Origin of the sequence: Aminobacter anthyllidis (assembly GCF_018555685.1) — a bacterium.
Lineage (GTDB): Bacteria > Pseudomonadota > Alphaproteobacteria > Rhizobiales > Rhizobiaceae > Aminobacter > Aminobacter anthyllidis.
This window is the reverse complement of sequence record NZ_JAFLWW010000001.1, coordinates 780,198-999,464: the sequence shown is the minus strand read 5'-3', so window position 1 is coordinate 999,464 and position 219,267 is coordinate 780,198. Positions and strand designations below refer to the sequence as shown.

Below are 219,267 nucleotides of genomic sequence, written 5' to 3'. Positions count from 1 at the left end.
CGCCACCGCCGCCGCCGCCGCCGCCGCCGTTGTCGTCGTCATCATCGTCATCGTCATCGTCATCGTCGTCATCATCATCGTCGCCGTCGTCGCCGTCATCACCGTCGTCACCGTCGTCACCGTCGTCGCCACTATCGCCGTCGCTTCCGGTGCCTTCGTCGTCGCCGTCATTGTCACTGCCGGCCAGCACAGCCGCGATAAGCGACGTCGTCAGCGGTGGGCATTGTGCCAACTCGTCAGCCGACATGATGCTGCTGCGATTGAGCGCGATGCAGCACATTTCATAGTTGCTCTGGGAGAGTGGCTGGCATTGCGCGGCCGCCATACGCGGCCGAACATTGCTCTGGGCTGATGCGGGGAAAACAAAGCTGACTGCCGCAAGGGCCGAGGAAACCAGCAGAATCGTCTTGATCCTGCGTACGCAGGTTGGGTACGTCGTCATTTCTTCCTCCTAAGGGAAAAAATGCGCCCGTCCCCAAACTGGCGCTATGATCACGCGTTCCGATCTTCGGAAACACTTTGTTAATCATACAACCTTTTGAAATCGGTGCAAAGCCCGCCCGCATGGGTTGATTCATCTAGCTCTAATATGCTGTCTGCTAGTACCCATTGAGAGGGGGACAGCAGGTGAAAAAATTCGCGGCGATCTTTGCGATCGCCTTGATTTCCGCTGGCTGCAGCCAGTCAACCACTCCCGGTTCAAGCATGAGCACTGCCGGCTACGCCTTTGCGCCGCCGGCGGCAAACACCTTTTGCGCTAGACAACCCGGACTATGCAGCTCCGCCGGCAAGACCAAGACCATGTCTCTCACGGAGGCACGAATGAACGACCTCAAGAAGGTCAACGCCGCGGTCAACCAGCGCATCAAGCAGCGCGAGGACATCGCCACCACGGGACGCAACGACGACTGGCGACTGCCGACATCGGTAGGGGATTGCGAAGACATCGCCATCCTCAAGAAGAACGAGTTGCGCAAGCTCGGCTGGCCGGCCTCGACCCTGCTGCTGACAGTCGCCACCTATGGCGGCACCGGACACACGGTGTTGACGGTACGCACCGACAGCGGCGATCTCATTCTGGATAATCGCACCGGCGCCATCAGGAACTGGAAGAGCACGCCCTATCGCTATTTTGCGCGGCAGTCTCAGTCCGAAAGCGGCAGGTGGACGCGCATCGGCGCCTGAGCATTTCGACGAATACGACCACGACGTTCAATGCGGAAACGCGTTGTCCTCGACGATCTTCCAGATCTGCCGGTTGATATCCCTGATCGCCTCGATCGAGGCCGAGATGCGGTGCATCTCGTTGTCGTCGAGTTCTTCGTTCTTGCCGTAGCGGACGGTATCCTTGCTGTCGAAGATGCGCATCAGCTGGGTGCTGGCGCGCGTACCTGTCTCGTCGAACGAATAGATGCAATGGCTGTATTTGTTGCGCAGATTGCCCTGGTGGGTCAACTGATCGGCGACCGAAAGCACAGCATCGCGGCAGGCCTGTGGGGTCTTCGCCATCTTGGCGAGCCGCTCGACGAGATCGAGCCGCGCACGCGTCGTGTTCAACGTCAGGAAGATGATGATCGCCGTTTCCTTGTCGACCTTGGCAAGACCGGCGATCAGTGGAGCGCACCCCGTTTTGACCGGACATTCGGCATAGCCGATAAGGCATAGGCAAGCGCGGCGTTAGTCCTAGCCATGCGGCGAACTCCCGTCCCGAGGCCAACATTGAGGATCGGCAATGCTCGCCGACATGGCCGATGCGGTCATGACGCCGAAGCCGGGGATGGTCTCTAGCCGACGGCTCGTCTCGTCGGCTAGATGCCAGCGGGCGATCTCCACCTCGAGCCGTTTGATCCGCCCGGCCAGATCTTCCAGCGCTGTCACCAGCGGGGCGAGCGCGATCAGCATGAGGTCGGGAATGGAGTGGCTCTCCATCGCGCCATTGGCCGGGTTCAGCCTCATGACAACGTTTGCTGCACGCGAGACGCTACCACGTCACTCGTGCGTCGTTCTCCCTCACTCTCCCGCCGTTTGAGAAAGACTGCTACTGCTTCGGTGCGGTTGTGTACGCTGAGCTTGGTAATGATGTTGTGCAGGTGGCTATTGACCCTGCGCTCGGAAAGCCCGCGCGCCGCTGCAATGAGCTTGTTCTGCAGGCCACGGGCAACCATGGCCAGAGTCAGCAATTCGTCTTTCGTCAACTCGCTGAAATAGGCGGTGGCCTCGTCCTGAGCGACCTGCTGCTTTGGTGCAGGAGCTTCGAGTTTGACGATAGGCTCGGCATTCCCAGCGCGCCGCCGCTCGACGATCGGCTCGAATAGGGACCGTGGAAAATACTCGCCGCCCTGCAAAACCAGGAGCAACGCTGCCAACCAAACGTCGAGCTTGAGGTTCATCGGCAGGACGCCACGCACATTGCGTGCTATGAGCACTTCGCGGATCGATACTTCCTGCCTGCGGTCTTCCTGGATCAGCACTATCTGCGCTAACGGATGCAGGAGAGAGAGCAGCTCGGACTGGAATGCGATCTCCGCCAGTTGGTTGGCCTCGACCAGGATCAGCGACACAGGGGCATCAAAGCCCACGCAGGCGTCCGCCAGCGTCGGCACCTGATCGACGGTGATCCAGTGAAACTCGCGTTCGATCGCAAAGATCAGGCTCTCCGAGATGAAATCCGCCGTAGCAACGATCAGTAACGTCCTGCAGGTTCTTTGCGCGGAGCCGTCCGATCCGTTGGCGCGGCCTGCGCTGGGACTAGCCACTCGGTACATGAGGTCTCCCACCGAATACAGGTGCTGCTTGTTAAAGAACATTATTTGGTGATCGTACACTGCCTGTTTACGGCACGGTATAAGCAAAATTAGCTATCGGATGCTGTGATCTAGTCCCTCCGGTAGTATGCGAAGTCTAGGAGTGAACCCCGTTTCGCCGAGCAACCGGCGGCTGGAATGATGCGCTAAGACGATGAATTCTCGGGGCGTTTGAACTTCAGCGCTTAGTGTGGAGCGCGCAGCACCTTCGAACCCGGCCGACAGAATGGCCTGGACGGTTTCTGACAGGTTGTGGGTCTAGGCTTGGTCGCGTTTGAGGACTGACGCCGGGCCTAAAGGAAACGAACGCTGTGGTGATCAGGCGACATAGCTCGCTCTATCGAGCGTTTGGGGACATTTTTGCCCACACGGTGCGCTGCTTGAGACAGAAATGTCGATTCATTTGACGGCATTAGCTAGATCATCTCGCGAGCTCTAGCTCGCTAAATTGCTCAAACAGCCTAGCGCTAACTGTTGGCTTACAATTTCACGGCCACGGCCACAGACTTTGTTGGTTCCGCCACCATGGGCATGGCGTATCCGGGGCTTCAAAATTGAACATCCAATGCCGTTTAGAAACGGCATGACGTTCACGTCATTGTGAAGACTCCGAACCCCGCCCGCACAACAAGGGAGGTATCGGCCAGTCAATAACGATGCGGGATCAATGGCCACCAGTCCCCTCGGCCTGACGATCCAGCCAATTCCATCTTCAGTAGTGGAAAATAGACACAGCCCGCGTGACCCCAAGACCGTGTGAAAGATGAGAACGGTCCAGCGATCGCGGTCCTAACCAAGGACAAGACGATGTCTGATCGTAACAGCAACAATCTCAACGCGTTTGGCCTGCAGTTCATCGGCAACGAAATTGAACTGGGCGGCGACAGCGAGAACGAAAACAAGAACGAAAACGAGAACAAGAACGAATCCGAAAACGAGAATAAGAACGAAAACGAGAACAAGTCCGAGAACGAGAACGAAAATAAGAACGAGTCGGAAAACAAGAACGAGAACGAATCCAAGAACGAGAACGAGAACAAGTCCGAGAACGAAAACGAGAACAAGAACGAGTCCAAGAACGAGAACACCAACGAAAACAAGAACGAGACCAAGGTTGAAGTCGACGTCGACGTCGATGTCGAGCTCGACGGCCGTCTCGGCGACTACAAGGAAGACAACGATTTCGCCGACATCGACGGCAACATCAAGGGTGACGTCCTCTTCAGCAAGGACGGCGACGTCAATTACGATCCAGGCGACGACATCAACTTCAAGGACATCCTGAACGGCTCGCTGACCGGCGCCAACAGCAACGGCTTCGTCATCAACCAGACCGCCGACATGGTCGATAACGACAAGCTCGAAGAAGCCACCGTCAAGAACGACGGCGACTTCAAGCAAGAGTTCGACGCCAAGGGCGGCAGCGCCTCTGCTGAAGAAGGCATCAATGCCGACGGCGGCGGTGGCGGCGGCGGCGACGCCAAGGCCGGCGAAGCCGATGGCGGCGACGGCGGCGACGCCAAGGGCGGCGAAGCTGACGGCGGCAAGGGCGAAGGCGGCGACGCCGATAGCGACGCCGACGGCGGCGACGCCAAGGGCGACACCAAGGCCGATGGCGGCGACAGCAAGGGCGGCAGCGCCGACACCGACGCTGACGGCGGCAAGGGCGACGGCGGCAGGGGTGGCGACGGCGGCACCGGCCTCGGGCTCGGTCTCGGTCTCGGCCTCGGAGCTGGACTTGGCCTCGGCGCGGGCGACGGTGACTCGGGCGATGCCAAGGGCGATGGCGGCAATGCCAAGGCCGACAGCGGCGACGCCGATGCCGACTCCGGCAAGGCTGATGCTGGCAACGGTGGCGACATCGACGACACCGAAGGCGGCGACGCCAAGGGCGACGGCGGCGACGGCATCGACGCATTCGTGCCAATCCTTCCGATCCTGAACTTCGGTGAAGGTGGCGATGCCAAGGGCGACGGCGGCAATGCCGATGCCGACAGCGGACGCGGCGGCGACGCCGACTCCGGCAACGCTGACGCTGACAGCGGCGACGCCAAGGCTAATGCTGGCGATGCCAATGGCGATACCGGCGATGCTCTCGGCTTCGGCCTCGGCGCCGGCGTCGGTTACGGCGAAGGTGAAGGCGAAGGCGAAGGCAATGGCGGCGGCGGCGGCGGCGGCGGCGCAGGCACCGGTGGATCCGCAACGGCCGGCGCAGCAACTGGCGGCGCAAGCACCAGCGGTGGCGCATGGGCCTACGGCGACGGCGACGGCGGCAGCGCGCTGAGCGGTGCCTGGGCCGACGGCACCGGCGGAAACGCAACTGGCGGCGCAGCCTGGGCTGGCGGCGGCGGCGGCGGCGGCACGGTCGGCGCAGCGACTGGCGGAGCCGGTGGCGCGGGTGGCGCAGGCGGCAGCTGGGGATCGAGCAACGGCGACGACGGCTACGTCACTGGCGAAAGCAACGCCAGCGCCGACGCCATCATCGACACCAGTGCCTTCAACCAGCAGATCGTGATGGGTGCCAACCTGCAAGGCAATACGGTCGACATGACCGTCGTGGGTGGCAACTTCACCGAGACGCTGACAGGCGAAGACGACAACGCCTGATCGTCTGAAGCTGGTCGAATGATTTGCGACCAACAGCCAAACGAAACGGACTGCGCGGAGTTCTCCGCGCAGTCCTCAAATGCGACCGGCGGGAGCGCCTAGGCGCTGCCGTTCCGTTCGCAAAGGGCGGAGGCTAGGCAGATGAATTCCGTTTATTTGGACAAGGTCTCTGAAGCGATAGCCCATTTCGTCGGGCTGTTTGAGACGAACGTCGAGGAAGCGCGACAGAAGCAGGCCTACGATGGGTTCAGAGCGACCCAAAAGGCCGAAGAGCAGCTTCCGGATCCGCAAACCGTCGCCATCAAGGTCGACGCGTCCCACACCCTCAAGGATTTCGATCCGAATGTGCCGTATCTGGGGCTGAGGCCCGAGATCGAGCAGATCACGGTCTGGTCGAAGGTTGCTTTCGCCGCTCCTGACATACCGGTCCCCGACGGACCATTCCTCCACAATTTCACCCGCCTTCCCGACGGCACGACGGTCGGGTCGGGCGGCGTCGTCCTGCCTCAGATCGAGCCGCCAGGCGATTTGGCCGCCATCATCAATCAGGAAATCCGACTGTCCGACGACGACTATGTCGGTTTCGGCGGCAGCGGACTGAAGTTTACGCCGGCAGCGCTGGACAATAGCTCGCTGGACGAGTTGCAACAGGCCGCAGCCGACCTGTCGCCGATCGACGACCTGACACTACCAGGCACGACCGAAGACATGGCCACCTTCGTGACGACTGCCTCAGTGCGGCTCAACGCCTTCAGTGCCGACGGTCATGGCAATGCCGACGTTTTCACCACAAAGGGCGAAACCCTGGAAGGCACCTATCTCAACGGCCAGTTGGTCGACGAGGCCGACGTCCCCAAGATGGAGGACTACGTCAATTTCCTGAAGGATCAGGACGACGATGAGGAAGAAGCAGGGCCGGATGGCCCGCTCGACATCGACACTCCTCCTGATTCCAGCGATTTCATGGACGGATGGGGCGACGGCACGGTGAACCCGAGCGTCGAGATCACCACGGGCGGCAACACCGTCATCAACAACGCCGTGGTGGTCAACGAGTGGGTCACGGCAGAGGTCATGGCCGTCATGGGCGACCATATCTCGCTCAACGCGATCGTCCAGATCAACGGCACGTGCGATGTCGACAGCGTCGGCTCGGCGGTCGGCGGCTGGCCGTTCGATCCTGGTGGCGAAAACCAGAGCTTCAACATCGCGATGTTCAAGCACATCGACCCCTCCGCCGACAGCGGCGGCGAGGCCGCGCCTCCCCCTGCCGGTTTTCCGGCCTACTACGTGGTCACCGAAATTTCGGGCGACCTCATCATGATGAATTGGATCGAGCAGTATGCATTTGTCATGGACAATGACATTGTCATCGCCTCGTCATCCGGCGTGCAGTCGGTCGTTTCGACCGGCGACAACACCGCGTTCAACGGCCTTAGCCTGTACGAGTTGGGCAACTACTACGACCTCATCATTGTCGGCGGCAACGTCTACGATGCCAGCATCATCAGCCAGCTCAACCTGTTGATTGACAACGACATGATCGGTGCCGTCGACGGCTTCGAAACGACTGGTCAAGGCTCCGCCTCGACGGGCGGCAACCTGCTGTGGAACCAGGCGAGCATCATCAATGTCGGTGCTGGCACCACCGAGCCGTTGCCCGATGGCTACGACACGGCGGCAGGCGATCTCGCGGCGGGCAACAAGGAATTGCCGACTTCAATTCTTCAGGACGCCGCATTCGCCGGCATCGGCATACTGCGCGTGCTCTACATCTCCGGCGATATCTACAATCTGCAGTACATCAAGCAGACAACCGTGATGGGCGACAGCGACCAGGTTGCGCTTGCCATGAACCAGATGGTCGCCAACCCCGACGCGGAATGGACGATCACGACCGGCGGCAACCAGCTGGTCAACGACGCGACGATCGTCGACGTCGACGGCGCTTCCAAGATTTACGTCGGCGGCGACGCCTATTCCGACGAGATCCTGATCCAGGCCAACCTCGTCTCGAGCGAACCGGACCTGGGTGGGCAGGACCCCGACATACTCGTCAACGAAGCCGTCGCTTTCCTCGATGACGGCAGTGGCGACGACACCGGCGACGCTGCCCAAGGCAACAACATCACACCGCAAGCCGCAGATTCCGGATCGTCCGACGTCATGCAGCATATGCTGGGGTAAGCAGTTTTAGAGGGGCTCAGGATGAACGACGACCGCGATCAAGGCTGGAGTGCCTTTCAGAACGTACCGGACGACGGCGACAGCCAGGACAGTTCGCCGGCGCGTCCGCGTTCGCCCGAAATCAAGCCCGTCCCGCAAGCGAGATTGTCGCATGCCGTAGCTCCCCAGGAGCAGGCACTCGACCGGCTTGAGCGATACATCGATAACGTCGTCGGTGAACTGCACGACGCTGCCAGTGACACGCCTGCTGCATCGGTAGAGCGCGTATCGACCAGCGCTCCGGCTCCAAATCCTGCATCTCCCGCGGCCGCCTCAACGGCGCATGCGCAACAACCATCCGGAAGGCCGACTGAGCCTTCGATCATACCTCCGGAGCGGAACGCTACGGCTCAACGCCCCCCAGCGTCTGCCCCCGCCGAAGCACCGGGCACGCGGCCTCAACAGACCGCGCGTGCAACTCCGGAGGCACCCATTGCCGCGCCCCAACCTGAGGCCGCGGCTCCTCAGGCTGCGGCTCCTCAGGCTGCGGCTCCTCAGGCCAGATCAGCATCGAATGAGCCGCCACGCCCGACAGCCGCCACGGCTTCGGCGCCCGTGTCTCCCGACATGCGGGTAAGCGAGCCGCAAGGGCCGGCCAAGCCTGAAATGAAGGATACGTCGATGCCGGTCGGCAAGGTGATCGACGCCGACAATGGTCCGATCAGGGCAAGGGAAAAACTGCCCGAGGCCAAGGGCCCGAACGGCGGCGATATCGACAGTGGCGGCGTCTTCCACAAGCGCCTCGGACCGGTGGATTTCTCCGCCTCGCTCAAGACCGGTCTCAGTGTCGTCAAGCGCAACCTGTTGATCGTCATGCTGTTCACGCTGGCCAGCAACGTGCTGGTGCTCGCGATACCGCTCTATCTCTTCCAGATCTCCGATCGAGTACTGACCAGCCGCTCGGTCGACACGCTGGTCATGCTGACGATCGTGATTGTCGGCGCGGTGATCCTCCAGGCGATGTTCGACGCAATCCGTCGCTTCATCCTGATGCGGACCGCCGTCGAGGTTGCCGCCCAGCTTGGTGCGCCGATCCTGAGTGCTGCGGCGCGTGCCGCGCTCCACAGCAACGGCCGCGAATACCAGACGCTCGGCGACCTGGGGCAACTGCGCTCATTCCTTGTCTCGGGCACCTTGCTGTCGCTGCTGGATGCGCCGCTTGCTCCATTGTTCGTGCTTGCCGTGTTTCTTGTGCATCCGCATCTCGGCTTCATCGTCGTCACATCGGCGTTGCTGTTGCTCGTGATCACCATCATCAACCAGCGCTCGACGGCTGCCTCGTTCAGCGAAGCCAATTCGTTCCAGAGCAAGGCCAACCTGCATCTCGACTCGATGTCGCGGAATTCGCAGATCATCAACGCACTCGCCATGATCCCGGAGGCTGTCCGCATCTGGGGCAAGGACACAGCCGGCTCGCTCAGGGCGCAGGTCCTCGCACAGGACCGCAACATCGCTTTCGCCGCGATGTCCAAGGCAGTCCGGCTGCTGACCCAGGTCACCATGCTCGGCTGGGGTGCGTATCTCGCGCTCGATGGCCATCTGAGTGGCGGCATGGTGATCGCCGCCTCGATCATCGCCGGCCGTGCGCTAGGCCCGATCGAAGGCGCCATCGAGGGCTGGAACCAGGTTGTGCAGTCACGCTCCGCCTATGGCCGCATCGCCAGCCTGCTGCAGACGTCGCCGCTCAATTTCGAGCGGCTCAACCTTCCCCGCCCGGAAGGCCGGCTCGATGTCGAGCGGCTGCTGTTTGTGCCGCAAGGCACCAAGCGTGTCGTGCTCAACGGCATCACCTTCGCACTCGCTCCGGGCGACTCTCTTGCCATCATCGGCAATTCAGGCGCCGGCAAGACCACGCTCGGCAAGATGCTGGTTGGTTCGATCCTGCCGACTTCAGGCAATGTGCGCCTCGACCTGATGGACCTGCGCAACTGGGACCAGCGCCAGTTCGGCGAAAACATCGGCTACCTGCCCCAGGACGTCCAGCTGTTCCCGGCCTCGATCAAGGCAAATATCGGCCGCATGCGCGAGGATGCGACCGACGCCCAGATCTACGAGGCGGCCCAATTGGCGGACGTACACGAGATGATCGCCACCTTGCCGCATGGCTACGAAACCTTCGTCGCCGCCGATGGCGCACCACTATCGGGCGGCCAGAAGCAGCGCATCGCGCTCGCCCGCGCCTTCTTCGGCAATCCGCGCATGGTGGTACTGGACGAGCCGAATTCAAATCTCGACGCTGCCGGCGACGCAGCGCTTGCCCGTGCGCTTCAGCACGCGAAGGAAAACAAGATCACCGTCATCACCATCACGCAGCGGCCGGCACTGCTGCACAGCGTCGACAAGATCCTGCTGCTGGTCAACGGAACGGTGGCCTTGTTCGGTCAGCGACAGGACGTACTCCAGGCGCTTGCCCAACGCGGGTTGAGCATCGAGGGCGGCTCGTTCGGCCATCAGATTCCTTGAGGGGACAATGTCATGAGCGACACGGCAATCGTAAAGGTCCACGATCTCGAATGGTACGCCGATGTGCCGCGCTCGATCGGTAAGCAGACTAAGATCGGCCTGTTGCTCATCGTGCTCACCTTCGGCGGTTTCGGCACCTGGGCTCTCACCGCTCCGCTCGCCGCAGCCATCATCGCACAGGGTTCGTTCGCCGCCGCTGGCCAGAACAAGATCGTCCAGCATCTGGAAGGCGGCATCATCAAGGAACTGCTGGTCAGCGAAGGTGATCGCGTACGCTACGACCAGCCGCTGGTCCGCCTTGACGAAACGGCGGCGCAAGCCAGCGAGCGCCAGCTCTTCCTGCGCCAGGTACGCCTCGACGCCATCGCCGCACGGTTGAATGCCGAGATCAGCGGCGCGCCTGAAATCTCCTTCCCCAGCAACGTCAGCGACAACATCCAGGATCCGGAGATCAAGCCGATCGTCGACGGTCAGCAGCTGAATTTCACCGCCGCACGCGGCAAGCTTCAGAGCGAGATCGGGCTGTTGAAACAAAACATCGCCGCCTATCGCTACCGTGCCGAAGGCTATCAGCAACAGCACGATGCGGTGCAACGGCAGCTGGCTTTGATGAAGGAAGAATATACCGGCAAGAAGTCCCTGCTCGACAAGGGCCTGCTCAGGGCCACCGAAATAAAGGCGATCCAGCGCGCCATGGCCGATGCCGAGGGACAGATCGGTCGCCTCGCCGCCCAGGGTTCCGAGATCGGCGCCGAGATCATCAAGCTCGACCAGCAGATCAAGCAGACAGAGGAAGCCTACAAGCAGGTCGCGCTCGAGCAGTTGCAGAACCTTGAAGGCGACCTCGATACGATCCGCGAGCAGCTTCGCCAGGCCAAGAGCATCCTCAGCCGTGTGACCATCAACGCGCCTGTCGCTGGCACCATCGTGCGCATGTATTACCACACCGCCGGCGGCGTCATCGAAAGCGGTAAGCCCATCGTCGAGATCCTGCCGTCAGACGTGCCGTTGGTAATCGAGGCACTGATCTCTCGCACCGACATCGACAGTGTCCGTGTCGGCCAGAACGCGACGGTGCAACTCACCGCTCTCAATCGCCGCACCACGCCGGTGCTCGAGGGCCAGGTGATCTATGTGTCCGCCGACGCCCTGCCCGACACATCAGGTCCAGTGGCGCGCGAAGTCTATGTCGCTCGCGTTAGCCTGGCGCCGGACCAGATCGCGCGGGTTCATGGCTTCACGCCGACGCCCGGGATGCCGGCGGAGGTGCTGGTCCAGACCGAGGAGCGGACTTTCTTCAGGTATCTGACCAAGCCGATCGCCGACAGCATGTCGCGCGCATTCATGGAGCGCTGAACGAGGGGGAAGCCATGACGATGAGGGGGACACAAATGCAGGTCGACGTCATTACCGATCTCGATACGCTGGCGAAGCTGCAGCAGGACTGGGAACGCCTTTACAAGGCTGACCCGGAGGCGCAGTTCTTCACCTCGTGGAACTGGCTGGTGCCTTACATGCGCTTTTACAAGGGCGCCTGGTTCGTGCTCGCCGCGCGCCTCGGCAGCCCCGGATCACCCTATGTGGCGCTGATGCCGATGCGCATGCGCACCCGCATGAGCGGCAAGACCGGCCTGTTTTTCAACGAGATCAACATGGCCGGCAACAATGCCGCCGACTACACCGGCGCCATTTGCGATCCTGTCCATGCCGAAAAGGCGCTGCAGGCCTTCGGCCGCCATGTCGCCCAGATGGGTTGGGCGCGGCTCAACCTCGAAAACCTGCGCATGTCGCGCGAGCGCATATTCGCCTTCATCGGTCAGTTCTCCCGCGACATCTTTGCGATGCGCGAGTTCAGCCGCGTCAACGCGGCGGACAATGTCGACAACTGCCGCTGCTTTGCTGCCGCCCTGCCGGATACCTTCGACGGCTATCTCGACAATGTGCTCAGCACCAACACCAGGCAGAAGCTTCGACGCTTCCTGCGCAAGGTCGATGCGGGCGAGTTGCGCATCACCCGCGCCGACGCCGACACCTACGAGCGCGACATCGACACGCTGCTTGAGCTCTGGCGGGTGAAATGGGGCGCCCGCAAGGGCGATCGGCTGGCGGCCATCCTGCACAACAATCGCCGCGTGCTGCGAGACAGTTTCCGGGCTGGCACGCTGTTCCTGCCGGTCCTGTGGCAAGGCGACCGGCCGCTGGGCGCGCTTGCCATCTTCGTCGACCCGGTCAAGAAGGCCTTGCTGTTCTTCATGGCCGGCCGTGACGAGGCGGTGACCTCCATCCCCGCCGGCCTGATCTTGCATGGCCACTGCATCAAGCTGGCCATCGAAAACGGCTTCACGACCTATGATTTCCTGCGCGGCGACGAGCCCTACAAGTTCGCCTTCGGCGTAACCGAGAGCAAGATCAACTGCGCGATGATCCATACCAAGAGCGGCCGCAATAACGGTGACCGTCTCGATCCCCGCTCGCTCCACGGCATCTTCTCCGAGGTCACGCGCTTCCACCAGCAGGGCCAACTGGCGCGAGCGGAGAACGGTTACCGCCAGATCCTTGCCACCGACTCCAACCATTCCCGCGCGCTCTATGGCATCGGCCAGTTGCTGGCGGCCAAGGGCGACCACCGCGAAGCGTTGGCACACTTCCAAACGCTTGCAACCTCGGTACCGACGTCATCCAAGGCGTGGCTCAGAATGGGAATGGAACTGCAGGCATTGTCTCGGCACATCGAGGCAGCGGATGCGTTCCGCAAAGTGCTGTCGCTTGCGCCAGACTTCGCGGCCGCCGAGTTCTCGCTGGCCAAGAGCCTCGCCGCGCTTGACCGCAGCGAAGAAGCCATCGACACGCTGGAAGCGCTTCAACACAAACTCGAAGCGGCGTCGCGCGACGACACACTGCTGGTCAAGGCCAGGGCGATGCTGGCGCGCGTCAAGCGGGAAACCCGGCCAAGTTACATCATGCTCAACCCGCAGCCGAAGGTGGCACAACAGCTTGTCAGCGCGCTGTAAGCGGTTGATCAAAAGGTCGAGGGCAAATGCGGCCGGCGGCTACGCCTGCCGCCGCAGGAAACGCATCTCGTCAGCGTCGATGCCGACCATGTGGCTGGCCGCCGGATAGGCGCCGTTGGCGATGTCGGCGGCATATCCCTTGAACGCGGCAATCCGCTCCTGCTGGATACGATCATACTCGGCGGCAAGGTTGCGATAGACCTTGGCATGGGGTAGGTAGGCCACGATTGAGCCCGAGCACATCCTCGGCAAACAGATATTGCGCGTCGCAGCCGGCGCGCCCATCGAGACCAACACCAGCGAGGTTCGCTCCGCGGGACCTGTATCCATGATGCAAGACCGAAGTGGCCTCATGGCTTAAATTATTCGCAACGTAGGACAGCATGCTCTGGCTTAATCCTTCTACTCGCCTCAAATGAATAGTAATAACTGCCTTCGCGCTGCGCAAATAAAACGGCTTGGTCCTCAAAAGCTATGGCGTCACTGGCTCGCTCGGCAGCGACCGCAAGGCGGCAGACGACCGAGGGCCGAAGCTGCATCTCGAAGGCATCAGCGACAGCGCGTAACGAGGCAACAACATCGGCAGTCGAGGATCCGTACCCATGCCCACTGGAATGGCGCTTTCGACGGTAAGAAGGCCGCCCAAATGGTGACGGTCGAGGTGTTGTAACGTGAGGCGCGCTGCTTTGGCCGCTTTCATCTTTTCCGGCGGAAACACGCTGAGCTCTCGTCTATCGGCCGTCTGAAAATTTGCGCAAGAACACATGTCGCTTGGCATCTAATTGTAAGAATGTGTTAGTTTGGTTCGAGCGTCGCATTGATTGTGAGAATCGTGGGCGTCAGATTCTAAAATTAACTGCATCTGGGAGAACGTTCGGTTCCGGTTTGCTTGTGCAGAGATTTTCTCGGCAAGGCTACTGAAGCGCTCTCTGTTGCCGCACATCATGTGACCGCGCAACATTCGGAAAATCTCCGGACCTTCATGCTCGACCCCGGCCAGCAGGGCTGGGCGCAGGTGGAGTGATACGATCGGACGTGCCGGCGTAGGCAGGCTCTCCTGCTCTGCAGCAAGGATATCATCGAGATCCCTAATGATCACACAAGCACCCTAAAGCGCCAAAGTTCGAGATCGCGAGAGGGGTATCTCGGAACGCGTCGCATTAGCAGAAGCCGGGCAATATCGGATGGCGATGCCCAGGTTCTGATGCCGCGTTCGGCTTCGTCGTCGAGCAATCTTTCGGAGCTGCCCTGTGATATTGACGGAAAGGGGAGGGGAATTCGCTTCCGCCAGCATCTCGGAGTTGATCCCCGCAGAGAGGGGCATGTGATGCGCTGGAGCCTGGCGCCGAGGAACTGGACTATCCCTCCATGTTGGACTTTCCCAGGCCCCGGCTGCGGGGCTATGCGCGAGAGACCGTTTTTATGGTGATTTTCTATTTAAAATCAATAGCGTAACTTTTTGACGGCTCGATCGTCGGAGTTTGAGCGTCGTCAGAAAGTATTTGCTAGCGATTTCAGTGAGTTATATGCTGCTTAAACAATAGAGTGGGTTTTGTCACGCGCGACGGCGGTGATGCCCTGCACGAAATCGAAGACGCTTTCGGGTGGACGGCCTAGGGGAATACCAGCGACGCCCTAAGATCGTAAGGCTTCGGAGCGTGCTACAAGCTACGGGCCGAGCGCAGCGACTGCCTCGGCTACGATCGCTGCTGGTTCCTTGGCAGTATCCAGCCGGATCGATTGCCCATCGGCGGCAAGAGGTTCCAAGACTTGGAATTGGCTTTCAAGAAGGGAGGCCGGCGCAACGTGATCTCTGCGGGCAAGCAGCCTTGAATTGATCAGGTCTTTTGCCCCGTGCAGGAACAAAAACTGGACGTTCCCAGTAGCTGCATCAGGAAATCCCTGTAACTCCGCTTCAGGACCGAGCAGGCGATCACGGCCGGCTGCCCCGTTTCTGCGGTTGCCAGCACGACGCCGTCATGTGCCGGGTGCAGGAACTTGTTCGAATGCCAGGAGGCAGCGAGCTTGCCGGCTTCTGCCTCGCCGTCGCCGATGACGCAGGCGACGACGAGATCGGGATTGTCGAAAGCAGCATCGTACTGATGGCCTCTCGCACGTTCGCCGGTTGCGGGGCGACATCGAAGCCGTCGATACTGGCCGCGCCATCGTCCGCCCTGAGCCGAGTGGACAGGATTTTCGCCGCCGTTGTCTTGCCCGCCCCGTTCGAACCGAGCAGTGCAAAGATACTGCCGCGTGCCACGTCGAAGTCCACGCCGCGCAACACATGCAGTTCGTACGACTTCTCCAAGCCCCGCACGCGAATTGCCTGGACTTGCTGCTGTGTCATCGACCGCGAAACTACCGCACTCCCACGCCTGAACGGATCCCAAACTCATGCGGCGCGGGCTGCAAGTAGAGCGTGGAGGGCTTCTGGCTTTAGGTGCGTATACCGCTTCAGCATCTTCCAGTCCTTGTGCCCGGTAACGAGTGCAACTTGCTCGATTGTGAATCCGGCCTCGAAAAGTCGGCTTGTGCCTTCGTGTCGCAAGTCGTGGAAGTGAAGGTCGTGGATACTCAGGTCGGCGCATCCGCGACGAAAAGCTGTGCCGACTGATCTGCCATTGAATGGGAAAATCCGATCATCGTTGTTACTTCGGCAGGCGCGCTGCTCCTCCACGATGGCCCATGCGTCGTATCCGCATGCAGCGAAAAGCGGAATGCGCTGGTTGTTTCCCTGCTTGTTTCGGGGATCCTTCCGGTCACGGATGAGAAGCATCCGGGTGCGACATTCCAGATCCGACCAACGCACCGTGCAGATTTCCTCTTGGCGCATTGCGGTAGCAACAGCGAAGCGGATGATTCGGCCAATTGGCGCGATCTGACGCGGGTTTGCGTCGAAATGCGAGATCAACCGGTCAAGTTCATCCTGGGTCGGACGACGGTCGCGCTCCTGCCCTTTGCCAACCAGACCTAGCTGTTTCAAAGCAATGCGGGCGAGGTCTACGGCCTCGATTGTAACGGGTAGGCCGTGAACTGCGGCCGCGTGAGACAGAATGAGCTTGATAGTGCCAATGTCGATGCCGAGGGTAGCAGGGCCTGCACCTTTTGCCGCTCGATCGCGGCCGAACCGAATGAGCCGCTCGCGATCGAGCGCCGCCATGTTGCACTTTCCAAGCTGACGCTTCAGCATATCCAGAGTCGCAGCTTTCGAGCGTCGAGGGGGCTTGCCGACGTCACACATGTCGTCGATATGAAGGTCGATGAGATCGCCGAAGGTTTTGAGGCGCGCGATGCGCGACTGATTTGGCGTTTCGCCACGATCAATCTGGCGCTCCGCCTCAAGGGCCCAGCGTCGGGCATCGTCTCGCCGCAAGAAGGTCTCGCTGACGTAACGGCCCTTGCGACGAACTTGAACGCGCCAGGAGCCGGAATGGAGTTTTGTGAAACTGGCCATTTTTCGTGTGCGCTCCGTGTGCACTCAGCCGTCGAACGGTGGCGAAAAGCGTCGCAATGTGGCGTAAATTCGTGTGCACTCGGTGCGACCTAACTAACTGAGACTACTAAGAAAATGATGGAATATCAAGAACATAGACTGGCCATTGCGCCCATGATGGACTGGACTGACCGGCATTGCCGTTTCTTCCATCGCCAGCTGACGCGCAAGGCGCTGCTCTACACCGAAATGGTCGTAGCCGACGCGGTCATCCATGGCGCGCGTGAGCGGCTGCTCGGTTTCGACGCCTGCGAGCATCCCGTTGCCCTGCAACTGGGCGGCTCCGATCCCGCCAAGCTGGCAGAGGCCGCGCGCATCGGCGAGGCGTTTGGCTATGACGAGATCAACCTCAATGTCGGCTGCCCTTCGGACCGCGTGCAGTCGGGTACGTTCGGTGCCTGCCTGATGAAAACGCCCGGTCTCGTCGCCGAAGGCGTCGCGGCGATGAAGGATGCGGTGAAAATCCCGGTCACGGTCAAGTGCCGCATCGGCGTCGATGATCAGGATCCCGAGCCGGCGCTCGATGTGCTTGCCGATGGCGTCTTTGCAGCCGGTGCCGATGCGTTGTGGGTGCATGCCCGCAAGGCCTGGCTCGAGGGGCTGAGCCCCAAGGAAAACCGTGATATCCCGCCGCTCGACTACGCGCGCGTCTATCGCTTGAAGGCGAGGATTCCCGACCAGTTCATCGGCATCAATGGCGGCATCCTGACGCTCGAGGAAACGCGCGCGCATCTCCGGCATGTCGATGGTGTGATGCTTGGCCGCGCGGCCTACCACACACCTGGCGTTCTGACCGGTGTCGACGCGACGCTGCAAGAGGCAACGCCTCCAGATTTCGATTTCGCCGCGCTGATAGAGATCATGGCCGATTATGCCGGCAGGCATATCGCCGCCGGCGGACGTCTTGGCCATGTCAGCCGCCACATGGTCGGATTGTTCCATGGCCTCGCCGGCGCGCGGCGCTACCGCCAGATACTGTCGACCGACGCCAACAAGCCGGGTGCCGGGCCGCAGGTGCTGCGCGATGCCTTCGCCGCCGTCGACCTCACGAGCCGCAGCGAAGCAGCGTAGGCTCGACCAGCAATGTTGTGATCGCGGCCACTGGGCGCGTCCAACATTCAACACCAGCGGTCAGCCGCCCTCGCAGACGGGTGAATTCGAATCCGGGCGCGGGCGCCCGGGACGCCGAACGACCACGCGTCGTTGCGCCGAAGGGCACGTCCTCGCGTTCCAACCGGGCATTGCGGGCTGGCCTCGCCATTTGGTTTGTGTGATCATTTGGCCGGGAGCATTTTCGAGGAGGGGCGGTTTCATGTGCCGATTGCTTGGTCGGGCCATCGCGCATGGGAGCAGCGCTTGATGGAAACGCCGCAATTGCCGGCTTTGCGATCCTATCACTCCTGGATCGCCAACGAGACGCTGGAAGATTATTCGCTGCGCTATGCGGCGCGGTCGTTTCGCCGCTGGTCTCCCTTCGTCATTGCCAACACGGCGCTTGGCGGAATCTCGTTTCTGGCCCTGGAAGCAATCGGCGGCGCGATCACGCTCAGCTATGGCTTCGCCAATGCCTTTCCCGCCATCCTTGTGACCTGCCTGTTTATTTTCCTGACAAGCCTGCCGATTGCCTATTATTCCAGCCGCTACAACATCGACATGGACCTGCTTACCCGAGGTGCGGGTTTTGGTTATGTCGGCTCGACCATCACCTCGCTGATCTACGCTACATTCACCTTCATATTCTTCGCCCTCGAAGGGGTGATCATGGCGCAGGCGCTCAACCTGTTTGCCGATGTGCCGCTGGTGTTGGGCTATGTCATCTCCTCGGTGGTCATCATCCCGATCACGTTCATGGGCGTGACACTGATCAGCAAGCTCCAGCTCCTGTCGCAGCCGATCTGGATCGCCATGCATCTGGCGCCGTTCGCCTACATCCTGTTTGCTCATCCCGACACGCTCGACGAATGGGCGGCTTTCGTTGGCAGCGATATCGTGGGTGAGGGGTTCAACTTCCTCGCATTCGGCTCGGCCATTGGCGTTTTGTGCGCGCTGTCGATCCAGATCGGTGAGCAGGTCGACTATCTGCGCTTCCTGCCCGACAAGACCCGCGAGAACCGTTTCCGCTGGTGGGCGGCGGTGATTGCCGCAGGCCCGGGCTGGATCATCGTCGGCGGCTTCAAGATTTTGTGCGGCAGCCTGCTGGCGGTGCTCGCTATCCAGGCAGGCCTGTCGCGCTCGACTGCGCTCGAACCCATCCACATGTACATCATCGCCTACGAGTATGTGAGCGCCGATCCGCGCGTCGTGCTCGCCCTGGCCGCGATCTTCGTGCTGATCTCGCAGGTCAAGATCAACGTCACCAATGCCTATGCCGGCTCGCTGGCATGGTCCAATTTCTTCTCGCGCGTCACCCACTACCATCCCGGGCGGGTCGTCTGGCTGGTGTTCAACATCCTGATCTCGCTGCTCTTGATGCTGCTCGGCATCTTCCAGACGCTGGAGCTGGTGCTGGCGGTCTATTCGATCATCGCAGCCGCCTGGATCGGCTCGATCTTCGCAGACCTCGCCATCCTGAAGCCGCTTCGGGTCAGTCCGGCGTTTCCCGAGTTCAAGCGCGCCTATCTCTACAATTTCAATCCCGTCGGCTGCGGTTCAATGGCGTTGGCGTCGTTCGTCGCCTTGTTGTGCTTCTCCGGTACCTCAGGCGTCATGGCGCAGGCCTATGCCGCGCCGATCGCCTTTGTCACGGCACTCACAAGTGCGGTGGCAATCGGTGTTGCGACCAAGGGGCGATACTATCTGGCGCGCCAACCAGTCCAGTTGCCGGCAACCATACCGGACGCCAATTTGTGCGCTATCTGCGGCGTCACCTACGAACGTTCCGACATGGTGCATTGCACCTTCTACGAGCAGCCGATCTGCTCGTTGTGCTGCAGCCTCGATTCCCATTGTCACGACGTGTGCAAGGCACCGGTCGGTGTTCTGGAAACATCGCGGTCGCGGTATTTCGGGCGGGCGCTGCCTCACATACGCGACAAGATCGCCCCTCATATGGGACAGCGTCTGCTCAAGGTGGTAGGTGTCTTGTTTACCTTGGCGGTGATTACGGGCGGCGTGTTCCTGCTTACCTTTCGGCTCATCGAGCCGGGGTCGGAACAGCCACATCTGGCCAGCGGCCCGCTGCTCCTGCGGGTCTTCCTCGCGCTGCTGCCGCTGCTGGGTATCGGCGCATGGTGGATCGTGCTGTCGCAGGAGAGCCGCGAACTTGCCGAGCGCGATCTTGTCGCCTCGCTGGAAAAGTTGCGGCAGACCCAAAGGGACCTGGCGAGCAACGAGCGCCTTGCCGCCATCGGCCAGATCACGGCAACCGTCAGCCACGAGCTGCGCAACCCGCTGGGCACGTTGGTAACGTCAGCCGACGTGTTGCGCCGCTCGCTGAAGAACGCCGACGAACCAGTGCTCAACGAGTTGCAACGGCTGCAGCGCAACGCCTGGCGCTGCGTGCGGATCATCGAGGACCTGCTGGATTTCTCGCGCAAGCACGCTTTGGTCGTCACGCCGATCCTGATCGACCGATGGGTGGCCCAGCATGTCGCCGAGCAGGACGCCACGCGGCCGATACAGCTGGATCTCGCCGCCGGATGCAGAGTATCGGCCGACGGCGAGCGGTTGCGGCAGGCGTTCTCCAACGTCCTGGCCAATGCGCTGCAGGCTTGCGAGACGGCGGATGACGCGGCGATTGTTGTCTCCACGCGTTGCGAAGGCGATAACGCCATCATCTGCGTTGCCGACAATGGCGCCGGCATGTCGCGCGAGACGGCGGCACGGGTGTTCGAGCCGCTGTTCAGCACCAAGGCGTTCGGCGTCGGATTGGGCATGCCGCTGGTCAAGCGCATCGTCGAGCAACATGGCGGCTCGGTGCTGATCGACAGCGAGCAAGGCGCTGGCACGCGCGTATCTATCGTGCTGCCGCGGGCAGGCGCTGGTTCGTCATGACCGACCAGACAGACCTGCAGACTGATTTCATCGGCGACGATGTCGTCCCGCACGGAGCGGACCCGGTCGAGAAGAAGAGGGTCCTCATCGTCGACGATGACGAGGACTTTGCCGCGAGCCTCGCCGGATTGCTTGAACTTGAAGGCTACCAGGCGATCATCGCGCATGATCCGTTGTCGGCGCAGCGCGCGCTGGCCTTGCACCAGCCGGCGGTTGCCCTTGTCGACGTGCGGTTGGGTGTCGGCAATGGCGTCGAACTGGTCCGGGCTTTTCGTCAGCAAAGCCCCGATCTCGTTTGTCTCATGGTCACGGCCTATGCCTCGGTCGAGACGGCGGTGGAGGCGTTGCAGGCCGGCGCCTATGACTATTTGTGCAAGCCTTTCTACAGCGCCGACCTGTTGGCGACCCTGGAGCGCTGCTTCGAGCGCACCCGCCTGATGGAAGAAAAGCGCCTGGTCGCCGAGCGACTTGGCCAGATGCAGCGCATCGAGGCGATGGGGCAGCTGACCGGTGGCATCGCACACGATTTCAACAACATCCTGGCTGTCCTGCTGGGCAATCTGCGCTGGCTGCAGGAGCATGTGCGGACCGAGCCCCAGCTGGCGCAGATGGTCGACGATGCGCTGGATGCGGTGAAGGCGGGTACGGATCTGACGACGCGCCTGCTCAATTTCGGCCGGCAGGAGGGAGGCGATACGGTCCGCGTCGACCTGGGCAAAGCGCTGCCGGACCTGATGCGCGTATTGGGCCGGACGCTGGACGACAAGGTCAGCCTCTCGCTGGAATTGGCGGACGACCTGCATGAGGTGGAGGTTCATCCGACCCAGTTGGAAACCAGCCTGCTCAATCTTGCGCTCAACGCACGCGATGCGATGCCCGACGGCGGCAAGCTTCGGTTCGAGGCCTGCAACTTTGTCGTCCGGCCCGACGACGCCCGCGTCGCCTCGGGCCTGTTGCCCGGTCAGTATGTCGTCATTTCGGTCATCGACACCGGACACGGCATGCCGGTTGCGGTGCGCCGCCGGGCGCTCGAACCGCTGTTCAGCACCAAGCCTGCGGGGAAAGGCAGTGGTCTCGGCCTGCCGATGGTCGATGGGTTCGTGCGCCAGTCAGGCGGCCGCCTCGGCATTTCCAGCAAGCCGGACGAGGGCACCCGGATCAACCTCTATCTGCCGCGCGCGCCTTAGTCCCGGCCCTGAGGGGCGAACATGTAGCCGACGCCGCGAATGGTCTTGATGAGCTGCGTGTCGCGCGCATTGTCGTGCAACTTGCGGCGTATCTTGCCGATCAGCACGTCGATGCTGCGGTCATAGGGCGTCCAGTTGCGGTTGGCGACGATGTCGAGGATCTGCTCGCGCGACAGTATGCGGCCGCGCCGTTCGACCAGCGCAGACAGGATCTGGAATTCCTGGCTGGTAAGCCGCACGTTTTCGCCGTTCGGCGACGACAGCTTGTAACGCGCTGGATCGAGCCGCCAACCATCGAAACAGACGGCAGCCGAGCGATCGGCCTCAGCCGGTTCGGGCAGGTTGATGCGCTTGGCAAAGCGTCGCATCACCGTCCGCACGCGCGCCAGAAGCTCGCGCGGCTCGAAAGGCTTGGTGATGTAGTCGTCGGCTCCCAATTCGAGGCAGACGACCTTGTCGATTGTAGTGTTCTTGCCCGAAAGCATGATCAGCGGCAGGTCGTATTGCGAGCGCATACTGCGTGCCAGGGTTACGCCGTCCTCACCGACAGGAAAACCGAGATCGAGGATGACGAGATCGAACGCCTCATCGGCCAGCGCGCGCCGCATCGAACGCCCGTCATGGGCACTGACGATGGCGTAACTTTCGCTCGTCAGGAATTTTTCCAGAAAGCTGCACAGCCGACGATCGTCATCGACAATGAGAATGCGTGATTTGGGGTCGGCAACTGTCATGGCCGCTACGATAATCGCAATTCGTGGGCCCGGTCGAGACGGGAAGGTGGCCATTGGTCGCGGTCAGCGTCGCTTGTCCGCGCGCGGACGGCGGCTGGCATCAGCCGCCTGTCGGTGGGTCTCTCTAACAATCTGAAAGTTATATCTAAAATTTCGGGGTTGTTGCGTTTGGCGGGCACTGACACAAGCCGTTTGGTTACAAAAAATTACATGGCAGGCAGGTTTCCGATGCATGGCGATTACAAGCCGCACCTAGCTTGGCCTCGCACGGCTGTGTCGGGTTGCATCGCGTTACTCGGCGCAAGGACGAGGAAGGCGCGCAAGCCAACCCTCCTACAAAGCCGGCAATTGAGGAGGAACAGCCCAATGCCACAGACAGTATTTTCAGTCGATTTGAACAAAGCGCCGGAAGATCATGCCATCAAGACGCACAACCGGTGGCACCCGGACATTCCGATGGTGGACCACCTCAAGCCGGGACACACTTACCGGGTGGAATGCCACGACTGGACGGGAGGCCAGATCGGCAACAACAACAGCGCCAACGACGTCCGCGACGTCGACCTGACGCGTGTCCACTATCTCAGCGGCCCGTTCGGCGTCGATGGAGCGGAGCCAGGCGACCTGCTGGTTGTCGATATCCTCGATCTCGGCGCCAAGCCCGACTCGGAATGGGGCTTCAACGGCCTGTTCGCCAAGGAAAACGGCGGCGGCTTCCTGACCGAGCATTACCCCGAGGCCAGCAAATCCTGCTGGGATTTCCATGGCATCTACACGACGTCGCGTCACATCCCTGGCGTGCGTTACCCCGGCATCATCCATCCCGGCCTGATCGGCTGCCTGCCGGACCACAAGCTGCTTGCCGAAGCCAACCGTCGTGAAGCCGAGCTGGTGGCGACCGATCCCGGCCGCGTGCCGCCGCTGGCAGCCTTGCCCTATTCCGATACGGCGCTGATGGGCCAGATGAAGGGTGATGCGGCGAGGAAAGCCGCAGCGGAGGCCTGGCGCACGGTTCCGCCGCGCGAACATGGCGGCAACTGCGACATCAAGAACCTGTCGCGTGGTTCGAAGGTCTACTTCCCGGTCTATGTGAAGGGTGGCGGTCTCTCGATGGGCGACATCCACTTCTCGCAGGGCGATGGCGAAATCACCTTCTGCGGCGCCATCGAGATGGCCGGTTGGGTCGACATCAGCGTCGACGTCATCAAGGGCGGCATGGCGAAATACGGTGTCATCAACCCGATCTTCAAGCCAAGCCCGATCGACCCGCATTTTGACGACTACCTCATCTTCGAGGGCATCTCGGTCGATGAGCACACGGGCGAGCAGTATTACCTCGACGCCCATGTCGCTTATCGCCGGGCCTGTCTCAACGCCATCGAGTACCTCAAGAAGTTCGGCTACTCCGGCGAGCAGGCCTACATGATCCTGGGCACCGCTCCTGTCGAAGGACGGATTGCCGGCATCGTCGACATACCCAATGTCTGCGCCACCTTGGCCATTCCGACGGCGATCTTCGACTTCGACATCAATCCCAACGCCCATGGACCCAAGAAGCAGGACTTCAAGGCCGACGTCGCCAAGACGACCTGATCAGGCTGCAACAGAACAACCAAGGCGACGGTCAGGAGCATTCCTGGCCGGCGCTTTCCTGGGAGGGGATTTCATGCTGCTCGGATTTGCATTGCTTTATGTCGGCGCCGTCCTGTTCCTGAACGGGCTTTGGCTGCTCGGGAAAATCGAGGACCGGGAAATCGTCGTCATCAACGTCGTCTCCGGCGTCGTGACGCTGTGCGCGTCACTCGCCTGGGCGTTCGGACCCAATGCCGACGCTGCGTCCATCAAGGGTGCGGCGCTGACGATCCTGTTTTCGACGACCTATTTTTGGGTGGCCTATAATAGGGTGGTGAAGGTGGACGGACGCGGTCTCGGCTGGTTCAGCCTGTTCGTCGCCATCACCACGGTTCCTGTCGCGGTACAGGGGCTTTCCACCGCCCAGACGTCGACCGATTTCTGGCTGGCGTCCAACTGGGTGATCTGGGGCGTGCTGTGGTTCCTGTATTTTCTGCTTCTGGCGCTGCAGCGGCCGATCCTGCGGCTGACGGCGATCGTGACACTGCTTGCAGGTATCGTCACCGGCTGGCTGCCCGGATTTCTTCTGCTGGACGGCAAGCTGTGATGCCGGCGCGCCTGGTCGGGCTGTAGCCCGGCGTGGCCGCTTGCGGGCGGGCGAGGGTTGTTTTGCCCGCCAGATTATTTCTCCTGATGCTTTTTGGAGGCTGTTTATGCCGCTCTACAACTATGTTTGCGACGATTGCGGACCGTTTGAAGAATGGGTGTCGATGCAGGACGCACTCAGCGCGTGCGCATGTCCGCAATGCGAGGAACAGAGCAACCGGGACGTTGCAGCTCCGCGCCTCAGCCTGATGAACGGCAAATTGCGCCGTGCACTGGCGCGTTCAGAGGCCAGCGGCACCGAACCGAAAGTGGTGAAGAAGGCGCACCTCAATGGTTGCGGTTGCGCCCTGTGCAAGATCGGCAACAAGCCGACGCCGACCCGCAAGAAATGGTCGATCGGCCACTAGGGGAGAACCTAGTCGCGCAGGATCATCCTGTCGCCGCGCACGTCGAAGCCCGACAGCGAGCCGATGAAATTCATGCCGAGCAGGCTTTGCTCGAGCCCCTGGTCGGCGACGAGCATCGGCAGGTTCTTGCGTTCGATGGCGCCGAGCTGAACGGTGGCAGCCGTGACCCGCGCCGCATGCGCAATGCCATTGGCGGTCGAGACAGGCATTGTGAAGCTCAGGCTTTCAAGATCGAAACCGGCGCGGCGGGCATCGGCCACCGTCAGCACGGTGGTGGTGGCGCCCGTGTCGACCATGACATCGATGGTCTGGCCGTTGACCTGCATGCGCGCGCCAAAATGTCCGTTGGTCAGTTTGTCCAAGGTGACTGTCGCGCGGCCGTCGCCATCCAGTGCCGACATCGGGCTTCCGGGCACGAGGCCGGCGGAGATGCGGCTGGCGACATCCTGCAGTTCGTAGCGATACTGATAGCCCGCGACAAACACCAGCACGATCACCACCCAAAGGGCGAGGCTGCGCACCGTGTCGCCGAGGCGCGTGCCGCGCCGCAGGATGCCGGCACCGATGACCAGCAAGAGCGCGCCGATGTAGATCAGCTGGCCAAAGCTGTCATTGTTGAGACCAAGCGTTTCGCCGGACGAATGGTTGAACAGCAAAAGAAGCAGTCCGCCGCCGAGCACGGCAATGGCGACCCAATAAAGCCGGCTCATGTCTGTCTGGTATCCTCAGTTGGATGCGTTTTCGCGGGACATGCGCGAACGGCGGGTCTCGCGGCGGGGCTTGCGCTCGATGGTTGCGAGGCGGGCGGGCAAGGTTGCCATGACGGCGCGGCGCGTCTCGGGTGTCATGCTAAGCCAGGCGCCGACCTCGTCACGGGTGCGGCCGCAGCCGAAGCAATAGCCGGTCGTATCGTCGATCGAGCACAGCATGATGCAAGGGGATTCAATAGCGGTCATCGCGTCGTCCATGGCGGATAAGCTTTTGCGCTGATGTATACACTGCGCCAGCCACAGATGATGTAGCCTGCGCGTCATTGCAAGCGCTATCCCGCGACGTCACGTCTCGCCGCCTCATCGCCATCTCACGATTGTTTTCGCTCGTTGAGGCGGCTATGCCGCGCATGACGATGATGAACGGCAGGCCTCCCCGATGACCAGCGCTTCCCCCTTTGACGATTTCCGCAACCTGTTTGCGCATCTGCCCGAGGGCGATGTCGCCCAGGCAGGCAAGGTTTGGGCGCTGTTTGCCAAGGCCGACAAGCCGAAAGGCTCGCTCGGTCGCATCGAGGATATCGCAGCCTGGCTTGCCCGCTGGACGGGCCGCGCGCCGCCCTCCGTGCTCAAGCCGATGGTCGCCATCTTCGCCGGGAATCACGGTGTCGCGGCACAGGGTGTGTCGCCACGGGCAATGGAGGCCACGGCCCAGCGGGTCGAGCTGTGCGCCGCAGGCGGCGCTGCGATCAACCAGATCTGCCTTGCCAACGACCTTGGCCTGAAAGTGCTCGATCTGGCGCTGCACCTGCCGACATCAGACATTACCATCGAGCCGGCGCTCGACGAGCGCGGCTGCGCTGCCACCATGGCCTTCGGCATGGAAGCGATCGCCGGCGGCAGCGATTTGTTCTGCATCGGCGACCTCGGCGTCGCCAACACCACCATTGCCGCCGCTCTTTGCGCGGCACTGTTCGGCGGCAAGGGCGCCGACTGGGTGGGGCCGGGTTCCGGCGCTGACGCTGCCATGCAGGCCCGCAAGGCTGCAGTGGTCGACCGGGCGCTGGCGCTGCATGGCCCTCATATCAAGGACCCGTTCGAAGCCTTGCGCCGGGTCGGCGGGCGCGAATTCGCCGCCATCGCGGGTGCCATCCTTGCGGCGCGCATGGAAAAAATCCCGGTGCTGCTCGACGGCTTCGCAACGACCGCAGCCGCTGCCGTGCTTTACGCCGTCGACCGGACCGCACTCGACCATTGCATGTTCTCGCACGTCTCGACCGAGCCGGGCCATGCCCGCTTGCTGGCCAAGCTCGGCGCGCGGCCCTTGCTCGGGCTTGGAATCGATCACGGCGAGGCGGTTGGCGCCGGGCTTGCCGCTGGATTGGTCAAGACCGCAGCGCAGATCAGTTCGGGAATGGCGGCGGCGATCCGCTGATCTAGCGACGGCCGGCGGCACTGCGCGGCGTCGCCGAAGGCAGGTCGTCGAGCACGCGGGCAGCGGGGAAGATCGCAATTGCCTCGGTGCCCTCGCGCAACTTCGAGCGCAGTTCGAACTCGCCGCCATGAAGGGCAAGAAGGCCCTGGACGATAGGCAGGCCAAGGCCGGTTCCCTGTTCGGCGCTCTTGATGGCAATCGAGCCCTGGCCAAAAGCCGACAGCACGACGGGTATTTCGTCGGCGGGAATGCCCGGACCCTTGTCCTTGACCGAGATGTACTGACCGCCGCCGGCGGTCCAGCCGACGCGGACGCGGATTTCGCTGCCCGTCGGCGAAAACTTGATGGCGTTGGACAAAAGGTTGAGCGTTACCTGGCGGATGGCGCGCTCGTCGCCGAGAAGGCGTGGCAGCGACGGCTCGAACTGCTCGACGATCTTGAGATCCTTGTTGCGCGCCTTGAGCTCCATCATGTGGCAACAATCCTCGACCACCGAGAGTAGCATCAACGGCTCCTCGTTGAGCTGGTAGCGGCCGGCCTCGATGCGCGACAGGTCGAGGATCTCGTTGATGAGGTCGAGCAAATGTTGACCGGACTGGTGGATGTCGCGGGAGTATTCCCGATAGGTCGGGCTGTTGATCGGGCCAAGCACCTCGCTGGCCATGACTTCCGAAAAGCCCAGGATGGCGTTGAGCGGGGTGCGCAGTTCATGGCTCATCGTGGCCAGGAAGCGCGACTTGGCGAGATTGGCGTCTTCGGCGCGGCGGCGGGCCTCGTCCGACATTGACTTTGCCGTTTCCAGTTCGGCAATCAGCGCGTCCATTTCTGACCGGGCGGCCATCAGCAGCAGCGCCGACCGCTTCTTGATCCCGGCGACGAGCGAAAAGAACGGCAAGGCGGCGACCAACAGCGCGACCATGACCATGCCAAGCGGCTCGGACAGCTTGACGCCGAAGGCGGCATAGGCGGCGACGGGAACGACGAAGGTCGCGGCCAGTGCACCGCGCAGCGACGATGCCACGATCGCGGTCGCGGCCATGGCAACGAGCAGGAAGGCGCCTTTGACGATGGACAGCAGGCCGGGTTCGCAGGCGGCACAGGTCATGGCGGCCAGATAGGCCCAGGCGAGGCCGGTGACGAAATGGCCAATGAGGAAATTGCGCCGGATGGCCGATGGCGTCATCGCCGCAGGCGCTGCCTCGTCGGCGCGACGGGCAAGCAGCGCCAGCCCGACATAACCCATCATGGCGACAAGCGACCATTTGAGGATGGCATCGTCTGCGCCGAGCAAAAGGCCGATGCCGGCGAAGATGACGACCAGAAGCGGCAGGGTAACAGAATTGGCCCTGATCGAGCGGGCGTGCAGCTTCAGCAACTCGCGGTCGAACGCCAACCCGCCCGGCTGCTGGGCCAATTGATCGCGTGTCTTGCGCACAGCACGAGCGACATCGCTGTTGCGATGGCGTTTCCTGCGGTCCACAATGATCTTGTCCGCCGTGTTAGAGCGTTGCAACGGCATGTGATAATTCAGTTTTCGCGCGCGCTTAATCTCAAGTCTGCACGCTACGTCCGAATGATTAAGGGATTGTTTGCCATATGAGCCGTTCGTGGTCGGGCAGGCCGCGACAGCGGTATTTCAGGCGCCCGCGCAGCCGTTGGCGCAAGTTTCTCGACTATGCGTTGGCAGCTGCCGTGCTCGGACTGCTGATCCTCGTTTCGGCGCGTCTCGACAGGGTGGAAACGCGCAAGACTGAGGGCGTGGCCGTCGTCAACGACGGTGATTCGATCACGCTGGGCACCGAGCGCATCCGCCTGCGCGGCATTGACGCGCCGGAATATTCCCAGATTTGCAGGAAAGACGGCGTTGAGTACCCCTGCGGCCGCCGCTCGCGTGAGGCGCTGTCGAAACTTGTCGCCGGGCGCCAGGTGACCTGCGCTGGCTGGGAGCGGGACAAGTACGGCCGGTTTCTTGGCGAATGCACGGCTGCCGGAACCGATCTCAACCGTTCGCAGGTGGAGGCCGGCTGGGCGGTTGCCTATGGCGGCTACGAAGCCGAGGAAGCTGCCGCGCGCCTCGGCCGAAAAGGTCTTTGGGCCGGCGATTTCGACCGTCCCCGCGACTGGCGCAACATGCATGGCGACATGGCTGAAATCGAACACGGCGGCTATGGGCGCATACTCAACTGGTTGCGGGAAATCTTTCGATTCTCGTAGCTTGCGGCTTATGCTTGCAAAGTCGGGACAAGTCTGAGGAGGCAGAAATGAAGCTGTTTGACGGGGGGCGGGCGCCGAACCCGAGGCGCGTGCGCGTATTCCTGGCCGAAAAAGGCATCGATGTTCCCAAGGTTTCCGTCGACATGGGCGCGATGGAGCACAAGAAGGCGGACGTTTCCTCGCGTAATCCGCTGCAGCGGCTGCCGGTGCTGGAGCTCGACGACGGCACCATCCTCACCGAAACCGTCGCAATCTGCCGGTATTTCGAAGAGCTTCAGCCCGAGCCGGCTTTGTTCGGACGCGGCGCGCTCGGCAAGGCCAAGGTCGAGATGTGGCAGCGGCGGATCGAGCAAAACCTGTTCCAGCCGGTATCCTTCGCCTTCCGTCATATCCACCCGGCGATGAGGGAATGGGAAATTCCGCAGGTGCCCGAATGGGGCGAGGCAAACAAACCAAAGGCCATCGAGTTCCTGGCTCTGCTCGACACGGAACTTGCCTTGCGTGAATTCGCCGCCGGAGACGAGTATTCCATCGCTGACATCACCGGGCTTTGCGCTCTCGACTTCATGAAACCGGCGAAGATCGTGATGCCGGATGAGTTCTCCAACGTCCGACGCTGGCATCAGGCACTGGCAACCCGCCCGAGTGCCTCGGCCTGACAATGTCCGTTGAACTCGACAGCCTTGTTGCCGAGATCAAGGCGTGCCGCATCTGCGTCGAGCGGCCATCGGGCAAACCTTTGCCACACGAGCCGCGGCCGGTGTTTGTGCCGTCGTCGAGCGCGCGTATCCTCATCGCCGGGCAGGCGCCTGGCACCAAGGTGCATCTGAGCGGTGCGCCTTTCACAGATGCCTCCGGCGATCGCCTGCGCGATTGGCTGGGCGTGCCGTCGGAAACTTTCTACGATCCTGACGCCTTTGCCATCGTGCCGATGGGCTTTTGCTTCCCGGGGCAGGATGCCAAGGGCGGCGACCTGCCGCCACGGAGGGAATGCGCGCTGGCCTGGCGGGCCCGGCTGATGCAGCTGATGCCGCAGATCGACCTCGTGCTGGCGATCGGCCAGTACGCGCAGCGCTGGCACATGGGCGCGGAGCGATCAGCATCTCTCACCGACACCGTTGCCGACTGGCGGTCGGTCTGGGCGCGTTCGTCCTTGCCGCATGTGCTGCCTTTGCCGCATCCGTCCTGGCGCAATACCGGCTGGATCAAACGCAATCCGTGGTTCGAAATGGAATTGCTGCCTTTTCTCCAGGCGGAAATCCAGCGTCGCCTTTCCTAGGCGATGTGGAAATCGATACCGAAGATACAGGGTGTGCGGAGAATTCCTTTCTTGTATGATGGGCTAAATCACAGGATTATGGCGAACCTTTTCTAACGGAGCCCGCATATGGACCGCCTCGACCGGAAAATCCTTCGCCTCCTCCAGGAGGACGCGACCTTGGCCGTGGCCGACGTTGCCAAGAAAGTCGGCCTGTCCACCACCCCGTGCTGGCGCCGCATCCAGAAGCTCGAGGAAGAGGGCGTCATCAAGCGCCGCGTGGCGCTGCTTGACCCGGAGAAGATCAATGCGCGCGTCACGGTGTTCGTCGCGATCCGCACCAATTCGCACAGCCATGAATGGCTGCGTCGTTTCTCAGAGGTGATCCAGGAGTTCCAGGAGGTCATCGAGTTCTACCGCATGAGCGGCGACGTCGATTACCTCCTGCGCGTCGTCGTGCCCGACATCGCGGCCTATGACGCCTTCTACAAGCGCCTCATCGCCAAGATCGAGATCCGCGACGTGTCGTCGTCCTTCGCCATGGAGCAGATCAAGTACACGACCGAAATGCCGCTCGACTACATGAGCCTCGACAAGGAAAGCGGCGCGTCGGCGGCCTGATCAGCGCTTCGCGTTCAATCGTTCGACTATCTTGGGATCGGTGAGTTCGCGTACGGCGTCCTTGCCGATCCATCTAGCAGTCTTGTCCGATGACGCCGCCAGTTTTTCTGCGAGCTCCAAGGCGGGTAGGTGGAGGGCAGGCGAGCGCTTGCCGACCTGCCTGAGTGCCCAGTTGACCGCTTTCCTGACGAAGTTCCTGTCGTCTGAGGCGTGCGTATCGACAAGCCTGAGCCAGGCGATGAAGGTTTCGTCCGGCTCCTTCTTCAGATGCACCGCGGCCGTGGCGATCGTCGAAAAGGCGGTGCGGCGGACGAATTCGCGCTCATCGGCGGCATAGGCCGGAATGGTCTCCTGGGCGAGCTTCGCAGCGCAGATGAGATGGGCCGCGTGATCGACGATCTCCCAGCTATCGAACTCGGCGGCCATGGCGTCGATCTGCGAGCGCGTCACTTTTGCCGGCTCGTCAGTCGCGGTTGCCAGGATGCGGGCTTCACGAATGCCTGTGGCCCATAGGGCCAGAGCGCGGTCGTGGTCGCGCTTGATCAGCCGCGCGATGGGATTGATCACGGCATTCGGGATACCGAGGGCGCGGTCAGTGGCGATGCCGAAGCGGGCCATGCCGGCCCGGTTCTCGTCCGAGGCCAGCGTGCGCAGATGCGCGATGATCTCATCGACCGTGGATGCCGACGACAGCGCCATGTTGCCGCTCTATTTCTCGAGGCGGGCGAGCAGGGACGAAGTGTCCCAGCGCTTGCCGCCCATGCCCTGCACATCCTTGTAGAACTGGTCGACAAGGGCGGTCACCGGCAGCTTGGCGCCGTTGCGGTCGGCTTCTTCCAGGCAGATGCCGAGATCCTTGCGCATCCAGTCGACGGCAAAGCCGAAATCATACTTGCCGGCATTCATTGTCTTGTGGCGGTTTTCCATCTGCCAGGAGCCGGCGGCACCTTTGGAAATGACATCGACGACCTTTTCGATGTCGAGGCCTGCCTGCTTGCCGAAGTGGATGCCTTCGGCGAGCCCCTGAACGAGGCCGGCTATGCAGATCTGGTTGATCATCTTGGTCAGCTGGCCAGCACCTGCCGGACCCATCAGGCCGACCATGCGGGCAAAGGAATCAATCACCGGCCGGGCGCGCTCGAAGGCATCTTGTTCACCGCCGACCATGACAGTGAGGATGCCGTTTTCGGCGCCTGCCTGGCCGCCCGAGACCGGGGCGTCGAGGAAATGGAAACCGCCTGCCTTTGCGGCGGCATCGAGCTCGCGCGCCACTTCGGCCGAGGCAGTGGTGTTGTCGATGAAGATGGCGCCCTTCTTCATCGAGCTGAATGCGCCCTTGGCGCCTGTCGTGACTTCACGCAGGTCGTCGTCATTGCCGACGCATGCGAATACGAAATCCTTGCCCTCGGCGGCCTCAGCCGGCGTCGGAGCGAAAGCGCCACCATGCTGGGCCGCCCACTTTTGGGCTTTCTCGGTGGTGCGGTTGTAGACGGTGACGTCGTGCCCGCCCTTGTTCTTGAGATGCCCGGCCATGGGATAGCCCATGACGCCAAGACCAAGGAACGCGACCGATGCCATGGCTCACCCTTTCGAAGTGCAAAATGCTCTGGTGTCCGTGGTCTATGCGATCGGACGAATTCGTCAAGACGATGATGGTTGGACCAGCGCCGAGGGCAGCGCTCAGCGATGCAAATGGCGGGTGATGCGCCTTTCGATCCAGTCCACCAGATGGCGCAAGGTTTCGACCAGTGACAGATAGAGCAGGGCAGCCCAAAGGTAGGTCTGGAAGTCGAAGGTGCGCGAGAAGGCGCGACGCGTCTCGCCCATCAGGTCGTAGACGGTGATGATGGCGACGATGGCCGAGCCCTTGATCATCAGGATGATTTCGTTGCCGTAAGGCCTGAGCGCTACGATCAATGCCTGCGGCAGGATGACCTTGTAGAGCGTCTGCAGTTTCGACAGGCCAAGCGCGGACGCAGCTTCCCACTGGCCCTTGCCGACGCTCTCGATCGCCCCGCGCAGGATTTCGGCCTGATAGGCGGCTGTATTGAGGGCGAAGGCAAAGACGGCACAATACCAGGCCTCGCGGAAGAAGCCCCATAGGCCGACGGCCTCGAGTTGGGGCCGGAACGAGCCAAAGCCGTAGTAGATCAGGAAGGTCTGGGCGAGCAGCGGCGTGCCGCGGAAGAAATAGACATAGCCGTAGGAAATCGCGTTCAGCACGCGGTTCTTCGACATGCGTGCGTAGCAGATAGGAACCGACAGGATTGCGCCGAGCACGATGGAAATCGCTACCAGGACAAGCGTCACACGCAGGCCCGAGAGATAGGACGGCGCATATTTGGCGAAAAGTTCGGGATTCCATACGCTGAACAGATAGGTGACCAGGCCGGCGCCGAGCGCTATCCAGCCGATGACAAAGACCCAGCCCAAGACGCGTTCGCGCGACCATCCGCGTGGCGGTGCTGCCGGTCGCAGTACCTTTGCCGTTGGCTCACTGGTAGCACTCATCGCTGTGCCTCCCGCTTGCCGACCCAGCGCTCGATGGCGTGGATGCCGAAGGACGAGATGATGGCGAGCGCGAGATAGATCAGGCAGGCGACGCCGAAGAACAGGAATGCGTGCTTGGTAACGCGCGCGGCGATGCTGCTCTGGCGGACGATGTCGGTCAGCCCGACGGCCGAGACCAGGGCAGTGTCCTTGAGCAGAATGAGCCAGAGGTTGGACAGGCCGGGCAGGGCGATGCGCACAAGCTGCGGCAGGATCACCAGCCGCATCGTCTGGCGCGGCGACAGGCCGATCGAAAAGCCGCCCTCATACTGGCCGCGCGGGATGGCGCGGAAGGCCGAGAGGAAAACCTCGCTGGCGTAGGACGAAAAGACGACGCCAAGAGCAACCATGCCGGCGACGAAGCTGTTGATCTCGACAACGGCCTCCGGGCGCACCAGCCGCACCGCCTGCTGGATGCCGATCTGTGCGCCGTAGAACACCAGGAACAGCGTCAGCAGTTCCGGCAGGCCGCGGAAAATGGTGGTGTAGATGTTGCCGGCCAGCCGCATGGCCGGTTCGCTCGACTGCTTGGCGAGCGCGACCAGAAAGCCGATCAGCAGGCCGAGCGGCAATGTCACCAGGGCAAGCGAAACTGTGACGAGCACGCCATAGGCGATATCGTCACCCCATCCGTCAGGCCCGAAACTCAGAAGCGCCCACACGCTTTGCATCGGTATGCTGTCCCCGTTGGCCTCCCCTTGCAGGAGTGCCGCCGCCTTTGATGACGGCTTGTCGTTGTGCTTATGATAGCCAAACGGCGGGAACTTGTCCCGCCGCTTGTTCAGTTTTCACAGCATTGACGTCTTAGCTGCCGTATGCGTCGAACTTGAAGTACTTGTCGTTGATTTCCTTGTACTTTCCGTTGGCGCGGATGGCCTCGATGGCTGCGGAGAACTGATCCGCGAGCGCATCTCCCTTGCGCACGCCGACACCGGCGCCGTCGCCGTGGATCTCAGGCATGTTCGGGATCGTGCCGACGATCTTGCAGCATGCGCCGTCCGGCGTCTCCAGCCAGGCACCCATGGTCACGGCGTCGTCGCCGACCGCATCGAGACGGCCGTTCGCCATATCGAGCTTGTACTCCTCAGCGGTCGGGTACGACTTGATCTCGCTGTCGGTGAAGACCTTCTCGGCATAGTTGTAATGAATGGTCGAGCCTTGGACGCCGATCTTCTTGCCGGCGAGGTCTTCCTTGGTTACGCCCTTGATGTCGCTGTCCTTGGCGACGGCGATGACGGCTGGGGTGTTGATGTACTTCTTGGAGAAGTCGATCTTCTCCTTGCGCTCGGGCGTGATCGACATCTGGGCGATGATGGCGTCGAACTTGCCGGCCTGGAGCGCGGGGATCATGCCGTCCCATTCCTGGGCGACGATTTCGCACTTGGCCTTCATCTCTTCGCAAAGCGCGTTGGCGATGTCGACGTCGAAGCCGACGAGCTTACCGTCGGAGGTCAAGCTGTTGTAGGGAGGGTATGCGCCTTCTGTGGCGATCTTGATTGTCTTTTCCTGCGCCTGCGCCATACCGATGGTGAGCGCCAGGGCCGCAGTCGCAGCCAGGGCAATACGCTTGGAAATACCCATGATGTTCCTCTCTCTTCGCTTCGGCCGGTTCCCGTCCATGGCGGCCGTTGAGCGGATGAACTCCGCCGCTGGCGGCGATACTCCCACTGTTTTCAGTTAAAAATCAATCATGAAAAGGGGTTTTGCGCCGCCGGCATCGGGCAAGCGTGGTGACGTTGCGTCAGTGCGCGGCAAGTCCGGTCCGCGCTTCGACAAAGTCGGCGATCGCCTTGATGTCGTCGATGCCGAACACCGGAACCTGCTCGCCCTCGACCGCATGGTCGGAGGCAATGGCGACGATCGAGGGGTCGTTCGATGTCAGCGGCGAGCGGTCCTTGGCCTCGAGCCGGCGTGCCTCGATCTTGAGATGGTGCTCGCGCTTGTAGCCTTCGACAAGAACGAGATCGCAAGGCGCGATCCTTGCCAGGACCTCGTCGAGTGTGGGCTCGTTTTCGTTTCGCAGCTCATGCATCAACGCCCAGCGGCGCCCCGACACGATGGCAACTTCGGTGGCACCGGCCTGGCGATGGCGAAAGCTGTCGGCACCCGGCTTGTCGATGTCGAAGTCGTGGTGGGCATGCTTGATGGTCGACACCCTCCAGCCGCGTCCGACCAGTTCCGTCACCAGGCGTTCGGTCAATGTCGTCTTGCCGGAGTTCTTCCAGCCGGTGATGCCGAAAACCCGATGCGCCATCAATACGCTCCACCGAAAAGGCGCTTGGCGTCGGCGAGGTCTTCGGGCGTATTGATGTTGAAGAATGGGTCGACTGTCGTTGCGCCACGCTGTTCGACCGGGAAATCCACCACGTTTAAGCCTGCCTGCTCGATGAACGTCATTACCCTTCGGGTATCGCCGCTTTCCAGAAAGGTCGCAAGCGCGTCGCGAAGCGAAACCGGCCATAGCGCGAAAGTGGGATGCACGCGTCCGCGCGAGGTGGCTACGGCGCCACGACTAGCGCCAGAATGCGCGGCCAGTCGCCGGGCAAGATCGTCCGGGAAGAAAGGCGTGTCGCCGGCAACACTAAGGAGATGGGTGACGTCAGGCTTGTCGGCTGCCCACTCCAGCCCAGCCAGGATTCCGGCCAGCGGTCCCTGATAACCCGATATCGTGTCGCTGATGACGTCGACGCCGAAGTCGGCGAAAAGCGCGTGGTCGGCATTGGTGTTAATGACGATCTGACCGACCTGCGGCTGAAGGCGATCCAGCACCAGACCAGTCAGGGGACGACCGCCAAGTTCCAGAAGCGTCTTGTCGGTGCCGCCCATCCGGCTCGATCGGCCGCCGGCGAGGATGAGCCCTGCGATGTGCCCTGCCATGCCTAGATCCCGTCGGGCGCCATAGAGGCGCTGGTGCTTTCGGCTGCCGGCCGGCCTTTGCCGACGACGCGTTCGCGATAGAGCGAATAGAGGCCGGAGGCAACGATCACGGCAGCACCGGATATCATCGCGAAGTCGGGGATGTCGCCGAACACGAAGACGCTGAGCGAGAGCGCCCAGATCAGGGCGGTGTAGCGGAACGGCGCGATGAAGGAGATTTCGCCTTCACGCATTGCCATGATGACGAACTGGTAGCCGAACAGCACCAGCACCGCTGCACCCGCCAGAAACCCGACGAGGTTGAGCGTCATCGGAACCCAGCCGCCGAAAGGCACGATCGTCAGGGCCCCGGTGATGGTGATGATGATGGTGGTGGTGGTCGAGACGAACAAGGAGGGGATGTGCCCGGGGATCTTTCGTGTTGCCAGGTCCCGCACGGCGCAGAAGGCGACCGAAAGCAGGGCCAGCAACGAAAACGCGTTGAAGCCTTCGAAGCCTGGCCGGACGATGATCAGCACGCCGCCAAAGCCGGCGGCGATGGCCAGCCAGCGGCGCCAGCCGACGCTCTCGCCCAGAAACAGTGCCGCGCCCATCGTCACGGCCAATGGCAGCGCCTGGAGCACTGCGGAAATGTTGGCGAGCGGCAGATGGGGCAGGGCGGCGAGAAAACACACGGTGCCGCCAACCTCGCTGACAAGGCGCAGGAATACCATCGGATGCCAGTAGTCGCGGTAGCCCTTCAAGGCTCCCTGCTGCCAGGCGAGAAGGCTGATCAGCGTTGTGGCGAACAGCCCACGCACCAGCATCAGCTGGCCCGGATTGATCGTCTGGGCGGCGAGCTTGCTCAGCGTGTCGTTGAAGGTGAAGGCTGCCATCGCGACAACCATGAACGTGGCGCCGCGAACATTAGAGGAAAGTGGCACTTCGGCTTTCCGGTTGCTGCTGTTGCCTACGGCTTTAGCACCGGTGCGCGAAACAGCAATGCCAATCAGATGGACCAGGGTTCATTCGGCCTCACGGGCCGTTGAGGCTTTCGGCGATGGCGCTGACCAGCGGGTCGTATCTGGCCTTGGCCGACGCGGGGTATTTGAGCAGGAAGGCATGGATGACGCCGGCGCGGCCGAATTCGAGGCGGTGGTAGAAAATGTCGGTGCCGTCATTGCCCGAAAGCACCACCCAATCCTTGCCCAGCTTTCGGTAAGTGACCTCGAGACCCTCGGAGCTCATGTCGGCGAGCTGCTTTGGTGTCTGCTCGAGCGCATTGTTGGAGCCGTAGATGGCGAGGCTCGCCCCATCCGCCGCCAGGAAAGTTATGCCGTCGCCGTTCTCCGGCGGCTCGGCCCGCTCGGGGAAGACTTCGAGCGGAAACGTCACCGAGGTTCCGAAGCGCGCATTGGTGTAGATGAACGGCTTGGCCAGAGCAGGTAGTGCGATCACCATCGCCAGCGTCATTGCGGACAGCGTCTTTGCGAGCCGGTAAGCCATGCCACCAGTACCCCTTCGACAAAAGCAGTCACGCGTGGCGAGTGGATGCCGCGCCGCTCAGCCGCCGGTCACGCTCATGTGGCGCGAGACGGATGGGCGATTGGTGCGGCGGTCGATGACGAAATCGTGGCCCTTCGGCTTGCGTCCGATCGCCTCGTCGATGGCGTTCGCCAAGAGTTCGTTGCCTTCGGACGCGCGCAGTGGCGCCCTGAGGTCGGCTGCGTCCTCCTGGCCGAGGCACATGTAGAGCGTGCCGGTGCAGGTCAGGCGTACGCGATTGCAGCTCTCGCAGAAATTATGCGTCATCGGCGTGATGAAGCCGAGCTTGCCGCCGGTTTCGGCGACATTGACGTAACGTGCCGGCCCGCCTGTCTTGAACGGGATGTCGGTCAGCGTGAACTGGCGCTCGAGATTGGCCCTCAGTAGCGACAGTGGCAGGTACTGGTCGGTGCGGTCGGCATCGATCTCGCCCATCGGCATCGTCTCGATGACCGTCAGGTCCATGCCGCGGCCATTGGCCCAGCGCAGAATCTCGGGGATCTCGGCATCGTTGAAGCCCTTGAGCGCAACCGCATTGATCTTGATGTGCAGGCCGGCCGCCTGGGCGGCGTCGATGCCTTCCATCACCTTGGCGAGATGGCCCCAGCGGGTGATGGCGTGGAACTTGTCGGGGTCGAGCGTGTCGAGCGAAACATTGATGCGCTTGACGCCACAATCGGCCAGTTCAGCTGCGAAGCGCGACAGCTGCGAGCCGTTGGTCGTAAGCGTCAGTTCTTCCAGCGCGCCGCTGTCGAGATGGCGCGACAGCTGGCGGATGAGATGCATGACATTCTTGCGCACCAGCGGTTCGCCGCCGGTCAGACGCAGCTTCTTGACACCCTTCTCGATGAAAACCGTGCAAAGCCTGTCGAGCTCCTCGAGCGACAGCAGGTCCTTCTTGGGCAGGAAGGCCATGTCTTCGGCCATGCAATAGGTGCAACGGAAGTCGCAGCGGTCGGTAACCGACACGCGCAGATAACTGATCGAGCGACCGAAAGGATCGATCATATCCATGGTCTGCGCTTCCGTTTCCCGTTGCGTGGCGCCTTGGCCAGCGCCTGTCATATTATGGCTATGTTGTACGCTTGTGCATGTCAATCAAGATGAAAGTTTGTTGCCTTGGAGTGACTCTGCCAGCTTTGCCGTCTTGGCGCTGTCTTAGCACTTTCCGCAACGTTCGAAGCGCAGTAGTGAAAGGCGGTTCACAACTGCAGGACGGATCATGACGGCACCGAAGGAATTGAGGGTCTCCAAGGACCGCAAGCTGTTGACGGTGACGTTTCCGGACCACCGCCCGTTCGAGCTTTCGGCGGAACTGCTGCGTGTGCTTTCTCCATCTGCCGAAGTGCAGGGCCATTCGCCGGAGCAGCGCGTGACCGTGCCGGGAAAGAAGGAAGTTGCCATCCTCAAGATCGAGCCGGTCGGCAATTATGCCGTGCGCATCACCTTCGACGATTTCCACGACACCGGCATCTTCACCTGGAACTACCTGCACACGCTTGGCCACGACAAGGACAAGCGCTGGCAGGAATATATTGACGAGCTGGCGCAAAAGGGGATGAGCCGCGAACGCTGATTGTCGTTGGCCGTTCACATTGGCCGGCTAAGCGCATCGCATCGAAGCACGAAGAGGGGACGGACATGTCGGTCATTTCCACGGTGGAACAGCTTGAGGCGCTCTATGGCGTTGCCGGCGAAACCTCGCTGGTGAAGGAGCTCGATCACGTCATTCCCGAATATGCCGCCTTTATCGAAGCTTCGCCCTTCGTCTCGCTGGCGACCTGCGGTCCCGAGGGGCTCGATTGCTCGCCGCGCGGCGACCTTGCGGGCTTCGTCCGCATCCACGATCCGCGCACGCTGATGATGCCGGACCGCCGCGGCAACAACCGTGCGGATTCGCTGAGGAACATCATCCGCGATCCGCGCGTCGCGCTGCTGTTCCTGGTGCCGGGCTCGGGGACGACACTACGCGTCAATGGCCGTGCCCATATCAGCGTCGATGCCGAACTGTGTGCTTCCTTCACCGTCGAAGGCAAGCCAGCGCGTTCGGTGACCGTCATCGATGTCGATGCCGTCTACTTCCAGTGCGCGCGAGCGATCGTCCGCTCGGAACTGTGGAATCCCGAGCGCCATGTCGATCCCAAGTCGCTGCCGACGCCGGGACAGATCCTTGCCGTCACCAGCCGCGCCAGCATCGACGGCGAAACCTATGACCGCGAATGGCCGGAGCGCGCCAGGAAGTCGATGTGGTAGGCGACCTGCGGTAGGAAAATCCTGCGAAGTCAGGAAGAATGAGGAAAAGCAGGCTTCCAGGCCTCAAAACAAAGTGATCGCAGTCAGCGTAACTCCGACGGCTTTCGCGACGTATACCGGCAAAATTGCTGGAGTTATCCTGAATGACGCCTTGGACAGACCGCGCCGGAAATCTATCGCCGCTGAAGGCTGTGGCATTTGCCGGAACGCTGGTGCCGGCACTGCTGCTTGGCTACTACGCGATGAAGGGCTTTCCGCAAGGCGCCGGCGCCAGCATGCTGCTCGGTCCGCGGCCATTCACCGCCGCCATCCATGAAACCGGCGATTGGGCGATCCGCTTTCTGCTGATGTCATTGGCCGTGACTCCGCTGCGCCGCATCGGGCAGTGGCCGAAGCTGATTCTCATCCGGCGCATGCTCGGCATCGCCGCGCTCGCCTACGCGCTCGGCCATCTCGTGCTCTACTTCTTCGACCAGAACTGGGATGTGGTCCGCGTCGTCAGCGAGATCGCGCTGCGCATCTATCTGACCATCGGCTTCGTCGCGCTGCTCGGGCTTGTCGCCCTTGGCGCGACGTCGACCGACGCGGCGATCAAGAAGTTGGGTCGCAACTGGAACCGGCTTCACAAGATCGTCTATGGCATCGCCATCCTGGCTGCGCTGCACTTCTTCATACAGTCCAAGGCCGATGTCTATGAGCCGACGCTGATGGCGGGCTTCTTCATGCTCCTGATGTTTTACCGGGTGGCACACTGGCGTGGCTTCGGCCTGACATCGCCGCTGGTGCTCATCGCGATCGCAGTTTTGGCGGCGCTGTCGACGGTGATTGTCGAGGCGGCCTGGTACGGTCTGGCGACCGGCGTGCCGCCGAGCCGCGTGCTGTGGGCCAATTTGCAGTTTTCCTACACGATCCGGCCGGGCTGGTGGATACTGGCGACAGGCCTTGCGGTCGCGGCAGTCGGCTTCGTCAGGTCGATGGGAAAGGTGGAAGCGCCGCGGGGCAGGCGGGCCGCCAGGGCAGCCGCCTGAGCGACTATTCCTTCAAGGCGTCGGCGACGCGCAGCATGTGCGCGCCGATGAGGTCGCATTGTTCGGGCGTTGACGAGCTCATCGCCTTTTCGATCAACGCGCCATAGGTCTTCAGCGCCCGCATCAGCAGCATCCCGCCCTCTTCCGTCAGCGTCAGCCGCATGACCCGGCGGTCCTTGGCGTCGGCTTCCCGCCGCACCAGCGCGCGCTTTTCCAGCTGCGGCAGCAGCATGGTGATGTTCGAGCGCCCGACCAGCAGCTTGCGTGCCAGGTCGTGCTGCGAAATGCCGGGGTGGCGATAGAGATTCATCAGGACATCGAGCTGCGCCGGCTTGAGGTCGTGCGGCTGCAACGCGCTCGCCAGGGCACGCTCCATGGAGTGGCACGCCTTGGCCACGGCAACCCAGTTTCTGAACCGCGGGTTATCCCACGGCAAATCTTGTTTATTGTTCATTGTTGAACTATTATTGTTCATGATTGAACTTATGGATGGACGACCACTATGGCATCAATCGGACTGAAGGTCATCCGGCGGCTGTTCGGTGCGGCCGAACTGGTTTCGCCACGTCTCGCCGGCCGCGCGGCATTCGAGCTATTCCGCCGAACGCCAAGCCAGCGCTCCCTGAGTGCAGGTGAAAGGCGTGCCATCGGCAACGCGTCTGGCTTCATGGCCGAGGCTCGCCACCACCGAATCAAGACGCAACGCGGCTGCGTGGCAATGCATGAGTTTCGCCCCGAAGGGCCAGGCAATGGCACCGTGCTTGTCATCCATGGCTGGCGTTCGCGGACCGAGTACATGCAAGCGCTGATCGAAGGCTACAGGGATGCCGGCCTGAGGGTGATCTCGCTCGACCTGCCGGGCCATGGTGGCTCGCTCGGCCGCGCGCTCGACATGGCCAAGGCCGTCGAGGCGGCCACGCTTGCCGGTCAGTGGTTCGGACCGTTCGAGGCGATCGTCGGCCATTCCTTTGGCGGTGCGGTTGCCGTCAACGCTGCCGCCGGAACGGTCAAGGGGTTTGAACCGCTTCCAGCCAAGCGGCTGGTGCTGGTGGCCGCGCCTGATTCGATGCCCAAGCTGTTCGACGATTTCGGCCGTTATCTGAACCTTGGCCCCAAGACGCAGCGCGCGATCTCGGGGCAGGTGCAGCGCGTGACCGGCACCCCGATCGGCCAGTTCGTCGGTTCCAGGCTGCTGATGCGCCTGGCTACCCCGACGCTTGTGATCCACGCCCCCGACGACAGGGAAGTGTCGGCCAACGAAGCGCGCGCCATGGCCGGAGCCGGTGGTCATGTCAGGCTGTTCTGGGCCGACGGCCTCGGCCATCGGCGCATCCTTTCGAGCGCCAAGGTGGTGGCTGAGGCAGTCGGATTTCTCACGACTGCGCGGGAACTCGACACGGTTCACTAGCCGGCCCTTGGCTCCGCGGGCACCGTGCAAGGCTCAGCCTCGGCTCTCCAGCGCCGCCCTCAGCATGTCGTAGGTCGGCGCCAGTTCGCGAAGCGATGCCGCCGCCTCGACGTCTTTTCCGACGATGAGCGGGTATTGCAGCGAGCCTATGAGCCGGGCCTGCTTGCCAGCAATCCTCGCCGCTTCGGTGTATCCGGCACGTTCCAGGCAGGTTGCGGCGTCCGCCGCGCGGCGGGCTCCTGTGCGGACGGCGAAGTGGATCATGTGGCCACGCAGGTCGTCCTCGCAGCCGCGCTCGATCAGGCGCGCCAGCGCTTCGGCGGCCGCGGCGTTGCCCGAGCTTCCCGCCGGCATGTCGTGCTCACCCGTCATCGCCAGCCAGCGGATCGCGCTGGGGATCGACGCCTTGATCATGTCCACATCGGCAATGTCAGCGATCCGCCTGAAGGCGGTGCGCATCGTGTAGGGCGTGCCATAGATCAGCGTCCTGGCGCTCCATGCGGCCATGAAGTCGGCGAGCGGCAGGCGGGCGTAGGGATAGCCCTGCGGATCGTGCATCAAGATGCTCTCGTCGTCGACTTCGAGCGCCACGACATAATGATCGGCCTTTATCGGGCCGCGCATGCGGGGCTGGTGCCGGAGATGCCCCATTTCGACCGGACCGATCCAGACCGGGCCAGCGGCCAATGCCTCCTTGAGGCGCGCCAGGGCCTCTTCGGCTTCGCCCCCTTGCGTGACATCAGATGTCCAGCCAAGCGCTGCAAGCGCGTCTTCAAACCCTTTTTCCGGGTCCCAGCCATAGGGGTCGAAGAAGGGCAGGGAGCCGCCGATCAGCTGCATGCCGAACGGGCCGCCAATGGCCACCTCGATGACGGCGGTCGACGGCGCATCGGCTCCGAACATCATGGCGAAGGAATTAGCATAGCAATACGGGCCCGAGCCCGTGTAGGCAAAGTGCGTCATGTCTTAACCTCTTGTCAGGTGATCGGGTAGGCGACGTCGAAACGTGCGCCTTGGGTTCCGGGATAAGTTTCGCAGGGGCTGCCGGTGCAGCTCAGGTCGCGCCGCGCGTCGAGCCACGCTTCAAGGGCGTCGTAGACGTGCATGACGCGGGGAAAATCCTCATCGGTCCTGGGCACCGGCAGATAGACCTCGCGCCGCGCCGGCTGGAGCCTGATGAGCAGGTCACCTGCAGGCTCGAGGCTTCCCTCACAGGCGACGGCGATCTCGATGAGGCCTTCGCTGTCGCGGCTGATGAAGTCGTGAAAATGCACGCTCATCAAGCCGCCGTCAGGCAATCCCGAGGCGCGCAGGTGCGTACGGATGTCGGTTTCGGCTTCGGTGATGAAATCGTCCAGCCCTTCGACGCCGATCTGGCGCTGTCGTGAGACGACTTTTGTGGCCGATACCTCGCGCAGGCCGATCGTCGCCGTCAATGCCGGTTCGCCGCCTTCGGCTTGCCGGGAGAGGGCGCGCACGAGTTCGGCCTGATCGGCAAGCCTGTCGTTCTGCGCGCTCAGCCAGCTTTGCAGTTCGACGACGCGTGCTTCCGGCGTGAGTTCCAGCAACTGCGTGACACGGGCGATCGGCAGCCCCAGCCGGCGCAGCCGCGAGATCAGACGCGCCCGTGGTGCCTGCGAGGAGGCATAGTAGCGATAACCGGTCTGCGGATCGATGTGGACCGGCACAAGCAGGCCTTGCTCGGCATAGAGCCGCAGTGCCTTTGGCGACAGTCGCGTGGCGGCCCCGAAACGGCCGGCGAGGAGATAGGAATCGGTCATGACGTCGTGTCTAGGGCTGGCCCCAGGGGCGAGGTCAAGCGCGCGATTTGCTGTCGTCGCTGCCCCGCCGATCAGCCTTTCTTGTTGCCTGGCTCTACAGGCAGGCCCGCCGCGCGCCACGCAGTGAACCCACCAAGAATGTGCCGGACCGGCTCCAGCCCCATCTCCTGCGCCGTCTTGGCGGCGAGCGCCGAGCGCCACCCGCCGGCGCAAAAGAAGACGAAGTTCTTGCCGCTGGCAAAGAACGGCTTGTGATAGGGGCTGTCCGGGTCGATCCAGAATTCGAGCATGCCACGCGGGCAATGCTGGGCACCTGAAATCCTGCCTTCGCGCTCGACCTCGCGCGGATCACGCAGGTCGACGAAGATGGTTTCGGTGTCGTCGAGCAGGGTTGCCGCTTCCTCGGGCGACACCACCTCGACCACCGCATTGGCCTCGTCGAGCAGTTCCCTGTGGCCCTTCTTCACCTTGCCCTCGCGTCAATTCGGCCCAAGTTCAGCTTGCAAGGCCAAGTGATCGCATGAAGCGGCGAGGCTGTCATCGCCGATGAATTGTGCCACCTGCCGGCTTGTCTCACGATGATGTGAAACTGTTCGGCAACAGCTGTCGGGAAATTTATGAAAGCTTAACGTTATCGGTATGAATCGAGAGAGCAGCGCCTTACATCAGCCATTTGTGGACAGGAATTCTTCCACCGGCGCATGGCGATTCCAGAGCAGTTTCCGGGCAGGGATGGTGTCTTTATGAAATTTTCTCTCCTGAGCAGGCCGATCTCGCTTCCGCTGGCTGCACTTGCTGCGACAGTGGCGCTTGGCGCGCCGCAGGCCGGTGCGCAGAACTTCTTCGATATCCTCTTCGGTGGCGGCAACCGCGCCCCGCGCCAGCAGCAGGGCGAGTTTCCGCCTGCGCCGGTCCAGAAGAAGCGGGCGCCGGTGGCAGCGGCCAAGATCAGCGCGCCGTCCTATTACACCTACAAGACCGACGCGATGGTGACGGTCGACTTCGCCAAGCTGATCGCCGGCACGCAGTCGGTGTCGCTGGAGCCGTCGCTCGCCGGTACGGCGTTCCGTGAAGCGCTGGCCGGGCTCGATGCGTTCGACCTCGTTGCCGAAAAGGACATCGCCAAGGGGCTGCTCGACTACTATACGGCCAATCCCGATTTCATCTGGGTCACCGGCCAGACTGCCAACAGCCGTGCCGAAGATGCGATCAGGACGTTGAGCGACGCCGCCAGCCACGGGCTGATGCCGGCCGACTATGCGGTCTCCGTGCCGCCGGCAGCCTATGCGCTTGACGACACCGTCGGCCGGATGAAGACGCTCATCCGTTTCGAGATGGCAATGTCGGCGCGCGTGTTGCGCTACGTGCATGATGCGCAAGGCGGCCGGATCGATCCGAACCGCATCTCCGGCTATTACGATTTCGCGGCCAAGCCGCTCGACATGGCTGGCGTGCTGAAGAGCCTCAGCCAGTCGAATGACGCGCGGTCCTTGCTTGAGGCATTCCATCCGCAGAACCCTGAGTACAAGGCGCTGCGCGTCGAACTCGAGGCGCTCAAGGCGAGCGAGGAAAACGACATCGTCGTTGACGCCAAGCTTTTGCTGAAGCCCGGCGAGACCAGCCCGGAGCTGCCCAAGCTTTTGCATCTCATCGCCCGCGACCTCGACGACGAGATGGGCGGCGAATTCGGCGAAACGCTGGCCAGGCTCGGCAATAGCGAAACCTACTCGCCCGAACTGGTGCCGGTCATCCAGGCGGTGCAGAAGCGTGCCGGGCTCAAGGCTGACGGCGTCGTCGGCCCGCGCACGGTGGCAACGCTTGCCGGTACGTCGAAGGCCGACCGCCTGGACAAGGTCGTTGTCGCGCTCGAACAGCTGCGCTGGCTGCCATCCGACCTCGGCAGTCCGCGCGTCTTCATCAACCAGCCGGCTTACACCGCGAGCTACATCGACGGCGGCACAGAGAAGCTCAAGATGCGCACGGTGATCGGCAAGACCACCAACCAGACCAGCTTCTTCCAAGACGAGATCGAGCAGGTCGACTACAATCCCTACTGGGGCGTGCCGCAGTCGATCATCGTCAACGAGATGCTGCCGCGCCTGCGCAACGACCCCAGCTATCTCGACCGCGCCGGCTACGAAGTCACCGATTCGCGCGGCCAGCGCATTCCGTCGTCGGCGATCAATTGGGGCCAGTATGGCTCGAAGGTGCCCTACAGCGTGCGCCAGGCGCCGAGCGAGGCCAATGCGCTGGGCGAACTCAAGATTCTGTTCCCCAACAAGCACGCCATCTACATGCACGACACGCCGCAAAAGGCGCTGTTCGACCGTGACAGCCGCGCCTTCAGCCACGGCTGCATCCGCCTGGCCGATCCGCGCGGCATGGCGGCCGCGGTGCTTGGCACCGACGTCGATCACATCGCAGCCAAGCTGAAGCAGGGCCATTCCTTCGAGAAGGTAACGCGCAAGATCCCTGTCTACGTCGCCTATTTCACCGCCTGGCCCGACCTTGATGGCAAGGTCGAGTATTTCGGCGATGTTTATGATCGCGATGCGAAAATGAAGGACGCGATGATCCGCACCGACGCTGCGAGGGCACCCAGCATCTGATAGGCAGGCGCTGTTTCGACGATAAGACGGCCATAGTAAACTGCGCTCCGGTCAATTCGATATGGTTTCCCTGGCCGGAAACACCCGGTTCTGGCTTTCGAGCCAGTAGTACATCCTTACGTAGTTTTGATAGGCCACGTGCTTCGCATCCTCGTCCCTCGCCCCTGCCGCCTTCGAAATCCCATGCGGGCCGATGTAGTAAAACTCCTCTCCCATCGCGGCCAACGGCACATGGTGCGCGGGTGCCTGCTCAAAAATCGAAAATCCCATGAAGGCGTTTTTGACTTTCTGAAATGACAGCAGATGCAGCAGCGTCGGGGCGAAATCGACTGATGTGCGATAGTTGGCGTCGAAGGCCGCCGGTAGCGCCAATCCCTGATGATGAACGATCAAAGGGATACGGTCGACGAAGTAGGCTTTGTAGTCCTCACCCCGCAAGGCCTTGACCACGGCGGGCTCAGGATAGGTCGCATGGTCGGCCGTGATGATCAGGATCGTGTTGTCGGAAAAACTCGAGTTCTGAAAGTAGTCCAGGAATTTTCCGAGCTGCGCATCGAAATTGTGCATCCGGTTCAGAGCAGGGTTATCCCCCGTGCCATAGGTTATGCCGGCGCTGTCGGAATCCAGGAAGGCATGGGTGCCGACATTGTAGGTTGCGACGAAGAACGGCCGCTTGTCGCCGCTTGAGGTTTGTTTCTCGAGGAAACCCTTCAGGCCGGAAAATATCTCCGCGTCGGCTGCGTCAAACGTGCCGGAACTGAGCGCTGCGGGTCTGCCACCCAACAGTTCAGGGAGCGTCTCCACGGCGTAGACGGTGTCAAAGCCGAGCGATCGCAGCATGGCGTTGAAACTGGCGCCCTGAGAACTGGAGGACAGAAATGCTGTCTTGTAGCCCCGATCGAGCAGGATATCTGGTATCGTCCGGTAGTTGATGCTGGTGAGCAGCGCGGTGTTGTTTTCACCTTCGGCTTCCCAGCCGCCGCTTTCGGCGCCGCCGTTCCTCGGATATCCGGAGACCAACTGTCCTTGGATTCCTCGATAGGTTGCGGCGGTGTGGCTGAAGTAGTTGTAGACAGTCATTGAACGCGCGGCAAAGCGGTCGATGTTGGGCATCAATCCCTGATGCTTGCCGCCATAGGTCTCCAGGAAGCGAGCAGACAACCCTTCGGCGAAGATCACGATGACATTTGGTTTGTCTGAGGCGGATTGTATCAGGCCAAATGGCGGCGGGCTGGAATAGGCCTGGTCCCGCAACAAAGGGTAGCGCTCATTGATCGGCAGGCTAATGCCTTGCCGATCCAGTGTTTCGGCCATGTCGACGGTGCTGTTTCGGGCCTTGCGCAGGTCGCGAAACGCGCGGGCGAGCGATGTGATCGGAGCCATATCTGGACGAAGCTGCAGGGTTCTTTCCGTCAGGGAAGAACTGCCGATCATGCCGACGAAAAGCAGACAGACAATTGTGGCGGCGAAAACGGAGCTCTTCCCGGGCCAGCGGAATGCCGCCTGCTCGCGTGCCTGGAGCGTGGCCAGAGCAAGGCCGATCCAGCTTCCGAAGCCAAGGGCTGCGATGACGAAGAACAGCGGCTTTGCCGCATACTGGCTGCCGTCAGTGTAGTTCTCCAATGCGAGAACGGAGATGTAATGCCCTGACAGATAAGCCGAGAAACCCTGCACCATGTAGACCAGCATCACCAGCAGGGGCAGGGCGAGAAATGCGAGCAATGACGGGAAGGCCAGCCAACTGCTGCGCTGGATATGCCAGGCAATAAGCCCGAGCACGCAAAAGAACGCGATCTCGATCGCCGGCAGCACGATTGTGGTGATGTCGAGCGTAAACGCCGGATTCCGCTCGCGCAGGGCAAGCAGCAGGAGGGCGAGATAGAAGGCATAAATGGCCACGAAATACAGCGCGTAGCTTCGCTTCAAAAGGCTCTCTGTCAGTTTCATACTTCTAAGCAAAATCACATCAAACAAAGGAGGCGCGTTAAGGTAATCGAATCGCGACCTGGCAACGTATTGGCGGTTGGCGATATTTAGTCCACACATTCCTGCATTTGTTGTCGTCACGTGAGAGTACAGCGAACTTCGATGCAGTCTTTCAGGCCGTTTCACGGGCGGGGCGGTGGTGAAGGCAATCTGGCGGCGTAGCCAGTCATGATGGCTGCGACGGCGACGTGATGGCGTCGATCGACCTCGCTATCCGTATTGACCAGGGCTGCTGTTGCACGTTTTCGCTGCCTTCAGTGATCCGTAACTACAGGTGCGTTGCGTCTGTTCGATAGATCAAGTTTGCCTTCTCGTCTTCGAGATGGATCGAAGCAGGTTGGCAAGCGTTGTTATATCTATTATCTAAAGTTGTTTGAATATTATTTGAAAGTGTAACCTTGATATAATTTTGTTGTGCCTAGTTTGCCAGGCGGGGTTCGCGGTAAATCCGGAGGAATTCATGCCTGCAGTGCGGAACATTACTCTCGTTCTTGCGTCGCTTGCGCTGTTGACGGCCTGCCAGACCGAAACGCAGCGATGCGAAACCGAAACGGGCGCCCCTGCCTATCGAAAGAGCGATCGCTGCGGGCTTTCGGCTAAGCCGACAGAAGGCAGCGATCGTCCGGAGAGGCAGGTCAGGCAAAAGCCTGTTACGCCGACTGAGCCCGAACCAGAGGGGCCGGTTTTTCCGTAGCGCCAGTTAAGTTCAGCCCCCAATCCGCCTTGCGAGGCGGTAGGTGCGGACAACAGCTGTACCAGATTGATCACGGGCTTGGGCGAACTGGATGCTTGCGACAAAACCTGAGATTTGCGGCGAGGAGAATGGTGGGCGATATAGGGATTGAACCTATGACCCCACCCGTGTGAAGGGTGTGCTCTCCCGCTGAGCTAATCGCCCGTCCGAGGCCCGAGGGCCGAACGTGACGGCGATATAGGGGAGGGGCGGGAGTGGTGTCAAGGCGGCTTTAGCGACTTGCCGCGTCAATCAGCTTCTGGGCCATGCCAAGCGTCAGTTCGTCATAGTGCGAGATGACCACGGAGGGCTCGTATTCGCTGACATGGCGGTCGGTGTAGCCGAAATCGACGGCAACCACCGGAATGCCGGCGGCCTTGGCCGTGTCGATGTCGGTGACCGAATCGCCGACCATGACGGCGCGGGACACGTCGCCGCCGGCCTTGGCGATGGTTTCGGTGAGGTGTCGCGGGTCGGGTTTGCGGATGCCGAAGGTTTCCGGGCCGGTGATGGCCGCGAAGCGGTTGGAAAGACCGAGCGCCTGGATGAGACCCTGGGCAAGGGTTTCGTACTTGTTGGTGCAGACGGCGAGCAGGTAGCCGGCTTCAGTGAAGCGGTCCATCGCGGCGACCACGCCGGGATAGGGCAGCGAGCGGCCCGGAATGTTGACCGTGTAGTGATCGAGGAAAATGTCGTGCAGGCGGTCGTGCTCGACGGCGGCCAGCTGCTTTTGCTGGGCGGTGTAGGCACGCTCGATCATGATGCGCCCACCCTGGCCGACGAAGCGGCGGAATGCCCTGTCGTCGACTTGTGCAAGGCCGCCGGCGACGAGCGTGTGATTGAGGCTGTCCAGCAGGTCAGGAGCGGTGTCGACGAGCGTCCCGTCGAGGTCGAAAACGATGATCGGCTTGGACATGGCTCCGCCTTTGTGGAGTTTTGCGTTGCAAGAGCCGATAGCCCCGGACCCGGCACGACGCAAGCCCGGGCCATAAAGCCTTTGACCCAACGGGCAAAAATGCTAGGAGCCAAGCCTGATATTCGAGGATTTTGCGAACAAGTCATGGATGCCAAGGCTTTGAAGATCGAGGCGGCGCGCGCTGCCTTGGGGTATGTCGAGAGCGGAATGCGCCTTGGCATCGGTACCGGTTCGACGGCCGAGGAATTCGTCAGGCTGCTGGCCGAGAAGGTCGCGGCCGGCATGCAGATCATCGGCGTGCCGACCTCGGAACGCACAGCGGCCCTTTGCCGCGAGCTGTCGGTTCCGCTGTCGACGCTCGACGAGACACCCGAGCTCGATCTCACCATCGACGGCGCCGACGAGATCGACCCTGACCTGACCCTGGTCAAGGGCGGCGGCGGTGCGCTGCTGCGCGAAAAGATCGTCGCCGTGGCCTCGACGCGCATGGTCGTCATCGCCGACCAGACCAAGCTTGTCGACACGCTCGGGCGCTTCCCGCTGCCGATCGAGGTCAATCCGTTCGGTCTCAAGGCCACCGAAATCGCCATAGCAAAAGCTGCCGACAAGCTCGGGCTTTCCGGGCCTCTGGTGCTGCGCAAAGCAGCCGGCGAGACCTTCGTAACCGACGGTGGACATTTCATTATCGATGCATCTTTTGGCCGCATTCCAGATACAAGAGCGCTTTCAGATGCCCTGCACGCCATTCCCGGCGTCGTGGAGCACGGTCTCTTCTTGGGTTTGGCCACCGTTGCCGTCATCGCCGGCTCGGACGGGGTCAGAACCGTTCATCCGGCACGCTAAACAGGAGTTCTATTCATCATGATTTTGACAAACCGGCTTCGCCGCTTCTCCGTCATGGTGGCGGCTTCGGCATTCGCGGCCGTCGCATTCTCGGCCCAGGCGCAGGAAATCGCGGAATCCCACCTGAAGGCAGCGCACGCCGCCATCTCCGCGATCCACGCGACCGATTCCTTCGATTCGATCCTGCCGCAGGCAGCTGCCGCCCTGAAGCAGCAGCTGATCCAGCAGAACCCCGACATGCAGGAAGTAATCACCCAGACGGTGGACGAAAAGACGCTGGCGCTCGCCGCACGTCGTGCCGACCTCGAAAAGGAATCGGCGATCGCCTACGCTAAGTCCTTCTCGGAGCAGAACCTCAACGAGATTGCCGCCTTCTACAATTCGGAAGCCGGCAAGAAGCTGATCGAGAATGGCCCGATCGCTTCGCGTGAATTGGTCAAGGCCGCCGAGATCTGGCAGAACGGCGTCGCCCGCGATCTTGCCGAGCAGGTCGGCGAAAAGCTCAAGGCGGTCATTGGCACCAAGGCTCCTGCCGAAGGGGCTGCCCCTGCCGAAGGCGCCGCACCGGTCGCGCCTGCTAATTGATCCGCCGCGACCAACGGTCACGATGCAAAAGCCCGGCATTTGCCGGGCTTTTCTTTTGGGCCCGCTGCCACTACCTGTGACCGCATCACAGGCGCATCGGATGCGGTGCGCAGTTTCAAGGACTTAGAGCGACCGTTGCGCGCCGCGCGCACGCTGCTCTCCGCAGGAAGGACACCCATGACCCAGTATGACTACGATCTCTTCGTCATCGGTGGCGGCTCGGGCGGTGTGCGCGCAGCACGGGTCGCGGCGGCACTCGGCAAGCGCGTCGCATTGGCGGAAGAATTCCGCTTCGGCGGCACCTGCGTCATCCGCGGCTGCGTGCCCAAGAAGCTCTACGTCTATGCCTCGCAGTTTCCGGAGCATTTCGAGGATGCCGCCGGCTATGGCTGGACCGTCGGCGAGGCGAAGTTCGACTGGAAGACGCTGGTGGCCAACAAGGAGCGCGAGATTTCGCGGCTCGAGGCGATCTACAAGCGCAATGTCGAAGGTTCCGGCGGCGAGACGATCCATTCGCGTGCCGTGCTCGTCGACAACCATACCATCCGGATCGTCGATGAAAACCGCACTGTCACCGCGGATCAAATCCTGATTGCAACAGGTGGACGGGCCGCGGTGCATCCCGCACTGCCGGGCCATGAGCACTGCATCTATTCGAACGAGGTGTTTGACCTTCCCGAACTGCCCAAGGCGATCATGATCGAGGGTGGCGGCTATATCGCCGTCGAGTTCGCCAACATCTTCCATGGTCTTGGCGTCGAGACCACACTCGTCTATCGCGGCAAGGAAATCCTCAGCCGCTTCGACATGGACCTGCGGCGCACCCTGCATGAGACGATGGAGCAGAAGGGCATCAAGATCCTGCTGCATTCGGTTTCACAGGACGTCAGCAAGCGCGCTGATGGTCGCCTCGACGTTACGCTGAACACTGGCCAGATGCTGACCGTCGACCAGGTGCTGCTCGCCATTGGCCGCACGCCCAACACTGAGAATCTTGGCCTTGAGGCCGCGGGCGTCGAGATGGACAAGCAGGGCGCGATTGTCGTCGACAGCTACTCGCGCACCAGCGCCGGCAATATCTGGGCTGTCGGCGACGTCACCAACCGCGTTCAGCTGACCCCCGTCGCCATCCACGAGGCAATGTGCTTCGTCGAGACCGCGTTCAAGGACAACCCGACCGAGCCTGACCACGACTGCATCCCGACGGCCGTGTTCTCGCAGCCGGAGATCGGCACGGTTGGTCTGTCCGAGGACGACGCGGCCAAGCGTTTCAAGCATCTCGAGATCTACCGCACCAGCTTCCGGCCGATGCGCCATACGCTGTCGGGCAGGCAGGAAAAGATGCTGATGAAGCTCGTCGTCGATGGGGATACGCGGCTGGTGCTGGGCGCCCACGTGTTGGGTCCCGACGCCGGCGAAATGGCGCAACTGCTGGGCATCACGCTCAAGGCCGGGCTGACCAAGGACGACTTCGATCGTACCATGGCGGTTCATCCTACTGCGGCCGAGGAACTGGTAACGATGTACAAGCCAACCTATTTGGTGAAGGACGGCGCGCAAGTCGAAAACTGACGTTACGGCGACCCCGGAAGCTTCCGCAGGGAAACGTTCGATCCCGGGCGCGTTCCGGGGTAGATTAGGGGCTCCTCATCGTGTAAAGAGCCGCGTTCCCGCATTGGCGGGCTATGGCGCGGGTGAGGTGCCCGTTAGCGAACTTTTTAGGTGCGAACATGACGAAATGGTCCCCGAATTCCTGGAGAAGCATGCCGATCCAGCAAGTCCCGGCTTATCCGGACTTTGCGGCGCTCGCGGAAACGGAAGCCCGTCTCGCAACCTTTCCCCCCTTGGTTTTTGCAGGTGAGGCGCGCAAGCTGAAGAAGCAGCTTGCTGCCGTTGCCAATGGCGAAGCCTTCCTGCTGCAGGGCGGCGACTGCGCCGAAAGCTTCCTGGAACATGGTGCGGACAACATCCGCGACTTCTTCCGCGTGTTCCTGCAGATGTCGGTCGTGCTGACCTTCGCCGGCGCGCAGCCGGTGGTGAAGGTCGGCCGTATCGCCGGTCAGTTCGCCAAGCCGCGCTCGGCCGACAACGAGACCAAGGGCGACGTGACGCTGCCGAGCTATCGCGGCGACATCATCAATGGCCCGGCCTTCGACGAGAAGTCGCGTATTCCCGATCCGGCACGCCAGGAAATGGCCTACCGTCAGTCGGCGGCGACGCTGAACCTTCTGCGCGCATTCGCCCAAGGCGGCTATGCCAGTCTCGAGAACGTGCAGCGCTGGATGCTCGGCTTCGTGTCGAACAGCCCGCAGGGCGAGCGTTACGAGGCCCTGGCCAACCGCATCACCGAGACGATGGATTTCATGCGTGCGGTGGGCATCACGTCGGAGACCAACTACGCGCTGCGCGAGACCGACTTCTACACCAGCCATGAGGCGCTGCTGCTCGGCTACGAGCAGGCGCTGACTCGCATCGACTCGACGTCGGGCGACTGGTACGCGACCTCGGGCCACATGATTTGGATCGGCGACCGCACGCGTCAGCTCGACCACGCCCATGTCGAGTACTGCCGTGGCGTGAAGAACCCGCTCGGCCTCAAGTGCGGTCCGTCGATCACGCCTGACAACCTGCTCAAGCTGATCGACGCGCTCAATCCGGAGAACGAGGCTGGCCGCCTAACCCTGATCGCGCGCTTTGGCCACGACAAGGTCGGTGACCACCTGCCGAAGCTGATCCGCGCAGTCGAGAAGGAAGGCCGCAAGGTCGTCTGGTCGTGCGACCCGATGCATGGCAACACGATCACCGCTGCCGGCTACAAGACGCGTCCGTTCGACCGCATCCTGAGCGAAGTGCAGAGCTTCTTCGACATCCATCGCTCCGAGGGCACGCACCCGGGCGGCATCCATGTCGAGATGACCGGCAACAACGTGACCGAATGCACCGGTGGCGCCCGCGCCATCACCGCCGAGGAACTGCAGGATCGCTACCACACCCATTGCGACCCGCGTCTCAACGCCGACCAGGCGATCGAGCTCGCTTTCCTGGTTTCGGAACTGCTCCGCAAGAGCGCGCCGACACCGGCGAAGAAGGCCGTCAACGCCTGATCCTGTCGCTGTTTGCAAAAATCAAAAGGGCGCCGGTTTGACCGGCGCCTTTTTCATTTGCGGTTCCAGCGTATCTCGCGAAGGCGTGGATCGCTCGCGAAGGATGTTCGGTCGAAGCCGATGCGGATTTCGGGAAACTCGCAGATAGCCTGGACCCCCGAAGGGCCGAGACGAATGCGCCAGGTCTGGCGCTCCGCTGGTGCCGGCTTTGCAAAAACCCGGCAGGTGAGCAAGGCAAGATTGGTACCGCCGGCAGGGTCGCGCACCGAGCGATAGCGGATTGCCTCGGTGCCGGCATCCCGGGCCGTATCGGCCAGTTGCTGGCAGGCGGCATAGTCGGTCGGATCTGTCCAGGCTTCCGCGTCCCGCGCCAGTGGCGGCACGGTCAGGTCGGTGCCGCGTGCCGTCTTGATGGCTGCCGAAAACGCGGTGTATTCGGCGGCATCACTCGGCCAGGGCGTATCCGGCGACTCCGAGAAGAACAGCAGCCGGTAAAAAGCCATCTCCGCGACGGCCGTTTCCACCTTTTCCGCCGCGTAATAGACGCCGAGCGTCTTGCCTGAGCGGCGGAACCGCGAACCGGTCGGATAGTTCGAGCCATAGCGGAACGGCGTCGCCAGGAGATAGTGCAGATGCCGGCATTCGAGCGGAATGACCGGCTTGGTCGTTTCTATCAATTGTTCCAGAACTGCCTGCTCATCGAGATCGTCGACGAGCTTCAAGCTCGAGACGCGGTGTTGTGCCTCAACCAGCCGCCAGCAGTGGCCGGAAAGGGTGCGCGCCTCAGACGAGAGCGCGGCGGGCGTCCAGATAGGCAATGACATCGACAAGCCCGGCTATGGTCACGATCTTTTCGAGCGGCACAGCACCGATTGCCGTGTTTTCGTTGCGCAGCCATGCTTGGGCGATCGGTGCATCGCCGCCGACTATGGCGTCGAGCGACCGGAACATACGCACGAACAGAACGGCGAGTTCAAACGGCTTGCTGCCGGTTTCGAGTGCGAACTCCTGCTTGCGCATGCGCGATACAGTGGCTTCGGATACGCCGATGATGGCCGACAGCACCTTGGCGGTGACGCCAAGCAGGTCCGCTGCGCGCAGCGTCGCCTTGGTGATGACAGGGCCTGGTGCGGCTGCCGACTCCGAATCTGGATGACTTCGCATCGAACTCTCCATTTCTCTAGAAAATATAGCCCAGAAATATTTCCATGGAAAGGGAGGTGTTTCGATGAGTCAGGCTTGGCCTCAATCCTTCTTGTACAGCATCCAGTTCTTGCCCTGGCGTTCGGCTATGGTCGAGTAGCGCGTGACGCGGTTGCGGCCGATCAGCTTGGAGCGATAGAGAGCGCGGTCTGCCTTGGCGTAGAGGTCTTCAGCGCCATCGGCGTCCGATGCCATGCACACGCCCATGGAGACGGTGACCTGGCCGCAGTTCACGCCCGGCTGGATTTCCTTGAATTGCGTCTGCGCAACCAAAAGGCGAACGCGGTCTGCGATCTCGAACGTCGCTTCCTCTGTCGTACCCTCGACGATCAGCGCAAACTCTTCGCCACCGGTGCGTGCCACGAACATGTCGCGGTGGACGCTGGACTGGAAGATACTGGCGATGATCCGCAGGATCTTGTCGCCCACGGGATGGCCGTGGCGGTCGTTGATGTCCTTGAAGCGGTCGATGTCGGCCAGGATCAGTGCACTGAACAGCACGCCCCTGTTGTCGTTGTAGATCTTGGCGATCCGCCGGTCGAAGGCCCTCCGGTTCCAGATGTGGGTGAGCGGGTCGGTATCGGCGAGCTTCTTGTACTCTTCAAGCTTCGACTTGACGCTTTCGAGTTCGCTCGACTTGTCGCTCAGCGTCGTTGCCACGTGCTTGCCGTGATCGATGGTTGAGGCTGTGGCCACGGCCATCACACTGGCGATCTTCTGCAGCAGTTCCTGCGACATGGCGGTGCGGCTGTTGAGCCCGCTCGAGGTCTCGTCAAGCACCTTGCCGTAGCGTTCCAGATAGGTCTGCTCGTTGCGCAGCAGGCTGGCGACACCTTCCAACTCGCGGGCGAGAACCTCGCGCGCATGCTCGACGATGCCCTGGCCATGGTTGTGGGCAAAGAACTTCTGACCAACCAGATCCAGCTGCTCCTGCGTCGGACGATTGCCGAGCGCAATGACCTCCAGGCTGAGTGCCGCGTTGGCGCCGGTCAGCGCCTCATAGAATATCTCGTAATTGCGCGGCAGGCCGATGACGCCCATCTGGCTCATCGTCGCCACGACAGTACTCGCAATATCGTTGCCTCGTTCTGTCGGGGCGGCTGCAGATTGCATGTATGTCCCGTTTCAGTTGGCCAGATGGCCGGCTGTACTGCCAGCAGGAAGGCTGGCGTGCAAACCGGTCGGGGGCGCGAGCGGCGTGAGATAGAATGCTTGCGGCGGCGCAGGTCCCCTCTGCGCCCATCACTTGTATTCAGCTCTAATTTAGGCTGGCTAAGGTTTCCTTAATTTGCGGCCTTGTCGCGGTAATTTTTCTACCACAGGGTGTAATTTCCGCTGTGCCAGATGATGCTTCAACACTGGCCAGCATAGGCAATGTCGCAATCCCTCATGTCCTGTGCACCGATCAAGATCAATATGGCCCCGGGTCAATAGAGGAGAATGCAATGGATAATTTGCACAAGGGGTCATGTTTGTGTGGGGCGGTGCGCTTTGTGGCACGAGGCGCGCTGCGCGAAGTCATCTATTGCCATTGCAACATGTGCCGGAAACAGAGCGGCCACTACTATGCCGCGACCAATGTCGGCGACGACATGGTGGACATCGAGGGCGGCGCCAATGTCACGTGGTTTGCTGCGTCGGACTTCGCCCGCCGGGGGTTCTGCAGCCGTTGCGGGTCGGTGATGTTCTGGAAGCCGAACGACGATGACTACATCTCGATCATGGCCGGATCGTTCGAGGAGCCGTCGTCGCTGGCCGGCGGCTATCACATATTCGTCGCCGACAAGGGGTCGTATTATGAGATCGATGACAACCTGCCGCGATACGAACGGTCCTCACCATCGCTTAAGGTGCTAGAGGATTGATGGGGATGCCGACGATCGTTCTCATTTGTTGAACGCTTCGTCGTGTTTGGGCGCTCTGCTCGAAACAGTGGCGAGGGCGTATATTCCAGGCAAGGAGAAATGACATGACCTCGTTGCCTACAGTTTTCATTTCGCATGGCGGCCCCGACATCGTTTTGGCCGATACGCCGGCGCGCCACTATCTCGAAGCTCTTTCCGACCTGGTTGAGAAGCCCAAGGCCATCGTCATCGTGTCGGCGCATTTCGAGACCGACGGCGTGGCTGTCGTGACCGATCCGAAGCCGGGCATGATCTATGACTTCGGCGGTTTTGCGCCGGAGCTCTACAAGATGGTCTATCCCGCGTTGGGCGAGCCGGCGCTCGCGGCCAAGGTTTTTGCGATGCTTGACCAGGCCGGGCTCAAGCCGCACACCTATGAGAAGCGTGGCTATGACCATGGCACCTGGACGCCGCTCAAGCTCGCATTCCCCGACGCCGACATTCCCGTGGTTCAGGTGTCGATCGACCCAAGCCGCGATGCCGCCTGGCACCATGCCATCGGCAAGGCGCTGGCGCCGTTGCGCGGCGAAGGCGTGCTGCTGATCGGCTCAGGCCATATCACCCACAATCTGCGCGCCTATTTCAGCAGATTGCGCAAGGGGGCCGAACCGGATCCTGCGCTGGCCGGCAAGGTGCACGAGTTCACGGAATGGTTCGCCGACAGGATGGCAAGCGGCGATACCGATGCGCTGCTGCACTGGAAGGACAAGGCGCCTCACGCGAGGGAAAACCATCCAACCGATGAGCACCTGATGCCGATCTTCTTTGCTCTTGGAGCGGCGGGCGAGGGTGCAAAGGGCCGCCGCGTGCACGATTCGGTCGATCACGGCTTCTTTGCCAACGATTCATATCTGTTCGACTGAGCGTCGAGCCGCTAAATGATGCCGCTTCGATTGAATTGAAAGGGCATTTTATGGAGCGGCTGGTCAAGGCTTTCCAGAACTCGGTGCGGGCATTCTCGCGGCTGATCCGCACCGAAGCGGCATTCCAGCAGGAGGTCATGCTGCTTGTCGTGGCGTTGCCGCTCGGCTGGTTCGTGGCTGGTACCTGGGGCGGTTACGCGCTGCTGATCGGCTCGATCCTGTTCCTGATTACTGTCGAGGTGCTGAACACTGGCATCGAGGCGGCCTGCGATGCCGTCAGCCGCGAGTTCAATATCGACATCCAGCTTGCCAAGGACTGCGGCTCGCTTGCAGTGCTGATTTCGATTGTCATCGTGCTGGGCATCTGGGGCTTTGCGATCGTCGAGCGAATGCTCGGGTTTCCGATCTAAGGGGGCATACCCATATGTCGGTTACCAAAGGAGACCGACATGACTGACAAGGCCGATACCCATCACCTCGAGACGCGCGCGGGCTTGCCGGAGGACCTGCGCTGGCTGGTCGACAAATATCCACGCGAAGACTGGCGCGCCCATGACAACGTCCATGGCATGGCGTCGATGTGGCTGCAGCGCCACGACATGTTCCGCGAACTGGGCGGCATGCTGACCACCGGTATCGGCGATTATCGCGAGGGCCGCATGGACGCCCAGCAGTTCGCCCGCTGGTTTGCGCCAAGGCTGAACCATTTCCTCGGCAATCTCGACGGTCACCACAATGTCGAGGACCAGCATTACTTCCCCGCGTTCGCCAAGGCGGAAAGCAGGCTGAAGCGGGGCTTCGACATCCTCGACGCCGACCATCACCTCATCCACGAGGCGCTCGAGCGCAACGCCGAGACGGCCAATGCCTTTCTGCGCACGCTTTCGGAAAGCATGGACAAGCAGCGCTTTGCCGCCGACGCCTATGCCGACGAGAATGCGCGGCTGGTCGCCATGCTGACACGGCATCTCGACGACGAGGAAGACCTGATCATCCCGCTCATTCTCGATCGCGGCGACCGGGCGCTGGAGATCGGCTGACGACTATTCCAGCGGCTCTTTCCTGGCGACGTGGCGGGCAAGCAGCCATGCTGCGATCGCAACTACCAGCCCAATGGCCAAGCCGATCAGCAAGCGCTGATGGCCTTTCAGCGTGTCACCGATAATATGTTCGGCGCCGAGGCCGAACACATAGCCCAGGCTGACGAAGAGTGCAGCCCAAACGAGTGCTGACAGCGCGTTCAGCGCTACGAACACCGGGATCGGAATGTTCGACAGACCTGCGGCGATGCCACCGGCCAGGCGCATGCCGTAGATGTAGCGGTTGGCAAGCACGAACAGATTGGGGTGTGCCTGCACCATCCTGTAGGCATGGCTGAATCCCGGCCTTCGCCGGAGCAGGCGTACCCATTTGTGACCAGAGAAGCGGCGGCCAAGGACAAAAAACAGCGTGTCGCCCAAAAAGGCACCGGTAGCAGCGACGGCAAATGCCTGCCACGGCGCGAATACTTGCTGATGAGCAAAGAAGCCGCCAAGGATCGCCACGCTTTCGCCTTCGGCCAAGCAGCCGATGAACACGGCCAGCAGCCCGAAGCGTTCGACGAGGTGATGGACCGTTTCGATCATCGGGCCGGCGCAGAGCCTGAGGCGGGGGCGGCGAGGCGGCCAACCTGCTCGGTGAGCTCGCGGAGCTGATCGCGCAGCAGGATGATTTCCTGGAAGCGGATCTCGTCGAGCTTTTCGTGCAGCGCCATGATCTCGATCTCAGCCTTTAGGTTCACCGCATAGTCGTGCGCGGCGTCGATGCGGTCGCGCTCGGCCTGGCGGTTCTGCGACATCATGATGATTGGTGCCTGGATGGCCGCGAGCATCGACAAGATAAGGTTGAGGAAGATGAATGGGTAGGGATCGAAGGAATCGCGCCCGAGCAACCAGGCATTCAGGCCGGTCCAAACAACAAGAAAGGCCAGAAAGGCCAGGATGAACCTCCAGGAACCACCGACACGCGCAATGCCGTCGGCGAGGCGGTCGCCCGTGCTCTCGTGCAGTTCCACGCTTTCGTTCACGTTGCGAGAAACGGCCTTCCTGTCGATGGCGCTTTGCAGCACCTTGTGCTCGACTTCGCTCAGGGTTTCGGGTTTCCGGGTCAGCCAGCGGCTCGCCAGATCAGCTACGGTCTTGTTCATTGTCCACTCCGCAGTGACAGCGCCTGCTTGGCAGCCGCATATCCATATACGAAGATAATGGCACACCGCGAAATGATGCGGCGATAAGGAAACTTCCATGGCTGACTTCGCAAGGATCAAGGCGCGCGCGGCCGAGCGCAAGGGCGGCGAGGCGGTGCTGAAGTCGCTGCTGGGTCCCGCGTCCGACAATGCGACGCTGGCCAAGGTCAGCGATGACCGCGTGCTGTCGACCATGGCCGAACGGGTGTTTGCCGCCGGCTTCGTCTGGCGGGTCATCGAGCAGAAATGGCCAGGATTCGAAGAGGCTTTCCTTGGCTTCGAACCGAAGCGTCTGTTGTTTCAACCCGACGACTTCTGGCACGATCTCGCCTCCGACAAGCGCATCGTGCGCAATCCGCAAAAGATCAGGTCGGTGCGCGACAACGCCGCTTTTGTCGAGCTCGTCTCGAAAGAGCATGGCAGCTTCGGCAAATTCCTGGCGGCCTGGCCGGCCGACGACCAGGTCGGGCTAACAGCCTATCTCGGCAAGCATGGCAGCCGGCTGGGCGGCAACACAGGCCAGTATCTGCTGCGCTGGCTCGGTTGGGATACCTTCATCATGTCGCAGGACATGATCCTGGCGCTGCGCGACGCCGGTCTCGACATTGGCGAGGCGGCGACGGCCAAGAAGGATCAGGCCAAGGTGCAGGCTCAGATCAACGAATGGGCAAAGGCGACAAAGCTGCCGAGGGCGCATATCTCTCGCATCCTGTCGATGTCGATCGGCGTCAACCGCCCGGCCGACGAACTGCGCTCCTACATGGACGAATGATGGTCCAATCGAACGGCATTGCCCGACACGAATACGCAGGCTAAATCGCTGACATGACGAAAAAATCAATCCCCGACGTCCTCCGCATCGCCGTCGCCCAGCTCAATCCGACTGTTGGCGACATCGCTGGCAATCTCGCCAAGGCGCGCGAGGCGCGCGCGGATGCGGCGCGCCAGGGTGCCGATCTGGTGTTGTTCACCGAACTGTTTCTTGCCGGCTATCCGCCGGAGGATCTGGTGCTCAAGCCGGCTTTCCTGGCTGCCTGCGAGCGCGCGGCGGAAGACTTCGCCAAGGATACATCAGACAATGGTCCCGGGGTCATCATTGGCGTGCCGCTCAAGCGCAAGAGCGGTGTGCACAATGCGATCATCATCGCGGACGGCGGCAAGATCATTGGCGAACGTTTCAAGGTCGATTTGCCCAACTATGGCGAGTTTGACGAAAAGCGCGTGTTCCAGCCTGGTCCCGACATGCCTGGGCCGGTCAATTTCCGTGGCGTGCGTATTGGCATCCCGATCTGCGAGGACATCTGGGGCGAGCTTGGTGTCTGCGAGACGCTCGCCGAGAGCGGCGCTGAAATCCTGCTCGTGCCGAACGGTTCGCCCTATTACCGCGCCAAGATGGACGTCCGTCACCAGGTGGCGATCAAGCAGGTGATCGAGAGCGGCCTGCCGCTGCTTTACGCCAACCAGCTTGGCGGACAGGACGAACTGGTCTTCGACGGCGCCTCCTTCGCGATCAATGCCGACCATTCGCTGGCCTTCCAGATGAGCCAGTTCGAAGAAACTGTGGCGATGACCATGTGGCGGCGCGGCGAGGAGGGCTGGGCCTGCGTCGAAGGGCCGATGTCGAAGATCCCCGAGCGCGAGGAGGCGGACTATCGCGCCTGCCTGCTGGGCCTGCGCGACTACGTCAACAAGAACGGCTTCAAGAACGTCGTGCTCGGCCTGTCCGGCGGCATCGATTCGGCGATCTGCGCGGCACTCGCCGTCGATGCGCTCGGCGAGGAGCGGCTCCGCGCGATTATGATGCCCTATCGCTATACCTCGAGCGACTCGCTCAAGGACGCCGAGGATTGCGCCCGCGCGCTCGGCTGCCGCTATGACATCGTGCCGATCCACGAGCCCGTTGACGGCTTCTCGCATGCGCTGACACAGCTGTTCGAGGGCACCAAGGAAGGCATTACCGAGGAAAACCTGCAGAGCCGCGCCCGCGGCACGATCCTGATGGCTGTGTCGAACAAATTCGGCTCGATGGTGGTGACGACGGGCAACAAGAGCGAGATGTCGGTCGGTTACGCCACGCTTTATGGCGACATGAATGGCGGCTTCAATCCGATCAAGGACCTCTACAAGATGCAGGTCTATGCGCTGTCGCGCTGGCGCAACACGCATGTGCCGCCAGGTGCGCTCGGCCCATCGGGCGAGGTCATTCCGAAGAACATCATCGACAAGGCGCCGTCGGCCGAGCTCCGGCCCAACCAGACCGACCAGGATTCGCTGCCGCCCTATCCGGTGCTCGACGACATCCTGGAATGCCTGGTCGAGAACGAGATGGGCGTCGACGACATCGTCGCGCGTGGCCACGACCGCGATACGGTGCACCGGATCGAACACCTGCTCTACATTGCCGAATACAAGCGGCGGCAGGCAGCACCAGGCGTGAAGATCACCAAGAAGAACTTTGGCCGCGACCGCCGCTATCCGATCACCAACAGATTCAGGGATCGCGGCTAAGCCACTGCAATTGAATTGAAAACCGACAGCAGACCGGAGGGGTTCATGGCCGAGGTCGAAATCAGCTTCGACGTCTCGCGGATCGACTTCGACAAGACGTCGGATGTCATCAAGGCGAGCTACTGGGGTGAAGGCCGGACCGACGACATCCATCGCCGGGCCTTCGCCAACTCGCTTTGCGTTGGTGCCTTTGTCGACGACGAGCAGGTAGGGTTCGCCCGCGTTGTCAGCGATTTTGCCTGCTTCGCCTACGTTGCCGACGTCATCGTCTGGCCCGAGCGGCGCGGCCTCGGTATCGGCAAGAAACTGATCCGGGCATTGCTCGACCATCCGGAGCTTGCGACCGTGACCGGCTTCTCGCTGCGGACCTCTGACGCGCATAGCCTCTACGAACAATTCGGCTTTGTGACTTCGACTGATGGCATGTACATGCGGCTGGCGCGGCAGCCGGCCGCTCGCGAACAGACCTAGGCGTGTCTTACATAGCCTTCGTTCGCGACAATCCGCGCTGGCTGGCCGGCGGGTTCTTGCTCACCTTCTTTTCGACCTTCGGCATGACATCGTTCATCGCCCTGTCGGCTGGCGACATCCGCCGCGACTATGGGCTGTCGCATGGCGAGTTCGGCACGCTGTACATGTTCGCAACGCTCGCCAGCGCATTGAGCCTGCCGCGGCTCGGTCAGATCGTCGACCGCTACAGCGTGCAGAAAGTGGCGCTGTTCGTCGTGCCGATGCTGGCCATGGCAAGCGCAGCGATGGCGCTGTCGCAGCATCTCGTCGTCTTGTTCGTGACCATCTACGTCCTGCGCCTGTTTGGCCAGGGCATGATGGTGCACACGGCCTACACCGCGACCGCGCGCTGGTTTTCGGCGCAAAGGGGGCGGGCGCTTTCGACAGTCATTCTTGGCCACAACGCCGGCGACGCCATCATCCCGATGGGTTTTGTGCTGCTCGCCACTTCGGTTGGCTGGCGCAATGGCTGGCTGCTTGCGGCGGCGGCACTAGCGTTCATCGCCGTGCCGGCAATCGCGCTTCTGGTTGCCGCGGACCGAAAGCCGCGCTCGTCGGATCCCGTGGCACGCCAGATCGACGCGCGCGACTGGACACGGGCCGAGGTTGTCCGCGATCCGATCTTCTACGTGTTGCTGCTTGGCGTCATGGCACCAGGCCTGATCGTGACGACCCTGTTTTTCCATCAGGTCTATCTGGTGGAACTGCGCGGCTGGTCGCTTGAGGTCTTTGCGTCGTCGTTTCTGGTGACGGCCGTGGTCAATGCCGCCTTCACGCTGGTCGTCGGCCAACTCATCGACCGCTTTTCCGGCGTGTCGCTGCTGCCTTTCGTGTTGTTGCCGCTGGGGCTCGCCTGCCTGTTGCTGGGCCTCGTCGACGCGCAGTGGAGCGCTTTCGGCTTCATGGCGCTGCTCGGCATTTCGAACGGTCTGTCGACGACGCTGTTCGGCGCCGTCTGGCCCGAGGTCTATGGCCTGAAGCACCTTGGTTCGATCAGGGCATTGATCGTTTCCGCCGGGGTACTCGCTTCCGCCATCGGGCCGGGCCTGACCGGATATCTGATCGATGCAGGCGTCAGCTACCCCGGCCAGATCGTGGCAATGGGGGTCTACTGCTTCGCCATTTCATTCGTGCTGCTGCTGGCTTCGCGCCGACTGCGCGCGCGAAGCCATGTCCAGGCCGTGCCTGCTGTTGCTCGAGTGTAGCGAGTTATTTGCCCGAAATGCCTTCGACGGTTTCGCGGCGATCATAGACGTGGTCGACGATGCCCCAATCCTTGGCTTCTTCCGCCGTAAAGAAGAAATCGCGGTCGAGCACGCGCGCCACTTCCTCCTCGGTACGCCCGCAATGTTCGGCGTAAAGCCTGGTCATGCGCCGCTTGAGCTTGATGATGTCTTCGGCATGGCGCTCGATGTCGGAGGCCTGGCCACGGAAACCGCCGGAGGGCTGGTGCAGGATCACGCTTGCATTGGGCAGGGCGATGCGCCGGCCAGGCGCGCCGGCCATCAGCAGGAACGAGCCCATCGAGCCCGCCGTGCCCATGCACAGCGTCGACACGGGGCAGCGGATGAACTGCATCGTGTCGTAGATCGCAAAGCCGCTGGTGACCACGCCGCCGGGCGAGTTGATGTAGAACGAGATTTCGCGGGTCGGGTTTTCGGATTCGAGAAACAGCAACTGCGCGCAGATGAGCGACGCCGAATTGTCGTCGACCTCGCCGTTCAGGAAGACGATCCGCTCGCGCAGCAGGCGGGAAAAGATGTCGAAGGAGCGTTCGCCGCGCGGCGATTGTTCGACGACCATAGGGACGAGCTGCATCGTGTCGCGCATGCGCGAAAATCCTTTCATCGATGGAGTGTTTGAGCTTAGGCCGCGGCGCGCATCAGCGGCGGACTGTTCGAATTCGCCGGCGCGGCGATGGTTCTCACTGGCTCGACGCTATGGGTCAGGCGGAACCAGGTGCCGCCGTCCGGCTGTGCTTCGAGATCGAAGGTCACGAAGGTTTCGGGCTCGTTCACCGTGGCGTCGTTCCAGGCGTAGCGAACGCGCGAGAAGGGCAGGGCCTCGATGATGCGATAGGCAGGGCCGGTCGTATCCGCCGCCACCTTGTCCGCCGCCGGTATATCGAGCCAGGTTGCGACAAATTCCGGCACCGTCAGCGCGCGCCAGACCTTTTCCGGCGCGGCTTCCAGTTCGCATTCGACGACGATGGTGTCCTCGTTCGTTTCCTGCCGTTGGGCGTCCGTCATTGGTCCATCTCCTTGAGCAGCACCTTCAGCCTCTCGACACGATCCGGCCAGAAGCTGCGATAACGGGTGAGCCAGTCGAACAGCGGACGCAGCCCGTCGGGGTTCACGCTGTAGTTCACATGCCTGCCGGCACGCGCTTCGTTGATCAGTCCGGCGCCGCGCAGCACAGCGATGTGCTGCGAAATCGCTGGTTGCGAAATCTCCAGCCCTTGGCGCAGCTCCGTCGCGTTTTTCTCTCCCGCGGTCAGGCGATCGAGAACGGCACGACGGGTGGGATCGGAGAGGGCGCGGAATATGTCGGATTCGTTCATGGGTTTGAGATAAGCATGGACTTATCTATCGTGCAAGTGGCTCTCCGATTTAGAGCTTGTTCTGGCACAACAGGCTTCGGTCCAGAGCGGGGGTTGGCTAAGCAAAAATGCTCGGTTATAAGCAAATTCTTCGCGGCCACTAACAGGGAGGTCTGAATGCCAGAATATGACATGTCCTCCCGAGGTTCGAACCGGGGTCATTGACCCGGCGATCCGCCTTCGGCGTCCCGTATTTCTGACGCTGCCGTTCCGCGACTTCCTGATTCAGCAAGAATTATTCGTCGCGCCTTTGAACATCTTTCTTTGAGGATGGCGTCGATTCCGGCGCCTCATGGCATCATGGCTCGTTTTCGTATCGATCTGCGCGGCGGTGCTTTCCGCAGCGTTCTGGGTTTCACTTTCAGACACTGGCAGCGGCAGCCAGTTAGGCTCGTCATCATCTCGGCGGCCGTGCTCGTCTCAACGATGGCTGACGTCTTGACACCGCTCTATTCGGGTCGGCTGATCGACGCCGTGGCCAGTGGCGCCGCGACAAACGAAGTGGCCTGGAACGCCGCACTTGCCGCGTTCTTCACCTTGCTCGCGCTGGCCACGGGCTCGCTGGTGTTCCGCCACATCGCTTTTGTCGGCATCATCGAGCTGACGCTCAAGATGATGTCCGATATCGCCCAGGATGCGTTCCATCGCGTCCAGCGCTTCTCCACCGACTGGCACGCCAACAGCTTCGCCGGCTCGACGGTGCGCAAGGTGACGCGTGGCATGTGGGCGCTCGACCTGCTCAACGACACGCTGCTCGTGGCGCTGCTGCCTTCCTTCGTGATGCTGCTCGGCTCGACGATCCTGCTCGGCTGGCACTGGCCGATGATGGGGCTGATCATTGCCGCAGGCTCCATCATCTTCATCGGCCAGACGGTGCTGATGTCGCTCGGCTTCGTTGCGCCGGCGGCAAGTCTCGCCAATAGCTGGGACACGCGGCTCGGCGGTTCTTTGGCCGACGCCGTCAGCTGCAACTCGGTGGTCAAGGCCTTTGGCGCCGAGGAGCGCGAGGAGGGCCGGCTAGCCAAGGTGATCGCCAAGTGGCGTCACCGCACGGGGCGCACCTGGATGCGCGGCACGATCAATGGCACGTCGCAGAACATCACGCTGGTGCTGCTGCGTGCCGCGATCATCGGTTTCGCCCTGTTTCTGTGGTCGAGCGGGCAGGCAAGTGCTGGCGACATCGCCTTCGTGCTGACCTCGTTCTTCCTGCTGCAGGGCTATCTGCGCGATGTCGGCATGCACATCCGCAACCTGCAGCGCTCGGTCAACGACATGGAGGAGCTTGTCGACATCCAGGGCCAGCCGCTCGGCGTCGCTGATCGTGCCGGCTCCAAGGCGATCCAGATCCGCGATGGCGGCATCGAGTTCGATCACGTGACGTTCCACTACGGCACGCATGCACTGCCGCTCTACCGGGACTTCTCGGTGTCGATCAAGCCGGGCGAGCGGGTCGGTCTTGTCGGCCACTCCGGCTCGGGCAAGACGACTTTCGTCAAGCTGATCCAGCGGCTCTACGATGTCGGTGACGGCCGGATCACGATCGACGGGCAGGACATTGCCAAGGCGACGCAGTCGTCGCTGCGTCAGCAAATCGCGATCGTCCAGCAGGAGCCGATCCTGTTCCACCGTTCGCTGGCCGAGAACATCGCCTATGCCCGGCCAGGTGCGACTCAGGCCGAGATCGAGCACGCGGCAAAGCTCGCCAGCGCGCACGACTTCATCCAGCGCCTGCCTAAGGGCTATGGCACACTGGTGGGCGAACGCGGTGTCAAGCTGTCGGGCGGCGAGCGCCAGCGCGTGGCCATCGCCCGTGCGTTCCTGGCCGACGCGCCGATCCTGATTCTCGACGAGGCGACGTCCAGCCTCGATTCGGAATCGGAGGTGCTGATCCAGCAAGCGATGGAACGGCTGATGGTCGGGCGCACGACGCTGATCATCGCGCACCGTCTGTCCACTGTGCGTTCGCTCGACCGGCTGCTCGTTTTCGATCGCGGCGAGATAGTTGAGGAAGGCCGGCACGAAGCGCTGGTTCGCAGAGATGGCGGCATCTACCGCCGCCTGTTCGAACGCCAGGCACTGGAGCTCACCAAAGGGCTCGTCTAAATCAGGAGCGGGCCGCGAGAGATCGCGGCCCGCTCGTCATTTGCAAATAGGCCGCAAGCAGATGTAGCCCCTTTGGCCGGCTTCCATTCGCGCCGTGGTTGCTTTATTTCTGGTGCAGAGGTGCGGGGGCGCCGCCTTGTCAACGCAAAAGCCTTCCGCTACGCCCCGATCATGACAGTAACAGTTCGCTTCGCCCCTTCGCCCACCGGCCGCATCCACATCGGCAATGCGCGCACGGCCCTGTTCAATTGGCTGTTCGCCCTCAAGCACAAGGGGCGGTTCGTCCAGCGCTTCGACGACACCGACGTCGAGCGCTCGCGCCAGGAATTCGCAGACTCGATTCTCTACGATCTGCATTGGCTCGGCATCTTCCCCGACCAGACCGAGTATCAGTCGCGCCGCTTTGCCAGCTACGATGCAGCCGTCGACAAGCTCAAGGCATCAGGCGTGCTCTATCCGTGCTACGAAACGCCGGAAGAGCTCGACCTGCGCCGCAAGGTGCGCCGCACGCGTGGGCTTCCGCCGGTCTATGGCCGCGAGGCGCTAAAGCTCACCGCCGACGAGCGCGCGTCCTACGAGCATGACGGGCGCAAGCCGCATTGGCGCTTCCTGCTGCCCAACTTCAAGTCCAATCCGTTCGAGACCGAACGCACCGAAATCCACTGGAACGATGTGGTGCGTGGCGAAGAGACCGTCGACCTGGCGTCGCTGTCCGACCCGGTGCTGGTGCGCGAGGACGGAACCTATCTCTACACGCTGCCGTCCGTGGTCGACGACATCGAGATGGAGATCAGCCACGTCATCCGCGGCGACGACCACGTCACCAACACCGGCGTTCAGATCGCCCTGTTTCGCGCGATCGGCGCCGATCCTCCTGAATTCGGCCATCACAACCTGCTGACGACCGCGTCGGGCGAAGGGCTGTCCAAGCGCACTGGAGCACTTTCGATCGAGAGCCTGCGCGACGGCGGCATCGAACCGATGTCGGTTGCCTCGCTCGCCGTGCTTGTCGGTACATCGGAGAACGTCACGGCAGTGCCGAGTCTGCTCGACCTCGCCGAAAAGTTCGATCCGGCCGCGACCTCCAGGTCGGCCTCGAAATTCGATCCCGACGAGCTCGTGGTGCTCAATCGCGCGCTGCTGCACCACATGTCGTTCGATGAAGTGCGTGACCGCCTGATGGTGCTCGGCGTCAGCGGCGATCATGCCGAGGCGTTCTGGATGGCGGTGCGCGGCAATCTCGACAGGCTGTCGGATGCCGTGTCGTGGTGGCGTATCCTGCGCGAAGGGCCACAGCCGGCTGCCGAAATCGCCGAAGAGGATCGCGAATTCGTCGGCCAGGCGCTCGACCTGCTGCCCGAAGAGCCGTGGGACGGCAATGTCTGGAAGGACTGGACGGCCAAGGTGAAAAAGGCGACCGGCCGCAAGGGCAAGGCGCTGTTCATGCCGCTGAGGCTCGCGCTCACGGGGTTGGAGTCGGGCCCGGAGCTCGCAGATCTATTGCCGCTTGTGGGTCGGGAAGGAACGCTGGCCCGACGGCCCTGACCTTGCGGTTGGGGTCAGGTGCCGGACGCGGCGTCACCGGCGTTTGCGGCTCTTCCGCTGGCTTGGCCTGCGGGGCGCTCGGCACCGGGCGCCCTTCGCCGGCGATGACGGAAAAGTTCCTGTTCAGGCTGACATTGCAGCCGCAGGCGGGCACGCGCGGCAGGTCGACACGCTTGTAGCGATAGGCGGTCGCAAGATTGCGGTAGGGCTGGCCCGAGCGGGCGGAGACCATGCTCTCCTGCGGCTGGCCGGCATTCATGTGATAGAACAGCTCGATCTCGGTTCCCGGACAACTCGCTTCGCAGTTCTTTTCGTCACGCTGGAAATCCGACAGGTCGGCGGCATTGGACATCGGAAAGAAGTAGCCGTCGCAGGTGCGCACACACAAGGTGCGGTACTCGCCGACGCCTTGTTGCTGGCTTCTTCTAACGACGATGTGTTGCGGGTAGCTCTCATTGAAGCTCAGGGTCGTCGTATTCCCGCCACGGATGATGGTCGCGCCGACCCGGTCCTCCGACGGATCGTTGTCCGTGGCTTCTTCCGGTTCATCCGCTTGATCGTTGCAGCCAGCAATCTGCATGGCATCAAGGATGCGGATGCGCTCGCGCCTGACGTTCCTGTTCGGATGCGCGGACTGGCCGTTTAGCTTGCCGAGATTGTCCTCCATCGCGGCGATCTTGGCGTTCAAGGTGGCACATTGGGCGATGATATCGCCCGAGATCGCCCTGCCGCAGCCGAGGTCCGAAGCCCTGATACGGGCAAGATCAATCTGGTCTTGCTGGGTGTTGGCGGCAGCGGAAAACTCGTCCGGCTGGGCGAAGCTGCCGGTTGCCTGCTTGGGCAAGCTCGCCAGTTCGGCCTCGAGCTCAAGGCACTGGGCCGAGGCGGCTAATGACGATCCGGTCGCCAGCATCGACAAGGCAGCGGCAAGCAGCCAGGTAACGCCTGGCTGGCTTCTCAAGATTATGCGTCTGCCGCGCCCGAACATGCCGATCCCATAAGGATAGACTCAACCCTAGCGCCAGCAAGGTTAACCGTTTGTTGGGAAACGGCTAAACCCTACGCTGATCCTCAGGCCGCCGCGTGTGCGCGCTGGGATGCCTCGACGACTGCGAGTGCCGTCATGTTGACGATGCCGCGCGAGGTCACAGACGGCGTCAGGATATGGGCCGGCTGGGCGGTGCCAAGCAGAATCGGGCCGACATGCAGCGCGTCCATCATCGTCTTGACCGTCGTCAGCGCAATGTTTGCCGCGTCGAGATTGGGGAAGACCAGCAGATTGGCTTCACCCTTCAGCGTCGAATGCGGATAGACGCGCTGGCGCAGAACTTCCGACAGCGCCGAATCGCCGTGCATTTCGCCATCGCTGGCGAGTTCCGGGGCGATGCGCTTCAGGATTGCGGCTGCCTCACGCATTTTCTGCGCGCTTTGCGAGTCGCGGGAGCCGAAATTGGAATGCGAAAGCAGCGCCGCCTTGGGCTCGATGCCAAAGCGGCGGATCTCGTCGGCCGCCAGCATCGTCATCTCGGCGATCTCATCGGCGGTCGGGTCGACGGTCACGTAGGTGTCGGTGAAGAACAGCACGCCGCGCTGCGAGATCAGCATCGACAGGGCGGACAAATCGCGATCCTTGACCCCGTCGCGCGCGCCGACGATCAGCGTGACGTTGCGCAGATGCCGTTCGAAACGTCCTTCCAGCCCGCAGATCATGGCGTCCGCATCACCGCGCTTGAGTGCAATTGCCGCGATCACCGTGTTGTTGGTGCGCACCATGGTGCGTGCAGCCTCGGGTGTGATGCCCTGGCGGCCGCCGAGGTCGATCAGGTGGTCGACATAGTGGCGGTAGCGCGGATCGTCCTCGGGATTGATGATGTCGAAATCGACGCCGGGACGGATGCGCAGGCCATAACGCTTGAGCCGGACTTCGATGACATGCGGACGGCCGATCAGGATCGGCTTGGCCAGTCCTTCCTCGAGCACCACCTGGGCGGCGCGCAGTACGCGCTCGTCTTCGCCGTCGGCGTAGATGACGCGCTTGGACGTCGCCTGCTTGGCGTTGGAGAAGATCGGCTTCATCACCAGGCCGGAACGGAAGACGAAGCGGCTGAGCTTTTCGATATAGGCGTTGAAGTCGGCGATCGGGCGAGTCGCAACCCCGGTCTCGCAGGCTGCCTTGGCGACCGCAGGTGCGATCCTGAGGATCAGCCTGGGGTCGAAGGGCGAGGGGATCAGGAAGTCGGGGCCGAATGTCGGCGTCTCGCCGGAATAGGCACGCGCGGCGACATCGGACGGCTCCTCCCGGGCGAGTGCCGCGATGGCGCGCACGGCGGCCATCTTCATTTCTTCGTTGATGGCACGCGCGCCGCAGTCGAGGGCACCGCGGAAGATGTAGGGGAAGCACAGGACGTTGTTGACCTGGTTCGGGAAGTCCGAGCGTCCGGTGCAGATCATCGCATCGGGACGGGCAGCGCGCGCCGCTTCGGGCATGATCTCGGGATTTGGGTTGGCCAGCGCCAGGATCAGTGGCTTATCCGCCATCTCCGACAGCAGCTCCGGCTTCAGAACGCCAGCTGCCGACAGACCGAGGAAGACGTCGGCGCCGCCGATGACATCGGCAAGCACGCGCGCGTTGGTGTCCTTGACGTAAGGGTCCTTCCAGCGGTCCATCTCCTCGACGCGGCCCTTATGGGCGACGCCGAAGCGGTCGGTGACCCAGATGTTTTCGACCTTGGCACCGAGCGACACCAGCAAGTTGAGGCAGGCAAGCGCTGCGGCACCTGCGCCCGATGTGACGATCTTGACGTCCTCGATCTTCTTGCCGGCGAGTTCCAGGCCGTTGAGAACCGCTGCCGCAACGATGATCGCCGTGCCATGCTGGTCGTCATGGAAGACCGGGATGCGCATCTTCGCCTTGAGCTGTTCTTCGACTTCGAAGCACTCGGGCGCCTTGATGTCCTCGAGGTTGATGCCGCCGAAAGTCGGCTCCAGCGCCGAGATCGTGCTGACCATCTGCTCGATCTCGGGCGCGTCGATCTCGATGTCGAAGACGTCGATGCCGGCGAACTTCTTGAACAGGACGGCCTTGCCTTCCATCACCGGCTTGGAGGCCAGCGGGCCGATATTGCCCAGGCCGAGCACGGCGGTGCCGTTGGAGATCACGGCGACCAGATTGGCGCGGCCGGTGTAATCGGCGGCGGTTTCCGGGTCGTCCTTGATGGCGAGGCAGGGTGCTGCGACGCCAGGCGAATAGGCCAAAGCCAGGTCGCGCTGGTTGCCGAGCGGCTTGGTCGCCTGGATTTCGAGCTTGCCGGGAACCGGGTGCTTGTGGAAAAAGAGCGCGGCCTGATCGAGGTCGGAGAGCGCTTCCTTCTTCTTATCGTCCCCGGCCATATCTTGCTCCTTACAGAATCCGCTTCAAAGGCAGTTATTAGCACGACCACGGCATTTTTCGAGGTGTCAACGGCCAGACAGCCGTTGAATCACTTTCAAGTGCCGGAATGGCAATCATTCCAGCTGCTTGACGTAAATTGCTGAGATGCCGATTCAGCCTGTCTGACGCTCAGAACGAGCTGACATAGAGCCCGCCGTCGACCGGAATGTTCTGGCCGGTCATGTATCCGGCATGTACCGAACACAGGAAGGCGCAGATCTGGCCAAATTCCTCCGGTGTGCCAAGCCGCCCTGCGGGAACCTCTGCACTCAACCGGGCACGCCGCGCGGCACCCTGCTCAGGGTCTTCGACGCTGCCAGGCTCATGCGGGCCACGCAGGCGATCGGTGTCGAGCTTGCCCGGCAGCATGTTGTTGATGGTGACGTTGCGGTCGGCAACCGTGCGCGCCACACCCGCCAGGAAGGCGGTAAGGCCGGCGCGGGCGCCGGACGACAGGTCGAGACCGGGAATAGGCGTGTAGACCGACAAGGAGGTGATGTTGACGATGCGGCCGAAGCCACGTTCGGCCATGCCGTCGATCACTGCTTTGATCAGCTCTATCGGCGTGACCATGTTGTTGGTGACGCCTTCGAGGATTTTTGCGCGGTCGAGTTCGCGGAAATCGCGGTATGGCGGACCGCCATTGTTATTGACGAGGATATCGGGCGACGGACAGGCTGCGAGCAGCGCCTTCTGGACTTCGGGATCGGAGACGTCGCCGGCGATCTCCGTGACCTCCACGCCGAATCGCTTGCGGATTTCGCCCGCCGTGCGGCTGAGCGCTGCGGCGTCGCGGCCATTGAGGAAAAGCTCGCACCCAGCCTCGGCCAACGCGATGGCGCAGCCCTTGCCGAGACCGCGGCTCGACGCACAAACGATTGCCTTCTTCCCGCTGATGCCGAGATCCATGATGTGCGTCTCCTGTAGGTGATGCTCCACCCTAGGACCGTCGGCAGATGACTGCAACCGTCATACGGCTGTTGCATGAATCTGGGCATAGCGACCGCGACAGCAACGGGTGAAATGCCATGTCCGGCACCAGCACACGCAGTTTCCGAACGCTTTTCATCTCCGATGTCCATCTGGGCTCGAAGGGTGCGAAGGCCGACTATCTGATCGACTTCCTGCGCCACCACGAGGCCGAGACGATCTACCTCGTCGGGGACATCGTCGACGGCTGGCGCCTGCGCCGGTCCTGGCATTGGCCGCAGACGCACAATGACGTCGTCCAGAAACTGCTGCGCCAGGCACGCAAGGGCACGGCGATCACCTACATCGCCGGCAACCACGACGAATTCGCCCGGATGTTCCAGGGCGTGCACTTCGGCGGCATCGTCGTTGCCGACCGTGCCATCCACGAAGCGGCCGATGGCAAGCGCTTCCTGGTTATTCATGGCGACCAGTTCGACGCGGTGGTGCAGAACGCGCGCTGGCTCGCCTATCTCGGCGACTTTGCCTATGACGCGGCCATGGCGACGAACCGGCTTGTGGCGCGGTTCCGTCGCACCTTCGGCTTGCCCTACTGGTCGTTTTCGTCCTGGGCCAAGGTCAAGGTCAAGAAGGCTGTCAACTTCATCGGCGCTTTCCAGGACGTGCTGACCGAGGAAGCGCGGCGCTCGGAAGTGGACGGCGTCATTTGCGGCCATATCCACCATCCGGCGATCGAAAACTTCGACGGCATCCAGTACATCAACACCGGCGACTGGGTCGAAAACTGCACGGCCGTGGCCGAGGATTTCGACGGCAGCTTCGTCATCCTGCGTTGGCCGCATGTGCTGGCCGGCAAGCTGGTCAACGAACCCTTCGTGCCAATGGTTGTCGACCAGCGTGTCGACAAGGCCGCCGCCTGAACGGAACAGCATCGATGTGCAACTCGAAACATGTCTCGCGCCACAGGGGCGAAGGGCCGGGTCATGCGTCAATCGATGCGTCGCATGCGGCGGAGCCCGTTCTGCGCCGTGCGCAACGTCTCGGTGCTCACGAACGTCCTGCCGAAGCTCTGACACGCGTTGGCCGACAAGGCGTCAGGCGCGTCGCCCAACCTTTGCTCCCTTCGACAGGCGTGGCGGCTTTCGTGCGGCTGACACCCATGATAATGCATCAAGCAAATCGGTGAGGCTTGTTTGGTTCGGGTCACACCCGGACCCGCATACCTGCCATGACACTTCCGCCACTCACGCCAGAACAGCAGGTCAAGCCGCGACGCTTTGAACTGCGTATCTCCCTGCTTTTTGCGGCGCTCTTTGTGCCGATGGGCGTGCATCTGCCTTATTTTCCACTGTGGCTCGAAGCCAAGGGGTTCGACCCCGAGCAGATCGCCATCGTCTTGTCGGCGCCGATGTTCCTGCGCGTCATCACAACGCCGCTGATCGCCGCCATGGCCGATCGCGCCAGGGACCGCGCCAACGTCTTCATCTTCCTGGCTGCATCGTCCTTGCTTCTGTCGCTCGGCTATTTCCTCGAGCCGACCTACCTCATCGTCTTGGCCGTCTCGCTGGCATTGGCGGTGGTGTGGACGCCACATTCGCCGATAGCCGACTCACTGGCATTGTCAGGTGTCCGCCGCTTCGGGTCGGACTATGCGGCGATGCGGATCTGGGGTTCGATCGCGTTCCTGGCCGGTAGCCTTGGGGCAGGGTTCATCCTGTCGCTGACGGGGGCCGACGCGGTGCCGGCGATCATCTCGATCGGCCTGCTCGGCTGCTTCCTGATGTCGTTCATCACGCCGCGCCTCGGTCGACCGCGCATGGCCTCGCCGCTCTCGGCGACGGACATGCAGGCGGCCCCAAAGTTGTTCAACCGCTACTTCCTGCTCATGGCCGGTGGCACCGGCGTCATCATCGGCAGCCATGGTTTTCTCTACGGCTTCGTCTCGATTTACTGGAAATCGCTTGGCATCAACGAGACGATTGTAGGGCTTTTGTGGAGCTGGGGCGTGGCGGCCGAGATCGTCATGTTCATGTTCTTCACACGGCTGTTCGGCTCTAAGTCGACGGCCCTGGTGCTTGTGCTGGCCGGTGCCGGCGCCATTGTCCGCTGGATTGCATACCCGTTGATCTGGCCGCTCGGCCTGGGGGTTCCCGGCTTCTTCGCGGTGCAAAGCCTTCACGCGGTGTCGACCGCACTGGTGCTGATCGGCGTACAGAAGCTGATCGCCGAGTCGGTGCCCGAAGAACGCACGGGTGCTGCCCAAGGCGTTGCCTACTTCGCCAATGGCATGTCGATGGCAATCGTGACGCTGCTTTCGGGGCCGCTCTACCAACGGTTTGGCGTCAACGGCTTTTATTTCATGGCCGTCGTTGCTGCCTGCGCCATCGTGCTTGTGGTGCTGGCGTCCCGCTCAGCCCCAAAGCTCGGGCAGGGGCGGCGACACCATTGAACCGTCGTAGACAAGCCCCTGCGAACGGTCGCGCGCCAGAAGCAGCGGGCCGTCGAGGTCGACGAACTCTGCTCCCTGGGCAAGCAGCACCGCAGGCGCCATGGCGAGTGACGTGCCGACCATGCAGCCGACCATGATCTGGAATCCAAGGACGCGGGCCTGATCGCGCAGTTCGAGTGCTGCTGTCAGCCCGCCAGACTTGTCGAGCTTGATGTTGACCGCATCGTAGAGGCCCTTGAGCTCTGCGAGATCGGCGGCGGTATGGACGCTTTCGTCGGCGCAGATGGGTACCGGATGCGGGATACGGCCAAGGACCTGGTCGGCGCCGGCCGGCAGTGGCTGTTCGATCAGCGCGATGCCAAGCTCGGCGGCAGCCGCGAGATTTTCCACGATATTGTCATCGGTCCAGCCTTCGTTGGCATCGAGGATGAGGCGGCTGTTGGGCGCGGCTTCAGTCACGGCGCGGATGCGGGCGATGTCGTTGTCACTACCGATCTTGACCTTGAGCAGCGGACGCGAGGCGTTGGCACGTGCCTGGGCCGCCATCGCCTCCGGTTCGCCAAGCGACAGTGTATAGGCGGTCTCGAGCGCCAGCGGTGCAACAATGCCGAGCCTGTCCTTGACCCGTACGCCGCTGATCTTCGCTTCGAGGTCCCAAAGCGCGCAGTCGACGGCGTTGCGCGCGGCCCCCGCCGACATCCGCGTCAGCAGGTCGGCGCGCGAAGCACCATCCTCGATTGTGCGGCGCACCTGTTCGATCGCCTCGGCCACGCTCGCCATGGTCTCGCCGTAGCGCTTGTAGGGCACGCACTCGCCGCGTCCGACGAAGCCTGATTCGGCGATTTCACAGGTGATGACTTCGGCTTCGGTCTTGGAACCACGCGAGATGGTGAACGTTCCGGCGATGGGAAAGCGCTCTTCAACAACCGAAAGGACACGCGACATGAAAATCTGCTCCGTTCAACTGCTTGGCGTGGTTACGAAAATCGACATGCTGCAGCCGACGCGTTAAGTAGTGTGCCATGTTGACCATCGGCAAACGGGAAGCAAGCGGCGGGGCAGCCGACGGCCGAGACCACCGACCGCAGGTTGCGGTGGCGGAGCGCGGAGGCGTGCTTGCCTGCGTGTTCACCGGTATATGGACCACCCGTACTGTTGCCTTCATCGATGCCGAAATGCGCAAGATCGAAGCGCGCAAAGATTTCACGAAATTGTCGCTCGATCTTTCCGGCATCGAGAAGATGGACACCGCCGGCGCCTGGGTCATCGACCGGCTTGTCAGTGCCAATGAAAAGAAGGGCGTCGAGATCAGGATGGAAGGCCATAGCGAGGTGGCCAAGATCCTGCTCGGCGCTGTCGGCGAGGCGGTGAGGCGCGAGGGCCAGGCGGCCGGACCCGCGCTTCCGAACATGTTCATGCGTATGTTGGAGGCGATCGGCCGGCGCGTCTACGAAATGCGCGACGACTTCGTGGCCTCGATGAACATCCTTGGCGCCACCATACGCGGCGCCCAGATGAAGCTCGGGCGCGGCCATGCGGTCAATCCCGCCGCCATCTTCAACCAGATCGACCGCATGGGCGTCGGCGCCATCCCGGTCGTCGTGCTGATGTCGGCGATCGTCGGTGCCATCGTCGCACAGCAAGGTGCCTATCAGCTCAGCTATTTCGGTGCTGATATCTTCGTTGTCGACCTCGTCGGCGTGCTGGTGCTGCGCGAACTTGGCGTGCTGATGACGGCGATCATGATCGCCGGCCGTTCCGGCAGCGCGATCACCGCCGAGATCGGCTCGATGAAGATGCGCGAAGAGGTCGACGCGCTGACCGTTATCGGCCTCAACCCCATTGGCGTGCTTGTCTTTCCAAGGCTGGTGGCACTGGTCATCGCGTTGCCGTGCCTCACTATCATCGCCAACTTCGCCGCCCTTGGCGGTGGAATTCTTGCGGCATGGCTTTATTCCGACATCCCGCCGGCTGCCTTCATCGACCGCCTGCGTCTGGCGATCGACCTCAGCACCATCTCCGCGGGTCTGATCAAGGCGCCGTTCATGGCATTGATCATCGGCACCATCGCTTCAGTCGAGGGCATGAAGGTTGGCGGCAGCGCTGAATCGCTTGGTCTCCATGTCACCGCGTCGGTGGTCAAGGCCATCTTTGTCGTCATCATTCTCGATGGCCTGTTTGCCATGTTCTATGCAGCGATCAACTTCTGACATGGCAAGCCGCACAAAGACCATCCAAGTGGAAAGCCACGGCCCGGAAGCCCGAGGCGAGATTGTGCTTTCAGTGCGCGACCTGACTGTGGCCTTTGGCGAGAAGGTCATCCTGGAAAAACTCGACCTGGATATCCGGCGCGGCGAGATCCTCGGTTTTGTTGGTGCCTCGGGCGCCGGCAAGTCGGTGCTGTTGCGCACCATCCTCGGCCTGATCCACAAGCGCTCGGGCAAGATCAAGCTGTTCGACGTCGACCTTGAAGCGGCGAGCGAGGAGGAACGGCTCAGGATCGACATGCGGCTCGGCATGCTGTTCCAGCACGGCGCGCTGTTTTCGGCGCTCACGGTGCTGGAAAACGTCCAGGTGCCGATGCGCGAATATCTCGACCTGCCGAAAAGGCTGATGGACGAACTCGCCATGCTCAAGATCGAGCTTGTCGGGTTGCCACCAGATGCCGCAGGCAAATTCCCATCCGAACTTTCCGGCGGCATGATCAAGCGCGCGGCGTTGGCCCGTGCCCTGGCATTGGACCCCGACATCGTCTTCCTCGACGAGCCGACATCTGGCCTCGATCCGATCGGTGCGGCGGAGTTCGACGAACTGGTCGGCAAGATGCGCGATACGATGGGATTGACCGTCTACATGGTCACCCACGACCTCGACAGCCTGTTTTCGGTCTGCGACCGGGTCGCCGTTCTGGGCGACAAGAAGGTTCTGGTCGAAGGCACGATCGAAGACATGCTCAAGAGCGAAGAACCGTGGGTAAAATCCTATTTTCGAGGAAAACGTGCACGGCAGCTTGATCTTGCCGCAAGGGCATAGAATGGAATGATGTGATGGAGACTAGGGCCAACTACGTCATTGTCGGCATCTTCACGCTGTTTGCGGTCCTGGCCGCCTTTGCTTTCGTCTATTGGACGGCGGCAATCGGCGAGCGCGGCGAGACGGCGACGTTGCGCGTGCGCATTCCGGGCTCCGCATCGGGGCTGGCCAGGGGCAGTTTCGTGCTGTTCAACGGCGTCAAGGTTGGCGACGTCAAGCGCGTCTACCTCGACATATCCAATCCTGAGGTGGCGATCGCCGACACCGAGATCGACAAGCTGACGCCGATCACGCAGTCGACCCAGGCGGACATTGGCCTTGCCGGCCTGACCGGACAGGCCAATATCGAGCTCAAGGGCGCCAACATCAAGGAACCCAACCTGCTCGATCAGGCCGAGGCTGAGGGCAAGATCGCCGAGATCGTCGCAAATCCATCGGCTGTGACCAATCTGCTGCAGACCGCGCAGGACATCTTCAAGCGCGCCGACGCCGTGCTGAACAATCTTGAAGGCTTCACCAACGACGTCCGCGGGCCGCTGACCGAGACCGTCAGCAATGCCCAGAAATTCTCCGAGTCGCTGGCGCGCAATGCCGACGGCGTCGACAAGTTCCTGGCGAGCGTCAGCGCGCTTTCGGAGCAATTGTCGGCGGTTTCGGGCAAGCTCGACGGTACGATCGAGGCCGCGGAAGGGCTGCTCAAGTCGGTCGACCGCGACAAGGTCAAGAACATCGTTGCCAGCGTCGACACCTTCACCAAGAACCTCAGCGCCCAGAGCGATCAGCTCGACGGGATCGTCAAGGGCGTAAACACCGCGGTCGCCTCGATAAACGACTTTGCCCAGAAGACCCAGCAGACGCTGAGCAAGGTGGATGGGGTGCTCGACGGTGTCGATGCGGCGAGCGTACGCGAATCGCTCGACAACATCCGCAAGGCCAGCGAAAGCGCCAACAAGGCAGCCGCCGACGTCGCCAAGGTCACCGACAAGTTCGGCAACCGCGCCGACGACATCGACCAGATGATTTCGGACGCCAAGCAACTGGCGTCGCGTCTCAACCAGGCGTCGGTTCGTGTCGACGGCATCATGGCCAAGGTCGACAAGCTGCTCGGCTCGGGTGAAGCCGAGGGCGTCATGTCGGATGCCAGCGCGACGCTGAAATCGTTCAAGCAGGTTGCCGATACCCTGAACTCGCGGCTGGCGACGATCATGGACGGGCTGTCGCGCTTTTCGGGACAGGGGCTGCGCGACGTCGACGCGCTGGTGCAGGACTCCAGGCGCTCGATCGGCCGTATCGAACAGGCGATTTCCGACCTGGAGCGCAATCCGCAACGCATCATTACCGGCGGCGAGGGCAGCGTGCGCGAGTTCGATGGACGGGTGCGTCGTTGACATCGCCGGCATGCCACACCATGAAAGTAGATGAGGGTGGTTCCCGCACGGCGCGGGTGAGTCTTGTTCGGGGACAGCACGTGAAAGCTGCTAGATCTACTTTGCTGCTTGCCGCAGCGGCGCTTGCGCTGTCCGGCTGCACCTCGCTGTTCGTCAGCACGCCGCCGCCGCTCGACACCTACGAACTGACCGCGCCTGCGGTTGACGGCCGCAATGGCCCGAGCCGCCGCCAGATCCTCATTGCTGAACCTTCGGCGCTCAAGTCGCTCGACGGCCAGAGCATCGTCATCAAGCCGTCACCCGGTTCGATCCAGTTCCTCAAGGGCGCGCAGTGGTCGGACAGGCTGCCGCGCATCGTCCAGGCACGGCTCGCCGAGACCTTCCAGCGCGCTGGGGGCTATATCGGCGTAGGCAAGCCGGGCGAGGGCCTCGCCATCGACTATCAGGTGATCGTTGAGCTGCGCAGCTTCGAGATCAAGGTCGGCGGCAGCGAGCGCGCCGAGGTCGAGCTGTTCGTCCGGATCCTCAACGACCGCAATGGCCAGGTACGCGCCTCGCGCGTCTTCACTGCCAGCGCGCCGGTTTCCGGCACTGGCAACGATGCCTATGCCGCAGCCCTCGACGGGGCGTTCGGCCAGGCTGCGACTGAAATCGTCAAATGGACTGAGACGCTGATCTAGTAGGGTATTGGGGGAATAAGGCAGTAGGGCAGTAGGCCCTGAAATCCTGTTTCTGCTCGCCTTCGTCTTTCTCGCCGCGACAGCGGTGCCAGCGCGCGACCAGCACGCTCTCCAGCAAACCTGGACGCCTTCCAAATTCGGCCAGTAATGGCTTGGACAGCAAAAAGGGCAGTAGGTACCAACCTACTGCCCTATTTCCTTATTGCCATACTGCCCTGGCTTTGCGGCCTGCCTTACTTCAGGCGGCCGGCCGCATGCGCCAGCATGGTGTAGACCTTGCCGGTATCCGAGGTCAGGTAGGTCTTGGTCATGATGCTGTCGCGGTCGTTGCGCGAGACGTCCTTCAACAGCTTCTCGAAGTCGTCGCAATAGCGGTCGACGGCCGAGCGGAACTCGCCATCCGACTGATACTTGCGGCGGATCTCGTCGAAGGTCTGCTGACCCTTCAGCGTATAGAGCCGGCGGGTGAAGACATCGCGCTCGCCGCGGCGATAACGATCCCAGAGCTCGACCGAGGCGTCATGATCGATTGCGCGCGCGATGTCGACCGACAGCGAGTTGAGCGACTCGACGACGTGCAGAGGCGAACGCTGGGACGGTACGGCGCGCGGTTCGGCCTGACCCGAACGAGCCGGCTGCTCTTCACGTGATGCGCCGGTCAGCAGGTCGCGGACCCATCCGCCTTGCTGCTGGCCGCCGCGGCTGGCCTGTTCGCGGGCCGGCTGCTGCGCCGGCGCTGCCGGAGCAGGGCGCTCGATGTCGAGCGTACCACGCAGGGAGGTGCCGGCGAGCGGTGCCGGAGCGGGGCGCTCGGGCTGCGGCTGTGGTGCGGCAGGACGGCGAGCCGGCTGTGCCTGCGGGTTACGCAGCGAGGCGTCGGACACGTCGACGCCGCGGCCGGACTTGGCGACGATCGCCGACAGCTCCTTGAGCGCATTGATCTGCTCGGACACGGCGCGGCGGATGGCCGTTGTCGATTCCTTGGCCTCCTCCGGCATGTCGAGCACGCCCTTCTTGAGTTCGGCGCGGGTGCTTTCAAGCTCGCTCTTGATGGAGCCTGCGGTGCGGCGCATGTCCTCGGTGGCGTCGGCGAAGCGCTTGGTCGCGGTCTCGACGACGTCGGAGATCGCAGCGCGGATCTTATCAGCCGATTCCATGGTCTTGCCTTCGGCGTTCTCCAGCGTCTGGCCGACGAGGCGCTCGAATGACTGCATGACGCGCTCCAGGTCTTCCGACTTCTTGACCAGGCCGACGGCGAGGTCTTCCAGCGACGACTGGCGCTCGAGCGTGTGCTCGAGGTTGCTCTGCGCCGACGAAAGCAGGTTGGACGCGCTCGACAGCAGGCGGCTGTGCTCGTCGAATTTGGTGGCGATGGAGGCCACTTCGCGCAGCGTTGTCGACGACAGGTCGGTCAGGCGGTTGGTGTTCGAGTCGACGAGGCGGGCGGCACTCGAGAAGGTCTGTGCTGCCTTTTCGGTCGTCGTTGCGAAGTTGGAGGTGCTGCTGGTCAGGCGCTCGTCGACATTGGCGAGGTTTGCGGTGGCCTGATCGATGAGGTTGCCGAGCTGTGCGCTTGACGTCGTCATGCGACCGATGAGGTCGGCGACGCTTTCGGCGAGCGTTGAGCGTGCGCCCTCGACGGCAGACAGGGTCTCGGCGGTGCGGCTGGCGAGCGCATCAACCAGAGCGGCGTTCTCCGAGCGCAGCTTTTCGGTGGCACGTGCGGTTGCTTCTTCCATCGAGCGGTGCAGCTCGGTGCCGCTTTCGGCGAAACGGTCAACCAGCGGACGCGCCGTCTCGTCGAGGATCTTGGCGATCTCGTTCGAGCGCTCGCTCAGCATCGCGTTGAGTTCACGCGTGTTGGTGCCGATGGTGCGGGCGGCTTCGTTGGTGCTCTGGCCGATATGCTGGCCAACTGCGGTGAAGGTTTCGGCGATCACATTGGCGCGGGCGACGAGCTGTGCCTCGGCCTGCGAGACCTGCTCATTGAGCTTCTGGCCCATCGCTTCCGCACCATAGGCGAGGCGGTTTTCAGCGCTCGAAAGATGCTCGCCGATGCGGGTGGCAACGCCTTCGGCGCCGGCAGCCAGGCGCTCATCGACGTTGGCCAGCGTCTCTTCGATGGCGCGGGCGCGGGCATCGAGATCAGCAGAGGTGCGATGGGCGCGCGCAACGACGCGCTGTTCGGTTTCGTTGAAAGCGCTGGCAATCAGTGCCGCGTGCTCGCCGATGCCGGAAGTGCTCTCGGTGACGCGGGCGGCAAGCTGCCTGCCTGCCTCGTCGAAGGCCTGGCCGATTTCCGAAGCACGGCCGAGCAATGCCTCTGACGTCTGGTCGACGCGCGCGGCGATGCGGCCATCGGCTTCGTCGAAGGCACGGCTGATTTCGGCGGCGCGGCCAAGAAGCGTTTCCGCCGTCTGGTCGACGCGGGCAGCGATTCGGCCGTCGGCCTCCTCGAAGGTCCGGCCGATTTCGGCGGCACGGCCGGCGAGCGTGTCGGCGGTCTGGGCGGCACGTGCGGCAAGCCTTTCGTCAGCTTCCTCGAAGTTGCGGACGATCTCACCGGCACGGCTGCCGAGCGTTGCCGAACTGTCGGCGACGCGGGCGGCGATGCGTTCGTCGGCTGCGTCGAAGATGCGGCTGAGTTCACCGGCACGGCTGCCGAGCGAATCGGCGCCTTCGGCGATGCGGGCGGCGAGCTTCTCGTCGGCGGTATCGAAGATGCGGCCGAGTTCGGAGGCGCGGGCGGCAAGCGCGTCGGCGGATTCGCCGATGCGCATGCCGAGGCGTTCGTCCGCCGTGTCGAAGTTGCGCAGGATGTCGCCGGCGCGGGCCGACAATGCATCCGCGGTTTCGATGGCGCGGGCGATGAGCGAGCGGTCCGCCGCGTCGAAGGTGCTGGCGATCTCGCCTGCCTTGGCCGACAGCGTGTCGGCGGTCTCTTCGGCACGCGCCAGCAGCGCGTTCGACGTCTCGTCGGCACGTGCGGCAAGGCGACGGTCGGCTTCTTCGAAGGCGCGAGAGATGTCTTCAGCACGGGCGAGCAGGGCGCTCGACGTCTGTTCGGCACGCTCTGCAATGACGCGGTCGGCGTCGCTGAAGGCCTTGCCTGCCTCTTCATTGAGGGCGGCGGTCACTTCCATGACCTTTTCGCGCAGGGCGCCGGCAACGAAGACGGCGCTCTTCTCGAGCACGCCGCGGACATTGTCGACACCCAGCGACAGCGCGCGTTCCATGGTGCCGGTGCGCTCTTCGATGACGCCGGTCTGGCGGCGGAAGGTTTCCTCGATCTTCTCGATGTCACCGGCAATCGCGTCGGAAATGTCGACACGGCGGGCAGCGATCTGGTCGATGTGACCTGCAATTGCGAGGTCGATGTCGCGGCGGGCTTCGCCGAGCTTGCCGAGATCCTCATCGAGCGCACGGGCCATCATGTCACGGCCTTCGGCGAGCTTGCCGACGTGGCCTGCGACGATGTTGTCGATGCTGGCGCGGCTGTCGTTCAGCATGGCGAGGTCGGCTTCAAGCGCCTTGGTCAGCGTGTCGCGGCCGGCGGCCAGCTTGTCGACCTGACCGAGCATCATGCCGTCGATCTTGGCAAGGTCGGCTTCGAGCGCACGGCGCAGGATGTCGCGGCCTTCGGCCAGCTTCTCGACCTGACCGGCAACGAGGCCATCGATGCCCGAGCGGCTTTCGGCCAGCTTGGCGAGGTCGTCTTCGAGTGCCATCGACAAGGTGCTGCGTTCGGCGACCAGGCGCTCGGCGTGGCTCGAAACGAGACCCTTGACGCTGTCGAGGTCGGCTTCGAGCGCACGGGCAAGCATCGCACGGTCTTCGGCAAGCTTTTCCGACTGCGAAGCGACGGTGCCGCGGATGGCATTGAGATCGGCTTCGAGGGCACGCTTGAGGATGTCGCGACCTTCGGCGAGTTTCTCGACCTGGCCGGCAACTAGACCGTCGATGCCCGAGCGGCTTTCCGCCAGCTTGGCGAGATCGTCTTCCAGCGCCTTGGACAGCGTGCCGCGCTCGGCGACCAGACGTTCGGCATGGCTCGACACGAGGCCCCTGACGCTGTCGAGGTCGGCTTCGAGCGAACGAGCCAGCATGGCGCGGTCTTCGGCGAGCTTCTCCGACTGCGAGCTGATTGTGTTTTGGATCGCATTGAGGTCGGTTTCGAGGGCACGCTTGAGGATGTCGCGGCCTTCAGCCAGCTTCTCGACTTGGCCGGCAACCAGGCCGTCGATGCTTGAGCGGCTGTCGGCCAGCTTGGCGAGGTCGGCCTCCAGAGTCTTGGAGAGCATGGCACGGTCTTCGGCGAGCTTTTCCGACTGCGAGGTGATCGTGCTGTGGATCGCGTTGAGGTCGGTTTCCAGCGCACGCTTGAGGATGTCGCGGCCTTCGGCCAGCTTCTCGACCTGGCCGGCGACGAGACCGTCGATGCCCGAGCGGCTTTCGGCCAGCTTGGCGAGGTCGGTCTCCAGAGTCTTCGAAAGCAGGGTGCGCTCACCGGCGAGCTTCTCGGCGTGGCCTTCGATCAGGCCGTGGACGTTTGCGATATCGGCTTCCAGGCTGCGCGACAGCTCGGCGCGGTCGGAGGCGATCTTGGACGAATGGCCGTCGACAAGTGCCTTGATGCCGGCAAGGTCGGTTTCGAGCGCGTTGGCAAGGATGGCACGGCCTTCGGCGATCTTCTCGACCTGACCCGCGACGAGGCCATCGATGCTGGTGCGGCTGTCGGCGAGCTTGTTGAGATCGGCTTCGAGCGCACGCGAAAGAATGTTGCGGCCTTCGGCAAGCTTGCCGACGTGGCCGGCGACCATTTCGTCAATGTTCGTACGAGCTTGAACGAGTTTCTCGGAGTCTTCGACGAGCGCCTGGGCAAGCTGTTCACGGCCCTGGGCGAGCTGCCTGAACTGGCCGCTGAGCGTATCGTCGATGGCCTGGCGCGATTGGTCCAGCTTGCGCATGTCATCGTCGAGCGCGCGGGTGATCAGGCTGCGGCCTTCCGCGAGCTTCTGCACCTGGAAGCCGACGGCGGCCTCGATGCTGGCGCGACCCTCGGCAAACTTGCTGAGGTCGTCGCGAAGGGCTGCGGCCATGCGGTCGCGTGCTTCGGAGAGCTTGGTGGTGTGGTCTTCCACGGCCTGCTCGATGCCGACGCGGGCCTCGGAGAGGCGCTGGATGTCGCCGTCGAAGGCGCGCGATACCTGGTGGCGGGCGGCTTCCATGCGGCCGGCGAAATCGCTGGCGCGGGATTCGAGCATCGTCGAGGTTGAGGTGATGATGTCGGCGAGATCGGTGCCGATCTGGGTCTTGCCCTGGTCGATCATCGCAGACAGCGAGTCGCGGCCCTGGACGAAGGTGGTGGCGATTTCGCGTGCGCGTTCGACCAGCGTCTCGTTGATCTGGCGGGCGCGGGCTTCGAGCGCGGCATTGAGCTTGGCAGTGCCGGTGTCGAGCGCTTCGGCGCGGGTCTGGAATTCCCCGATCAGCGCCTGGCCGCGTTCGGCCAGCGTGCGCTCGATGCCGTGCAGGCTTGCCTCGAACTCGGAATTGATCGTCTTGGCAGCGCCGCCGAGAAGGGAAACCATGCCCGAGGTGCGGTTGTCGAGCAGGTCGGTCAGCGAGCGGGTCACCTCGTCGGTGCTCTGCGTCAGCTTGGCGATACGCGTGTCAAGCAGGCTGGCGAAGGCCTCGCCCGACGTCGACAGGCGGTCGCTGAGCGAATCCATGCGGTTGTCGATCGCCTCGAACAGGCCCATGCCGCCTTCGTTGATGCGGTCGATGAGCGTGTCGCCGGAATTGGTGATCGTCATCGACAGCTTGGTCGAGGCATTCAGGATGCTGTCGCGGATGATATCGCTGGCCGAGCCGAGCTCGTCGCGCAGCGTCTCATGGGCGCCGGAGATCGAGGCGCGGACGCGCTCGGCGTGGGAGACAACGGCCTCGCGCTCGCTGCCGAGGCCATCGACGAGCGAACGGATGCGGGCGGCGTTTTCGGAATAGGAGCGCTCGATCTGGTTGACTTCGGTGTGGACGAGCGTCTCGAGCTCGACGGCACGCGCCAGCGTGCGCTCGATGCCTTCGCCCATGGCGGCCACTTCGCGGCGCACGGCCTGGCCGACCATCATGACGCGGTCCTGCGCCATGTTTTCGGGCTCGGCGAGGCGGAAGGCGACTTCCGTCATCGACTGCGCGGCAATGCGCATTTCCTGGGCGCGGCGGATCATCGCGGCAAAGGCCCAGAACAGCGCGATCGGCACGATGGTGGCGACGAGCAGCATCAGCAGGCCAGGGCGCGCCAGGGCGTCGTCGAAGGAGCGGATGGTCCAGATGCTTGGGGCGACAATGCGGTCGGCAAGAGCGACGGCGCCGGCAACCCAGGCAACGGAAACCAGCCCGACCATCCAGTAGATGGTGCTGGAGGCGCGGCGGTTGAGGCTGTGCAGCAGCGACTTGTAATCCTTGGCGCGGTCGTCGTTCGCCGGCTTGAAGCCTTCAGGCTGCAGCGGGCGGGTCTCGACGGGGCGCAATTGGGTCGGCGGCTCGGCCGCACGTGCGACCGGAGCGGGCTCGGCTTTCGGCGCCGCAGCCTTCTGCTTGCGGCCTTCGCGCGCCAATTCTTCGGCTGCCTGCGAAATCTGCGCTTCGAGATCGTCCATCGATGCGGCCATGTCGAGGCCGCCGTCATCGGCGCCGCTCAAGTCGAGGTCGAGCGCCTGCTCGAGCTCCTTGGCTACGTCGAGATCGAGGTTCTTGGTCGGAGTGGATTTCTTCGCCATGCCTTCGCTACCCTGTACTAAAGACGCGGAATCTCTGGACTTTTTGTCCTATTTTTGACCGCGTTCGAGGCTCAATATGGACCGCCCGTATCGTAGTGACACAATCGGGTAAAGAAAACATGCATTCGCCCCGATACGTAAAAGTTTAAATATAAGGTTAACACTGCGGTGATTATTGGCCCCGATCCCGCAGGGTTCCGGGCTTTGGCAGGTTAACGGGTTATCCACATGGACGCCCTAGCTTACCAACCCAAGGGCGAGTGGCGGGGCATGGGTTGAATGGTAACGCGCGAGATCGGATCGATGGCTTTCGGCATGCCGGGAGGCGAATCTTCGGGATCGGTTCGTGGCCGTCCCATCGATCTTGAACACCTTGCCCGGCAAACCATCGGCGACCGCGATGTCGAGCGCGAGGTGCTCGATATGTTTGTCCATCAGGCGCTTTCGGTTCGCGACGCGATCGCTTCGGCTGATCTCCCCGAACGGCTCATGCTGTGTCACGCCTTGAAGGGTTCGGCGCGCGGTGTCGGCGCATTTCCCATCGCCGATTGCGTCGCCGCGATCGAAACCGATCCGGATAATGCCCGGCTGATCACGCGGCTTGCCCGCCTGATCGATGAGGCGCGCGACTTCATCGCTTCGATCAGCCGCTGACGCGTTCTGCGCTTTTTAGGGGGCGTGCAATGGCCGCAGTAACATTTATGAGCTGCGCATTGTAAATCCGACAGTCGGCGGCGCTATCGCACGACAGTTGACTCGCACGGTGGAGTGATTATCTGCCGGGAGACCTATTTCGGGAACGAGCATGACCAAGCTGACCTACATCGCCCATGATGGCACGCGTTTCGAAGTCGAGGCCGAAAACGGCTCGACCGTGATGGAAAATGCGATCCGCAACGCCGTGCCGGGCATCGAGGCGGAATGTGGCGGCGCCTGCGCCTGCGCGACCTGCCATGTCTATGTCGACGAGGCATGGACGGCAGTCGTCGGCGAGCCCGAGGCAATGGAAGAAGACATGCTCGATTTTGCCTACGAGGTCAGGCCGACATCGCGCCTGTCCTGCCAGATCAAGGTTCGCGACGAACTCGACGGTTTGGTCGTCTCCATTCCAGAACGCCAGGGCTAAGACGCCGCGACCTGTGCCTTGCTTGGCATGACGCCTGTTGTCATGCACATTCCTTACATGCGTGCGTCAGCGGCGAGGTGGCCTTGAGCGACATCACCACAACCGACGTCCTGATCATCGGAGCCGGGCCGATCGGCCTGTTTGCGGTCTTCGAGCTCGGCCTGTTCGACATGCGCTGCCACCTGATCGACATTCTCGACAGGCCGGGCGGGCAATGCGCCGAGCTTTATCCGGAAAAGCCGATCTACGACATTCCGGGCTACCCGGTCATCGGTGCCCAGGAACTGGTCGACAAGCTGCTGGAGCAGATCGCGCCGTTCAAGCCCGGCTTCACCTTCAACCGGATGGTGACAGGGCTGGAGCGGCTCGAAAATGGCAGCTTCCGCGTCACGACCGACGAGAACGAGGTCTTCGAGGCCAAGGTCGTGGTGATTGCCGCCGGCGGCGGCTCGTTTCAGCCGAAGCGCCCACCAATCCCTGGCATCGAGGCTTACGAGCAGGCCAGCGTCCGCTATGCCGTTCGGCGCATCGAGGATTTTCGCGGGCATGACGTGGTGGTTGTCGGCGGCGGGGATTCCGCGCTCGACTGGACGCTCAATCTGCAGCCGGTCGCAAGGCGCGTCACGCTGGTCCATCGCCGGCCGGAATTCCGCGCCGCGCCAGACAATGTCAACAAAATGCACGCGCTGCGCGATGCGAGCGCCATCGATCTTGTGATTGGCCAGGTTTCAGGCCTGGCAGGCGAGGGTGGCGCGTTGCACTCCCTCACGGTCAAGGGACCGGATGGCGATACCGAAGTTGCCTGCACGCGGCTGTTGCCGTTCTTCGGCCTGACCATGAAGCTCGGGCCGGTGGCAGAATGGGGTCTCAATCTTCACGAGAACCAGATCCCGGTCGACACCGAAAAATTCGAAACGTCGGAGCCGGGAATCTTCGCCATCGGCGACATCAACTGGTACCCGGGCAAGCTCAAGCTGATCCTGTCGGGCTTTCATGAAGCCGCGCTGATGACGCAGGCCGCCAAGCACATTATCAGCCCCACCGAACGCGTCGTGTTTCAATACACGACGTCGTCGACGAGCCTGCACAAGAAACTCGGCGTTCCGGACTGATTTTCCAGAGGTCCGGCGCTCAGTTCTTGAGCTTGCCGGCGTCGATGCGCTCCAGCCGGTAGCGCAACAGCCTGACGATCCGGCTTTCGAAGTTGATGCCTTCGATGCGGTCGAACTCTTCCTGTGCCCGGTCATGGGCATTGAGAATGCGGTTGCTCGTGGCCTTCGCCTTGGACGCCGCGATGTCGCAGCTCTTCTGCTTGCCGATCGCCTTCAGCGCCTGTTCGAGTTCGCGGGCGTGGTTCTTGGCAATGACGACATGGCTTTCCTCGTGGCGCTTGATGTCGGAGGAGAGCGTGTTCCAGATCAGCTTGACGTCCTGCGCCGCCTTGCCGTTCTGGCGCCAGCGCGGCAGGATCACCTTGGCCTTGACGGTGACCTGGGCCGAGACGATGGCGCAGCCGCCCTTGACCTCGGCGTAGCCGATGCGGCTGGTGAACTCCATCTGCGTGGCGCCCGGGTGCCTGCCGCCGGTGCTCTTGACCTCGGGGCCGCGCGTCATCAGCTGCTGCTCGATTTCGTCGAGCGTTTTGCCGGTGATGGTGAAATAGCTGTAGGATTTGGACACGGTTGCCGCCTGAACGGGTAGGCAAATGCCTCCAGCGAGTAGGGCGGCCAGGAAGAGTTGCTTCATTAGTTGCCTCTTGGCCTACCTTGCGTTAGGGGCGTTGGCGGCGCAACGGAAATCGGATCGTGCCGCATCAGTGACCGTGCAGCAAGTTGAAGCTGCAAGCGTTGATATTTCGTGACGTGGTCTGTGCTCTGGAGTTCTTTTGTGGCGACGGCATGACCGGCAAACGATGGCAACTGGCGCATGGGCGCCATCTCGACCTCGGCGACAGGGCCCTTGTGATGGGTATCCTCAACGTCACGCCCGACAGTTTTTCCGACGGCGGAGCGTTCGATGCGCCTGAGCGCGCGCTCGAACAAGCGCGCCGCATGATCGCCGAAGGCGCCGCGATCGTCGACGTTGGCGGTGAATCCACCCGCCCGGGCGCAGCACCTGTTTCTTCAACCGAAGAGCAGGATCGCGTGCTTCCGATCATCGACGCACTCGCCCGATCCGGCGACGCGTTGATATCCGTCGACACCTATCGCGAAGAGACCGCGCGCCTTGCCGTTGCCGCCGGCGCGCACATCGTCAACGATGTCTGGGGCGCCCAGCGTGAATCAGGTATCGCCAAGGTCGCCGCCGAGACCGGGGCAGGGCTGGTGCTCATGCATACCGGCCGTGAGCGCGAAAAGCTGCCCGACGTCATCGACGACCAGTTCCTGTTCCTGCGCCGCTCGCTGGAGATCGCCCGCGAGGCCGGTGTCAAGGATGGGCAGATCGTGCTCGATCCAGGCTTCGGCTTTGCCAAGGATGCGGACGAAAACCTCGACTTGATGGCGCGTTTTTCGGAGCTGGCACAACTCGGCTATCCGCTGCTCGCAGGCACATCGCGCAAGCGCTTCGTCGGCCATGTCACCGGGCGCGAAGCTGCCGACCGCGATGCCGGAACGGCGGCGACGAGCGTCATACTCCGCCTGCAGGGCGCGGATATATTTCGCGTCCATGATGTCGCAATCAACGTGGACGCGCTGGCATTCGCAGATGCTATGCTGGCGCGACAGACCAACCTGCCGGGACGCTGACCCAGATGTACCTTATCCGTATGAAAAACTGCGCCTTCTTCGCCCGGCACGGCCTGTTCGACGAAGAAGAGACGCTGGGCCAGCGCTTCTACGTCGATGCCGAACTGACGGTCGACCCATCGCTCCCGCTTGAGGACGATTCGATGGAGAGCACGGTCGACTACGGCGTCGCCTTCCAGGTCATCGAATCGATCATTACAGGCCAGCGACGCTTCCTGATTGAAGCGCTGGCGCAGGAATGCGGCCGCGCGCTGGCTGCGCGTTTTCCGCAGATCAAGCGCGCCGAAATCACGGTTCGCAAGCCGAATGCGCCGGTGCCCGGTGTCCTGGATTATGTAGAGGTGACCGTTGTCTGGCCAGGTTGAGGAGCGCGGCTTCCTCAGCCTCGGCGGCAATCTGGGCGACCCGGCGAAGTCGATGGCCGCGGCACTGCATATGCTCGACGCATCCGGCAGAACGCGCGTCGTCGAAGTCTCGTCGCTGCACCGCACGCCGCCATGGGGCAAGGTCGATCAGCCCGATTTCCTGAACGTCACCGCCGAGGTCGCCACCACGCTTGCTCCGCTCGAACTGCTGGAGCTTTGCCTGGAGCTCGAGCGCCGGCTCAAGCGCGTGCGCATCGAGCGTTGGGGCCCGCGCCTCATCGACATCGACGTCCTGTTGCTGGGCAACAGCAATGTCAGTGACGTCGGGCTTGAGATACCGCATCCGCGCATGCTCGATCGGGCGTTCGTCATGGTGCCGCTGGCCGAGATCGCGCCAGACCTGGTGCTGGCGGGCAAGTCGGCGGCCGAATGGGCCGCCGAACTGGACAGCGCCGGCATCGAAAGGCTCGATTCCGGCCGCAACTGGTGGCGCGACCTCGGCGAATAGGCCAGGAGGCTAGATGCCCAGAGCCGTTGCAATTTTTGGCGCGGCTTGGGCCCAGTCGTCCTCGATGACGATGTCGTCCGGCAGCGGCGGCAGAAAAGCACGCATCTCGCGGTAGGACATCAGATTGAACAGGTGCGCGTCGGCGACAGCGTCGCGCACCGAGACCAGATTGTGCGCAATGTCATCGACGAAGGCGACCGGGCGGCTGGCTTCGCCCCGCAACAGCCGCAGAGCTGGGCCCTTGGCTCGTTCAGTGGTGAGCAACGGGTAGGGAAAGCCCAGAGCATCGAGATGCTGGCGCCTGATGTCGCGGTGGCGGTGCGGCATTGCCGTCAGCAGGACCACTTCGGCTCCCGCCGCGAGCCCTGCCACGGCATCGGCCGCGCCAGGCGCTGCCGACTGCCACTCGCGCTGGGCGTGGAAAAATCCTTCGAGCAGCGCGGAAACGGCTGCCTGTTCCAGTGGTTTCTGGGTTTTCTGGTCGACGACGTTGCCGGTCAGCTTGAACGACCTAGCCAGGAAGGCCAGTCCCTGCGCGTCGAGGAAGCGCATGAACGGTACCATGAATTCGAGCAGCACCTCGTCGACGTCGAGCACCAGCAATGGCCTGCTGTCGCGGGCGAGTTCAGCGATCTGACGTGCTGTTTCGGGATCTTCGCTCATGCGGAACGCTCGTGATCGTCATTGCCCAGGGGCAGGGTGCGCAGGGCGCTGCCGACTTCGCCGGGCGCGATGCCTGTCTCCTGCGAGAATCGCAGCAGCGTCGGCTCATGGGCGAGAATGAAATTCAGGACGCCGGCCAGGAAACCGGGCTCCTGTGCGGCGCGGCGGATCTGATGTGCCTCGATGCCTGATATGGCCAGGAAACGCGGCAGGAGTTCGGGGTCGGAGGCAACGAATGCGAGCGCCTGGACAGCCAGTGCTTCAGCACTTTCCTGCGATTGCTGGTTCTTCTGCATCTGACGTTCGCCTCGATCGACCTGTGTCGGGAGTAGCCGCAAGCAGCCATTGGGGCAACCGCTAAAGCAGGTGCGCAACGATCCGTGATTTGGCGGGGACGTTTTACGTTTCGTAATGTTCTTGAGTTAAGGTGGGATTCGGGGTTGGTGTGCGCATCCGGCGCGCAACAGGATTGCCGCGGACCTGTGGCGGGCAATCGGGACGGAATTTCTATGGCCAAGAAGGTGATGATCGTCGAGGACAATGAGCTCAACATGAAGCTCTTTCGCGACCTCATCGAGGCGAGCGGCTACGAGACCGTGCGTACGCGCAATGGCCTTGAGGCGCTCGATCTTGCCCGCAAGCATCGCCCGGACCTCATCCTGATGGATATCCAGCTGCCCGAGGTTTCAGGTCTCGAGGTCACCAAATGGCTGAAGGAGGACGATGACCTCCACACCATCCCGGTCATTGCCGTCACCGCATTCGCCATGAAGGGCGACGAGGAGCGGATCAGGCAGGGTGGTTGCGAAGCCTACATCTCCAAGCCGATCTCGGTGCCGCGCTTCATCGAGACGATCAAATCCTATCTGGGCGATGCCTGATGCGCTCGCCGGCTCGCTCGAGGGACTAGCATGACCGCGCGCATCCTCGTCGTTGACGACATACCGGCAAATGTGAAGCTGCTCGAAGTCAGGCTAATCGCTGAATATTTCGAGGTGCTGACCGCCTTCAACGGACCCGACGCCATTACTGCGTGCGAGGACGGCAAGGTCGATGTCGTGCTGCTCGACGTGATGATGCCCGGCATGGACGGTTTCGAGGTCTGCCGCCGCCTGAAGGCTGATCCTGCCACCGCCCACATTCCCGTCGTCATGGTCACAGCACTCGACCATGTCACCGATCGCGTGCGCGGGCTCGACGTGGGCGCGGACGACTTCCTGACCAAGCCGGTCAACGACCTCCAGCTGATCACCCGCGTCAAAAGCCTCGTTCGTCTCAAGGTGCTGACTGACGAGCTCAGGCTGCGCGCCTCGACCACCCACAGCATCGGCGTGGACGAGTTGCTGGCCCGGTCCGATCTGCTCAGGGGGGAACTGCCGAAGGTCCTGCTCATCGACGAGCAGACGTCTTCTGCCGCCCATATCTGCGCGCTTTTGGACGGAGCTGCCGACGTGCAGGTCGCCGCCGATCCGCAGTCGGGGCTCTTCAACGCCGCAGAAGGCGCCTATGAGTGCATCATCGTGTCCTCAGGTTTTTCGGCGTTCGATCCGCTCAGGCTGTGCTCGCAGCTCAGGTCGCTCGACCGCACGCGCTCGCTGCCGATCGTGCTGCTGGTCAACAAGGAAGAGGACGACCTTACCGTTCGCGGGCTCGAACTCGGCATCAATGACTATCTGGTGCGGCCGCTCGACCGGCAGGAACTGATCGCCCGGCTGCGCACCCAGGTGCGCCGCAAGCGCTACAATGACGAGCTCAGGCAGAGCGTCAGCCAGACCATCGAGATGGCGGTGACGGACGGGCTGACGGGCCTGCACAACCGCCGTTACCTCGACAGCCACCTGCCGCGGCTCGTCGAGCGCGCGGCGGCCCGCCGTCGGCCGCTGTCGCTGATGATCACCGACCTCGACCGTTTCAAGCGCATCAACGATACGTTCGGACACGACGGCGGCGACGAGGTCCTGCGCGAATTCGCACGGCGCGTGAAGAAGAGCGTGCGTGGCATTGATCTCGCTTGCCGATTCGGCGGCGAGGAATTCGTCATCGTGATGCCGGACACCGAAGGCCAGCTTGCCGAGATCGTTGCTGAACGCATCCGCTCAGAAATCGCCAGGACGCCTTTCAAGCTCGGTGGATCCGAGCAAGGCGTGTCGGTGACGGTCAGCGTCGGCGTTTCAGCGCTGGTCATGGAAGGCGACACGGTCGCCGGGCTGATGAAGCGCGCGGATCTTGCTCTTTACGACGCGAAAACACGTGGTCGTAATCGTGTGGTTGCACGGGCGGCCTGAACCGGACACTGGCTTCAAGCTCCAGCGCGTTAAGCTCAATCGTTTACCTTAACCCGAGCGATTCGCGAGCCGTGGTTAAGAAAGTGTTGATTTTCAAGCGATCTTGCGCGACTGTGAAGTTGAGAAGAAGGACGGGCGTCGGCACGAGGAGCACAGGCCGAACTGCCCTGTTTATACCCCATGATGCTCAGGTCCGCCGCATCTCCTGGGTCCGTGGGGTCGGCCGGCCGGCACTGGCACATAGTGGCCTCCTCGTACCGCTGCCAGACGCCGACCGGCCCCCTTTCTCGAAATCACCTCATCACGGCTGGGCGCAGGGCAGGCGGCTTTTCCGCATGACCTTTGGCATGTCGGGCGCATCCGGAACCTGCAGCAAACATCCCGCTGAAACAAAAACGCCGCCCAATGGGCGGCGTTTTGAAAATTCCTGACGGCAACCAGATTACTTGATCTTGGTTTCCTTGAATTCGACGTGCTTCTTCGCAACCGGGTCGTACTTGCGGAACGACAGCTTTTCCGTCTTCGTGCGGCTGTTCTTGCTCGTCACGTAGAAGAAACCGGTGTCGGCGGTCGACAGAAGCTTGATCTTGATGTTTGCAGCCTTGGCCATGATTCTCGTCCGTTAATTGTCTGGAGTTGCACCCGCCTCAGGACGGGAAAACAACCCGGACGCGGAAAACCTGCGGGACACATAAAGAACGCACCCGGAAAGTCAAGCCTTGGCGCGTTATCGGCGCGATTTCGCGGCAATTCGGCCCAGTCCAATGGCGATGTAGCCGCCAAAGAACACCGCCAGCGCCCAGCCGAATCCGTTGGGGCCGAAGATATCCATGAAGATGCCGATCACCTGCGGTCCGAGGATCATGCCGACCCCGTAGCAGAAGATGAAGGCGGCGTTGGCGGAGGCAAGGTCGCGGCCCGAGAGCTGTGCGCCCAGATGCGCGAGGCCGACGGTATAGAGTGCCGCCACAACGCCACCCCAGACAAACAGCATGCCTGCCATCAGGTGCCAGTTGACCGTCAGCAGCGGCATCGCCAGCGTCCCGCCCAGCCCGACAAGGGCGCAGATGAGCAACAGGATGCGGCGATCGCCGATGCGGTCGCTCAGCATGCCGATGGGGATCTGGAGTAGGAAGTTGCCGAGGCCGATCATGGTGAGCAGCAATGCTGCCTCGCCCTCGGTGTAGCCGATGCGCTGGCCATAGATCGGAAACAGGGCAAAGCCGCCGGTCTCGACCGCGCCGAAGACAAGCACGGCAGCGGTGGCGGTCGGCACGATCCAGATGTAACGGAAGAAGCCACCCTTGCCGCCTTCGGAGACGATCTTGGGGCTCTCGCTGCGCGCCAGAAGCACCGGAATCGCGGCGACCATGACGAAGGCGAAGGTCAGCCCGAACGGCAGGAAGCCGGTGCTGCCGATCTGCGAGAACAGCCATGGGCCTGCGGCGAAGCCAAGCGACAGCACCGTGGCGTAGATGCCGAGCACGAGGCCGCGCCTATGCGGTGGGGCGCAGGTGCTGATCCAGAACTCCGATAGGATGAACAGCACTGTCAGCGCGAAATGCAGCACGGCCCGCAACGGAAACCACATCCAGAAGGACTGGGCGAAATAGAAGCCGACAAAAGCCACCGCCCCGACGAATATCATCGCGAGCATTGTCCAGACGACGCCAAAACGCATGGCGATCGGCGTTGCGAGGGGAGCCGCGGCAATGGAGGCAATGCCGGCGACGGCCGTGTTCAGGCCGATCATCGAGGACGAGTAGCCACGCGATTCGAGAATCACGCTCAGCAGCGGTATGCCTAGGCCGATGGCGATGCCGACGACGCTGATAGAGGCAATGGCGGCTGAAATCGAACGCCAGTGCACCTGCTCGACGTTTTCAGCCTCCTGGACGGTGTCGGTCATGCAAAGCCTAAAGGATGTCGCGGCGGAAGCGTTGGTTGAACATGCGGTAGAATGGCACTTCGCCACCCGGCTCAAGCCCGGGGTCTACCGACAGCCGCTGTCTGAGGTCGCCAAGCACCGACTGCGTGATCGCAGGGATGTCGGCCTTCACAGCGTCGGCCAAGGGCAGCCAAACCAGCTCCTCGAGTTCGTTTGTCGGTCCGCCTTCAGGCAATTCGACCGCGACGTCGCTGCGCCAGGCCGAGAGGAAGCGCGTGTCGAAGCGCCTGACACGGCCGGGAGGGGTCACCGCGCGGGCGATGAAGCGCAGGCAGCCGAGAGCAGGCGCGACGCCATGTTCTGCAAAACCTTGCCAGTCGGCCTTGGTGGTCGAGAACGGGCTGCGACGGCCGATCAGCAGGCCTGCCTCCTCGTAGGTTTCGCGAATCGCCGAAAGCGCGATTGCCCGGGCGCGTGTGATGCTGACGCGGCCAGTTCCGGCGCGCAGCTTGTCTTGTTCGTCGGGATGAAGCTCGTCGGCCACCTTGATGCGGCTGTCGGCCGGGTCGGTGCGGCCGCCGGGAAAGACGAACTTTCCGGGCATGAAGGCATGCTTCATGTGGCGCCGGCCCATCAGCACCAGCACATCGTCGCCCTTGCGGTCGAGCAGGATCAGCGTAGCCGCGTCGCGCGGACGCAACGGGGCCCCGCTCTTTACCATTTCCCTGGCTTCGAGCCTGTCGAGTTCTGCTTTGCTAATGCCATCCATCGCGGCTGTCCTAACGGAATGTCGGGGTGGACGGAAGCACTTGCTTGCCCTTGGGCATTGCGCCAGCGCCGGTTCAGGCCTCTGGATGCGTTTCGACGTCGTCTTCCTCACCGCCGAAGCCGTGCATGTAGAGCGCCCATTGCATGCCGACCACCGCACCCTTCATCGGGCGCAGCAAGGCGAGTGCGGAGACGATCGTCAGTGGCACCCAGATCAGGAGATGCTGCCACAGGGCGAGCGTGCTGGTGGCCTCGACGCCCATGAACGCGCCGACGACGATGTGACCGACGATGACCACCACGAGATAGGCGGGCAGGTCGTCGGTACGGTGGTGGAAGATCTCTTCGTGGCAGACCTCGCAGCTGTCGACCGTCTTGACGAAAGACGCGAAAAGCTTGCCCTGGCCGCAGTTCGGGCATTTGCAGAACAGGCCCCGCTTGATCGCTTGCCAGACCGGCCGGGGTTCACGCGCAACCTTGTGGTGGTCGCCGCCGAATACCTGTTCTTCCATCGTCATCTCCTGCCGCGCGGTCCTCGCCGTGGCTGGGAGGCGCGGGCACGCGTTCTTTGCCCCTTTGTCTTGTGGAAGGACCGCTTGGAACCGGGCAGGGGCTTCGGTTCGGTCAGCATCTCGAATCGCATGGCGCCGGCCAGCGGCGCAATCTCGACGAGCTTGACCTCGACGCGGTCGGCGAGCTGGTAACCCTTGCCGGAGCGTTCTCCAAACAAGGCGCGGGCGGCTTCGTCGAAGTGATAATAATCGTCACCCAAGGATGACACGGGGATGAAACCATCCGCACCATATTGCGGCAATTGGACAAATAGTCCCGCCTTGACCACACCGGAGATGCGCGCGTCGAAGGTCTCGTCGACGCGTTCGGCCAGGAAGCCGGCAACCAGCCGGTCGACGGTCTCGCGCTCGGCTGCCATGGCGCGGCGTTCGGTCTGCGAAATCAGGCCCGCGATTTCTTCCAGCCGCGCTTCCTCCGCGGGTGTCAGCCCACCAGCGCCCAAGCCCAGCGAGCCGATCAGCGCGCGATGCACGATGAGATCGGCATAGCGGCGGATCGGCGAGGTGAAATGCGCGTAGCGGCGCAGATTGAGGCCGAAGTGACCGATATTGTCAGGGTTGTACTCGGCCTGGCTCTGCGAGCGCAGCACCACTTCGTTGACCAGTTGCTCGTTGTCTTCGCCGCGCACGCGCTCGAGGATGCCGTTGAACTGGCTTGGCCGCATATCGGCGCCACGCGCCAGCGACAGGCCGATGGTCAGCAGAAACTCGCGCAGCGATTCCTGCTTGGCGAGCGAAGGCGCGTCATGGATACGGTAGACGAGCTTCTGTTTCTTGTTTTCCAGCGTTTCGGCAGCGGCGACGTTGGCCTGGATCATGAATTCCTCGATCAGCTTGTGGGCGTCGAGGCGATCGGGAACGATGACGCGGTCCACCGTACCGTCCGGCTTCAGCAGGATCTTGCGTTCCGGCAGGTCGAGTTCCAGCGGCTGGCGGCTGTCGCGTCCGCGCTTGAGCACGTCATAAGCGGCCCAGAGCGGCTTGAGGATGGTTTCCAGGATCGGTCCGGTCTTGTCGTCCGGCACGCCGTCTATCGCTGCCTGGGCCTGCGGGTAGGCGAGGCGGGCTGACGAGCGCATCATGATGCGGTGGAAGGCGTGCCTGACCTTGCGGCCCTCCGCCGAAAACGTCATGCGCACGGCCAGAGCCGGCCGGTCGACGCCTTCGCGCAGCGAGCACAGGTCGTTGGAGATGCGCTCGGGCAGCATCGGCACGACGCGGTCGGGGAAATAGACCGAATTGCCGCGCTTCAGCGCCTCGTTGTCCAGCGCGGTGCCCGGACGGACATAGGCCGCGACGTCGGCGATGGCGACGGTGACGATGTAGCCGCCAGGGTTTTTCTCGTCGGTATCCGCAACGGCGTAAACCGCGTCGTCGTGGTCCTTCGCGTCGGCCGGATCGATGGTGACCAGCGGCAGCTCGCGCCAGTCCTCACGCTTGCCGTCGAGCGTTGCCGGCTTGACCGCCTCAGCTTCGGCGATCACCTCGGCGGGGAAGATGTGGGGAATGTCGTGCGCATGGATGGCGATCATCGAGACCGCCTTCTCATTGGTCAGCGAGCCCAGGACCGAGACCACCTTGGCACGTGGCAGGCCGTAGCGGCTGGCGCGTTCCGGCACCACTTCGACGAGGTCGCCGTCCTTGGCGCCGTTCTGATGGTCTTTTTCAATCACCAACTCGGGCTGGCGGCGTTCGACCGGCTCGATGCGGAAGGTACCGTCCTTGAGAATACGGAAGATACCGAGCGCGGTGTCGCTGCGTTTCTCGAATATCTTCATCACGCGCGCGGTGTAGGCCGGCTCGTTGTCGTCGATGTGATCCTCGATGGGGAAGGTCTTGGCCAGCACGCGGTCGCCGACGCCAGGTGTCGGCCCGTTGCCGCCGCGCGACAGCTTGATGGCAACGATCTGGCCGTCGGATTGTTCGGAGGCGCGGGCGAGCAGCGTGCCTTCGGCGTCGCGGCCGAAAATGTCGAGCACGGCGACATGCGGCAGCGCGCCGGCCCGCGTCAGGCGCTTGCGGCTCTTCTCGAGCAGGCCCTCATCCTGCAACTCGCGCAGCAGGTGCTTGAGCCAGATGCGGTCATCGTTCTTGAGCGCAAAGGCCTTGGCGATGTCGCGCTTGCCACTGCGGTCGGGATTCTCCGCGATGTAGCGCAGAATCTCGTCCCGCGACGGGCGGTAGACGTCCTTGCCTCGGACCTCGTCGCTTGCGGCGCGTCTGGTGCCGGCATTTCGTCCGGAAATCTTTCGCGCCACGGTCGCTCAGTCCTTCTTCTTGGCCTTGCTGGCGGCCGTTTTCTTGGTTGCGCTGGCCGCCGGCTTCTTGGCGGCACTTCTGGCTGGCTTCTTGGCGCCGCCGCCTTTCGCCTCTTTTTCGGCGATCAGCGCAAGTGCTGCTTCCATCGTGATCGCGGCCGGATCCGTACCCTTCGGCAAGGTAGCATTGACCTTGCCGAAATTGACATAGGCGCCGTACTTGCCATCGCGCACGGTGACGTTGCCGCCGCCTGCCGGGTGCTCGCCGAGATCCTTCAAGGCTGCCGGTGTTCCGCCGCCTCGTCCGCCTTTGCCTTTGGCCTGCTTTTCAGCAAGCACTGTTACCGCGCGGTTCAGGCCGATCGAGAACACGTCCTCGATGCTTTCGAGATTGGCATAGGCGCCGTCGTGCAGCACGAACGGGCCGTAGCGGCCAAGCCCGGCCGAGATCATCTTGCCGGATTCGGGGTGCTGGCCTACATCACGTGGTAGCGCCAGCAGCGCGAGCGCCTTTTCGTGGTCGATGGATGCTGCCGCCCAGCCCTTGGGCAGGCTGGACCGCTTGGCTTCCTTGCCGTCGCCGCGCTGGATGTAGGGGCCAAAGCGGCCGCTGCGAAGCGTAATCTCTTCATTGGTGTAGGGATCGCTGCCTAGCACCTTGGTGCCGTCTTCGAGTCCGCCATTGTCACCATTTGCGCCGGGACCGTCGAGCTGACGGGTGAAGCCGCATTCGGGGTAGTTCGAGCAGCCGACGAAGGCGCCGTACTTGCCGAGCTTCAGCGACAGGTTGCCGTTGCCGCATTTCGGGCAGATGCGCGGGTTCGATCCGTCCTCGCGTTCCGGGAAGACCAGGGGCGCGAGTTCCTCGTTCAGTGCATCAAGCACGTTGGTGACGCGTAGTTCCTTGATCTCGTCGACCGCGTGGGAGAAGTCCTTCCAGAAATCCTGCAGCACGTCGCGCCAGGCGAGCTTGCCGTCGGAGACTTCGTCGAGCTTTTCCTCGAGCGAGGCGGTGAAGTCGTATTCGACATAGTGCCGGAAGAAGCTCTCCATGAAAGCCGTAACCAGCCGGCCCTTTGCCTGAGGGATCAGCTTGCGGTTCTCGATCTTCACATAGTCGCGGTCCTCAAGCGTCTTGAGCGTCGCGACATAGGTCGAAGGCCGGCCGATGCCGAGCTCTTCCATCTTCTTGATGAAGCTTGCTTCGGAATAGCGGGGCGGCGGCTCTGTGGTGTGGTGGGTGGCGTTGATCGTTTCGCGCTTGAGCGTTTCGTCGGTGCGGATTTCGGGCAGGCGACGGTTTTCCTCGTCGTCCGAATCCTCTTCCTTCTGCTCGGTGTAGGCAGCAATGAAGCCGTCAAAGCGGGTGACGGAGCCAACTGCGCGCAGGCCAGCGGTCTTGCCCCCGTTGCGGGCTTCGATCTCGACAGTTGTGCGTTCGATCTCGGCCGGCTGCATCTGGCTGGCGATCGCACGCTTCCAGATCATCTCATAGAGCCGTGCCTGGTCGGCATCGAGAAACTTGCGCATCTCGGTCGGCGTACGATTGAAGTCGGTCGGCCGGATGGCTTCGTGCGCTTCCTGAGCATTCTTGGCCTTGGTGGTGTACTGGCGCGGCTTTTCGGGCAGGTACTTGGCGCCGAATTCCTTGACGATCGCGTCGCGCGCGGCCTCGATGGCCTCGGGCGCCATCTGCACGCCGTCGGTACGCATATAGGTGATGAGACCTGCCATTTCGCCGCCGATCTCCATGCCCTCGTAAAGGCGCTGGGCGACTTGCATGGTACGGCTAGCCGAGAAGCTAAGGCGCGACGACGCGGCCTGCTGCAGGGTCGAAGTGGTGAAGGGCGCGCTCGGGTTGCGCCGGGTCGGCTTGGCCTCGACGGACAACGTCTTGAAGCTCGCGCCGTCGAGCATCGCCTTGATGTCGTCGGCCATCGCCTGCGAGGAAATGTCGAGTTTTTGCAGCTTCTTGCCGTCAAAAGCGGTCAGGCGAGCCTCGAAGCTTTCGGCGCGCGGCGTACCGAGCGTCGCTGCGATCTGCCAGTATTCCTCACGCACGAAGCGTTCGATCTCGGCCTCGCGGTCGCAGACGAAGCGCAACGCCACCGACTGGACGCGGCCGGCCGAGCGGGCGCCGGGCAGCTTGCGCCACAACACCGGGGACAGGGTGAAACCGACGAGATAGTCGAGCGCGCGGCGCGCCAGATAGGCATCGACCAGCGGCGGATCGATCTCGCGCGGATTGGCGATGGCTTCGAGCACGGCCTGCTTGGTGATCGAGTTGAAGGCGACGCGCTTGATCGTCTTGTCCTTCAGCACGCGCTTCTGCTTCAGCACCTCGAGCACGTGCCAGGCGATGGCTTCCCCTTCGCGGTCCGGATCGGTTGCGAGGATCAGGCCGTCGGCTTCCTTGACCGCCTTGGCAATGTCGTTCAGCCGCTTAGCCGACGCTGCGTCGACCGCCCAGGACATGGCAAAGTCATCATCCGGCTTGACCGAACCGTCTTTGGCCGGCAAATCGCGGACATGGCCGAACGAGGCGAGAACCTTGTAGTTCCGGCCCAGGTACTTGTTGATGCTTTTCACCTTGTTGGGTGACTCGACGACAACGACGTCCATATGTGGGTGATTTTCCAGTGAAGCGCCAAAACAACGGCTGACGGCGCGTGGCGAAGATTTTCAATTCGCTCGTCACATGGCCGCGCTTTTCGGTCCGGTCAAGGGGAAGGGGTCAAAAACGACGGTGAAGAACGGGATTGCAACCCAGGGTATATTAATATGCGCTATTGCAATCATTAGTAGATTTGCTACGTTTCCACCATTGCCGGTTGAGCCTGACTTCTGTGCCGAAATCGGCACCAGATTGCGCGATTCGACATGGGGCGGCAGAGGAAAGCCACTGATATGCACAAGCCGGTGCCTGCGCAAAGGCGGGCCGAAACTATGGACTATATCCAGGCCATGCTGGGGCAACTCCGCATCATGGCGGAGACGGAACGCTGTGGCATGCTCGCCTATCTGATCGAGATGGCCTATGTCGAGGCTGGCGACGTCATCCGTGGCGAGCGGCCTTCAAACATCGGGCTCAACAAGCGAAACACGTCCGCCTGAATGGCGTTCGAGCCGGCCCGCAAGGTCGAGCTCCAGCAGGATCATGAAAATCTGCGCCGGGTGAAGTCGGGTGTGACGTATCAGTTCGTCGACCTCGACGGGAACCGGCCCCAACGCCTCGATTACCCGGGCTCGGTCGCTGTCGGCCGGCGGTAGCGTGGCGCTGAAATCCGGCGACTCCTCGAGGCTGGGCGGGACATATGGCTGGCCACCGACCAGCGGCGCAAGCGCCTCCAGTACGTCGGCTGCTTCGGTCACCAGCGTCGCGCCGTCCTTGAGCAGGCCGTTGGTGCCGGCGGCGCGGGGGTCGAGCGGAGAGCCGGGCACGGCAAAGACCAGTCGCCCCATCTCGCCGGCGAGCCGCGCGCTGATCAGCGAGCCCGAACGTTGCGCCGCTTCAACCACGACAAGCCCGAGGGCCATGCCGGCGACGATGCGGTTGCGGCGCGGAAAGTCCTGGGCGCGGGGCTCCCAGCCGAACGGCATTTCCGAAACGATCGCCCCGCGTTCGGCGATCTCGTCGCAAAGACTGACATTTTCAGGCGGGTAGGGGCGATCGATGCCGCCGGCCAGAACGCCGACAGTGCCGGTATCGAGGCTGCCTTGATGCGCTGCAGTGTCGATGCCACGGGCCAGCCCGGAAATCACGGAATAGCCGTTGCGACCGAGTTCAGATGCCAGAGTTCGTGCCATCTTGATCCCGGCGAGGGAGGCATTGCGCGCGCCGACGATGGCCACCGGCGGCAGGCTGAAGACTGCGCTGGTGCCTTTGACCGCGAGCAGCGGCGGCGGATTGTCCATGCGCTTGAGCGTCTGGGGGTAGTCGGGTTCGCCAAGCGCGACGAAGCGCGCGCCGCATCTGTACGCCAACTCCAGTTCCGCCTCGGCCTCCACCACCGAGGGGACGCGGACCAGGCGGTTGGCGCCGCCAGCCACCATGATCTCGGGCAGCATCTCGATTGCGGTTTCGGCCGAGCCGAAGCGGTTGATCAGGTCGCGAAAACTTGCCGGGCCGACATTCGGCGTACGGATCAGGCGCAGCCAATGAAGCCGCTGCCGGTCGCTGAGATGCGGCCCGGCGGCGGCTTGGCTCATCCCTCGGACCCGATCCGCGATTCGGTGCCGGCAAGCAGGCGCGAAATGTTGGCGCGATGCCGGATGAAGACGATCACACTCATCAGCGCAAGCAAGGCAGCTGCCTTGGGCATGTCGATCATATAAAGTGCGATCGGCACCAGCACCGCAGCGATCAGTGCCGCCAGCGAGGAATAGCGACTGACAAAGGCGACAAGCAGCCAGGTCACGGCGAAGACCAGTGCGCCGAGCCCGGACAGGCCGAACAGCACGCCAAGATAGGTGGCGACGCCCTTGCCGCCCTTGAAGCCGAGCCAGATCGGATAGAGGTGGCCGATGAAGGCGCCGAAGCCGGCGGCAATCGCGGCATCGTGGCTCCAGCGTGCTGCGATGATCACAGCTACGGTGCCCTTCAGCGCGTCGAGCAACAGTGTTGCGGCCGCCAGCTTCTTATTGCCGGTGCGCAGCACGTTGGTCGCGCCGATGTTGCCGGAGCCGATCTTGCGCACGTCGCCGAGGCCGGCCGCGCGCGTCAGAAGCAGGCCGAATGGGATCGAACCCAGGATATAGCCGAATACGGCGGCCGCGATGAGCACGTGTATAGCCGTCGGAAAAATGTCATCCGGCATCAAGGTAATTTTTCTCCCCCGTGGCCCGTCAGGCCGAGAACACTGTGCGTCCGCCGACCAAGGTTTTCAAGACCTTGCCTTGCAGTCGGGCCCCTTCGAAGCAGGTGTTCTTGGAGCGTGAGCGGATATCGGCCTCGCGCACCAGCCACGGCTCGCCAAGGTCGACAAGCGCCAGATCAGCCAAGGCGCCGGGCTTCAGCGTGCCGCCGGGCAGGCCGAACAGCTTCGCCGGAGCGGTCGAAAGCGCTTCAATGATGCGCAGCAGCGGCACTTCGTCGTTGTGGTGCAGGCGCAATGCCACGGCCAGCAATGTTTCCAGGCCGATCGCGCCGACTGCGGCATCGGCAAAGGGCAGGCGCTTGGTGTCGACGTCCTGCGGATCGTGCGAGGAGACGATCACATCGATGGTGCCGTCCTTCAGCGCCCCGATCATGGCAATGCGGTCTTCTTCGGCGCGCAATGGCGGCGCCAGCCGGAAGAAGGTGCGGTACTCGCCGACGTCGTTTTCGTTGAGCGACAGGCTGTTGATCGAGACGCCAGCAGTCACCTTGGCGCCGTCGGCCTTGGCGCGGGCTACAGCACCTGCGGCCATCGCGGTCGAGATTTTGGCGGCGTGGTAGTTGCCGCGCGTCAGCCGGGCGAGCGCCAGGTCGCGTTCGAGCGGGATGGATTCGGCTTCGCGTGGAATGCCCGAGAGCCCGAGCCAGCTGGCGTAGAGGCCCTCATTCATCACGCCCGATGAGGCGAGGTCGGCATCCTGCGTCTCATGCGCGATCACGGCGTCGAAATCGCGCGCATAGGTCAGCGCCCGGCGCATCACCATCGAACTGGCGATGGTGTGGCGCCCGTCGGTAAAGGCCACGGCACCGGCTTCGCGCAGCAGGCCGAACTCGGTCATCTCGTGGCCGTCGAGACCCTTGGTGATCGCCGCTGCCGGGAAGACGTTGACCGATGCCGTGTCCTTGGCGGTGCGTAGCACGAACTCGACAAGCGCGACATTGTCGATCACCGGGTCGGTGTCGGGCATCATGACGACCGATGTGACGCCGCCGGCTGCAGCGGCGATGCTTGCCGAAGCAATTGTCTCGCGGTGCTCGCCGCCCGGCTCGCCGATGAAGACGCGGCCGTCGATCAGGCCGGGAATGATGGCCTTTCCGACACAGTCGATGACTGCGGCGCCACCTGGTATGCCCTGGTTGAGCGCGTCGGCACCTGCCGCAACGATCTTCTTGCCGTCGACGATGACAGTGCCGGTCTCATCGATGCCGCGCGAGGGGTCGACGATGCGGGCGCGCTGGAAAACCGTGATGCTCATGCGTTGTGTCCATCGCGATTGCGGCGCGGGTCGAGCAGCGCTTCCATCACCGCCATGCGCACGGCGACGCCCATTTCCACCTGTTCCTGGATGACGCTCTGCGGACCGTCGGCAATCTCCGAGGCGATCTCGACGCCGCGGTTCATCGGGCCTGGATGCATCACCAGCGCATCGGGCTTGGCGGCCTTCAACTTTTCGGCGTCAAGGCCGTAGTAGCGGAAGTACTCGCGCACCGAAGGCACGAAGGCACCGGCCATGCGCTCGCGCTGCAGGCGCAGCATCATGACGACGTCGGCATCCTTCAGGCCTTCAGCCATCGACTGCGTCACCTCGACACCCATCTGGGCGATGCCGGAAGGCAGCAGCGTCGAGGGCGCGACGACCTTGACGCGGGCGCCGAGCGCATTGAGCAACAAGATGTTGGAGCGGGCGACGCGCGAATGCAGGATGTCGCCGCAGATCGCCACCGTAAGATGGGCAATGCGGCCCTTGGCGCGGCGGATGGTCAGCGCGTCGAGCAGCGCCTGCGTCGGATGCTCATGCGCACCGTCGCCGGCATTGACCACCGAACAGCCGACCTTTTGGGCAAGCAAGGCTGCCGCGCCCGCCGACTGATGGCGGATAATAAGAATGTCGGGCCGCATCGCGTTCAGCGTCATCGCCGTGTCGATCAGCGTCTCGCCCTTCTTCACCGAAGAGCTTGCCACCGACATGTTCATGACATCGGCGCCGAGGCGTTTGCCGGCGAGTTCGAAAGACGACTGCGTGCGTGTCGAGGCTTCGTAGAACAGATTGATCTGGGTTCTGCCGCGCAGCGTCGAGGTCTTTTTCTCCGATTGACGCGAAATCGAGACGGCCGCGTCGGCGCGGTCGAGCAACAATTCGATATCGAAAGGAGAAAGGTCGCGGATGCCAAGAAGATGGCGGTGCGGGTAGGGCGGCAGGGACGATAGGTCTGTCATCTCAAGGCGCTGCTATAGGCTGTGCTTAAGTGACCCGCAAGCCAGGATTTCGATGTCGAAAGTTCTCCCACGGGATTTTCGTCGCATCCAAGCTGGGCCATAAGCTATCGATAAGCATTTCGGCTATAAAGGCCGGCCATGGCTGCGGATTCGTGCCCGTTGCCCACACCGATGAAGGACAAGGCGTGACGCAGGACGTGCCGAACCAGCCCCCTCCGCTAACGGGCAGCAATGCCTGGCGCGGCGATCCGCTGCTGATCCAGATCGCAGAGAGCTTTTCCGAGCCGGTGCGTCGCGACCTCGACGGCCTCGGCCGCTTCGTGCTGAATCAAGAAGCTCAGGATCTCGCGCGGCTCGCCAACAGCGAGGTGCCGAAGCTCAAGACCCATGACCGCCAGGGGCGGCGTATCGACCAGGTCGAGTTCCATCCTGCCTATCACGCGCTGATGCGCCGCTCGATCACAGGCGGGCTGCATTCTTCCGTTTGGGAAAATGGCGGCACCGAGACCGGGCGACGCCACCAGGTGCGGGCGGCGCGCTTTTATCTGACCGCGCAGCTCGAATGTGGGCACCTGTGCCCGATCACCATGACCAATGCCTCGCTTGCCGCATTGATGGCGAACCCGAAGCTGTTTCGTGAGTGGGCGCCGCGCGTCACCACGCGCAAATACGATCAGGCGCAAAAGCCACCGGTCGAAAAGGCCGGCCTGACGCTCGGCATGGGCATGACCGAAAAGCAGGGCGGCACCGACGTCCGGGCCAACACCACCAAGGCCGAACGCGCCGGTGGCAGTTTCTACCGGCTCACCGGCCACAAATGGTTCATGTCGGCGCCGATGTCCGACGCCTTCCTGATGCTGGCGCAGGCGCCCGAGGGGCTGTCCTGTTTCCTGGTTCCGCGCATCCTCAGCGACGGCTCGGCCAACGGGCTGCAGTTCCAGCGCCTCAAGGACAAACTCGGCAACCGTTCCAACGCCTCCGCCGAGGTCGAGATCCAGGGCGCCATCGGCGATCTGGTCGGCGAGCCCGGCGGTGGCATCAAGACGATCATGGACATGGTGACGCTGACGCGGCTCGACTGCGCCGTTGCCTCGTCGGCAATAATGCGCGCGGGACTTGCTGAAGCAGTCCACCACACCCGTCACCGCCAGGTGTTCGGCGCCAATCTTGTCGACCAGCCCTTGATGCAGCGGGTTCTTGCCGACATGGCGCTTGATGTCGCTGGCGCGACCGCGCTTGCTTTTCGGCTGGCGCGCTCGTTCGACGAAGCGGCATCCGACCGCGGCGAGGCTGCCTTTGCGCGCGCCATGACGCCTGTTGTCAAATACTGGGTCTGCAAGATCGCGCCGGGGCTTCTCTACGAAGCGATGGAGTGCCTTGGCGGCAACGGCTATGTCGAAGAAGCGCCGCTGGCGCGCTATTATCGCGAGGCGCCGGTCAACGCGATCTGGGAAGGTTCTGGCAACGTGATGGCGCTCGACGTGCTGCGCGTGCTGCAGCGGGCGCCAGGCCTGTTCGAGGATGTACTGGCAACCCTTGAGCGCGACCTCGGTCCCGGTGGCCGCAGCGTGCTCGGCGTGCTCCGAGCAGCCATGCAGGTCGCGAGCTCCGACGAAGGCTCGGCGCGCATTCTCACCGAGCAACTCGCCATTTCGGCGGCCGCGGCCGAACTGCGCCGCATGGGGGCAGGGCGGATCGCCGACGCATTCATCGAGACCCGTCTCGCCGGTCAGTGGCGCGGCACCTACGGCATGCTCGATGCGCGGCACGATTCGCGTCTGATCATCGACACGCTCTATCCACAGGTCGGCTGACGCAATCCGGGGCAGTAACCGTCCCATTGTTGGACGACCGCACGCAAATTAACCTTAACAAATGGTTTACGTTGCACGCCGCCCCCGCAGGGCCCACTGTCTTTTGCAAAGAAGCAGGAGTCCCGATGCGGGTCTTTTCGAACCAATTCCGGGACACTGAAGCCGCCAAGCCTGCTGTGAAAGGCTGCGTCTGATGCGCTATGTTTTCGCCGTTTGGGCCACGCCGCTGGTCCTGTTCTGGGGCTGGTACTTCCTGTCGATCAACGACCTCAATTTCGGTTACCCGATCCTGAGCCGCGCCCTGAATCTGGCGATCTTCAACCTTTATGGCGAATTGCTCGGCGTCGAAGCGGCCAAGATCCCGTGGATGATCGCCAAGGCCTGTATCTTCGACACATTCATCCTGCTCGGCATCTGGGCGTTCCGCCGCCGCAAGCTGATTGCCGAGAAGGTGAGGGGCTGGCGGTCTAGTCCGCGTGCGGCGATGCGTCGAGTGTCTGAAGCCGGTCGAGTACACCCTGCAGAATAAAGGCGGCCGCGGCCGAATCGATGCGGCCGTCGCGTTTCTTGCGCGAGACATCCATCTCGATCAGCACGCGTTCCGCCGCCACCGTCGATAGCCGCTCGTCCCAGAAGATGAATGGCAAATCGGTGAGGTTGGCGGCATTGCGCACGAAAGCGCGTGATTTTTGAGCGCGCGGCCCTTCCGAGCCATCCATGTTGATCGGCAGGCCGATCACGATCGCGGCGGTGTTTTCCTTGGCCAGCATGGCAAGCAGCACCGCCACGTCGAGCGTGAATTTCTTGCGGATGATGACCTGGCGCGGATGCGAGAAGGAGAGGCCGCGATCGGAAACCGCAACGCCGATCGTCTTGTCGCCGAGGTCGAGCCCGGCTAGCGTCTTGCCGCCGGCCAGCAGCGCGGGCAGTTGTTCAATCGTAACGATGGCCAAGCGGCTTTCCTCTATGACTTACCGGATGCGTCCGCCCGGACGGGCAGCGCAGGTCCTAACACCTTGAATTTACGTATCGGCCTCTTTGAAAGGGGCTTTGTGCGTTCTATCCTTTGGCCAACGAACTGACGAGGAGTACCGAAACGATGAAGTTGACCTGGTATGGACATTCGGCGTTCCGGATTGAAGTCGCTGGCGCCACCATTCTGATCGACCCGTTCCTGACCGGCAATCCGTCGTGGGGCAAATCCTGGGAGGCGGCCGCCGAGGGCGTCACGCATGTGCTGCTGACGCACGGCCATGACGACCATATCGGCGACGCCGCGGCCATCCTGAAGAAGACCGGTGCCATGCTTGTCGCCAATTTCGAGATCTGCATGTATCTCGTCGGCCAGGGTGTCAGCGACAAGCAGATCAATCCCGGCAACATCGGCGGCACGGTCGATTGCGGCAGCTTCACCACCACTTTTGTTACGGCCCTGCATTCGTCTTCGGTCAGCCGGCCGGACGGCAGCAACGTCTATCTCGGCAATCCCGGCGGCCTGGTGCTGCATTTCGCCGAGGAGCGCACGCTCTATCACATGGGCGACACCGACATCTTCTCCGACATGGCGCTGATCAACGAGTTGCACGAGCCGGCCATCGGCCTCGTTCCCATCGGCGACCGCTTCACCATGGGTGGCGCGGTGGCGGCACTTGCCTGCCGGCGGTTCTTCAAGTTCGAAACAGTGGTGCCATGCCACTTCGCCAGCTTCCCGATCATCGACCAGACGGCGGAACAGTTCGTCGCCGGCCTGGAAGGTTCGGGCGTCGAGGTTGTGCTGCCGAAGGTTGGCGTGGCGACCGATATTTGAGCTGGCGGCAACGCGGGATGGATTTGACATGAAGATCTGCCGAATTCTTGCAGTGTCCGCGCTGGCAGCGTTCAGCACGTCGGCCTATGCCGCCGACTTCATCAAGGGCGTCTATCTTCAATCCGAGGAGCTCTGCGCCCAGGCAAAGAAGGATTCACTGCAGTCGGTGATCGACGCCGGCAGCCTGATCCTGTCGGAACACGGCATTGAAAGCGTCGAGTACAACTGCGAGTTTCTCAACGTCACACGGGCAACGCGTTCGCCGGCATGGGCGGTGACCGCCCTGTGCCAGGAGCCAGGCCACCTGTTCCCCGACACGCTTTCCATCCTTGAGTTGAGCCCGACGCAACTCGAGCTCGTCTCCGTGCGCCAGGTCGATCCCGAGGGCGGCCAGACCGACAATGGCGGCACCTATGTCCTGTGCGATGGCGTCGCCATGCCATGAGCATGATCATCGATGTTGCACCGCGCGCTGCGCGCCGTTATAGCCCGACCTGACCAATTTACCGGCTTTCCGGAGTATTTCGATGTCCGTTGATCTCAAGACCGTCAAGCGCGTCGCGCATCTCGCCCGTATCGCCGTGAGCGAGGACGACGCCCACCGCATGACCGGTGAATTGAATGCAATCCTGGGCTTCGTCGAGCAGCTCAACGAAGTCGACGTATCTGGCGTCGAGCCGATGACGTCGGTCACGCCGATGGAGATGAAGAAGCGCGTCGATGCGGTCACCGACGGCAACAAGGCGGCTGACATCGTCGCCAACGCGCCGGCGACCGACGAGAATTTCTTCCTTGTGCCGAAAGTGGTGGAATAGGCCCTGCCGGCCGGTCCATTGTCTCATCAAAAGCAGCTTTCGGCTGCCTGACCCCGAAGTGAATTCGCCATGACCGACCTGACCCACCTGACGATTGCCGAAGCGCGCGAGAAGCTGCGCGGCAAGGAGATCACCGCAACCGAGCTGACCGACGCCTATGTCAAGGCGATCGACCAGGCCAATGCGACCTTCAACGCCTATGTCGCGACCACGCCCGACAAGGCGCGCGAGATGGCCAAGGCGTCCGACGAAAGGCTCGCCAAGGGCGAGGGCGGTGCACTTGAGGGCATCCCGCTCGGCATCAAGGACCTGTTCGCCACCGAAGGCGTGCACACCCAGGCCTGCAGCCACGTGCTCGACGGCTTCGAGCCGCGCTACGAATCGACTGTGACGGCCAATCTGTGGGCCGACGGCGCTGTCATGCTCGGCAAGCTTAACATGGATGAGTTCGCCATGGGCTCGTCCAACGAGACTTCCTACTACGGTCCTGTGATCAATCCGTGGCGGCGTTCGCGCACCGAGACGGTGGTCATGCCGACAACCCATCAGGGCGATGGCGGCTTCGTTGCGGCCGGTGGCACAAGGACCGCGCGCACCTACGACAACATGCAACTGGTACCTGGTGGTTCTTCCGGTGGCTCGGCTGCCGCGGTTTCGGCTTTCCTGTGCGCTGGCGCTACTGCCACTGATACCGGCGGCTCTATCCGCCAGCCGGCAGCCTTTACCGGCACTGTCGGCATCAAGCCGACCTATGGCCGCGTTTCGCGCTGGGGCACGGTTGCCTTCGCCTCGTCGCTGGACCAGGCCGGCCCGATCGCCCGCGACGTGCGTGACGCCGCGATCCTGCTCAAGTCGATGGCCTCGGTCGACGCCAAGGACACGACGTCAGTCGACCTGCCTGTGCCGGATTACGAGGCGGCGATCGGCAAGTCGGTCAAGGGCATGAAGATCGGCATTCCCAAGGAGTACCGCGTCGACGGCATGCCCGAAGACATCGAGGCGCTGTGGCAGAAGGGCATTGCCTGGCTCAAGGATGCCGGTGCCGAGATCGTCGACATCTCGCTGCCGCACACCAAATACGCGCTGCCGGCCTATTACATCGTTGCGCCCGCAGAGGCCTCCTCGAACCTCGCTCGCTATGACGGCGTCCGCTACGGCCTGCGCGTGCCGGGCAAGGATATCATCGAGATGTACGAGAACACCCGCGCCGCCGGTTTCGGCCGCGAGGTCAAGCGCCGCATCATGATCGGTACCTATGTGCTGTCGGCTGGCTATTACGACGCCTACTACCTTCAGGCGCAGAAAGTGCGCACGCTGATCAAGCGCGACTTCGAACTGGCCTTCGCTGCTGGCGTCGATGTCATCCTGACGCCGGCAACGCCGTCGGCCGCCTTCGGCGTTGCCGACGAGGACATGGCCGCCGATCCTGTCAAGATGTACCTCAACGACATCTTCACGGTGACGGTGAACATGGCCGGCCTGCCTGGAATCGCGGTTCCTGCCGGCCTCGACGGCCACGGCCTGCCGCTTGGCCTGCAGCTGATCGGGCGCCCGTTCGACGAAGAGACGCTGTTTCAGGCTGCTCATGTCATCGAGCAGGCCGCCGGCCGTTTCCAGCCGGAGAAATGGTGGTAGGCGCATAGCGCCTGCCCAGATCGGATGTTCTTTTACCTCTCCAAGATCTTCTGGTTCTTCGCCCAGCCGCTCAATTTCGCGATCTTCCTGCTTGCGGCCGGGCTCGTCGCCAGCTTCTTCGGGCGTCGGCGGTTCTTCCGCACGGCGACTTTCGCTTCACTGATGGTCTTGGCCCTCGCGACCTGGACCTCGCTCGGCTCGCTGATGCTCAATCCGCTGGAAGAGCGATTCCAGCGCCCGCCGCAGCCGGTCAAGGTCGACGGCATCGTCGTGCTGGGTGGCGGGTTCGAGGGCGCGATCAACCTGGCGCGCGGCGGCTACGAGCTCAACAGCGGTGGCGACCGCTTCGTCGAGACTGCGATCCTCGCCCGACGCTATCCCGACGCGAAGATCGTCATTTCAGGCGGCAACGGCTCGCTCACGCTGGACGGCGAAGGCGACGCCGACACGGCACCGCGCCTGCTCGAGGCCCTCGGCGTCCCGCGCGACAGGCTGGTTCTCGAAAACCGCTCACGCAATACCTATGAGAATGCGCTGTTTTCCAGGGAGATGGTAACGCCGGGGCCTGACGAAACCTGGCTGCTGGTCACCTCGGCTTTCCACATGCCGCGTTCGATGGCGCTGTTTGCCAAGGCAGGATTTCCAGTCGTCGCCTGGCCGGTCGACTACCGCACTTCGGGTCAGGAGGGCGTCGGCCTGTTCACCGACAATCCCGCCGATTCGCTGCAGAACACGACGATGGCGATGCGCGAATGGATCGGCCTTTGGGCCTACTGGCTGTCGGGCCGGATCGACGATCCGTTTCCGGGCCCGAAATCCTGAACCAGGACTGCCTTGCGGGCTTCGGAAAAGAACTGGCGCCTGATCAGCACCGCGAGCAGCACCATGGTCGTTACGAAGAAGACGCGCGCGTCGACGAACCAGCCGAGATAGCCGATCGAGAAGAACACGCCGCGCAGGCCAGCGTTGAAATGCTTGCCGGCGAGCTGGTTCATTCGGGTCGCCCGCATGACGGCGACGTCGATCGCCGCGTTGGGCTCGCTGCCAGGGCTGAGTTGGGGAACCGCGCCGATCAGGATCGAGCAGTAGTTGAACAGCCGGTAAGCCCAGCCGAACTTGAAGAACGAATAGGCCAGGATGACGATCAGGCCGATGACCTTGATTTCGAACAGCGGCCGCGCCGTAGCACCCGCCAGCGGCACATCGCTCAGTATCGCCAGTACCCGGTCGGAGGCGCCGAGCAGCGCGAAGCAGCCACCGACCGCGATCAGCGAGCTTGATGCGAAGAAGGCGGTGCCTTGCTGCAAGCCATTCATGATCGAGGTGTCGACGATTCTGACTTCGCGCCGCGCCATCGTCGCCATCCAGGCGGCGCGCTGGGCGTTCATCGCCCGTGTCAGCGACATGCGGGTGACGATGTGGCCTTCGGCGCCAAGCGCGTGAAATATCCAGCCGGCGAGGAAGAACGCCAGTGCCGCGACGTCGAGGCTGCTCAAAGGACCGGTCATGGAGATGGAATCGTTGATCATCAGCGAGAAGCTTACATGGCCGCATGGCGTATTTCGAGGGCACGCGACCGCCGCGGTGTCGTCATAGGTGTTTAAAAATCATGAACGGTCAATTTGGCATAAGTGCCTGATTTGATTAAAATTGGATTGATGGCCGCATGGCAGCCATGCAGATTTCGCCATGCTTTGGCCATTTTTTGCAATTGCGAAGGCGTCTGCAAAGGCGTATCCAGCTGGCAACTCGGGCAAGCAAATGGCGGACCCGCCGCTGGCTGACCGAACCACAAGGATCTCGCGACACATCATGGATGACAGCGTTCAGAAGTCCTGCTGGGGCCTTACGGCCAAGGCAGTGATTGGCTTTGCAGGTTTTCTCCTTATTGCCTGGCTGGTGAGCGGCGCCGAAACGGCCGCAGTGGTGGCCGCCGGTTGATCGACAGACGCCCGGATTGGATACAAAAAGCGCGGCCGAGCCGCGCTTTTTTGCTATATGGCCTTGCGGAATTCTCAGGATTTTTCAAATGTCGCGCGCTGAGCAAACCACGTCGGATCGCGCCTAGCCACAGACGTGAAAAGGGCGGAATGATCGTATACATACGCGACATGAGCCGCCGACGTCGCAGGGAGTGAGATTTGTTTCTTTCGGTATTCGACCTGTTCAAGATCGGCATTGGTCCGTCGAGCTCGCATACGATGGGGCCGATGACGGCGGCTGCGCGTTTCCTCGACGAGATACTCACTGGCGACTGGCCACGCCCTGCCGGCGCCAAGGTCGACCGCGTCGGCGCTAGTCTTCATGGTTCGCTCGCCTACACCGGCGTCGGCCACGGAACCGACCGCGCCGTCATGCTTGGCCTCTACGGGCTGACCCCTGTGACCGTTGACCCTGACCAGACGGACGGCATCGTCGAACAGATCTCGCGCGACAAGCGCGTATCGCCGGAAGGGCATCCATCCTACCGCTTCGATCCAGGCATCGATCTGGTGCTCGACAAGAAGACGCCGCTGCTCGGCCACGCCAACGGCATGGCGTTTTATGCTTACGATTCCGGCGACCGGCTGCTGCTCAAGCGCATCTATTATTCGATCGGCGGCGGCTTCGTTGTATCAGAAGAAGAGCTGCAGCGCATGAAGGCCAAGACGGTGGCACCGGCGACCGGCAAGCGCGTGCCATACCCATTCGCCAATGCCGTCGAGATGCTGGCCATGGCGTCGAGGAGCGGGCTCTCCATCGCCGAGATGAAGCGCGCCAACGAAGAAATCCACATGCAGCGCGTCGATCTCGATGCCGGGCTCGACGCGGTCTGGGACGCGATGAGCCGCTGCATCGACCGTGGCCTGTCGCAGGACGGCATCATGCCGGGCGGCCTCAAGGTTCGCCGCCGCGCTCGCCAGCTGCACGACAAGCTGCAGGAGCAGTGGAGCCAGAACCGGCCCAACCCGCTGCTCGCCAATGACTGGCTGTCGATCTACGCCATGGCGGTCAACGAAGAAAACGCCGCTGGCGGCCGTGTCGTCACAGCGCCGACCAATGGCGCCGCAGGCACGCTGCCTGCTGTGCTGCGCTACTGGCTGCATTTCCACGTCGAGGCCGACAAAGACAGCATTCGCGACTTCCTGCTGACCGCCGCCGCCGTCGGAGGCATCATCAAGACCAATGCCTCCATTTCGGGGGCCGAGGTAGGCTGCCAGGGCGAGGTCGGTTCCGCTTCGGCGATGGCTGCCGCTGGCCTGTGCGCGGTCATGGGCGGCACGCCCGAGCAGGTCGAAAACGCTGCCGAGATCGCGCTTGAACATCACCTTGGCATGACCTGCGATCCGGTCGGCGGGCTCGTCCAGGTGCCATGCATCGAGCGCAACGCGCTGGGCGCGGTCAAAGCCGTCACCGCGGCGTCGCTTGCCATCAAGGGCGACGGCAAGCATTTCGTGCCGCTCGACGCCGCCATCGAGACGATGCGCCAGACCGGCATGGACATGAGCGAGAAATACAAGGAAACCAGCCTCGGCGGTCTAGCGGTCAACGTCGTCGAGTGCTGAGCCTGGCCCAACAGCCAGCCCTGTGCAAAACCGCTACCGGCGTTGAACGCGCCGGCTGGAGACGCTAGTTTTCAAGCCATGTCACTGAACATGCTAAAGCTCTGCGTCGGCTGCGACAGCGTCGAGGACCTCGAGGAATGGATCGCCTTCCGCCTCGATGAGCGCCGTCGCGCCGGCGAACCGGTGGAACAGTTCCACACCACCCGCATGGTGCCGACTCGCGGCGCCGAACTGACCGATGGCGGTTCGCTCTACTGGGTCATCAAGGGCAACGTGCAGTGCCGACAGCGCCTGCTCGAAATCCGGCCCTTCACCGATGCCGAGGGCATTGGCCGTTGTCATCTCATTTTGGATCCGACGGTCGTGCGCACCGACTGGCAGCCGCGCCGGGCTTTCCAGGGCTGGCGCTATCTCAAGCTAGCCGATGCCCCTGTCGATCTCGGTCAGGGCAATGCGGCCCTTGCCGAGATGCCGCCAAAACTGCGTCTCGAGCTTGCCGAACTCGGCCTGCTCTAGCGTGAGCAGAGCAGCCGGCAACGTCGGGCTTGCAAGCAGACGCGCGCCGCCACATCTTCATTGCTGATGAGCGACCAAAGCAAGCCCCCGGCTACGTCAGCCAATCGCCCGCCGGCCGAGCGCCGTTCGGACTCTGCCGCGATTGATGCGTTCGTTCGCCAGGCACGCGCGCTTGCCACCGGCAAGGCCAACGGCCGGCTGGTGCTGGCGCTCGACGCAACGATGAGCCGGCAGCCGACCTGGGATCTCGCATGTGAACTGCAGGGCCAGATGTTCGATGCCGTCGGCAACACCGGCCGGCTCAATGTGCAACTCGTCTATTTCCGTGGGCTTGGCGAATGCCGGGCGTCGAAGTTCGTTGCCGAGACTGCTTCACTCAAGCAATTGATGACGTCGATCCAGTGTCGCAGCGGCCAGACGCAAGTCGGCAAGGTGCTGGCGCATGCGCTCAAGGAAACAGCCACCGCCAAGGTCGACGCGCTGGTCTATATCGGCGATGCCATGGAAGAAAACATCGACGAACTGGCCGAGAAAGCCGGCAAGCTCGGCTTGCTTGGGGTCCCGGCATTCGTCTTCCAGGAGGGCCATGACGCCGAAGCCGAACGCGCCTTCAAGGAGATCGCGCGGCTGTCCAAGGGTGCCTGGTTCCGCTTCGACCGCAAGGCCGCGGCGACCTTGTCGAAACTGCTGTCGGCGGTGGCCGTCTTTGCCACGGGCGGCATCAAGGCGCTGGAGGCGAGGGGCCGTCCGGAAGACATCCTGATGATCGAGCATCTGAGGAGCGGCAAGGCGCCATGACAATCTTCGCCGTGCTTGCAGCTGTCCTGGTGTTTTCAGCGCTGGCGGTCACTGCTTTCCTGCGCGCCGACGCTGCACAGATTGCCAATGCGTTGAAAGTGGCGGGGCCGTTCGCGCTCGGGCTGGTTGGCGTGGTCTTGTTGCTGTTGGGCCGGGCGGCTGTCGGCGGTGGCCTGATCTCGGCGGCCCTGGCTTGGTACGCCGCAAGCAGGAGGGGGGCTTCAGCCCGTAGAACGCCGGGGCGGCGCTCGACCGTTCGGACCGCAGCGCTCGAAATGGAACTCGATCACGACACCGGCGGCCTGCAGGGTTTTGTCCTGGCTGGCCGCCAGGAAGGCAAGTCACTGGCCTCGCTCGGACTTACCGAACTGAGGGCGCTTTATCAGGAGCTTTCCAGTGACCCGGAAAGCCGACAGCTACTTGAGACCTATCTTGACGGCCGTTTTCCCGTTTGGCGAGAAGACGCGCAACCTGACCGTGACGACGGGCAGCGTGTTGCGCCAAGTTCTGGCGCCATGACTAAGGAGGAGGCCTACAAGGTCCTTGGTCTTGAAGCGGGGGCCGCCGCGGCGGATGTCCGCAAGGCGCATCGACGACTGATTCAGCGCCTGCATCCCGACCTCGGAGGCTCGTCGTTCCTCGCGGCGAGGATCAACGAAGCCAAGGACGTCCTTCTCTCCGATCATCACTAGACTCTCCTTCGACACAGAACTTTCCAGGAGGTTGGGGGCGCCTACTGCGCGATGGCGTAGCAGGCGATCTTCTTCTTCTTCAGTGCGTTGCAGGCATTCCAGGCGGAGTCCTTGGAATCGAAGCCGGCGAAGCGGGCACGGAAGTAGGTCACGCCGCCCTTTTCAAAGGGCACGGTGTAGGCGGAGGCATCGGCCAGAACCGTTGGAACCTTCTTGGCGGTCTTGTCGAGGATCGCACGCGCCTCACCGTCGCTCGGCGACGACGCGACCTGGATGGCCCAGCCTGATGGAACCGACGCGGTCTTCATCTGGTCGAGAGCCTGGACGGCAGGGGCGGGTTGTTCGGCGTAGGCCTGCTCGACACCAGCGGGTTCGCTCGGGGCACGATCCTTGGCCTTGCGGATCTGGAACGGGATCTTGCCGCCAAACCGTTCGGTTGAAGCCATGGCGATCTTCTGCTGGGCTGCGGCGGTGATGGTTGGCTTTGGCGCAGGCACGGCAGCTGCCACGACTTCCTCGACGCTCTCAGCAGCCTCGTCCTGCGACGCTTCGGCGACCTCGATCAGATCGGCCTCGGGGCGCATGTCAGGCGTAGGCGCGTTGCGCTTGGGCAACTGGGCCTTTGCCACTGTGACGGCTGGCATCGGGGTGTCGGTCTTGGCGATCAGGTCGCCACCGCCGCGCCTGGAAGCCTGCGGCATGTAGGTCTTGATCAGTTGTGCCATCTGGTTGTCGCGGCTTGCACCGCTGGTGCCGCCCAGAACCACGGCGACGATGCGGCGATTTCCGTCCTGCACCGAAGAAACAAGGTTGAAGCCCGAAGCGCGGGTGTAGCCGGTCTTGATGCCGTCGACGCCCTTGATACGGCCGAGCAGGCGATTGTGATTGGCGATGCGCTGGCGGCCGAAGGCGAAGCTGCGCGTCGAGAAGTAGCTGTAATACTGCGGGAAATGCTCGCGCAGCGCGATGCCGAGCTTGGCCATGTCGCGCGCGGTGGTGAACTGGGCCGTGTTGGGCAGGCCGTTGGCATTGCGGAATACAGTGCCCTTCATGCCGAGGCTGCGAGCCTTGGCGGTCATCATGCGGGCAAAGTTTTCCTCGGAGCCGCCGATCATCTCGCCGAGCGCCGTCGAGGCGTCATTGGCCGAGCGGGTGATGAGCGAAAGGATGGCAGATTCGACGCTGATCGAACCGCCTGCCTTGACGCCGATCTTGGTCGGCGGCTCGGCAGCCGCGTTCTTGGAGAACACGACCTTGGAATCTTTCTGTATCCGGCCCTTCGAGAGCGCCTCGAAGGTCAGATAAAGCGTCATCATCTTGGTCAGCGACGCCGGATAGCGCCGGGAATCGGCGCTCGACGAGTGAAGCGTCTCGCCGGTGTTCGCATCGATGACGATGGCTGCGTATCTGCTGTCTTTCGCCGCCGAAACAGGGGCGACCGACACCAGGCCGATGGCTGCGGCGAGAGTGAAAACCATGAACGATTTGATGGAGATAGCCGACTTGAGCACTTTACCCGGCAACGCTTGACGCACTGTTACACCCTTGAATTATTGTTGCATGAGGGGCGGCAAAGGTTCCTGCCCCGTATCGATGCACAGTAGGGTCACAGCGTTACCAATAAGTTTATGGTAACCGGCTCGTTCACACTTTTGCTCGGGCTTTAGTCTAACTTTACCGAATGGGTTCGTCGTTTTGGGTGGTGCAGAATGACGTCGGGTCAGTTGACATTTTGTGCGCTGCACAATATCTAGGCTGCATCGCACAATCACATAGCGCAGCGCTCAGAACCCGAAAGGATGCAGCGATGACCCAGACCTATGAAGATTTCAGCAAATACGGCAAGGAATTCGTCGATACCGGCCTGAAGAGCTTCGCTTCGCTCTCCAAGGGTGCTCAGGCGATCGCCACCGAGACCACCGACTACACCAAGAAGAGCTTCGAGACCGGCGCTGCCACGTTCGAAAAGCTGCTCGGCGTGAAGTCGCTCGAGAAGGCCGTCGAAATCCAGACCGACTATGCCAAGCAGGCTTACGAAGGTTTTGTCGCCGAGGCGACCAAGCTCGGTGAACTTTACGCCGAACTCGCCAAGGACGCCTACAAGCCGTTTGAGTCGCTCGTCGCCAAGGCGAAGTGATGGACTGATCCCCGATTTCAGGGGGGCTGGATCGAAAGATCCTGCAGATAAGACCCGGTTGCGCCCGCGCAGCCGGGTTTTTTGTTTTTCTTTTGCACAAGTGCTTCACGTTTATGGCAATTCGGGCACTGCTGCCCCCGTCACCGTATTGTCAGCACGTCAGAAGGGCTTAAAATCCCCCTAATGACACCTACATGACGAAGTGTCGGAATTGATGAAGGGCAGGACCAGATTGACGACCGGCTTGGAAGCCACGAATTTTGACGTGGCACGGATGCAGAACGGTGATGAGGGAGGCAACGGCCCAGGCCGCGGCACCGCCGTCATCACCCGTACGAAGACCAAGACCAAGCGGCCGAGCCTCTACAGGGTGCTCATCCTCAACGACGACTACACCCCGATGGAGTTCGTCGTGCAGGTGCTCGAACGCTTCTTCCAGAAGGACAGGGAGGCCGCTACCCGCATCATGCTGCACGTCCATAATCACGGCGTCGGCGAATGCGGGATCTACACGTTCGAAGTGGCCGAGACCAAAGTGTCCCAGGTCATGGATTTCGCCAGACAAAATCAGCATCCGCTGCAATGCGTGATGGAGAAGAAGTGAGGTATTGAATGCCGGCTTTCTCCCAGGGCCTCGAAAAAGCGCTGCATCAGGCGTTGACGCTCGCCAACGAGCGTCACCATGAATATGCGACGCTCGAACATTTGCTGCTCGCTCTCATCGACGACAATGAGGCGGCTGCGGTCATGCGTGCCTGCAACGTCGATCTCGACGAACTCAAGCAGACCGTGCTGACTTACATCGATACCGAGCTCGACAATCTCGTCACCGGCTACGACGAAGATTCAAAGCCGACCGCCGGTTTCCAGCGCGTCATCCAGCGCGCCGTGATCCATGTGCAGTCGTCCGGCCGCGAGGAAGTGTCCGGCGCCAACGTGCTCGTTGCGATCTTCGCCGAGCGTGAAAGCCACGCCGCCTATTTCCTGCAGGAACAGCAGATGACCCGCTATGACGCGGTCAACTACATCTCGCACGGCATCGCCAAGCGCCCCGGTTCCTCGGAAAGCCGCGCTCCGCGCGGCGCAGATGAGGAGCAGCATGGCGGTGGCGGCAGCGAATCCGGCGAAGAGACAGGCAAGGGCAAGAAGCAGCAGGATGCCCTGACAGCCTATTGCGTCAATCTCAACGTCAAGGCGCGCGCCGGCAAGATCGATCCGCTGATCGGACGCGAGTCCGAGATCAACCGCACCATCCAGGTGCTGTGCCGCCGTTCCAAGAACAACCCGCTCTATGTCGGCGATCCCGGCGTGGGCAAGACAGCCATCGCCGAAGGCCTGGCCAAGCGCATCGTTGAAGGCGATGTGCCCGAAGTGCTCGAAGATGCCACCATCTTCGCGCTCGACATGGGTACGCTGCTTGCCGGCACGCGCTATCGCGGCGACTTCGAAGAGCGCCTGAAGCAAGTCGTCAAGGAACTCGAGGAGTATCCGGGCGCCGTCCTGTTCATCGACGAGATCCACACGGTGATCGGCGCTGGCGCGACCTCGGGCGGGGCGATGGACGCCTCCAACCTGCTCAAGCCGGCGCTGTCTTCGGGTGCTATCCGCTGCATCGGCTCGACCACCTACAAGGAGTTCCGCCAGTTCTTCGAGAAGGACAGGGCGCTTGTCCGCCGGTTCCAGAAGATCGACGTCAACGAGCCGACGATCGACGACGCCATCGAGATCATGAAGGGCCTGAAGCCTTATTATGAGGACTTCCACAAGGTGAAGTTCACCAACGAGGCGATCAAGGCGGCAGTCGAGCTTTCGGCACGCTACATCAACGACCGCAAGCTGCCCGACAAGGCGATCGACGTGATCGACGAAACGGGTGCGTCGCAGATGCTGTTGCCCGAAGGCAAGCGCAAGAAGACGATCGGTATCAAGGAGATCGAAGCGACGATAGCGACGATGGCGCGTATTCCGCCCAAGACTGTGTCCGCCGATGACGAAAAGGTGCTGGCCGGCCTCGAGGTCGAACTGCAGCGTGTCGTCTATGGTCAGGATACGGCAATCACGGCGCTCACGTCGGCGATCAAGCTGGCGCGTGCTGGCCTGCGCGAACCGGAAAAGCCGATCGGCTCCTACCTGTTCTCGGGCCCGACCGGTGTTGGCAAGACCGAAGTGGCCAAGCAACTGGCCCTGTCGCTCGGCGTCGAGCTGATCCGCTTCGACATGTCGGAATACATGGAGCGCCATACCGTCAGCCGCCTGATCGGCGCACCTCCCGGCTATGTCGGCTTCGACCAGGGTGGCCTTTTGACCGACGGCGTCGACCAGCATCCGCACTGCGTGCTGCTGCTTGACGAAGTGGAGAAGGCCCATCCCGACCTGTTCAACATCCTGTTGCAGGTCATGGATCACGGCAAGCTGACCGACCACAACGGCAAGCAGATCGACTTCCGCAATGTCATCTTGATCATGACCACCAATGCGGGCGCGTCGGATGCGCAGCGCGCGGCGATCGGGTTCGGGTCGACAAAACGCGAAGGCGACGATGTCGAGGCGATCAACCGGCTGTTCACGCCGGAATTCCGCAACCGTCTCGATGCCATCATCCCGTTCGGCTCGCTGCCGGTGCCGGTTGTGCATCAGGTCGTGCAGAAGTTCGTCATGCAGCTGGAAGCACAGCTTTCTGAACGTGGCGTGACCTTCGACCTGTCGCCGGACGCCATCGCCTGGCTCGCCGAGAAGGGTTACGACGAACGCATGGGCGCACGCCCGCTCGGACGTGTCATCCAGGAGCACATCAAGAAGCCGCTGGCCGACGAGGTGCTGTTCGGCAAGCTCAGGAAGGGCGGCACGGTGCGCGTCACCGTCGAGAAGAAGGAAACCGGCGAGTCCGGCCTGAAGCTCGAGACGCTGGCAGACGAGGTGCCAGTGAAGCCGAAGAAGGAAGATCCTGCCGATCGTCCGAAGCTCAAGAAGGCAGCCGCCAAGAAGCCGGTTGCCAAAAAGGTCGTGGCGGCAAAGCCAAAGTCCGAGCCTAAGGGCAAGGATGGCGGCAAGCGAAGCCTGGTTCCGCAACTGCCCCGCAAGGGTTGATCGCAAGAATGAAGAAGCCCCGGAAACGGGGCTTCTTTTTGGGCTACTCAACGTGCTGGCAGGCGTCCTTCAGGCGACGACCGGGCTCTCGACTCGGTTCCTGCCGAGCCGCTTGGCGCGATAAAGCCAGGTGTCGGCGTCCCTGATCATCTGTTCTGCCGAAACCGGGCCGCTCTTGGCGGTCGTCACCCCGATGCTGACGGTGGTGCTCAGACCAGGTTCGGCCAAGGGTGTGGTCGCGACCGCGGCGCGAAGGCGCTCGGCGAGGATAGTCGCGTCGCCGGCGTTCAGATCCTGGCAGATGGCGACGAATTCTTCACCGCCGTAGCGGAACAGCCGGTCGCCGCTGCGCAGCGCGCCGTCCAGCGCGCGTGCGACTTCCTTCAGCACCTTGTCGCCAGTTACATGGCCGTACTGGTCGTTGATGCTCTTGAAGTGGTCGATGTCGATCATCAGCAAGCTCACCGGCTTGCGGTCGGCCAGCGAGCGGTCGATCAGCGATTGCGCCACGGCTTCGAAATGTCCCCGGTCGCTGGTGCCGGTCAGAATATCCTTGCCGGTCTTTTGCAGCAGGTCCTCGTAGCGGTGGCGGAATGTCAGGCGATCGAAGACCTTGAGCAACGGCTCTGGACCGGCCAAAGCCGGCCTGGTTTCGACAAAGCGGAGATAGATGACGAGCATGGCGCTATAAAGTGCCGCTGCTGCCATCTTGGCGATCCAGCCGCCGTAGAGTGCGCTGATCGGCACGCCAGACACGAGGTGAAGGCCGAGAAAGAACATCAGCTGGTCGAAGGTGAGAACCAGCGCCGCGCTGAGGAAGATGCGTTTGAACAAGGTGTTGGCGATGCGCTGTCCGAGCTTTTCGTAGATCAGGATCAGCGCGATGCTGTCGAGGAACAGCAGCGCCGTGCCCCAGACCATCAGCACGCCCATGTCGTCGAGGAAGGTCAGGTCAGGCTGATAGCCGGGCATTTCCGCAACGTCCCCGTAGAGGCGCAGGATCAAGGCCAGCGCCACCATCAGGCAGTTGCCGATCAAAAGCCCGTAGATCGGCTGGCGCACCGTCTCGGCATCCTCCTTGATGTAGAGCAGGAGGAACATCATCAGCTTGCCTGAGAACATCACCGTCGAGCCCGGCGATATCAGGCCGAAGGGCAACTGCACGAAGAACACCGCGGCGAGGTATGTCTCGAGGAAGTGCATCACGCCAAGCACGCAGACAAAGATGCCGATGCCGAATCTATGGCGTGAATGGAACACTGCGGCCATGGTCACGAAGTAGATCAGCGCTTGCAAGACGAGCAGCAATGCACCTGTCATGACGTGGCTGTTCCTCGCTTCCCACCTATGGCGTACCTACATCTTCACAGTGCGTAAACCGTTAATATGCCGCCTCTTCCGGTAGTTGGCATGATATCGCGCCGTCTCGGCAGGCTGTCACAAGGGCAAGTCCATTGCGCCAAGCGGACTGAAGCGCTGACTTGGCCCGGAGGCCATGCTATGCGCGTTTTCAATGCCTGCTGACCATGCATCTTCATTGCCGAGCCTGTCGACACGCCGCCTCTGGTATCTGCGCGGGGTTCGTGCCGCCTTCTCGATCCCCGGCCTGATCCTGGCCAGCGCCTTCATCGGCTTCGCCGGTCTGGCCAAGGAGGCCGGGCTGACGTTGGCGCAGACCGTATTCATGGTCGGCACGGTCTGGGCACTTCCGGCCAAGGTGGTGCTGGTCGGCGCCATCCTGTCCGGCGCCTCGCTGCCGGCAGCAGCCTTTGCGGTCGCGCTGTCGTCGATCCGGCTCACGCCGATGGTGGTGGCGCTTGTGCCCGAACTGCGCGGACCCACGACACCGCGCTGGGTTCTATACTTCCTCTCCCATTTCGTCGCCGTTACCTCCTGGGTCCTGGCGATGGAGCGGTTGCGCGGCATCCCGCGCGAACTGCGCACCAGCTATTACGCCGGGCTCGGATCGACGCTCGTTCTTTTCAACATGCTGGTCACGGCTGTAGTTTATCTCGTCGCCGATAGCTTGCCGCCAGCTGTCTCGGCGGCACTCTTCCTGCTCACGCCGATGTATTTCCTGACCTCGCTGTGGGGATCTGCACGCGAGCGGGCAGGGCACGTGGCGATGGTTCTAGGGCTCATCCTCGGCCCGCTTCTCCATCTCGTGGTACCCGGATTCGACCTGCTTGGTGCCGGGCTCATCGGCGGCGGCGCCGCATTCGCCTTCCACAAGCTGTCGCAACGGAGGGCAACTGCATGACCTTCGATGCAATCGACAGCTGGTGGTGGCCGTTCCTGTTCATCCTGATCGGCGGCTGGCTCGCCACCGACGCGTGGCGCTTCCTCGGCGTCTATCTTGGCGACCGTATCTCCGAGGATTCCGACCTTCTGGTGCTGGTTCGTGCGCTTGCCACCGCACTTGTCGCAGCTGTCATCGGTAATCTGATCGTCTTCCCCAGCGGCGCGCTTGTCGACACGGCGCTCGCCTTGCGCATCGGCGCAGCTGGTGCTGGCTTCGTTGCCTATCTTTATCTCCGGCGGAAGATTTTGGTCGGCATCGTCGCGGCCGAAGTGATCCTGCTGGTCGGGATGTGGATTTCCTAGCCGGCCGCCAGCGCAGCCCTGATCTTCTCCGCGTTGGCCGCGAGCACCTCAGGTTTCTCCATCACCGCCGCATGGCCTTTGGGTGCGACTCCCTCGAAGCGTGGGACGATGTGGACGTGGAGATGGAAAACCGTCTGGCCGGCCGCAGCTTCGTTGAACTGCGATATCACGATGCCGTCGGCATCGAATGCTTGTTGTGCGGCCCGGGCTACCTTCTGCACGGCTGAGAACAGCTTGCCGAACGTCCCGGGCTCGGCATCGAGCAGGTTGCGCGACGGCGTCTTGGGCACCACGAGCGTGTGCCCGGTGCACTGCGGCATCACATCCATGAATGCCACCACGGCGTCGTCCTCGTAGACCCGATGCGCGGGGATTTCGCCACGCAGGATCTTGGCGAAGATGTTGTTTGGATCGTAAGCGGCGCTCGACATGGCCTATCCCGTTTGCTGCGATTTCGTGGTGGATGTTTCGGCGCTGGCAGGCGGAACGTCAAGCCGCGGAAGGCCAAAGGGAGCGAAGTTGAACTACATCTATTTGATCGTGGCGGTGGCCTTCGAGGTTGTCGCAACCTCCGCGCTGAAGGAAACCAATGGCTTCACGCGGCTGTGGCCGTCGGTCATCGCGCTGGCCGGCTACGCATGCGCGTTCTACTTCCTGTCGCTGGTGCTGCGCCAGGTGCCGGTCGGCATCGTCTACGCCATGTGGTGCGGAGCCGGCATCGTCTTCATCACGGCAATTGCCTGGATATGGTTTCGCCAGACGCTCGATATGCCCGCACTTCTAGGCATTGGCCTGATAATGGCGGGCGTCATCGTGATCAACTTGTTCTCGAAGTCGATAGCCCACTGAGGGTCAGCCGCGCCGGAACGGCCCGTGCTCTTCCAGGTATTCGCTGACCTGGGCAACCTCCCGACGTTCGCGCTCGAGATACTCGGCCACCGCCCGGCGCAAGCCGGGGTGAACGATATAATGCGCCGATTGGGTCGTGACCGGACGATAGCCGCGGGCCAGCTTGTGTTCGCCTTGCGCGCCGGCTTCGACGACCCTGAGCTTGCGTTCGATCGCGAAGTCGATGGCCTGATGGTAGCAGACCTCGAAATGCAGGAAGGGGTGGTCCTCGATGCAACCCCAGTTGCGGCCATACAGCGTATCGGAGCCGATGAAGTTGATCGCGCCCGCAATGTAGCGCCCGCCGCGCCTGGCCATGACCAATAGCACATCGTCGGCCATGCGTTCGCCGATCAGCGAGAAAAACGTCCTGTTCAGATAGGGCCGACCCCATTTGCGGCCGCCCGTGTCCATGTAAAAGGCGAAGAAGTCGTCCCAGTGCGCTTCGGTGATGTCCTTGCCGGTCAGGCGCTCGATCGAAATGCCTTCCGCCAGCGCCTCGCGCCGCTCCTTCTTCAGCGCCTTGCGCTTGCGCGAGGCAAGGGTTGCGAGAAAATCGTCATAGCTGTCAAAGCCTTCGTTGAAGAAGTGGAACTGCTGGTCGGTGCGGCGCAGGAAGCCGGTGCGTTCGAGGGTGTCGACTTCGGCGGCCTCGGCGAAGGTTACATTCGCCGACGACACGCCGACGCCCTCGGCTACGCTGCGCAGTGCCGTTGCCAGCGCCGCCCCGGTCGCGGGTGCATCGACGCCCGGGACAGCCAGCAGGCGAGGGCCGGTCGCCGGCGTGAACGGTATGGAGGCCTGGAGCTTGGGATAGTAGCGTCCGCCGGCGCGCTCGAAGGCGTCGGCCCAGCCGTGGTCGAAGACATATTCGCCCTGGCTATGTGACTTGGCATAGCAGGCAAGCGCGCCGAGGAAAGTGCCGTCGGCCTTTTCCAGCCGGAGATGGTGCCCTTGCCAGCCGGTCTTGCGCACGGCGCAGCCGGATTCCTCAAGGATGCTCAGAAAATCATAGGAAATGAATGGGTTGTAAGCAGGTCCTGGATTGGCCTTGGATGTCCCGGAGAGGGTATTCCATTCCTCGCGGTCGAACTCGCTGATGCTTGAGACGACGCGGACGGCGTAGCCGCCATCCGCATTCTTCGACCCGGCATCGCTCGTATTGCTCATGGGCTGTTACTTACGCTCGATAACAGCCGTTGCAAGGGTCAGGCCACCGCCAACGTGTCGGGATCGAAGCCTTCGAAGGTCATCTGGTCGGCGCGGGCGAAGGTCGTCCGCACGGCCTCCTGGTCGCGCACCGTCCAAGTGATGACAGGCATGGCGAGTTTTTCACGCACGAAGCTGACGAAGCGGTTGGGCAGGTGCGTGACGGAGTAGGACACAAACGAGATGCCGTGCGCCAGCATCGAGAAATGCGCTTCTATCTCGTGATCCAGATCACCCCAGGCGGTCAGTCCGGCCGGAACGCCGGGCGCGTGGCGGGAGAAGTCGCGGATCAGCCAGTGGTCGAAGGACATGATTGCAGCCTTGCCCTTGTAGTTGCGCAAGGCGGCGGCCACCCGTTCGACAAGTTCGCCATCATGTCCGGGAATGCCCTTGAGCTCGATGACCAGGGGCACGCGTCCGTCGACCAGCTTGAGCATTTCGGCGAGGGTCGGCACGTGATCGGCGGTGCCGCCGACGCGAAGAGCCGCAAGCTCGCGTGTCGTACGCTGCCAGATGAAGCCATCCGTGCCGGTCAGCCGGTTGAGGACGTCGTCATGAAACACGGCGACGTCGCCATTGGCGGTCAGATGCACGTCGCATTCGATGGCATAGCCGCGCGCCGCTGCCCGTTCGAAGGCGGACAGCGTGTTTTCCCAGCATGTCTTGTTGAGGTCGTGCAGGCCGCGATGGGCAATCGGGCGGGCGGTCAGCCAGGAGAGGTCGGTCATGGAGCCGCTCACTCGGTTTCGATGATGGCTTCGATCTCGACAGCGGCGTTCAGCGGCAGCGAGGCGACGCCGACGGCCGAGCGCGCATGCTTGCCGGGTTCGCCTAGTGCGGCAACCAGGAAGTCCGAGGCGCCATTGGCGACAAGGTGCTGCTCGGTGAAATCGGAAGACGAGGCGACAAAGACGCTGATCTTGACGATGCGCTTGATCTTTTCGAGATCGCCAAGGGCAGCCTTGGCCTGGGCCAGGATGTTGACGGCGCACTGCTTTGCCGCTTCCTTGCCGCCTGCCACGTCGACATCGCGGCCAAGCAGGCCGGTTGCGATGAGCTTGCCATCCTTGAGCGGCAACTGGCCGGCGGTGAAGACGAGATTGCCTGATGCCATGAATGGCACGTAGTTGGCGGCGGGGGCAGCGGCTGCGGGCAGGGTGATGCCAAGATCGCTTAGCCGCTTTTCGATTGTTTCGCCCATCGTCTTTCCTTATCTCTGAGTCTCGGGTGGCAGGTGAGGCTGCGCCGAAACTGCTATGTTTGCCTCGCTTCCGCCACGACTTTTTTTAAGGTGGACCATCATTCAAGGCGGCTTGTCATGGCCGCGCCGATCGGAGCCAGTGTATGCGCGCAAAGCGCCTTGTCCTTCTTGCTACCCTGTCCACCCCGCTGCTGCCTTTGACGCCGGCTCTCGCGGCTCCCGTGCTCGCACCTCACCGCGCCGTCTACGATCTGGTGCTCGACCAGGCCTCGGACCGCTCCGGGATCACCGGCCTTTCCGGCCGCATGGTCTATGAGTTCAACGGCTCTGCCTGCGAGGGCTACACCGTAAAATTCCGCTTTGTCACCCAAATCGCCACGAGCGAGAACACGCGGCTGACCGACCAGCAGACGACGACGTTCGAGGACGGCGAGGGCAAGACCTTCTCCTTTGTCACCAAATCCTTTGTCGACCAGAATCTCGACCGCGAGGTCAAGGGCACGGCAACGCGCGATGCCAGCGGGCTCAAGGTCGCTCTGGAAAAGCCTGAGGCCGGCTCCGTCGACCTTGCCAAGACACAGTTCCCGACCCAGCACCTTGTCGAGTTGATCGACAAGGCAGAAAAGGGCGAGACCTTCTATGAAACCAGCCTGTTCGACGGTTCCGAGGACGCCAACAAGGTGATGACCACCACCGTCATCGTCGGCAAGAAGAGCGAGGCGCCCGATACCGATCCGGAGCGTCCCGCGCTCGCGGCGCTTGCCAAGGACAAGTTCTGGCCGGTCGACATCGCCTATTTCGACGAGAGCAAGGGCGGCGGCGAGGAAGTGCCGGAATACCGCATCAGCTTCAAGCTGCACGAGAACGGCCTGACGCGCGACCTGGTCATGGACTACGGCGACTTCTCGATGACCGGCAAGCTGGTCAATCTCTCGCTGTTTCCCGTGCCGCAAGGCGAATGCAAGCCGTAAGCTGATATCGTGGCGGTCTATGTCGATGCGGCAATCTGGAAGTGGGTGGGCCATCGCTGGTGCCACCTGCTCGCCGACGACACTGACGAGCTGCATCGCTTTGCCGCTCACCTAGGCCTTAAACGCTCGTCCTACCAGGGGCCGCCAAAGACCTCGGCGCCGCATTACGACATCACTGGCTTCGAGCGCGATCGCGCCGTGCGTCTGGGCGCGATCGAATGCAGCCGCGACGAGATCGTGGCTGTGTTTCGCCGCGTACGCGTGCGCAACTTCAAGCGACGCGAACCCAAGGTGGTCGAGGAACCGGCGGAGCAGGAGCCAGGCATGTCGCACTGGGCTGCCGGCAGCTGACCTTTCATCTTGGCGAAGGGAATCGCCTCTGCATATTCTGCTGCCGGACCCGACCAACGGTTCGCTTGTATGCTGCAGACAGGGCGCTGAACCGCAGAAAGCCTCGTTTTCCGCGCCAATCGCGGTAGTCCCGGGGTTGCGCTCGCCAGGCAATACGTCTATATGCCGCCCCATTCCACACACGGACTTCGGTTTCTGCCCGGGAGAAATCCGGCTGAGACCCACCGGTGGCGTTTAGAGCAATATCGCTAGAAGCGTCATGGTCCGTGGAGGCTAACCGGATAAGGAAATAACGATGGCACTGCCTGATTTCAGCATGCGCCAGCTTCTCGAAGCTGGTTCTCACTTCGGCCACCAGACCCACCGCTGGAACCCGAAGATGGCGCCCTACATCTATGGCGCCCGCAACAACATCCACATCATCGACCTGTCGCAGACGGTTCCGCTGCTGCATCAGGCTCTCAAGCAGGTTTCGGACGTCGTTTCGCGCGGCGGCCGCGTGCTGTTCGTCGGCACCAAGCGCCAGGCTTCGGACATCGTTGCTGACGCGGCGCAGCGTTCGGCTCAGTATTACGTCAACTCGCGTTGGCTCGGCGGCATGCTGACCAACTGGAAGACGATCTCGAACTCGATCCAGCGCCTGCGCAAGCTCGACGAGCTGCTCGCTGGCGAAGCCCACGGCTTCACCAAGAAGGAGCGCCTGAACCTCGAGCGCGAGCGCGAGAAGCTGGACAAGGCCCTCGGCGGCATCAAGGACATGGGCTCGACCCCTGACCTGATGTTCGTGATCGACACCAACAAGGAAGCCATCGCCATCCAGGAAGCCAAGCGTCTTGGCATCCCGGTCGTCGCGATCATCGATTCGAACTGCGATCCGGACAAGATCGACTTCCCGATCCCCGGCAACGACGACGCCGCCCGCGCCATCCAGCTCTATTGCGATCTGGTTGCCAAGGCTGCGATCGACGGTATCGCCCGCCAGCAGGGCGCGCTCGGTGTCGACATCGGCGCATCGGCCGAAGTCCCGGTTGAGCCCGCGCTCGACGCGGCTCCGACGACCGAAACGCCCCAGGCGTAATCGCGAAGGCCGGGCAACCGGCCTTCCTTTTCAGGATTGGGCGCAGCTAGCGCCGGCGTTCGGCGCATCATCGAACCCTCGGTGGTGCGTTCGCGCATTTTGAAGCAAAGAGGCCACAATGAGCATTTCGGCAGCACAGGTTAAAGAACTCCGCGAACTCTCGGGCGCGGGCATGATGGATTGCAAGGCGGCTCTCACCGAGACCGGCGGCGACATGGAAGCTGCAGTCGACTGGCTGCGCAAGAAGGGTATCTCCAAGGCCGACAAGAAGGCCAGCCGCACCGCGGCCGAGGGCCTGGTCGGCGTCGATGCCGGCGTGCGCGAAGCCGTCGTCGTCGAAGTCAATTCGGAAACCGACTTCGTTGCCCGCAACGCGGCCTTCCAGGAAATCGTCGCCAACGTTGCCAAGGTCGCTCTTGCTTATGGCGATACCGCCGCGGTTGCTGCCGCGAAGTATCCGGGTTCGGACAAGACCGTCGCCGACACCATCAAGGACGCTGTCGGCACCATCGGCGAAAACATGAGCTTCCGCCGCTCGGTCAAGCTTTCGGTTTCCGAAGGCGTCGTCGCGACCTACGTCCACAACGCTGTTGCCGACAATCTCGGCAAGCTCGGCGTTCTGGTTGCGATCGAGACCGCCGGCAACCACGATGCGGCCCGCGCCTTCGCGCGTCAGGTCGCCATGCATGTTGCCGCGACCAACCCGCTGGCACTGACGCCCGACGAAGTCGATGCTTCGGCTGTCGAGCGCGAGAAGGCGATCTTCGCCGACCAGGCGCGTCAGTCGGGCAAGCCGGAAAACATCATCGAGAAGATGGTCGAAGGCCGCATGCGCAAGTTCTACGAAGAAGTCGTGCTGCTGAAGCAGGCTTTCGTGCTCAACCCCGACCTGACGGTCGAGGCTGCACTGAAGGATGCCGAAAAGCAGATCGGCGCGCCGGCCAAGATCAGCGGCTACGTTCGCTTTGCGCTCGGTGAAGGCATCGAGAAGGAAGAGAGCGACTTCGCAGCTGAAGTTGCAGCCGCCGTTAAGGGCTAAAAAGTAGCGCTGCATCAAGCGCTTCCTGAGGATAGCCGAAGGGCGCCGCGTGACATCGCGGCGCCCTTCGTGTATCGGAACTGCGATCTTTCAACAGCCGTGAGGAATTCATGACCGCCAAGCCGCTCTACCGGCGTGTTCTGCTTAAGGCGTCGGGTGAAGCCCTGATGGGCGAGCAGCATTTTGGCATCGACGTCTCGGTTGTCGACCGCATTGCTTCCGATATTGCCGAGGCGAGATCGCTTGGCGTCGAGGTCGGCGTTGTGATCGGCGGCGGCAACATCTTCCGCGGCGTGGCCGTGGCCTCCAAGGGGGGCGACCGCGTCACCGGCGACCACATGGGCATGCTTGCCACCGTCATCAACTCGCTGGCGCTGCGCACCTCGCTGGTCAAGCTTGGCGTCGACGCCGTTGTGCTTTCGGCAATCGCCATGCCGGAGCTTTGCGAAAGCTTCTCGCAGCGCCAGGCGACTGCCTACATGGATGCCGGCAAGGTCGTGATCTTCGCCGGCGGCACGGGTAATCCGTTCTTCACCACCGATTCGGCCGCGGCACTTCGCGCCGCCGAGATCGGCGCCGACGCGCTATTCAAGGGCACCCAGGTCGACGGTGTCTACTCGGCCGATCCGAAAAAGGATCCTGCCGCGACGCGCTTCGAGCGCATCACGCATGCGGAAGTCATCACAAAAGGCCTGTCGATCATGGATACGGCCGCGATTGCTCTTGCGCGCGAAAACAACATTCCGATAATCGTCTATTCGATCCATGAAAAAGGCGGGTTCGGCGAAATATTGAGAGGTGGCGGTCGCTGCACGGTTGTTGCGGACGCCTGACGATTGGAACGATGGCCCCGTAACAGGGACCAAGGAGACTGCAATGAGCACGGACTACAGCGATCTTCAGCGCCGCATGGAAGGCGCCATCAACGCCTTCAAGCACGACCTCGCCTCGCTGCGCACGGGCCGCGCCTCGAGCAACCTGCTCGATCCGGTCCATGTCCAGGCCTACGGCTCGTCCATGCCACTCAACCAGGTTGCGACGGTATCGGTGCCCGAGCCGCGCATGATCTCGGTTTCGGTCTGGGACAAGTCGATGGTCGGCGCTGTCGACCGCGCCATCCGCGAATCGAACCTTGGCTTCAACCCGATCGTCGACGGCACCAACCTGCGCATCCCGCTGCCGGAACTCAACGAGCAGCGCCGCAAGGAACTGGTCAAGATTGCCCACACCTATGCCGAGAACGCCAAAGTCGCCACGCGGCACGTGCGCCGCGACGGCATGGATGCGCTCAAGAAGGCCGAGAAGGACGGCGATATCAGCCAGGACGACCAGCGGATCCAGTCCGAAAAGGTCCAGAAGCTGACCGACGACACGATCAATCAGGTCGATAGCCTTCTCGCGACCAAAGAAGCCGAGATCATGCAAGTCTAAGCGGCCGAAGCTGGCCTCGAAAGCGAACGGATGACTACGCCCGCGCATGTCGCGATCATCATGGACGGCAACGGTCGCTGGGCGAAAGCCCGCGGCCTGCCACGCGTTGCGGGGCATCGGGCAGGCGTCGAGGCACTGCGCCGGACTGTTCGCGCGGCAGCTGACCTCGGCATTTCCTGGCTGACCGTCTACGCATTCTCGTCGGAGAACTGGTCACGGCCCAAGTCCGAGGTCACCGACCTCATGGGACTGCTCAAGATCTTCATTCGGCGCGATCTTGCCGAACTCCACAACAGCGGCGTGCGTGTCCAGATCATCGGCGACAGGACGACGCTGCAGCCCGATATCCGCAGCCTGCTTGAGGAAGCCGAAACGCTGACGGCAGGCAATGACTCGCTGACGCTGGTCATCGCGTTCAACTATGGCGGACGCGACGAGATCGCGCGCGCGGCGCGGCGCTTGGCCGAAGCGGTCAAGCGTGGCGATATCGCCAGCGAACAGATCACGCCGGAGCTGTTTGCCGAAGAGCTCGATACGTCGGGCATTCCTGATCCCGATCTGGTCATTCGCACCAGTGGCGAAATCCGCATGTCCAACTTCCTGCCCTGGCAGTCGGCCTACAGCGAACTGATCTTCCAGCCTTGCTACTGGCCGGATTTCACCCGCGAGCACCTGTCGGAAGCATTGCGCGAATATACCGGCCGCGAACGCCGTTTCGGTGGGCTTGCGGCCCGCGACGTCGCCTCGTGACTTCGCTATGAGCAATCTCCAGCTCCGTACAATTTCGGCGATCGTGCTTGCCGCTGCGGTGCTGTTGCTCACTTGGCTGGGTGGGCTGCCGTTTCGGATGCTGACCGCAGCAATCGCGCTGGCCATATTCTACGAGTGGTCGCGCATGTCGCGGCCAAACAGCGAAACCGGCTGGGCCGGCGGCAACCTCAACATGTTGCCCGAGGTGCTGATCCTGATGTTCGCCGGTGCCCTGGTTGCGGGCATTCCGGCACTCGCCCTTATCATTCTGGCCGCGGTCTTTACGCTCATCCTCTGGGGGCTTGGCAAGCTGCGCGGAGCAGGGGCGTGGGAAGCTGCCGGCTTTGGCTATGCCGCGCTCTCAGGCCTGTCCCTAGCCCTGCTGCGCGGCAACGACGCATCCGGCCTTGTCGCCATCCTGTTTCTGTTTTCGGTTGTCTGGGCAACCGACATCTTTGCCTATTTTGTCGGCCGCAAGGTCGGCGGCCCCAAGCTTGCGCCGGCCATCTCTCCTGGCAAGACGCGCAGCGGCGCTGTCGGTGGCGCCGTCGGCGGTGTCGTTGCAGGGCTTTTGCTTGCCTGCGTTGCCGGTACGGGCAACCTGTTCGTCCTGGCCGTGGTGGCCGTACTGCTTTCAGTGATCTCGCAAGCGGGCGACCTGTTCGAATCATGGGTCAAGCGCCGGCATGGCTACAAGGATTCGGGGTCGCTCATTCCCGGCCATGGCGGGGTGATGGACCGTGTCGATGGGCTTGTCGCGGCTGCATTTGCCCTATACGTCATCGGCTGGATGTCCGGTTCTGCCGATCATCCTGCTCAGGGATTGTTTCCCGCCTGAGCGACCAACCCGCAAGGCGCAAGCCTCGGGCAAGGCGCGGTGCTTCACTTGGGGCACTACGGTATCTGGTTGAGGGCTTGATTTGAGCGAGTATCTTCCCGCGTTCCTGACTACGGATGGTCTCCTGATCGGCACCATCGTGCCGTTCCTGTTCGTGCTCACCATCGTGGTGTTCGTGCACGAGATGGGCCACTATCTGGTCGGCCGCTGGTGCGGTATCGGTGTGAAAGCCTTTTCGATCGGCTTTGGCCCCGAGCTTCTCGGCTTCAACGACCGGCGCGGCACCCGCTGGAAGCTGTGCGCGATTCCCCTGGGCGGCTACGTCAAGTTCGTCGGCGACATGAGCGTCACCAGCAAGCCGGAGAGCGGCGAGGATGACAATCTCAGCGCTGCCGAGCGCAAGGTTGCCTTTCATACCCAGCCGGTCTGGAAGCGCGCGGCAACAGTGTTTGCCGGCCCTCTGTTCAATTTCCTGCTGACCATCGCGGTCTTCACCGTGCTGTTTTCGGCCTATGGCCGCTACGTGATGGAGCCGACGGTTGCCGAGGTGCGCGCTGCGAGCCCGGCCGCGAATGCCGGCATCCAGCCAGGCGACCGATTCGTCAGCGTCGACGGTCAGCAGGTCGAAACCTTCTCCGACGTCCAGCGCATTGTCTCGGGACGCGGCGGCGACCCGCTCACCTTCGTGATGATGCGCGACGGCAAGGAAGTCACGGTCACCGCCACGCCTGAAATGATGGAACAGAAGGACGCGCTCGGCAATTCGGTCAAGGTTGCGGTCATCGGCGTCGTCAACAACGAGGAATTGGGGCAGCCCAGGCTGATCAGCTACAGCCCGGGAGGCGCCTTCGTACAGGCCGTTTCGGAAACCGGTCACATCATCGAGCGGACCGGCCAGTTCCTGAAGCGATTCGTCGTTGGTCGCGAGGACAAGTGCCAGCTCGGCGGTCCGGTCAAAATTGCCGACATGGCCGGCAAGGCGGCACAGTTGGGCTTTGTCTGGCTGGTGCAATTGGTGGCACTTTTGTCGGTCGGCATCGGTTTTCTGAACCTTCTGCCGATTCCTCCACTCGACGGCGGCCACTTGGCGTTCTATGCAGTCGAAGCTGTCATCAGGCGCCCTGTTTCCGAGCGGGCGATGGAAGCTGTATATCGTGTGGGGATGATTCTCGTGCTGGCCTTTATGGGCTTCGTTTTCTGGAACGACCTGTTTGGCTGCTGAAATCATGAACAAATTTAGGGCCGGCAAGGGGTCCATTGAGGGAGCGTTTACCATCCGGGGCAGTATGCGTGACGCGAAAGTCACGCTCGCTGGGGAAGTAAGCGCAAATTAACCAGAAGCCTTGCGTGTAGGGAAAATCCAGTTATTACGGTACGGGAAATTACCGCGACGTCCGGTTTTCTCGCCGTGGGGACTTCGAGAAAAGGTTGTAAAGGCCGATTATGAAGGCAGCATCTAAGTTTGCGAGCGCCGCGTCCGCGGTGGCTCTATCAGCCGCTCTGGCCATTCCAGGCGCAGTGGCGGTCCAGTTTGTTGCCGTGTCAGCCGCGCAAGCGGCGGTGGTCAACCGGGTCGAAGTGCGCGGCAATCAGCGCGTCGATGCGGATACCGTCCGCAACTACATCACCATCAAGCCCGGCAAGTCGTTCTCGAATACCGATATCGACGACGCGGTGAAGGCACTGTTCGGCAGCGGCCTGTTCTCCGACGTCCGGATCAACCAGGTCGGTTCGACCCTGGTCGTCCAGGTTTCCGAGTACCAGGTCGTCAACAACGTGCTGTTCCAGGGCAACAAGAAGCTCAAGGACGCGGCACTTGGTGGCGCGGTTCAGCTCAAGCCGCGTGGCGCGTTCTCGCAGGCGACGATGGAGTCTGACGCCCAGGCGATCAAGGATGCCTACAAGCGCGTCGGCCGTGACGACGTCACTGTTGGCACCAAGGTCATGGACCTCGGCGAAAACCGCGTGAACGTGGTTTTCGAGATCAATGAAGGCGGCCGCACCAAGATTGCTGCGATCAACTTCGTCGGTAACGATGCCTATGGCGATCGCCGTCTCGCAGACATCATTTCGACCAAGCGCTCGTCGTTCCTGTCGTTCATGCTGCGTGACGACATTTATGACGAAGACCGCCTGCGGGCCGACGAAGAGGCGCTGCGTCGCTTCTACTTCAATCACGGCTACGCCGATTTCCAGGTTGTCTCAGCCTTTGGCGAACTCGACGAGGCGACCAACCAGTACACCATCACGATCACCGTTGACGAAGGTCAGCGTTATACGTTCGGCGATGTGACGGTTGAGAGCAGCATTCCCGAGGTCGATGGCGCCAGCCTTCAGCGTCTTGTCGAGACGCGCAAGGGTGACGTCTACAACGCCAAGGACGTCGAAGACTCGATCATCGCGATCACCGAGAACGTTGCCGGCGCCGGCTATGCCTTCGCCAAGGTGACGCCGCGCGGCGACCGCAATTTCGAGACCCGCACCATTTCTGTCGCTTACACCGTCGACCAGGGCGCCAAGGCCTATGTCGAGCGTATTGAAATCCGCGGCAACGAGCGCACCCGTGACTTCGTGATCCGTCGTGAATTCGACGTTTCCGAAGGCGATGCCTTCAACCAGGTGCTGATCCAGCGCGCCAAGAAGCGCCTCGAGGCACTGAACTTCTTCGAGCGCGTCGAAGTCTCGACAGCTCCCGGCTCGCAGCCTGATCAGGTTGTGCTGGTTGTCGATCTGGTCGAGAAGTCGACCGGCGAGTTCTCGATCGGCGCCGGCTATTCGACCGGTGGCGACAATGCCGGTCCGTCGGTGGAAGGCTCGATCACCGAGCGTAACTTCCTCGGCCGTGGCCAGTTCATCAAGTTCTCGGCCGGTGGCGGCAAGAACTCGCGCGACTACAGCTTCTCGTTCACCGAGCCGTATTTCCTCGGTCGCCGTATCGCTGCCGGTTTCGACGTGTTCCGTCAGACCCGCAAGTACGACAACTACGATAGCGACGTGACAGGTGGCACCATCCGCTTTGGTCTGCCGATCACCAACAACATCTCGACGCAGCTGGCGTACAATATCTCGCAGGAAGAATATAACCTTTCCGAGTCTTGCGACAGCAACGGCGATGGCATCCCAAACCCGGGTTGCAGCGTCTCCGCAGCAATCGTCAATGGTGTCAAGGACAGCCCGTGGATCAAGTCGTCGGTCAGCGGAACGCTGGTCTACAACACCATCGACGACATGAAGAACCCGCATAACGGTATCTATGCCAACTTCACGACCGAAGTTGCTGGTCTCGGTGGTGATGCGAAGTTCGTCAAGTTTACGGGGCGTGCAAGCTACTACCAGACTTTGTCGGAAGAGCTTGACATCGTTGGCCTCGTTTCGGCTGGTGGTGGACACATCCAGGGCTTCGGCGACGACGGCCTGCGCGTGTTCGACCAGTTCAAGAGCAACGATCGCATGATCCGTGGCTTCAAGTACAACGGCATCGGACCTCAGGACACGCTCACCAAAGAGCATCTCGGCGGTACGACCTACTTCAATGCCTCGGCTGAAGCGCAGTTCCCAATCCCGGTCGTCCCGGAAAGCTTCGGTCTTCGCGGTGCGGTCTTCGCAGATGCTGCGACGCTCTATGGCAGCAAGGTCAAGGACGTTACCTTCGGTACGTCGACCGACATGGAGCTTCGTGCCTCGGTTGGTGTCGGCCTGCTTTGGGCTTCGCCATTTGGCCCGCTGCGCATCGACTACGCAGTGCCCGTCAAGAAGGTTGACGGCGACGAGACGCAGGAATTCAACTTCGGCATTTCGACCCGCTTCTAATTGCGCGGAACGATACTTCCGGGCCATCGTGGCCCGGAAGACGGTTGCCCGGCTTGGCTGGAACAGCATTTCATGACGGATCCGGTATTTTTTGTGCCGTCACGCCGCTTTTCGGTGGGCGAGGTGGCCGGCCTTACCGGCGCTACGCTCGTTGATCCCATACATTCTGAAATCTCCATTTCGACCATCGCTGCGGCAAGCAGTGGTGGCGGTGGTGCTCTGGTGTTTGTCGACGGCAAGCGTAACGCAGCACCACTCAAGTCGCTGCATGCGGCGGCAGTGCTTTGCACGCCTGATGTTGCCGACCTGGTTCCGAACGGCATCGCTGTTCTCATCACGCCTCGTCCACAGGCTGCCTTCGCCCGTATCGGCAGGCTGCTTTATCCCGACGCCGAGCGACCTGTAGGCGTTACTGGCGAGTCAGGCATTTCGCCCTTCGCCCATATTGATCCTACCGCCCATATCGAGGCTGGTGCGGTCATTGAGGCCGGTGCGGTGATTGGCCCGAACGCAGCAGTAGGCAGTGGCACGGTTGTGGCTGCGAATGCGGTCGTCGGGCGCTCGTCGCAGGTCGGCCGTGATTGCTACATCGGCTCTCACTGCTCGATCCAATATGCGCTGGTCGGCAATGGCGTCATCATCCACGCAGGCGCCCGCATCGGCCAGGACGGCTTTGGTTTTGCCGGGGGCGCGCGCGGCCCGGAGCGTATCCCGCAGATCGGCCGTGTCATTATCCAGGACAATGTCGAGATCGGCGCCAATTCGACAGTTGATCGTGGCGCGATGGCGGACACCGTCATCGGTGAAAACACCAAGATCGACAATCTTGTTCAGATCGCCCACAACGTGCGCATTGGCCGCAATTGCGTTATTGCGGGGCTTAGCGGTATTTCCGGCTCAGTCGTCGTCGGGGACAACGTGATGATGGGCGGCGGCGTCGGCCTGGCCGATCATTTGACCATCGGTTCGGGCGCGCAACTGGCAGCGCGCAGTGGCCTGATGCATGACGTGCCGGCGGGCGAAGTTTGGGCAGGTTTTCCTGCGAAACCGATGAAATTGGCGATGCGCGAGTTCGCATTGATCAGAAAAATGGCCATGGGAAAATCAAAGGGGGGTGGGAGCAATGACTGACCAGGCAACCAAGACGCTCGAAGCCGTCGATATCCAGGGCCTTTTCAATATCCTGCCGCACCGCTACCCGTTTCTTTTGATCGATCGCATCGTCGAGATCGATGGCGACGACTCAGCCGTCGGCATCAAGAACGTGACCGTCAACGAACCGCACTTCCAGGGACATTTCCCCAGCCATCCCGTGATGCCTGGTGTGCTGATCATTGAAGCGATGGCACAGACTGCGGGCGCCATCTGCTTGCGCCTTGTAATCGACGAAACCCCTTCGCTTGTTTATCTGATGACCGTCGATGGCGCCAAGTTCCGCAAGCCGGTCGTGCCGGGCGATCAGCTCAGGATCCACGTCAAGAAGATCAAGAAGCGCGGCAACATCCTGAAATTTGCGTGCCATGCGCGTGTCGACGGCGCTGTCGTCGCGGAGGCCGAAGTGGCCGCGATGATGGTACCCAAGGAATAAGCAAGAAGAGTCATGCAGACTGAAACCTTCATTCATCCTGCCGCCGTCGTCGAAGCAGGTGCACAACTGGGCGCAGGCGTGCGCGTCGGCCCGTTCTGCCATGTCAGCGCCGATGCCATCATTGGCGACCGCGTCGAACTGATGAGCCATGTATCTATCCTGGGCGCGACGTCGCTCGGTGAAGGCTGCAAGGTGTTTCCGCAAGCCACACTCGGCGCTGCGCCGCAGAACAACAAGCACAAGGGCGGCCGCACGACGCTCGTGGTCGGCAAGAACAGCACGATCCGCGAAGGCGTGACCATGCATGTCGGTACCGACACGAGCCGTGGCACGACCACAGTCGGCGACAACGGGTTGTTCCTGGCCTACGCCCACATCGCGCATGACTGCATCGTCGGCGACAACGTCACCATGGCCAATGTCGCGACGCTCGGTGGCCATGTCGAAGTCGGCAACAACGTTACGCTTGGCGGCCTGTGCGCCGTCCACCAGATGACGCGTATCGGCCATCATGCCTTTGCCGGCGGGGGAGCCATCGTCGATGGCGACGTCATCCCTTACGGCATGGTGATGGGAAACCGGGCGCGACTGCGTGGGCTCAATGTCATCGGCATGAGGCGCTCCGGTCTGCCGCGCGCCGAAATCTTCGCCCTGCGCAAGGCCTACAAGATGATCTTTGATCCAACCCGATCGGTGGCCGAGAGCATCCTTCTTGTCGAAGGCGAGTTCGCTGGTTCGCCCATCGTGCGCGACGTCTTGGATTTCATCCAGGCACGCGGCAAGCGCCATTTCACCGTTCCGCCGCTGAGAAACGCCGTCGCCGAAGACGCCGCCGATGACGAAGGCTGAGGGCGGAAAGAGGATAGACCTTTCCGCGACCGACCGGGTTGCTGTCGTTGCCGGCAGCGGCCGGCTCCCGGTCAACGTCGCCGACAGTCTCGCCGAGGCTGGCCACAAGCCTTTCATCGTCCTGATCGAAGGCGAGACCGATCCCGGCACGAGCCTATGGAATTACTCCGGCGAACGGCTGGCCATCGAGCAGTTCGCCTCGCTCGTGCCGTTGCTCAAGCGCCACAACATCACCCATTGCGTCCTGGCGGGCGGCATCAGCCGCCGCCCGGCGTGGCGGGCCATTCGCCCGAGCGTGGCGCTGCTGCGCGTGCTGCCTCGTGCATTGGCAGCGCTTGCACGCGGCGACGACGGCCTGTTGCGTATCCTGGTCGAAACCATAGAGGATAACGGCATCAAGGTCGTCGGCGCGCATCAGGTTGTTCCTGAGCTTTTGGCCGTCGTGGGCCGCATGGGTGCGTTGGCGCCTCAAGAGGGTGACTGGGCCGACCTTCGCGCCGGCCAGGAGGCGGCTCGCACGATCGGCGCACTCGATGTTGGCCAAGCCGCGGTTGCCATAGGCGGGCGCGCCATTGCTCTCGAGGGCATCGAAGGTACCGACCTGTTGCTCGAACGCGTGCGTGATCTGCGCAACAACGGCCGTATCGTTGGGCGAAAGCGCGGCGTTCTGGTCAAATGCGCCAAGCCGAACCAGGAGCTGCGCGCCGATTTGCCGACAATCGGGCCGGCAACCATCGATGCGGCGCATGCGGCGGGTCTCGCCGGGATCGGCATCGAGGCCGGACGCTCGCTGGTGCTCGACTATGGCGAGGTCGTCGAACGCGCCGACAGGCTCGGCCTGTTCGTTATCGGCCTTTCTGGCGAGGGAAGCAAAGAATGACCCTGCCGCCGCTCAAGATTGCCATCGTCGCGGGCGAGGAGTCGGGTGACCTGCTGGGCGCTGATCTCGTGCAGGCGCTGCAACGCCTGAGCGGGCGCGAGGTCAGGCTTGTCGGCACCGGTGGTCGCCATCTGCAGGAACTCGGCCTTTCGCCGTTGTTCGACGCCGGCGAGATTGCATTGATGGGGCTGACGGCGATCGTACGCGACCTGCCGCGCCTGATCAGGCGGATCGGCCAGACTGCAAGTTTCGTGGCGGCAGAAAAGCCGGACTGCCTCATCACCATCGACAGCCCTGACTTTTCGCTGCGCGTCGCAAAGAAGGTGAGGGCCCTCGATCCAACGATCCCTATCGTCCACTATATCTGCCCGAGTGTCTGGGCCTGGCGGCCGGGCCGGGCCAAGGCGATGAAGCCACATGTCGACGAAGTGTTCTGCATCCTGCCGTTCGAGCCGGCCGAACTTGCGCGCCTGGACGGCCCGCACGGCACCTTCGTCGGTCATCGCCTGACGACCGATCCGGGCATCGCGATTGCTGCGGCGATGCAGGAGGGCAAAGCTGCAACGGCGCCTGACCGCGAGAAGACGCTTCTGCTGCTGCCAGGGTCGCGCCGCAGTGAGGTGCGCAGTCTCATCGGCCCGTTCGGCGAGACTGTTTCGATCCTGCGCGCGCGCGGTCATCGTTTGCGCCTGCTTTTGCCGACGGTGCCGCATGTCGCCAGCCTGGTCGAAGAGGCCGTCTCCGGTTGGCCGCAAAAGCCTGAGATCATTCTCGATCCGCAGCACAAGTGGCAGGCATTCGGTGAAGCCGATGCTGCTTTGATCGCCTCTGGAACGGTGTCGCTCGAACTCGCGCTTGCCGGCGTGCCGATGCTGTCGTCCTACAAGCTCGACACCCTTGCGCGAATGATCCAGCGCCTGGTCACAGTGTGGAGTGCAGCGCTGCCCAACCTGATCGCTGACCGGCTGGTCGTGCAGGAAACCTATAACGAGTATGTGCGCCCGCAATCGATGGCGCGCTTTATCGAGGGCCTCTTCGAAGACAGCGGCCTTCGCCGCTGGCAAAAGGACGGCTTCGCCGAAATCGTCAGGCGCATGGCGACTGAACGCCCGTCCGGCGAGATTGCAGCGGAAGCGGTTCTCAAACACATTGTGAAATGAAAAACACCCGCCAAGGCAATGGCCTGGCGGGTGTTTTTCAAGTGGTTTGCAGCTTCGAGCTGCGGCCGCGCGCCCGAGAGGACGCGCGTCGTAGCAATGCCTAGCGCTTGGCGATCGGCACGTAATCGCGCTCGGCAGCACCCGTATAGAGCTGGCGCGGGCGGCCGATCTTCTGGCGCGGATCCTCGATCATTTCCTTCCACTGCGCGATCCAGCCGACTGTGCGGGCAAGCGCGAACAGCACCGTGAACATGGTGGTGGGGAAGCCCAGCGCCTTGAGCGTGATGCCCGAATAGAAGTCGATATTCGGGTAGAGCTTCTTTTCGATGAAGTACTCGTCGGTCAGCGCAATACGCTCGAGCTCCATCGCAACGTCGAGCATCGGATCGTCCTTGATGCCGAGCTCGCCCAGAACCTCATGCGTGGTCTTCTGCATGATCTTGGCGCGCGGGTCGTAGTTCTTGTAGACGCGGTGACCGAAGCCCATCAGGCGGAACGGATCGTTCTTGTCCTTGGCGCGGGCAACAAACTCCGGAATGCGGTCGACGTGGCCGATCTCGGACAGCATGTTGAGCGCCGCCTCATTGGCGCCGCCATGCGCGGGACCCCACAGGCAGGCAATGCCGGCTGCGATGCAGGCGAACGGGTTGGCGCCCGACGAGCCGGCGAGACGCACGGTCGAGGTCGAGGCGTTCTGCTCGTGGTCGGCGTGCAGGATGAAGATGCGCTCCATGGCGCGCGCCAGAACCGGGTTGACCTTGTATTCCTCGCACGGCACGGCAAAGCACATGTGCAGGAAGTTGGCGGCGAAGTTCAACTCGTTCTTGGGGTAAATGAACGGCTGGCCGATGTGGTACTTGTAGGCCATCGCGGCAATCGTCGGCATCTTGGCGATCAGGCGGATCGACGCGACCATGCGCTGGTGCGGATCGGAGATGTCGGTCGAGTCGTGATAGAAGGCCGACAGCGCGCCGACCACGCCGCACATCACCGCCATCGGGTGGGCGTCGCGGCGGAAGCCGGTGAAGAAGCGCGACATCTGCTCATGCACCATGGTGTGGCGCGTGATGCGATAGTCGAAGTCGTCCTTCTGGGCCTTGGTCGGCAGTTCGCCGTAAAGCAGCAGGTAGCAGACTTCAAGGAAGTCGCCATGCTCGGCCAGCTGGTCGATCGGATAGCCGCGGTGCAGCAAGACACCGGCGTCGCCGTCGATGAAGGTGATTTCCGATTCGCAGCTTGCGGTTGAGGTGAAGCCCGGGTCGTAGGTGAAGGCGCCCGTCGTGGCGTAGAGCGATGCGATGTCGATCACATCCGGTCCGACCGTTCCGCCGCGGACCTTGAACTCGTGGGTCTGGCCGCGGAACTCCAGTTTGGCGGTCGAATCAGTCATCGCATACTCCTTAGTGCTGAGTTGCCGCCTTGCGCGGCGCAATCGTCATAACAAGGCAACCCATTAGGCCCGGAACGCTTGAACTCGCTTTCCAGCTTTCCCGCTGCTTTCAAATTGACCTGTTGCCGCAATGTTGCACCGCAACAGCCTCATTTCAATGCAAAACTAGGAAAGCACTGCTGACCTAATCGATTTGATCGGAAATGCGGGCTAGACTTTCGTCGCGCCCCAGAACGGCAAGGACATCGAACACGCCAGGCGAGGTGCTTTTGCCCGTCAAGGCGGCTCGCAAGGGCTGGGCAACGCCCCCCAATTTCACGTTTTCGCGGACGGCAAACTCGCGGATCGCCGCCTCGGCATTGGCGGCAGTCCAGTCGCTGGCGGCAACCGTCGCCAGTGCTGCGTGCGCGCCCTTGAGGATGTCCTTGGCCGGACCGGCAAGCAGGCCGGCGGCCTTTTCGTCGAGCGGCAGCGGGCGCTGGGCAAACAGGAAGCCGGCGCCGTCAGCCAATTCGATCAGCGTCTTGGCACGCTCCTTGAGGCCAGGCATGGCGGCAAGCAACTGCGACTTGCGCGTGTCGTCGAGCCCGCCGAGGATGGCGTCGCCGCCGGGCAGGTAGGGCAAGGTGGCAACGAAGATGTCGAACAGCTTCTTGTCGTCCATCTGGCGCATATGGACGCCGTTCAGCGCCTCGAGCTTGGCGAAGTCGAAGCGCGCAGCACCCTTGTTGACGTCCTCGATCTCGAACCAGCCGATCATGTTCTCGATGCTCATCACCTCGTCGTCGCCATGGCTCCAGCCGAGGCGGGCGAGATAGTTGAGCAGCGCCTCGGGCAGGTAGCCCATGGCGCGATAGGCATCGACGCCGAGCGCGCCGTGGCGCTTGGACAGCTTGGCGCCATCCGCACCGTGGATCAGCGGGATGTGGGCCATGACAGGCACGTCCCAGCCCATGGCGGTGTAGATGACGGTCTGGCGCGCGGCGTTGGTCAGGTGGTCGTCGCCACGGATGATATGGGTGACGCCCATGTCGTGATCGTCGACGACGACCGCATGCATGTAGGTCGGCACGCCGTCCGAGCGCAGGATGATGAAATCGTCGAGATCCTTGTTGGGAAAGCGCACGTCGCCCTGGACGCGGTCGAGCACGAGCGTCTCACCGTCCTGCGGCGCCTTGATGCGGATGACCGGCTTGACGCCAGCAGGTGCCTCGGACGGGTCGCGGTCGCGCCAGCGACCGTCATAGCGCGGCGGCTTGCCCTCGGCGCGGGCCTTCTCGCGCATCTCGGTCAGCTCTTCCTGCGAGGCGTAGCAATAATAGGCCTTGCCGAGACGCACGAGTTCCTCGGCCACTTCGCGGTGGCGCGGCGCGCGCTCGAACTGCGAGATCGGCTCGCCTTCCCAGGTCAGGCCAAGCCAGGTGAGTCCCTCGAGGATCGCGGCTGTTGCGGCGTCGGTCGAGCGCTCGCGGTCGGTGTCTTCGATACGCAGCAGCATGGTGCCGCCGGTGTGGCGGGAATAGAGCCAGTTGAAGAGAGCGGTGCGCGCGCCACCAATGTGCAGATAGCCGGTGGGCGAGGGGGCGAAGCGGGTGACGACAGGCATGGCGATTTCCAAGGGAGGCATGACGCGCTTGGCCGAAAGCCGGCGGCGCATGGCGTTTGTGTGCGGTTGATGTAGCATAGAAGGTCTGGGGCGCAAGAGGCAGGCCCGATGGGCGAGCGCGTGCGGGAGGGGCAAGCCGGTAACAATCCGGTGGTCGAGGCCAGCGAGCGCGACTTGCTGGCTGTTGCGGCTACGCATGCTGTTTCGTGGGCACAGCCAGCGGCGCCCGACGCCGATGCAGCCGCCGGCGCATTGCCGCTGCAGCCACGGCACCCATCTCGGCTACAACAAGCATCGCAATTGCTGGCTGGCCACCAGATCAATGCGCGATCTGTGCTGGCAGCGATCGAGGCGGAGCTCGACCGTGGTGCGGCGTTCCTTCTCGTTCCCGTGTTTCTGGCCTTCGGCGCGCTGGTCTATTTCACCTTGCCGACCGAACCGGATCTTGCCCCGCTGGTCGCGGCTTTCGCACTTCCGGCCTTGCTTGCCTCGCTGAGGCGCACGCACAGATTGAGCCATTACACACTCGCCGCTGTCGCAGCCGGCATGCTTGGCATGGTGGTGGCCAAGTTCGAAACGGAGCGGATGGCAACGAAGATGCTGGGTGCCGAAATATCGACGGCCCTCACTGGACGCGTCGTCGAGATCGATCATCTGGACAACGGCAGAGTGCGGCTGACGCTCGACGTTCTGGCTACCGCGCGCCCTGTGTTGCGCTATGCGCCGGAGCGTGTGCGGCTGACCGCGCGCAAGCTTCCCGAGGGCGTACAGGCAGGGTCTGAGGTGACGGGCTATGCCAGGCTCATGCCGCCGTCAGGGCCGGTGCGGCCGGGCAGCTACGATTTTTCCTTCGAGAGCTTTTTCGACGGCATCGGCGCCAGCGGCTTTTTCATGAAGGGGCCTGAACTCGCTGTAGCCACGCAGCCATTGTCGGTCAGTGATCGTGCTTCTGCTTCTGTGGAGAACGTACGTGAAAAGATTGCCCAGCGCATACGCGAGCGGATCGGCGGGCCGGAGGGCGAAATCGCGGCAGCCCTGGTTGTCGGCGTGCGTGGCGGCATACCGGAGGATGTCAACGAGGCGCTGCGGCGCACAGGCCTCTATCACATCATCTCGATTTCGGGCCTGCACATGGCGATGGTCGCGGGCACCGTCATGCTGCTGATGCGGCTTTCCTTCGCAGCCTTTCCCAATTTCAGCTCGCATTGGCCAGTGAAGAAAGTCGCGGCAGGCGCAGCTCTGGTCTCGACAGGTGGCTACCTGTTCATCTCCGGCGCCGAGGTCGCGGCACAACGCAGCTTCATCATGCTGGCGGTGATGCTTGTCGCCGTGCTGTTCGACCGTGCCGCCCTCACCATGCGCAACCTGGCCATCTCGGCCATCGTTGTCATCATTATATCGCCGCATGAGGTGGTCGGGCCGAGCTTTCAGATGTCCTTTGCGGCAACGGCGGCACTGGTCGGCGCCTATGCCTGGTGGTCCGACAGGCGCGAGGAGCAAGCGCCACCGACCGGCCAAAGGTCATTGCCGTCGAAGATCTGGCGCTGGCTTGCAACCGTAACGCTCGGGCTTGTCGCGACCTCGCTGATCGCGGGCATTGCCACGAGCGTTTTCGGAGCCTGGCATTTCCAGCGCGTCTCGCCGCTCAGCCTCGTGGCCAATCTTGCCGTCATGCCGTTCGTCTCGGTCCTGGTCATGCCATTTGCGGTGGTTGCGGGCATCTTCATGCCGCTTGGGCTTGATGGGATCTTCCTCGATACGATGGGGCTCGGCCTGAAGGCGATGATCGCCTTGGCTATGTGGTTTTCCGAGCGCTCACCTGTCGATGCCGTGGGGCTGGTGTCGACGCACGCAGTCGTGCTCGTCACCGCTGCACTGATCATCGCATCGATGGCGACGACCTGGTTGCGCGTCGCGGCCCTGCCGCTTGCTGCGCTGGGAGTCCTGACCGTGGTGGAGACCAAGACGCCCGACGTGCTTGTTTCGGAAGATGGCCGCCTTGTGGGTGTGCCGGTTGGCGACGGCAGGCTCGCCGTCAATCGCGCCCGGCCCAACCAGTTCACCGTCGACAACTGGAAGCGGGCGGTGGTGTCCGAAGAAATTGTCAGCCCGGCGCGCATCGCGCCAGACAGCCCGACAAAGGCCGGCAGTTCGCTCAACCTGGGCGGCGTGAGCCCGCCGACCAGCCTAGGGTCCTTTGCCTGCGGCAACGGCGTGTGCATCGTTGGACAGTCCGCAGGTGCGCAGATCGCCCACGCGGAGAACGCAGATTCCGCCAGGCGCGCCTGCGCAAGCGCCAAGCTCGTCATTGTGAACGATGCCACAGCCAAAGACATTTGCCCGAATTCGGCCGCGGCCGTGCTCACCAGCCGCGAACTTGCGCGCCTCGGCAGTGCCGCGATATTCCTGACGCCCATGTCGGATAGCGCCCGCCCGAAAGTTGAAATTCGCCACGCTTTGACCGAGCCATACCGGCCGTGGCACGCCCAGCGCGCATTCTCTCGCGAGGCGAGGGGCCTGCCGCCCTACAAGCGCGCCGACAAACGCCCCAAACCGCCATACGCAGCAACCCCGTCACAGTAACCCGGTGGGCGGACGTGGGGATGGGTCGCTCATAAGCACATGGATCAGCGCGAGAAGCGATTGAAAACAGCGCTTTCTCTTGCGCTCCCGGAAAGTCAGTAGCGGCGGATCAGCCCGACAAGCTTGCCCTGGACCTTGACCCTGTCGGGCCCGAAGATGCGGGTTTCATATGCCGGATTGGCGGCCTCGAGCGCGATCGATGCGCCCTTGCGGCGGAAACGCTTGAGCGTCGCTTCCTCATCATCGACGAGCGCGACGATGATCTCGCCGGGGTTGGCAGTGGTCGAACTGCGGATGACGACAGTGTCGCCGTCGAAGATGCCGGCCTCGATCATCGAGTCGCCCTTCACCTCGAGCGCATAGTGCTCGCCGCCCATGATCATGTCTGGCGGAACGGCGATTGAATGCGTCTTGTGCTGTATGGCATCGATCGGCACGCCGGCGGCGATGCGTCCCATCACCGGAATGGTGACGGCCGAACCTGCGTCGTCGTCATTGCCCGCGGACATCGAGCGGGACGGCTCTGGTCTGCGCCCAAGGCTGCCTTCGATGACGCTGGGCGAGAATTTCCGCGCCGCGTTCAAGCCTGGCGCGATCGAATCTGGCATGCGCAGCACTTCAAGCGCGCGCGCCCGGTTGGGCAGGCGCCGGATGAAGCCGCGTTCCTCGAGAGCCGTGATCAGGCGGTGAATGCCGGATTTGGACGCGAGGTCGAGTGCTTCCTTCATTTCGTCGAAGGATGGCGGGATGCCTGTCTCCTTCAATCGCTCGTGGATGAACAGCAGAAGCTCATGTTGTTTGCGCGTCAGCATCGCCACCCCCGAGGAATCAGAAGAAAAACAAACCCAGAACAAACACTATCTGTTCCAGTTGTGTTCTGCAACTGTTTATATTTAGTGAAGGGAGGCGGCTGCTTCGTTCAGCGCAGCATCATCACGCGGCAGGCGCTGCCAGATTCAGCAGCCGGTGCGAAGGGCTCGCGCATGAGGGCGCAATTGGCGTCGGCGAGCGTGCGCAGCATCGACGAATCCTGGATGGTGTACGGCGTGACGATGAGGCCGTCGGGGGTCTCGCGGGCAATGGCGCGCACGAAATCCTGGCGCAGGTCGTTGGCTGCCATCGCCGTGTCGAGCACGCCGGTGCGGATGTCGGGCGAATAGGGCCGCCCGCCAAGCTTTGCCAGCAGGGGCTTCAGGAAGATGTGCGCGCAGATCAGGCTGGCGACCGGATTGCCAGGCAGGCCTATGCACCGCGTGTCGCCGAGGCGGCCGAACATCAGAGGCTTGCCGGGGCGCATGGCGATCTTCCAGAAATCGAGATCCATGCCGAGCCCGGTCAGTACGCCATGGACCAGATCGTGGTCGCCGACCGAAGCGCCGCCGAGAGTCACGATCACGTCGGCTTCGGCATCGAGCGCCTTTGTTACCAGCGCCGAGATCGCCTCGGTGCGATCGGGGGCGATGCCGAGATCGAGCACGTGTGCGCCGACCGACTGGGCAATCGCACCGACGCCATAGGCGTTGGAGGCGATGATCTGGTCGGGGCCGGGATTGCTGCCGGGTGGCAGCAGCTCGTCGCCGGTGGCGATGATGGCGACCAGTGGCGCGCGGACCACGGCCATCTCAGGGTGATTGGCGGCGGCGATGAGCGACAATGCGGCCGGATCGAGCACGCGGCCGGCGTCGAGTATGAGGTCGCCCTGCTTGAAATCGAGGCCCCTGGCGCGGATGTTGCGGCCAAGTACCGCCGGTTCCAGTACCTCGATTTCGCCATTGCCGAGATCGTTGACGTTTTCCTGAATGACGACGGTGTCTGACCCCAGGGGCACAGGTGCTCCGGTGAAGATGCGCACCGTCTCGCCTTGCGCCACGGTTCCGGTGAATTGCTTGCCGGCGGGGGCCTCGCCGATGACCTTCAGCCGCGCCGGAAGCGATGCGATGTCGGCGACGCGCACGGCATAGCCGTCCATCGCGGAAGCGTCGAACGGTGGCTGGGTGCGCAAGGCGTGCAAGGGTGCCGCGAGAACGCGTCCCGAGGCCTCGCCGAGCCCAACAGTTTCCGTACCAGCGGGTTCGGCGCCATCGAGCAGGCGCTCCAGAGCCTTGGCGACCGGCAGCAGCGCCATCTATTCGGCTGCCTTGTAATCGCCCGACTTGCCGCCGGTCTTCTCGACCAGCCTGATGCCGGAAATGACCATGCCGCGGTCGGCCGCCTTGGCCATGTCGTAGATGGTCAGGCAGGCGACCGATGCGGCGGTCAGCGCCTCCATCTCGACGCCGGTCTTGCCGGTGACGCGCGCAAGTGCTGTCACGCGAAGACCGGGCAGGGCCTCGTCCGGCTCGATCTCGACCGAAACCTTGGTCAGCAGGATCGGATGGCAAAGCGGTACAAGCTCATGCGTACGCTTGGCGGCCATGATGCCGGCAATGCGCGCGGTGCCGAGCACGTCGCCTTTCTTGGCATTGCCCGACAGGATCAGCGCCAGGGTTTCAGTGCGCATGACAACATGGCCTTCGGCGATCGCCGTGCGCGTGGTCTCGGCCTTGTCGCCGACATCGACCATGTTGGCTTCGCCAGTGGCACCGATATGAGTGAGGGTTGTCGCCATGTCAGACGCTTGCGGTCTGAGGCACGCCGTCGAGCAGCGCGCGGGTGGCGGCGGCCACATCGGCCTGCCGCATCAGGCTTTCGCCGACGAGGAAGCTGCCGATGCCGGATTTTTGCAGCCTGAGGCAATCTGCGTGGGTGAAGATGCCGCTTTCGCCAACGAGCAACCGATCGGTCGGCACCATCGGCGCCAGACGCTCCGACGTGTCGAGGCTGACTTCGAATGTGCGCAGGTTGCGGTTGTTGATGCCGAGCAAGCGCGACGACAGTTTTAGCGCGCGCTCCGTCTCGTGCTCGTCATGGACCTCGACGAGCACGTCCATGCTAAGTTCGAAGGCCGCTTCCTCGAGCCGCTTGGCGTCGTCATCGCTGAGGCTTGCCATGATAATCAGGATGGCGTCCGCGCCCCAGGCACGGGCTTCGTGCACCTGGTAAGGCTCGAACATGAAGTCCTTGCGCAAGGCGGGCAGGGCGCAGGCGTCGCGCGCGGCGGTCAGAAACTCGGGCGCGCCCTGGAAGGACGGCGTGTCGGTCAGCACCGACAGGCAGGCCGCACCGCCTTCGGCATAGGCCTTGGCGAGCGCGGGCGGATCGAAATCCGGACGGATCAAGCCCTTGGAGGGGCTTGCCTTCTTGATCTCGGCGATGAGGCCAAAACGGTTGTCGCGGCGCTTGGCTTCGAGCGCCGCCAGGAAACCGCGCGGCTTTGCGACGTCGCGCGCACGCGCCTTGAGTTCGGCGAGCGGCAGCAGCGCCTTGGCGGCGGCGATCTCGTCGCGCTTGTAGGCTTCGATTTGGCGCAGGATGTCGGCCATGTCATTATCCGTTCGAAACGCCAATCAGGCGGTCGAGCACGGCAAGCGCGCGCCCGCTGTCGATTGCCTCGGCGGCAAGTGCCACCCCCTCGCCGATTGTCGCCACCTTGTCGGCGACGACGAGGCCGGCGCCAGCATTCATCAGCACCGTGTCGCGATAGGCACCCTTGGCACCTTCGAGAACGCCGCGCAGGGCACTGGCATTGTATGCGGAATCGCCGCCGCGCAGTTCTTCGCGTGTGTGCCTGCTGATGCCGACCTGTTCAGGCGACAGCGTGAAGGTGCTGATGACGCCGTCCTGCAGGGCTGCGACATGGGTTTCACCAGTGGTGGTGATCTCGTCATAACCGTCGCCATGGACGACCCAGACGTGCTGGGCCCCGAGTTCCTTCAGCGTTTCGGCAACCGGTTGTACCCATTCAGGCGAAAACACGCCAACCAGCTGGCGGTTGACGCCGGCGGGATTGGAGAGCGGTCCGAGCAGGTTGAAGATGGTGCGGGTGCCGAGTTCGACGCGGGTCGCGCCGACATGCTTCATCGCCGGATGATGCGCCGGTGCGAACATGAAGCCGACGCCGGCGCCACGGATGCAGCGGCCGATGGCCTCGGGCGAGAGGTCGATATTGACCCCAAGGGCGGTCAGCACGTCGGCTGCACCGGTCAGCGATGACAGGCCACGATTGCCGTGCTTGGCGACAGGTACGCCGGCGCCGGCGATGACGAAGGCCGAGGCGGTCGAGATGTTGACGCTGTGCGAGCCGTCGCCGCCTGTGCCGACGATGTCGATGGCATCGGCGGGGGCTTCAACGCGCAGCATCTTGTCGCGCATGGTGGCGACAGCGCCTGATATTTCGCTGACGGTCTCGCCGCGTACGCGCAGCGCCATCAGGAAGCCGCCGATCTGGCCGGGCGTCGCTTCGCCCGACATGATGATGTCGAATGCCTCGCGCGCCTCCTCGAAGGTGAGGGGGGTGCCTGACGCGACCTTGGCGATATGCGGCTTGAGTGCGCTCATTGCGTCCCCACCGCCAGTGCGCGCGTGATTGCCGCCTGGTTGATCGTTGCCTGGTATTCGCCCTGAAGCTGGGCGACGATCTGGTCGAGCAGGTCGTCCGACATGCCAGAGGCAAACTGCTTCTGGGCGTCCTCCGGCACGGCGCTCTTGTCGGCGCCGGCCGGCTCGAACACCTCAGTGACCTTGAACAGGATCTGCGCATCGCCGGCCGGTGCCGGAATGATGCCGGTGCCGCCCTGGCCCATGGCGAACATGGCCGACGCACCCTCGCGGCCGAAATCGGCATCGTCGGCTTCGCGCTTGAGGCCGCGCTTGGTCTGCTTTTCGAGCTTGAGTTCGCCGGCGATGACGTCAAGGGCTGCACCGTCCTTGAGGCGCTTTTCGAGCTCATCGGCCTTTGCCTTGAGGCGCTTCGTTGCTTCGGCTGCCGTCCAGTCGGCGACGACCTTTTCGCGCACCTCGTCGAGCGTACGGTCGCGAGCCGGAGTGATCTCGTCAATTTCGTAGAACACGAAGCCGTTGGTGCCGACGTTGAGCGGTGGGTTTTCAATTCCGGCTTCGCCCGAGAAGACCGCTTGGATCAGGTTACTTGAGTCAGGCAATGTGTTGACGACGGTGCCGTCCGGCTGCTGGCCAGCGCGGTCAATGGCGTCGATCGTCACCATCTTGAGCTTGAGCTTGTCAGCGGCAGCCTTCATCGACTCGCCGGCGGCGCGGGCGTCTTCGTACTGGTCATGGACGTCGAGCAGGATGCGGTTGGCCTCGGCCAGCGCGAGCTCCTTGCGGATCTGGTCCTTGACCTCGTCGAACGTCTTGACTGCCTCGGGCGTGATCTCGCTGACGCGGACCAGCACCGGGCCGAAAGCGCCCTGGATCACGTCGCTTACCTGGTTGGCCTGCAGCGCGAAGGCGACATCGGCGACGGCCTTGTCTGCGATCTTGTCCTTGGTCAGCGTGCCAAGCGCCACGTCAGCCGCGGTCTTGCCCTGGTCGGCGACAACCTTGTCGAAGGTCGCGCCGCCCTTGATCGCGTCGGAAGCCGCCTTGGCCGCATCGGCGCCGAGGACCAGCTGGTCGATCTTGCGCGTCTCCGCCGTTGTGAAGTGCGACTTGTTCTTGTCGTAATCCTGGCGCGCCTGCTCGTCGGTGATGGCGGCGGCATCCATGATGTCTTCTGGCTCGAGCTTGACGTAGCTGAGCTTGCGGAATTCGGGTGCTGCGTAGTTCTTCTTGTTTTCCTCGAACCAGGCCTTGAGCACATCGTCGGCTGGCGCCGCAATCGGCTCGACGAGCGACTTCGGCAGCGGCAGGTAGTCGATGGTGCGATCTTCGCCGCGATACAGCGCGACGGCACGCAGGAAGGTGTCGGGAGCCTCGAGGCCATCGGAAACCGCTTCGACGATCTGCTGGCGTACCGCAACCTGGGCGCGGTTCTTCAGATAGTCTTCGGGGCGCATGCCGATCTGGCGCAGGATGTATTCAAAAGCCTGGCGGTCGAACTTGCCGTCGGCTCCACGGAAGGTCGGGTCATCCCAGGTGAGTTCGGCGAGACGGTCCTTGGACAGGCCGAGACCGAGCTTGCGCGCCTGTTCGTCAAGCACGGCACCTGCGACGAGCTGGGAAAGAACCTGGTTGTCGATGCCGAGAGCGTTCGCCTGGTCGCGGGTCAGCCGCTGACCGAACTGCTGCGACATGACGTTCAGCTGACGGTCATAGGCGAGGCGGTATTCGACGCCTGAAACTGACGTGCCGCCGGCAGTGACGACCTTGTCGCCGCCGAACTGGTTGAGCATCTGTCCAGAAATGCCCCAGATCGCGAAGCTGATGACGAGCAGCAGAAGCAGAAGCTTAGCAACCCAGGTTCCCGCAGCACTTCGCATCGATTCGAGCATGTATCAGATCCCGTATACGCGCATGATCGCATGCGCCTGCATGAACGAAGCGCAATAGCGCCCTTCGCCGCCAGTGTCGATTGCTTTGTGGCCTGTTTTTGGTAGTGAGGTTGCCCGAGCGAACATCGATTTCGAGGGAAGAGCACAATGACGCCAGGAATCCGCCCACTCGTTGCCGGCAACTGGAAAATGAACGGTACCAGCAACTCGCTCAACGAATTGCGCAGCATTTCCGGTGGTTTCATGAGCGGTCTCGATGCGGAGACCGAAGCGCTGTTGTGCCTGCCGGCGACGCTGCTTTCTCGCGCGGCCGAAATCCTTCACCGCTCGCCGGTCAAAGCCGGTGGGCAGGATTGCCATGCCAAGGAGAGCGGCGCCCATACCGGCGACGTCTCTGCGGAAATGCTCAAGGACGCCGGCGCCAGCCACGTCATCGTTGGGCACTCGGAACGCCGCACCGACCATGGCGAAACCGACGACATTGTCCGTGCCAAGGCGGAAGCGGCATGGCGGGCAGGGCTGGTGGCCGTCATCTGCGTCGGCGAAACCCATGCTGAGCGCGAAGGCGGAACGACGCTGCAGGTGCTGTCGCGCCAGATCGAAGGCTCGGTGCCGACGACCGCGACGCCGGTCAACGCTGTGATTGCCTATGAGCCTGTCTGGGCGATCGGCACCGGCTTGACGCCCACAGCCGCCGACGTCGCCGAAGCGCATGCGCATATCCGCGAGCGCCTTGCCGCGAAATTGGGTGCCTCGGCTGCCAAGATGCGCATTCTCTATGGTGGCTCGGTCAAGCCGTCCAATGCCAGCGAGTTGCTGGCGATTGCCAACGTCGATGGCGCGCTCGTCGGCGGCGCCAGCCTCAAGGCAGCCGACTTCCTCGGTATCGCCGAGGCCTACCGCAAGCTCTGATTTCGCCACACGTGGCCGTTGCAAAGGCAACGTGTCACCCCATATTCGGCCGGCGGGCTTGGAAATGCCTAGAAAGCATTGTATTGAGCCGCCTCCGGAATGCCGGGCGCTTCGGCGCGCGGCCAGTCCCCGTCAGGAAAGATCCCAGGAAGCGCAATGGAAACCGTCCTCATCGTCATTCACTTGATGGTCGTGCTCGCCCTTGTCGGCGTTGTGCTCCTGCAGCGCTCTGAAGGCGGTGGCCTTGGCATCGGTGGCGGTTCGGGCTTCATGACTGCACGCGGTGCCGCCAACGCACTGACGCGGGCCACGGCCATCCTGGCGACGGTGTTTTTCGTGACGTCGCTGACGCTGTCGATCGTTGCTCGTTACGGCGAGAAGCCGACCGACATCCTCGATCGCGCGCCGACCACTCAAGGTGGCACGACTGGCAAGGGCGTTCTCGATCAGCTCGGCGGCTCGACCGCTCCCGCTGCGCCGGGCACTGCCGCTCCGGCTGCCCCGGCATCCGACGCCACCGCACCTGCCGCGCCTGCGACTCAACCGGCTGCGCCTGCCGCTTCGGGCACCGAACAGCCCGCTCCAGCCACTCCGGCAGCCCCTGCGACACCGCAGGTTCCTAACTAATTATTTACCCTTTGCCACAACCTGTTGTTGTTTGAACACAGTTGCGGCAAATGCCGCATAAATCACGACAATTCGATTGGTCAGCCGGTGGTGCCTCCCTTGAGGCGCCTCCGGCTAATCGATTATAGCTGGGTTGCGGCATATCGGCGGGGGAGCCTTGGGGGCACTGCGCGTTGTCGCAAGAAAATTTGCGTTGAACGTTCGGGATCCTTCGCCATGCAGCTCCGCCGCATCCTTCTTGCTGGCCTTTGCGCCACCTTCATGAGCTCCACAGCCTTTGCCGCCACCTCGGCTGGCACGGCCGCGGCACCACAGCCTGTCGTAAGCGACGTTATTTCAGTCGCCGCCAAGAGCGACGCGGCTGAACTCAAGCTGCTCAAGAAAAAGAAGAAACCAACCGACGAGGACCTGTCGCGAATCAAGGATCTCGAAGCCAAGATCAAGGCCGACAAGGAAACAGCCCGTCTCAAGATGCTCGAAGCCAAGAAGATGGCGATGCGGGCTGCGGCGAAGGCAAAGGCCGATCAGGCGCGCGAACTTGCCCGCCTGAAGAAGACCGAAAAGGCAACCACTCAGGTCGCCGCTGCTACACCGGCACCCAAGCGCAATCTCCAGCCGCTCGAAGTGATGAAGCCGATCGAGCCGCTTGCGCCCGACGTGGCGGAAGTGGCCTCTGCCGGCAACAACGGCGAGCTGCGCAGCGAAAGCCAGGATCGTCCGCGCCAGACCGGCCTGCTCGCCGGCATCTTCGGCGGCAGCGCGCCGCAGCAGTCGATGCTGCCGCAGACGCGCGCGCTCGATGCCGTGCTGCAGGCCAAGCAGGCCAAGAAGCAGTTCAAGGTGAAGTCCGATTTCGAGCCGCAGGAAGTGACGTTCCCCGGCTATGAGCGTGGCCAGATCGTCGTCGATACCAGCTCGCGCTACCTCTACCTGATCGAATCGTCTTCGACGGCGCGCCGTTATGCCATCGCGGTCGGCCGCGAAGGCCTTGAGTTCAAGGGCAAGGCGACCATCGGCGACAAGCAGGAATGGCCGCGCTGGATCCCGACCAAGGAAATGCAGGAACGCGAGCCCAAGAAGTACGGCCAGTACAAGGACGGCATGAACGGCGGACCGGAAAACCCGCTCGGCGCGCGTGCGATCTACCTTTACCAGGGCAAGAAGGATACCCATATCCGCATCCATGGTACCAATCAGCCGCAGACGATCGGCACGAACTCTTCGAACGGCTGCTTCCGCATGGTCAACGACCATGTCATGGATCTCTACAGCCGCGTGAGGATGGGCTCCGAAGTCATCGTCATGTAAGGCGTTTTCATAACGCTGATAGCGGGCCGGCGGTCACGCCGGCCTTTTTGTTTGCGCGGCCTACCGGCAGCAACACTGAACAGCCAGATAGGGAAAAGTCCGACGCGGCGGATTTTTCTCTGGCGGAATCGATTTGGCCGCGTTAAGCGATGAATCCCATGGCGCGATATGTTTTTATTACCGGCGGCGTGGTCTCTTCCCTTGGAAAAGGCATAGCCGCAGCGGCCCTAGGGGCTCTTCTGCAAGCACGCGGATATCGCGTGCGCATCCGAAAACTCGATCCGTATCTCAATGTCGACCCGGGAACGATGTCGCCTTACCAGCATGGTGAGGTGTTCGTGACCGACGACGGGGCGGAAACCGACCTCGATCTCGGTCACTACGAGCGCTTCACCGGGCGTTCGGCGAACCAGAGCGACAACATCACCACCGGCCGCATCTACAAGAACATCATCGAACGCGAGCGGCGCGGCGATTATCTCGGCGCGACCGTGCAGGTCATCCCGCACGTCACCGACGAGATCAAGAACTTCATCCTCGACGGCAATGACGAATACGACTTCGTGCTGTGCGAGATCGGTGGCACCGTTGGCGACATCGAGGCGATGCCGTTCCTCGAGGCGATCCGCCAGCTCGGCAACGATCTGCCGCGCAACAACGCGGTCTACGTCCACCTGACGCTGATGCCCTACATCCCGACGGCGGGCGAACTGAAGACCAAGCCGACGCAGCATTCGGTCAAGGAGCTGCGTTCGATCGGCATCGCACCCGACATCCTGCTGGTGCGTGCCGATCGCGACATCCCGAAGGAAGAGCGCCGCAAGCTGTCGCTGTTCTGCAACGTGCGTGAATCGGCAGTCATCCAGGCGCTCGACGTCGGCCACATCTACGACGTGCCGCTGGCCTACCATAAGGAAGGCCTCGATTCGGAAGTGCTGGCCGCTTTCGGCATCGACCCGGCGCCCAAGCCGCGCCTCGATGCCTGGCAGAATGTCTCGCAGCTGATCCACAATCCGGAAGGCGAGGTCACCATCGCCGTGGTCGGCAAGTACACCGGCCTCAAGGATGCCTACAAATCGCTGATTGAGGCGCTGTCGCATGGCGGCCTCGCCAACAACGTCAAGGTCAAGCTCGACTGGATCGAGAGCGAGGTCTTCGAGAAGGAAGATCCCGCACCATTCCTGGAAAAGGTGCACGGCATTCTCGTGCCCGGCGGCTTCGGCGAGCGCGGTTCGGAAGGCAAGATTCTGGCAGCGAAGTTCGCACGCGAACGCAAGGTGCCGTATTTCGGTATCTGTTTCGGCATGCAGATGGCCTGCATCGAAGCCGCGCGTTCGCTCGCCGGCATCGAAAACGCCTCGTCGACCGAGTTCGGAACGACCAAGGAGCCGGTTGTCGGCCTGATGACCGAGTGGCTGAAGGGCAACATGCTCGAAAAGCGCCGGGCTTCGGGCGATCTCGGCGGCACGATGCGTCTCGGCGCATTCGACGCGAAGCTGACCGAGGGCTCCAAGATCGCCGAGATCTATGGTGACACCGATATCTCCGAGCGTCACCGCCACCGCTACGAGGTCAACATCGACTACAAGGACCGCCTCGAAGACTGCGGTCTGGTCTTCGCCGGCATGTCGCCTGACGGCGTGCTGCCCGAGACGGTCGAGTATCCCGACCATCCTTGGTTCATCGGCGTCCAGTACCATCCGGAGCTGAAGAGCCGCCCGCTCGAGCCGCATCCGCTGTTTGCAAGCTTCATCGAGGCTGCTGTCGAACAGAGCCGGCTGGTCTGATATCCATGCGCGCCGTGGCAAATGCGCCGGCGCGCATGATTTCCCGGTGGCTGCGCCGCGCATGACCACCTATGTAGCGCTTCTCTACAGCATCGTCCTCGGCCCCGGCCGGCGCGTCATCATGTCCGACCTGCGCGACATGGCCACGGACTTGGGTCTTGAAAATCCGCGCACGCTGGTGGCGACCGGAAATCTCGTATTCGAAGCCGAGGGCAAATCGGTTTCCGCTCTGGAGCGCGAACTCGAAGCGGCCTTTGCGCCGAAATTCGGCAAGCATGTCGACATCATCGTGCGAGATGCTGCCGCCTGGCGGAAACTTGTCGCCGCTAATCCGTTTCCCGGGGAATCCGAACTTCATCCCGATCAGGTCGGCGTACGCGTGATGCGCGAGCCGGTGACCGCCGAAGTCATGGAGCGACTTCACCCTTATGCTGCCGCCGACGAAAAGCTCACCTCGGTCGACGGCGACATCTGGCTCTATTTCTCCCGCAATACCGCTTCGTCCCGGCTGCTCGGCGCGCTGACGCCCAAGCGCGCCGGCGGAATAGGCACGTCGCGCAATTGGAACACCGTGCGCCGCCTCGGCGAAATGGTGGCATCGTAGGCCCGCAGGGCTCAGTCTTGCTTCACATCAGGATTTCAGGCACAGCGCAGCGATGACGAAAAGTCCCTCCGAGAGCCCGCGACCGCTCGACCATGTAGTTCTGCCCACTGCCGATCTCGCGCTTGCGCGGCGGCGGCTTGCGGCACTCGGCTTCAACGTCTCGCCGCAAGGCACGCACCCCTTCGGCACGATCAACTGCTGCGTCTATCTCAGCGACGGCACCTTCCTGGAGCCGCTTGCCATCGGCGACAAGGGCGCGGCCGACAAGGCGATCGTCGAGGGCAATGAGTTTGTCGCGCGCGATCGCCTTTTCCGCGACGCACATGGCGACGAGGGCTTTTCGGCTATTGTGTTCGGAACCGGTGATGCCGACTCCGACCATTCCGAGTTCGTGGCGGCAGGCGTATCCGCCGGCAGCCGGCTCGATTTTTCGCGTCCGTTCGTCGACGCATCAGGCAAATCCGACCTGGCCTCGTTCAGGCTCGCCTTTGCTGCGCAGCCGAACGCTGTCGCGGACGCCTTTTTCTTCACTTGCCAGCGCGCCAACGCGCCTGCTGTCGACCGGTCGGCGCTTCAGGCGCATGCCAATGGTGCCAGGCGTGTGCTCGCCGTTGAACTCGCTGCCGGAGATGTCGTGGCAGCGGGCAAGCTGCTTGCGACCGTCGCACACAGCAAGGCTGATGGTGCTGGCGTGCCACTGGCAAACGCGCGGCTATCCATCCGGAACGCGCCGAATGCCGGCGGAGTTCGCCTTGAAACCATGGTTTTTGCCGTCGATAGCCTTGCCGCGACAAGGGCACTTCTTGTCGAACACGCCATCGAACACGATCTAGACGGCAATCGCCTGGTGGTGCCGCCTGCACCGGGGCAGGGTGCGACCTTCATATTCGAGGACCTGAAATGACCAAGCCGAATGCAAATGTCACGGTCGGCAAGACCCTGTTCGCCAATGATGCACCGCTGTCGCTGATCGCCGGCCCGTGCCAGTTCGAATCGCGCCAGCATGCCTTCGACATGGCCGGCAAGCTCAAGGAGCTGACCCAGAAGCTCGGCATCGGCTTTGTCTACAAGTCGAGCTTCGACAAGGCCAACCGTAGCTCGCTGTCGAGCACGCGCGGTGCTGGCCTCGACGCCGCGCTGCCGGTCTTCGCCGACCTGCGCAAGGAACTCGGCGTGACCGTCATCACCGACGTCCACACCGAAGAGCAGTGCGCGATCGTTGGCGAAGTCGTCGACGTGCTGCAGATCCCGGCCTTCCTCAGCCGCCAGACCGACCTGCTCATCGCTGCCGCCAGGACCGGCAAGGTCGTCAACGTCAAGAAGGGCCAGTTCCTGGCGCCCTGGGACATGAAGAACGTGGTCGCCAAAGTCACCGGTTCGGGCAACGCGAACGTGCTGGTCACCGAGCGCGGCGCGTCCTTCGGCTACAACACGCTCGTCTCCGACATGCGTGCGCTGCCGATCATGGCCGACATTGGCGCGCCGGTGATCTTCGATGCCACCCATTCGGTGCAGCAGCCGGGCGGGCAGGGCACCACCTCGGGCGGCGAGCGCCGCTTCGTCGAGACGCTGGCGCGCGCGGCAGTTGCCGTAGGCGTCGCCGGCGTGTTCATCGAAACGCATGAGGACCCTGACAAGTCGACCTCGTCGGATGGCCCCAACATGGTGCCGTTCAAGGACATGCCGGCACTGCTCGAACGCCTGATGGCCTTCGACCGCATCGCCAAGGGCCAGTAACTCAGGCGCTGCTGCCTTTCAACTCCAGCTTGAGCCCGGTTCGTGCCGGGCGTACGCTTGCTCCGCGACTGAGCGTATCAGCCTGGAGGAAACCCATGTCTGTTGCCCGCGTTACGGAAATCACCTCATCGTCGACCAAGAGCTTCAAGGACGCCATCGAAGAGGGCATCGCCCGCGCCTCGAAGACACTCAAGAATGTCGAAGGCGCCTGGATCCAGGACCAGAAGGTCGTCGTCGAAAACGGCAAGATCGTCGCCTACCGCGTCAACATGAAGGTGACCTTCATCCTCAGCGACTGATCGGTCGGTAACACCCATCATCTGGAAAATGTTGGAACCTCCGCGTCGGGGGCCCGTTACCCCTGAACCCTAACCAACGAGGAGCAGGATCATGACGACCCAGACTGGCCATACCGCAGCCATTCCCGCATCGCGGGTCATCGGCACCAATGTCTACAACACCGCCGGCGAAACCATCGGCACGATCGAGGACGTCATGCTCGACAAGATGTCCAACGGCATCATGTTTGCCGTCATCGGATTCGGCGGCTTTCTCGGCATTGGTGAAAAATATCACGCCATCCCGTGGTCGACGCTGGACTACGACAAGGGCCGCGGCGGCTATGTCGTTCCGTTCTCCAGGGATCAGCTGAAGGCCGCGCCGTCCTATTCGATCAATGAGCTGACCGACGATGATGGCCGCCTGGCGCGCGACGCTTCGTTCGAACATTACCGGGTCGCGCCGTACTGGCACTGACCCGACAAAAAAAAGCCCCGCATCCACGGGGCTTTTCTTTGTGCGGGCGACCTACCTTGGTGTCGGAAGAATTCGCACCTGCGACACGCCTTGCGGGGGCGGTTGACTGTCGCATGAGGTCAGGAACGCTGCGGCGATGAAGAACAAACTCAGGATACCACTTAACTCGGACATGGCGAAACTCCCTCTGTTTCGCCCCGCGCGCCCGTAGTTTACCCGAAAGTTTGGCTCATGCCTGCCTGATCGGATGAATTATGATGACAGCGTTTTGTCTAAAGTGAATCCTGCGGCTGACGCAGCGTGATATTTGGCCGCCCGCGATTGCCTTTTCCGGAGCTTTGGCTAAGACGGGCGCGGAAATCCAACCGATCCTTCTTTGCGATCAGCTCCCGGGGATGCCTCACATGACAGCAATCATCGACATTATCGGCCGCGAGATTCTCGACAGCCGTGGCAATCCCACCGTCGAGGTGGACGTTGTTCTCGAAGACGGTTCGATGGGCCGCGCAGCCGTACCGTCGGGTGCCTCGACCGGCGCCCATGAGGCGATGGAACTTCGCGATGGCGGCCCGCGCTATCTCGGCAAGGGTGTCGAGCGCGCTGTAGAAGCCGTCAACGGCGAGCTGTTCGAGGCGATCGGCGGCATGGAAGCCGAAAACCAGATTCACATCGACCAGACGATGATCGAGCTCGACGGCACGCCCAACAAGAGCCGCCTCGGCGCCAACGCCATCCTCGGCGTGTCGCTGGCCGTTGCCAAGGCTGCTGCCGAGGCATCCGGCCTGCCGCTCTACCGCTATGTCGGTGGCCCTAACGCCCGCGTCCTGCCGGTGCCGATGATGAACATCATCAATGGCGGCGCGCATGCCGACAATCCGATCGACTTCCAGGAATTCATGATCATGCCGATCGGCGCGCCTTCGCTGCGCGATGCCGTGCGCTGGGGCTCGGAAATCTTCCACACCCTCAAGAAGGGTCTGAAGGACGCCGGCCACAACACCAATGTCGGCGATGAAGGCGGTTTCGCCCCGAACCTCAAGAGCGCCCAGGCGGCTCTCGACTTCGTCATGGCCTCGATCGAAAAGGCCGGCTTCAAGCCAGGCGAGGACGTGGCGCTCGCCCTCGATTGCGCCGCTACCGAGTTCTTCAAGGACGGCAACTACGTCTACGAAGGCGAAAAGAAGACCCGCGATCCCAAGGCACAGGCCAAGTACCTGGCCAAGCTCGCCGCCGACTATCCGATCATCTCGATCGAGGACGGCATGTCCGAGGACGACTGGGAAGGCTGGAAGTACCTGACAGATATCTGCGGCGACAAGGTCCAGCTGGTCGGCGACGATCTGTTCGTCACCAACTCGGCCCGCCTGCGCGACGGCATCAAGATGGGCGTCGCCAACTCAATCCTGGTCAAGGTCAACCAGATCGGTACTCTGACCGAGACGCTCGACGCCGTCGAGACCGCGCACAAGGCGAGCTACACCGCCGTCATGTCGCATCGCTCGGGTGAAACCGAGGATTCGACCATCGCCGATCTCGCCGTCGCCACCAACTGCGGACAGATCAAGACCGGCTCACTGGCCCGCTCGGACCGTACCGCCAAGTACAACCAGCTGATCCGCATCGAAGAAGAGCTGGGCCGGCAGGCACGCTTCGCCGGTCGCTCGATCCTGCGCGGCTAACCGGATGGGCACATCAGGCAGGTGGCAAAGCGAGAGAGCAAACAGGCTGGCTTGCTGCCTGCTGGTGGCCACGACTTCCATCTGGCTTCATGCGTCGCCAGCGCTGGCGCAGGATTCGGCGGACGGTTTCCGTTCGCCGACCGGCAACATTCAATGCATGTTCTTCGACGACGATGCATCGGTCCGATGCAATATCGCCGACAAGACAACACCACTGCCACCGCGCCCGCAGGATTGCGAACTGGACTGGGGCAACGATTTCAGCCTGGATGAAACGTCGAGACGCGGCGTGCTGATGTGTGTTGGCGACACGATCGTCGGCGACTATCCGGAACTGGCTTATGGCGAGACCTTCGAACGCGGAAACATTAGCTGCGTCTCCGAGCGCTCGGGCGTGACCTGCACCAACGGGCGGGGCGCGGGATTTGCGCTGTCGCGGGCGCAGCAGCTTCTGTTTTGAAGTCGCCCCGTTTTTTCGCGCGAACCGAGGCTGCCGTAACCCGGCATTAAGTATGATCGGGCGACAAGGGTGCGAAAGGTTTTGCGCACCATGTGGACACGCCAGCACAAGCAGAGAAATACCGGACGCCTGATCGTGCCGGCGCTGGCGGCGATGTTCCTGTCCTATTTCGGCTTCCACGCCTACCATGGCGAATTCGGCATCTATTCCAAATATCGCCTCGAAGCGCGCGCCGTCGAACTCCAGGCTCGGCTCGACACCGTCAGGGCACAGCGCCTCGACGTCGAGCGCCGCGTGCATATGCTCCACGACGGCTCGCTGGAGAAGGACATGCTTGACGAACAGGCGCGCAACGCCTTGAATATGTCCCATGCTGATGAGCTGACCATAATGCGGCCATCTGGGCGCCGTATTAACTGACTTCAAGTTAATCAGCAAGAAATCCAACGTTTTTAGACGCTTAACCGCATGCCTGCTATGCATTTTTCCGCATGGCGCAGCGTCACTCTCCATGCTAGCGTTTTGGTCATGGAGAGGAGAGATTATGCATGATCTCCTCATTGTCCGCAAAGAGACACCACTAGGGAGTGATGCATGGCCACCGCCGCCAAAAAAGCGCCTGCCAAAGCCAAATCTGACTCAAAATCTCAATCTGCTCCGGTAACACCCAAGCCGGCTGACTTCACCAAGGAACAGGATGTCGCGGCCTATCGCGAGATGCTGCTCATCCGTCGCTTCGAAGAAAAAGCCGGCCAGCTTTACGGCATGGGCTTCATCGGCGGCTTCTGCCACCTTTATATCGGCCAGGAGGCCGTCGTCACCGGACTGCAGATGTCGCTGATCGAAGGCGATCAGATGATCACCGCTTATCGCGACCACGGCCACATGCTGGCGATGGGGCTTTCGGCGCGGGGCGTCATGGCCGAGTTGGCCGGGCGTCGGGGCGGCTTGTCGAAAGGCAAGGGCGGCTCCATGCACATGTTCTCCAAGGAAAAGCATTTTTACGGCGGCCACGGCATCGTCGGCGCCCAGGTGTCGCTCGGCACCGGTCTGGCCTTTGCCAACCGCTACCGCGAAAACCCGAATGTCTCGGTGACCTATTTCGGCGACGGCGCTGCCAACCAGGGCCAGGTCTACGAAAGCTTCAACATGGCCTCGCTGTGGAAGCTGCCGGTGATCTACGTCATCGAAAACAACCGCTACGCCATGGGCACCGCGGTGTCGCGTGCCTCGGCCGAGACCGATTTCTCGCAGCGCGGCCTGTCGTTCAAGATTCCCGGCATCCAGGTCGATGGCATGGATGTGCGCGCGGTCAAGGCTGCCGGCGATCTCGCCACCGAATGGTGCCGCTCGGGCAACGGCCCGATCATCCTCGAGATGCAGACCTACCGCTATCGCGGCCACTCGATGTCCGATCCGGCGAAATACCGGTCGAAGGACGAAGTGCAGAAGATGCGCTCCGAGCACGACCCGATCGAACAGGTCAAGGCGCGCCTCATCGCCAAGAAGTGGGCCAGCGAAGACGACCTCAAGGCGGTCGACAAGGATGTTCGCGACATTGTGGCTGACGCCGCAGACTTTGCTCAGACCGATCCCGAGCCGGATGTTGCCGAGCTCTGGACCGATATCTTGATCTAAGGGAGGGCGCGAACATGCCGATCGAAATTCTCATGCCTGCGCTCTCGCCGACGATGGAAGAGGGCAATCTGTCGAAGTGGTTGAAGAACGAAGGCGACAAGATCGTCGCCGGCGACGTCATCGCCGAAATCGAAACCGACAAGGCGACCATGGAAGTGGAAGCCGTTGACGAAGGTATTCTGGGCAAGCAGCTGATCGCTGCCGGCACCGAAGGCGTCAAGGTCAACACCCCCATCGCCGTGCTGCTGCAGGATGGTGAAAGCGCTGCCGACATCGGCAAGGGCGCCGCCCCGGCCAAAGCCGAAGCGCCTGCCACCGCTGCTGCACCCGCCGCCGCCGCTCCGGCTGCTGCACCCGTTGCCGCCGCGCCAAAGACCGAAGTAGCAGCCGATCCCGACATCCCCGCCGGCACCGAAATGGTGTCGACGACCGTCCGCGAAGCATTGCGCGACGCCATGGCCGAGGAGATGCGCCGCGACGGCGACGTCTTTATCATGGGCGAGGAGGTTGCCGAGTACCAGGGCGCGTACAAGATCACGCAAGGCCTGTTGCAGGAGTTCGGTCCGCGCCGCGTCGTCGACACGCCGATCACCGAGCACGGCTTCGCCGGCGTCGGCGTCGGTGCCGCGATGGCCGGCCTTCGCCCGATCGTCGAATTCATGACCTTCAACTTCGCCATGCAGGCGATCGACCAGATCGTCAACTCGGCCGCCAAGACGCTTTACATGTCGGGTGGCCAGATGGGCGCGCCGATCGTCTTCCGTGGACCGAGCGGTGCGGCTGCCCGCGTCGCTGCGCAGCACTCGCAGTGCTATGCGGCGTGGTACAGCCACATTCCGGGCCTCAAGGTGGTGATGCCGTACTCGGCCGCCGACGCCAAGGGCCTGCTCAAGGCAGCGATCCGCGACCCCAACCCGGTCATCTTCCTCGAAAACGAAATCCTCTACGGCCACTCTTTCGATGTGCCGAAGCTCGACGATTTCGTGCTGCCGATCGGCAAGGCGCGCATCCACAAGACCGGCAAGGACGTCACCATCGTTTCCTTCGGCATCGGCATGACCTACGCGATCAAGGCCGAGGCCGAGCTGCGCGCGATGGGCATCGACGTCGAGATCATCGATCTCAGGACCATTCGTCCGCTCGACTTCGACACCATCATCGCCTCTGTCAAGAAGACCAACAGGCTGGTGGTTGTCGAAGAAGGCTACCCGCAGTCCTCGGTCGGCGATTTCATCGCCAACCAGGTGTCGCAGCGCGCCTTCGATCATCTCGACGCGCCTGTCATCACCATCGCCGGCAAGGACGTGCCGATGCCTTACGCCGCCAATCTCGAAAAGCTCGCTCTGCCGAATGTCGGCGAAGTGATCGAGGCGGTCAAAGCAGTCACGTATCGCTGACACGGGCGGGAGGTCATCATGCCGATCAATATCACCATGCCTGCCCTTTCGCCGACCATGGAAGAGGGCAATCTCTCGAAGTGGCTGGTCAAGGAAGGCGACAAGGTTTCGCCCGGCGACGTGATCGCCGAGATCGAAACCGACAAGGCGACGATGGAAGTCGAATCCGTCGATGAGGGCATTGTCGCCAAGCTGCTGGTTCCGGCCGGCACCGAAGGCGTCAAGGTCAACGCGCTGATTGCCATCCTCGCCAGCGAAGGCGAGGATGTCGCTGCCGCTGCCAAGGGCGGTGATGCCGCCCCGGCAAAGGCCGAGCCTGCCAAGGCCGAAGCCCCGGCCGCTGCCGCAGCACCTGCGGCTCCAGCTGCTGCGCCGGTTGCCGCTGCTCCGGCAGCTACGCCCGCCGTAGCAGCCACCAACGGTTCTGCCGCATCGGCAGCCGACGGCCGCACTTTTGCATCGCCGCTGGCCCGCCGCATCGCCAAGGACGCCAATGTCGACATCCTGGCCGTTGCCGGCACCGGCCCGCATGGCCGTGTCGTCAAGGCCGACGTCGAAGCAGCGATCGCAGGTGGCGGTGCCAAGGCGGCGCCGGCCGCCAAGGCTCCCGCGGCAGGTGCTGCTGCACCCGCTCCGAAAGGCATGTCCGACGACCAGGTGCTCAAGCTGTTCGAAGAAGGCAGCTACGAGCTCATCCCGCACGACAACATGCGCAAGACGATCGCGCGGCGCCTTGTCGAAGCCAAGAGCACGATCCCGCATTTCTACCTGACGCTCGACTGCGAGATCGACGCGCTGCTGGCGCTCCGCGCCCAGCTCAACGCTGCGGCTCCGGTGCGCAAGACCGAAAAGGGCGACGTGCCTGCCTACAAGCTGTCGGTCAACGACATGATCATCAAGGCCATGGCGCTGGCGCTGACGGCCGTTCCCGACGCCAATGTGTCGTGGACCGACCAGGCCATGGTCAAGCACAAGCACGCCGATGTCGGTGTTGCCGTGTCGATCCCGGGCGGGCTGATCACCCCGATCATCCGCCAGGCCGACATCAAGACGCTGTCAGTCATTTCCAATGAAATGAAGGACCTTGCCGGCAGGGCCCGCAACCGCAAGCTCAAGCCTGAGGAATACCAGGGCGGCACCAGCGCCGTGTCCAACCTCGGCATGTTCGGCATCAAGGACTTCTCCGCCGTCATCAACCCGCCGCACGCCACCATCCTGGCGGTCGGCGCGGGCGAGGAGCGGGCGGTGGTCAAGAATGGCGAGATCAAGATCGCCAATGTGATGTCGGTGACGCTGTCGACCGATCATCGTGCCGTCGACGGCGCGCTCGGTGCCGAGCTTCTCTCGGCCTTCAGGCGCTTCATCGAAAACCCGATGGGCATGCTGGTGTAGTTCCCCCATTTCCCCTCCCGCAAGGGAGGGGATTCGAGGACTTCGATCATGAAGACTGTGCTTTGCTACGGCGACTCGCTGACCTGGGGCTACAATGCCGCAGGTCCGGGCCGTCATGCGTTTGACGACCGTTGGCCAAGCGTCCTGCAGAAGGAACTCGGCGCGAGCGTCAACGTCATTGCCGAGGGCCTGAACGGCCGCACCACGGCTTTCGACGACCATCTCGCTGCCGCGGACCGCAACGGCGCGCGGCTGTTGCCGACGATCCTCGGCACGCACGCGCCGATCGATCTCGTCGTCATCATGCTCGGCGCCAACGACATGAAGCCATGGATCCACGGCAACCCGCTGGCCGCCAGGCAGGGCATGGCGCGGCTGGTCTCAATCGTCCTTGGCTATGATCACGGCATGGGCTATCCGGCGCCGCAGATCTTGCTGGTTTCGCCTCCCGCCGTCAGCCGCACCGAAAATGCCGAGTACAAGGACATGTTCGCGGGCGGCGACAAGGCCTCCAGAGAGCTTGCGCCGCTCTATGCGGCGCTCGCCGACGAGGTCGGTTGCGGCTTCTTCGACGCCGGCTCGGTTGCCGAGACGACACCGCTCGACGGCGTGCATCTCGATGCAGAAAACACGCGGGCCATCGGCCACGCCATCGCGCCGATCGTGCGCGTCATGCTGGAGCTCTAGAGCTTGGCCGGCACAGTCACAATCCGCAGGGCCGAGCGGCGCGATGCCGCCGAGCTTGCCATCCTCGTCGACCTGTCATCGCACGGGCTTGCGTCGTGGCTCTGGTATGGCGCGGTGCTGGAAGGTACGACGCAGACCGCGCTCGAACATGGCCGCAATCAGCTAAGCTGCGACGACGACCGTGCCGGCTGGACGAATGCCAGCCTCGCCGAGGTCGATGGCGAGATCGCCGGCGTGGTGATCGGCCATGTCGTCGAGCCATCATTCGCCGACGAGGAAGCACCGCATCCGGTGTTCGAGCCGATCCTGGTGCTTCAGCAAAAGACGATCGGCCACTGGTTCATCGACAGCGTCGGCGTCTACCAGCACCATCGCGGACATGGCGTCGGCCGAAAGCTCGTCGACCACGAGCTCGCGCGCGCCGGCGCACGTCCGGTCAGCCTGATCACTGAAAGCGACAACGACGTGGCGCTTGGTCTCTACAAATCCTGCGGTTTCGAGGAAATCGCGCGCCAGCCATCCGTATCGACCGACACCTACAGCAAGAAACACGACTGGGTGCTGCTCACGCGCAGCGCGACTTGATCAAGAGGCAAGACACTCATGGCTGAGAATTACGACGTCATCATCATCGGCTCCGGTCCCGGCGGCTACATCGCGGCGATCCGCGCGGCCCAGCTCGGCCTCAAGACGGCCGTGGTCGAGCGCGAGCACCTCGCCGGCATCTGCTCCAACTGGGGCTGCATCCCGACCAAGGCGCTGCTGCGCTCGGCCGAGGTGCTGCATCTGGCCGAGCACGCCAAGAACTACGGCCTGAAGCTCGAAGGCTCGATCTCGCCCGACCTCAAGGCCATCGTCGAGCGCTCGCGCGGCATCGCCCAGCGCATGAATGGCGGCGTCGGCTTCCTGATGAAGAAGAACAAGGTCGATGTCATCTGGGGCGAGGCGAAGCTCACCAAGCCCGGCCAGATCATCGTTTCCAAGTCGTCGAAAAAGCCGATGGAGCCGCAGGCGCCGCTGCCCAAGAACACGCTGGGCGAGGGCACCTACAGCGCCAAGCACATCATCATCGCCACCGGCGCCCGCCCGCGCGCGCTGCCCGGCATCGAGCCGGATGGCAAGCTGATTTGGACCTATTTCGAGGCCATGGTGCCGCCGGAGATGCCGAAGTCGCTGCTGGTCATGGGCTCGGGCGCCATCGGCATCGAGTTCGCCTCGTTCTACCGCACCATGGGCGTCGATGTGACCGTGGTCGAGGTCATGCCCGCCGTCATGCCGGTGGAAGACGCAGAAATCTCGGCCTTCGCCAAGAAGCAGTTCGACAAGCAGGGCATGAAAATCCACCTCGAAGCCAAGGTGACCAAGGTCGAGAAGGGCGCCAACTCGATCACCGCCCATGTCGAGATGAAGGACGGCAAGGTCGAGAAGATCACCGCCGACCGCATGATCTCGGCCGTCGGCGTGCAGGGCAACATCGAAAACATCGGCCTTGAGGCACTCGGCATCAAGACCGACCGTGGCTGCATCGTCATCGACGGCTACGGCAAGACCAACGTACCGGGCATCTACGCTATCGGCGACGTTGCAGGTCCCCCCATGCTGGCGCACAAGGCAGAGCACGAGGCTGTCATCTGCGTCGAGAAGATCGCCGGCCTGCCCAACGTGCATCCGATGGACAAGCTCAAGATCCCGGGCTGCACCTATTGCAACCCGCAGGTCGCCTCAGTCGGCCTGACCGAAGCCAAGGCCAAGGCCGAAGGCAAGGACATCCGCGTCGGCCGCTTCCCCTTCGTCGCCAACGGCAAGGCGATCGCGCTCGGCGAGGACCAGGGCATGGTCAAGACCATCTTCGACAAGAAGACCGGCCAGCTGCTCGGCGCGCATCTTGTCGGCGCTGAAGTCACCGAACTGATCCAGGGTTTTGTCGTCGCCATGAACCTCGAAACGACCGAGGAAGAGCTGATGCACACCATCTTCCCGCACCCGACCATCTCGGAAACCATGAAGGAAAGCGTGCTCGACGCCTACGGACGTGCGCTCAACGCATAACGTCCACGCATCGGCGCGCCTGTTGCGGCGCGCCTGATGGCACTATATGCGCTGAACGTCCGCGATTGCCGGAGACGACTGATGGAACAGAGCTACGGAATTCTCGGCATGCCAGGGGTTGGTTTCTTCGGCATGCTGCTGGTCGGTTTCCTCGCCGGCTACGTCGCCGAACGCACGATGAATCGCGACCACGGCTTTTTGACCAACATCCTCGTTGGTATCGCCGGATCGTTTGTCGGCGGCACTCTGGCGGGGTTGCTCGGCATCAATTATTACGGGTTCATGGGCAACCTGATCGTCGCCATCGCCGGCGCGCTGATCCTGCTCTGGATTTTCGGCCGCTCGCAATCGCCGCGGCCTTGATAGGATAGACTGATGGTCACCGTTCTCGATCTCAAAGACCGTCCGCGCGTGCGGCACCCGGAAAAGGCCCACCGGCCCGACCAGGAAGTTCTGCGCAAGCCGGACTGGATTCGCGTCAAGGCGCCGGTATCGCGTGGCTATCAGGAAACGCGCGAGATCGTGAAGTCGCACAAGCTGGTGACCGTCTGCGAAGAGGCCGGCTGCCCCAACATCGGGGAGTGCTGGGAAAAGAAGCACGCCACCTTCATGATCCTGGGCGAGATCTGCACCCGCGCCTGCGCCTTCTGCAACGTCGCCACCGGCATCCCGACCGCCGTCGATCCGAATGAGCCGGAGAGCGTCGCCCAGGCCGTTGCCAAGATGGGCCTGACCCATGTCGTCATCACCTCGGTCGACCGCGACGATCTTGCCGACGGTGGCGCCCAGCATTTCGCCGACGTCATCCACGCCATTCGCCGGCTCACGCCGCAGACGACGATCGAAATCCTGACGCCTGATTTCCTGCGCAAGGAAGGCGCGCTCGAGATCGTCGTCGCCGCCCGTCCCGACGTCTTCAACCACAACCTGGAAACCGTGCCGTCGAACTATCTGACGGTGCGTCCCGGCGCGCGCTACTTCCATTCGATCCGCCTGCTGCAGCGGGTCAAGGAGCTTGATCCCTCGATCTTCACCAAGTCCGGCATCATGGTTGGCCTGGGCGAGGAGCGTCACGAGATCCTTCAGCTAATGGACGACCTGCGCACCGCCAACGTCGATTTCATGACCATCGGCCAGTATCTGCAGCCTTCGAAGAAGCACCATCCGGTCAAGAAGTTCGTGACACCGGACGAGTTCGCATCCTACGCCACGGTCGGCAAGTCAAAGGGCTTCCTGCTTGTCGCGTCGAGCCCGTTGACGCGCTCGTCGCATCATGCCGGCGATGATTTCGCCAAGTTGCGCGCCGCGCGTGAAGCGCTGCTCGCGAAAAAGGCCTGACCAGCACCGGATGCCCAAATTCGAAACCACGCGCCATGTCGGCCACCCGCCGGACAAGATGTTCGCCCTGGTGGCCGACGTGGAGAGGTATCCTGAATTCCTGCCGCTTTGCGAAGCACTCAACGTTCGGTCGCGGCGCGAGCGCGACGGCCGTGAGATTCTCGTGGCTGACATGACCGTCGGCTATAAGGCATTCCGCGAGACCTTCACCACGCAAGTGCTGCTCACGCCCGAGGAAAACACCATCGACGTCAAGTATCTCGACGGTCCGTTCCGCTACCTCACCAACGAATGGAAATTCGTCCCGGCACCGGACGGTGGCTCCGGAGTCGAATTCTTCATCGATTACGAGTTCAAGAACCGCATCCTGGGTGCGCTAATGGGCACTATGTTCGACCGCGCCTTCCGCATGTTCGCCGAAGCTTTCGAAAAGCGGGCGGATGCGATCTACGGGCCGGTGAAGCCGGGCTGACCGACGGCGCGCAAGCCGAGCCCTAGCGCTGTCCTCACCGTCTCGCGGCGGATGAAGTCGCGGCCCTTGTCTTCGAATGTTCGGAACTCGGCCTCGACAGGCATTCCCTTCCTGGCGACACCGAACCAGACGAGGCCGACCGGCTTTTCGGCAGAGCCGCCACCCGGGCCGGCAACGCCTGTTACAGCAAGCGCCAGGCTGGCGCGCGAATGGGCAAGCGCGCCTGCGGCCATCTCCAGTGCCGTTTCGCGCGACACCGCGCCGTGCGCCTTGAGCGTCGCCTCGGAGACGCCGAGCATCTCCATCTTGGCTTCGTTGGAATAGGTGATGAAGCCGCGATCGACGACGGCCGACGAGCCGGCGATGTCGGTCAGCGCTGCGATGATCATGCCGCCCGTGCAACTTTCGGCCGTTGCGATCATCATGCCCTGGGCGAAGCAGGCGTCGAGCAGGGCCGAGGCGAGGGCGGTGACGTCGCTCATTCCGGCAACTCTCCGGGATAGACCACGCTTGCGGTTGCGATCGCCGCGATGCCTTCCTCGCGCCCAATGAAGCCCAGCTTCTCGTTGGTCGTCGCCTTGATCGAGATGCGCTCGGGGGCGATGCGCAGCATGTCGGCCAGTTCGGCGGTCATCGCCTCGCGATGCGGTCCGACCTTCGGCGCCTCGCAGATCAGCGTGATGTCGGCATTGGCGATGCGCCCGCCACGCCCACGAACGATCTTTGCAGCGTGCTCGACGAACTGGCGCGAGGCAGCGCCCTTCCACTGCGGGTCGGATGGCGGGAAATGCGTGCCGATGTCGCCGGCGCCGCAGGTGGCCAGCAGCGCGTCGGTCAGCGCGTGCAGTCCGACATCAGCGTCGGAATGGCCATTCAGCTTCTTGGAGTGGGCGATCTTCACGCCGCACAGCCAGACGTGATCGCCTAGCTCAAACGAGTGCACGTCGTAGCCGTTGCCGGTGCGGACGTCGGGAAAGCTGATTGCTTGGCCAGAAAGGCGCTGGTCGGCCATGGCGATGTCCTTAGCCCAGGTGAGTTTGACGTTGTCGGGCGAGCCGAGCACCAGGCGCACCGGGATGCCGGCCCATTCGGCAATGGCGGAATCGTCGGTGAAGTCGCTGCGGCCGGCCTCGAAGGCCCGCTGGTGCGCGGAAAAGATCGGCTCGAACGGAAAGCCTTGCGGCGTTTGCGCCGAATGCAGGCCCGCGCGCGGCACGGTTTCGGCCACGGTGCGGTCGAAGGCTTCTTTCTTGAGCGTGTCGGACACCGGCAGCGACGGCAGCGATCCGTGGCTGGCGTCGATGCCTGCTATGGCCCGGTCGATGACCTCGGGGCCGATGAACGGACGGACCCCGTCATGGATCAGCACAGCCTGCGGCCTGGCTTCCTGCAATGCGATCAGCGCAAAGCGCGTCGAATCCTGTCGCGTGGCGCCGCCCACGACTGTAGTGACACGCGAGGCCAATTCGCCGGCGGCCGCTGCGAAAAGCTCGCCGTCGTCGGCGTGGATGGCGACGGCGATCGGTCCGACCCGCGGATGGTCGAGAAATGCCTTCAGCGTGTGCCAGATCACCGCCTTGCCGCCGATCCGGCGATACTGCTTCGGACCGTCAGCCTGTCCTGCACGCTCGCCGCGCCCGGCCGCCACGACCACGACGGCGACCTTCGAATTCTGCTGGTTCGGCAACGGCTTCGGATTCATGAGCAGAGGCTTAGCCGCGAGGCCTGCGGAAGGCTAGAGGAATCCAGAAAGCGCCGCATTCGGCTGTCATTTCGCAGTTGCACAATGAGCCAATCGTGGCTACTCATTGTGCAGCAGAGAATGGTGCTTTGTTTTTGTGCATGACTGATCTGGAAAAACTCGGTGAGCCGCTTTCGATCGGCGATGTGACGATCCGCAATCGGGTGTTCCTGGCGCCGATGTCGGGTGTCACCGACGAGGCTTTTCGCACGCGCGCTCATGCCCATGGCGCCGGCCTCGTCGTGTCGGAGATGGTTGCGAGCGGCGAACTCGCCAAGGGGCGTGGCTCGAGCGGCTTCCGCATCCGCCATTCCGGCCTGCCGGTGCACATGGTGCAACTGGCCGGCCGCGAAGCCGCACACATGGCCGAAGCGGCGCGAATCGCCGTTGGCGAAGGCGCCGATGTAATCGATATCAATATGGGCTGCCCGGCCAAGAAGGTGACGGGCGGCTATGCCGGCTCTGCGCTGATGCGTGACCTCGACTACGCGCTGACCCTGATCGATGCCGTCGTTGGATCAGTTGAAGTACCCGTGACCCTCAAGATGCGTCTCGGCTGGGACGATGACGTGCTCAATGCGCCTGAACTGGCCCGGCGCGCCGAGCAGGCCGGCGTCAGGATGGTAACCGTGCACGGGCGCACGCGCTGCCAGTTTTATCAGGGCAAGGCCGACTGGCGCGCCATTGCGCGCGTCAAGCAGGCGGTCAGCATTCCCGTCGTCGCCAATGGCGATGTGGCAACAGCTGAAGATGCAGCCGGGATCCTCGAACAATCGGGCGCTGACGCGGTCATGGCGGGGCGCTCGCATTACGGCGCGCCATGGACCGCGGGCACGATTGCCGCTGCCGCGGGCAAGAGCGTTGCAACAGGCGTGCCCCGGTCATCCCTGGAGATGGCCGACTATGTCGTTGCCCACTACGAGGACATGCTGGCGCTCTACGGCATCGAGAGCGGGCTGCGCCAGGCGCGCAAGCATCTCGGCTGGTATCTCGATCGCCACACCGCCGCGCTGCCGGACGAACTGCGCCGGCGAGTGCTGACATCGTTTGAGCCGCAGCAGGTGATTTCTTCATTGCGCGAAGCGCTTACGGCTTTCGGCGAAAGTGCCTTTGAGAGGAATGCGGCATGAGTTTCGACCGAGCGCCGACATCTCAACCGGTCGATGCCGCGCAGATCGTGCTCAACACGATCCGCCGCCCCGTCATCATGATCGGGCCTGATAACTTCATCACTTTCGCCAATGCCGACGCCGAGGACTTTTTCCGCTCCAGCGCCGCCATGCTGGCGCGCAGCGAGCTGTCGCGTTTCGTGCCCTTTGGCAGTCCCATCCTGCAACTGGTCGAGCAGGTGCGCGCACGCAACACGCCTGTCAACGAGTACCGGGTCGACGTTTCTTCGCCCCGGCTCGGCATCGAGAAGATGGTCGATCTCTACGTCGCCCCCGCGTCCGAGCTGCCGGGTTCGGTGGTGGTGATGTTCCAGGAACGCTCGATGGCCGACAAGATCGACCGTCAGATGACGCACCGCGGTGCGGCGCGCTCGGTCACCGGCCTGGCTGCCATGCTGGCGCATGAGATCAAGAACCCGCTGTCGGGTATCAGGGGCGCTGCACAACTGCTGGAGCTGAATGCCTCCGACGAGGATCGTTCGCTGACCCGGCTGATCATCGATGAAACCGACCGCATCGTTTCGCTTGTCGACCGCATGGAGGTGTTTTCCGACGAGCGGCCGATCGACCGCTATCCGGTCAACATCCACGTCGTGCTCGACCATGTGAAGGCACTGGCCAGGAACGGCTTTGCCAATGGAATCAAGATCCTGGAGGATTACGATCCATCGCTGCCACCGGTCTATGCCAATCGCGACCAGCTGATCCAGGTCTTCCTCAACCTGGTCAAGAACGCCGCCGAGGCCATCGGCCATGACCCGCACGGCGAAATCACCCTTTCGACCGCCTTCAAGCCCGGCATCCGCATGTCGATCCCGGGCACCCAGGATCGTGTCTCGCTGCCGCTGGAATTCTGCGTGCACGACAACGGCTCGGGCGTGTCGGAAGACATCCTGCCGATCCTGTTCGACCCTTTCATCACCACCAAGCCCAACGGCTCGGGTCTCGGCCTCGCGCTCGTCGCCAAGATCGTCGGCGACCATGGCGGGGTGATCGAGTGCGATTCGACGCCGCGCGGCACCACCTTCCGGATCCTGATGCCGGCCTGGAAGGAATTGCCCGTGCATCTCGACGACGACAGCGAAGGAGCCCATCGATGAGCGTGCGCGGAAACATCCTTGTCGCCGACGACGATGCGGCGATCCGCACCGTGCTCAACCAGGCGCTGTCGCGCATGGGCCATGAGGTCCGCGTGACCTCCAACGCCGCGACGCTGTGGCGCTGGGTGGCCGCCGGTGAGGGTGACCTTGTCATCACCGACGTGGTGATGCCCGACGAAAACGCCTTCGACATGCTGCCGCGAATCAAGAAGGCGCGGCCCGAACTGCCGGTCATCGTCATGAGCGCGCAGAACACCTTCATGACCGCGATCCGCGCGTCGGAGACCGGCGCCTACGAATATCTGCCCAAGCCGTTCGATCTCACCGAACTGCTCAGCATCGTCAACCGCGCGCTCTCCGAGCCGCGGCGGCCGAAGAGCGACCAGCGCCAAGACGACCAGCCTGACGCCATGCCGCTGGTCGGCCGCTCGGCGGCGATGCAGGACATCTACCGCATGCTCGCCCGCATGATGCAGACGGACCTCACCGTCATGATTTCGGGCGAATCGGGCACCGGCAAGGAACTGGTTGCGCGCGCGCTCCACGAATATGGCCGCCGCCGCAACGGACCGTTCGTGGCGATCAACATGGCCGCCATTCCACGCGATCTCATCGAATCCGAGCTGTTCGGCCACGAGAAGGGTGCCTTCACCGGGGCGCAGAACCGCTCCACCGGCCGGTTCGAGCAGGCCGATGGCGGCACGCTGTTTCTCGACGAGATCGGCGACATGCCGATGGAAGCACAGACCAGGCTGCTGCGCGTGCTGCAGCAGGGCGAGTACACCACCGTCGGCGGCCGCACCCCGATCAAGACTGACGTTCGCATCGTCGCGGCCACCAACAAGGACCTGCGCACGCTGATCAACCAAGGCCTGTTCCGCGAGGATTTGTTCTATCGTCTCAACGTCGTACCGCTTCGCCTTCCAGCGTTGCGCGAACGTTCGGAGGATGTTCCGGACCTTGTCCGCCATTTCTTCAAACAGGGCGTCAGCGAAGGCCTGCAGGCCAAGCGCATCTCTTCGGGCGGCGTAGAGCTGATGAAGCGCTATCCCTGGCCGGGCAATGTGCGCGAGCTGGAAAACCTGGTGCGCCGGCTGGCGGCACTTTATCCGCAGGACGAGATTTCGGCCGACATCATCGAGTCCGAACTCAAGACGGGCGAGCAGCCGGTCGTCCCGGGGGGCAATCTCATCCCCGACGACCTGTCGGTCGGCCAGGCGGTCGAACATTTCCTGCAGCGCTATTTCGCCATGTTCGCCGGCGACCTGCCGCCGCCCGGGCTCTACCAGCGCATTCTCGCCGAGGTCGAGTACCCGCTGGTGCTGGCCTCGATGACGGCGACGCGCGGCAACCAGATCAAGGCCGCCGAGCTTTTGGGACTCAACCGCAACACGCTGCGCAAGAAGATCCGCGAACTCGGCGTCAACGTCTACAAATCGTCGCGGCCTGCCTGATGCGCTGGCAAAAAGCGCTTATCTGTCGATAGCCTGTCTAAACATTTTCGCTTGCGGCGAAAATGTTGCATAATCGCCACAATGCGTTGCATAGATGCGCCGCAATCAATGTCTCTACACGGCAGCATGGCGAGCCAGGCACAACCTCTTAACGACAAGAACCCCGCGCAAACCCGGCAGGAAGGTCGCCGCCTTCTCGCGCTTCCGGGCGTGTTGGCTATTGCGGCGGCTTTGGTTTCGGCGGCGGTGTCGTTCGCAATCCTCGTTGGTGTGACCCCGATCACGCCTGATTCGACGACGACGCTGGCGCTGATCGGCATCAATGCGGTGTTCGTCCTGATCCTCGTCGGGCTGATTGCCTTCGAGATCCAGCGCATCGCCATGGCCCGCAAGCGTGGCAAGGCGGCGTCGCGGCTGCATGTGCGCATCGTCACCATGTTTGCGCTGGTGGCGGCGCTGCCGGCACTGCTGGTCGCCATCGTCGCCTCGATCACGTTGGACATCGGGCTCGACCGCTGGTTCCAGATACGCACCACGACCATCGTCAATTCGTCGCTGTCGATCGCCGAAGCCTATGTCCAGGAAAACGCGCGCAACCTGCAGAGCACGACATTGTCGATGGCCAACGACCTCGACAACAACCGTACGCTCTACGGTTTAGACCGCAGCGGCTTCCTCGACTTCATGGGCCGGCAGGCGCAGTTGCGCGCGCTGGCGCACGCCGCGCTCATCCGCGCCGACGGTTCCTTCGTCATGAGCGCCAAGACCGGTGCCGATTTCGCCATGCCCGAGCCGCCGGCTGTCGCGGTTCAGACGGCTGCCGACGGCAAACCGGTGCTGATCGAGCCGAAGACCCGCAACATCGTCGGCGCAATCATCAAGCTGCGCGAGATTGACGGGCTCTACCTCTACACGATCCGGCTGGTCGATCCCGAGGTGATCAAGGCACGCCAGATCGTCACTGCCAACACCGAGGAGTATCGCGATCTCGGCGCCAACAGGCGCACGACGCAGATCGCCTTTGCACTGCTCTATCTCGGACTGACGTTGATTGTCGTCCTGTCGGCGATCTGGACCGGCATCGCGGTGGCAGACCGGATTGTTCGGCCCATCCGCCAGCTGATCGGCGCTGCCGACGAGGTGGCGACCGGAAATCTCGACGTGTCGGTGCCGGTGCGGCAATCGGATGGCGACGTTGGCGCGCTCAGCGACACGTTCAACAACATGCTGCTGGAGCTCAAGTCGCAGCGTAACGAGATCCTGACTGCCAAGGATGTCATCGACGAACGCCGGCGCTTCTCCGAGGCCGTGCTGTCGGGCGTCACCGCGGGCGTCATCGGCGTCGATCCTTACGGTAGCATCACCATCGTCAACCCCTCGGCCGAAGCGATGCTGGCGATCTCGGCTTCCGAGTCGCTCGGCCAGAACCTGTCGATCCTGCTGCCGCATGTCGGCCGGGTCTTCGAGATCGGCCGCAAGTCCGGCCGCGCCGTCTACCGCGAGCAGGTCACCTTCTATCGCACGGGCGCCGAACGCACCTTCAACGTGCAGGTAACCGTCGAGGAGGGCGAAAGCGAAGTCGGCGACAAGTCCTATGTCGTCACCATCGACGACATCACCGATCTCGTCACCGCGCAGCGCACCTCGGCCTGGGCGGACGTGGCGCGGCGTATCGCGCACGAGATCAAGAACCCGCTGACGCCGATCCAGCTGTCGGCGGAGCGTATCCGCCGCCGCTATGGCAAGGTCATCACCGAGGACCGCGAGGTCTTCGATCAGTGCACCGAAACGATCATCCGCCAGGTCGGCGACATCGGCCGAATGGTCGATGAATTCTCGGCCTTCGCGCGTATGCCAAAGCCGGAAATGAAGGTGATCGACATTCGCGAGCCGTTGCGCGAGGCGTCGTTCCTTGTCGAGGTCAGCCGAGCCGACATCGCTTTCGAGCGCGAGATCACGCCCGGGCCCCTCAAGGGAACCTTCGACAGCCGCCTGATGGCCCAGGCCTTCGGCAATGTCATCAAGAATGCCGCCGAGGCGATCGAGGCGGCGGAACGCCAGACCGGCGAATCTGGGGTCATCAAGCTCCGGGCGCGGCGGGACGGCAACTCGATCCGTATCGACGTGATCGACAATGGCAAGGGATTGCCGCGAGAAAATCGCCAACGGCTGCTCGAGCCCTATATGACGACCCGCGAGAAGGGCACGGGGCTCGGCCTCGCTATCGTCAAGAAGATTGTCGAGGACCACGGCGGAAGATTGGAACTTCACGACGCGCCAGCCGATTTCCATGGCGGGCGCGGCGCGATGATCAGCATGATCCTGCCTGCGGCGGCCGAAGAGGCTGTGGCACCCAAGGGTGCCGGCGACGCAGTGCAAGGCAGAGAAACCGAAAAGGTCGGAAATGGCGTCTGATATTCTTATCGTTGACGACGAGGAAGACATCCGCGAACTGGTCGCGGGCATCCTGAGCGACGAAGGCCACGAAACCCGCACGGCGTTCGACGCCGACAGTGCGCTTGCCGCCATCGCGGACCGCGCGCCTCGGCTGGTCTTCCTCGACATATGGCTTCAGGGCTCGCGGCTCGACGGCCTGGCTTTGCTCGACGAAATCAAGACGCTGCATCCCAGCCTGCCGGTTGTGATGATCTCCGGCCACGGCAACATTGAAACAGCCGTTTCGGCGATCCGGCGTGGAGCCTACGATTTCATCGAAAAGCCGTTCAAGGCGGACCGGCTGATCCTCATCGCCGAGCGCGCGCTCGAAACCTCGAAGCTCAAGCGCGAGGTCTCCGACCTCAAGATGCGCAGCGGCGAAACCCATGACCTGATCGGCATGTCGTCGGCGATGAGCCAGCTGCGCCAGACCATCGACCGCGTCGCGCCGACCAACAGTCGCATCATGATCATCGGCCCGTCGGGTTCCGGCAAGGAGATGGCCGCGCGTGCCATCCATGCCCTGTCGGCGCGGAAAAATGGCCCGTTCGTTGCGCTGAACGCCGCGACGATCACGCCCGAGCGCATGGAGATCGAGCTGTTCGGCACCGAATCGAATGGTGGCGAGCGCAAGGTTGGCGCGCTGGAAGAGGCCCACCAAGGTATCCTCTATCTCGACGAAATCGCCGACATGCCGCGCGAGACGCAAAACAAGATCCTGCGCGTGCTTGTCGAACAGCAGTTCGAGCGCGTCGGCGGCACCAAGCGGGTCAAGGTTGACGTGCGCATCATCTCGTCGACGGCGCAGAACCTCGAGGCGATGATTGCCGAGGGGCGCTTCCGCGAGGATCTTTATCACCGCCTTGCCGTCGTGCCGGTCATGGTGCCGGGGCTTGCCGAAAGGCGCGAGGACATTCCTTACCTCGTCGACAATTTCATGAAGCAGATGGCCAAGCAGGCCGGCATCAAGCCGCGCCGCATCGGCGACGACGCGCTTGCCGTGCTCCAGGCCCACAACTGGCCGGGCAACGTCCGCCAGCTGCGCAACAACGTCGAGCGCCTGCTGATCCTCGCGCGCGGCGACAATCCCGAGCAGCCGATCACGGCTGACCTTTTGCCGTCCGAAATCGGCGACGTCATGCCACGCGCGCCGAACCAGTCGGACCAGCACATCATGGCGCTGCCGCTGCGCGAGGCGCGCGAGATGTTCGAGAAGGAATACCTCATCGCCCAGATCAACCGCTTCGGCGGCAACATCTCTAAGACGGCGGAGTTCATCGGCATGGAGCGGTCGGCACTTCACCGCAAGCTCAAGTCGCTTGGCGTTTAGACCTCATGCAGGCCAGCCAGGATAGACTCCCCACATGCGCGTAATCATCTGCGGGGCGGGACAGGTCGGCTACGGCATCGCCGAACGGTTGGCGGCGGAAAAGAACGACGTCTCGATCATTGATACCGCGCCTGAGCTGATCCATGCGGTGCGCGACCAGCTCGACGTGCGTGGTTTCGTCGGCCATGGCTCGCATCCGGAGGTGCTTGAAGCTGCGGGCGCGCAAGAAGCCGACATGATCATCGCAGTGACCTTGTTCGACGAGGTCAACATCGTTGCCTGCGAGGTGGCGCACGCGCTGTTCAACGTGCCGATGAAGGTCGCGCGCATCCGCGCGCAATCCTACCTGCAGCCGCATTACCAGGATCTGTTTTCGCGCGAGCACCTGCCAATCGACGTGATCATTTCGCCCGAGCTAGAGGTCGGCGAGATGGTGCTTCGGCGCATCTCGCTGCCGGGCGCCACCGACGTGGTTCGTTTTGCCGAAAACCATATCATCATGGTGGCGATCGAGTGCCTGGAGGATTGCCCGGTCATCAACACGCCGCTGGCCCAGCTCAGCGAACTGTTCCCCGATCTGCCTTCGACGGTCGTGGGTGTGACGCGCAACGGCCGCCTGTTCATTCCGCATTCTGCCGACCAGCTGGTGGCGGGCGACCTTGCCTATGTCGTGACGACAAAGGACCAGGTCCGCCGCACGCTTGGCCTGTTTGGCCACGACGAACAAGAGGCGACGCGCATCGTCATCGCCGGTGGTGGCAATATCGGTCTGTTCGTTGCCCGCACGCTCGAACAGCGCCAGAGCCGTACTAAGATCAAGATCATCGAGGCAAGCAGGGAGCGGGCGGTCAAGGTCGCCGACGAACTGCGCCGCACTGTAGTGCTCAATGGCAGCGCGCTCGACCAGAAGCTGTTGATGGAAGCCGACATCCAGGACGCCGACCTGATGGTGGCGCTGACCAACAACGACCAGGTCAACATCCTGTCTTCCGTCATGGCCAAGCGCCTGGGCTGCAAGGGCAACCTCGCACTGATCAATAACCCGTCTTATCACGACCTGACCAAGCCGCTTGGCATCGATGCCTATGTCAATCCAAGTGCTGTGACCATTTCGCGCGTGCTCCAGCATGTCAGGCGTGGACGCATTCGGCAGGTGCACTCGATCCAGCGCGGCGCTGCCGAAATCATCGAAGCAGAAGCGCTCGAAACCTCGCCGCTGGTCGGCACATTGCTGCGTGACCTCGACCTGCCCGACGGCATGCGCATCGGTGCGATCTATCGCGACGGCCATGTGGTCAAGCCAAGCGGTTCGGTGAAGATCAAGCCAAAGGACCGCGTCGTTATCTTTGCGCTCGACAAGGCGGTCAAGCAGGTTGAGCAGATGTTCAGGGTCAGCCTCGAATTCTTCTGATCTGGACCAGCCAATTCAGCGTTGCCGCACGGGCCAAATCGACTAGAACTCCGTTTGAATTTTCGGGGACACGAAAACCATGCCGCGCATAGCCTACGTCAACGGCCGCTATCTCCCGCATGCCCAGGCAGGCGTTCATATCGAGGACCGGGGCTATCAGTTCGCCGACGGCGTCTACGAGGTCTGCGAGGTGGCGCGCGGCTTCATCGTCGACAGCGTCGGCCACCTCAACCGCCTCGACCGCTCCTTGTCCGAACTCAGGATCGCCTGGCCGGTCAAGCGTGCCGTGCTCGTGCACATCATGCGCGAGGTCATTGCCCGCAACCGCGTCCGCAATGGCATGGTCTATCTCCAGGTGACGCGCGGTGTCGCGCCGCGCGACCACGTCTTCCCGGCCGAATCCACGCCGTCTGCGCTGGTTGTGACCGCCAAGCGCACCGACCCGGCTGCATCGGCAAAGCGGGCGGCAGCCGGGATCAAGGTGATCACAGTGCCGGAAAACCGCTGGGAGCGCGTCGACATCAAGTCTGTCGGCTTGCTGCCCAACGTTCTGGCGCGCCAGCAGGCCAAGGAGGCCGGCGCCCAGGAGGCGTGGTTCGTCGATGCCGACGGCAAGGTCACGGAAGGGGCTGCCACCAATGCCTGGATCGTCACCAAGGACGGCCATCTGGTCACTCGGCCGGCCGACAGCGGCATCCTGCGCGGCATCACCCGCACGACGTTGATGGACGTGGCCAAGAAGCTCGGCCTGAAGGTCGAGGAGCGCGGGTTTACCGTCGACGAAGCCAAGTCGGCCCGCGAAGCGTTCATCACCGCGGCAACGACTGTCATCATGCCGATCGTTGCCATTGACGGTCATCCGGTCGCCAACGGGCATCCCGGATCGATCGCGCTTTCACTCCGCGAAGCATTTTTTGACGTTGCGGAAAAAATCCAAGCCTGATAACCGCTTGGGCGTAAATGGTTAAATTCATCTCGTTCAGCTTGCCGCGCGTTGTGGCAAGGGGGTGTTTGCTGGCTTGACATGGGCCCGGTAATTTGGCGCATTGGCAGCAGACAGGGATCGGCGAAAGAAAAAAACAATGGCGGAACGATCGCAGAATCTTCAGGACCTTTTCCTGAATTCAGTTCGCAAGAGCAAAAACCCACTCACCATTTTCCTCATTAACGGCGTGAAATTGACCGGAGTAGTTACTTCCTTCGACAATTTCTGTGTTTTGTTGCGCCGTGACGGGCACTCGCAGCTCGTCTACAAGCATGCCATCTCCACGATCATGCCGAGCCAGCCGGTTCAGATGTTCGATGGCGAGGAAAGCCAGGGCGGCTGATTGGCACGCGACAGGAACGCCGGCGCCAAGGCCGGTGACAGCAATGGACCCGAATCGGTAGGGGGCGACAAGGCCCCCACGCGCGCGGTGGTCATCGTGCCGGTGCTGACGCGCCAGCCCAAGGGTGACGACGACAGCGCGCGTCCGCGGCTGCAGCGTTCGGCCGAGGCCCGCCTCGACGAGGCGGTCGGGCTGACCCGGGCCATCGATCTCGAACCCGTCCATACCGCGATTGTAACCCTCAACGACCCGCGTCCGGCGACATTGCTGGGCAGCGGCAAGGTCGAGGAGTTCGCTGGTATCGTGAAGGAGCAGGGCGCGGAACTGGTCATCGTCGACCATCCGCTGACGCCGGTGCAGCAGCGCAATCTCGAAAAAGAGATGAACGCCAAGGTGCTCGACCGCACCGGGCTGATCCTCGAAATCTTTGGCCGGCGCGCGCGTACCAAGGAAGGTACGCTTCAGGTCGAGCTTGCCCATCTCAACTATCAGAAGGGCCGGCTGGTCCGCAGCTGGACCCACCTTGAGCGTCAGCGCGGCGGTGCCGGTTTCCTCGGCGGCCCCGGCGAAACGCAGATCGAGTCCGACAGGCGCGCGCTGCAGGAAAAGATCATCAAGCTCAAGCGCGAGCTGGAAACAGTGGTCCGCACACGCGACCTGCACCGCTCCAAGCGCCGCAAGGTACCATTCCCGGTCGTCGCCATCGTTGGCTACACCAATGCCGGAAAGTCGACGCTGTTCAACCGGCTGACCGGCGCCAGCGTGCTGGCCGAGAACATGCTGTTTGCGACGCTCGATCCGACATTGCGCCGGGTGCGGCTGCCGCATGGCACGCCGATCATCCTGTCCGACACTGTCGGCTTCATCTCCGACCTGCCGACGCATCTGATCGCCGCCTTCCGGGCGACATTGGAAGAAGTGGTCGAAGCCGACCTCGTCATCCACCTGCGCGACATCTCCGATCCCGATACCGCGGCCCAGGCCGACGACGTCGAGCGGATCCTGTCCGACCTGGGCGTCGATGCGGCCGATACCGACCGTGTCGTCGAGGTCTGGAACAAGATCGACCAGCTCGACGAAGGCAACCGCGAGCGCCTGCTGTCCGACAGTGCCGACGGCCGCAAGGCTCCGCCGATCGCCATTTCGGCGATTACCGGCGAGGGCATTCCGACGTTGAGCGGACTGATCGAGCAGCGCGTTTCGGGTGAACTCGAATCCATCGACGTCACGCTGGAACCAAGCCAGCTTGGCCAGATCGACTGGCTTTACCGCAATGGCGACGTGGTTTCACGCATCGACAATGACGATGGCAGCGTGTCGATGACACTCAAGGCGACAGCCTCGGCGCGCGATGAGATCGCGGCGAAAATTCTGCGCAAGAACAAAGGCTAAGACGGCCTACTTCGCCGTCTTGGCCTGCTGCCACAGCGCTTCCATCTCGTCGAGCGTCGCCGCTTCCAGGCTGTGGCCGGCGTCGTCGAGCGACTTCTCGACATAGTGGAAGCGTTTGCGGAACTTGTCGTTGGTGCCGCCAAGGGCGGCCTCGGAATCCAGTTCCAAGTGGCGGCCGAGATTGACCAGCGCAAACAGCATGTCGCCGAACTCGTCCTTCACAGCCGCCTTGTCGCCCTTGGCCATGGCTTCGCGCAGTTCGCCGATCTCCTCTTCGATCTTGTCGAGGATCGGTGCCGCTTCGCCCCAGTCGAAGCCGACGCGAGCAGCCTTTTCCTGAAGTTTCAGCGCGCGCGTCAGGGCAGGCAGTGCCACCGGCACGCTGTCCAGAAAGCCCTTGCCGTGATCTTCGGGATCGAGCCCGCGAGCGATCCGCGCTGCGCGTTTTTCCGCCTTTTCCTCCGCCTTGATCTTTTCCCACATGCCCTTGGCCGAACGGGCTTCGCGCGCCTTGGCGTCGCCGAAGACGTGTGGATGCCTGCGGATCATCTTGGTGGTGATGCCTTGCACCACGTCGCCGAAGGCGAACTCGCCGGATTCCTCTGCCATCTGGGCGTGATAGACGACCTGCAGCAGCAGGTCGCCGAGCTCTTCCTTGAGATGGTCGATGTCGTTGCGGGCAATCGCGTCGGCGACCTCATAGGCCTCCTCGATCGTGTAGGGCGCGATGGTCGCGAAATTCTGCTCGATGTCCCAGGGGCAGCCGGTTTCCGGCTCGCGCAGTGCGGCCATGATCTCGATCAGGCGGGAGATGTCTTTGGAAGGTTGCATGACCGCGATGCTATAGCCCCGTTGCCGCCCTCCCAACAATGGCCTGCCGCCTGCCGGCCTTGTCCACAGCCATTTCAGTGGCAGCAGTCGGCCACCGCGCGGACCGCGAGCGGTTCCGTGCTATTGACCAGACTTTCGCGCGCAGGCAGGACTTGGCTATGCTGCACCTATCTCTCGTTGCACTTGGCGGCGCCATCGGCGCTGCGCTGCGCCACCTCGCCAATCTCCTGGCGCTCAGGCTCGTCGGGCCGAATTTTCCCTGGGGCACGCTGGCCATCAATGTCATTGGATCCCTGGCGATGGGCTTGTTCGTCGGGCTGCTGGCCCGCCGGTTCGGCGGATCGAACGAACTCAGGCTGTTCGTGGCCACCGGCATCCTTGGCGGCTTCACAACCTTTTCGGCATTTTCGCTCGATTTCGCCACCTTGTGGGAGCGCGGATCGACGCTTCCGGCCTTCGGATATGCTTTTGCCAGCGTCATATCAGCCATTCTGGCGCTGTTTCTGGGAATGTGGCTCGCAAGAAGCATCGGCTGATGCTATTGGGCCGCTTCGCAAAGGACGATTGAAATATGGCTGGCGTTGAACAGATCACGGTGGAAGCCGGCGAAACGGGCATGAGGCTCGACCGCTGGTTCAAGTCCCATTTTCCGGGGCTCGGCTTCGGTCACCTGCAAAAACTGCTGCGCTCGGGCCAGATCCGTGTCGATGGCGGCCGCGTCAAGGCCGACACGCGTGTCGAGCCCGGCCAGGTCATCCGCATCCCGCCGCTCGAAGTCGACAAGAAGAACGATGGCCCTTTGACCGCCCGCACCATGCGCGATCAGGACGACGGCGATGTGCTGGCCAAGATGCTGATCTACGAAGACTCCAAGGTCTTTGTCTTCAACAAGCCGGCCGGCCTTGCCGTTCAGGGCGGTTCGGGCATCGTGCGTCATCTCGACGACATGCTCGAAGCCTGGCGCAACAAGAAGGGCGAGAAGCCGCGTCTCGTGCACCGGCTCGACCGCGACACTTCGGGCGTTCTGGTGGTGGCGCGTACGCGTCTTGCGGCCATGAAGCTCGCCGAAGCGTTCCGTGCCCGCGAAACCAAAAAGACCTACTGGGCCCTGGTCAAGGGCGCGCCGCCCAAGCGCGAAGACAAGATCTCGACCTGGCTGATCAAGGAACAGACGCCCGACGGCGACCGCATGCGCGTCGCCAAGCACGGCGAAAAGGGGGCCGACCACGCGGTTTCCTATTACCGCGTGCTCGAGCAGGCGGCCCAGACCATGACCTGGCTGGAGATGGAGCCCTATACCGGCCGTACCCACCAGCTGCGCGTGCATGCCGCCTATATCGGCTGCCCGATCATCGGCGATCCCAAATATTTCGAGCACGACACCAACTGGGAATTTCCCGGCGGCCTGCAGAACAAGCTGCATCTGCATGCCCGCCGCATCGTCATCCCGCATCCCGATAAAGGTGTCATCGACGTCACCGCTCCAATGCCGCCGCATATGCGCCAGAGCTGGAACCTGATCGGCTTCGACGATGAAAGCGGGGAGCCGGCGTGACATTGGCTGCTTCGCCGGCTGACAACACATCCGCGTCGCTGAAGCTCGTCCTGTTCGATTGCGACGGCACGCTGGTCGACAGCGCCGACATCATCCACGGTTCCATGGTCGCGACTTTCCGCGAGGCAGGGCTGCCGGAACCGGCAATGGAGGCGACCAAGGGCATCATCGGGCTGACACTCGATCTCGCCATCGCAAGCTTGCTCGACCGCCCGCTCGATGCCGAATGCGGGCGCCTCGCCGAGCGCTACAAGGAGCATTTCATCGCCTCGCGCCACCTGCCGAGCTTTAGCGAGCCTCTTTATGAGGGCATTGCAGAGCTGATCGAAACACTGGCCGGCCGCGACGACGTCCTGATCGGCATGGTCACCGGCAAGTCGCGCCGGGGCGTGCAACGCGTTCTCGAAACCTATGGTTTCGAACGGCATTTCGTGACCATCCGCACCGCCGATGACTGCCCGTCCAAGCCGCATCCGGCCATGGTCCTGGAATGCTGCGCGGAAACAGGCATCGATACGGCTTCGACCTATGTCATCGGTGATGCCGTCTACGACATGCAGATGGCCAGAAGCGCCGGCGCGCGTGCCATCGGCGTGTCCTGGGGTTACCACAACCGCGACGGCCTGCTCGCCACCGGCGCACATGCCGTGATCGCCACGCCGGCCGAGCTGCTTACCCTTATCGACTAGCTGGACCAATTGGTGCCTGGCTTCTTGCTTTATGTTGCGGCCCGCGTCGCACTGTCGGATCCCGATCCGCTGTCGATGGCCGGAGAGGTGCCATTCAGCGCCACGACGGCGTTCGAGTATCCGCATCGCGCCCAGCGGGCGTGGAGAATTTCATGACTGCCACAAAACAGCAACTGGATCGTCGTGACAGCATCGATACTGCCGCGGTCGTGCTCATGCTTTTGCTGACGATGTCCTGGGGCATGAATGGCGTCGCAGCCAAGCTTGCCACCTCGGGCTACAATCCGATCTTCCTCAACGTGGCGCGCTCGGGTATCGGCTGCATCTTGGTTTTCCTGTGGTGCCTCTATCGCGGTGTTCCGCTGTGGAGCAGGGACGGCACGCTGTGGGCGGGAATCGCCGCCGGGCTTCTGTTCGGCACAGAATTCATCCTCGTTTTCGTTAGCCTTGAATACACGACGGTGGCGCGCAACTCGCTGCTGGTCAACACGATGCCGTTCTGGGTCCTGATCGGTGCGCATTTCTGGCTCGGCGAGCGAATGACGCTGCAAAAGCTCCTCGGCCTGCTCCTGGCATTCGGCGGCGTGGCGGTGGTCTTTTCCGACAAGCTCAGCATGACCGGCTCCTCGACACTGGTTGGTGACCTGTTGGCCCTTGTCGCCGGGCTTCTTTGGGCATTGACCACATTGGTGATCAAGGGAACGAAACTGTCCAACGCGGGCGCCGAGAAAGTGCTGCTTTATCAACTGGTGGTGTCGGCACTGATGGCGGTCCCGCTGGTTTCGCTTGCCGGTCCGGCGCTTCGCGATGTATCGGCGGTCGCCACCGGAGCGCTGCTGTTCCAGGCTGTTTATGTCGTTGCGTTCACCTATATTCTCTGGTTCTGGCTGATGCGGCGCTATCCTGCGGCAGGGCTTTCCAGCTTTGCTTTTCTGTCGCCGGCATTCAGCGTGATATGCGGCTGGCTGGTGCTCGGCGAGCCACTGACCTGGAACATTTTTCTGGCGCTCGGCCTGATCGTTGCCGGGCTGATGATTGTAAACAGGCCGTCGCGGAAAACCGTGCCGGCAGCGGAGTAAAGATGCGAGACATTCTGAGCGACCTCGAAACCAGTGACGGCCTGTCCGATCCCGATCCGATCCGCCGTGCGCAGAGCACGTTGCGCAAGCAGTTGCCCAAGCGGTTCTACGAAACGGCTTCGGTTGCCGCAGTCGACGATGGCCATGCGGTGCAACTCGACGGCAAGCCGGTGCGCACGCCGGGCAGGGCGCTTCTCGCCCTGCCAACCGCGGCGGCTGCCCAGCTTATTGCGGACGAATTCGCGGCTCAGGTCGAAGTCATCGATCCCTTCACCATGCCGGTTCTGCGCCTCGTCAACACGGCTATCGACGGTGTTGCCACCGACCCGCAGGCGGTGCTCGAAGACATCCTGCGGTTTTCCTCATCCGACCTGCTTTGCTACCGCGCCGACCAGCCGGAGCGGCTTGTCGAGCGGCAGGCCGAGGTTTGGGATCCTGTTCTCGACTGGGCCCGGGCATCGCTCGGCGCGCATTTCGTGCTGGCCGAGGGCATCATCCATGTCGAGCAGCCGCGTGCGGCCATCGCAGCGCTCGGCGTCCACCTGTCGCAGCGCGCCGAGCCGATGCGGCTGGCCGCGCTCCATTTGATGACCACCTTGACCGGTTCGGCACTTCTGGCGCTGGCGGTCGAGATGGGCGAGCTCGGTGTCGAAGAGGCCTGGACCGCGGCCCATGTCGACGAGGACTGGCAGGCCGAGCATTGGGGTCAGGATTCCGAAGCCGCCGCGCGCCGTGCCAACCGCAAGCGTGACATGCTCTCGGCGGTGGCGCTGCTTGATGCGCTGAAGGCTGGCTGACATCTTCTTGCCAGCCGGCAAAGCGTCGGCTGGCGCTCAGGCCGCTCGACTCTTGTGCAGCCCGAGTCTTGTGCAAAATGTCAGTGTTGCTGCCCTACATTGCCTGTTTTTTGAGCACCCGCATTCGCCGCGCCGCCTGACATGGCGCGGTTGCTGCATTTTCGAGTTGGCACGGGGCTTGCTTCTTCTTGTGCGACACGCCGGGCGCCAATGGCCGGCTAGCGCGACACTGAGAGGACAGCATGACGAAGTACAAGCTCGAGTATATTTGGCTGGACGGATATTCTCCTGTGGCCAACCTTCGCGGTAAGACCCAGGTCAAGGAATACGCCGAATTCCCGAAGCTCGAGCAGCTTCCCTATTGGGGCTTTGACGGCAGCTCGACCATGCAGGCCGAAGGCAAGAGCTCGGACTGCGTCCTGAAGCCGGTCGCCGTTTATCCCGATCCGGCGCGCCTCAATGGCGTGCTCGTCATGTGCGAGGTCATGATGCCTGATGGCGTCACGCCGCATGCGTCGAACACCCGCGCCACCGTGCTTGACGACGACGGCGCCTGGTTCGGCTTCGAGCAGGAGTATTTCTTCTACAAGGACGGCCGTCCGCTCGGCTTCCCCGAGACCGGCTTCCCCGCGCCGCAGGGTGAGTACTACACTGGCGTCGGCTACAAGAACGTCGGCAACATCGCCCGCCAGATCGTCGAGGAACATCTCGACCTCTGCCTCGCCGCCGGCATCAACCACGAAGGCATCAATGCCGAGGTGGCCAAGGGCCAGTGGGAATTCCAGATTTTCGGCAAGGGCTCGAAGAAGGCTGCCGACGAGATGTGGCTGGCGCGCTACCTGCTGCAGCGCCTGACCGAGAAGTACGAGATCGACATCGAGTACCACTGCAAGCCGCTCGGCGACACCGACTGGAACGGCTCGGGCATGCACGCCAACTTCTCGACCTCCTACATGCGCGAACAGGGCGGCAAGGCCTATTTCGAAGCGCTGATGGGAGCTTTCGGCGAAGCTCGCGAAGATCACATCGCGGTCTATGGTCCAGACAACCACCTGCGCCTGACCGGCAAGCACGAGACGGCTTCGATCGACGTCTTCACCTGGGGCGTTGCCGATCGCGGTGCCTCGGTGCGCGTGCCGCACAGCTTCGTGCGTGACGACTATCGCGGCTACCTCGAAGACCGCCGCCCGAACTCGCAGGGCGACCCCTACCAGATCGCTTCGCAGATCCTGAAGACGATTTCGACGGTGCCGACCAGCTTCGAAAAGAAGGCCGCCGCGTAAGCGCGCTTCAGGCTGATGAACTGAAAAACCCGGGGGCGACCCCGGGTTTTCTTTATTCACGAGCAATGATCAGCGCAGCATCAGGCCGCGTAGCGCTTCAGTGCTGCCAATTCGTCCGCGGCGGGCTTGTGGCCGCGCAGATAAAGAGCGCAGGTCGTGCGCAGCATGGAAGCAAAGTTCGGGATCTCGCCATTGATCTCGATCGCCTCGTCATAGAGCTTCGAGATGAATTTTGGCGTCGTCAGATCCTGTGAGGCCGCGATCTCGTCGAGAAGATCCCAGAACGTTGCTTCCAGCTGGATGCTGGTCGAATGACCGGCGATCCTTATCGATCTGTTGATCTGGCGATAGCCCTTCGGATCCTGTCCGGCAAACACCTTGCACATGTCATTCCTCCCGGTGGCTTGCCCCTGCGCGTGGCGCAGGCGCTGGCGTCCAATGACCATCATCGGCCCAACGACGCGCCATCGCAACCGTGCTTTCGCCCCTGCGTAGCAAACTATGCCTAGGCAAGCGTGGTAACGGGCTGCCACCACTTGGGTTCGCACGAATTCATAATCCTCCTGTTCCAACTGCCAGGAGGGCGAATGGCCAAGGCAATACACTCGATGGTGCGTGTGCTCGACGAGGAGCGCTCGCTTTCATTCTATCGTACGGCCTTTGGCCTCGAGATCGCGGACCGCCTCGATTTCGAGACGTTCACGCTGATCTATCTTAGCAATCCGGAAACTGATTTCGAGGTCGAGCTCACCGTTAACAAGGGCAGGGCGGAGCCCTACGTCCTTGGCGATGGGTACGGCCATCTGGCCGTCTCCGTGGCGGATCTGGATGCCGAGCGCGCCCGGCTCGTCGCCGCCGGCCTCAACCCAAAAGACATCGTCGAATTCGCACCTGATGGAAAGCCGCTGGCCCGCTTCTTCTTCATCGAGGATCCCGACGGCTACAAGATCGAGGTTTTGCAACGCGGAGGCCGATTCAAGTGAGCAATTCGCGGCGAGGGAGCGCCGCGCCAGCCAAGCGCTGAACAGCGCGTAGCAAGCAAGGGAGGAAATCATGGTGACGATCTATCAAGGCAGGCCCGGCCTGACGCGGCGCGAACTGCTCAAGCGCGGCAGCGCCGCCGGCGCGCTGCTGATCATCAGTGGCTCTGCCGTGCTCAGTACCAGCGAAGCCTGGGGGCTCGAAAGCACGGCGCTCAAGCCGGAAACGATTGCGACGCTGATCCAGTTGGCGCGGGACATTTATCCGCACGATCAGGTTCCGGACAAATATTACGCCATTGCGATCAAGAGCCACGATGAACAGGCAGGCAAGGATGCGGCCCACAAGGAGCTGATCGAAAAAGGCATTGCCGACCTGGACCAGAAATCGGGTGCCGGCGGATACACCGGGCTAGGCTGGGAGGACGAGCGGGTGGCGATCCTGCGCCAGATCGAGGACACGCCGTTTTTCCAGGCGATCAGGGGCAGCCTCGTCGTCGGGCTCTACAACCAGAAGGAGGTGTGGCCAATCTTCGGCTATGAGGGCGAATCCTACTCCAAGGGCGGATACATCGCGCGCGGCTTCGACGACATCGAGTGGCTCTGATCCGGCCGTCGTCGCAAGCCCAGCATTTTCAGCATTCCCCGGGAGGAAATCATGCCTGCACCTTACGCTCTCAACGACGATAGCGTCGTCGTCATCATCGGCTCCGGCGCCGGCGGCGGCACGCTTGGTAACGAACTTGCCCAAAAGGGCATCGACGTCGTCATTCTCGAAGCCGGTCCGCGCATCGAATACGAGGACTTCATCAACGACGAATGGGATTCCTTTAGCCAACTGGCCTGGCTGGACAACCGCACGACTGGTGGTGGCTGGCGCGTCCACAAGGACTTTCCCAACCTGCCTGCCTGGATCGTCAAGGCGGTCGGCGGCACGACGACCCATTGGGCAGGCGCTTCGCTGCGCTTTCAGGAGCATGAGTTCAAGGGGCTGACGAACTACGGCAAGGTCGAAGGCGCCAATCTGCTGGACTGGCCGATCACGCTTGCCGATCTCGAGCCGTATTACGCCAAGGCCGAGGACAAGATGGGCGTGACCCGCACCAACGGCATCGAGGGCCTGCCCGGCAACAACAACTTCAAGGTGTTCAAGGCAGGCGCCGACAAGCTCGGTTACAAGGAGTGCCACACCGGCAACATGGCGATCAATTCGGCAGATCGCGACGGCCGCATGGGCTGCCAGCAGACCGGTTTCTGCTTCCAGGGCTGCAAATGGGGCGCCAAGTGGTCGACGCTCTACACTGAAATCCCCAAGGGCGAAGCCACCGGCAAGCTGGAGGTCAGGCCCAGCAGCCATGTGCTCAAGATCGAACATGACGACAGCGGCAAGGTGACGAGTGTCGTCTATGCCGACAAGGACGGCAAGCAGCAGAGCCAGAAGGCGCGCATCGTCTGCGTCGCCGGCAACTCCATCGAAAGCCCGCGGCTGCTGCTCAACTCGGCATCGTCGAAATTCCCCGATGGCCTTGCCAATTCGTCGGGGCAGGTCGGCAAGAACTATATGCGCCACACCACGGGATCGGTCTACGCGATCTTCGACAAGCCGGTGCATTTCTGGCGCGGCACGACCATGGCCGGCATCGTCCGGGACGAAGCGAAACACGATCCGTCACGCGGTTTCGTCGGCGGCTACGAGCTCGAAACCCTGGCGCTCGGCCTGCCGTTCATGGCGGCATTCCTCGACCCCGGCGGCTGGGGCCGCTCATTCACCACGGCGCTCGACCACTACGACAAGATGGCGGGCATGTGGATCGTCGGCGAGGACATGCCGCAGGAGCAGAACGCGGTGAAGCTGCATGGCGAACTGAAGGACAAATACGGCATGCCGATACCGGACGTCTGGTTCACCGATCATCCCAACGATGTCGCCATGCGCAACCATGCCTACAAGCAGGGCATGGCGATGTACGACGCTGTCGGCGCCACCCGCTCGTTCCCGACGCCGCCTTATCCGTCGACGCACAATCTCGGCACCAACCGCATGAGCGAAAAGGCATCGGACGGCGTGGTCAACAAATGGGGCCAGACCCACGACATCAAGAACCTGTTCGTCTCAGACGGCAGCCAGTTCACGACGGGTGCCGCGGAAAACCCGACACTCACCATCGTTACGCTCGCCATCCGCCAGGCCGACTACATCGCCGAACAGATGAGCGCCAAGAGCATCTGACGCATCGTTGGCAGCGCATCCTCCACGGCCAAAGTCGCCTGACTTGCCGTTCGCCAAACAAAAAAGCCCCGGATCGCTCCGGGGCTTTTTCGTATTATTTCTCGGTGCTTACACCGAGTAGTACATGTCGTATTCGACCGGGTGCGGGGTCATTTCGAAGCGCATGACCTCGGCCATCTTGAGCTCGATGAACGAGTCGATCTGGTCGTCGTCGAAGACGCCGCCGGCCTTGAGGAAGCCGCGGTCCTTGTCGAGGCTCTGCAGTGCTTCGCGAAGCGAGCCGCAGACGGTCGGGATCTTCTTGAGCTCCTTGGCCGGCAGGTCATAGAGATCCTTGTCCATCGGCTGGCCGGGATGGATCTTGTTCTTGATGCCGTCGAGGCCGGCCATCAGCAGCGCTGCGAAGCCGAGATAGGGGTTCGCGCCCGGATCGGGGAAGCGGACCTCGACGCGCTTGGCCTTCGGCGAGTTGCCGAATGGAATGCGGCAGGAGGCCGAGCGGTTGCGTGCCGAATAGGCGAGCAGAACCGGAGCTTCGTAGCCGGGGACCAGGCGCTTGTAGGAGTTGGTCAGCGGGTTGGTGAAGGCATTGACCGCCTTGGCGTGCTTGATGACGCCGCCGATGAAATAGAGGCAGCTTTCCGACAGGCCTGCGTACTCGTTGCCGGCGAAGGTCGGCTTGCCGTTCTTCCAGATCGACATGTGGACGTGCATGCCCGAGCCGTTGTCGCCGAAGATCGGCTTCGGCATGAAGGTCGAGGTCTTGCCATAGGCATTGGCGACCTGGTGCACGACATACTTGTAGATCAGCATCTTGTCGGCGTTGCGGACCAGCGTGTCGAACTTGATGCCGAGTTCGTGCTGGGCAGCCGCCACTTCGTGGTGGTGCTTTTCAACGCGCACGCCCATTTCGGACAGCACTGTCAGCATCTCGGAGCGCATGTCCTGGCAGCTGTCGATCGGCGGAACCGGGAAATAGCCGCCCTTGACGCGCGGACGGTGGCCGAGATTGCCGGTCTCGTAGTCGGTGTCGTCGTTGGACGGCAGTTCGGTCGAGTCGAGCTTGAAGCCGGTGTTGTAGGGATCGGCCTTGTACTTGACGTCGTCGAAGACGAAGAACTCGGCTTCCGGGCCAACGAAGATGGTGTCGCCGATGCCCTCGGCCTTGAGATAGGCCTCGGCCTTCTTGGCGGTGCCGCGCGGATCGCGGTTGTAGGCCTCGCCCGAAACCGGGTCGAGAATGTCGCACAGGATGACCATGGTCGACTGGGCAAAGAACGGATCCATGTGGATGGTGTCGATGTCGGGCATCAGCACCATGTCGGACTCGTTGATGGCCTTCCAGCCGGCGATCGACGAGCCGTCGAACATGACGCCGTCGGCGAACATCTCTTCTTCGACTTCGGCGATGTCCATGGTGACGTGATGGAGCTTGCCCTTGGGGTCGGTGAAGCGCAGGTCAACGAACTTAACGTCGTTGTCCTTGATCTGCTTCATTACGTCTGCGGCTGTCGTCATGTGATGTTTCCTGTCTGATGACGTTAAAACGAGAACTTATCGCGAGGTCAGATGGCGTCGATGCCGGTCTCGCCGGTGCGGATGCGCACGACTTCCTCGATGTTGGAGACAAAAATCTTGCCGTCGCCAATGCGGCCGGTCTGGGCCGCCTTGCGGATCGCCTCGATGGCCGCTTCGACCGATTCGTCGCCGAGCACGACCTCGATCTTCACCTTCGGCAGGAAGTCGACGACATATTCGGCGCCGCGATACAGCTCGGTGTGACCCTTCTGGCGGCCGAAACCCTTGGCTTCGGTGACGGTGATGCCCTGCAGGCCGGCTTCCTGGAGCGCTTCCTTCACTTCGTCGAGCTTGAACGGCTTGATGATCGCTTCGATTTTTTTCATGCGGATATGGCCTCCACTGCCGTAACTCAGGGGTGATACACCCACTTGCGCAACTTCAAGCACGAAGCGTGCCAAGTCGAGTGGCTGCGGCAACTTTGTTCGGTTTGCCTCGATGGCAGCCGCAGACGTGGCGATTGGAACCGATTTCCGCCGTTTGGTCGAGACGCGCACAAAAATTCATCGTTTTGGCGAAGTTTGTAGTGCACAAAAATGCGGCAAGCTGCCTGCGAATTGTGCGTGACTGAATTGAGGCGTCGCCGTTTGGGTCGAGCGCCTGCGGCGTGCTAACTCGGTAGCCAGGATTCATCCGGGATGACCGCCATGGCGTTTGAACTGCTGACCCCAGGTGAGATGGCCGAGGCCGACCGGCTGACGATCGCCGTCGGGCCGGTGGATGGCATCGGCCTGATGCGGCGGGCAGGCGGCGCCATCGCGGATCTCGTGCTGGCGCGCTATCCAGGCGCGCGAACCGTGCATGTGTTGTGCGGACCCGGCAACAATGGCGGCGACGGTTATGTCGTGGCGCGCCTGCTTGCCGAAAATGGCGTTGCCGTCGGGCTTTTTGCGACAGGCGCGCCGCGAGAAGGCAGCGATGCTGCGCTTGCCGCTGCCGAATGCCCCGTCGCGGCAGCGCCGTTGGCAGCCTTTGCGCCCGAAGCAGGGTCCATCGTCATCGATGCGCTCTTTGGCGCCGGGCTGTCCAAGCCGCTCGGTAGCGAGATTGTCCAGGCGATTGCGCGGACGGCGGCAGTGGGCGTGCCAGTCATCGCCGTCGATCTGCCGTCTGGCGTGTCGGGTGTCTCCGGTGACATCCTGGGCAGCGCCTTCCAGGCGACGCTGACCGTGACCTTCGCCCGCAAGAAGCCCGGCCATCTGCTTTTTCCCGGCCGGGCGCTGTGTGGTGAAATCGTCGTTGTCGATATTGGCATCACCGATGCCACCATTGCTGCCACCGGCGCACGCTGTTTCGAAAACGATCCCGCATGGTGGCGGCCGCATTTCCCTTCGCCGGCGAATGACGCCCACAAATACAGCCGTGGCCATGTCGGCGTCTTTTCCGGCGGGCCATCGGCCACGGGTGCTGCACGGCTGTCGGCGATGGCAGCAGCACGGGCAGGGGCAGGGGCGGTGACGGTGCTGTCGCCCGGAGCGGCGCTGGCTGCCAATGCGGCGCACCTGACCTCGATCATCCTGAGGCGTTCCGACACGCTGCAGGACACGCTGGCTTTCCTCGGTGCGCGCAAGCCAGAGGTGCTGGTCTATGGTCCCGGTCTAGGCCCCGAACCCGAGGTCGGGCGTTTCGCGCTCGAACTGATGTCGGTCGCCGACGGCCGCTTCGGCGCGCTGGTGCTCGATGCCGATGGCATCACCTCGCTGTCGCATCGGCGCGCAGCGTTCTTCGAGGCGCGAAAGCGGCCGAATGCGCCGGCGCTGGTGCTGACACCGCATCATGGCGAGTTCGGCAGGTTGTTTCCCGAGATCGCGGCCGATGCTTCGCTGTCCAAGCTCGAGCAGGCGCGGGCGGCGGCAAGGCGGGCCCACGCGATCGTTATCTACAAGGGCCCCGATACTGTGATCGCCGCGCCCGATGGGCGGGCTGCGGTCAATACAAACGGCACGCCGCTGCTCGCCACCGCAGGCTCCGGCGACGTGCTGTCGGGCATCGTTGCGGCCTTGCTGGCGCAGCGGATGCCGGCTTTCGAAGCCGCCTGCGCGGCGGTGTGGATGCATGCCGAGGCGGCACGGCGGTTCGGGCCCGGCCTGATCGCCGAAGATTTGCCGCTGGCGCTGAGGGAGGTCGTGGCCGAGTTGGGTAGGTGAGGGCTTTGCTCATTTCGTCCATTCCTATGTCCCTCCGTTTTGAGGGGCAGCGCGGTCGTCATCCCGAGCGAGCGTAGCGATATCCGGACCCATTGAGGAGCGCGGCCGGGGTCTGGGTGCGTGTGCCGCTCATGACGGGTGTCAGGACGAGGACCCGGCCGTGCTCGACGATGGTCCAGTCAATGGGTGCCGGATGACCTACGCTGCGCTCCGGTTTCCGGGATGACGGCGTTTGGTGCGTGCCGAGTTGGCGTGTGCCAAGCTTATTCACTGCCACGCTCGCTTTCGCGCCTGGCCATTGTCAAAGAACGCTCCCGTTTCAGGGAGAAGGTTCGGGAAGCGGGGCGCGAGGCCGAGCCTGCCGAATGATAAGTGATGGCGCGAACCTCGCGCCCCGCCGGCGATTTCTGTTTCCGCCCGTTCCGCTTCCGCAGGCATGGCATTTGCGCCTTGCCCACCCTAGCGCATCGTCCAGCGCACCCCGGGCGTAGTCCCGGGAGGGGAACCTTTTGGCGGAACCTCCCCGGGCGACGAGCTACGTTGGCTCGCCGCCGGAGGCGCCGGTCCCTCCCCGCACAATCACCGTCGCGACCGGCGTTCCCGCGGGAGGAACTGGAGGGGATTGTACGGGAGGTGGAGAGGGCGTGGAGAAATGGCAGCGGCTATCCACGGGGGGTGGTGACAGATGGTGACACGGTGAGTTGCCGTTACTGTGCTCTACGAAGCAAATCTCGTAGGCCGAGCTCTGTCGCACCCCCCTCTGCCCTGCCGGCGTTCGATGCTCGAAAAGCCAAGCAATTGGCTTTTCGTCCGCTTCGCGGACCGCATCTCACCCCCCCCCACAAGGAGGGAGATTAGTCTCGTCGCCGGCGGCGCCCATTCTGCAAGATTGCTGGGAACTCCCTTGTAACATCAGCTATTGGGCGAGGCGCTGATGACGGCGTGATCTCCCTCCTTGTGGGGGAGATGGCCGGCAGGCCAGAGGGGGGTGGGAAGGAATGAAACATGGAAGGTTGGCTGATGGTAGGCAGCACGAATGCAGATTTGCCCGGCCAACAAATCTGCCTGACCGTGGAAAACCTCTCCACGCCCAGCAAAGCGCCGAGCGTGGAGACCTCGGCGCTCAGGCGTTGGTGCCGCCGTCGATGGTCAGCGCAGCGCCGGTGACGAAGCGGGCTTGCGGGCCGGCGAGCCAGGTTACAAGGCCGGCGATGTCGTCGGGCGAGCCGAATTGCGGGATCGCCATCAGGCTGCGCTGGTAGTCGGCGACATCGCCTTCGGCGGGGTTCATGTCGGTTTCGGTCGAACCGGGATGGACGACGTTGACGGTGATGCCGCGCGGGCCGAGGTCGCGCGCCAGGCCCTTGGTCAGGCCGACAAGCGCTGCCTTGCTGGCCGAATAGAGTGCGATGCCCTCGAAGGGCACGCGGTCGGCAAGGTTGCTGCCGATCGAGATGATCCGGCCGCCGTCATGCATGACGCCGGCGGCTGCCTTCGAGGCAATGAAGGGCGCGCGGAAGTTGACCGACATCACCTCGTCGAGCTGTTCGAGCGACACCGTGTCGATGGTGCCGGCGTGCCAGATGCCGGCGCTGTTGACCAGGATGTCAAGGCGCCCGAAGGCTGCGATGGTGGCAGTGACGGCCGCCTCGACAGCTTCGGCGTCGGCATTGTCGGCCTGGATCGCCAGTCCGCGCCGGCCAAGCGCGTCGATCTGCCCGACGACGGTGTCGGCCTTTTCCGCCGAGCGGACATAGGTCAGGGCGACGTCGGCGCCTGATGTGGCGAGCTGGATTGCGATGGCAGCACCGATACCGCGGCTGCCGCCGGTGACGAGCGCGACCTTGCCTCGCAGCTCGAGTTGGGAGAGTTCGTGGCCTGCACTTTGGCGGGCGAGCGCGTCACCGCCGAGCTCGGCTCGGGAGGGGCCGCTACCGCCGAGTTCGAGCCCCGAGACTTCTTTCGTATCGTTGTGGGAGGGCATGATTTGTCTTTCTGTATTGATCGATACAAAACAGATGGCACTCTTGCCTGATAGCGTCAAGGGTATTATGTATCGATCATAACAGAAAGGTTCTTGATGTCTCAGAAGGGCCGTCCGCGCAGCTTCGACCGCGACGCAGCCTTGCGGCAGGCGATGCGGGTGTTCTGGAAAAAGGGCTATGACGGGGCGTCGCTGGCGGATCTGACGACGGCGATGGGCATCAGTTCGCCGAGCCTGTATGCCGCCTTCGGCAGCAAGGAGGCGTTGTTTCGCGAGGCTGTCGATCTCTACGGCGCAACCGAAGGTTTTGAGATCTGGGGCGCCTTCGAGCGCCCCGGCAGCGTCAGGGATGCGATCGCCGATTTCCTGCGCGCTTCGGCACGTGCCTTCAGCGAACCGGGCGATCCCAAGGGCTGCCTGATCGTGCTGGGCGCTCTCAATGTCAGCGAGACCAATGCCGAGGTGTTCCGTGATCTCAGTGAACGGCGCATGTCGAGTGCACGCGACCTGGCCGGCCGGCTGAAAAAGGCAGTGACCGAGGGCGAGTTGCCCGAAACTGCCGATTGCGATTCCATTTCAGCGTTTTACCTCGCCGTGCAGCAGGGCATGTCGGTGCAGGCACGCGATGGCGCCTCGCGCGAGGCGCTGCTGGCGGTCGCCGACGGCGCGATGGCCGCCTGGGGGCCGCTTGTGGCAGGCTCCGGACGCAGCGCCGGAGCCTCATAGGCCTTTTGCTTTGGCAATTCCGGCCGGAAACCGCGGCACACTTTTCCTGGAATTGCTTAGCCGTTGATCCGGTTCATGAAGGCCATGGCGCCGAAGGGCGCGCGAATCTTGCCCTCGGTGATGAAGTAGACGAACACGTCGCGCGGCTTGGCTGGCGCCTCGGTGCCGGGATCGGCGCGGGGCAGGTCGGCGGGGGTACCGCCTGATGCCCAGACCTTAGCGCGCTCGCTCCACGCGTCGAGCGCTTCCGAGGTGTAGCAATCGTGATTGTCGTCGCTGCCGGTCTGCAGGCGCGCATAGACGAAGTCGCCGGTGACGTCAGCGATCGCCGGATATTTGGCGTGGTCGGCGTAGACGATGGCGACGTCGTGCTTCCTGGCAAGCGCGGCGAATTCCGGGACGACGAAGGAATCGTGCCGCACCTCGACCGCGTGGCGCAGTTTCACGCCGTCCTGCTTTTCCGGCAGAAGCTTGAGGAAGGCGCCGAAATCGTCCTCGTCGAACTTCTTGGTCGGCGCGAACTGCCACAGGATCGGCCCGAGCTTGTCGCCGAGCGCGGCAACGCCGGAGCCCAGGAACCGCATCATCGATTCGCCGGCCTCGCCGAGCACACGGCGATTGGTGACGAAGCGGTTGCCCTTGAGCGCGTAGACGAAACCATCAGGGGCCTCGCTGGCCCATTTCATGAAGGTCGGTTCCTTGAACGACGAATAATAGGTGCCGTTGACCTCGATCGTCGGCACGTGGCTGCTGGCGAACTGCAACTGCTTCGCCTTGGACAGCTTTTCGGGATAGAACGTGCCTTCCCAGGGCTCGAACGTCCAGCCGCCCATGCCTGCCCGGATGTTTCCACTCATCGACCTACCCCTTGCTGCGTCAGTGCGGTCTTTTCTAGCCGAAGGTGCAGGTGCGTCAAAGCCGCGAACAATGGTCCAAGGGAAGCATACTGACAGCAACATGGCCAAAGCCGAGGCCGGCAGGCAAGGTATCGCACCTGACAGGCGCCTGGCGCGACGGGAGACCCGGGCGTGGGCGCATTTCGCCAAACCACCACGCAACAATCGCGCGGAGCGTGGCGTTCGTCACTGTGCCGGAGGCGATCCTATTGCGGGGTCTTGGGGTCCATCGGGGGCAGCGAAAATGTGCCTTCCTCGCGCACCGCGGCGACGCCGTCGATGCCGCGCAGCTGCTCGATCAGCTTGTCGTCGAGCTTGCCGGTGATGGTGCGCAGGCCACGCATGACTTTTTCGACGCGCAGGCCGCCTTTCTCGACGGCATCCTGGACGGATTCGAAGCTGTGGCCATGCTTGGTGTCGACAAGCACCAGGACATTCCGTGCAGCCATGATCATCCGTCCTCATGAATTCTCGAACGGCATTATATGGCGCGGGCTTTGCGCAAGTCCACAATCACAGGCTGTAGCTCGCGCCCGCTCAGGGCGCGATGACGAGGCCTTTGCCGACGTCGCGGTCGGGCAGGCCGATGTTCTGCGCGGCGCGCTCGAGCGCCTCCCATAGTGCCTTGCCGCGCAGGCTCTTGTCGGACTGGGCGAGCAGGGCGGCGATGCCGGCGACATGCGGCGTTGCCATCGAGGTGCCGGACAGGCGCTCGTAGCGGCGCGGCATCGGGAAGGCGGAGAAGATGTCGACGCCGGGACCGGCGATGCTGACGGTGCCGCCGGGTGGAATGAGCCCGCCGCAGGAGAAATTGGCGATCTTGAATTTTGCGTCGATGGCGCCGACCGCCATGATCGTCTCGCAATTGGCCGGCGAGTTGACCGGTTGGATGGTGCTGTACTGGCGCCAGCTGTCGTTGCCGGCGGCGGCGATGATCAGCGATCCCTTTTCCAGCGCGTATTCGCCGGCGTTTTCATAAAACGGATCGGGTGGCTCGTCCGGCAGGACCGGGCGGCCGAGCGACATCGAGATGACCTCGCAGCCGCTGTCGACCGCCCATTCGATGCCGGCGAGCACCCAGCCCTCCTGGCCGGAGCCGGCATTGTTGAGCACCTTGCCGACATAGATGTCGGCCTCGTGGGCGATGCCATAGCGGATCTGGCCGGCAGGCGCGCGCGGGCCACAGGCGGTGCCGATGCAGTGGGTGCCGTGGCCCTGGGCGTCCTGCACCGAGGCATCGTCGGGCACGAAGGATTGCTGGACGATGGTGCGGCCGGAAAAATCGGGATGGGTGAGGTCGAAGCCGGTGTCGAGCACGGCGACCTTGATGCCGGCGCCACTGTAGGCCGAGAGTTCGGCCCGCGTGCAGGCGAGGCCCCAGGTCGCGGCCGACTGGGCCGAGATCGCCGTTGGCAGGCCGGTGACAGGCGGTGGGCTGACCGGTGGGGCAACGAAGCTGGCTTTCAGCGAGGGCACGGGGCCTTCCCGGACCGCCTGATCGGCCAGCAGGGCAAGGCCGTCGCGGACCCAGGCGGCGTGGCGGTCGTTCCAGCTGCTCAGTGCCCGCAGCCAGAATTCGGGCCGGGCGAGGCGTACGTGCTTGTCGGCGTTGAGATTGGCGGTGGCGACCGCCATCGCGCTGCCGGGCTGCGTTGCAACCACGGCGATGCCGATCCTGTCGAGATTGAGCACGCCAGATTCAGCGAAGGCATCGACCATGCGCGAATCCAGCGTGTTGAAGTCGCTGGAGTGGGCGACGTTCTTGAGGCCGAGCGTGTTGGAAACCAGCCTGTCGACCTGCCTGGGTTTCTGCCCAGGCTGGAACATCACCAGCAAATTGCCGGTTGGCTGTGGCGCCAAGGTCGTGGCTGTGCTCGTCATCGATCCCTCCCCAGATCATGCATTGCAATTTTTGCGAGCATAATCTGAAAACTAATCAATCACCAGATGCAATCCTGGTGGCGAGTGCAACTGATCGGCGAAGCGGCTACTCCGCCGCCTCCTGCTTGCCGCGCGGGCGGCGCTCCAGCAGTTCCTTGAGGAACTGGCCGGTGTAGCTGCGCGGTTCGGCGACGATGTCTTCAGGCCGGCCGGAGGCGACGAGTTCGCCGCCGCCGTCGCCGCCCTCGGGGCCGAGGTCGAGCACCCAGTCGGCGGTCTTGATCACCTCGAGATTGTGCTCGATGACGATCACCGTGTTGCCTTGGTCAACGAGTTCATGCAGCACCTCGAGCAGCTTGGCGACGTCGTGGAAGTGCAGGCCGGTGGTCGGTTCGTCCAGGATGTAGAGCGTCTTGCCAGTGGCCTTGCGCGACAGCTCCTTGGCGAGCTTGATGCGCTGGGCTTCGCCGCCGGACAGCGTGTTGGCCTGCTGGCCGATATGGATGTAGCCGAGGCCGACCTGGTTGAGCGTCATCAGCTTGTCGCGCACCACCGGAACGGCGGCGAAGAACTCGACGCCTTCCTCGACCGTCATGTCGAGCACGTCGGCGATCGACTTGCCCTTGAACAGCACGTCGAGGGTTTCGCGGTTGTAGCGCTTGCCGTGGCAGACGTCGCAGGTGACGTAAACGTCGGGCAGGAAGTGCATCTCGATCTTGATGACGCCGTCGCCCTGGCAGGCTTCGCAGCGGCCGCCCTTGACGTTGAAGGAGAAGCGGCCCGGCTGGTAGCCGCGCGCCTTGGACTCCGGCAGGCCGGCGAACCAGTCGCGGATCGGCGTGAACGCGCCGGTGTAGGTCGCCGGGTTGGAACGCGGGGTGCGGCCGATGGGCGACTGGTCGATGTCGATGACCTTGTCGAGGAATTCGAGGCCCTCGATGCGGTCGTGCTCGGCCGGATGCTCGCGCGAGCCCATGATGCGGCGCGACGCCGCCTTGAACAGCGTCTCGATCAGGAAGGTCGACTTGCCGCCGCCCGACACGCCTGTCACGGCGGTGAAGGTGCCGAGCGGGATCTCGGCGGTGACGTCCTTCAGATTGTTGCCACGCGCGCCGACGACCTTGATGCGCTTGTTTTTCTTCAGTTCGCGGCGCTGGGACGGGATCGCGATCTCGAGCTCGCCCGACAGGTACTTGCCGGTGATCGAGTTCGGATTGGCCATGACCTGCTGCGGCGTGCCTTCGGCGATGATGCTGCCGCCATGGATGCCGGCGGCCGGGCCCATGTCGACGACATAGTCGGCGGTGAGGATCGCGTCCTCGTCATGCTCGACGACGATGACGGTGTTGCCGATGTCCCTGAGGTGGCGCAGCGTGTCGAGCAGGCGGGCATTGTCGCGCTGGTGCAGGCCGATCGACGGCTCGTCGAGCACGTAGAGCACGCCGGTCAGTCCAGAGCCGATCTGCGACGCCAGCCGGATGCGTTGGCTTTCGCCGCCAGAAAGCGTGCCGGAGTTGCGCGACAGCGTCAGATATTCGAGGCCGACATCGTTGAGGAAGCGCAGGCGCTCGCGGATTTCCTTGAGCACGCGCACGGCGATCTCGTTCTGCTTGTCGTTGAGCAGGGCCGGCAGTTCCTCGAACCAGGCATTGGCCTTGCGGATCGACTGTTCGGTGACTTCGCCGATGTGCTTGCCGCCGACCTTGACCGCCAGCGATTCCGGCTTGAGCCGGTAGCCGGCGCAGGTCGGGCAGGGCGTGGCCGACATGAAGCGCTCGATCTCCTCGCGCATCCAGGCGGATTCGGTCTCTTTCCAGCGCCGCTCGAGATTGGGGATCACGCCCTCGAAGGTCTTGGTCGTCTTGTAGGAGCGCAGGCCGTCGTCATAGTTGAAGGTGATTTCCTTCGAACCGGTGCCGCGCAGGATGGCTTCCTGCGCTTCCGCCGAAAGGTCGCGCCAGCGGTCGCCGATCTTGAAGCCGTAGACCTTGCCAAGGGCTTCCAGCGTCTGGGTGTAATAGGGCGAAGTCGACTTGGCCCAGGGTGCTACGGCACCCTCGCGCAGCGAGACATGGTCTTCCGGCACGATCAGTGCCGGGTCGATGGCGCGCTGGTTGCCGAGGCCGTCGCAGGCCGGGCAGGCGCCGAACGGATTGTTGAAGGAAAACAGCCGCGGTTCGATCTCGGGAATGGTGAAACCCGACACCGGACAGGCGAATTTCTCCGAGAAAAGAATGCGTTCGTGAGTTTCGTTCGCGGACTTGTTGACCGAGTCTGCGCCGGTCTGGCTGGCGTCGAGCGGCTTGTCGGCGAATTCGGCGACGGCAAGGCCCTCGGCCAGCTTGAGCGCGGTCTCGATCGAATCCGCCAGACGCGTGGCGAGATCGGGGCGGACGACGATGCGGTCGACGACGACGTCGATGTCGTGCTTGTACTTCTTGTCGAGTACCGGCGCTTCGCCGATCTCGTAGAAGGCGCCGTCGATCTTGACGCGCTGAAAGCCTTTTTTCTGAAGCTCGGCGAGCTCCTTCTTGTATTCGCCCTTACGGCCGCGAACGATGGGCGCCAGGATGAACAGGCGGGTGCCTTCGTCGACCGCAAGCACGCGATCGACCATCTGCGACACCGTCTGGCTCTCGATAGGCAGGCCGGTGGCAGGCGAATAGGGCACGCCGACACGCGCGAAAAGCAGGCGCATGTAGTCGTAGATTTCGGTGACGGTGCCGACTGTCGAGCGCGGGTTCTTCGACGTCGTCTTCTGCTCGATCGAGATCGCCGGCGACAGGCCGTCGATCTGGTCGACGTCGGGCTTCTGCATCATCTCGAGGAACTGGCGGGCATAGGCCGACAGGCTCTCGACATAGCGGCGCTGGCCCTCGGCGTAGATGGTGTCGAAGGCGAGCGACGACTTGCCCGAGCCGGACAGGCCGGTCATGACAATCAGCTTGTCGCGCGGCAGGTCGAGATCGACGTTCTTGAGATTGTGCTCGCGCGCACCGCGAATGGAAATGTACTTGTGATCGGCCATTGCCGCGCCGCCGCCTCAAATCTGGAATTGCGTGGAGTGGCGGGTTAGCCCGGCCATCCCCTCATGTAGGTGTTTTCGCCGCCCGTTCGAGAGGCGCCGTAACCAAATGCGTTTAAGCGCCTTTGGCGCGCAGGGGCAAGTGGAAAGAACAAAGACCGAACGCCCTCCTGACAACGTTATGGCAGGAGCATCGCATGAATCCGAAGTCTCGAAACCGGCCGTCGATCACATTTTTCCCCTCTAACAATGTTGTGGTTGACGTGGCCGAATCAGGGATGCAGAGTGCAGGTGTCACCTGAGGCCGAGCCTCCCTTGAGGGCTCCTCACCATGCTACGGTCGGTCTGCGAGACGCCGCAGACACGCGAGTTGAGCAGCAGGTGAACACATGGCGCAACTGACGAAGGAGCTAGGCATGACTCCACCGGACAGTCCCAAAGGGTTCCGCTAACAAGACGGAACCACAGCAGGCGCAGGTGCCTGGCTTTCCCCTAGTGAAAAGCCTCATGCAAACCCCGACCTGTTGATCCCCCGACAATTTGAAACCATTGGTCGGATCGTTGGCGCCAAGCCACGAAGCATCCGAGAGAGCAAGCCGGTAAACCACTCCCGGCAGTCAAGGGTATAACCCGACACAAGGCCCCGTGCGCTCCTGGGAGCGGCGGGGCCATATTTTTGGCTTCTTGGCCACGAGCCGTATCCGGCATTGCCCGCCATGCGATGCAAGGTTGCAGAACTCCCTCTTGTACAATCGCTCGATCATTCCGACCTAGCATCCAGAGCCGCGCCAGCGCGGCCGAGCGGGGAGACGATCGTGACTGTGAATCAGACCAGGCTGATCGGACTGCTGGGCGGCATGAGCTGGGAGTCCAGCGCGCTTTACTACCGGCTGATCAACCAAGCGGCGCATGCAAGGATGGGCGGGCACCACAATGCGCGCTCGCTGATGTTCACGCTCGATTTCGACGAACTGAACCGGCTTGCCGCCGCGGGCAACTGGAAGCAGGTCGCGGCGGTGGTTTCGGAGGCGGCGCACAGCCTGGAAAAAGCCGGCGCCGCCTTCGCCATGCTGACGGCGGTGACGCCGCACACGGTTGCCGACCAGGTCGCCGGCGCGATCGGCATTCCGCTGCTGCACATCGCCGACCCGACCGGCGCGGCGATCCGTGCCGCCGGCCTTTCACGGGTCGGCCTGCTGGGCACGCGCTATACGATGGAACTCGGCTTCTTCGCCGAGCGCCTGCAGCAGCGGTTCGGCATCGAGGTGATCGTGCCGCCGGAGGAGCAGCGCACGGCGCTGCACCGGATCATCATCGATGAGCTGACACTTGGCGTGGTGAGGCCGGAGTCGGCTGATGTCTTGCTGCGGCTTGCCAGCGATCTCGGCGCGCGCGGCGCGCAAGCCGTCGTGGTTGCCTGCACAGAGCTGCCGCTGCTGCTGGATATGGACGCATATCCGATGCCGGCGTTTGACGTGGTGAAGCTGCATGCCGAGGCGGCGGTGGAGTTGGCGCTGGAGTGAGGGCGGCTGTCGTTACGTCGAAAATCGATGACTCAGCTAACTACCTGCTGGATTGGCTACCGATGACCGCAGGTCCGTAAGCTCCCAGCTCAACGGCCACCCGTGATTGAGAACTCGAGGCCGTCGACATGTTGGTCTACAAAGAGCCGAGTGCCGTCCTCGAAGAGCACGACCAATACGCCTGGCTTGGGCCGGTTGATGGACGTTACCGTTTTGCCTTGAAGAAGTTCGTTCATCCGGGCTGCTTCGTCCTTCAGCTCCTCGGAGGTAGTTGCAATGATGGGCACGTTCTTTGCTCCGTTGGTAAGTCTTTTGATTGCGAGCGCAGCCTGCAAGTTTCAAGTAAGCAAGCCGGTAGTTCGTCAGCTTCATAGGCTGGAGGTTTGAGGTTCAAATCCTGCCTCACTAGGAAGGGTTGCCAAAGGCAAACATGAGAACAACCTGTAGAGCAAAGGCGACGATGAACGTCGTGGTGCTACGCTCGTAGAGCATTCGCTCCCATGCGAACTTTGGGTCAACCCACATCTGGTCAATTCGGGATTGTCGTTGCCGTAAGCTTTGGTGCCAGCTTAGGCCTTGGTTCTCGTCCGATTCGTCAAGCCGATCAGCTTGCGTGGTAACCTTGGTCATCGCCCAGAAAGCTAAGACAAAAGACCCAAAGAGAACGGCAAAAAGAACGATTGACGGCACAATCAGATAAGGATTGGCTGCCCACGCGTAGCTCATCGGCCTATTACCTTGTCAGTCTAAACTGGCCTAAGCCGTCGACAGCTATTCGCGCTCCGACCCGCACTTCGGGCGGTTGCCTTGACTATGGCTGTTGCCAACTAGGCAAGTCGAAATCTTCCCGAGATCGCCAGAACCGTCCGCTCCGGCTCCAGATAGCATTTGGCATCATCCTGAAAGCCTTGAAACGGGATTCCGATGACAGGTTGGCTAACTCTTCGCGCCGATAGGTTTCGCTAGATGCCTTACACCCGCCAGATTCTACTAGCCGGCGCTACCCAGGCGCGGCGACACCGAGGATGACTGCGATCAGCACCAGAAGCGGGCCCATCCACTTGAACTGGCGCACGAGGTTGCCGAGCCATGGCTGGTTGGGTGGTACCGGCAGGTCGACATAGCCGAAGCCGACAGCCGTCATCCAGGCGCCGGCGCAGAGCATGATGAACTCGTCGATATAGGCGGCGATCAAAGGGGGCCTCCCCAGCGCGTTGCAGTGTTCCTGTCAGGACGATGGCCGTAGTTTTCGCGGATGGACGCCGGGGCTGCAAGCCGGTGCCATTGGTCTCCTGCCAAATCGGCTTCAACCCGCTGACCGACCCGCGCGTGATTTGGCAACGTGCTGGGCTCGGGCGGCGTGCGCGAGCTTCTATGGCTCGAGCGCACCGAGAAATACGCCGAAAAATTCCTCGACCACCAGCTGACCACCAGCCGCTCAATCCCGGCGATTCGATCATCATCTACGGCCATAGCGGCCGCAATGCCTCGGCCATCGACGCTGCGCTCCATGCCAAGAAGCGCGGACTGTTCGTCGTCGCCATCACCAGCAAGAACAATCTCGACAAGCCGGCGCGACAAGAATTCGGGCGAACGGCTGACGGATGCCGCCGACGTCGTCATCGACACGACCTCGCCGATCGAGGATGCGATCGTGCCGGTGAAGGGCTGGAGCCGCCCGGCGGCCGGTTCTTCGACAGTGCTCGCGATGATCATGACGCCTGATCGCGCGCGCGACGCAAAAGCTTGCCGACCGCGGCATCGAATTGCCGACCTTCGCCTCGCCGACAATCGAGGGTGTGACGCTGCACGACACCGACGTGATCTACGGCATCTACCGCGAGACGATGATCGAGGCGCAGCGCAAGCAGCTCGACTTCTTCAAGCGGCGGATGCGGGGCGACGCGTAACCACTGTTCGTGACACCAAAAAGCTGGCGGGCCGTCCGGACGGGCGGCCCGCTTGCATTCGGCACGAGGCCTCTTGCCATTTTTTGCCATTCACGTTAGAACAAAATAAGAACAAAAATGACTTGTGGACGGCACCAGCTTTTCCGCCGGCAGGGGGCGCGGGCCAAGGGTGCTATGGGCTAGTGTGCGCCCTCACATTTTCTTGGAATTTGGTTTCGGACGAGCGCGGAGCGGTGTCATGGCAGGTAGCGTCAACAAGGTCATTCTGGTCGGCAATCTGGGCGCTGACCCTGAAATCCGCCGGCTCAACTCGGGCGAGCCGGTCGTCAACCTGAGGATCGCGACCTCGGAAAGCTGGCGCGACAAGAATTCGGGCGAGCGCAAGGAAAAGACCGAATGGCACCAGGTCGTCATCTTCAATGACAACCTGGCCAAGGTCGCCGAACAGTACCTGAAGAAGGGCATGAAGGTTTACATCGAAGGCCAGCTCCAGACCCGCAAGTGGGAAAAGGACGGCATCGAGCGCTACACCACCGAAATCGTGCTGCAGAAATTCCGTGGCGAGCTGCAGATGCTCGACGCGCGCGGCCAGGGCGGCGACGCCGGCTACAGCGGTGGCGGCGGTGGCCAGGTCGGTTATGGCGGCGGCGGTGGTCGTTCCGACTTCGGCCAGTCGAGCCCGACCGACAGCTACGGCGGCGGCAACCGTGGTGGCTCGGGCGGCGGTGGTCGCAGCGGCGGCCAAGGTGGCGGAATGGGTGGCGGCGGTTCGCGCGACCTCGACGACGAAATTCCGTTCTGATTGACACAGGGCGGGCAGGCGGGCATTCGACATTGTCGAACGCTGGCCTGGGCGTCGTTTCCAAGAAGGTTGTTCAGTTTCTTGAATGGGCTGATGCCTCCGAGGGCCGAGTGTGGGCGTGCCAGGTTGTCGTTGACTGCTCAATGGTGAATGGCCTTGGCGCGTTCGTTCGATGAGGCGTATGGCCTGGCATAGGCCCATTCACGCAGCGAAGTCTGGATGAAGCGCTCGGCCTTGCCGTTGGTGCGGCGGGGCATAGGGCCTTGTGCGGATGTGTCGGGCACCGGCACCTTGGAGTGCCTGGGCGAACAGTTTGGAGCGATAAGCCGAGCCGTTGTCGGTCATCACCCGCTCACCCCTGGCGCCCAGCCTGGCGTACCAGGCCAGTGCCCGGTTGAGGAAACTGGCGGCATCTTCCCGGCCAGGCTTGGCAGCAGTTCGACATAGGCGAGGCGCGAGGCATCGTCGATGGCGACATGCAGGTGTTCATAGCCGATGCCTCGGGCGCGATGCTGGCCTGTGATCCGGTGGCCAACGCCGTCGATGCGGCCCAGGGCCTTGATGTCGACATGGATCAGTTCGCCCGGCCGCTGGCGTTCGTAGCGCAGCACCGGGGGCGGGGATCGAGCCGGGCCAGCCGGTTCAGTCCCAGCCGGCGCAGCACCATGCCCATCGTCGAGCGCGCCAGGCCCAAGGACCGGGCAATCGCCGGCCCCGTCATGCGCTGGCGCCGCAACTGCTCGATCCGCGACACAGAGATTCAGGCAGCGGATAGGTTGCGGGTTCGGTGCGAGTCGCTCCGGGGAAAGGACTGGGTCGCCGATGAGTGTGCCCGAGAACAAGTCTGAACTGCTCGAGGCGATCGAGGAAAGCTTCGACAGGCTGTGGCGCGAGCTGGCAGCGGTGCCGGAAGGTTTGACGCGCGAAACCACACTTGAAGGGCATGCCAAGGGCACGGTCATGAGCGTGCACGATCTTGTCAGCTATCTGGTCGGCTGGAGCGAGCTGGTGCTGAAGTGGCACCAGCGGCGCCGCGCCGGGCTATCAATCGATTTGCCAGAGACCGGCTACAAGTGGAACGAACTCGGCAGGCTGGCGAGCAAATTCTACTTCGATCATGCGGAGCTGTCCTGGCCGGCCTTGCTCGAGCGGCTGGCCGATGCCAAGGCGCGGATCGTGGTGCTGGTCGAGGGCTACTCGGATGCCGAACTCTATGGCGCGCCATGGTATGAAAAATACACGATGGGGCGGATGATCCAGTTCAACACCTCTTCGCCCCTTGCGAATGCGCGCGGCCGGTTGCGCAAGTGGAAGAAGGCCAAGGGCCTAGGCTGATTGCGGGGGCAGGGCGGCTTCATGAGCCGCCGCGCCTTACATCGCCATCAGCGCCTTAATGCCGTCGGCGACGAACTGGACGGCAAGGGCTGCGAGGATGACGCCGAGCAGGCGGGTGAGGATCGAACGGCCGGTCTGGCCAAGGAACTGGTCGATGCGCTCGGCAAGGATGAACACCAGATAGGTCAGGGCAAGACACGCCAGGATGATCAGCACAAGGGCTGCCTGGCCGGCCCAGCCCTGGAACGAGCCTGACAAAAGCACGGTGGCCGAGATGGCGCCGGGGCCGGCGATCAGGGGAATGGCGAGCGGGAAGGCGGCGATGTTGTGGATGTGGTCGCGGGTGATCGCGACGTCGGAGATCTTCTCCTTGCGGTCCTGGCGCTTTTCGAAAACCATCTCGAAGGCGATGAAGAACAGCAAGAAACCGCCGGCGACGCGGAAGGCC

213 protein-coding genes, 1 tRNA gene and 6 pseudogenes (1 of these 220 cut by a window edge) are annotated in these 219,267 nt (G+C 62.7%); 132 read left to right on the top strand and 88 right to left on the bottom strand.

The genetic code is table 11. The features are described 5' to 3' along the window. On the bottom strand, positions 1-442 hold a 442-nt coding region (locus tag J1C56_RS05200; protein WP_214386584.1), incomplete at its 3' end, for a hypothetical protein. 185 nt (positions 443-627) lie between these two features. Between J1C56_RS05200 and J1C56_RS05195 the strand changes: the two genes are divergently transcribed. Continuing rightward, a complete protein-coding gene (locus J1C56_RS05195; protein ID WP_420797359.1) occupies positions 628-1,185 on the top strand; it encodes a transglutaminase-like cysteine peptidase in 558 nt (185 codons plus the stop codon). Positions 1,186-1,212: 27 nt separating this feature from the next. On the opposite strand, the gene J1C56_RS05190 is transcribed toward J1C56_RS05195, so the two are convergent. The 3 genes from J1C56_RS05190 to J1C56_RS05180 are packed head-to-tail and all read right to left on the bottom strand — an operon-like array spanning position 1,213 to position 2,807. Next, entirely contained in the window at positions 1,213-1,656 is a 444-nt protein-coding gene (locus tag J1C56_RS05190; RefSeq protein ID WP_214386715.1) for a hypothetical protein, read from the bottom strand. Positions 1,657-1,683: 27 nt separating this feature from the next. Further along, positions 1,684-1,956 carry a hypothetical protein gene (locus J1C56_RS33595; RefSeq protein ID WP_214386580.1) on the bottom strand — a complete coding sequence of 91 codons (273 nt, stop codon included), beginning with the start codon at positions 1,954-1,956 and terminating at the stop codon, positions 1,684-1,686. Continuing rightward, entirely contained in the window at positions 1,953-2,807 is an 855-nt protein-coding gene (locus J1C56_RS05180; protein WP_246591126.1) for a helix-turn-helix transcriptional regulator, read from the bottom strand. The genes J1C56_RS33595 and J1C56_RS05180 overlap by 4 nt, the downstream gene beginning before the upstream one ends. An 804-nt stretch (positions 2,808-3,611) precedes the next feature. On the opposite strand from J1C56_RS05180, the gene J1C56_RS05175 reads away from it, so the two are divergent. The 5 genes from J1C56_RS05175 (at position 3,612) to J1C56_RS05155 (ending at position 13,111) form a co-directional block, all read left to right on the top strand. Next, positions 3,612-5,411 (top strand): hypothetical protein, encoded by a 1,800-nt coding sequence (locus J1C56_RS05175; RefSeq protein WP_214386578.1) that lies wholly within the window; start codon positions 3,612-3,614, stop codon positions 5,409-5,411. 141 nt (positions 5,412-5,552) lie between these two features. Then, positions 5,553-7,598: a type I secretion protein gene (locus J1C56_RS05170; protein ID WP_214386576.1), complete on the top strand. Its 2,046-nt coding sequence runs from the start codon at positions 5,553-5,555 to the stop codon at positions 7,596-7,598. 645 nt (positions 7,599-8,243) lie between these two features. Then, the gene (locus tag J1C56_RS05165; RefSeq protein ID WP_246591125.1) at positions 8,244-10,100 is read left to right on the top strand and encodes a type I secretion system permease/ATPase; all 1,857 of its coding nucleotides are present in this window, start codon (positions 8,244-8,246) and stop codon (positions 10,098-10,100) included. Positions 10,101-10,112: 12 nt separating this feature from the next. Further along, positions 10,113-11,456, top strand: a complete 1,344-nt coding sequence (locus J1C56_RS05160) for an HlyD family type I secretion periplasmic adaptor subunit (RefSeq protein ID WP_214386572.1) — start codon at positions 10,113-10,115, stop codon at positions 11,454-11,456. 20 nt (positions 11,457-11,476) lie between these two features. Then, positions 11,477-13,111 (top strand): GNAT family N-acetyltransferase, encoded by a 1,635-nt coding sequence (locus tag J1C56_RS05155; RefSeq protein WP_246591124.1) that lies wholly within the window; start codon positions 11,477-11,479, stop codon positions 13,109-13,111. 39 nt (positions 13,112-13,150) lie between these two features. On the opposite strand, the pseudogene J1C56_RS05150 reads toward J1C56_RS05155, so the two are convergent. Beyond that, a pseudogene (locus J1C56_RS05150) lies at positions 13,151-13,426 on the bottom strand (3-methyl-2-oxobutanoate hydroxymethyltransferase); the annotation flags it as partial. 47 nt (positions 13,427-13,473) lie between these two features. Further along, positions 13,474-13,665, bottom strand: a pseudogene (locus tag J1C56_RS33415) (hypothetical protein); the annotation flags it as partial. A gap of 763 nt (positions 13,666-14,428) precedes the next feature. Here J1C56_RS33415 and J1C56_RS32785 point away from each other — a divergent pair. Beyond that, positions 14,429-14,530, top strand: a pseudogene (locus J1C56_RS32785) (nucleotidyl transferase AbiEii/AbiGii toxin family protein); the annotation flags it as partial. Between the two features lie 544 nt (positions 14,531-15,074). Here the strand turns inward: J1C56_RS32785 and J1C56_RS32780 are convergent. The 3 genes and pseudogenes from J1C56_RS32780 to J1C56_RS05135 form a co-directional block, all read right to left on the bottom strand. Further along, positions 15,075-15,216, bottom strand: a pseudogene (locus tag J1C56_RS32780) (phosphoketolase family protein); the annotation flags it as partial. A 56-nt stretch (positions 15,217-15,272) separates the two neighbouring features. Then, positions 15,273-15,458: pseudogene (locus J1C56_RS32775) on the bottom strand (ATP-binding cassette domain-containing protein); the annotation flags it as partial. 45 nt (positions 15,459-15,503) lie between these two features. Beyond that, positions 15,504-16,565 (bottom strand): tyrosine-type recombinase/integrase, encoded by a 1,062-nt coding sequence (locus J1C56_RS05135; protein WP_214386568.1) that lies wholly within the window; start codon positions 16,563-16,565, stop codon positions 15,504-15,506. A 114-nt stretch (positions 16,566-16,679) separates the two neighbouring features. Between J1C56_RS05135 and dusA the strand changes: the two genes are divergently transcribed. The 3 genes from dusA (at position 16,680) to J1C56_RS05120 (ending at position 21,784) form a co-directional block, all read left to right on the top strand. After that, on the top strand, positions 16,680-17,675 hold the full coding sequence (gene dusA / locus J1C56_RS05130; protein WP_214386566.1) for a tRNA dihydrouridine(20/20a) synthase DusA: 996 nt from the start codon (positions 16,680-16,682) through the stop codon (positions 17,673-17,675). Positions 17,676-17,963: 288 nt separating this feature from the next. Next, positions 17,964-20,597, top strand: coding sequence for an ATP-binding protein (locus J1C56_RS05125; RefSeq protein ID WP_214386564.1), 2,634 nt, complete (start codon positions 17,964-17,966; stop codon positions 20,595-20,597). Beyond that, positions 20,594-21,784, top strand: a complete 1,191-nt coding sequence (locus tag J1C56_RS05120) for a sensor histidine kinase (RefSeq protein WP_214386562.1) — start codon at positions 20,594-20,596, stop codon at positions 21,782-21,784. The genes J1C56_RS05125 and J1C56_RS05120 overlap by 4 nt, the downstream gene beginning before the upstream one ends. Here J1C56_RS05120 and J1C56_RS05115 read toward each other — a convergent pair. Further along, positions 21,781-22,518: a response regulator gene (locus tag J1C56_RS05115; RefSeq protein WP_214386560.1), complete on the bottom strand. Its 738-nt coding sequence runs from the start codon at positions 22,516-22,518 to the stop codon at positions 21,781-21,783. The two genes, J1C56_RS05120 and J1C56_RS05115, sit on opposite strands and share 4 nt — an antisense overlap. A 366-nt stretch (positions 22,519-22,884) precedes the next feature. Here J1C56_RS05115 and fmdA point away from each other — a divergent pair, with 366 nt between their 5' ends. The 3 genes from fmdA (at position 22,885) to J1C56_RS05100 (ending at position 25,103) form a co-directional block, all read left to right on the top strand. Continuing rightward, entirely contained in the window at positions 22,885-24,111 is a 1,227-nt protein-coding gene (fmdA, locus tag J1C56_RS05110; protein WP_214386558.1) for a formamidase, read from the top strand. Positions 24,112-24,184: 73 nt separating this feature from the next. Continuing rightward, complete coding sequence (locus tag J1C56_RS05105; protein WP_214386557.1) at positions 24,185-24,697, top strand: AmiS/UreI family transporter; 513 nt, start codon at positions 24,185-24,187, stop codon at positions 24,695-24,697. A 106-nt stretch (positions 24,698-24,803) separates the two neighbouring features. Then, positions 24,804-25,103, top strand: coding sequence for an FmdB family zinc ribbon protein (locus J1C56_RS05100; protein ID WP_214386556.1), 300 nt, complete (start codon positions 24,804-24,806; stop codon positions 25,101-25,103). A gap of 8 nt (positions 25,104-25,111) precedes the next feature. Here the strand turns inward: J1C56_RS05100 and J1C56_RS05095 are convergent, their stop codons facing one another. Continuing rightward, complete coding sequence (locus tag J1C56_RS05095; protein WP_214386555.1) at positions 25,112-25,813, bottom strand: TIGR02281 family clan AA aspartic protease; 702 nt, start codon at positions 25,811-25,813, stop codon at positions 25,112-25,114. Positions 25,814-25,828: 15 nt separating this feature from the next. After that, entirely contained in the window at positions 25,829-26,059 is a 231-nt protein-coding gene (locus tag J1C56_RS05090) for a DUF1289 domain-containing protein (protein WP_214386553.1), read from the bottom strand. 193 nt (positions 26,060-26,252) lie between these two features. Here J1C56_RS05090 and J1C56_RS05085 point away from each other — a divergent pair, with 193 nt between their 5' ends. After that, on the top strand, positions 26,253-27,248 hold the full coding sequence (locus tag J1C56_RS05085) for a nicotinate-nucleotide--dimethylbenzimidazole phosphoribosyltransferase (protein WP_214386551.1): 996 nt from the start codon (positions 26,253-26,255) through the stop codon (positions 27,246-27,248). 1 nt (position 27,249) lies between these two features. On the opposite strand, the gene J1C56_RS05080 is transcribed toward J1C56_RS05085, so the two are convergent. After that, positions 27,250-28,767, bottom strand: a complete 1,518-nt coding sequence (locus J1C56_RS05080; RefSeq protein ID WP_214386549.1) for a sensor histidine kinase — start codon at positions 28,765-28,767, stop codon at positions 27,250-27,252. A gap of 77 nt (positions 28,768-28,844) precedes the next feature. Here J1C56_RS05080 and J1C56_RS05075 point away from each other — a divergent pair, with 77 nt between their 5' ends. From J1C56_RS05075 to J1C56_RS05060, 4 genes are all read left to right on the top strand, one after another. Further along, entirely contained in the window at positions 28,845-29,462 is a 618-nt protein-coding gene (locus tag J1C56_RS05075; protein WP_214386547.1) for a thermonuclease family protein, read from the top strand. 47 nt (positions 29,463-29,509) lie between these two features. After that, positions 29,510-30,121 carry a glutathione S-transferase gene (locus tag J1C56_RS05070; protein WP_214386545.1) on the top strand — a complete coding sequence of 204 codons (612 nt, stop codon included), beginning with the start codon at positions 29,510-29,512 and terminating at the stop codon, positions 30,119-30,121. A gap of 2 nt (positions 30,122-30,123) precedes the next feature. Continuing rightward, entirely contained in the window at positions 30,124-30,741 is a 618-nt protein-coding gene (locus J1C56_RS05065; RefSeq protein WP_214386543.1) for a uracil-DNA glycosylase family protein, read from the top strand. Between the two features lie 108 nt (positions 30,742-30,849). Next, positions 30,850-31,341 carry an Lrp/AsnC family transcriptional regulator gene (locus J1C56_RS05060; RefSeq protein WP_214386541.1) on the top strand — a complete coding sequence of 164 codons (492 nt, stop codon included), beginning with the start codon at positions 30,850-30,852 and terminating at the stop codon, positions 31,339-31,341. On the opposite strand, the gene J1C56_RS05055 is transcribed toward J1C56_RS05060, so the two are convergent. The 10 genes from J1C56_RS05055 to moaA form a co-directional block, all read right to left on the bottom strand. After that, the gene (locus J1C56_RS05055; protein WP_214386539.1) at positions 31,342-32,040 is read right to left on the bottom strand and encodes a DNA alkylation repair protein; all 699 of its coding nucleotides are present in this window, start codon (positions 32,038-32,040) and stop codon (positions 31,342-31,344) included. Between the two features lie 9 nt (positions 32,041-32,049). Continuing rightward, positions 32,050-32,919, bottom strand: coding sequence for an NAD(P)-dependent oxidoreductase (locus J1C56_RS05050; RefSeq protein ID WP_214386537.1), 870 nt, complete (start codon positions 32,917-32,919; stop codon positions 32,050-32,052). A gap of 102 nt (positions 32,920-33,021) precedes the next feature. Further along, entirely contained in the window at positions 33,022-33,852 is an 831-nt protein-coding gene (locus J1C56_RS05045; protein WP_214386535.1) for an ABC transporter permease, read from the bottom strand. Next, positions 33,849-34,562, bottom strand: coding sequence for an ABC transporter permease (locus J1C56_RS05040; protein ID WP_214386533.1), 714 nt, complete (start codon positions 34,560-34,562; stop codon positions 33,849-33,851). The genes J1C56_RS05045 and J1C56_RS05040 overlap by 4 nt, the downstream gene beginning before the upstream one ends. A gap of 133 nt (positions 34,563-34,695) precedes the next feature. Further along, positions 34,696-35,472: a transporter substrate-binding domain-containing protein gene (locus J1C56_RS05035; protein ID WP_214386531.1), complete on the bottom strand. Its 777-nt coding sequence runs from the start codon at positions 35,470-35,472 to the stop codon at positions 34,696-34,698. Positions 35,473-35,632: 160 nt separating this feature from the next. Further along, a complete protein-coding gene (mobB, locus tag J1C56_RS05030) occupies positions 35,633-36,145 on the bottom strand; it encodes a molybdopterin-guanine dinucleotide biosynthesis protein B (RefSeq protein ID WP_214386529.1) in 513 nt (170 codons plus the stop codon). Then, positions 36,145-36,768, bottom strand: a complete 624-nt coding sequence (gene mobA / locus J1C56_RS05025) for a molybdenum cofactor guanylyltransferase MobA (RefSeq protein ID WP_214386527.1) — start codon at positions 36,766-36,768, stop codon at positions 36,145-36,147. Before mobA ends, mobB begins: the two co-directional genes overlap by 1 nt. Positions 36,769-36,770: 2 nt before the next feature. Beyond that, complete coding sequence (locus J1C56_RS05020) at positions 36,771-37,691, bottom strand: DMT family transporter (protein WP_214386525.1); 921 nt, start codon at positions 37,689-37,691, stop codon at positions 36,771-36,773. Positions 37,692-37,782: 91 nt separating this feature from the next. After that, the gene (locus J1C56_RS05015) at positions 37,783-38,253 is read right to left on the bottom strand and encodes a hypothetical protein (RefSeq protein ID WP_246591123.1); all 471 of its coding nucleotides are present in this window, start codon (positions 38,251-38,253) and stop codon (positions 37,783-37,785) included. A gap of 57 nt (positions 38,254-38,310) precedes the next feature. Next, entirely contained in the window at positions 38,311-39,306 is a 996-nt protein-coding gene (moaA, locus tag J1C56_RS05010; protein WP_214386523.1) for a GTP 3',8-cyclase MoaA, read from the bottom strand. A gap of 208 nt (positions 39,307-39,514) precedes the next feature. On the opposite strand from moaA, the gene J1C56_RS05005 reads away from it, so the two are divergent. The 3 genes from J1C56_RS05005 (at position 39,515) to J1C56_RS04995 (ending at position 41,573) form a co-directional block, all read left to right on the top strand. After that, a complete protein-coding gene (locus tag J1C56_RS05005) occupies positions 39,515-39,868 on the top strand; it encodes a gamma-butyrobetaine hydroxylase family protein (protein ID WP_214386521.1) in 354 nt (117 codons plus the stop codon). 65 nt (positions 39,869-39,933) lie between these two features. Then, positions 39,934-40,545, top strand: a complete 612-nt coding sequence (locus J1C56_RS05000; RefSeq protein WP_214386519.1) for a pyridoxamine 5'-phosphate oxidase family protein — start codon at positions 39,934-39,936, stop codon at positions 40,543-40,545. Between the two features lie 143 nt (positions 40,546-40,688). Next, entirely contained in the window at positions 40,689-41,573 is an 885-nt protein-coding gene (locus J1C56_RS04995; protein WP_214386517.1) for a protein-methionine-sulfoxide reductase heme-binding subunit MsrQ, read from the top strand. A 4-nt stretch (positions 41,574-41,577) separates the two neighbouring features. Here the strand turns inward: J1C56_RS04995 and J1C56_RS04990 are convergent, their stop codons facing one another. Further along, a complete protein-coding gene (locus J1C56_RS04990; RefSeq protein WP_214386515.1) occupies positions 41,578-42,027 on the bottom strand; it encodes a MarR family winged helix-turn-helix transcriptional regulator in 450 nt (149 codons plus the stop codon). 48 nt (positions 42,028-42,075) lie between these two features. On the opposite strand from J1C56_RS04990, the gene J1C56_RS04985 reads away from it, so the two are divergent. Continuing rightward, a complete protein-coding gene (locus J1C56_RS04985; protein WP_214386513.1) occupies positions 42,076-42,981 on the top strand; it encodes an alpha/beta hydrolase in 906 nt (301 codons plus the stop codon). 33 nt (positions 42,982-43,014) lie between these two features. Here the strand turns inward: J1C56_RS04985 and J1C56_RS04980 are convergent, their stop codons facing one another. The 3 genes from J1C56_RS04980 to J1C56_RS04970 form a co-directional block, all read right to left on the bottom strand. Continuing rightward, entirely contained in the window at positions 43,015-43,944 is a 930-nt protein-coding gene (locus J1C56_RS04980; RefSeq protein WP_214386511.1) for a hypothetical protein, read from the bottom strand. 14 nt (positions 43,945-43,958) lie between these two features. Next, a complete protein-coding gene (locus J1C56_RS04975; RefSeq protein WP_214386509.1) occupies positions 43,959-44,762 on the bottom strand; it encodes a MerR family transcriptional regulator in 804 nt (267 codons plus the stop codon). 71 nt (positions 44,763-44,833) lie between these two features. After that, positions 44,834-45,229 carry a rhodanese-like domain-containing protein gene (locus tag J1C56_RS04970; protein ID WP_214386507.1) on the bottom strand — a complete coding sequence of 132 codons (396 nt, stop codon included), beginning with the start codon at positions 45,227-45,229 and terminating at the stop codon, positions 44,834-44,836. Positions 45,230-45,505: 276 nt separating this feature from the next. On the opposite strand from J1C56_RS04970, the gene J1C56_RS04965 reads away from it, so the two are divergent. Continuing rightward, a complete protein-coding gene (locus tag J1C56_RS04965) occupies positions 45,506-47,371 on the top strand; it encodes a L,D-transpeptidase family protein (RefSeq protein WP_214386505.1) in 1,866 nt (621 codons plus the stop codon). A gap of 51 nt (positions 47,372-47,422) precedes the next feature. On the opposite strand, the gene J1C56_RS04960 is transcribed toward J1C56_RS04965, so the two are convergent. The 3 genes from J1C56_RS04960 to J1C56_RS04950 all read right to left on the bottom strand — a co-directional run bounded on the left by J1C56_RS04960 (position 47,423) and on the right by J1C56_RS04950 (position 51,006). Next, on the bottom strand, positions 47,423-49,318 hold the full coding sequence (locus J1C56_RS04960) for an LTA synthase family protein (RefSeq protein ID WP_214386503.1): 1,896 nt from the start codon (positions 49,316-49,318) through the stop codon (positions 47,423-47,425). 862 nt (positions 49,319-50,180) lie between these two features. Further along, positions 50,181-50,255 (bottom strand) — tRNA-Val (locus tag J1C56_RS04955). A gap of 67 nt (positions 50,256-50,322) precedes the next feature. Continuing rightward, complete coding sequence (locus J1C56_RS04950) at positions 50,323-51,006, bottom strand: phosphoglycolate phosphatase (RefSeq protein ID WP_214386501.1); 684 nt, start codon at positions 51,004-51,006, stop codon at positions 50,323-50,325. A gap of 144 nt (positions 51,007-51,150) precedes the next feature. Between J1C56_RS04950 and rpiA the strand changes: the two genes are divergently transcribed. From rpiA to J1C56_RS04930, 4 genes are all read left to right on the top strand, one after another. Next, positions 51,151-51,849 carry a ribose-5-phosphate isomerase RpiA gene (gene rpiA / locus J1C56_RS04945; protein ID WP_214386499.1) on the top strand — a complete coding sequence of 233 codons (699 nt, stop codon included), beginning with the start codon at positions 51,151-51,153 and terminating at the stop codon, positions 51,847-51,849. An 18-nt stretch (positions 51,850-51,867) separates the two neighbouring features. Next, the gene (locus tag J1C56_RS04940) at positions 51,868-52,434 is read left to right on the top strand and encodes a DUF2059 domain-containing protein (protein ID WP_214386497.1); all 567 of its coding nucleotides are present in this window, start codon (positions 51,868-51,870) and stop codon (positions 52,432-52,434) included. 177 nt (positions 52,435-52,611) lie between these two features. Next, positions 52,612-54,006 carry a glutathione-disulfide reductase gene (gene gor / locus J1C56_RS04935; protein ID WP_214386496.1) on the top strand — a complete coding sequence of 465 codons (1,395 nt, stop codon included), beginning with the start codon at positions 52,612-52,614 and terminating at the stop codon, positions 54,004-54,006. Between the two features lie 158 nt (positions 54,007-54,164). Beyond that, positions 54,165-55,538, top strand: coding sequence for a class II 3-deoxy-7-phosphoheptulonate synthase (locus tag J1C56_RS04930; protein ID WP_214386494.1), 1,374 nt, complete (start codon positions 54,165-54,167; stop codon positions 55,536-55,538). Positions 55,539-55,591: 53 nt separating this feature from the next. Here J1C56_RS04930 and J1C56_RS04925 read toward each other — a convergent pair whose 3' ends face one another. From J1C56_RS04925 to J1C56_RS04915, 3 genes are all read right to left on the bottom strand, one after another. Continuing rightward, positions 55,592-56,362 (bottom strand): RES family NAD+ phosphorylase, encoded by a 771-nt coding sequence (locus J1C56_RS04925; RefSeq protein ID WP_214386492.1) that lies wholly within the window; start codon positions 56,360-56,362, stop codon positions 55,592-55,594. Beyond that, the gene (locus tag J1C56_RS04920) at positions 56,322-56,702 is read right to left on the bottom strand and encodes an MbcA/ParS/Xre antitoxin family protein (RefSeq protein ID WP_214386490.1); all 381 of its coding nucleotides are present in this window, start codon (positions 56,700-56,702) and stop codon (positions 56,322-56,324) included. The genes J1C56_RS04925 and J1C56_RS04920 overlap by 41 nt, the downstream gene beginning before the upstream one ends. 81 nt (positions 56,703-56,783) lie before the next feature. After that, the gene (locus J1C56_RS04915) at positions 56,784-57,791 is read right to left on the bottom strand and encodes a GGDEF domain-containing protein (protein WP_246591181.1); all 1,008 of its coding nucleotides are present in this window, start codon (positions 57,789-57,791) and stop codon (positions 56,784-56,786) included. Positions 57,792-58,186: 395 nt separating this feature from the next. Here J1C56_RS04915 and J1C56_RS04910 point away from each other — a divergent pair, with 395 nt between their 5' ends. The 4 genes from J1C56_RS04910 to J1C56_RS04895 all read left to right on the top strand — a co-directional run bounded on the left by J1C56_RS04910 (position 58,187) and on the right by J1C56_RS04895 (position 60,548). Next, positions 58,187-58,606 (top strand): GFA family protein, encoded by a 420-nt coding sequence (locus J1C56_RS04910; RefSeq protein ID WP_214386486.1) that lies wholly within the window; start codon positions 58,187-58,189, stop codon positions 58,604-58,606. Between the two features lie 104 nt (positions 58,607-58,710). After that, positions 58,711-59,508, top strand: coding sequence for a DODA-type extradiol aromatic ring-opening family dioxygenase (locus tag J1C56_RS04905; RefSeq protein WP_214386484.1), 798 nt, complete (start codon positions 58,711-58,713; stop codon positions 59,506-59,508). 50 nt (positions 59,509-59,558) lie between these two features. Next, a complete protein-coding gene (locus J1C56_RS04900; RefSeq protein WP_214386482.1) occupies positions 59,559-59,918 on the top strand; it encodes a diacylglycerol kinase in 360 nt (119 codons plus the stop codon). Positions 59,919-59,957: 39 nt separating this feature from the next. Then, positions 59,958-60,548: a hemerythrin domain-containing protein gene (locus tag J1C56_RS04895; protein WP_214386480.1), complete on the top strand. Its 591-nt coding sequence runs from the start codon at positions 59,958-59,960 to the stop codon at positions 60,546-60,548. Positions 60,549-60,551: 3 nt separating this feature from the next. Here J1C56_RS04895 and J1C56_RS04890 read toward each other — a convergent pair whose 3' ends face one another. Further along, positions 60,552-61,133, bottom strand: coding sequence for a DedA family protein (locus J1C56_RS04890; protein WP_214386478.1), 582 nt, complete (start codon positions 61,131-61,133; stop codon positions 60,552-60,554). Beyond that, positions 61,130-61,693, bottom strand: coding sequence for a DUF1003 domain-containing protein (locus tag J1C56_RS04885; protein ID WP_214386707.1), 564 nt, complete (start codon positions 61,691-61,693; stop codon positions 61,130-61,132). The genes J1C56_RS04890 and J1C56_RS04885 overlap by 4 nt, the downstream gene beginning before the upstream one ends. A 97-nt stretch (positions 61,694-61,790) precedes the next feature. Between J1C56_RS04885 and J1C56_RS04880 the strand changes: the two genes are divergently transcribed. From J1C56_RS04880 to J1C56_RS04865, 4 genes are read left to right on the top strand one after another with little or no spacing between them, the layout of a single operon-like run. Beyond that, positions 61,791-62,504 (top strand): DNA-3-methyladenine glycosylase I, encoded by a 714-nt coding sequence (locus J1C56_RS04880; protein ID WP_214386476.1) that lies wholly within the window; start codon positions 61,791-61,793, stop codon positions 62,502-62,504. A gap of 53 nt (positions 62,505-62,557) precedes the next feature. Continuing rightward, entirely contained in the window at positions 62,558-64,240 is a 1,683-nt protein-coding gene (locus J1C56_RS04875; RefSeq protein WP_214386474.1) for an NAD+ synthase, read from the top strand. Positions 64,241-64,285: 45 nt separating this feature from the next. Continuing rightward, positions 64,286-64,711, top strand: coding sequence for a GNAT family N-acetyltransferase (locus J1C56_RS04870; protein WP_214386472.1), 426 nt, complete (start codon positions 64,286-64,288; stop codon positions 64,709-64,711). Between the two features lie 2 nt (positions 64,712-64,713). After that, on the top strand, positions 64,714-65,955 hold the full coding sequence (locus J1C56_RS04865; protein WP_214386470.1) for an MFS transporter: 1,242 nt from the start codon (positions 64,714-64,716) through the stop codon (positions 65,953-65,955). 4 nt (positions 65,956-65,959) lie between these two features. Here J1C56_RS04865 and J1C56_RS04860 read toward each other — a convergent pair whose 3' ends face one another. From J1C56_RS04860 to J1C56_RS04850, 3 genes are read right to left on the bottom strand one after another with little or no spacing between them, the layout of a single operon-like run. Next, positions 65,960-66,580 (bottom strand): ATP-dependent Clp protease proteolytic subunit, encoded by a 621-nt coding sequence (locus J1C56_RS04860; RefSeq protein WP_214386468.1) that lies wholly within the window; start codon positions 66,578-66,580, stop codon positions 65,960-65,962. A gap of 35 nt (positions 66,581-66,615) precedes the next feature. Next, the gene (locus J1C56_RS04855; RefSeq protein WP_214386466.1) at positions 66,616-66,999 is read right to left on the bottom strand and encodes an SRPBCC family protein; all 384 of its coding nucleotides are present in this window, start codon (positions 66,997-66,999) and stop codon (positions 66,616-66,618) included. Further along, positions 66,996-67,310, bottom strand: a complete 315-nt coding sequence (locus tag J1C56_RS04850) for an ArsR/SmtB family transcription factor (protein WP_214386464.1) — start codon at positions 67,308-67,310, stop codon at positions 66,996-66,998. Before J1C56_RS04850 ends, J1C56_RS04855 begins: the two co-directional genes overlap by 4 nt. Positions 67,311-67,649: 339 nt before the next feature. On the opposite strand from J1C56_RS04850, the gene J1C56_RS04845 reads away from it, so the two are divergent. Together J1C56_RS04845 and gltX (J1C56_RS04840) are read left to right on the top strand one after the other, a co-directional pair. Next, a complete protein-coding gene (locus tag J1C56_RS04845; protein ID WP_214386462.1) occupies positions 67,650-69,452 on the top strand; it encodes an ABC transporter ATP-binding protein in 1,803 nt (600 codons plus the stop codon). Between the two features lie 171 nt (positions 69,453-69,623). Beyond that, positions 69,624-70,997, top strand: a complete 1,374-nt coding sequence (gene gltX / locus J1C56_RS04840; protein WP_214386460.1) for a glutamate--tRNA ligase — start codon at positions 69,624-69,626, stop codon at positions 70,995-70,997. Here gltX (J1C56_RS04840) and J1C56_RS04835 read toward each other — a convergent pair. The 3 genes from J1C56_RS04835 to J1C56_RS04825 form a co-directional block, all read right to left on the bottom strand. After that, the gene (locus tag J1C56_RS04835) at positions 70,915-71,958 is read right to left on the bottom strand and encodes a DUF2865 domain-containing protein (RefSeq protein ID WP_214386458.1); all 1,044 of its coding nucleotides are present in this window, start codon (positions 71,956-71,958) and stop codon (positions 70,915-70,917) included. The two genes, gltX (J1C56_RS04840) and J1C56_RS04835, sit on opposite strands and share 83 nt — an antisense overlap. Before the next feature lie 110 nt (positions 71,959-72,068). Next, positions 72,069-74,387, bottom strand: coding sequence for an NADP-dependent malic enzyme (locus tag J1C56_RS04830; RefSeq protein ID WP_214386456.1), 2,319 nt, complete (start codon positions 74,385-74,387; stop codon positions 72,069-72,071). A 169-nt stretch (positions 74,388-74,556) separates the two neighbouring features. After that, the gene (locus tag J1C56_RS04825) at positions 74,557-75,336 is read right to left on the bottom strand and encodes an SDR family oxidoreductase (RefSeq protein WP_214386454.1); all 780 of its coding nucleotides are present in this window, start codon (positions 75,334-75,336) and stop codon (positions 74,557-74,559) included. 119 nt (positions 75,337-75,455) lie between these two features. On the opposite strand from J1C56_RS04825, the gene J1C56_RS04820 reads away from it, so the two are divergent. After that, positions 75,456-76,277 carry a UDP-2,3-diacylglucosamine diphosphatase gene (locus tag J1C56_RS04820; RefSeq protein ID WP_214386452.1) on the top strand — a complete coding sequence of 274 codons (822 nt, stop codon included), beginning with the start codon at positions 75,456-75,458 and terminating at the stop codon, positions 76,275-76,277. Positions 76,278-76,585: 308 nt separating this feature from the next. Next, positions 76,586-77,806: an MFS transporter gene (locus tag J1C56_RS04815; RefSeq protein WP_214386450.1), complete on the top strand. Its 1,221-nt coding sequence runs from the start codon at positions 76,586-76,588 to the stop codon at positions 77,804-77,806. Here J1C56_RS04815 and dgcA read toward each other — a convergent pair. Then, entirely contained in the window at positions 77,768-78,751 is a 984-nt protein-coding gene (dgcA, locus tag J1C56_RS04810; RefSeq protein ID WP_214386448.1) for an N-acetyl-D-Glu racemase DgcA, read from the bottom strand. The two genes, J1C56_RS04815 and dgcA, sit on opposite strands and share 39 nt — an antisense overlap. Positions 78,752-78,828: 77 nt before the next feature. Here dgcA and J1C56_RS04805 point away from each other — a divergent pair, with 77 nt between their 5' ends. The 4 genes from J1C56_RS04805 (at position 78,829) to J1C56_RS04790 (ending at position 82,907) form a co-directional block, all read left to right on the top strand. After that, a complete protein-coding gene (locus tag J1C56_RS04805; protein ID WP_214386446.1) occupies positions 78,829-80,016 on the top strand; it encodes an ABC transporter permease in 1,188 nt (395 codons plus the stop codon). 1 nt (position 80,017) lies between these two features. After that, on the top strand, positions 80,018-80,839 hold the full coding sequence (locus J1C56_RS04800) for an ABC transporter ATP-binding protein (protein ID WP_214386444.1): 822 nt from the start codon (positions 80,018-80,020) through the stop codon (positions 80,837-80,839). Between the two features lie 14 nt (positions 80,840-80,853). Then, positions 80,854-82,227: an MlaD family protein gene (locus J1C56_RS04795; RefSeq protein ID WP_214386442.1), complete on the top strand. Its 1,374-nt coding sequence runs from the start codon at positions 80,854-80,856 to the stop codon at positions 82,225-82,227. 80 nt (positions 82,228-82,307) lie between these two features. Next, entirely contained in the window at positions 82,308-82,907 is a 600-nt protein-coding gene (locus tag J1C56_RS04790; RefSeq protein ID WP_338001398.1) for an ABC-type transport auxiliary lipoprotein family protein, read from the top strand. A gap of 233 nt (positions 82,908-83,140) precedes the next feature. Here the strand turns inward: J1C56_RS04790 and J1C56_RS04785 are convergent, their stop codons facing one another. Beyond that, a complete protein-coding gene (locus J1C56_RS04785; protein ID WP_214386438.1) occupies positions 83,141-89,689 on the bottom strand; it encodes a kinesin in 6,549 nt (2,182 codons plus the stop codon). A gap of 279 nt (positions 89,690-89,968) precedes the next feature. On the opposite strand from J1C56_RS04785, the gene J1C56_RS04780 reads away from it, so the two are divergent. From J1C56_RS04780 to J1C56_RS04770, 3 genes are all read left to right on the top strand, one after another. Beyond that, positions 89,969-90,343: an Hpt domain-containing protein gene (locus tag J1C56_RS04780; RefSeq protein WP_214386436.1), complete on the top strand. Its 375-nt coding sequence runs from the start codon at positions 89,969-89,971 to the stop codon at positions 90,341-90,343. A 151-nt stretch (positions 90,344-90,494) separates the two neighbouring features. Continuing rightward, the gene (locus J1C56_RS04775; RefSeq protein WP_214386434.1) at positions 90,495-90,815 is read left to right on the top strand and encodes a 2Fe-2S iron-sulfur cluster-binding protein; all 321 of its coding nucleotides are present in this window, start codon (positions 90,495-90,497) and stop codon (positions 90,813-90,815) included. A gap of 83 nt (positions 90,816-90,898) precedes the next feature. Then, positions 90,899-91,927: an NAD(P)/FAD-dependent oxidoreductase gene (locus J1C56_RS04770; RefSeq protein ID WP_214386432.1), complete on the top strand. Its 1,029-nt coding sequence runs from the start codon at positions 90,899-90,901 to the stop codon at positions 91,925-91,927. A gap of 19 nt (positions 91,928-91,946) precedes the next feature. Here J1C56_RS04770 and J1C56_RS04765 read toward each other — a convergent pair whose 3' ends face one another. Next, complete coding sequence (locus J1C56_RS04765) at positions 91,947-92,561, bottom strand: DUF922 domain-containing Zn-dependent protease (protein ID WP_214386430.1); 615 nt, start codon at positions 92,559-92,561, stop codon at positions 91,947-91,949. A 152-nt stretch (positions 92,562-92,713) separates the two neighbouring features. On the opposite strand from J1C56_RS04765, the gene folP reads away from it, so the two are divergent. From folP to folK, 3 genes are read left to right on the top strand one after another with little or no spacing between them, the layout of a single operon-like run. Then, entirely contained in the window at positions 92,714-93,562 is an 849-nt protein-coding gene (gene folP / locus J1C56_RS04760; RefSeq protein WP_214386428.1) for a dihydropteroate synthase, read from the top strand. Positions 93,563-93,567: 5 nt separating this feature from the next. Beyond that, positions 93,568-93,927: a dihydroneopterin aldolase gene (folB, locus tag J1C56_RS04755; RefSeq protein ID WP_214386426.1), complete on the top strand. Its 360-nt coding sequence runs from the start codon at positions 93,568-93,570 to the stop codon at positions 93,925-93,927. Continuing rightward, positions 93,911-94,435 (top strand): 2-amino-4-hydroxy-6-hydroxymethyldihydropteridine diphosphokinase, encoded by a 525-nt coding sequence (gene folK, locus J1C56_RS04750; RefSeq protein ID WP_420797358.1) that lies wholly within the window; start codon positions 93,911-93,913, stop codon positions 94,433-94,435. The genes folB and folK overlap by 17 nt, the downstream gene beginning before the upstream one ends. A 9-nt stretch (positions 94,436-94,444) precedes the next feature. On the opposite strand, the gene J1C56_RS04745 is transcribed toward folK, so the two are convergent. Beyond that, entirely contained in the window at positions 94,445-95,098 is a 654-nt protein-coding gene (locus J1C56_RS04745; RefSeq protein WP_214386424.1) for a hypothetical protein, read from the bottom strand. Continuing rightward, positions 95,095-95,394, bottom strand: a complete 300-nt coding sequence (locus tag J1C56_RS04740) for a DUF3572 domain-containing protein (protein WP_214386422.1) — start codon at positions 95,392-95,394, stop codon at positions 95,095-95,097. Before J1C56_RS04740 ends, J1C56_RS04745 begins: the two co-directional genes overlap by 4 nt. Before the next feature lie 213 nt (positions 95,395-95,607). On the opposite strand from J1C56_RS04740, the gene J1C56_RS04735 reads away from it, so the two are divergent. Then, on the top strand, positions 95,608-95,979 hold the full coding sequence (locus J1C56_RS04735) for a response regulator (protein ID WP_108607955.1): 372 nt from the start codon (positions 95,608-95,610) through the stop codon (positions 95,977-95,979). Positions 95,980-96,009: 30 nt separating this feature from the next. Further along, the gene (locus J1C56_RS04730; protein WP_214386420.1) at positions 96,010-97,383 is read left to right on the top strand and encodes a PleD family two-component system response regulator; all 1,374 of its coding nucleotides are present in this window, start codon (positions 96,010-96,012) and stop codon (positions 97,381-97,383) included. Between the two features lie 442 nt (positions 97,384-97,825). On the opposite strand, the gene rpmG is transcribed toward J1C56_RS04730, so the two are convergent. The 6 genes from rpmG to topA all read right to left on the bottom strand — a co-directional run bounded on the left by rpmG (position 97,826) and on the right by topA (position 105,491). Next, the gene (gene rpmG, locus J1C56_RS04725; protein ID WP_019173400.1) at positions 97,826-97,993 is read right to left on the bottom strand and encodes a 50S ribosomal protein L33; all 168 of its coding nucleotides are present in this window, start codon (positions 97,991-97,993) and stop codon (positions 97,826-97,828) included. Positions 97,994-98,110: 117 nt separating this feature from the next. After that, the gene (locus J1C56_RS04720) at positions 98,111-99,253 is read right to left on the bottom strand and encodes an MFS transporter (RefSeq protein ID WP_214386703.1); all 1,143 of its coding nucleotides are present in this window, start codon (positions 99,251-99,253) and stop codon (positions 98,111-98,113) included. Between the two features lie 46 nt (positions 99,254-99,299). Further along, positions 99,300-100,040 carry an NUDIX hydrolase gene (locus J1C56_RS04715; RefSeq protein ID WP_214386418.1) on the bottom strand — a complete coding sequence of 247 codons (741 nt, stop codon included), beginning with the start codon at positions 100,038-100,040 and terminating at the stop codon, positions 99,300-99,302. Positions 100,041-100,113: 73 nt separating this feature from the next. Then, positions 100,114-100,551: a DUF983 domain-containing protein gene (locus J1C56_RS04710; protein ID WP_214386416.1), complete on the bottom strand. Its 438-nt coding sequence runs from the start codon at positions 100,549-100,551 to the stop codon at positions 100,114-100,116. 2 nt (positions 100,552-100,553) lie between these two features. Beyond that, the gene (gene rnr, locus J1C56_RS04705; RefSeq protein WP_214386414.1) at positions 100,554-102,869 is read right to left on the bottom strand and encodes a ribonuclease R; all 2,316 of its coding nucleotides are present in this window, start codon (positions 102,867-102,869) and stop codon (positions 100,554-100,556) included. A 6-nt stretch (positions 102,870-102,875) separates the two neighbouring features. After that, positions 102,876-105,491, bottom strand: coding sequence for a type I DNA topoisomerase (gene topA / locus J1C56_RS04700; RefSeq protein WP_214386412.1), 2,616 nt, complete (start codon positions 105,489-105,491; stop codon positions 102,876-102,878). 324 nt (positions 105,492-105,815) lie between these two features. Here topA and J1C56_RS04695 point away from each other — a divergent pair, with 324 nt between their 5' ends. Continuing rightward, positions 105,816-105,983: a hypothetical protein gene (locus tag J1C56_RS04695; protein WP_338001397.1), complete on the top strand. Its 168-nt coding sequence runs from the start codon at positions 105,816-105,818 to the stop codon at positions 105,981-105,983. Here the strand turns inward: J1C56_RS04695 and dprA are convergent. The 4 genes from dprA to J1C56_RS04675 are packed head-to-tail and all read right to left on the bottom strand — an operon-like array spanning position 105,945 to position 109,963. Beyond that, entirely contained in the window at positions 105,945-107,078 is a 1,134-nt protein-coding gene (gene dprA / locus J1C56_RS04690) for a DNA-processing protein DprA (protein ID WP_214386408.1), read from the bottom strand. The two genes, J1C56_RS04695 and dprA, sit on opposite strands and share 39 nt — an antisense overlap. Next, positions 107,075-107,686: a glycerol-3-phosphate 1-O-acyltransferase PlsY gene (gene plsY, locus J1C56_RS04685; protein WP_214386406.1), complete on the bottom strand. Its 612-nt coding sequence runs from the start codon at positions 107,684-107,686 to the stop codon at positions 107,075-107,077. Before plsY ends, dprA begins: the two co-directional genes overlap by 4 nt. Positions 107,687-107,714: 28 nt before the next feature. Further along, positions 107,715-109,001 carry a dihydroorotase gene (locus tag J1C56_RS04680; protein ID WP_214386404.1) on the bottom strand — a complete coding sequence of 429 codons (1,287 nt, stop codon included), beginning with the start codon at positions 108,999-109,001 and terminating at the stop codon, positions 107,715-107,717. Beyond that, a complete protein-coding gene (locus tag J1C56_RS04675) occupies positions 108,998-109,963 on the bottom strand; it encodes an aspartate carbamoyltransferase catalytic subunit (RefSeq protein WP_184767584.1) in 966 nt (321 codons plus the stop codon). Before J1C56_RS04675 ends, J1C56_RS04680 begins: the two co-directional genes overlap by 4 nt. A gap of 185 nt (positions 109,964-110,148) precedes the next feature. Here J1C56_RS04675 and J1C56_RS04670 point away from each other — a divergent pair, with 185 nt between their 5' ends. After that, the gene (locus tag J1C56_RS04670; protein WP_214386402.1) at positions 110,149-111,777 is read left to right on the top strand and encodes an acyl-CoA dehydrogenase family protein; all 1,629 of its coding nucleotides are present in this window, start codon (positions 110,149-110,151) and stop codon (positions 111,775-111,777) included. A gap of 193 nt (positions 111,778-111,970) precedes the next feature. Then, entirely contained in the window at positions 111,971-112,306 is a 336-nt protein-coding gene (locus J1C56_RS04665; RefSeq protein ID WP_214386400.1) for a DUF6105 family protein, read from the top strand. On the opposite strand, the gene ruvX is transcribed toward J1C56_RS04665, so the two are convergent. Next, complete coding sequence (gene ruvX, locus J1C56_RS04660) at positions 112,245-112,730, bottom strand: Holliday junction resolvase RuvX (RefSeq protein ID WP_214386398.1); 486 nt, start codon at positions 112,728-112,730, stop codon at positions 112,245-112,247. The genes J1C56_RS04665 and ruvX overlap by 62 nt on opposite strands. Before the next feature lie 146 nt (positions 112,731-112,876). Between ruvX and J1C56_RS04655 the strand changes: the two genes are divergently transcribed. The 5 genes from J1C56_RS04655 (at position 112,877) to J1C56_RS04635 (ending at position 116,856) form a co-directional block, all read left to right on the top strand. Next, entirely contained in the window at positions 112,877-113,584 is a 708-nt protein-coding gene (locus J1C56_RS04655; RefSeq protein ID WP_214386396.1) for a metal-dependent hydrolase, read from the top strand. A gap of 28 nt (positions 113,585-113,612) precedes the next feature. Next, on the top strand, positions 113,613-114,029 hold the full coding sequence (locus tag J1C56_RS04650) for a hypothetical protein (RefSeq protein WP_246591121.1): 417 nt from the start codon (positions 113,613-113,615) through the stop codon (positions 114,027-114,029). 82 nt (positions 114,030-114,111) lie between these two features. Beyond that, entirely contained in the window at positions 114,112-114,399 is a 288-nt protein-coding gene (gene gatC, locus J1C56_RS04645) for an Asp-tRNA(Asn)/Glu-tRNA(Gln) amidotransferase subunit GatC (RefSeq protein ID WP_214386394.1), read from the top strand. 69 nt (positions 114,400-114,468) lie between these two features. Beyond that, positions 114,469-116,034, top strand: a complete 1,566-nt coding sequence (locus tag J1C56_RS04640) for an amidase (protein ID WP_214386392.1) — start codon at positions 114,469-114,471, stop codon at positions 116,032-116,034. A 24-nt stretch (positions 116,035-116,058) separates the two neighbouring features. Further along, positions 116,059-116,856 carry a YdcF family protein gene (locus J1C56_RS04635; protein WP_214386390.1) on the top strand — a complete coding sequence of 266 codons (798 nt, stop codon included), beginning with the start codon at positions 116,059-116,061 and terminating at the stop codon, positions 116,854-116,856. Here J1C56_RS04635 and J1C56_RS04630 read toward each other — a convergent pair. Next, positions 116,805-117,542 carry a DUF599 domain-containing protein gene (locus J1C56_RS04630; RefSeq protein ID WP_214386388.1) on the bottom strand — a complete coding sequence of 246 codons (738 nt, stop codon included), beginning with the start codon at positions 117,540-117,542 and terminating at the stop codon, positions 116,805-116,807. The two genes, J1C56_RS04635 and J1C56_RS04630, sit on opposite strands and share 52 nt — an antisense overlap. 181 nt (positions 117,543-117,723) lie before the next feature. On the opposite strand from J1C56_RS04630, the gene J1C56_RS04625 reads away from it, so the two are divergent. The 5 genes from J1C56_RS04625 to J1C56_RS04605 all read left to right on the top strand — a co-directional run bounded on the left by J1C56_RS04625 (position 117,724) and on the right by J1C56_RS04605 (position 121,585). Beyond that, positions 117,724-117,975, top strand: a complete 252-nt coding sequence (locus J1C56_RS04625; RefSeq protein ID WP_214386718.1) for a hypothetical protein — start codon at positions 117,724-117,726, stop codon at positions 117,973-117,975. 200 nt (positions 117,976-118,175) lie between these two features. Then, positions 118,176-119,579, top strand: a complete 1,404-nt coding sequence (locus tag J1C56_RS04620; RefSeq protein ID WP_214386386.1) for an L-serine ammonia-lyase — start codon at positions 118,176-118,178, stop codon at positions 119,577-119,579. Positions 119,580-119,657: 78 nt separating this feature from the next. Continuing rightward, complete coding sequence (locus J1C56_RS04615; RefSeq protein WP_214386384.1) at positions 119,658-120,095, top strand: DUF1489 family protein; 438 nt, start codon at positions 119,658-119,660, stop codon at positions 120,093-120,095. Positions 120,096-120,161: 66 nt separating this feature from the next. Then, positions 120,162-120,893, top strand: coding sequence for a VWA domain-containing protein (locus J1C56_RS04610; protein ID WP_214386383.1), 732 nt, complete (start codon positions 120,162-120,164; stop codon positions 120,891-120,893). After that, entirely contained in the window at positions 120,890-121,585 is a 696-nt protein-coding gene (locus J1C56_RS04605; RefSeq protein ID WP_214386381.1) for a DnaJ domain-containing protein, read from the top strand. Before J1C56_RS04610 ends, J1C56_RS04605 begins: the two co-directional genes overlap by 4 nt. A gap of 41 nt (positions 121,586-121,626) precedes the next feature. Here the strand turns inward: J1C56_RS04605 and J1C56_RS04600 are convergent, their stop codons facing one another. Next, positions 121,627-123,063: a D-alanyl-D-alanine carboxypeptidase gene (locus J1C56_RS04600; protein ID WP_246591120.1), complete on the bottom strand. Its 1,437-nt coding sequence runs from the start codon at positions 123,061-123,063 to the stop codon at positions 121,627-121,629. A gap of 329 nt (positions 123,064-123,392) precedes the next feature. Here J1C56_RS04600 and J1C56_RS04595 point away from each other — a divergent pair, with 329 nt between their 5' ends. From J1C56_RS04595 to clpA, 3 genes are all read left to right on the top strand, one after another. Next, positions 123,393-123,722: a phasin family protein gene (locus J1C56_RS04595; protein WP_109576093.1), complete on the top strand. Its 330-nt coding sequence runs from the start codon at positions 123,393-123,395 to the stop codon at positions 123,720-123,722. 274 nt (positions 123,723-123,996) lie between these two features. Further along, positions 123,997-124,326 carry an ATP-dependent Clp protease adapter ClpS gene (gene clpS / locus J1C56_RS04590; RefSeq protein ID WP_214386699.1) on the top strand — a complete coding sequence of 110 codons (330 nt, stop codon included), beginning with the start codon at positions 123,997-123,999 and terminating at the stop codon, positions 124,324-124,326. Between the two features lie 8 nt (positions 124,327-124,334). Further along, a complete protein-coding gene (clpA, locus tag J1C56_RS04585; protein WP_214386377.1) occupies positions 124,335-126,809 on the top strand; it encodes an ATP-dependent Clp protease ATP-binding subunit ClpA in 2,475 nt (824 codons plus the stop codon). Positions 126,810-126,878: 69 nt separating this feature from the next. On the opposite strand, the gene J1C56_RS04580 is transcribed toward clpA, so the two are convergent. Further along, positions 126,879-128,129 (bottom strand): GGDEF domain-containing protein, encoded by a 1,251-nt coding sequence (locus J1C56_RS04580; RefSeq protein ID WP_214386375.1) that lies wholly within the window; start codon positions 128,127-128,129, stop codon positions 126,879-126,881. A gap of 193 nt (positions 128,130-128,322) precedes the next feature. Here J1C56_RS04580 and J1C56_RS04575 point away from each other — a divergent pair, with 193 nt between their 5' ends. Both J1C56_RS04575 and J1C56_RS04570 read left to right on the top strand, forming a co-directional pair. Then, positions 128,323-129,069: an AzlC family ABC transporter permease gene (locus J1C56_RS04575; RefSeq protein WP_214386373.1), complete on the top strand. Its 747-nt coding sequence runs from the start codon at positions 128,323-128,325 to the stop codon at positions 129,067-129,069. Beyond that, positions 129,066-129,413, top strand: a complete 348-nt coding sequence (locus J1C56_RS04570; protein WP_214386371.1) for an AzlD domain-containing protein — start codon at positions 129,066-129,068, stop codon at positions 129,411-129,413. The genes J1C56_RS04575 and J1C56_RS04570 overlap by 4 nt, the downstream gene beginning before the upstream one ends. Here the strand turns inward: J1C56_RS04570 and J1C56_RS04565 are convergent. After that, entirely contained in the window at positions 129,410-129,844 is a 435-nt protein-coding gene (locus tag J1C56_RS04565) for an HIT family protein (protein WP_214386369.1), read from the bottom strand. The genes J1C56_RS04570 and J1C56_RS04565 overlap by 4 nt on opposite strands. A gap of 88 nt (positions 129,845-129,932) precedes the next feature. Here J1C56_RS04565 and J1C56_RS04560 point away from each other — a divergent pair, with 88 nt between their 5' ends. Beyond that, positions 129,933-130,262 carry a DMT family transporter gene (locus J1C56_RS04560; protein WP_214386367.1) on the top strand — a complete coding sequence of 110 codons (330 nt, stop codon included), beginning with the start codon at positions 129,933-129,935 and terminating at the stop codon, positions 130,260-130,262. A gap of 3 nt (positions 130,263-130,265) precedes the next feature. Here the strand turns inward: J1C56_RS04560 and J1C56_RS04555 are convergent, their stop codons facing one another. Genes J1C56_RS04555 through J1C56_RS04545 form a run of 3 tightly spaced genes read right to left on the bottom strand, consistent with a single transcriptional unit; the run spans position 130,266 to position 132,711 of the window. Further along, positions 130,266-131,471 (bottom strand): GNAT family N-acetyltransferase, encoded by a 1,206-nt coding sequence (locus J1C56_RS04555; RefSeq protein WP_214386365.1) that lies wholly within the window; start codon positions 131,469-131,471, stop codon positions 130,266-130,268. Positions 131,472-131,509: 38 nt separating this feature from the next. After that, positions 131,510-132,238 (bottom strand): glycerophosphodiester phosphodiesterase, encoded by a 729-nt coding sequence (locus J1C56_RS04550; protein ID WP_214386363.1) that lies wholly within the window; start codon positions 132,236-132,238, stop codon positions 131,510-131,512. A gap of 8 nt (positions 132,239-132,246) precedes the next feature. Beyond that, the gene (locus J1C56_RS04545; protein WP_214386361.1) at positions 132,247-132,711 is read right to left on the bottom strand and encodes a RidA family protein; all 465 of its coding nucleotides are present in this window, start codon (positions 132,709-132,711) and stop codon (positions 132,247-132,249) included. Positions 132,712-132,854: 143 nt separating this feature from the next. On the opposite strand from J1C56_RS04545, the gene J1C56_RS04540 reads away from it, so the two are divergent. The 15 genes and pseudogenes from J1C56_RS04540 to lpxB all read left to right on the top strand — a co-directional run bounded on the left by J1C56_RS04540 (position 132,855) and on the right by lpxB (position 147,456). Next, complete coding sequence (locus J1C56_RS04540) at positions 132,855-133,682, top strand: cell envelope integrity EipB family protein (RefSeq protein WP_214386359.1); 828 nt, start codon at positions 132,855-132,857, stop codon at positions 133,680-133,682. 9 nt (positions 133,683-133,691) lie between these two features. Beyond that, positions 133,692-133,964, top strand: a pseudogene (locus tag J1C56_RS32770) (DUF4031 domain-containing protein); the annotation flags it as partial. Positions 133,965-134,328: 364 nt separating this feature from the next. Then, a complete protein-coding gene (rpsB, locus tag J1C56_RS04530) occupies positions 134,329-135,111 on the top strand; it encodes a 30S ribosomal protein S2 (protein ID WP_214386355.1) in 783 nt (260 codons plus the stop codon). Positions 135,112-135,229: 118 nt separating this feature from the next. Continuing rightward, complete coding sequence (gene tsf, locus J1C56_RS04525) at positions 135,230-136,150, top strand: translation elongation factor Ts (protein ID WP_214386353.1); 921 nt, start codon at positions 135,230-135,232, stop codon at positions 136,148-136,150. 110 nt (positions 136,151-136,260) lie between these two features. Then, positions 136,261-136,983 carry a UMP kinase gene (pyrH, locus tag J1C56_RS04520; RefSeq protein ID WP_214386351.1) on the top strand — a complete coding sequence of 241 codons (723 nt, stop codon included), beginning with the start codon at positions 136,261-136,263 and terminating at the stop codon, positions 136,981-136,983. Between the two features lie 43 nt (positions 136,984-137,026). Then, positions 137,027-137,581: a ribosome recycling factor gene (gene frr / locus J1C56_RS04515; RefSeq protein ID WP_214386349.1), complete on the top strand. Its 555-nt coding sequence runs from the start codon at positions 137,027-137,029 to the stop codon at positions 137,579-137,581. 30 nt (positions 137,582-137,611) lie between these two features. Beyond that, positions 137,612-138,331, top strand: a complete 720-nt coding sequence (locus tag J1C56_RS04510; protein WP_214386347.1) for an isoprenyl transferase — start codon at positions 137,612-137,614, stop codon at positions 138,329-138,331. A gap of 7 nt (positions 138,332-138,338) precedes the next feature. Continuing rightward, positions 138,339-139,169: a phosphatidate cytidylyltransferase gene (locus J1C56_RS04505; protein ID WP_214386345.1), complete on the top strand. Its 831-nt coding sequence runs from the start codon at positions 138,339-138,341 to the stop codon at positions 139,167-139,169. A gap of 82 nt (positions 139,170-139,251) precedes the next feature. Next, complete coding sequence (gene rseP / locus J1C56_RS04500) at positions 139,252-140,391, top strand: RIP metalloprotease RseP (protein ID WP_214386343.1); 1,140 nt, start codon at positions 139,252-139,254, stop codon at positions 140,389-140,391. A 221-nt stretch (positions 140,392-140,612) separates the two neighbouring features. Further along, the gene (gene bamA / locus J1C56_RS04495; protein WP_214386341.1) at positions 140,613-142,979 is read left to right on the top strand and encodes an outer membrane protein assembly factor BamA; all 2,367 of its coding nucleotides are present in this window, start codon (positions 140,613-140,615) and stop codon (positions 142,977-142,979) included. A 72-nt stretch (positions 142,980-143,051) separates the two neighbouring features. After that, positions 143,052-144,110 carry a UDP-3-O-(3-hydroxymyristoyl)glucosamine N-acyltransferase gene (gene lpxD / locus J1C56_RS04490; protein ID WP_214386339.1) on the top strand — a complete coding sequence of 353 codons (1,059 nt, stop codon included), beginning with the start codon at positions 143,052-143,054 and terminating at the stop codon, positions 144,108-144,110. Then, positions 144,103-144,567 (top strand): 3-hydroxyacyl-ACP dehydratase FabZ, encoded by a 465-nt coding sequence (gene fabZ, locus J1C56_RS04485; protein ID WP_214386337.1) that lies wholly within the window; start codon positions 144,103-144,105, stop codon positions 144,565-144,567. The genes lpxD and fabZ overlap by 8 nt, the downstream gene beginning before the upstream one ends. A gap of 12 nt (positions 144,568-144,579) precedes the next feature. Next, positions 144,580-145,416: an acyl-ACP--UDP-N-acetylglucosamine O-acyltransferase gene (gene lpxA / locus J1C56_RS04480; protein ID WP_214386335.1), complete on the top strand. Its 837-nt coding sequence runs from the start codon at positions 144,580-144,582 to the stop codon at positions 145,414-145,416. Then, positions 145,403-146,296 carry an LpxI family protein gene (locus tag J1C56_RS04475; protein WP_214386333.1) on the top strand — a complete coding sequence of 298 codons (894 nt, stop codon included), beginning with the start codon at positions 145,403-145,405 and terminating at the stop codon, positions 146,294-146,296. The genes lpxA and J1C56_RS04475 overlap by 14 nt, the downstream gene beginning before the upstream one ends. Further along, a complete protein-coding gene (gene lpxB, locus J1C56_RS04470) occupies positions 146,293-147,456 on the top strand; it encodes a lipid-A-disaccharide synthase (RefSeq protein WP_214386331.1) in 1,164 nt (387 codons plus the stop codon). Before J1C56_RS04475 ends, lpxB begins: the two co-directional genes overlap by 4 nt. A 100-nt stretch (positions 147,457-147,556) precedes the next feature. On the opposite strand, the gene gltA is transcribed toward lpxB, so the two are convergent. Both gltA and gltX (J1C56_RS04460) read right to left on the bottom strand, forming a co-directional pair. Beyond that, positions 147,557-148,846: a citrate synthase gene (gene gltA, locus J1C56_RS04465; RefSeq protein ID WP_214386329.1), complete on the bottom strand. Its 1,290-nt coding sequence runs from the start codon at positions 148,844-148,846 to the stop codon at positions 147,557-147,559. 184 nt (positions 148,847-149,030) lie between these two features. Next, positions 149,031-150,458, bottom strand: a complete 1,428-nt coding sequence (gene gltX, locus J1C56_RS04460) for a glutamate--tRNA ligase (RefSeq protein WP_214386697.1) — start codon at positions 150,456-150,458, stop codon at positions 149,031-149,033. 102 nt (positions 150,459-150,560) lie between these two features. Here gltX (J1C56_RS04460) and J1C56_RS04455 point away from each other — a divergent pair, with 102 nt between their 5' ends. Next, positions 150,561-153,035, top strand: coding sequence for a ComEC/Rec2 family competence protein (locus J1C56_RS04455; RefSeq protein ID WP_214386328.1), 2,475 nt, complete (start codon positions 150,561-150,563; stop codon positions 153,033-153,035). A 95-nt stretch (positions 153,036-153,130) separates the two neighbouring features. On the opposite strand, the gene lexA is transcribed toward J1C56_RS04455, so the two are convergent. From lexA to J1C56_RS04425, 6 genes are all read right to left on the bottom strand, one after another. Then, complete coding sequence (gene lexA / locus J1C56_RS04450; RefSeq protein ID WP_214386327.1) at positions 153,131-153,847, bottom strand: transcriptional repressor LexA; 717 nt, start codon at positions 153,845-153,847, stop codon at positions 153,131-153,133. Between the two features lie 107 nt (positions 153,848-153,954). Then, on the bottom strand, positions 153,955-155,160 hold the full coding sequence (locus J1C56_RS04445; protein WP_214386325.1) for a molybdopterin molybdotransferase MoeA: 1,206 nt from the start codon (positions 155,158-155,160) through the stop codon (positions 153,955-153,957). Next, complete coding sequence (gene moaC, locus J1C56_RS04440) at positions 155,161-155,643, bottom strand: cyclic pyranopterin monophosphate synthase MoaC (protein WP_214386323.1); 483 nt, start codon at positions 155,641-155,643, stop codon at positions 155,161-155,163. Position 155,644: 1 nt separating this feature from the next. Further along, positions 155,645-156,457, bottom strand: coding sequence for an indole-3-glycerol phosphate synthase TrpC (gene trpC / locus J1C56_RS04435; RefSeq protein WP_214386321.1), 813 nt, complete (start codon positions 156,455-156,457; stop codon positions 155,645-155,647). A 4-nt stretch (positions 156,458-156,461) separates the two neighbouring features. Beyond that, positions 156,462-157,472 (bottom strand): anthranilate phosphoribosyltransferase, encoded by a 1,011-nt coding sequence (gene trpD / locus J1C56_RS04430; protein WP_214386319.1) that lies wholly within the window; start codon positions 157,470-157,472, stop codon positions 156,462-156,464. Then, positions 157,469-159,364, bottom strand: coding sequence for a SurA N-terminal domain-containing protein (locus J1C56_RS04425; protein ID WP_214386317.1), 1,896 nt, complete (start codon positions 159,362-159,364; stop codon positions 157,469-157,471). The genes trpD and J1C56_RS04425 overlap by 4 nt, the downstream gene beginning before the upstream one ends. Positions 159,365-159,511: 147 nt before the next feature. Here J1C56_RS04425 and tpiA point away from each other — a divergent pair, with 147 nt between their 5' ends. From tpiA to J1C56_RS04320, 21 genes are all read left to right on the top strand, one after another. Beyond that, the gene (tpiA, locus tag J1C56_RS04420; RefSeq protein ID WP_214386315.1) at positions 159,512-160,276 is read left to right on the top strand and encodes a triose-phosphate isomerase; all 765 of its coding nucleotides are present in this window, start codon (positions 159,512-159,514) and stop codon (positions 160,274-160,276) included. 156 nt (positions 160,277-160,432) lie between these two features. After that, positions 160,433-160,903: a preprotein translocase subunit SecG gene (secG, locus tag J1C56_RS04415; protein WP_214386313.1), complete on the top strand. Its 471-nt coding sequence runs from the start codon at positions 160,433-160,435 to the stop codon at positions 160,901-160,903. 216 nt (positions 160,904-161,119) lie between these two features. Then, positions 161,120-162,211 (top strand): L,D-transpeptidase, encoded by a 1,092-nt coding sequence (locus tag J1C56_RS04410; RefSeq protein WP_214386311.1) that lies wholly within the window; start codon positions 161,120-161,122, stop codon positions 162,209-162,211. 149 nt (positions 162,212-162,360) lie between these two features. Next, positions 162,361-163,998 (top strand): CTP synthase, encoded by a 1,638-nt coding sequence (locus tag J1C56_RS04405; RefSeq protein WP_275945132.1) that lies wholly within the window; start codon positions 162,361-162,363, stop codon positions 163,996-163,998. 61 nt (positions 163,999-164,059) lie between these two features. Beyond that, positions 164,060-164,602, top strand: a complete 543-nt coding sequence (locus J1C56_RS04400) for a DUF1697 domain-containing protein (RefSeq protein WP_214386306.1) — start codon at positions 164,060-164,062, stop codon at positions 164,600-164,602. A 52-nt stretch (positions 164,603-164,654) separates the two neighbouring features. Next, entirely contained in the window at positions 164,655-165,506 is an 852-nt protein-coding gene (locus J1C56_RS04395; RefSeq protein WP_214386304.1) for a VOC family protein, read from the top strand. Further along, positions 165,503-166,339 carry a 3-deoxy-8-phosphooctulonate synthase gene (gene kdsA, locus J1C56_RS04390; RefSeq protein ID WP_214386302.1) on the top strand — a complete coding sequence of 279 codons (837 nt, stop codon included), beginning with the start codon at positions 165,503-165,505 and terminating at the stop codon, positions 166,337-166,339. Before J1C56_RS04395 ends, kdsA begins: the two co-directional genes overlap by 4 nt. Before the next feature lie 95 nt (positions 166,340-166,434). Further along, on the top strand, positions 166,435-166,638 hold the full coding sequence (locus J1C56_RS04385; RefSeq protein WP_214386300.1) for a dodecin family protein: 204 nt from the start codon (positions 166,435-166,437) through the stop codon (positions 166,636-166,638). A 91-nt stretch (positions 166,639-166,729) separates the two neighbouring features. After that, positions 166,730-167,095 (top strand): PRC-barrel domain-containing protein, encoded by a 366-nt coding sequence (locus J1C56_RS04380; RefSeq protein ID WP_214386297.1) that lies wholly within the window; start codon positions 166,730-166,732, stop codon positions 167,093-167,095. A gap of 404 nt (positions 167,096-167,499) precedes the next feature. Beyond that, positions 167,500-168,774 carry a phosphopyruvate hydratase gene (eno, locus tag J1C56_RS04375; RefSeq protein ID WP_184767638.1) on the top strand — a complete coding sequence of 425 codons (1,275 nt, stop codon included), beginning with the start codon at positions 167,500-167,502 and terminating at the stop codon, positions 168,772-168,774. 4 nt (positions 168,775-168,778) lie between these two features. Next, positions 168,779-169,234 carry a DUF6636 domain-containing protein gene (locus J1C56_RS04370; protein ID WP_214386295.1) on the top strand — a complete coding sequence of 152 codons (456 nt, stop codon included), beginning with the start codon at positions 168,779-168,781 and terminating at the stop codon, positions 169,232-169,234. Between the two features lie 90 nt (positions 169,235-169,324). Further along, positions 169,325-169,654, top strand: a complete 330-nt coding sequence (locus tag J1C56_RS04365; protein WP_192568078.1) for an FtsB family cell division protein — start codon at positions 169,325-169,327, stop codon at positions 169,652-169,654. A gap of 174 nt (positions 169,655-169,828) precedes the next feature. Beyond that, positions 169,829-170,872 carry a pyruvate dehydrogenase (acetyl-transferring) E1 component subunit alpha gene (gene pdhA / locus J1C56_RS04360; protein WP_214386293.1) on the top strand — a complete coding sequence of 348 codons (1,044 nt, stop codon included), beginning with the start codon at positions 169,829-169,831 and terminating at the stop codon, positions 170,870-170,872. 14 nt (positions 170,873-170,886) lie between these two features. Beyond that, a complete protein-coding gene (locus J1C56_RS04355; RefSeq protein ID WP_214386291.1) occupies positions 170,887-172,269 on the top strand; it encodes a pyruvate dehydrogenase complex E1 component subunit beta in 1,383 nt (460 codons plus the stop codon). A gap of 18 nt (positions 172,270-172,287) precedes the next feature. Continuing rightward, positions 172,288-173,661 (top strand): pyruvate dehydrogenase complex dihydrolipoamide acetyltransferase, encoded by a 1,374-nt coding sequence (locus J1C56_RS04350; RefSeq protein WP_214386289.1) that lies wholly within the window; start codon positions 172,288-172,290, stop codon positions 173,659-173,661. A 48-nt stretch (positions 173,662-173,709) separates the two neighbouring features. Then, entirely contained in the window at positions 173,710-174,348 is a 639-nt protein-coding gene (locus J1C56_RS04345; protein WP_214386287.1) for an SGNH/GDSL hydrolase family protein, read from the top strand. 3 nt (positions 174,349-174,351) lie between these two features. Continuing rightward, complete coding sequence (locus tag J1C56_RS04340) at positions 174,352-174,933, top strand: GNAT family N-acetyltransferase (RefSeq protein WP_214386285.1); 582 nt, start codon at positions 174,352-174,354, stop codon at positions 174,931-174,933. A gap of 18 nt (positions 174,934-174,951) precedes the next feature. After that, on the top strand, positions 174,952-176,397 hold the full coding sequence (gene lpdA, locus J1C56_RS04335; protein ID WP_214386282.1) for a dihydrolipoyl dehydrogenase: 1,446 nt from the start codon (positions 174,952-174,954) through the stop codon (positions 176,395-176,397). An 81-nt stretch (positions 176,398-176,478) separates the two neighbouring features. Further along, positions 176,479-176,760: a GlsB/YeaQ/YmgE family stress response membrane protein gene (locus tag J1C56_RS04330; RefSeq protein WP_214386280.1), complete on the top strand. Its 282-nt coding sequence runs from the start codon at positions 176,479-176,481 to the stop codon at positions 176,758-176,760. Positions 176,761-176,772: 12 nt separating this feature from the next. Next, complete coding sequence (gene lipA, locus J1C56_RS04325; protein WP_184767648.1) at positions 176,773-177,735, top strand: lipoyl synthase; 963 nt, start codon at positions 176,773-176,775, stop codon at positions 177,733-177,735. A 10-nt stretch (positions 177,736-177,745) separates the two neighbouring features. Further along, a complete protein-coding gene (locus tag J1C56_RS04320; RefSeq protein WP_214386278.1) occupies positions 177,746-178,207 on the top strand; it encodes a type II toxin-antitoxin system RatA family toxin in 462 nt (153 codons plus the stop codon). On the opposite strand, the gene J1C56_RS04315 is transcribed toward J1C56_RS04320, so the two are convergent. Further along, the gene (locus J1C56_RS04315) at positions 178,183-178,689 is read right to left on the bottom strand and encodes a CinA family protein (protein ID WP_214386276.1); all 507 of its coding nucleotides are present in this window, start codon (positions 178,687-178,689) and stop codon (positions 178,183-178,185) included. The genes J1C56_RS04320 and J1C56_RS04315 overlap by 25 nt on opposite strands. Continuing rightward, positions 178,686-179,909 carry a bifunctional 2-C-methyl-D-erythritol 4-phosphate cytidylyltransferase/2-C-methyl-D-erythritol 2,4-cyclodiphosphate synthase gene (locus J1C56_RS04310; protein WP_214386274.1) on the bottom strand — a complete coding sequence of 408 codons (1,224 nt, stop codon included), beginning with the start codon at positions 179,907-179,909 and terminating at the stop codon, positions 178,686-178,688. Before J1C56_RS04310 ends, J1C56_RS04315 begins: the two co-directional genes overlap by 4 nt. Positions 179,910-180,049: 140 nt before the next feature. Here J1C56_RS04310 and dusB point away from each other — a divergent pair, with 140 nt between their 5' ends. The 9 genes from dusB (at position 180,050) to hflX (ending at position 191,568) form a co-directional block, all read left to right on the top strand. After that, on the top strand, positions 180,050-181,078 hold the full coding sequence (gene dusB, locus J1C56_RS04305) for a tRNA dihydrouridine synthase DusB (protein WP_214386272.1): 1,029 nt from the start codon (positions 180,050-180,052) through the stop codon (positions 181,076-181,078). After that, on the top strand, positions 181,075-182,217 hold the full coding sequence (locus tag J1C56_RS04300) for a two-component system sensor histidine kinase NtrB (RefSeq protein ID WP_214386270.1): 1,143 nt from the start codon (positions 181,075-181,077) through the stop codon (positions 182,215-182,217). Before dusB ends, J1C56_RS04300 begins: the two co-directional genes overlap by 4 nt. Then, positions 182,214-183,671 (top strand): nitrogen regulation protein NR(I), encoded by a 1,458-nt coding sequence (ntrC, locus tag J1C56_RS04295; RefSeq protein WP_214386268.1) that lies wholly within the window; start codon positions 182,214-182,216, stop codon positions 183,669-183,671. The genes J1C56_RS04300 and ntrC overlap by 4 nt, the downstream gene beginning before the upstream one ends. 81 nt (positions 183,672-183,752) lie before the next feature. Continuing rightward, positions 183,753-186,086, top strand: coding sequence for a sensor histidine kinase NtrY-like (locus J1C56_RS04290; RefSeq protein WP_420797357.1), 2,334 nt, complete (start codon positions 183,753-183,755; stop codon positions 186,084-186,086). Further along, a complete protein-coding gene (gene ntrX, locus J1C56_RS04285; protein WP_214386264.1) occupies positions 186,076-187,437 on the top strand; it encodes a nitrogen assimilation response regulator NtrX in 1,362 nt (453 codons plus the stop codon). Before J1C56_RS04290 ends, ntrX begins: the two co-directional genes overlap by 11 nt. Before the next feature lie 34 nt (positions 187,438-187,471). After that, a complete protein-coding gene (trkA, locus tag J1C56_RS04280) occupies positions 187,472-188,848 on the top strand; it encodes a Trk system potassium transporter TrkA (RefSeq protein WP_214386262.1) in 1,377 nt (458 codons plus the stop codon). A 79-nt stretch (positions 188,849-188,927) separates the two neighbouring features. Continuing rightward, on the top strand, positions 188,928-189,791 hold the full coding sequence (locus tag J1C56_RS04275; RefSeq protein WP_214386259.1) for a D-amino-acid transaminase: 864 nt from the start codon (positions 188,928-188,930) through the stop codon (positions 189,789-189,791). A gap of 139 nt (positions 189,792-189,930) precedes the next feature. Then, entirely contained in the window at positions 189,931-190,176 is a 246-nt protein-coding gene (hfq, locus tag J1C56_RS04270; RefSeq protein ID WP_018428055.1) for an RNA chaperone Hfq, read from the top strand. Continuing rightward, a complete protein-coding gene (gene hflX, locus J1C56_RS04265; protein ID WP_214386257.1) occupies positions 190,177-191,568 on the top strand; it encodes a GTPase HflX in 1,392 nt (463 codons plus the stop codon). A gap of 6 nt (positions 191,569-191,574) precedes the next feature. Here the strand turns inward: hflX and mazG are convergent, their stop codons facing one another. Next, positions 191,575-192,399, bottom strand: a complete 825-nt coding sequence (gene mazG, locus J1C56_RS04260) for a nucleoside triphosphate pyrophosphohydrolase (protein WP_214386255.1) — start codon at positions 192,397-192,399, stop codon at positions 191,575-191,577. 158 nt (positions 192,400-192,557) lie between these two features. Between mazG and crcB the strand changes: the two genes are divergently transcribed. From crcB to J1C56_RS04230, 6 genes are all read left to right on the top strand, one after another. Next, complete coding sequence (crcB, locus tag J1C56_RS04255; protein WP_214386253.1) at positions 192,558-192,935, top strand: fluoride efflux transporter CrcB; 378 nt, start codon at positions 192,558-192,560, stop codon at positions 192,933-192,935. 35 nt (positions 192,936-192,970) lie between these two features. Next, the gene (locus J1C56_RS04250; protein WP_214386251.1) at positions 192,971-193,954 is read left to right on the top strand and encodes an RluA family pseudouridine synthase; all 984 of its coding nucleotides are present in this window, start codon (positions 192,971-192,973) and stop codon (positions 193,952-193,954) included. A gap of 38 nt (positions 193,955-193,992) precedes the next feature. After that, entirely contained in the window at positions 193,993-194,643 is a 651-nt protein-coding gene (locus J1C56_RS04245; protein ID WP_214386695.1) for an HAD-IA family hydrolase, read from the top strand. A 152-nt stretch (positions 194,644-194,795) separates the two neighbouring features. Continuing rightward, on the top strand, positions 194,796-195,722 hold the full coding sequence (locus J1C56_RS04240) for a DMT family transporter (protein ID WP_214386249.1): 927 nt from the start codon (positions 194,796-194,798) through the stop codon (positions 195,720-195,722). 2 nt (positions 195,723-195,724) lie between these two features. Then, a complete protein-coding gene (locus J1C56_RS04235) occupies positions 195,725-196,519 on the top strand; it encodes an ATP12 family chaperone protein (RefSeq protein WP_214386247.1) in 795 nt (264 codons plus the stop codon). Positions 196,520-196,761: 242 nt separating this feature from the next. Next, positions 196,762-197,802 carry a glutamine synthetase beta-grasp domain-containing protein gene (locus J1C56_RS04230; protein WP_214386246.1) on the top strand — a complete coding sequence of 347 codons (1,041 nt, stop codon included), beginning with the start codon at positions 196,762-196,764 and terminating at the stop codon, positions 197,800-197,802. 80 nt (positions 197,803-197,882) lie between these two features. Here J1C56_RS04230 and J1C56_RS04225 read toward each other — a convergent pair whose 3' ends face one another. Next, positions 197,883-198,188, bottom strand: a complete 306-nt coding sequence (locus J1C56_RS04225) for a ribbon-helix-helix domain-containing protein (protein ID WP_214386244.1) — start codon at positions 198,186-198,188, stop codon at positions 197,883-197,885. 201 nt (positions 198,189-198,389) lie between these two features. Here J1C56_RS04225 and J1C56_RS04220 point away from each other — a divergent pair, with 201 nt between their 5' ends. From J1C56_RS04220 to J1C56_RS04210, 3 genes are all read left to right on the top strand, one after another. After that, the gene (locus J1C56_RS04220; protein ID WP_214386242.1) at positions 198,390-198,785 is read left to right on the top strand and encodes a VOC family protein; all 396 of its coding nucleotides are present in this window, start codon (positions 198,390-198,392) and stop codon (positions 198,783-198,785) included. Between the two features lie 70 nt (positions 198,786-198,855). After that, a complete protein-coding gene (locus J1C56_RS04215; RefSeq protein ID WP_214386240.1) occupies positions 198,856-199,389 on the top strand; it encodes a twin-arginine translocation signal domain-containing protein in 534 nt (177 codons plus the stop codon). A 51-nt stretch (positions 199,390-199,440) separates the two neighbouring features. Then, complete coding sequence (locus tag J1C56_RS04210) at positions 199,441-201,012, top strand: GMC family oxidoreductase (RefSeq protein WP_214386238.1); 1,572 nt, start codon at positions 199,441-199,443, stop codon at positions 201,010-201,012. 108 nt (positions 201,013-201,120) lie between these two features. Here the strand turns inward: J1C56_RS04210 and glnA are convergent, their stop codons facing one another. Both glnA and J1C56_RS04200 read right to left on the bottom strand, forming a co-directional pair. After that, complete coding sequence (gene glnA, locus J1C56_RS04205; RefSeq protein WP_214386236.1) at positions 201,121-202,530, bottom strand: type I glutamate--ammonia ligase; 1,410 nt, start codon at positions 202,528-202,530, stop codon at positions 201,121-201,123. Between the two features lie 47 nt (positions 202,531-202,577). Further along, entirely contained in the window at positions 202,578-202,916 is a 339-nt protein-coding gene (locus tag J1C56_RS04200; protein ID WP_091913600.1) for a P-II family nitrogen regulator, read from the bottom strand. Positions 202,917-203,237: 321 nt separating this feature from the next. On the opposite strand from J1C56_RS04200, the gene J1C56_RS04195 reads away from it, so the two are divergent. Further along, positions 203,238-204,737 carry an NAD(P)H-hydrate dehydratase gene (locus J1C56_RS04195; protein ID WP_214386234.1) on the top strand — a complete coding sequence of 500 codons (1,500 nt, stop codon included), beginning with the start codon at positions 203,238-203,240 and terminating at the stop codon, positions 204,735-204,737. Between the two features lie 1,123 nt (positions 204,738-205,860). On the opposite strand, the gene J1C56_RS04190 is transcribed toward J1C56_RS04195, so the two are convergent. Then, positions 205,861-206,721: an SDR family NAD(P)-dependent oxidoreductase gene (locus tag J1C56_RS04190; protein WP_214386232.1), complete on the bottom strand. Its 861-nt coding sequence runs from the start codon at positions 206,719-206,721 to the stop codon at positions 205,861-205,863. Between the two features lie 96 nt (positions 206,722-206,817). Here J1C56_RS04190 and J1C56_RS04185 point away from each other — a divergent pair, with 96 nt between their 5' ends. Then, positions 206,818-207,447, top strand: a complete 630-nt coding sequence (locus tag J1C56_RS04185; RefSeq protein WP_214386230.1) for a TetR/AcrR family transcriptional regulator — start codon at positions 206,818-206,820, stop codon at positions 207,445-207,447. Between the two features lie 56 nt (positions 207,448-207,503). On the opposite strand, the gene J1C56_RS04180 is transcribed toward J1C56_RS04185, so the two are convergent. From J1C56_RS04180 to uvrA, 4 genes are all read right to left on the bottom strand, one after another. After that, positions 207,504-208,304, bottom strand: coding sequence for a DUF72 domain-containing protein (locus J1C56_RS04180; protein ID WP_246591119.1), 801 nt, complete (start codon positions 208,302-208,304; stop codon positions 207,504-207,506). A 245-nt stretch (positions 208,305-208,549) separates the two neighbouring features. Then, positions 208,550-208,792 (bottom strand): hypothetical protein, encoded by a 243-nt coding sequence (locus J1C56_RS04175; RefSeq protein WP_246591118.1) that lies wholly within the window; start codon positions 208,790-208,792, stop codon positions 208,550-208,552. Between the two features lie 88 nt (positions 208,793-208,880). After that, complete coding sequence (locus J1C56_RS04170) at positions 208,881-210,224, bottom strand: S8 family serine peptidase (RefSeq protein WP_214386228.1); 1,344 nt, start codon at positions 210,222-210,224, stop codon at positions 208,881-208,883. Positions 210,225-210,330: 106 nt separating this feature from the next. Further along, a complete protein-coding gene (gene uvrA, locus J1C56_RS04165; protein ID WP_214386226.1) occupies positions 210,331-213,252 on the bottom strand; it encodes an excinuclease ABC subunit UvrA in 2,922 nt (973 codons plus the stop codon). A gap of 713 nt (positions 213,253-213,965) precedes the next feature. Here uvrA and J1C56_RS04160 point away from each other — a divergent pair. After that, positions 213,966-214,772: an aspartate/glutamate racemase family protein gene (locus J1C56_RS04160; protein WP_246591117.1), complete on the top strand. Its 807-nt coding sequence runs from the start codon at positions 213,966-213,968 to the stop codon at positions 214,770-214,772. Between the two features lie 89 nt (positions 214,773-214,861). On the opposite strand, the gene J1C56_RS04155 is transcribed toward J1C56_RS04160, so the two are convergent. The 3 genes from J1C56_RS04155 to J1C56_RS04145 form a co-directional block, all read right to left on the bottom strand. After that, entirely contained in the window at positions 214,862-215,059 is a 198-nt protein-coding gene (locus J1C56_RS04155) for a hypothetical protein (RefSeq protein WP_214386224.1), read from the bottom strand. Between the two features lie 118 nt (positions 215,060-215,177). Continuing rightward, positions 215,178-215,498 carry a hypothetical protein gene (locus tag J1C56_RS04150; RefSeq protein ID WP_214386222.1) on the bottom strand — a complete coding sequence of 107 codons (321 nt, stop codon included), beginning with the start codon at positions 215,496-215,498 and terminating at the stop codon, positions 215,178-215,180. Between the two features lie 274 nt (positions 215,499-215,772). Continuing rightward, entirely contained in the window at positions 215,773-215,967 is a 195-nt protein-coding gene (locus J1C56_RS04145; protein WP_214386220.1) for a hypothetical protein, read from the bottom strand. Positions 215,968-216,008: 41 nt separating this feature from the next. On the opposite strand from J1C56_RS04145, the gene J1C56_RS33590 reads away from it, so the two are divergent. The 3 genes from J1C56_RS33590 (at position 216,009) to ssb (ending at position 217,484) form a co-directional block, all read left to right on the top strand. Then, entirely contained in the window at positions 216,009-216,497 is a 489-nt protein-coding gene (locus J1C56_RS33590) for an SIS domain-containing protein (protein WP_214386218.1), read from the top strand. A 41-nt stretch (positions 216,498-216,538) separates the two neighbouring features. Next, entirely contained in the window at positions 216,539-216,682 is a 144-nt protein-coding gene (locus J1C56_RS04135; protein WP_214386216.1) for a hypothetical protein, read from the top strand. A 238-nt stretch (positions 216,683-216,920) separates the two neighbouring features. Then, positions 216,921-217,484 (top strand): single-stranded DNA-binding protein, encoded by a 564-nt coding sequence (ssb, locus tag J1C56_RS04130; RefSeq protein WP_214386214.1) that lies wholly within the window; start codon positions 216,921-216,923, stop codon positions 217,482-217,484. Positions 217,485-217,828: 344 nt separating this feature from the next. Here the strand turns inward: ssb and J1C56_RS33585 are convergent, their stop codons facing one another. After that, positions 217,829-218,095 (bottom strand): hypothetical protein, encoded by a 267-nt coding sequence (locus tag J1C56_RS33585; RefSeq protein WP_214386212.1) that lies wholly within the window; start codon positions 218,093-218,095, stop codon positions 217,829-217,831. A 211-nt stretch (positions 218,096-218,306) separates the two neighbouring features. On the opposite strand from J1C56_RS33585, the gene J1C56_RS04115 reads away from it, so the two are divergent. Further along, positions 218,307-218,819: a ClbS/DfsB family four-helix bundle protein gene (locus J1C56_RS04115; protein WP_214386210.1), complete on the top strand. Its 513-nt coding sequence runs from the start codon at positions 218,307-218,309 to the stop codon at positions 218,817-218,819. 36 nt (positions 218,820-218,855) lie between these two features. Here J1C56_RS04115 and J1C56_RS04110 read toward each other — a convergent pair whose 3' ends face one another. Next, positions 218,856-219,267 carry the 3' portion of a MarC family protein gene (locus J1C56_RS04110; protein WP_214386208.1) on the bottom strand. The gene runs 218 nt beyond the window's last position, so only the last 412 of its 630 coding nucleotides appear in the window; the start codon falls outside the window, past its right edge — the gene reads right to left on this strand; its stop codon occupies positions 218,856-218,858.

Excerpts from the sequence above, each read along its gene's own strand:
- J1C56_RS05005 (WP_214386521.1), top strand. The coding sequence starts at position 39,515 with ATGACGGCACCGAAGGAATTGAGGGTCTCCAAGGACCGCAAGCTGTTG.
- J1C56_RS04365 (WP_192568078.1), top strand. The coding sequence starts at position 169,325 with ATGTGGACACGCCAGCACAAGCAGAGAAATACCGGACGCCTGATCGTG.
- mobA (WP_214386527.1), bottom strand. The coding sequence starts at position 36,768 with ATGGCAGGGCACATCGCAGGGCTCATCCTCGCCGGCGGCCGATCGAGC.
- J1C56_RS04930 (WP_214386494.1), top strand. The coding sequence starts at position 54,165 with ATGACGAAATGGTCCCCGAATTCCTGGAGAAGCATGCCGATCCAGCAA.
- J1C56_RS04195 (WP_214386234.1), top strand. The coding sequence starts at position 203,238 with ATGGCGTTTGAACTGCTGACCCCAGGTGAGATGGCCGAGGCCGACCGG.
- lpdA (WP_214386282.1), top strand. The coding sequence starts at position 174,952 with ATGGCTGAGAATTACGACGTCATCATCATCGGCTCCGGTCCCGGCGGC.
- J1C56_RS04635 (WP_214386390.1), top strand. The coding sequence starts at position 116,059 with ATGTTCTTTTACCTCTCCAAGATCTTCTGGTTCTTCGCCCAGCCGCTC.
- J1C56_RS04915 (WP_246591181.1), bottom strand. The coding sequence starts at position 57,791 with ATGAGCCAGATGGGCGTCATCGGCCTGCCGCGCAATTACGAGATATTC.
- mazG (WP_214386255.1), bottom strand. The coding sequence starts at position 192,399 with ATGCAACCTTCCAAAGACATCTCCCGCCTGATCGAGATCATGGCCGCA.
- gltX (WP_214386460.1), top strand. The coding sequence starts at position 69,624 with ATGACAGTAACAGTTCGCTTCGCCCCTTCGCCCACCGGCCGCATCCAC.
- rpmG (WP_019173400.1), bottom strand. The coding sequence starts at position 97,993 with ATGGCCAAGGCTGCAAACATCAAGATCAAGCTTCTGTCGACCGCCGAC.
- J1C56_RS04185 (WP_214386230.1), top strand. The coding sequence starts at position 206,818 with ATGTCTCAGAAGGGCCGTCCGCGCAGCTTCGACCGCGACGCAGCCTTG.
- J1C56_RS04580 (WP_214386375.1), bottom strand. The coding sequence starts at position 128,129 with ATGACAGGTGCATTGCTGCTCGTCTTGCAAGCGCTGATCTACTTCGTG.
- gatC (WP_214386394.1), top strand. The coding sequence starts at position 114,112 with ATGTCCGTTGATCTCAAGACCGTCAAGCGCGTCGCGCATCTCGCCCGT.
- J1C56_RS05045 (WP_214386535.1), bottom strand. The coding sequence starts at position 33,852 with ATGAGTGCTACCAGTGAGCCAACGGCAAAGGTACTGCGACCGGCAGCA.
- J1C56_RS04510 (WP_214386347.1), top strand. The coding sequence starts at position 137,612 with ATGACTACGCCCGCGCATGTCGCGATCATCATGGACGGCAACGGTCGC.
- J1C56_RS05050 (WP_214386537.1), bottom strand. The coding sequence starts at position 32,919 with ATGGCATCGGTCGCGTTCCTTGGTCTTGGCGTCATGGGCTATCCCATG.
- J1C56_RS04605 (WP_214386381.1), top strand. The coding sequence starts at position 120,890 with ATGACAATCTTCGCCGTGCTTGCAGCTGTCCTGGTGTTTTCAGCGCTG.
- J1C56_RS05160 (WP_214386572.1), top strand. The coding sequence starts at position 10,113 with ATGAGCGACACGGCAATCGTAAAGGTCCACGATCTCGAATGGTACGCC.
- J1C56_RS05015 (WP_246591123.1), bottom strand. The coding sequence starts at position 38,253 with ATGGCTTACCGGCTCGCAAAGACGCTGTCCGCAATGACGCTGGCGATG.
- J1C56_RS04675 (WP_184767584.1), bottom strand. The coding sequence starts at position 109,963 with ATGACAGACCTATCGTCCCTGCCGCCCTACCCGCACCGCCATCTTCTT.
- J1C56_RS05035 (WP_214386531.1), bottom strand. The coding sequence starts at position 35,472 with ATGGGTATTTCCAAGCGTATTGCCCTGGCTGCGACTGCGGCCCTGGCG.
- fabZ (WP_214386337.1), top strand. The coding sequence starts at position 144,103 with ATGACTGACCAGGCAACCAAGACGCTCGAAGCCGTCGATATCCAGGGC.
- J1C56_RS04355 (WP_214386291.1), top strand. The coding sequence starts at position 170,887 with ATGCCGATCGAAATTCTCATGCCTGCGCTCTCGCCGACGATGGAAGAG.
- lpxB (WP_214386331.1), top strand. The coding sequence starts at position 146,293 with ATGACCCTGCCGCCGCTCAAGATTGCCATCGTCGCGGGCGAGGAGTCG.
- trkA (WP_214386262.1), top strand. The coding sequence starts at position 187,472 with ATGCGCGTAATCATCTGCGGGGCGGGACAGGTCGGCTACGGCATCGCC.
- plsY (WP_214386406.1), bottom strand. The coding sequence starts at position 107,686 with ATGCCGGATGACATTTTTCCGACGGCTATACACGTGCTCATCGCGGCC.
- J1C56_RS04990 (WP_214386515.1), bottom strand. The coding sequence starts at position 42,027 with ATGAACAATAAACAAGATTTGCCGTGGGATAACCCGCGGTTCAGAAAC.
- lpxA (WP_214386335.1), top strand. The coding sequence starts at position 144,580 with ATGCAGACTGAAACCTTCATTCATCCTGCCGCCGTCGTCGAAGCAGGT.
- J1C56_RS04805 (WP_214386446.1), top strand. The coding sequence starts at position 78,829 with ATGTTGACCATCGGCAAACGGGAAGCAAGCGGCGGGGCAGCCGACGGC.
- glnA (WP_214386236.1), bottom strand. The coding sequence starts at position 202,530 with ATGACGACAGCCGCAGACGTAATGAAGCAGATCAAGGACAACGACGTT.
- J1C56_RS04735 (WP_108607955.1), top strand. The coding sequence starts at position 95,608 with ATGGCCAAGAAGGTGATGATCGTCGAGGACAATGAGCTCAACATGAAG.
- clpA (WP_214386377.1), top strand. The coding sequence starts at position 124,335 with ATGCCGGCTTTCTCCCAGGGCCTCGAAAAAGCGCTGCATCAGGCGTTG.
- J1C56_RS04555 (WP_214386365.1), bottom strand. The coding sequence starts at position 131,471 with ATGAGCAATACGAGCGATGCCGGGTCGAAGAATGCGGATGGCGGCTAC.
- tsf (WP_214386353.1), top strand. The coding sequence starts at position 135,230 with ATGAGCATTTCGGCAGCACAGGTTAAAGAACTCCGCGAACTCTCGGGC.
- hfq (WP_018428055.1), top strand. The coding sequence starts at position 189,931 with ATGGCGGAACGATCGCAGAATCTTCAGGACCTTTTCCTGAATTCAGTT.
- J1C56_RS04845 (WP_214386462.1), top strand. The coding sequence starts at position 67,650 with ATGGCTCGTTTTCGTATCGATCTGCGCGGCGGTGCTTTCCGCAGCGTT.
- J1C56_RS04975 (WP_214386509.1), bottom strand. The coding sequence starts at position 44,762 with ATGACCGATTCCTATCTCCTCGCCGGCCGTTTCGGGGCCGCCACGCGA.
- J1C56_RS04795 (WP_214386442.1), top strand. The coding sequence starts at position 80,854 with ATGGAGACTAGGGCCAACTACGTCATTGTCGGCATCTTCACGCTGTTT.
- fmdA (WP_214386558.1), top strand. The coding sequence starts at position 22,885 with ATGCCACAGACAGTATTTTCAGTCGATTTGAACAAAGCGCCGGAAGAT.
- J1C56_RS05170 (WP_214386576.1), top strand. The coding sequence starts at position 5,553 with ATGAATTCCGTTTATTTGGACAAGGTCTCTGAAGCGATAGCCCATTTC.
- dusB (WP_214386272.1), top strand. The coding sequence starts at position 180,050 with ATGACTGATCTGGAAAAACTCGGTGAGCCGCTTTCGATCGGCGATGTG.
- J1C56_RS04370 (WP_214386295.1), top strand. The coding sequence starts at position 168,779 with ATGGGCACATCAGGCAGGTGGCAAAGCGAGAGAGCAAACAGGCTGGCT.
- J1C56_RS04925 (WP_214386492.1), bottom strand. The coding sequence starts at position 56,362 with ATGTCATTGCCTATCTGGACGCCCGCCGCGCTCTCGTCTGAGGCGCGC.
- J1C56_RS04380 (WP_214386297.1), top strand. The coding sequence starts at position 166,730 with ATGACGACCCAGACTGGCCATACCGCAGCCATTCCCGCATCGCGGGTC.
- J1C56_RS04395 (WP_214386304.1), top strand. The coding sequence starts at position 164,655 with ATGACGAAAAGTCCCTCCGAGAGCCCGCGACCGCTCGACCATGTAGTT.
- J1C56_RS04890 (WP_214386478.1), bottom strand. The coding sequence starts at position 61,133 with ATGATCGAAACGGTCCATCACCTCGTCGAACGCTTCGGGCTGCTGGCC.
- J1C56_RS05080 (WP_214386549.1), bottom strand. The coding sequence starts at position 28,767 with ATGCCGTTGCAACGCTCTAACACGGCGGACAAGATCATTGTGGACCGC.
- dprA (WP_214386408.1), bottom strand. The coding sequence starts at position 107,078 with ATGAGCCAAGCCGCCGCCGGGCCGCATCTCAGCGACCGGCAGCGGCTT.
- J1C56_RS05135 (WP_214386568.1), bottom strand. The coding sequence starts at position 16,565 with ATGGCCAGTTTCACAAAACTCCATTCCGGCTCCTGGCGCGTTCAAGTT.
- J1C56_RS04765 (WP_214386430.1), bottom strand. The coding sequence starts at position 92,561 with ATGAAGCAACTCTTCCTGGCCGCCCTACTCGCTGGAGGCATTTGCCTA.
- rpiA (WP_214386499.1), top strand. The coding sequence starts at position 51,151 with ATGGATGCCAAGGCTTTGAAGATCGAGGCGGCGCGCGCTGCCTTGGGG.
- J1C56_RS04170 (WP_214386228.1), bottom strand. The coding sequence starts at position 210,224 with ATGACGAGCACAGCCACGACCTTGGCGCCACAGCCAACCGGCAATTTG.
- tpiA (WP_214386315.1), top strand. The coding sequence starts at position 159,512 with ATGACGCCAGGAATCCGCCCACTCGTTGCCGGCAACTGGAAAATGAAC.
- J1C56_RS04950 (WP_214386501.1), bottom strand. The coding sequence starts at position 51,006 with ATGTCCAAGCCGATCATCGTTTTCGACCTCGACGGGACGCTCGTCGAC.
- J1C56_RS04820 (WP_214386452.1), top strand. The coding sequence starts at position 75,456 with ATGTCCGGCACCAGCACACGCAGTTTCCGAACGCTTTTCATCTCCGAT.
- J1C56_RS05095 (WP_214386555.1), bottom strand. The coding sequence starts at position 25,813 with ATGAGCCGGCTTTATTGGGTCGCCATTGCCGTGCTCGGCGGCGGACTG.
- dusA (WP_214386566.1), top strand. The coding sequence starts at position 16,680 with ATGATGGAATATCAAGAACATAGACTGGCCATTGCGCCCATGATGGAC.
- J1C56_RS04410 (WP_214386311.1), top strand. The coding sequence starts at position 161,120 with ATGCAGCTCCGCCGCATCCTTCTTGCTGGCCTTTGCGCCACCTTCATG.
- J1C56_RS04830 (WP_214386456.1), bottom strand. The coding sequence starts at position 74,387 with ATGGCCGGGGACGATAAGAAGAAGGAAGCGCTCTCCGACCTCGATCAG.
- J1C56_RS04425 (WP_214386317.1), bottom strand. The coding sequence starts at position 159,364 with ATGCTCGAATCGATGCGAAGTGCTGCGGGAACCTGGGTTGCTAAGCTT.
- J1C56_RS04345 (WP_214386287.1), top strand. The coding sequence starts at position 173,710 with ATGAAGACTGTGCTTTGCTACGGCGACTCGCTGACCTGGGGCTACAAT.
- J1C56_RS33590 (WP_214386218.1), top strand. The coding sequence starts at position 216,009 with ATGGCCGTAGTTTTCGCGGATGGACGCCGGGGCTGCAAGCCGGTGCCA.
- J1C56_RS04745 (WP_214386424.1), bottom strand. The coding sequence starts at position 95,098 with ATGAGCGAAGATCCCGAAACAGCACGTCAGATCGCTGAACTCGCCCGC.
- J1C56_RS04330 (WP_214386280.1), top strand. The coding sequence starts at position 176,479 with ATGGAACAGAGCTACGGAATTCTCGGCATGCCAGGGGTTGGTTTCTTC.
- J1C56_RS04815 (WP_214386450.1), top strand. The coding sequence starts at position 76,586 with ATGACACTTCCGCCACTCACGCCAGAACAGCAGGTCAAGCCGCGACGC.
- kdsA (WP_214386302.1), top strand. The coding sequence starts at position 165,503 with ATGACCAAGCCGAATGCAAATGTCACGGTCGGCAAGACCCTGTTCGCC.
- J1C56_RS04785 (WP_214386438.1), bottom strand. The coding sequence starts at position 89,689 with ATGGCGAAGAAATCCACTCCGACCAAGAACCTCGATCTCGACGTAGCC.
- J1C56_RS04680 (WP_214386404.1), bottom strand. The coding sequence starts at position 109,001 with ATGAGCATCACGGTTTTCCAGCGCGCCCGCATCGTCGACCCCTCGCGC.
- J1C56_RS04115 (WP_214386210.1), top strand. The coding sequence starts at position 218,307 with ATGAGTGTGCCCGAGAACAAGTCTGAACTGCTCGAGGCGATCGAGGAA.
- J1C56_RS04315 (WP_214386276.1), bottom strand. The coding sequence starts at position 178,689 with ATGAGCGACGTCACCGCCCTCGCCTCGGCCCTGCTCGACGCCTGCTTC.
- gltA (WP_214386329.1), bottom strand. The coding sequence starts at position 148,846 with ATGACTGATTCGACCGCCAAACTGGAGTTCCGCGGCCAGACCCACGAG.
- J1C56_RS04150 (WP_214386222.1), bottom strand. The coding sequence starts at position 215,498 with ATGAGCTACGCGTGGGCAGCCAATCCTTATCTGATTGTGCCGTCAATC.
- J1C56_RS04235 (WP_214386247.1), top strand. The coding sequence starts at position 195,725 with ATGCGAGACATTCTGAGCGACCTCGAAACCAGTGACGGCCTGTCCGAT.
- bamA (WP_214386341.1), top strand. The coding sequence starts at position 140,613 with ATGAAGGCAGCATCTAAGTTTGCGAGCGCCGCGTCCGCGGTGGCTCTA.
- J1C56_RS04180 (WP_246591119.1), bottom strand. The coding sequence starts at position 208,304 with ATGAGTGGAAACATCCGGGCAGGCATGGGCGGCTGGACGTTCGAGCCC.
- J1C56_RS04850 (WP_214386464.1), bottom strand. The coding sequence starts at position 67,310 with ATGAACGAATCCGACATATTCCGCGCCCTCTCCGATCCCACCCGTCGT.
- J1C56_RS05165 (WP_246591125.1), top strand. The coding sequence starts at position 8,244 with ATGAAGGATACGTCGATGCCGGTCGGCAAGGTGATCGACGCCGACAAT.
- lipA (WP_184767648.1), top strand. The coding sequence starts at position 176,773 with ATGGTCACCGTTCTCGATCTCAAAGACCGTCCGCGCGTGCGGCACCCG.
- crcB (WP_214386253.1), top strand. The coding sequence starts at position 192,558 with ATGCTGCACCTATCTCTCGTTGCACTTGGCGGCGCCATCGGCGCTGCG.
- moaC (WP_214386323.1), bottom strand. The coding sequence starts at position 155,643 with ATGGCGACAACCCTCACTCATATCGGTGCCACTGGCGAAGCCAACATG.
- J1C56_RS33595 (WP_214386580.1), bottom strand. The coding sequence starts at position 1,956 with ATGAGGCTGAACCCGGCCAATGGCGCGATGGAGAGCCACTCCATTCCC.
- lexA (WP_214386327.1), bottom strand. The coding sequence starts at position 153,847 with ATGCTGACGCGCAAACAACATGAGCTTCTGCTGTTCATCCACGAGCGA.
- J1C56_RS04320 (WP_214386278.1), top strand. The coding sequence starts at position 177,746 with ATGCCCAAATTCGAAACCACGCGCCATGTCGGCCACCCGCCGGACAAG.
- ntrC (WP_214386268.1), top strand. The coding sequence starts at position 182,214 with ATGAGCGTGCGCGGAAACATCCTTGTCGCCGACGACGATGCGGCGATC.
- moaA (WP_214386523.1), bottom strand. The coding sequence starts at position 39,306 with ATGGATATGATCGATCCTTTCGGTCGCTCGATCAGTTATCTGCGCGTG.
- folB (WP_214386426.1), top strand. The coding sequence starts at position 93,568 with ATGTACCTTATCCGTATGAAAAACTGCGCCTTCTTCGCCCGGCACGGC.
- J1C56_RS04625 (WP_214386718.1), top strand. The coding sequence starts at position 117,724 with ATGCTTTGGCCATTTTTTGCAATTGCGAAGGCGTCTGCAAAGGCGTAT.
- J1C56_RS04860 (WP_214386468.1), bottom strand. The coding sequence starts at position 66,580 with ATGCGCGACACGATGCAGCTCGTCCCTATGGTCGTCGAACAATCGCCG.
- J1C56_RS04240 (WP_214386249.1), top strand. The coding sequence starts at position 194,796 with ATGACTGCCACAAAACAGCAACTGGATCGTCGTGACAGCATCGATACT.
- J1C56_RS04640 (WP_214386392.1), top strand. The coding sequence starts at position 114,469 with ATGACCGACCTGACCCACCTGACGATTGCCGAAGCGCGCGAGAAGCTG.
- J1C56_RS05040 (WP_214386533.1), bottom strand. The coding sequence starts at position 34,562 with ATGCAAAGCGTGTGGGCGCTTCTGAGTTTCGGGCCTGACGGATGGGGT.
- J1C56_RS04610 (WP_214386383.1), top strand. The coding sequence starts at position 120,162 with ATGAGCGACCAAAGCAAGCCCCCGGCTACGTCAGCCAATCGCCCGCCG.
- J1C56_RS05090 (WP_214386553.1), bottom strand. The coding sequence starts at position 26,059 with ATGACCGCTATTGAATCCCCTTGCATCATGCTGTGCTCGATCGACGAT.
- J1C56_RS04190 (WP_214386232.1), bottom strand. The coding sequence starts at position 206,721 with ATGCCCTCCCACAACGATACGAAAGAAGTCTCGGGGCTCGAACTCGGC.
- trpC (WP_214386321.1), bottom strand. The coding sequence starts at position 156,457 with ATGGCCGACATCCTGCGCCAAATCGAAGCCTACAAGCGCGACGAGATC.
- J1C56_RS05060 (WP_214386541.1), top strand. The coding sequence starts at position 30,850 with ATGGACCGCCTCGACCGGAAAATCCTTCGCCTCCTCCAGGAGGACGCG.
- J1C56_RS04565 (WP_214386369.1), bottom strand. The coding sequence starts at position 129,844 with ATGTCGAGCGCCGCTTACGATCCAAACAACATCTTCGCCAAGATCCTG.
- J1C56_RS05155 (WP_246591124.1), top strand. The coding sequence starts at position 11,477 with ATGAGGGGGACACAAATGCAGGTCGACGTCATTACCGATCTCGATACG.
- pyrH (WP_214386351.1), top strand. The coding sequence starts at position 136,261 with ATGACCGCCAAGCCGCTCTACCGGCGTGTTCTGCTTAAGGCGTCGGGT.
- J1C56_RS05055 (WP_214386539.1), bottom strand. The coding sequence starts at position 32,040 with ATGGCGCTGTCGTCGGCATCCACGGTCGATGAGATCATCGCGCATCTG.
- J1C56_RS04800 (WP_214386444.1), top strand. The coding sequence starts at position 80,018 with ATGGCAAGCCGCACAAAGACCATCCAAGTGGAAAGCCACGGCCCGGAA.
- ntrX (WP_214386264.1), top strand. The coding sequence starts at position 186,076 with ATGGCGTCTGATATTCTTATCGTTGACGACGAGGAAGACATCCGCGAA.
- J1C56_RS04210 (WP_214386238.1), top strand. The coding sequence starts at position 199,441 with ATGCCTGCACCTTACGCTCTCAACGACGATAGCGTCGTCGTCATCATC.
- J1C56_RS04385 (WP_214386300.1), top strand. The coding sequence starts at position 166,435 with ATGTCTGTTGCCCGCGTTACGGAAATCACCTCATCGTCGACCAAGAGC.
- J1C56_RS04940 (WP_214386497.1), top strand. The coding sequence starts at position 51,868 with ATGATTTTGACAAACCGGCTTCGCCGCTTCTCCGTCATGGTGGCGGCT.
- J1C56_RS04600 (WP_246591120.1), bottom strand. The coding sequence starts at position 123,063 with ATGGTTTTCACTCTCGCCGCAGCCATCGGCCTGGTGTCGGTCGCCCCT.
- J1C56_RS04570 (WP_214386371.1), top strand. The coding sequence starts at position 129,066 with ATGACCTTCGATGCAATCGACAGCTGGTGGTGGCCGTTCCTGTTCATC.
- J1C56_RS04405 (WP_275945132.1), top strand. The coding sequence starts at position 162,361 with ATGAATCCCATGGCGCGATATGTTTTTATTACCGGCGGCGTGGTCTCT.
- J1C56_RS04695 (WP_338001397.1), top strand. The coding sequence starts at position 105,816 with ATGGACTATATCCAGGCCATGCTGGGGCAACTCCGCATCATGGCGGAG.
- J1C56_RS04740 (WP_214386422.1), bottom strand. The coding sequence starts at position 95,394 with ATGCAGAAGAACCAGCAATCGCAGGAAAGTGCTGAAGCACTGGCTGTC.
- J1C56_RS04290 (WP_420797357.1), top strand. The coding sequence starts at position 183,753 with ATGCGTTGCATAGATGCGCCGCAATCAATGTCTCTACACGGCAGCATG.
- J1C56_RS04630 (WP_214386388.1), bottom strand. The coding sequence starts at position 117,542 with ATGACCGGTCCTTTGAGCAGCCTCGACGTCGCGGCACTGGCGTTCTTC.
- J1C56_RS04980 (WP_214386511.1), bottom strand. The coding sequence starts at position 43,944 with ATGACGCACTTTGCCTACACGGGCTCGGGCCCGTATTGCTATGCTAAT.
- gor (WP_214386496.1), top strand. The coding sequence starts at position 52,612 with ATGACCCAGTATGACTACGATCTCTTCGTCATCGGTGGCGGCTCGGGC.
- J1C56_RS04455 (WP_214386328.1), top strand. The coding sequence starts at position 150,561 with ATGGGCGAGCGCGTGCGGGAGGGGCAAGCCGGTAACAATCCGGTGGTC.
- J1C56_RS04780 (WP_214386436.1), top strand. The coding sequence starts at position 89,969 with ATGGTAACGCGCGAGATCGGATCGATGGCTTTCGGCATGCCGGGAGGC.
- J1C56_RS04400 (WP_214386306.1), top strand. The coding sequence starts at position 164,060 with ATGACCACCTATGTAGCGCTTCTCTACAGCATCGTCCTCGGCCCCGGC.
- dgcA (WP_214386448.1), bottom strand. The coding sequence starts at position 78,751 with ATGTCGCGTGTCCTTTCGGTTGTTGAAGAGCGCTTTCCCATCGCCGGA.
- J1C56_RS04875 (WP_214386474.1), top strand. The coding sequence starts at position 62,558 with ATGACGAAAAAATCAATCCCCGACGTCCTCCGCATCGCCGTCGCCCAG.
- J1C56_RS04350 (WP_214386289.1), top strand. The coding sequence starts at position 172,288 with ATGCCGATCAATATCACCATGCCTGCCCTTTCGCCGACCATGGAAGAG.
- J1C56_RS04985 (WP_214386513.1), top strand. The coding sequence starts at position 42,076 with ATGGCATCAATCGGACTGAAGGTCATCCGGCGGCTGTTCGGTGCGGCC.
- J1C56_RS04900 (WP_214386482.1), top strand. The coding sequence starts at position 59,559 with ATGGAGCGGCTGGTCAAGGCTTTCCAGAACTCGGTGCGGGCATTCTCG.
- J1C56_RS04215 (WP_214386240.1), top strand. The coding sequence starts at position 198,856 with ATGGTGACGATCTATCAAGGCAGGCCCGGCCTGACGCGGCGCGAACTG.
- J1C56_RS04855 (WP_214386466.1), bottom strand. The coding sequence starts at position 66,999 with ATGACGGACGCCCAACGGCAGGAAACGAACGAGGACACCATCGTCGTC.
- J1C56_RS04995 (WP_214386517.1), top strand. The coding sequence starts at position 40,689 with ATGACGCCTTGGACAGACCGCGCCGGAAATCTATCGCCGCTGAAGGCT.
- J1C56_RS04300 (WP_214386270.1), top strand. The coding sequence starts at position 181,075 with ATGAGTTTCGACCGAGCGCCGACATCTCAACCGGTCGATGCCGCGCAG.
- J1C56_RS04965 (WP_214386505.1), top strand. The coding sequence starts at position 45,506 with ATGAAATTTTCTCTCCTGAGCAGGCCGATCTCGCTTCCGCTGGCTGCA.
- J1C56_RS04505 (WP_214386345.1), top strand. The coding sequence starts at position 138,339 with ATGAGCAATCTCCAGCTCCGTACAATTTCGGCGATCGTGCTTGCCGCT.
- J1C56_RS05100 (WP_214386556.1), top strand. The coding sequence starts at position 24,804 with ATGCCGCTCTACAACTATGTTTGCGACGATTGCGGACCGTTTGAAGAA.
- J1C56_RS04775 (WP_214386434.1), top strand. The coding sequence starts at position 90,495 with ATGACCAAGCTGACCTACATCGCCCATGATGGCACGCGTTTCGAAGTC.
- clpS (WP_214386699.1), top strand. The coding sequence starts at position 123,997 with ATGCAGAACGGTGATGAGGGAGGCAACGGCCCAGGCCGCGGCACCGCC.
- lpxD (WP_214386339.1), top strand. The coding sequence starts at position 143,052 with ATGACGGATCCGGTATTTTTTGTGCCGTCACGCCGCTTTTCGGTGGGC.
- J1C56_RS04160 (WP_246591117.1), top strand. The coding sequence starts at position 213,966 with ATGCGATGCAAGGTTGCAGAACTCCCTCTTGTACAATCGCTCGATCAT.
- J1C56_RS05115 (WP_214386560.1), bottom strand. The coding sequence starts at position 22,518 with ATGACAGTTGCCGACCCCAAATCACGCATTCTCATTGTCGATGACGAT.
- J1C56_RS05075 (WP_214386547.1), top strand. The coding sequence starts at position 28,845 with ATGAGCCGTTCGTGGTCGGGCAGGCCGCGACAGCGGTATTTCAGGCGC.
- J1C56_RS04250 (WP_214386251.1), top strand. The coding sequence starts at position 192,971 with ATGGCTGGCGTTGAACAGATCACGGTGGAAGCCGGCGAAACGGGCATG.
- J1C56_RS04595 (WP_109576093.1), top strand. The coding sequence starts at position 123,393 with ATGACCCAGACCTATGAAGATTTCAGCAAATACGGCAAGGAATTCGTC.
- J1C56_RS04920 (WP_214386490.1), bottom strand. The coding sequence starts at position 56,702 with ATGCGAAGTCATCCAGATTCGGAGTCGGCAGCCGCACCAGGCCCTGTC.
- ssb (WP_214386214.1), top strand. The coding sequence starts at position 216,921 with ATGGCAGGTAGCGTCAACAAGGTCATTCTGGTCGGCAATCTGGGCGCT.
- J1C56_RS05000 (WP_214386519.1), top strand. The coding sequence starts at position 39,934 with ATGTCGGTCATTTCCACGGTGGAACAGCTTGAGGCGCTCTATGGCGTT.
- J1C56_RS04275 (WP_214386259.1), top strand. The coding sequence starts at position 188,928 with ATGCCGCGCATAGCCTACGTCAACGGCCGCTATCTCCCGCATGCCCAG.
- secG (WP_214386313.1), top strand. The coding sequence starts at position 160,433 with ATGGAAACCGTCCTCATCGTCATTCACTTGATGGTCGTGCTCGCCCTT.
- J1C56_RS05070 (WP_214386545.1), top strand. The coding sequence starts at position 29,510 with ATGAAGCTGTTTGACGGGGGGCGGGCGCCGAACCCGAGGCGCGTGCGC.
- J1C56_RS04445 (WP_214386325.1), bottom strand. The coding sequence starts at position 155,160 with ATGGCGCTGCTGCCGGTCGCCAAGGCTCTGGAGCGCCTGCTCGATGGC.
- J1C56_RS04880 (WP_214386476.1), top strand. The coding sequence starts at position 61,791 with ATGGCTGACTTCGCAAGGATCAAGGCGCGCGCGGCCGAGCGCAAGGGC.
- J1C56_RS04710 (WP_214386416.1), bottom strand. The coding sequence starts at position 100,551 with ATGGAAGAACAGGTATTCGGCGGCGACCACCACAAGGTTGCGCGTGAA.
- J1C56_RS04225 (WP_214386244.1), bottom strand. The coding sequence starts at position 198,188 with ATGTGCAAGGTGTTTGCCGGACAGGATCCGAAGGGCTATCGCCAGATC.
- J1C56_RS04310 (WP_214386274.1), bottom strand. The coding sequence starts at position 179,909 with ATGAATCCGAAGCCGTTGCCGAACCAGCAGAATTCGAAGGTCGCCGTC.
- J1C56_RS04825 (WP_214386454.1), bottom strand. The coding sequence starts at position 75,336 with ATGGATCTCGGCATCAGCGGGAAGAAGGCAATCGTTTGTGCGTCGAGC.
- mobB (WP_214386529.1), bottom strand. The coding sequence starts at position 36,145 with ATGGCGCATCGGGTTTTCGGCATCACCGGCTGGAAGAACTCCGGCAAG.
- J1C56_RS04475 (WP_214386333.1), top strand. The coding sequence starts at position 145,403 with ATGACGAAGGCTGAGGGCGGAAAGAGGATAGACCTTTCCGCGACCGAC.
- J1C56_RS04550 (WP_214386363.1), bottom strand. The coding sequence starts at position 132,238 with ATGACCGACCTCTCCTGGCTGACCGCCCGCCCGATTGCCCATCGCGGC.
- J1C56_RS05175 (WP_214386578.1), top strand. The coding sequence starts at position 3,612 with ATGTCTGATCGTAACAGCAACAATCTCAACGCGTTTGGCCTGCAGTTC.
- trpD (WP_214386319.1), bottom strand. The coding sequence starts at position 157,472 with ATGAGCGCACTCAAGCCGCATATCGCCAAGGTCGCGTCAGGCACCCCC.
- J1C56_RS05065 (WP_214386543.1), top strand. The coding sequence starts at position 30,124 with ATGTCCGTTGAACTCGACAGCCTTGTTGCCGAGATCAAGGCGTGCCGC.
- J1C56_RS05180 (WP_246591126.1), bottom strand. The coding sequence starts at position 2,807 with ATGTTCTTTAACAAGCAGCACCTGTATTCGGTGGGAGACCTCATGTAC.
- J1C56_RS04220 (WP_214386242.1), top strand. The coding sequence starts at position 198,390 with ATGGCCAAGGCAATACACTCGATGGTGCGTGTGCTCGACGAGGAGCGC.
- J1C56_RS04540 (WP_214386359.1), top strand. The coding sequence starts at position 132,855 with ATGCGCGCAAAGCGCCTTGTCCTTCTTGCTACCCTGTCCACCCCGCTG.
- topA (WP_214386412.1), bottom strand. The coding sequence starts at position 105,491 with ATGGACGTCGTTGTCGTCGAGTCACCCAACAAGGTGAAAAGCATCAAC.
- J1C56_RS04715 (WP_214386418.1), bottom strand. The coding sequence starts at position 100,040 with ATGGATGGCATTAGCAAAGCAGAACTCGACAGGCTCGAAGCCAGGGAA.
- J1C56_RS04175 (WP_246591118.1), bottom strand. The coding sequence starts at position 208,792 with ATGGCTGCACGGAATGTCCTGGTGCTTGTCGACACCAAGCATGGCCAC.
- pdhA (WP_214386293.1), top strand. The coding sequence starts at position 169,829 with ATGGCCACCGCCGCCAAAAAAGCGCCTGCCAAAGCCAAATCTGACTCA.
- eno (WP_184767638.1), top strand. The coding sequence starts at position 167,500 with ATGACAGCAATCATCGACATTATCGGCCGCGAGATTCTCGACAGCCGT.
- J1C56_RS04545 (WP_214386361.1), bottom strand. The coding sequence starts at position 132,711 with ATGGGCGAAACAATCGAAAAGCGGCTAAGCGATCTTGGCATCACCCTG.
- J1C56_RS05125 (WP_214386564.1), top strand. The coding sequence starts at position 17,964 with ATGGAAACGCCGCAATTGCCGGCTTTGCGATCCTATCACTCCTGGATC.
- J1C56_RS04665 (WP_214386400.1), top strand. The coding sequence starts at position 111,971 with ATGCGCTATGTTTTCGCCGTTTGGGCCACGCCGCTGGTCCTGTTCTGG.
- J1C56_RS04200 (WP_091913600.1), bottom strand. The coding sequence starts at position 202,916 with ATGAAAAAAATCGAAGCGATCATCAAGCCGTTCAAGCTCGACGAAGTG.
- J1C56_RS04870 (WP_214386472.1), top strand. The coding sequence starts at position 64,286 with ATGGCCGAGGTCGAAATCAGCTTCGACGTCTCGCGGATCGACTTCGAC.
- J1C56_RS05105 (WP_214386557.1), top strand. The coding sequence starts at position 24,185 with ATGCTGCTCGGATTTGCATTGCTTTATGTCGGCGCCGTCCTGTTCCTG.
- J1C56_RS05120 (WP_214386562.1), top strand. The coding sequence starts at position 20,594 with ATGACCGACCAGACAGACCTGCAGACTGATTTCATCGGCGACGATGTC.
- rpsB (WP_214386355.1), top strand. The coding sequence starts at position 134,329 with ATGGCACTGCCTGATTTCAGCATGCGCCAGCTTCTCGAAGCTGGTTCT.
- folP (WP_214386428.1), top strand. The coding sequence starts at position 92,714 with ATGACCGGCAAACGATGGCAACTGGCGCATGGGCGCCATCTCGACCTC.
- uvrA (WP_214386226.1), bottom strand. The coding sequence starts at position 213,252 with ATGGCCGATCACAAGTACATTTCCATTCGCGGTGCGCGCGAGCACAAT.
- J1C56_RS04615 (WP_214386384.1), top strand. The coding sequence starts at position 119,658 with ATGTCACTGAACATGCTAAAGCTCTGCGTCGGCTGCGACAGCGTCGAG.
- J1C56_RS05085 (WP_214386551.1), top strand. The coding sequence starts at position 26,253 with ATGACCAGCGCTTCCCCCTTTGACGATTTCCGCAACCTGTTTGCGCAT.
- J1C56_RS04650 (WP_246591121.1), top strand. The coding sequence starts at position 113,613 with ATGAAGATCTGCCGAATTCTTGCAGTGTCCGCGCTGGCAGCGTTCAGC.
- J1C56_RS04895 (WP_214386480.1), top strand. The coding sequence starts at position 59,958 with ATGACTGACAAGGCCGATACCCATCACCTCGAGACGCGCGCGGGCTTG.
- J1C56_RS04575 (WP_214386373.1), top strand. The coding sequence starts at position 128,323 with ATGCCTGCTGACCATGCATCTTCATTGCCGAGCCTGTCGACACGCCGC.
- J1C56_RS04230 (WP_214386246.1), top strand. The coding sequence starts at position 196,762 with ATGACGAAGTACAAGCTCGAGTATATTTGGCTGGACGGATATTCTCCT.
- J1C56_RS04905 (WP_214386484.1), top strand. The coding sequence starts at position 58,711 with ATGACCTCGTTGCCTACAGTTTTCATTTCGCATGGCGGCCCCGACATC.
- J1C56_RS04910 (WP_214386486.1), top strand. The coding sequence starts at position 58,187 with ATGGATAATTTGCACAAGGGGTCATGTTTGTGTGGGGCGGTGCGCTTT.
- J1C56_RS04960 (WP_214386503.1), bottom strand. The coding sequence starts at position 49,318 with ATGAAACTGACAGAGAGCCTTTTGAAGCGAAGCTACGCGCTGTATTTC.
- J1C56_RS04730 (WP_214386420.1), top strand. The coding sequence starts at position 96,010 with ATGACCGCGCGCATCCTCGTCGTTGACGACATACCGGCAAATGTGAAG.
- J1C56_RS04885 (WP_214386707.1), bottom strand. The coding sequence starts at position 61,693 with ATGAACAAGACCGTAGCTGATCTGGCGAGCCGCTGGCTGACCCGGAAA.
- J1C56_RS04655 (WP_214386396.1), top strand. The coding sequence starts at position 112,877 with ATGAAGTTGACCTGGTATGGACATTCGGCGTTCCGGATTGAAGTCGCT.
- frr (WP_214386349.1), top strand. The coding sequence starts at position 137,027 with ATGAGCACGGACTACAGCGATCTTCAGCGCCGCATGGAAGGCGCCATC.